This window comes from Pseudaminobacter soli (ex Li et al. 2025), assembly GCF_003012705.1.
Classification (GTDB): domain Bacteria; phylum Pseudomonadota; class Alphaproteobacteria; order Rhizobiales; family Rhizobiaceae; genus Pseudaminobacter; species Pseudaminobacter soli.
Map to the genome: position 1 here is coordinate 171,018 of NZ_PXYL01000001.1, position 221,741 is coordinate 392,758.

General features: G+C 64.1%; 216 protein-coding genes, 2 tRNA genes, 1 other RNA gene, 1 pseudogene and 2 riboswitches (2 of these 222 cut by a window edge). Of the genes and pseudogenes, 111 read left to right on the plus strand and 109 right to left on the minus strand.

Annotation, left to right across the window (positions count from 1 at the left end; translation table 11 throughout):
* Together C7I85_RS00740 and C7I85_RS00745 are read right to left on the minus strand one after the other, a co-directional pair.
* On the minus strand, nt 1-429 hold the 5' portion of the coding sequence (locus C7I85_RS00740) for a hypothetical protein (protein ID WP_106722047.1). Its footprint begins 6 nt before the window's first position; 429 of the gene's 435 nt are visible here — the first part of the coding sequence; the start codon lies at nt 427-429; its stop codon lies off the left edge, out of view.
* 10 nt (nt 430-439) lie between these two features.
* Nucleotides 440-958, minus strand: coding sequence for a hypothetical protein (locus C7I85_RS00745; protein ID WP_106722048.1), 519 nt, complete (start codon nt 956-958; stop codon nt 440-442).
* A gap of 221 nt (nt 959-1,179) precedes the next feature.
* Between C7I85_RS00745 and C7I85_RS00750 the strand changes: the two genes are divergently transcribed.
* Entirely contained in the window at nt 1,180-2,058 is an 879-nt protein-coding gene (locus C7I85_RS00750; RefSeq protein WP_106722049.1) for a dienelactone hydrolase family protein, read from the plus strand.
* A 154-nt stretch (nt 2,059-2,212) separates the two neighbouring features.
* On the opposite strand, the gene C7I85_RS00755 is transcribed toward C7I85_RS00750, so the two are convergent.
* Nucleotides 2,213-2,422 (minus strand): hypothetical protein, encoded by a 210-nt coding sequence (locus tag C7I85_RS00755; protein ID WP_106722050.1) that lies wholly within the window; start codon nt 2,420-2,422, stop codon nt 2,213-2,215.
* A 281-nt stretch (nt 2,423-2,703) separates the two neighbouring features.
* Nucleotides 2,704-3,189 (minus strand): thioesterase family protein, encoded by a 486-nt coding sequence (locus C7I85_RS00760; protein ID WP_106722051.1) that lies wholly within the window; start codon nt 3,187-3,189, stop codon nt 2,704-2,706.
* A gap of 88 nt (nt 3,190-3,277) precedes the next feature.
* Here C7I85_RS00760 and C7I85_RS00765 point away from each other — a divergent pair, with 88 nt between their 5' ends.
* The 5 genes from C7I85_RS00765 (at nt 3,278) to C7I85_RS00785 (ending at nt 10,644) form a co-directional block, all read left to right on the plus strand.
* Nucleotides 3,278-4,687 (plus strand): FAD-binding oxidoreductase, encoded by a 1,410-nt coding sequence (locus C7I85_RS00765; protein ID WP_106722052.1) that lies wholly within the window; start codon nt 3,278-3,280, stop codon nt 4,685-4,687.
* 134 nt (nt 4,688-4,821) lie between these two features.
* Entirely contained in the window at nt 4,822-5,358 is a 537-nt protein-coding gene (locus C7I85_RS00770; protein WP_106722053.1) for a hypothetical protein, read from the plus strand.
* 212 nt (nt 5,359-5,570) lie between these two features.
* Complete coding sequence (locus C7I85_RS00775; protein ID WP_428832796.1) at nt 5,571-6,023, plus strand: GNAT family N-acetyltransferase; 453 nt, start codon at nt 5,571-5,573, stop codon at nt 6,021-6,023.
* Between the two features lie 107 nt (nt 6,024-6,130).
* Nucleotides 6,131-10,063 (plus strand): AsmA-like C-terminal region-containing protein, encoded by a 3,933-nt coding sequence (locus tag C7I85_RS00780; RefSeq protein ID WP_106722054.1) that lies wholly within the window; start codon nt 6,131-6,133, stop codon nt 10,061-10,063.
* A gap of 101 nt (nt 10,064-10,164) precedes the next feature.
* Nucleotides 10,165-10,644: an SRPBCC family protein gene (locus C7I85_RS00785; RefSeq protein WP_106722055.1), complete on the plus strand. Its 480-nt coding sequence runs from the start codon at nt 10,165-10,167 to the stop codon at nt 10,642-10,644.
* 23 nt (nt 10,645-10,667) lie between these two features.
* On the opposite strand, the gene C7I85_RS00790 is transcribed toward C7I85_RS00785, so the two are convergent.
* From C7I85_RS00790 to C7I85_RS00815, 6 genes are all read right to left on the minus strand, one after another.
* Nucleotides 10,668-11,387, minus strand: a complete 720-nt coding sequence (locus tag C7I85_RS00790) for a hypothetical protein (RefSeq protein ID WP_106722056.1) — start codon at nt 11,385-11,387, stop codon at nt 10,668-10,670.
* Between the two features lie 14 nt (nt 11,388-11,401).
* Nucleotides 11,402-11,689, minus strand: a complete 288-nt coding sequence (locus C7I85_RS00795; protein ID WP_106722057.1) for a putative quinol monooxygenase — start codon at nt 11,687-11,689, stop codon at nt 11,402-11,404.
* Between the two features lie 25 nt (nt 11,690-11,714).
* Nucleotides 11,715-11,948, minus strand: a complete 234-nt coding sequence (locus C7I85_RS00800) for a ribbon-helix-helix domain-containing protein (RefSeq protein WP_106722058.1) — start codon at nt 11,946-11,948, stop codon at nt 11,715-11,717.
* Nucleotides 11,945-12,157 (minus strand): DUF4169 family protein, encoded by a 213-nt coding sequence (locus tag C7I85_RS00805; protein ID WP_106722059.1) that lies wholly within the window; start codon nt 12,155-12,157, stop codon nt 11,945-11,947. The genes C7I85_RS00800 and C7I85_RS00805 overlap by 4 nt, the downstream gene beginning before the upstream one ends.
* Before the next feature lie 12 nt (nt 12,158-12,169).
* Entirely contained in the window at nt 12,170-12,709 is a 540-nt protein-coding gene (locus C7I85_RS00810) for an SspB family protein (protein WP_106722060.1), read from the minus strand.
* 141 nt (nt 12,710-12,850) lie between these two features.
* Complete coding sequence (locus tag C7I85_RS00815; RefSeq protein WP_106722061.1) at nt 12,851-13,528, minus strand: TetR/AcrR family transcriptional regulator; 678 nt, start codon at nt 13,526-13,528, stop codon at nt 12,851-12,853.
* A 171-nt stretch (nt 13,529-13,699) separates the two neighbouring features.
* Between C7I85_RS00815 and C7I85_RS00820 the strand changes: the two genes are divergently transcribed.
* Nucleotides 13,700-14,908, plus strand: a complete 1,209-nt coding sequence (locus C7I85_RS00820; protein WP_106722062.1) for a multidrug effflux MFS transporter — start codon at nt 13,700-13,702, stop codon at nt 14,906-14,908.
* Nucleotides 14,909-14,971: 63 nt separating this feature from the next.
* Here C7I85_RS00820 and C7I85_RS00825 read toward each other — a convergent pair whose 3' ends face one another.
* Entirely contained in the window at nt 14,972-15,547 is a 576-nt protein-coding gene (locus C7I85_RS00825; protein ID WP_106722063.1) for an AAA family ATPase, read from the minus strand.
* Between the two features lie 119 nt (nt 15,548-15,666).
* Nucleotides 15,667-16,022, minus strand: a transfer-messenger RNA (tmRNA) gene (gene ssrA, locus C7I85_RS00830).
* A gap of 155 nt (nt 16,023-16,177) precedes the next feature.
* Here ssrA and C7I85_RS00835 point away from each other — a divergent pair.
* Nucleotides 16,178-16,489 (plus strand): DUF2853 family protein, encoded by a 312-nt coding sequence (locus C7I85_RS00835; protein WP_106722064.1) that lies wholly within the window; start codon nt 16,178-16,180, stop codon nt 16,487-16,489.
* A gap of 149 nt (nt 16,490-16,638) precedes the next feature.
* Nucleotides 16,639-17,433: a thymidylate synthase gene (locus tag C7I85_RS00840; RefSeq protein ID WP_106722065.1), complete on the plus strand. Its 795-nt coding sequence runs from the start codon at nt 16,639-16,641 to the stop codon at nt 17,431-17,433.
* Between the two features lie 37 nt (nt 17,434-17,470).
* On the opposite strand, the gene C7I85_RS00845 is transcribed toward C7I85_RS00840, so the two are convergent.
* The 4 genes from C7I85_RS00845 to C7I85_RS00860 all read right to left on the minus strand — a co-directional run bounded on the left by C7I85_RS00845 (nt 17,471) and on the right by C7I85_RS00860 (nt 20,842).
* Complete coding sequence (locus tag C7I85_RS00845) at nt 17,471-18,325, minus strand: DUF4118 domain-containing protein (protein WP_106722066.1); 855 nt, start codon at nt 18,323-18,325, stop codon at nt 17,471-17,473.
* Nucleotides 18,326-18,492: 167 nt separating this feature from the next.
* Nucleotides 18,493-19,497 carry an inorganic phosphate transporter gene (locus tag C7I85_RS00850; protein ID WP_106722067.1) on the minus strand — a complete coding sequence of 335 codons (1,005 nt, stop codon included), beginning with the start codon at nt 19,495-19,497 and terminating at the stop codon, nt 18,493-18,495.
* Between the two features lie 6 nt (nt 19,498-19,503).
* The gene (locus C7I85_RS00855) at nt 19,504-20,148 is read right to left on the minus strand and encodes a DUF47 domain-containing protein (RefSeq protein ID WP_106722068.1); all 645 of its coding nucleotides are present in this window, start codon (nt 20,146-20,148) and stop codon (nt 19,504-19,506) included.
* A 235-nt stretch (nt 20,149-20,383) separates the two neighbouring features.
* On the minus strand, nt 20,384-20,842 hold the full coding sequence (locus C7I85_RS00860) for a GNAT family N-acetyltransferase (RefSeq protein WP_106722069.1): 459 nt from the start codon (nt 20,840-20,842) through the stop codon (nt 20,384-20,386).
* 167 nt (nt 20,843-21,009) lie between these two features.
* Here C7I85_RS00860 and C7I85_RS00865 point away from each other — a divergent pair, with 167 nt between their 5' ends.
* The 6 genes from C7I85_RS00865 to C7I85_RS00890 all read left to right on the plus strand — a co-directional run bounded on the left by C7I85_RS00865 (nt 21,010) and on the right by C7I85_RS00890 (nt 26,746).
* Entirely contained in the window at nt 21,010-22,032 is a 1,023-nt protein-coding gene (locus C7I85_RS00865; RefSeq protein ID WP_106722070.1) for a DUF4424 domain-containing protein, read from the plus strand.
* On the plus strand, nt 22,032-22,553 hold the full coding sequence (locus C7I85_RS00870; protein ID WP_106722071.1) for a dihydrofolate reductase: 522 nt from the start codon (nt 22,032-22,034) through the stop codon (nt 22,551-22,553). The genes C7I85_RS00865 and C7I85_RS00870 overlap by 1 nt, the downstream gene beginning before the upstream one ends.
* A gap of 145 nt (nt 22,554-22,698) precedes the next feature.
* On the plus strand, nt 22,699-23,808 hold the full coding sequence (hflK, locus tag C7I85_RS00875; RefSeq protein WP_106722072.1) for an FtsH protease activity modulator HflK: 1,110 nt from the start codon (nt 22,699-22,701) through the stop codon (nt 23,806-23,808).
* Complete coding sequence (gene hflC / locus C7I85_RS00880) at nt 23,808-24,788, plus strand: protease modulator HflC (protein WP_106722073.1); 981 nt, start codon at nt 23,808-23,810, stop codon at nt 24,786-24,788. The genes hflK and hflC overlap by 1 nt, the downstream gene beginning before the upstream one ends.
* 9 nt (nt 24,789-24,797) lie before the next feature.
* The gene (locus C7I85_RS00885; RefSeq protein ID WP_181257042.1) at nt 24,798-24,983 is read left to right on the plus strand and encodes a DUF2065 domain-containing protein; all 186 of its coding nucleotides are present in this window, start codon (nt 24,798-24,800) and stop codon (nt 24,981-24,983) included.
* A gap of 194 nt (nt 24,984-25,177) precedes the next feature.
* On the plus strand, nt 25,178-26,746 hold the full coding sequence (locus tag C7I85_RS00890) for a DegQ family serine endoprotease (RefSeq protein WP_106722074.1): 1,569 nt from the start codon (nt 25,178-25,180) through the stop codon (nt 26,744-26,746).
* Between the two features lie 44 nt (nt 26,747-26,790).
* Here C7I85_RS00890 and C7I85_RS00895 read toward each other — a convergent pair whose 3' ends face one another.
* Entirely contained in the window at nt 26,791-27,363 is a 573-nt protein-coding gene (locus C7I85_RS00895; RefSeq protein ID WP_106722075.1) for a GNAT family N-acetyltransferase, read from the minus strand.
* Entirely contained in the window at nt 27,360-28,247 is an 888-nt protein-coding gene (serB, locus tag C7I85_RS00900) for a phosphoserine phosphatase SerB (RefSeq protein ID WP_106722076.1), read from the minus strand. The genes C7I85_RS00895 and serB overlap by 4 nt, the downstream gene beginning before the upstream one ends.
* On the opposite strand from serB, the gene miaA reads away from it, so the two are divergent.
* Complete coding sequence (gene miaA, locus C7I85_RS00905) at nt 28,246-29,172, plus strand: tRNA (adenosine(37)-N6)-dimethylallyltransferase MiaA (protein ID WP_106722077.1); 927 nt, start codon at nt 28,246-28,248, stop codon at nt 29,170-29,172. The two genes, serB and miaA, sit on opposite strands and share 2 nt — an antisense overlap.
* A gap of 154 nt (nt 29,173-29,326) precedes the next feature.
* Entirely contained in the window at nt 29,327-30,118 is a 792-nt protein-coding gene (locus C7I85_RS00910; protein ID WP_106722078.1) for a GGDEF domain-containing protein, read from the plus strand.
* 175 nt (nt 30,119-30,293) lie between these two features.
* Here the strand turns inward: C7I85_RS00910 and C7I85_RS00915 are convergent, their stop codons facing one another.
* Both C7I85_RS00915 and C7I85_RS00920 read right to left on the minus strand, forming a co-directional pair.
* Nucleotides 30,294-32,120 (minus strand): ATP-binding protein, encoded by a 1,827-nt coding sequence (locus C7I85_RS00915; protein ID WP_106722079.1) that lies wholly within the window; start codon nt 32,118-32,120, stop codon nt 30,294-30,296.
* A 79-nt stretch (nt 32,121-32,199) separates the two neighbouring features.
* Nucleotides 32,200-33,099: a LysR family transcriptional regulator gene (locus tag C7I85_RS00920; protein WP_245444743.1), complete on the minus strand. Its 900-nt coding sequence runs from the start codon at nt 33,097-33,099 to the stop codon at nt 32,200-32,202.
* A 90-nt stretch (nt 33,100-33,189) separates the two neighbouring features.
* On the opposite strand from C7I85_RS00920, the gene tmpA reads away from it, so the two are divergent.
* The 4 genes from tmpA to ilvN all read left to right on the plus strand — a co-directional run bounded on the left by tmpA (nt 33,190) and on the right by ilvN (nt 37,679).
* Nucleotides 33,190-34,341: a 2-trimethylaminoethylphosphonate dioxygenase gene (gene tmpA, locus C7I85_RS00925; protein WP_106722081.1), complete on the plus strand. Its 1,152-nt coding sequence runs from the start codon at nt 33,190-33,192 to the stop codon at nt 34,339-34,341.
* Nucleotides 34,338-34,931 carry a (R)-1-hydroxy-2-trimethylaminoethylphosphonate oxygenase gene (gene tmpB, locus C7I85_RS00930; RefSeq protein WP_106722082.1) on the plus strand — a complete coding sequence of 198 codons (594 nt, stop codon included), beginning with the start codon at nt 34,338-34,340 and terminating at the stop codon, nt 34,929-34,931. Before tmpA ends, tmpB begins: the two co-directional genes overlap by 4 nt.
* A gap of 317 nt (nt 34,932-35,248) precedes the next feature.
* On the plus strand, nt 35,249-37,036 hold the full coding sequence (locus C7I85_RS00935; protein ID WP_106722083.1) for an acetolactate synthase 3 large subunit: 1,788 nt from the start codon (nt 35,249-35,251) through the stop codon (nt 37,034-37,036).
* Nucleotides 37,037-37,106: 70 nt separating this feature from the next.
* Nucleotides 37,107-37,679, plus strand: coding sequence for an acetolactate synthase small subunit (ilvN, locus tag C7I85_RS00940; RefSeq protein ID WP_106722084.1), 573 nt, complete (start codon nt 37,107-37,109; stop codon nt 37,677-37,679).
* Between the two features lie 81 nt (nt 37,680-37,760).
* Here ilvN and C7I85_RS00945 read toward each other — a convergent pair whose 3' ends face one another.
* Entirely contained in the window at nt 37,761-38,516 is a 756-nt protein-coding gene (locus C7I85_RS00945) for a hypothetical protein (protein WP_106722085.1), read from the minus strand.
* A 221-nt stretch (nt 38,517-38,737) separates the two neighbouring features.
* On the opposite strand from C7I85_RS00945, the gene C7I85_RS00950 reads away from it, so the two are divergent.
* Nucleotides 38,738-39,334: a LysE family translocator gene (locus C7I85_RS00950; protein ID WP_106722086.1), complete on the plus strand. Its 597-nt coding sequence runs from the start codon at nt 38,738-38,740 to the stop codon at nt 39,332-39,334.
* Here C7I85_RS00950 and C7I85_RS00955 read toward each other — a convergent pair.
* Complete coding sequence (locus C7I85_RS00955; protein ID WP_106722087.1) at nt 39,331-39,804, minus strand: DUF2269 family protein; 474 nt, start codon at nt 39,802-39,804, stop codon at nt 39,331-39,333. The genes C7I85_RS00950 and C7I85_RS00955 overlap by 4 nt on opposite strands.
* Before the next feature lie 3 nt (nt 39,805-39,807).
* A complete protein-coding gene (locus tag C7I85_RS00960) occupies nt 39,808-41,097 on the minus strand; it encodes an SDR family oxidoreductase (protein WP_106722088.1) in 1,290 nt (429 codons plus the stop codon).
* 98 nt (nt 41,098-41,195) lie between these two features.
* Here C7I85_RS00960 and nthA point away from each other — a divergent pair, with 98 nt between their 5' ends.
* From nthA to C7I85_RS00975, 3 genes are read left to right on the plus strand one after another with little or no spacing between them, the layout of a single operon-like run.
* Complete coding sequence (gene nthA / locus C7I85_RS00965; RefSeq protein WP_106722089.1) at nt 41,196-41,813, plus strand: nitrile hydratase subunit alpha; 618 nt, start codon at nt 41,196-41,198, stop codon at nt 41,811-41,813.
* The gene (nthB, locus tag C7I85_RS00970; RefSeq protein WP_106722090.1) at nt 41,810-42,469 is read left to right on the plus strand and encodes a nitrile hydratase subunit beta; all 660 of its coding nucleotides are present in this window, start codon (nt 41,810-41,812) and stop codon (nt 42,467-42,469) included. The genes nthA and nthB overlap by 4 nt, the downstream gene beginning before the upstream one ends.
* Complete coding sequence (locus C7I85_RS00975; RefSeq protein ID WP_181257043.1) at nt 42,438-42,812, plus strand: nitrile hydratase accessory protein; 375 nt, start codon at nt 42,438-42,440, stop codon at nt 42,810-42,812. The genes nthB and C7I85_RS00975 overlap by 32 nt, the downstream gene beginning before the upstream one ends.
* 79 nt (nt 42,813-42,891) lie before the next feature.
* Here C7I85_RS00975 and C7I85_RS00980 read toward each other — a convergent pair whose 3' ends face one another.
* Together C7I85_RS00980 and C7I85_RS00985 are read right to left on the minus strand one after the other, a co-directional pair.
* Nucleotides 42,892-44,271, minus strand: a complete 1,380-nt coding sequence (locus tag C7I85_RS00980; protein ID WP_106722092.1) for an FAD-containing oxidoreductase — start codon at nt 44,269-44,271, stop codon at nt 42,892-42,894.
* The gene (locus C7I85_RS00985; RefSeq protein ID WP_106722093.1) at nt 44,268-44,735 is read right to left on the minus strand and encodes a DUF4126 domain-containing protein; all 468 of its coding nucleotides are present in this window, start codon (nt 44,733-44,735) and stop codon (nt 44,268-44,270) included. Before C7I85_RS00985 ends, C7I85_RS00980 begins: the two co-directional genes overlap by 4 nt.
* Before the next feature lie 234 nt (nt 44,736-44,969).
* Here C7I85_RS00985 and C7I85_RS00990 point away from each other — a divergent pair, with 234 nt between their 5' ends.
* Nucleotides 44,970-46,097 (plus strand): ATP-dependent DNA helicase, encoded by a 1,128-nt coding sequence (locus C7I85_RS00990; RefSeq protein WP_106722094.1) that lies wholly within the window; start codon nt 44,970-44,972, stop codon nt 46,095-46,097.
* Between the two features lie 57 nt (nt 46,098-46,154).
* Here the strand turns inward: C7I85_RS00990 and C7I85_RS00995 are convergent, their stop codons facing one another.
* Both C7I85_RS00995 and C7I85_RS01000 read right to left on the minus strand, forming a co-directional pair.
* Nucleotides 46,155-47,027: a protein phosphatase 2C domain-containing protein gene (locus C7I85_RS00995; protein WP_106722563.1), complete on the minus strand. Its 873-nt coding sequence runs from the start codon at nt 47,025-47,027 to the stop codon at nt 46,155-46,157.
* A 65-nt stretch (nt 47,028-47,092) separates the two neighbouring features.
* A complete protein-coding gene (locus C7I85_RS01000; RefSeq protein ID WP_342587284.1) occupies nt 47,093-47,491 on the minus strand; it encodes an STAS/SEC14 domain-containing protein in 399 nt (132 codons plus the stop codon).
* A gap of 149 nt (nt 47,492-47,640) precedes the next feature.
* Here C7I85_RS01000 and C7I85_RS01005 point away from each other — a divergent pair, with 149 nt between their 5' ends.
* From C7I85_RS01005 to ilvC, 4 genes are all read left to right on the plus strand, one after another.
* Nucleotides 47,641-48,381 carry a pyridoxine 5'-phosphate synthase gene (locus C7I85_RS01005; protein ID WP_106722095.1) on the plus strand — a complete coding sequence of 247 codons (741 nt, stop codon included), beginning with the start codon at nt 47,641-47,643 and terminating at the stop codon, nt 48,379-48,381.
* A gap of 103 nt (nt 48,382-48,484) precedes the next feature.
* Nucleotides 48,485-50,407, plus strand: coding sequence for a potassium transporter Kup (locus C7I85_RS01010; protein WP_106722096.1), 1,923 nt, complete (start codon nt 48,485-48,487; stop codon nt 50,405-50,407).
* A gap of 212 nt (nt 50,408-50,619) precedes the next feature.
* On the plus strand, nt 50,620-51,276 hold the full coding sequence (locus C7I85_RS01015; protein ID WP_106722565.1) for a TetR/AcrR family transcriptional regulator C-terminal domain-containing protein: 657 nt from the start codon (nt 50,620-50,622) through the stop codon (nt 51,274-51,276).
* Nucleotides 51,277-51,301: 25 nt separating this feature from the next.
* Nucleotides 51,302-52,321, plus strand: coding sequence for a ketol-acid reductoisomerase (gene ilvC / locus C7I85_RS01020; RefSeq protein ID WP_106722097.1), 1,020 nt, complete (start codon nt 51,302-51,304; stop codon nt 52,319-52,321).
* Between the two features lie 158 nt (nt 52,322-52,479).
* Here the strand turns inward: ilvC and C7I85_RS01025 are convergent, their stop codons facing one another.
* A complete protein-coding gene (locus C7I85_RS01025) occupies nt 52,480-52,773 on the minus strand; it encodes a PilZ domain-containing protein (RefSeq protein WP_106722098.1) in 294 nt (97 codons plus the stop codon).
* Between the two features lie 140 nt (nt 52,774-52,913).
* Entirely contained in the window at nt 52,914-53,711 is a 798-nt protein-coding gene (locus C7I85_RS31505; protein WP_245444784.1) for a BA14K family protein, read from the minus strand.
* A gap of 198 nt (nt 53,712-53,909) precedes the next feature.
* Between C7I85_RS31505 and C7I85_RS01040 the strand changes: the two genes are divergently transcribed.
* Together C7I85_RS01040 and C7I85_RS01045 are read left to right on the plus strand one after the other, a co-directional pair.
* On the plus strand, nt 53,910-55,022 hold the full coding sequence (locus tag C7I85_RS01040) for an endonuclease/exonuclease/phosphatase family protein (RefSeq protein ID WP_106722099.1): 1,113 nt from the start codon (nt 53,910-53,912) through the stop codon (nt 55,020-55,022).
* 3 nt (nt 55,023-55,025) lie between these two features.
* The gene (locus tag C7I85_RS01045) at nt 55,026-55,742 is read left to right on the plus strand and encodes a hypothetical protein (RefSeq protein WP_106722100.1); all 717 of its coding nucleotides are present in this window, start codon (nt 55,026-55,028) and stop codon (nt 55,740-55,742) included.
* An 11-nt stretch (nt 55,743-55,753) separates the two neighbouring features.
* Here the strand turns inward: C7I85_RS01045 and C7I85_RS01050 are convergent, their stop codons facing one another.
* From C7I85_RS01050 to C7I85_RS01060, 3 genes are read right to left on the minus strand one after another with little or no spacing between them, the layout of a single operon-like run.
* Nucleotides 55,754-56,962: an ABC transporter permease gene (locus tag C7I85_RS01050; RefSeq protein WP_106722101.1), complete on the minus strand. Its 1,209-nt coding sequence runs from the start codon at nt 56,960-56,962 to the stop codon at nt 55,754-55,756.
* Nucleotides 56,962-57,666: an ABC transporter ATP-binding protein gene (locus tag C7I85_RS01055; RefSeq protein ID WP_106722102.1), complete on the minus strand. Its 705-nt coding sequence runs from the start codon at nt 57,664-57,666 to the stop codon at nt 56,962-56,964. The genes C7I85_RS01050 and C7I85_RS01055 overlap by 1 nt, the downstream gene beginning before the upstream one ends.
* A 4-nt stretch (nt 57,667-57,670) precedes the next feature.
* Nucleotides 57,671-58,954 carry an efflux RND transporter periplasmic adaptor subunit gene (locus C7I85_RS01060; RefSeq protein ID WP_106722103.1) on the minus strand — a complete coding sequence of 428 codons (1,284 nt, stop codon included), beginning with the start codon at nt 58,952-58,954 and terminating at the stop codon, nt 57,671-57,673.
* 115 nt (nt 58,955-59,069) lie between these two features.
* On the opposite strand from C7I85_RS01060, the gene C7I85_RS01065 reads away from it, so the two are divergent.
* Nucleotides 59,070-59,981: a PhzF family phenazine biosynthesis protein gene (locus C7I85_RS01065; RefSeq protein WP_106722104.1), complete on the plus strand. Its 912-nt coding sequence runs from the start codon at nt 59,070-59,072 to the stop codon at nt 59,979-59,981.
* A gap of 110 nt (nt 59,982-60,091) precedes the next feature.
* A tRNA-Lys gene (locus C7I85_RS01070) sits at nt 60,092-60,167 on the plus strand.
* A gap of 192 nt (nt 60,168-60,359) precedes the next feature.
* On the opposite strand, the gene C7I85_RS31335 is transcribed toward C7I85_RS01070, so the two are convergent.
* The 5 genes from C7I85_RS31335 to C7I85_RS01095 form a co-directional block, all read right to left on the minus strand.
* A complete protein-coding gene (locus tag C7I85_RS31335) occupies nt 60,360-60,620 on the minus strand; it encodes a hypothetical protein (RefSeq protein WP_210203013.1) in 261 nt (86 codons plus the stop codon).
* A 144-nt stretch (nt 60,621-60,764) separates the two neighbouring features.
* Nucleotides 60,765-61,595, minus strand: coding sequence for an aldo/keto reductase (locus C7I85_RS01080; RefSeq protein ID WP_106722105.1), 831 nt, complete (start codon nt 61,593-61,595; stop codon nt 60,765-60,767).
* Between the two features lie 37 nt (nt 61,596-61,632).
* Entirely contained in the window at nt 61,633-62,802 is a 1,170-nt protein-coding gene (locus tag C7I85_RS01085) for a trans-sulfuration enzyme family protein (RefSeq protein ID WP_106722106.1), read from the minus strand.
* Nucleotides 62,799-64,187, minus strand: a complete 1,389-nt coding sequence (locus tag C7I85_RS01090) for a pyridoxal-phosphate dependent enzyme (RefSeq protein WP_106722107.1) — start codon at nt 64,185-64,187, stop codon at nt 62,799-62,801. The genes C7I85_RS01085 and C7I85_RS01090 overlap by 4 nt, the downstream gene beginning before the upstream one ends.
* A gap of 280 nt (nt 64,188-64,467) precedes the next feature.
* Nucleotides 64,468-65,343, minus strand: a complete 876-nt coding sequence (locus C7I85_RS01095; RefSeq protein WP_106722568.1) for a DMT family transporter — start codon at nt 65,341-65,343, stop codon at nt 64,468-64,470.
* Nucleotides 65,344-65,482: 139 nt separating this feature from the next.
* Here C7I85_RS01095 and C7I85_RS01100 point away from each other — a divergent pair, with 139 nt between their 5' ends.
* Entirely contained in the window at nt 65,483-66,664 is a 1,182-nt protein-coding gene (locus tag C7I85_RS01100; protein ID WP_106722108.1) for an NAD(P)/FAD-dependent oxidoreductase, read from the plus strand.
* A gap of 68 nt (nt 66,665-66,732) precedes the next feature.
* Nucleotides 66,733-67,536, plus strand: a complete 804-nt coding sequence (locus tag C7I85_RS01105; RefSeq protein WP_106722109.1) for an SH3 domain-containing protein — start codon at nt 66,733-66,735, stop codon at nt 67,534-67,536.
* Nucleotides 67,537-67,610: 74 nt separating this feature from the next.
* On the opposite strand, the gene C7I85_RS01110 is transcribed toward C7I85_RS01105, so the two are convergent.
* The 5 genes from C7I85_RS01110 to cobA form a co-directional block, all read right to left on the minus strand.
* A complete protein-coding gene (locus tag C7I85_RS01110) occupies nt 67,611-67,922 on the minus strand; it encodes a hypothetical protein (protein ID WP_106722110.1) in 312 nt (103 codons plus the stop codon).
* Between the two features lie 81 nt (nt 67,923-68,003).
* Nucleotides 68,004-69,014, minus strand: a complete 1,011-nt coding sequence (gene cobT, locus C7I85_RS01115; protein WP_106722111.1) for a nicotinate-nucleotide--dimethylbenzimidazole phosphoribosyltransferase — start codon at nt 69,012-69,014, stop codon at nt 68,004-68,006.
* Nucleotides 69,015-69,033: 19 nt separating this feature from the next.
* Nucleotides 69,034-69,798, minus strand: coding sequence for an adenosylcobinamide-GDP ribazoletransferase (cobS, locus tag C7I85_RS01120; protein WP_106722112.1), 765 nt, complete (start codon nt 69,796-69,798; stop codon nt 69,034-69,036).
* 3 nt (nt 69,799-69,801) lie between these two features.
* Nucleotides 69,802-71,115 carry a cobyrinate a,c-diamide synthase gene (locus C7I85_RS01125; protein WP_106722113.1) on the minus strand — a complete coding sequence of 438 codons (1,314 nt, stop codon included), beginning with the start codon at nt 71,113-71,115 and terminating at the stop codon, nt 69,802-69,804.
* Nucleotides 71,112-71,897, minus strand: coding sequence for a uroporphyrinogen-III C-methyltransferase (gene cobA / locus C7I85_RS01130; protein WP_106722114.1), 786 nt, complete (start codon nt 71,895-71,897; stop codon nt 71,112-71,114). The genes C7I85_RS01125 and cobA overlap by 4 nt, the downstream gene beginning before the upstream one ends.
* A gap of 53 nt (nt 71,898-71,950) precedes the next feature.
* Here cobA and C7I85_RS01135 point away from each other — a divergent pair, with 53 nt between their 5' ends.
* Nucleotides 71,951-73,081 (plus strand): cobalt-precorrin-5B (C(1))-methyltransferase, encoded by a 1,131-nt coding sequence (locus C7I85_RS01135; RefSeq protein WP_106722569.1) that lies wholly within the window; start codon nt 71,951-71,953, stop codon nt 73,079-73,081.
* Here the strand turns inward: C7I85_RS01135 and cobM are convergent.
* Genes cobM through cbiE form a run of 3 tightly spaced genes read right to left on the minus strand, consistent with a single transcriptional unit; the run spans nt 73,048 to nt 75,427 of the window.
* Nucleotides 73,048-73,812: a precorrin-4 C(11)-methyltransferase gene (gene cobM, locus C7I85_RS01140; protein ID WP_106722115.1), complete on the minus strand. Its 765-nt coding sequence runs from the start codon at nt 73,810-73,812 to the stop codon at nt 73,048-73,050. The genes C7I85_RS01135 and cobM overlap by 34 nt on opposite strands.
* Complete coding sequence (locus C7I85_RS01145) at nt 73,809-74,213, minus strand: cobalamin biosynthesis protein (RefSeq protein WP_181257044.1); 405 nt, start codon at nt 74,211-74,213, stop codon at nt 73,809-73,811. The genes cobM and C7I85_RS01145 overlap by 4 nt, the downstream gene beginning before the upstream one ends.
* The gene (gene cbiE / locus C7I85_RS01150) at nt 74,192-75,427 is read right to left on the minus strand and encodes a precorrin-6y C5,15-methyltransferase (decarboxylating) subunit CbiE (protein ID WP_106722116.1); all 1,236 of its coding nucleotides are present in this window, start codon (nt 75,425-75,427) and stop codon (nt 74,192-74,194) included. Before cbiE ends, C7I85_RS01145 begins: the two co-directional genes overlap by 22 nt.
* 1 nt (nt 75,428) lies before the next feature.
* On the opposite strand from cbiE, the gene C7I85_RS01155 reads away from it, so the two are divergent.
* Entirely contained in the window at nt 75,429-76,196 is a 768-nt protein-coding gene (locus tag C7I85_RS01155; RefSeq protein ID WP_181257045.1) for a cobalt-precorrin-6A reductase, read from the plus strand.
* Here C7I85_RS01155 and C7I85_RS01160 read toward each other — a convergent pair.
* The 8 genes from C7I85_RS01160 to C7I85_RS01195 all read right to left on the minus strand — a co-directional run bounded on the left by C7I85_RS01160 (nt 76,160) and on the right by C7I85_RS01195 (nt 86,032).
* Nucleotides 76,160-76,924 (minus strand): precorrin-3B C(17)-methyltransferase, encoded by a 765-nt coding sequence (locus tag C7I85_RS01160; RefSeq protein ID WP_106722118.1) that lies wholly within the window; start codon nt 76,922-76,924, stop codon nt 76,160-76,162. The genes C7I85_RS01155 and C7I85_RS01160 overlap by 37 nt on opposite strands.
* Nucleotides 76,921-77,658: a precorrin-2 C(20)-methyltransferase gene (locus tag C7I85_RS01165; protein WP_106722119.1), complete on the minus strand. Its 738-nt coding sequence runs from the start codon at nt 77,656-77,658 to the stop codon at nt 76,921-76,923. Before C7I85_RS01165 ends, C7I85_RS01160 begins: the two co-directional genes overlap by 4 nt.
* Nucleotides 77,655-78,287: a precorrin-8X methylmutase gene (locus C7I85_RS01170; RefSeq protein WP_106722120.1), complete on the minus strand. Its 633-nt coding sequence runs from the start codon at nt 78,285-78,287 to the stop codon at nt 77,655-77,657. The genes C7I85_RS01165 and C7I85_RS01170 overlap by 4 nt, the downstream gene beginning before the upstream one ends.
* 2 nt (nt 78,288-78,289) lie before the next feature.
* Nucleotides 78,290-79,621, minus strand: coding sequence for a precorrin-3B synthase (cobG, locus tag C7I85_RS01175; RefSeq protein ID WP_106722121.1), 1,332 nt, complete (start codon nt 79,619-79,621; stop codon nt 78,290-78,292).
* Complete coding sequence (gene cobN, locus C7I85_RS01180) at nt 79,618-83,088, minus strand: cobaltochelatase subunit CobN (protein WP_106722122.1); 3,471 nt, start codon at nt 83,086-83,088, stop codon at nt 79,618-79,620. Before cobN ends, cobG begins: the two co-directional genes overlap by 4 nt.
* Nucleotides 83,089-83,103: 15 nt before the next feature.
* A complete protein-coding gene (gene cobW / locus C7I85_RS01185) occupies nt 83,104-84,141 on the minus strand; it encodes a cobalamin biosynthesis protein CobW (RefSeq protein WP_106722123.1) in 1,038 nt (345 codons plus the stop codon).
* On the minus strand, nt 84,138-84,536 hold the full coding sequence (locus tag C7I85_RS01190) for a DUF1636 family protein (protein WP_245444778.1): 399 nt from the start codon (nt 84,534-84,536) through the stop codon (nt 84,138-84,140). The genes cobW and C7I85_RS01190 overlap by 4 nt, the downstream gene beginning before the upstream one ends.
* Before the next feature lie 67 nt (nt 84,537-84,603).
* Nucleotides 84,604-84,805, minus strand: a riboswitch (cobalamin riboswitch).
* Complete coding sequence (locus C7I85_RS01195; protein ID WP_106722125.1) at nt 84,800-86,032, minus strand: winged helix-turn-helix domain-containing protein; 1,233 nt, start codon at nt 86,030-86,032, stop codon at nt 84,800-84,802. (Overlaps the previous riboswitch by 6 nt.)
* 344 nt (nt 86,033-86,376) lie before the next feature.
* On the opposite strand from C7I85_RS01195, the gene C7I85_RS01200 reads away from it, so the two are divergent.
* The 24 genes and pseudogenes from C7I85_RS01200 to C7I85_RS01315 all read left to right on the plus strand — a co-directional run bounded on the left by C7I85_RS01200 (nt 86,377) and on the right by C7I85_RS01315 (nt 109,541).
* Nucleotides 86,377-86,742 carry an NADH-quinone oxidoreductase subunit A gene (locus C7I85_RS01200; RefSeq protein WP_106722126.1) on the plus strand — a complete coding sequence of 122 codons (366 nt, stop codon included), beginning with the start codon at nt 86,377-86,379 and terminating at the stop codon, nt 86,740-86,742.
* Nucleotides 86,733-87,314, plus strand: a complete 582-nt coding sequence (locus tag C7I85_RS01205) for a NuoB/complex I 20 kDa subunit family protein (RefSeq protein WP_106722127.1) — start codon at nt 86,733-86,735, stop codon at nt 87,312-87,314. The genes C7I85_RS01200 and C7I85_RS01205 overlap by 10 nt, the downstream gene beginning before the upstream one ends.
* Nucleotides 87,315-87,320: 6 nt before the next feature.
* Complete coding sequence (locus tag C7I85_RS01210; protein WP_106722128.1) at nt 87,321-87,926, plus strand: NADH-quinone oxidoreductase subunit C; 606 nt, start codon at nt 87,321-87,323, stop codon at nt 87,924-87,926.
* Nucleotides 87,927-87,937: 11 nt separating this feature from the next.
* A complete protein-coding gene (locus C7I85_RS01215) occupies nt 87,938-88,378 on the plus strand; it encodes a GFA family protein (protein WP_106722129.1) in 441 nt (146 codons plus the stop codon).
* On the plus strand, nt 88,371-89,561 hold the full coding sequence (locus C7I85_RS01220) for an NADH-quinone oxidoreductase subunit D (RefSeq protein WP_106722130.1): 1,191 nt from the start codon (nt 88,371-88,373) through the stop codon (nt 89,559-89,561). The genes C7I85_RS01215 and C7I85_RS01220 overlap by 8 nt, the downstream gene beginning before the upstream one ends.
* Nucleotides 89,561-90,229 (plus strand): annotated as a pseudogene (gene nuoE / locus C7I85_RS01225) (NADH-quinone oxidoreductase subunit NuoE); the annotation flags it as partial. The gene C7I85_RS01220 and the pseudogene nuoE, both read left to right, overlap by 1 nt.
* A 19-nt stretch (nt 90,230-90,248) precedes the next feature.
* Nucleotides 90,249-91,556, plus strand: a complete 1,308-nt coding sequence (gene nuoF, locus C7I85_RS01230; RefSeq protein ID WP_106722132.1) for an NADH-quinone oxidoreductase subunit NuoF — start codon at nt 90,249-90,251, stop codon at nt 91,554-91,556.
* Between the two features lie 12 nt (nt 91,557-91,568).
* Entirely contained in the window at nt 91,569-92,180 is a 612-nt protein-coding gene (locus C7I85_RS01235; protein WP_106722133.1) for an NADH-ubiquinone dehydrogenase, read from the plus strand.
* A 74-nt stretch (nt 92,181-92,254) separates the two neighbouring features.
* Entirely contained in the window at nt 92,255-94,336 is a 2,082-nt protein-coding gene (nuoG, locus tag C7I85_RS01240; RefSeq protein WP_106722134.1) for an NADH-quinone oxidoreductase subunit NuoG, read from the plus strand.
* A 7-nt stretch (nt 94,337-94,343) separates the two neighbouring features.
* Nucleotides 94,344-95,387 carry an NADH-quinone oxidoreductase subunit NuoH gene (gene nuoH, locus C7I85_RS01245; RefSeq protein WP_106722135.1) on the plus strand — a complete coding sequence of 348 codons (1,044 nt, stop codon included), beginning with the start codon at nt 94,344-94,346 and terminating at the stop codon, nt 95,385-95,387.
* 11 nt (nt 95,388-95,398) lie between these two features.
* Nucleotides 95,399-95,578: a hypothetical protein gene (locus C7I85_RS01250; RefSeq protein ID WP_245444747.1), complete on the plus strand. Its 180-nt coding sequence runs from the start codon at nt 95,399-95,401 to the stop codon at nt 95,576-95,578.
* A gap of 2 nt (nt 95,579-95,580) precedes the next feature.
* On the plus strand, nt 95,581-96,072 hold the full coding sequence (gene nuoI / locus C7I85_RS01255) for an NADH-quinone oxidoreductase subunit NuoI (RefSeq protein WP_106722137.1): 492 nt from the start codon (nt 95,581-95,583) through the stop codon (nt 96,070-96,072).
* A gap of 135 nt (nt 96,073-96,207) precedes the next feature.
* Complete coding sequence (locus C7I85_RS01260) at nt 96,208-96,825, plus strand: NADH-quinone oxidoreductase subunit J (RefSeq protein WP_106722138.1); 618 nt, start codon at nt 96,208-96,210, stop codon at nt 96,823-96,825.
* Nucleotides 96,826-96,827: 2 nt separating this feature from the next.
* Nucleotides 96,828-97,136: an NADH-quinone oxidoreductase subunit NuoK gene (gene nuoK, locus C7I85_RS01265; protein ID WP_106722139.1), complete on the plus strand. Its 309-nt coding sequence runs from the start codon at nt 96,828-96,830 to the stop codon at nt 97,134-97,136.
* Nucleotides 97,137-97,147: 11 nt separating this feature from the next.
* Nucleotides 97,148-99,142 carry an NADH-quinone oxidoreductase subunit L gene (gene nuoL, locus C7I85_RS01270; protein ID WP_106722140.1) on the plus strand — a complete coding sequence of 665 codons (1,995 nt, stop codon included), beginning with the start codon at nt 97,148-97,150 and terminating at the stop codon, nt 99,140-99,142.
* Between the two features lie 3 nt (nt 99,143-99,145).
* Nucleotides 99,146-100,651, plus strand: a complete 1,506-nt coding sequence (locus tag C7I85_RS01275; RefSeq protein ID WP_106722141.1) for an NADH-quinone oxidoreductase subunit M — start codon at nt 99,146-99,148, stop codon at nt 100,649-100,651.
* Nucleotides 100,652-100,661: 10 nt separating this feature from the next.
* Nucleotides 100,662-102,098, plus strand: a complete 1,437-nt coding sequence (nuoN, locus tag C7I85_RS01280; protein ID WP_106722142.1) for an NADH-quinone oxidoreductase subunit NuoN — start codon at nt 100,662-100,664, stop codon at nt 102,096-102,098.
* Nucleotides 102,099-102,102: 4 nt separating this feature from the next.
* Nucleotides 102,103-102,927 carry a biotin--[acetyl-CoA-carboxylase] ligase gene (locus C7I85_RS01285; protein ID WP_106722143.1) on the plus strand — a complete coding sequence of 275 codons (825 nt, stop codon included), beginning with the start codon at nt 102,103-102,105 and terminating at the stop codon, nt 102,925-102,927.
* Nucleotides 102,928-103,132: 205 nt separating this feature from the next.
* Nucleotides 103,133-104,803 carry a ribonuclease J gene (locus C7I85_RS01290; RefSeq protein WP_106722144.1) on the plus strand — a complete coding sequence of 557 codons (1,671 nt, stop codon included), beginning with the start codon at nt 103,133-103,135 and terminating at the stop codon, nt 104,801-104,803.
* Between the two features lie 14 nt (nt 104,804-104,817).
* Nucleotides 104,818-105,222, plus strand: a complete 405-nt coding sequence (mce, locus tag C7I85_RS01295; protein ID WP_106722145.1) for a methylmalonyl-CoA epimerase — start codon at nt 104,818-104,820, stop codon at nt 105,220-105,222.
* A 4-nt stretch (nt 105,223-105,226) separates the two neighbouring features.
* Nucleotides 105,227-105,499 (plus strand): DUF1467 family protein, encoded by a 273-nt coding sequence (locus C7I85_RS01300; RefSeq protein WP_106722146.1) that lies wholly within the window; start codon nt 105,227-105,229, stop codon nt 105,497-105,499.
* 747 nt (nt 105,500-106,246) lie between these two features.
* The gene (gene proS, locus C7I85_RS01305) at nt 106,247-107,572 is read left to right on the plus strand and encodes a proline--tRNA ligase (protein WP_106722147.1); all 1,326 of its coding nucleotides are present in this window, start codon (nt 106,247-106,249) and stop codon (nt 107,570-107,572) included.
* Complete coding sequence (locus C7I85_RS01310) at nt 107,572-108,858, plus strand: lipoprotein-releasing ABC transporter permease subunit (protein WP_106722148.1); 1,287 nt, start codon at nt 107,572-107,574, stop codon at nt 108,856-108,858. Before proS ends, C7I85_RS01310 begins: the two co-directional genes overlap by 1 nt.
* Complete coding sequence (locus C7I85_RS01315) at nt 108,858-109,541, plus strand: ABC transporter ATP-binding protein (protein WP_106722149.1); 684 nt, start codon at nt 108,858-108,860, stop codon at nt 109,539-109,541. Before C7I85_RS01310 ends, C7I85_RS01315 begins: the two co-directional genes overlap by 1 nt.
* 971 nt (nt 109,542-110,512) lie before the next feature.
* On the opposite strand, the gene lipB is transcribed toward C7I85_RS01315, so the two are convergent.
* On the minus strand, nt 110,513-111,253 hold the full coding sequence (gene lipB / locus C7I85_RS01325) for a lipoyl(octanoyl) transferase LipB (RefSeq protein ID WP_106722151.1): 741 nt from the start codon (nt 111,251-111,253) through the stop codon (nt 110,513-110,515).
* Nucleotides 111,254-111,464: 211 nt separating this feature from the next.
* On the opposite strand from lipB, the gene C7I85_RS01330 reads away from it, so the two are divergent.
* Nucleotides 111,465-111,549: transfer RNA gene (locus C7I85_RS01330), tRNA-Leu, on the plus strand.
* Nucleotides 111,550-111,718: 169 nt separating this feature from the next.
* Here C7I85_RS01330 and C7I85_RS01335 read toward each other — a convergent pair.
* The gene (locus C7I85_RS01335) at nt 111,719-113,359 is read right to left on the minus strand and encodes a GMC oxidoreductase (protein ID WP_106722152.1); all 1,641 of its coding nucleotides are present in this window, start codon (nt 113,357-113,359) and stop codon (nt 111,719-111,721) included.
* Nucleotides 113,360-113,717: 358 nt separating this feature from the next.
* On the opposite strand from C7I85_RS01335, the gene C7I85_RS01340 reads away from it, so the two are divergent.
* The gene (locus tag C7I85_RS01340; RefSeq protein WP_106722153.1) at nt 113,718-114,104 is read left to right on the plus strand and encodes a MerR family transcriptional regulator; all 387 of its coding nucleotides are present in this window, start codon (nt 113,718-113,720) and stop codon (nt 114,102-114,104) included.
* A 44-nt stretch (nt 114,105-114,148) separates the two neighbouring features.
* Here C7I85_RS01340 and C7I85_RS01345 read toward each other — a convergent pair whose 3' ends face one another.
* Together C7I85_RS01345 and C7I85_RS01350 are read right to left on the minus strand one after the other, a co-directional pair.
* Complete coding sequence (locus C7I85_RS01345; RefSeq protein ID WP_106722154.1) at nt 114,149-114,625, minus strand: methyltransferase family protein; 477 nt, start codon at nt 114,623-114,625, stop codon at nt 114,149-114,151.
* Nucleotides 114,622-115,620 carry a heparan-alpha-glucosaminide N-acetyltransferase gene (locus C7I85_RS01350; protein WP_106722571.1) on the minus strand — a complete coding sequence of 333 codons (999 nt, stop codon included), beginning with the start codon at nt 115,618-115,620 and terminating at the stop codon, nt 114,622-114,624. The genes C7I85_RS01345 and C7I85_RS01350 overlap by 4 nt, the downstream gene beginning before the upstream one ends.
* A gap of 79 nt (nt 115,621-115,699) precedes the next feature.
* Here C7I85_RS01350 and C7I85_RS01355 point away from each other — a divergent pair, with 79 nt between their 5' ends.
* On the plus strand, nt 115,700-116,530 hold the full coding sequence (locus C7I85_RS01355; protein WP_106722155.1) for an aldo/keto reductase: 831 nt from the start codon (nt 115,700-115,702) through the stop codon (nt 116,528-116,530).
* A 116-nt stretch (nt 116,531-116,646) separates the two neighbouring features.
* Entirely contained in the window at nt 116,647-117,846 is a 1,200-nt protein-coding gene (locus C7I85_RS01360; protein ID WP_106722156.1) for an MFS transporter, read from the plus strand.
* Here C7I85_RS01360 and C7I85_RS01365 read toward each other — a convergent pair.
* Complete coding sequence (locus C7I85_RS01365) at nt 117,815-119,017, minus strand: aromatic ring-hydroxylating oxygenase subunit alpha (protein WP_106722157.1); 1,203 nt, start codon at nt 119,015-119,017, stop codon at nt 117,815-117,817. The genes C7I85_RS01360 and C7I85_RS01365 overlap by 32 nt on opposite strands.
* A gap of 164 nt (nt 119,018-119,181) precedes the next feature.
* Nucleotides 119,182-119,373: riboswitch (cobalamin riboswitch) on the plus strand.
* A gap of 37 nt (nt 119,374-119,410) precedes the next feature.
* On the opposite strand from C7I85_RS01365, the gene C7I85_RS01370 reads away from it, so the two are divergent.
* Genes C7I85_RS01370 through cobO form a run of 4 tightly spaced genes read left to right on the plus strand, consistent with a single transcriptional unit; the run spans nt 119,411 to nt 121,491 of the window.
* On the plus strand, nt 119,411-119,590 hold the full coding sequence (locus tag C7I85_RS01370) for a CbtB domain-containing protein (RefSeq protein WP_106722158.1): 180 nt from the start codon (nt 119,411-119,413) through the stop codon (nt 119,588-119,590).
* A gap of 15 nt (nt 119,591-119,605) precedes the next feature.
* Nucleotides 119,606-120,364 (plus strand): CbtA family protein, encoded by a 759-nt coding sequence (locus tag C7I85_RS01375; RefSeq protein ID WP_106722159.1) that lies wholly within the window; start codon nt 119,606-119,608, stop codon nt 120,362-120,364.
* Nucleotides 120,357-120,872, plus strand: coding sequence for a bifunctional adenosylcobinamide kinase/adenosylcobinamide-phosphate guanylyltransferase (gene cobU / locus C7I85_RS01380; protein WP_106722160.1), 516 nt, complete (start codon nt 120,357-120,359; stop codon nt 120,870-120,872). Before C7I85_RS01375 ends, cobU begins: the two co-directional genes overlap by 8 nt.
* 1 nt (nt 120,873) lies before the next feature.
* Complete coding sequence (gene cobO, locus C7I85_RS01385; RefSeq protein ID WP_106722161.1) at nt 120,874-121,491, plus strand: cob(I)yrinic acid a,c-diamide adenosyltransferase; 618 nt, start codon at nt 120,874-120,876, stop codon at nt 121,489-121,491.
* Nucleotides 121,492-121,506: 15 nt separating this feature from the next.
* On the opposite strand, the gene cbiB is transcribed toward cobO, so the two are convergent.
* Complete coding sequence (cbiB, locus tag C7I85_RS01390; protein ID WP_106722162.1) at nt 121,507-122,466, minus strand: adenosylcobinamide-phosphate synthase CbiB; 960 nt, start codon at nt 122,464-122,466, stop codon at nt 121,507-121,509.
* Between cbiB and cobD the strand changes: the two genes are divergently transcribed.
* Both cobD and C7I85_RS01400 read left to right on the plus strand, forming a co-directional pair.
* Nucleotides 122,465-123,520, plus strand: coding sequence for a threonine-phosphate decarboxylase CobD (cobD, locus tag C7I85_RS01395; RefSeq protein ID WP_106722163.1), 1,056 nt, complete (start codon nt 122,465-122,467; stop codon nt 123,518-123,520). The two genes, cbiB and cobD, sit on opposite strands and share 2 nt — an antisense overlap.
* A gap of 2 nt (nt 123,521-123,522) precedes the next feature.
* Nucleotides 123,523-124,032, plus strand: a complete 510-nt coding sequence (locus C7I85_RS01400) for a tyrosine phosphatase family protein (RefSeq protein ID WP_106722164.1) — start codon at nt 123,523-123,525, stop codon at nt 124,030-124,032.
* Between the two features lie 3 nt (nt 124,033-124,035).
* Here the strand turns inward: C7I85_RS01400 and C7I85_RS01405 are convergent, their stop codons facing one another.
* Entirely contained in the window at nt 124,036-124,839 is an 804-nt protein-coding gene (locus tag C7I85_RS01405) for a creatininase family protein (protein ID WP_106722165.1), read from the minus strand.
* 56 nt (nt 124,840-124,895) lie between these two features.
* A complete protein-coding gene (locus C7I85_RS01410) occupies nt 124,896-125,279 on the minus strand; it encodes a RidA family protein (RefSeq protein ID WP_106722166.1) in 384 nt (127 codons plus the stop codon).
* A 261-nt stretch (nt 125,280-125,540) separates the two neighbouring features.
* Here C7I85_RS01410 and C7I85_RS01415 point away from each other — a divergent pair, with 261 nt between their 5' ends.
* From C7I85_RS01415 to C7I85_RS01440, 6 genes are read left to right on the plus strand one after another with little or no spacing between them, the layout of a single operon-like run.
* Nucleotides 125,541-126,545, plus strand: coding sequence for an ABC transporter substrate-binding protein (locus C7I85_RS01415; RefSeq protein WP_106722167.1), 1,005 nt, complete (start codon nt 125,541-125,543; stop codon nt 126,543-126,545).
* Between the two features lie 16 nt (nt 126,546-126,561).
* Complete coding sequence (locus C7I85_RS01420; protein ID WP_106722168.1) at nt 126,562-127,374, plus strand: ABC transporter ATP-binding protein; 813 nt, start codon at nt 126,562-126,564, stop codon at nt 127,372-127,374.
* The gene (locus C7I85_RS01425) at nt 127,371-128,222 is read left to right on the plus strand and encodes an ABC transporter permease (RefSeq protein WP_106722169.1); all 852 of its coding nucleotides are present in this window, start codon (nt 127,371-127,373) and stop codon (nt 128,220-128,222) included. The genes C7I85_RS01420 and C7I85_RS01425 overlap by 4 nt, the downstream gene beginning before the upstream one ends.
* A complete protein-coding gene (locus C7I85_RS01430) occupies nt 128,222-129,538 on the plus strand; it encodes a cytosine deaminase (protein ID WP_106722170.1) in 1,317 nt (438 codons plus the stop codon). The genes C7I85_RS01425 and C7I85_RS01430 overlap by 1 nt, the downstream gene beginning before the upstream one ends.
* The gene (locus tag C7I85_RS01435) at nt 129,538-130,941 is read left to right on the plus strand and encodes an FAD-binding oxidoreductase (RefSeq protein ID WP_106722171.1); all 1,404 of its coding nucleotides are present in this window, start codon (nt 129,538-129,540) and stop codon (nt 130,939-130,941) included. The genes C7I85_RS01430 and C7I85_RS01435 overlap by 1 nt, the downstream gene beginning before the upstream one ends.
* Before the next feature lie 7 nt (nt 130,942-130,948).
* On the plus strand, nt 130,949-131,536 hold the full coding sequence (locus C7I85_RS01440; protein ID WP_106722172.1) for an NAD(P)H-dependent oxidoreductase: 588 nt from the start codon (nt 130,949-130,951) through the stop codon (nt 131,534-131,536).
* Nucleotides 131,537-131,570: 34 nt separating this feature from the next.
* On the opposite strand, the gene C7I85_RS01445 is transcribed toward C7I85_RS01440, so the two are convergent.
* From C7I85_RS01445 to C7I85_RS01465, 5 genes are all read right to left on the minus strand, one after another.
* Nucleotides 131,571-134,015, minus strand: coding sequence for a GcvT family protein (locus C7I85_RS01445; protein ID WP_106722173.1), 2,445 nt, complete (start codon nt 134,013-134,015; stop codon nt 131,571-131,573).
* The gene (locus tag C7I85_RS01450) at nt 134,012-135,205 is read right to left on the minus strand and encodes a pyridoxal phosphate-dependent aminotransferase (RefSeq protein ID WP_106722174.1); all 1,194 of its coding nucleotides are present in this window, start codon (nt 135,203-135,205) and stop codon (nt 134,012-134,014) included. Before C7I85_RS01450 ends, C7I85_RS01445 begins: the two co-directional genes overlap by 4 nt.
* Nucleotides 135,198-136,103 carry a homocysteine S-methyltransferase family protein gene (locus C7I85_RS01455; protein WP_106722175.1) on the minus strand — a complete coding sequence of 302 codons (906 nt, stop codon included), beginning with the start codon at nt 136,101-136,103 and terminating at the stop codon, nt 135,198-135,200. Before C7I85_RS01455 ends, C7I85_RS01450 begins: the two co-directional genes overlap by 8 nt.
* A complete protein-coding gene (locus C7I85_RS01460) occupies nt 136,100-138,550 on the minus strand; it encodes a GcvT family protein (protein ID WP_106722176.1) in 2,451 nt (816 codons plus the stop codon). The genes C7I85_RS01455 and C7I85_RS01460 overlap by 4 nt, the downstream gene beginning before the upstream one ends.
* 68 nt (nt 138,551-138,618) lie before the next feature.
* Complete coding sequence (locus tag C7I85_RS01465) at nt 138,619-139,224, minus strand: helix-turn-helix domain-containing protein (RefSeq protein ID WP_245444749.1); 606 nt, start codon at nt 139,222-139,224, stop codon at nt 138,619-138,621.
* 171 nt (nt 139,225-139,395) lie between these two features.
* Between C7I85_RS01465 and C7I85_RS01470 the strand changes: the two genes are divergently transcribed.
* On the plus strand, nt 139,396-140,106 hold the full coding sequence (locus C7I85_RS01470) for a nitroreductase (protein ID WP_106722573.1): 711 nt from the start codon (nt 139,396-139,398) through the stop codon (nt 140,104-140,106).
* Nucleotides 140,107-140,112: 6 nt separating this feature from the next.
* Here C7I85_RS01470 and C7I85_RS01475 read toward each other — a convergent pair whose 3' ends face one another.
* The 5 genes from C7I85_RS01475 to C7I85_RS01495 are packed head-to-tail and all read right to left on the minus strand — an operon-like array spanning nt 140,113 to nt 145,683.
* Nucleotides 140,113-140,505: a RidA family protein gene (locus C7I85_RS01475; protein WP_106722177.1), complete on the minus strand. Its 393-nt coding sequence runs from the start codon at nt 140,503-140,505 to the stop codon at nt 140,113-140,115.
* A 33-nt stretch (nt 140,506-140,538) separates the two neighbouring features.
* A complete protein-coding gene (gene soxG / locus C7I85_RS01480) occupies nt 140,539-141,126 on the minus strand; it encodes a sarcosine oxidase subunit gamma family protein (protein WP_106722178.1) in 588 nt (195 codons plus the stop codon).
* A complete protein-coding gene (locus tag C7I85_RS01485; RefSeq protein ID WP_106722179.1) occupies nt 141,119-144,112 on the minus strand; it encodes a sarcosine oxidase subunit alpha family protein in 2,994 nt (997 codons plus the stop codon). The genes soxG and C7I85_RS01485 overlap by 8 nt, the downstream gene beginning before the upstream one ends.
* Entirely contained in the window at nt 144,109-144,411 is a 303-nt protein-coding gene (locus C7I85_RS01490) for a sarcosine oxidase subunit delta family protein (RefSeq protein WP_106722180.1), read from the minus strand. Before C7I85_RS01490 ends, C7I85_RS01485 begins: the two co-directional genes overlap by 4 nt.
* 12 nt (nt 144,412-144,423) lie before the next feature.
* Entirely contained in the window at nt 144,424-145,683 is a 1,260-nt protein-coding gene (locus C7I85_RS01495; RefSeq protein ID WP_106722181.1) for a sarcosine oxidase subunit beta family protein, read from the minus strand.
* Nucleotides 145,684-146,067: 384 nt separating this feature from the next.
* Here C7I85_RS01495 and C7I85_RS01500 point away from each other — a divergent pair, with 384 nt between their 5' ends.
* From C7I85_RS01500 to C7I85_RS01515, 4 genes are all read left to right on the plus strand, one after another.
* Complete coding sequence (locus C7I85_RS01500) at nt 146,068-148,443, plus strand: mechanosensitive ion channel family protein (protein ID WP_106722574.1); 2,376 nt, start codon at nt 146,068-146,070, stop codon at nt 148,441-148,443.
* Between the two features lie 122 nt (nt 148,444-148,565).
* On the plus strand, nt 148,566-148,829 hold the full coding sequence (locus C7I85_RS01505; protein ID WP_106722182.1) for a hypothetical protein: 264 nt from the start codon (nt 148,566-148,568) through the stop codon (nt 148,827-148,829).
* A 291-nt stretch (nt 148,830-149,120) separates the two neighbouring features.
* On the plus strand, nt 149,121-151,682 hold the full coding sequence (locus C7I85_RS01510; RefSeq protein ID WP_106722183.1) for a GcvT family protein: 2,562 nt from the start codon (nt 149,121-149,123) through the stop codon (nt 151,680-151,682).
* A gap of 85 nt (nt 151,683-151,767) precedes the next feature.
* Nucleotides 151,768-152,664: a DUF1194 domain-containing protein gene (locus C7I85_RS01515; RefSeq protein WP_106722184.1), complete on the plus strand. Its 897-nt coding sequence runs from the start codon at nt 151,768-151,770 to the stop codon at nt 152,662-152,664.
* Between the two features lie 61 nt (nt 152,665-152,725).
* Here C7I85_RS01515 and C7I85_RS01520 read toward each other — a convergent pair whose 3' ends face one another.
* The 3 genes from C7I85_RS01520 to C7I85_RS30855 form a co-directional block, all read right to left on the minus strand.
* On the minus strand, nt 152,726-153,664 hold the full coding sequence (locus C7I85_RS01520) for a GlxA family transcriptional regulator (RefSeq protein WP_428832808.1): 939 nt from the start codon (nt 153,662-153,664) through the stop codon (nt 152,726-152,728).
* Nucleotides 153,665-153,987: 323 nt separating this feature from the next.
* Complete coding sequence (locus C7I85_RS01525; protein WP_106722185.1) at nt 153,988-154,131, minus strand: hypothetical protein; 144 nt, start codon at nt 154,129-154,131, stop codon at nt 153,988-153,990.
* Between the two features lie 349 nt (nt 154,132-154,480).
* Entirely contained in the window at nt 154,481-154,642 is a 162-nt protein-coding gene (locus C7I85_RS30855) for a hypothetical protein (RefSeq protein ID WP_181257046.1), read from the minus strand.
* Nucleotides 154,643-154,816: 174 nt separating this feature from the next.
* Here C7I85_RS30855 and C7I85_RS01530 point away from each other — a divergent pair, with 174 nt between their 5' ends.
* Entirely contained in the window at nt 154,817-155,719 is a 903-nt protein-coding gene (locus C7I85_RS01530; protein WP_106722186.1) for a LysR substrate-binding domain-containing protein, read from the plus strand.
* Nucleotides 155,720-155,729: 10 nt separating this feature from the next.
* Here the strand turns inward: C7I85_RS01530 and C7I85_RS01535 are convergent, their stop codons facing one another.
* The 8 genes from C7I85_RS01535 to C7I85_RS01570 all read right to left on the minus strand — a co-directional run bounded on the left by C7I85_RS01535 (nt 155,730) and on the right by C7I85_RS01570 (nt 163,664).
* Nucleotides 155,730-156,617 carry an alpha/beta hydrolase gene (locus C7I85_RS01535; RefSeq protein ID WP_106722187.1) on the minus strand — a complete coding sequence of 296 codons (888 nt, stop codon included), beginning with the start codon at nt 156,615-156,617 and terminating at the stop codon, nt 155,730-155,732.
* 100 nt (nt 156,618-156,717) lie between these two features.
* Nucleotides 156,718-158,781, minus strand: coding sequence for an ASKHA domain-containing protein (locus C7I85_RS01540; RefSeq protein ID WP_106722188.1), 2,064 nt, complete (start codon nt 158,779-158,781; stop codon nt 156,718-156,720).
* Nucleotides 158,782-159,063: 282 nt separating this feature from the next.
* Entirely contained in the window at nt 159,064-160,035 is a 972-nt protein-coding gene (locus C7I85_RS01545; RefSeq protein ID WP_106722189.1) for a methyltetrahydrofolate cobalamin methyltransferase, read from the minus strand.
* A 177-nt stretch (nt 160,036-160,212) separates the two neighbouring features.
* Nucleotides 160,213-161,322 carry a methylenetetrahydrofolate reductase gene (locus C7I85_RS01550; protein ID WP_181257047.1) on the minus strand — a complete coding sequence of 370 codons (1,110 nt, stop codon included), beginning with the start codon at nt 161,320-161,322 and terminating at the stop codon, nt 160,213-160,215.
* Nucleotides 161,319-161,903, minus strand: coding sequence for a methylenetetrahydrofolate reductase C-terminal domain-containing protein (locus tag C7I85_RS01555; RefSeq protein WP_106722190.1), 585 nt, complete (start codon nt 161,901-161,903; stop codon nt 161,319-161,321). The genes C7I85_RS01550 and C7I85_RS01555 overlap by 4 nt, the downstream gene beginning before the upstream one ends.
* Nucleotides 161,896-162,198: a virulence factor gene (locus tag C7I85_RS01560; protein WP_106722191.1), complete on the minus strand. Its 303-nt coding sequence runs from the start codon at nt 162,196-162,198 to the stop codon at nt 161,896-161,898. The genes C7I85_RS01555 and C7I85_RS01560 overlap by 8 nt, the downstream gene beginning before the upstream one ends.
* 196 nt (nt 162,199-162,394) lie before the next feature.
* Nucleotides 162,395-162,973 (minus strand): DUF4893 domain-containing protein, encoded by a 579-nt coding sequence (locus C7I85_RS01565; protein WP_106722577.1) that lies wholly within the window; start codon nt 162,971-162,973, stop codon nt 162,395-162,397.
* Nucleotides 162,974-163,028: 55 nt separating this feature from the next.
* Nucleotides 163,029-163,664, minus strand: a complete 636-nt coding sequence (locus C7I85_RS01570) for a DUF1638 domain-containing protein (RefSeq protein ID WP_106722192.1) — start codon at nt 163,662-163,664, stop codon at nt 163,029-163,031.
* A gap of 88 nt (nt 163,665-163,752) precedes the next feature.
* Here C7I85_RS01570 and C7I85_RS01575 point away from each other — a divergent pair, with 88 nt between their 5' ends.
* The gene (locus C7I85_RS01575) at nt 163,753-163,893 is read left to right on the plus strand and encodes an entericidin A/B family lipoprotein (RefSeq protein ID WP_106722193.1); all 141 of its coding nucleotides are present in this window, start codon (nt 163,753-163,755) and stop codon (nt 163,891-163,893) included.
* Nucleotides 163,894-163,972: 79 nt separating this feature from the next.
* Here C7I85_RS01575 and C7I85_RS01580 read toward each other — a convergent pair whose 3' ends face one another.
* Nucleotides 163,973-164,671, minus strand: coding sequence for a corrinoid protein (locus tag C7I85_RS01580; protein ID WP_106722194.1), 699 nt, complete (start codon nt 164,669-164,671; stop codon nt 163,973-163,975).
* Between the two features lie 262 nt (nt 164,672-164,933).
* Here C7I85_RS01580 and C7I85_RS01585 point away from each other — a divergent pair, with 262 nt between their 5' ends.
* From C7I85_RS01585 to C7I85_RS01620, 8 genes are all read left to right on the plus strand, one after another.
* Nucleotides 164,934-166,508 carry a trimethylamine methyltransferase family protein gene (locus C7I85_RS01585; RefSeq protein ID WP_106722578.1) on the plus strand — a complete coding sequence of 525 codons (1,575 nt, stop codon included), beginning with the start codon at nt 164,934-164,936 and terminating at the stop codon, nt 166,506-166,508.
* Nucleotides 166,509-166,604: 96 nt separating this feature from the next.
* Nucleotides 166,605-167,294 carry a hypothetical protein gene (locus tag C7I85_RS01590; RefSeq protein ID WP_106722195.1) on the plus strand — a complete coding sequence of 230 codons (690 nt, stop codon included), beginning with the start codon at nt 166,605-166,607 and terminating at the stop codon, nt 167,292-167,294.
* 137 nt (nt 167,295-167,431) lie between these two features.
* Nucleotides 167,432-168,109, plus strand: a complete 678-nt coding sequence (locus C7I85_RS01595; protein WP_106722196.1) for a FadR/GntR family transcriptional regulator — start codon at nt 167,432-167,434, stop codon at nt 168,107-168,109.
* Nucleotides 168,106-169,416, plus strand: coding sequence for a CynX/NimT family MFS transporter (locus C7I85_RS01600; protein WP_106722197.1), 1,311 nt, complete (start codon nt 168,106-168,108; stop codon nt 169,414-169,416). Before C7I85_RS01595 ends, C7I85_RS01600 begins: the two co-directional genes overlap by 4 nt.
* A 122-nt stretch (nt 169,417-169,538) precedes the next feature.
* A complete protein-coding gene (locus C7I85_RS01605; RefSeq protein WP_106722198.1) occupies nt 169,539-170,264 on the plus strand; it encodes a dienelactone hydrolase family protein in 726 nt (241 codons plus the stop codon).
* 10 nt (nt 170,265-170,274) lie between these two features.
* Entirely contained in the window at nt 170,275-170,700 is a 426-nt protein-coding gene (locus C7I85_RS01610; protein ID WP_106722579.1) for a DUF1810 domain-containing protein, read from the plus strand.
* A gap of 96 nt (nt 170,701-170,796) precedes the next feature.
* Nucleotides 170,797-171,084: a hypothetical protein gene (locus C7I85_RS01615; protein WP_245444751.1), complete on the plus strand. Its 288-nt coding sequence runs from the start codon at nt 170,797-170,799 to the stop codon at nt 171,082-171,084.
* Between the two features lie 417 nt (nt 171,085-171,501).
* A complete protein-coding gene (locus C7I85_RS01620; RefSeq protein ID WP_245444753.1) occupies nt 171,502-172,074 on the plus strand; it encodes a PadR family transcriptional regulator in 573 nt (190 codons plus the stop codon).
* A gap of 106 nt (nt 172,075-172,180) precedes the next feature.
* Here the strand turns inward: C7I85_RS01620 and bmt are convergent, their stop codons facing one another.
* Both bmt and C7I85_RS01630 read right to left on the minus strand, forming a co-directional pair.
* On the minus strand, nt 172,181-173,203 hold the full coding sequence (gene bmt, locus C7I85_RS01625; RefSeq protein WP_106722200.1) for a betaine--homocysteine S-methyltransferase: 1,023 nt from the start codon (nt 173,201-173,203) through the stop codon (nt 172,181-172,183).
* Nucleotides 173,204-173,282: 79 nt separating this feature from the next.
* Nucleotides 173,283-174,134 (minus strand): helix-turn-helix domain-containing protein, encoded by an 852-nt coding sequence (locus C7I85_RS01630; RefSeq protein WP_106722201.1) that lies wholly within the window; start codon nt 174,132-174,134, stop codon nt 173,283-173,285.
* A 223-nt stretch (nt 174,135-174,357) separates the two neighbouring features.
* Here C7I85_RS01630 and C7I85_RS01635 point away from each other — a divergent pair, with 223 nt between their 5' ends.
* The gene (locus tag C7I85_RS01635) at nt 174,358-175,371 is read left to right on the plus strand and encodes a fatty acid desaturase (protein ID WP_106722202.1); all 1,014 of its coding nucleotides are present in this window, start codon (nt 174,358-174,360) and stop codon (nt 175,369-175,371) included.
* A gap of 40 nt (nt 175,372-175,411) precedes the next feature.
* Nucleotides 175,412-176,242, plus strand: coding sequence for a phosphate/phosphite/phosphonate ABC transporter substrate-binding protein (locus tag C7I85_RS01640; RefSeq protein ID WP_106722203.1), 831 nt, complete (start codon nt 175,412-175,414; stop codon nt 176,240-176,242).
* Here the strand turns inward: C7I85_RS01640 and C7I85_RS01645 are convergent.
* From C7I85_RS01645 to C7I85_RS01655, 3 genes are all read right to left on the minus strand, one after another.
* The gene (locus tag C7I85_RS01645; protein ID WP_106722581.1) at nt 176,209-177,588 is read right to left on the minus strand and encodes a M24 family metallopeptidase; all 1,380 of its coding nucleotides are present in this window, start codon (nt 177,586-177,588) and stop codon (nt 176,209-176,211) included. The genes C7I85_RS01640 and C7I85_RS01645 overlap by 34 nt on opposite strands.
* A gap of 9 nt (nt 177,589-177,597) precedes the next feature.
* A complete protein-coding gene (locus C7I85_RS01650) occupies nt 177,598-180,168 on the minus strand; it encodes a GcvT family protein (RefSeq protein WP_106722204.1) in 2,571 nt (856 codons plus the stop codon).
* Nucleotides 180,169-180,248: 80 nt separating this feature from the next.
* On the minus strand, nt 180,249-181,826 hold the full coding sequence (locus tag C7I85_RS01655) for a trimethylamine methyltransferase family protein (RefSeq protein WP_106722582.1): 1,578 nt from the start codon (nt 181,824-181,826) through the stop codon (nt 180,249-180,251).
* 214 nt (nt 181,827-182,040) lie between these two features.
* On the opposite strand from C7I85_RS01655, the gene C7I85_RS01660 reads away from it, so the two are divergent.
* From C7I85_RS01660 to C7I85_RS01670, 3 genes are all read left to right on the plus strand, one after another.
* Nucleotides 182,041-183,219 (plus strand): MFS transporter, encoded by a 1,179-nt coding sequence (locus C7I85_RS01660; protein ID WP_106722205.1) that lies wholly within the window; start codon nt 182,041-182,043, stop codon nt 183,217-183,219.
* 211 nt (nt 183,220-183,430) lie between these two features.
* A complete protein-coding gene (locus tag C7I85_RS01665; protein WP_106722206.1) occupies nt 183,431-184,813 on the plus strand; it encodes an aspartate aminotransferase family protein in 1,383 nt (460 codons plus the stop codon).
* Between the two features lie 156 nt (nt 184,814-184,969).
* Nucleotides 184,970-185,332: a hypothetical protein gene (locus tag C7I85_RS01670; protein ID WP_106722207.1), complete on the plus strand. Its 363-nt coding sequence runs from the start codon at nt 184,970-184,972 to the stop codon at nt 185,330-185,332.
* Between the two features lie 286 nt (nt 185,333-185,618).
* Here the strand turns inward: C7I85_RS01670 and mmsB are convergent, their stop codons facing one another.
* Both mmsB and C7I85_RS01680 read right to left on the minus strand, forming a co-directional pair.
* Complete coding sequence (gene mmsB, locus C7I85_RS01675) at nt 185,619-186,503, minus strand: 3-hydroxyisobutyrate dehydrogenase (protein ID WP_106722208.1); 885 nt, start codon at nt 186,501-186,503, stop codon at nt 185,619-185,621.
* A gap of 81 nt (nt 186,504-186,584) precedes the next feature.
* The gene (locus tag C7I85_RS01680; protein WP_106722209.1) at nt 186,585-187,754 is read right to left on the minus strand and encodes an isobutyryl-CoA dehydrogenase; all 1,170 of its coding nucleotides are present in this window, start codon (nt 187,752-187,754) and stop codon (nt 186,585-186,587) included.
* 210 nt (nt 187,755-187,964) lie between these two features.
* Here C7I85_RS01680 and C7I85_RS01685 point away from each other — a divergent pair, with 210 nt between their 5' ends.
* On the plus strand, nt 187,965-188,567 hold the full coding sequence (locus C7I85_RS01685) for a dimethylsulfonioproprionate lyase family protein (protein WP_106722583.1): 603 nt from the start codon (nt 187,965-187,967) through the stop codon (nt 188,565-188,567).
* A 5-nt stretch (nt 188,568-188,572) separates the two neighbouring features.
* Nucleotides 188,573-190,042: a cobyric acid synthase gene (locus tag C7I85_RS01690; protein ID WP_106722210.1), complete on the plus strand. Its 1,470-nt coding sequence runs from the start codon at nt 188,573-188,575 to the stop codon at nt 190,040-190,042.
* Here C7I85_RS01690 and C7I85_RS01695 read toward each other — a convergent pair whose 3' ends face one another.
* Both C7I85_RS01695 and C7I85_RS01700 read right to left on the minus strand, forming a co-directional pair.
* Nucleotides 190,043-190,474 (minus strand): VOC family protein, encoded by a 432-nt coding sequence (locus tag C7I85_RS01695; protein ID WP_106722211.1) that lies wholly within the window; start codon nt 190,472-190,474, stop codon nt 190,043-190,045.
* Nucleotides 190,475-190,568: 94 nt separating this feature from the next.
* A complete protein-coding gene (locus C7I85_RS01700) occupies nt 190,569-191,354 on the minus strand; it encodes a TSUP family transporter (protein WP_106722212.1) in 786 nt (261 codons plus the stop codon).
* 109 nt (nt 191,355-191,463) lie between these two features.
* Between C7I85_RS01700 and C7I85_RS01705 the strand changes: the two genes are divergently transcribed.
* Entirely contained in the window at nt 191,464-191,895 is a 432-nt protein-coding gene (locus C7I85_RS01705; protein WP_106722213.1) for a TerB family tellurite resistance protein, read from the plus strand.
* An 89-nt stretch (nt 191,896-191,984) separates the two neighbouring features.
* On the opposite strand, the gene C7I85_RS01710 is transcribed toward C7I85_RS01705, so the two are convergent.
* From C7I85_RS01710 to C7I85_RS01745, 8 genes are all read right to left on the minus strand, one after another.
* Complete coding sequence (locus C7I85_RS01710) at nt 191,985-193,610, minus strand: ABC transporter ATP-binding protein (RefSeq protein WP_106722214.1); 1,626 nt, start codon at nt 193,608-193,610, stop codon at nt 191,985-191,987.
* Complete coding sequence (locus tag C7I85_RS01715; protein ID WP_106722215.1) at nt 193,607-194,479, minus strand: ABC transporter permease; 873 nt, start codon at nt 194,477-194,479, stop codon at nt 193,607-193,609. The genes C7I85_RS01710 and C7I85_RS01715 overlap by 4 nt, the downstream gene beginning before the upstream one ends.
* Nucleotides 194,476-195,423, minus strand: coding sequence for an ABC transporter permease (locus C7I85_RS01720; RefSeq protein ID WP_106722216.1), 948 nt, complete (start codon nt 195,421-195,423; stop codon nt 194,476-194,478). Before C7I85_RS01720 ends, C7I85_RS01715 begins: the two co-directional genes overlap by 4 nt.
* 78 nt (nt 195,424-195,501) lie before the next feature.
* Entirely contained in the window at nt 195,502-196,983 is a 1,482-nt protein-coding gene (locus C7I85_RS01725; RefSeq protein ID WP_106722217.1) for an ABC transporter substrate-binding protein, read from the minus strand.
* A gap of 143 nt (nt 196,984-197,126) precedes the next feature.
* On the minus strand, nt 197,127-198,407 hold the full coding sequence (locus tag C7I85_RS01730) for an acetylornithine deacetylase/succinyl-diaminopimelate desuccinylase family protein (RefSeq protein WP_106722218.1): 1,281 nt from the start codon (nt 198,405-198,407) through the stop codon (nt 197,127-197,129).
* Nucleotides 198,408-198,547: 140 nt separating this feature from the next.
* The gene (locus C7I85_RS01735) at nt 198,548-199,048 is read right to left on the minus strand and encodes a RidA family protein (protein WP_106722219.1); all 501 of its coding nucleotides are present in this window, start codon (nt 199,046-199,048) and stop codon (nt 198,548-198,550) included.
* A gap of 61 nt (nt 199,049-199,109) precedes the next feature.
* Nucleotides 199,110-199,523 (minus strand): c-type cytochrome, encoded by a 414-nt coding sequence (locus C7I85_RS01740; protein WP_106722220.1) that lies wholly within the window; start codon nt 199,521-199,523, stop codon nt 199,110-199,112.
* A 43-nt stretch (nt 199,524-199,566) separates the two neighbouring features.
* Nucleotides 199,567-201,168, minus strand: coding sequence for a flavin monoamine oxidase family protein (locus C7I85_RS01745; protein ID WP_106722221.1), 1,602 nt, complete (start codon nt 201,166-201,168; stop codon nt 199,567-199,569).
* 312 nt (nt 201,169-201,480) lie between these two features.
* Here C7I85_RS01745 and C7I85_RS01750 point away from each other — a divergent pair, with 312 nt between their 5' ends.
* The 4 genes from C7I85_RS01750 to C7I85_RS01765 all read left to right on the plus strand — a co-directional run bounded on the left by C7I85_RS01750 (nt 201,481) and on the right by C7I85_RS01765 (nt 206,594).
* Nucleotides 201,481-201,906, plus strand: a complete 426-nt coding sequence (locus C7I85_RS01750; protein ID WP_106722222.1) for a L,D-transpeptidase — start codon at nt 201,481-201,483, stop codon at nt 201,904-201,906.
* 149 nt (nt 201,907-202,055) lie between these two features.
* Nucleotides 202,056-204,902 carry a molybdopterin oxidoreductase family protein gene (locus tag C7I85_RS01755; protein ID WP_106722223.1) on the plus strand — a complete coding sequence of 949 codons (2,847 nt, stop codon included), beginning with the start codon at nt 202,056-202,058 and terminating at the stop codon, nt 204,900-204,902.
* On the plus strand, nt 204,899-205,666 hold the full coding sequence (locus C7I85_RS01760) for a 4Fe-4S dicluster domain-containing protein (protein WP_106722224.1): 768 nt from the start codon (nt 204,899-204,901) through the stop codon (nt 205,664-205,666). Before C7I85_RS01755 ends, C7I85_RS01760 begins: the two co-directional genes overlap by 4 nt.
* 4 nt (nt 205,667-205,670) lie before the next feature.
* Nucleotides 205,671-206,594, plus strand: coding sequence for a dimethyl sulfoxide reductase anchor subunit family protein (locus tag C7I85_RS01765; protein ID WP_106722225.1), 924 nt, complete (start codon nt 205,671-205,673; stop codon nt 206,592-206,594).
* 2 nt (nt 206,595-206,596) lie between these two features.
* On the opposite strand, the gene C7I85_RS30860 is transcribed toward C7I85_RS01765, so the two are convergent.
* From C7I85_RS30860 to C7I85_RS01795, 7 genes are all read right to left on the minus strand, one after another.
* A complete protein-coding gene (locus C7I85_RS30860) occupies nt 206,597-206,764 on the minus strand; it encodes a hypothetical protein (RefSeq protein WP_181257050.1) in 168 nt (55 codons plus the stop codon).
* Nucleotides 206,765-206,849: 85 nt separating this feature from the next.
* Complete coding sequence (locus tag C7I85_RS01770; RefSeq protein ID WP_106722226.1) at nt 206,850-207,836, minus strand: lipid A biosynthesis lauroyl acyltransferase; 987 nt, start codon at nt 207,834-207,836, stop codon at nt 206,850-206,852.
* A gap of 10 nt (nt 207,837-207,846) precedes the next feature.
* Entirely contained in the window at nt 207,847-208,875 is a 1,029-nt protein-coding gene (locus C7I85_RS01775; protein WP_106722227.1) for a zinc-binding dehydrogenase, read from the minus strand.
* A gap of 136 nt (nt 208,876-209,011) precedes the next feature.
* On the minus strand, nt 209,012-210,283 hold the full coding sequence (locus tag C7I85_RS01780; protein ID WP_106722228.1) for a beta-ketoacyl-ACP synthase: 1,272 nt from the start codon (nt 210,281-210,283) through the stop codon (nt 209,012-209,014).
* Nucleotides 210,284-210,295: 12 nt separating this feature from the next.
* Nucleotides 210,296-211,489: a beta-ketoacyl-ACP synthase gene (locus C7I85_RS01785; protein WP_106722229.1), complete on the minus strand. Its 1,194-nt coding sequence runs from the start codon at nt 211,487-211,489 to the stop codon at nt 210,296-210,298.
* Nucleotides 211,490-211,529: 40 nt separating this feature from the next.
* Nucleotides 211,530-211,814, minus strand: coding sequence for an acyl carrier protein (locus tag C7I85_RS01790; protein ID WP_026060674.1), 285 nt, complete (start codon nt 211,812-211,814; stop codon nt 211,530-211,532).
* Nucleotides 211,815-211,976: 162 nt separating this feature from the next.
* Complete coding sequence (locus C7I85_RS01795) at nt 211,977-212,534, minus strand: histidine phosphatase family protein (RefSeq protein ID WP_106722230.1); 558 nt, start codon at nt 212,532-212,534, stop codon at nt 211,977-211,979.
* 149 nt (nt 212,535-212,683) lie between these two features.
* Between C7I85_RS01795 and C7I85_RS01800 the strand changes: the two genes are divergently transcribed.
* The 3 genes from C7I85_RS01800 (at nt 212,684) to C7I85_RS01810 (ending at nt 216,419) form a co-directional block, all read left to right on the plus strand.
* A complete protein-coding gene (locus C7I85_RS01800) occupies nt 212,684-213,634 on the plus strand; it encodes an AEC family transporter (protein WP_106722231.1) in 951 nt (316 codons plus the stop codon).
* Nucleotides 213,635-213,852: 218 nt separating this feature from the next.
* Entirely contained in the window at nt 213,853-215,310 is a 1,458-nt protein-coding gene (locus C7I85_RS01805) for an NAD-dependent succinate-semialdehyde dehydrogenase (RefSeq protein WP_106722232.1), read from the plus strand.
* 89 nt (nt 215,311-215,399) lie between these two features.
* Nucleotides 215,400-216,419 carry an aldose epimerase family protein gene (locus C7I85_RS01810; RefSeq protein ID WP_106722233.1) on the plus strand — a complete coding sequence of 340 codons (1,020 nt, stop codon included), beginning with the start codon at nt 215,400-215,402 and terminating at the stop codon, nt 216,417-216,419.
* A 12-nt stretch (nt 216,420-216,431) separates the two neighbouring features.
* Here C7I85_RS01810 and C7I85_RS01815 read toward each other — a convergent pair whose 3' ends face one another.
* Entirely contained in the window at nt 216,432-217,352 is a 921-nt protein-coding gene (locus C7I85_RS01815; RefSeq protein WP_106722234.1) for a sugar kinase, read from the minus strand.
* 147 nt (nt 217,353-217,499) lie between these two features.
* Between C7I85_RS01815 and C7I85_RS01820 the strand changes: the two genes are divergently transcribed.
* Together C7I85_RS01820 and C7I85_RS01825 are read left to right on the plus strand one after the other, a co-directional pair.
* Complete coding sequence (locus C7I85_RS01820; RefSeq protein ID WP_106722235.1) at nt 217,500-217,943, plus strand: FixH family protein; 444 nt, start codon at nt 217,500-217,502, stop codon at nt 217,941-217,943.
* Nucleotides 217,940-219,148, plus strand: a complete 1,209-nt coding sequence (locus C7I85_RS01825; protein WP_106722236.1) for a cytochrome-c peroxidase — start codon at nt 217,940-217,942, stop codon at nt 219,146-219,148. Before C7I85_RS01820 ends, C7I85_RS01825 begins: the two co-directional genes overlap by 4 nt.
* Here the strand turns inward: C7I85_RS01825 and C7I85_RS01830 are convergent, their stop codons facing one another.
* The gene (locus C7I85_RS01830; RefSeq protein WP_106722237.1) at nt 219,149-219,598 is read right to left on the minus strand and encodes an Lrp/AsnC family transcriptional regulator; all 450 of its coding nucleotides are present in this window, start codon (nt 219,596-219,598) and stop codon (nt 219,149-219,151) included.
* A gap of 139 nt (nt 219,599-219,737) precedes the next feature.
* Here C7I85_RS01830 and putA point away from each other — a divergent pair, with 139 nt between their 5' ends.
* A protein-coding gene (putA, locus tag C7I85_RS01835; protein ID WP_181257051.1) for a bifunctional proline dehydrogenase/L-glutamate gamma-semialdehyde dehydrogenase PutA crosses the window boundary here: on the plus strand, nt 219,738-221,741 show its 5' portion. 1,623 nt of this gene lie beyond the right edge of the window; the window shows 2,004 of its 3,627 coding nt (coding positions 1-2,004); it begins with the start codon at nt 219,738-219,740; its stop codon lies off the right edge, out of view.

A 221,741-nucleotide genomic window follows, 5' to 3' on the forward strand; every position in this document is an offset into this window, starting at 1 on the left:
GCTCAATCCAAGCTGGCTCTTCAACCCGGGCACTGCGTCGACAATGTCCTTGATGGCATCCGGGCCGGCGGCGACTTTCGCCTGCTCAAGCAGGGTCTCTGCGGCCTGCTTGATCTGCTCGGGCTCGAGGCCGCTGGCGCGAAGCTGGGCGATGCCGTTGACCAGCGCGCTGGCCTTCTCCCCCAGCAGCCCGCCGAGTGCGGAACTGATCGAGCCGAGAAGGCCGCCGCCATTGGCGCCCTGGGCCATCACGTCGTGGCTGTGGGCGAGATCTTCTGCCCCAGGCACGCTGTTGAACAGCCCTGCGATCCGGCTGTCACCCGCCTCATATTCGAGCACGGATAGAATGGTGCCAACGGCCATCTCCGTCTTGGCCGGATCGAGGCCCGTTTTGGCCGAAACCGTCGCGATGATGTCCTGTGCGTTCATGGGCATGCGCTCATTGCGTCTTCTGGGTCTTCAGGCGCACGTCGCAGGCCTTCCAATAATCCCGCCAGCCTTGACCGGGCTGGATCTTGCCGGCGGCCTTGTCGGCCTTCCACTCGGCCTTGCATTCGTGCACACGCTGCCGGAAGCCCATTTCACGCGGCTTCATCGCTGCGCCGCCGGGGGTGGCCGTGTTGGTTTCGGCTGCATACTGGAACCGCGCCATGGCCTGCTTCTCGGTCGGCTGCTGCGTTGCAGGTGCCGGGACAGATGAAGGCGACTTGTTCGCCGGCGGTGCCTTGGCCGGCGGTGTGTTGGTGCCTTTCATGGCCGTGCTGCAGCTGTGAAGGAATTGCGGCCAGGTCTGGCCATGCAAGCTGTTGGCCTTCTTGGCGGCCTCATATTTCGCGCTGCACGCCTTGGTGACTGACTGCGCGGCGCTCGTGTTGGCGGCAAGGCCGTGGGAGGGGAAGGCCAGGAATGCTGCACCGAGCGACAGCGCGCTCGCTGATATCAAGGTCTTGAAGGTCATGGGATCCTCCTTCGTTGGCAAGGCGAAGCCTGCGTCTAAAGGTTGTTCCTGACTTGTGGCGCCGTGGGTCGGCGAACAGGCCTTGACGAAAATTTGATGCCCCGAGCAGGTGCATCTCCTGCGTGCAGACGTGCCGCGGTCCGCTTCCACCGAAGGTGTACTAGACCCTTCCGGCCACGCCCTTATCTTGTCCTTGGGGGGAGAGAGGAAGGAGGACGACGATGAACAGGCCGCCCATCACCCAGGCGATGATCGACGCCTATGACGAATACACGCATCTGACGCTCGACCGCCGCGCTTTCATGGAGAAGTTGTCCAAGCTGGCCGGTTCGGGCGCAGCGGCAGCTGCCGTCGCGCCGCTTCTGGCGGCCAACTCCGCACAGGCCGCGATCGTGGCCGAGGATGACCCACGGGTGAAGGGCGAGAACATCACTTTTCCAGGCTCGAAGGGCGAGATGAAGGGGTATCTGGTGCGCCCGGCCGAAGCGGGCGGCAAACTCGGAACGGTCATCGTCGTTCACGAGAACCGCGGCCTCAACGCGCATATCCGCGACGTGGCGCGACGCATCGCGCTTGAGGGGTTCATCGTCCTGGCACCCGACTTTCTGTCGCCACTCGGCGGCACCCCCGACGACGAGGACAAGGCGCGCGAAATGTTCACCCAGTTATCGTCCGAACAGACCATTGCCGACGGGCTGGCGACGGTGGCCTATCTGAAGAAGATCGACGGCGGCAACGGCAAGGTCGGCGTGGTCGGCTTCTGCTGGGGTGGCGGGGTGGTCAACGATCTGGCGGTGAACGCGCCCGACCTCGATGCCGCGGTCGCTTACTACGGGCGGCAGCCGAAGAGCGAGGATGTGGCTAAGATCAAAGCGCCGCTCCTGCTGCATTACGCCGGCAAGGACGAGCGCATCGACGCGGGTATCGACGCCTACAAGGCCGCGCTGAAGGCGGGCGGCAAGAGCTTTACCATCTACGTCTATGAAGGCGCGCAGCACGCCTTCAACAACGACACCTCCGCCGCGCGCTATGACAAGGTGGCCGCCGACCTGGCCTGGGGCCGCACCATCGCCTTTCTCAAGCAAAACCTCGGGGGCTGAGGTGCGCCGAGCCTGTTAACGGATGAGGGCATTGCTTGGTTAATGCGAGCCAGCTGGAGAGAGTGTGATTCCCACTGCCGGATCATGCTTCGGCGGATCATTTCGGGCCTGCCGAGGCAGCGCACGAGGCGGCTCGGCCCCGTGCGCATGAAAGTCATGCTGAGTATAAATCCGGGTGCCGCAAGCTTCTTGCCGACTTGATGATGGCGCGTGCGTAGATCATCTTCATCGGAATGGGAATGCTATGGCGTTCCAGGCGGTATAGTTCGTTGTTTATTGTCTTCAGGGCGCGCCAGAAGTCGTAATCACTTATCGTGCGGTCGGATGCCAGGCGGCTGGACATCTGAACAACGTCAATCTTCATGCCAATCCTCCGAACGGGACCCCCGCCACCGTTCCGGTATTTGAGTCGAATCTAATGCGATTGTGCCCACCCAGCCGGTGGGATCAATCCGCCCCCATCGCTCAAACTGTGCAAAAACCCTTAAGGTTAACGTTTAGCTGACCGTTAAAGTTTTAACGATTGGCGCCGATTTCCGGCGTGATCCCCTGCGCAAACGGGATCTCGCGGCTGGCGTCCCAACGACACCAGCCGGTGCATGCGCCGCCTAAAAGGCGACGCGGTATCGCGGTGGCTTTTGCCTGTCAGACGTTCTTGCGCTTGATGCCGATGGAGCGGCCGGCGCGCTCAGGCTGCGGCAGGGCAGCATGGGCGGCGGCCATGGCGCGCACCTTGGCCTGGATGTCCTCGGGGAAGGAGGCGACCTTCGGGCCCGACATGTCGATGTGCAGCGACAGCGTCTCGGAAGTGGCGGCCAGCCAGCCGTCGACATGGCGGATTTCCTGATAGACGTGCAGTCGCTTCTCGTCATGGTCGATGAGTTGAAAGCTGACCTCGAGCTGGTCGCCCAGATGCAGTTCGCGCACGTAGCAGATGTGCACTTCCGCCGTGTAGATCGTCAGATTGCGATCGCGTGCATAGTCCGCCCCGACGCCCAGCAGATCGAGGGCACCATCGGAGCCACGATCGAAGATAATGTTGTAATAGGCCATGTTGAGATGGCCGTTATAGTCGATCCAGTCTTTCTCCACCTCCACGACGCGGGAGACGAAGGGGGCGGGGATGGTCATTGACAGTTTCCTCGTTTGGGCGTTTGCAAAGGGCTCCCATCCTTAGACACTTCTCGTGGACCCTCATGGTCCAATAGCGGAGGAAATAATGGCTCTTAGCGACGTCCCGGCGGTTGAACGCAACGAGGAAGGCATTGCCGCGGTTCTTGGCATCCTCAAGCAGCGTTTTGGCGAGCGCTTTCAGACCGGAGCGTCCATGCGTGAGCAGCATGCGCACACCACGACCTATATTCCGACTCAGGCGCCGGACGGGGTGGTGTTTCCCGAAACCACCGAGGAGGTGCAGGAGATCGTGCGGGCCTGCGCGGCACACCGCGTGCCGGTTATCGCCTTCGGCACCGGCACCTCGCTCGAGGGCCATGTGAATGCGCCCGGCGGCGGCATTTCGCTCGATACCTCTCGCATGAATCGCATCCTCGCCGTCCACGCTGAGGATCTCGACTGCGTGGTCGAGCCGGGCGTGACGCGCGAGGCGCTCAACACGCATCTGCGCGACACCGGCCTGTTCTTTCCGATCGATCCGGGCGCGAATGCCAGCCTTGGCGGCATGGCCTCGACGCGCGCTTCCGGCACCAATGCGGTGCGCTATGGCACCATGCGCGAGAATGTGATGGCGCTGACGGCTGTCATGGCCGACGGCAGCGCGATCACCACGGCCAGCCGCGCCAAAAAAAGCTCGGCCGGCTATGACCTGACGCGGCTTCTGGTTGGCTCGGAGGGCACGCTTGGCATCATCACCTCTCTGACTCTGAAACTCTACGGCATTCCGCAGGCGATCTCGGGCGGCGTATGTCCGTTCCCGTCGGTCGATGCTGCCTGTAATGCGGTCATCTCGACCATCCAGATGGGCATCCCGGTCGCGCGCATCGAACTGGTCAACGCGCTGCAGATGCGGGCGCTGAAGCTGCATTCGCATCTCGACTACCCCGAAAGCCCGTGCCTGTTCGTGGAGTTCCACGGCACCGAGGCGGGCGTTGCCGAGCAGGCCGAAAGCTTTGGCGAGATCGCGGCCGAGTATGGCGGCGGGCCGTTCCTGTGGACCGGCGTGGCCGAGGAACGCACAAAACTCTGGAAGGCGCGGCACGAGGCCTATTGGGCGTCGCTGACGCTGCGGCCCGGCGCCAAGGGGCTGTCGACCGACGTCTGCGTGCCGATCTCGCGGCTTGCCGAGTGCATCGCCGAGACCGAGGAGGATATTGCCCGGATGGGACTGATCGCGCCCATCGTCGGTCATGTCGGCGATGGCAATTTCCATACGCTGGTGCTGATGGACATGAACGACCCCAAGGAGATCGCGCTGGCCGAGGAGTTCGTCGGGCGGCTCAACATGCGCGCCATCGCCATGGGCGGCACCTGCACCGGCGAGCATGGCGTCGGCCAGGGCAAGATGGGCTTCCTGCGCCACGAACTGGGTGGAGCGGTGGATGTGATGCGCTCGATCAAGGCAGCACTCGATCCGCAGAACATCCTCAATCCTGGGAAGATCTTGCCGCTCTAATCGTTCAAGGGGTCCCGGCGCCGCAAGCTTCGTGCCCCTTACCCCTTGACCCATCCGGCATCGCGCCAAACATTTTCTTGCTCAGCCCCGAATTCTGCAACGCGCCGCGGGCGCAATGGAGAGGAGCAGGCAAGATGGCGATTTCACGCAAGGAAGAGGCGAGGGCGCTCAATGCGGACGAGCGCGAGTTGGTGGAAAAATCCCACCACCCGGCCGTGCAGGAGCTTTCCGACGCAGAGCTGCACGAACTGGTGAAGCTGGTGCGCGACAGGCGCGACAAGGCGCAGACCGATGTGTTTCGTCGCCGTCGCGAAATCCGCGGCAAGGGCGTGCCGAAGGGCACCAAGCCCGTGACAGGCGACGCGGGCTCCCGCACCAAGCTTGCCGTTCTGGCAATGGCGATGCGCCGTCTCAATGCCGAGGTCGAGCGTCGGCAGCAGCTTGCCGCGAGCATGGAGCAGATCGAAAGCGCCCGCCGGGCGCTGGCGATGAAGCAGAAGGCGCAGGCACGTGGGGCGGACTTCAACACCCGCCATGCGCATAGCGGCATGCGCGCGGTCGAAAGCCGGAAGCCCAAGAACCTGATCCGCCCGATGGAACTGGGGCGTCAGCGCAAGGCCGGCCAGGTGGCGCAGGCCAAGCGCGACTCACGCGGACATCACGCTCTCTGAGCGACAGGCGACTGCATTGCCTGCAGGTTAGGACCGCTCCCGTGCGATTGACTTTCGTCCGGGAGCGCGACACAAGACGCGCGGTCCACAAGGATGGTTATGCGCAGAGAACTCATTTTGGGTGAATTCGCCTGAGGGCGGATTAGCGGCGGAAACGCCGCGTGCTGGCGCATGTGCGCCAATCTCTGTTCATGACATCAAGGACCAATTCCATGACATTCATGTCCAATCTGGGCATTCGAGCCTATGCGGGTGCGAGCGACCGGGACCGACTGCTCGAAATCTGGCTAACCGCGTCGCAAGTCGGCCATCCTTTCCTCGGCGAGGCCGATCTTTCGGCCCAGATGCAGCTCGTCCGGGACACCTACCTGCCGCAAGCCGAGAACTGGGTGGCTGTCGTAGAGGGGCAGCCAGCCGGCTTTATCGGATTGCTCGATAGCTTCATCGGTGGGCTTTTCATCGATCCGGCTTTCCATGGCTGCGGCATCGGCAAAAGCCTGGTGCTTCACGCGGCGCAACTGAAGGGTGCGCTCGACGTTGAGGTCTATGCGGACAATCGCGATGCATGCGTGTTCTACCGCCGCATCGGGTTCGCAGAGACCGCCCGGCACGCGCGGGATGACGAGGGCCGTCCGCTGGCCATCGTCCGCATGCACAGGCCGTGACGAACTCTGGCCGGGGGACATTTGCGCCCCCGGCCAAGATGCCTCTTTATCGACACGCTCATCAGGGTAGAGTGCAGGCTTGATTGAGCGCGATTTGCCGGAGTGCCATGCTGGCCCGAATTTTTGTTTTTGTGGGCGGATTGATCGTGCTGGCGCTCACCGCTGCGCTGGTGGCTCCCTATTTCATCGACTGGACGCCCTACCGCGCCGATTTTGAGCGCGAGGCCAGCGTCATTCTCGGCCGCAAGGTCACCGTTCAGGGTGCGGCTACAGCGCGCCTTCTGCCTTTCCCGTCCGTCACGTTTTCCGACGTTTCCGTCGGTGCCTCGGCCGGTGGCGCGCCGGCCATGACAGTCGAAAAATTCTCGATGGATGCAGAGCTTGCGCCCTTCATGAGGGGCGAACTGCTGATCTTCGACATGCGGCTGGTGCGGCCCAAGGCCGTGATCGACATTGCCGGCGACGGCACGGTGGATTGGGCGATGCGGCCGTCCTCGCCCGTCGATCCCAAGCGCATCGCGCTTGAAAAGCTGACCGTCAGCGACGGACAGGTCACCATCCGCCACGCCGCCAGCGGGCGCGAGCACCGCCTCTCGGATATCAACACGGAAATCTCGGCAAAATCGCTGGCCGGACCTTGGCGCGCCAATGGCTCGATGCTGGTCGACGGCATGCGCACGGCAATTTCCGCCACGACCGGCTCGCTGGACGAGAATGGCCAGCTGCGCATCAAGGTGAAGGCCGATCCCGAGCTCTATCCGGTCGGTATCGAGGCCGACGGCAATGCCCGCATCGAAAAAGGCGCAGCGCTCTATTCTGGTCAGTTCCGGATCGCCGGCCGGGAGCGCACGCCCGACAAGCTGCGCGGCAGCAATGGCGAGCTGGTGAAGGCGCCCGGCCTGACGCCCGAGCCGGGCTTCAGGCTGAACGGCAACTTCGCGCTCGACCACAAGAAGCTCAGTATCGACAGTTTCCGTTTCGAGACCGGACCTCTCGACAACCCCTATACCGCCGACGGCACAGCCCTGGTCGATCTCGGCGCCCAGCCGCGCTTTTCTATCGAGGCCAAGGGTGCGCAGGTGCGCTTCGACGAGGCCGTCGCCGGCAGCGAGGCGGGGGCAGGGCTGACGCTGGCCGAGCGCATTTCGGCGCTCGAAAAGACACTTGCGGATTTGCCCAAGCCGACGATCCCCGGCAGCGTGGAGGTGAACCTGCCGGCCATCGTGGCCGGCGACACCACGGTGCGCGACGTGCGGCTTTCCGCCGAACCCGCCGATGGCGGCTGGACAGTGAAGTCGCTGGCCGCGATGCTGCCTGGCCGCGCGACGCTGGAGGCCGACGGTTTCCTGCGCACGGGACGGGATTTCGGCTTCAAGGGTTCCCTGCTGCTCGCGGTCAGTCAGCCGTCCGGCTTTGCCGCCTGGGTTGCGTCCGACGTCGACGAGGCCATTCGCCGCCTGCCGGCCGCCGGCTTCAAGGCGAAGGTCGACATGACCGAGCAGCGCCAGAGCTTCGATGATCTCGAACTGGTGCTCGGCAAGGCAAAGTTTCGCGGCAATATCGACAGCCGGCAGCCGTCCGACATGCGGCCTTCGGTAGCGCTCAAGCTCGAAGGCGATGCGCTGGATGTGGATGGGCTTTCGGCTTTTGCCTCGCTCTTCGTCAGCGACAAGGGCGCCAATCGCTTCGCTGACCGCGACCTCGATTTCGACATCAAGGCAGGACCGGTGTCTGCCGGCGGGCTGACCGCGGACAAGGTCGACACGGAGCTTCGCTTGCGCAACGGTCTTCTGGAGATCGACCGGCTGTCGGTCGAGGGACTGGCCGGTGCCTCGCTAAGTACAACCGGTCGGATCAAGGATTTTCCCAAAAGCCCGACCGGCAAGCTGGATGCCTCGATTGTTGCCGTCGATCTTGCGCCGCTGATCCGGCTCGCGGCCGAACACTATCCCGACAATTCGCTGCTTGGCGAACTCGACGTCCGAGCCGGTGCGCATCAAGGGCTGTTCGAGGACGCGCGCATCGATTTCGCCGCCAACGCCGCCGCCAATGACGATGGCAGCACGGGCATGACGATAAGCCTGCAGGGCACTGCCGGCGGCTCGGCGATCTCGGCGTCTCTGGACGGAAAGGGTCATCTGGATACGCTCACCGAAGCGCCGCTGTCCCTTTCGTTCTCGGCGAAAAACAGCGATGCCACCGCGCTTCTGGCGCTGACAGGTCTGCCGACGCTGCCGCTGGGATTGACCGGCGCAGGCGAACTTTCGCTCAATGCGAAAGGCACGCTGGCGGATGGGCTTGAAACCGCATTCAGCCTGAGCGGCGAAGGGTTTTCGGCCAAGTTCGATGGCACGACGAGTTTTGGCGACGAGCGCATGCGGGCCAAGGGAAAAGCCACCCTTGAAGCCGAGGATATCGAGCCCTGGCTGATCACCACGGGTTTCGGCCTGCCCGGAATGGGCATGGGGATGCAAGCCGCGCTTACCGCCGATGCGGATTACGCAGACGGCCTGCTGGTGCTGGATAATCTCGACGGCGCCGTCAACGAAGGCTCGGTGTCGGGCGCGATCAATGTCCAGGTGAAGAATGGCGTGCCGCAGCTGACGGGCGCGTTGGCGCTCGACGAGCTCAACCTCGAGCCCTCGATCGCCATGGTGCTCGGCGCGCAGGCTGTTGCGCCGACCGGCAAGAAATGGTCGTCGGTGCCGTTCCAGTCGAAGCCGCTGCTGCCCTTTGCCGCCAATCTGGACCTAAGTGTGGGCTCGGTGTCGGCCATCGGCGAGGCAACTGCCCGCGATGCCAAGATGGCGCTGAAGCTCGACGAAGAAGGCTTGCGCCTTTCCGACGTCCACGCCGGGCTCTTCGGCGGCAAGCTGGACGGGCTGCTCGAGCTCAGGAACGACGGCGGCACCGGCCTGTTTTCCGGCCAAATGAAACTCGACGGCGCCGATCTTGCGGCGGCGCTGCCCGGGACCGGGCTTGCCGGTCACGCCGACATCGCCTCCTCGCTGACGGCGAACGGCAAATCGGTCGACGGACTGGTGGCATCGCTGTCGGGTTCGGGCACGGCCACGCTGAAGGACCTCGTCGTCCCGGCGGTCAATCCGAATGCACTGCCGGCGCTGATTGCCAAGGCCGACGAGATGGGCCGCGACATCACTGCTGCGCGGACCGCGGGTTTTGCGCCGGAAATCGTGTCGGCGGGCGGCTTCAAGACGAACGAGACCGACATCGCCTTTTCAGTGGCAGGTGGGGTGCTGCGCGCGCCGCCGTTCAGCTTCGAGACGCCGGCGGTGAAGCTCTCCACCGATCTCCGCGCCGACCTCAATGCCGGCACGATCGCGGCGGACGGCCAGATCGCCTATGCGCCCGGCGACGAGGCGCTGGTGGGCTCCGAGCCGAGCCTGCGCTTCAGCCTGTCAGGCACGCCGTCTGCGCCTGAGCGCAAGCTGGACAGCGATCCGCTAACGCAATTCCTCACCCAGCGCGCGCTGGAGCGCGAGCAGGCGCGCGTTGAGGCGATGCAGGCCGCCGTGCTCGAAAAGCAGCGCCTGCGCCGCGAGGCGCGCTATTACACCGTGCTCCAGCAGGAGCGCGAACGCGCTGCCGAGGAGCTGCGCCGCCAGCAGGAGGAGGCGAGGCTGAAGGCCGAAGCCGAGGCAAAGGCACGCGCCGAAGAGGAAGCCAGGGCTAAGGCCGAGGCGCAAGCAGAGGCGAAAGCCAAGGCTGAGGCGGAAGCCAAAGCTGCCGCAGAAGCGCGCCGCGCCGCCGAACAGGCCGCGGCCGTACAGCGGGCCGAAGAAGCCCGGCAGAAGGCCGAAGCGGAAGCCAAGGCACGCGCCGAAGCCGAGGCGGCTGCCAGGGCCAAGACCGAAAGGGAAAAGGCGGAAGAAGCCGAGAAGAATGCGGAGCCGGCCCCGATCATCGAGCGTGTGCCTTTGCCGCCGCCAGCCCGGCCAAACGCGCCTGCGGCAGGGTCAAAGACCTTCGATCCGGACTCGATCGAGAACCTTCTGCGCACGCTGGACAATGGCGGCTAGGCCACGCGCGCCGTCCCCAAAAATCCATCGGCGCCAATGTCGGAATGAGCAGTTCGTCCGCGTCCTTAGGCCATCAATCGACCAGCTATTGGAGAACACGAATGACTGCCGAAGCCACCTCGACCGCCGACCGCGAACTGGTTCTGACCCGCACCATCGATGCGCCGCGTGAAAAGCTCTTCCGCGCATGGACCGATCCGGAACTGCTCGTCCAGTGGTTCGCACCGCTGCCATGGACCACTGCCTCTGCAAAACTCGACGTGAGGCCAGGCGGCGGCAACGTGATCGTGATGCGCGACCCGGAAGGCAATGAATATCCGAACAGCGGCGTCTATCTCGAAGTGGTCGAGAACGAAAAGCTAGTCTTCACGGATGCCTACACGGCAGCTTGGGAGCCGTCGCAAAAGCCGTTCTTCACCGGCATCCTGACCTTTGAGGATCTGGGCGGCGGCAAGACCCGCTACACCGCGCGCGCCCGCCACTGGACGGTGGAGGATCGCGATGCGCACGAAAAGATGGGTTTTCATCAGGGCTGGGGCCAGTGCACCGACCAGCTCGCCGCGCTGGTGGCGAAGCTGTAGTTCATAGAGAGGCCCTGAACCCGTTACGGGCGGAGCCAGACGCGCAACCGCCCGATCGGTTCGAAGCCCGCTCGCAAAGCCATCGTCAGATCATCGCCGCGCTCATAACCCACCAGCGGAAGGCCGGGAAACTGTCTGGCGGCTTGGGCGATCAGCCCGCGCCAAAGGGATTCTGCAGGCATTCCGCACGAAAAGACATTGGAAAGGCCCACAACGCCTGCGGCGCGGTTCAGGATGCCACCTCCGATTGGATTGCCTTCATCGAGAGCCAGCAGAAAGCGAATGTCCGGATTGGCGAGCAGGTTGGGGAGAAACGTGCGGGAAGATTCATCGATTTGGTCATTGCCTGACCAGGCGGCTTCCCAACGCTGCAGGTCTTCGCTGCTGTTTACCTGGTGCCACAGAGTGTCGTTGCCACTCGATGACCGGGCAGGGATGGGCACTGCGATCCAACTGGTCTCAAAGAGTACTTGGAAGCCGAACCTGCCAAGCTCAAGCCCGCAAAAACTGTCCTTCACTGCAAGGCCGCTTGGCCGGAGCTGGCTGAGATCGACGATGCATTGTTCCTGCTGATGGATTCCACCGGCAGTCAAAGTCACCGCGTCGGGATAGTAGGGCGGAGAGCCATGGCGCTGGACCCATATGTGGTCCAGAAACGCGCCGGGCTTGTGCCGCGCCGCGCAAACGGCATCGCACCACGCCGCGTTGTTGAATGCTGCTCTCGCCCACAAATCGGCCGACATGATATCCCGTCGGTTCAACTCGTGATCACCACAGGTGTGGTGACGGTGCGGTTCTCGAAGCCGGCGATCAAGGGCCGCGCCTTGGCGATGGTGGCCTGAACCTGCGGCAGTGTCAGCGAGCCCTTGTGGCTGGCCTCGTCGTCCCAGACTTCGGTGATCCAGATAGAATCGTCGTCGGCCGGATCCAGCGCGATCACATAGCTGATGCAGCCTGGCATCTTGGCGGTGCCGCCCTGCATGATGGCGATGAGCTCGTCGCGCTTGCCGGGCTGCGCGATCATCCTGCCGATCAATCCGTACATGATTGCCTCCTGCCTGTCGTCGGTGTCAGCTGCTGACCTGCAGCGCACCGCGTTTTGCCCAATCCAGCACGTGAAGCCGCAATGCGGAAGACAGGTTGGCCTCGCGCGGGCGCGTCGAGTCGATTTCGGCCACGAGCGCCGAAATCGGCATGCCGCGCTCGGCGGCAATGGTGACGAGGTCGTCGTAGAAGGGTTTTTCGAGCGAATAGCTGGTGCGGTGGCCGCGTATGGTCACCGAGCGCTTTTGCACCAGGCTCACTTGTCGCCTTCTCCGGGCGGTGTCTTGTCCTTGGGACTTTCGCGACGGTGGCCGTCGATGAAGCGAACCGCCTGCTCGGTCGCTAGGCGGTCGCGTTCTTTTTCCGCCTTGCTGCGGCCATGCAGGGCGCGGTTCTGTTCGGCCGCGCGCTCCTTCTCGGTGCGCGCTTTTTGCTTGCGGTGCTGGCGAAGGTTGACGATGTCCGCCAAAGCCCCCTGCCTTTACTTCTTGCGGAAGGCGTCGAGCGAAACGACGTCTGCACCCTTGGCGGACGAGGCATCCTCTTCGGCCGGTTCGACCTGCTTGGCCTTCTTGCGGCCTTCGGCCTTGGTCGGCTGGATCTTGGCCGGGGCTTCGGCTTCTTCCGGCTCTTCCTCCTCGACGTCGTCCTGGATCACGTCGTCGGCCTTCACGTCGAACTCAAGCTCGAAATTGACCGACGGGTCATAGAAGCCGCGCACGGCGGAGAAGGGGATTTCCAGCTTCTCGGGAATGTCCGAGAAGGACAGCCCGACCTCGAAGCCGGTTTCGGTAACCTTGAGGTCCCAATACTGGAACTGGATGACGATCGTCATCTGATCCGGGTAGCGTTCGCGCAGGCGGCTGGAAATGCGCACGCCCGGCGCGCCGGTCAGGAAAGTGATGAAAAAATGATGGTTGCCCGGCAGGCCGGTGCGCGCGACTTCGGCCAGCACCTTGCGCATGACGCCGCGCAGGGCTTCCTGAGCCAGGATATCGTAGCGGATGTGGTCTTCGGCCATGTGCGGATGCGTTTCCGGTGAGTCGACTTTCTGCGTAGCTGTAATGAAGCTCGCCTCTATCGTAAACCGCATATAGTGCGTGAGTGCAACATGGATAGAGCGTGTTGCAGCAACGCAAAGTTAGCGCAAGGTTAGCTTTGGTCAGGCCGTAGCTGAGGCTGGTTTCGCGGCCTCGACGCGGGGACGATATGCGCGCAGGAAGGTGCGCACTGCATTGCGCGCCGAGGTTTCCATTTCCGCTTCCGTCGGGGTTTCGCCAAGCAAAAGAGCAACTTGCAGGTCGGCGTTGATGAGCGCCAGGAATTGCCGGGCGGCAAGGTCGGGGTCTTCGACTTCCAGAAGGCCGGTATGCGCCAGCCGGGCGAAGCGGGCGGCCAGCGCCGACCAGGTTTTTAGCGGTCCCTCGTCGCGCCAGGTGGCGAACAATTCGGGATAGCGCTCGCCCTCGGTCTGGATCAGCTTGCGCAGGAATTTTCCGTCGCGGTTGCAGATGCAGTTCTGGTTGAGGCGGATGGCGAAGGCGACGAGTTCGGCCTCGAGGTCTTTCGGATGGTCGGGGAAGGTTGCCAGCGTCGCGAAGAGGCCCGCATTCATGCGGTCCGTTATGTCCTTCACCACGGCGAGGAACAGATTGTCCTTGTCGCCATGGTGATTGTACACGGTCTGGCGCGAGACGCCCGCCTCCGCGGCGATCAGGTCGATATTGGCGCCTCCGAACCCCTCCTGACAGAACACGCGCGCGGCCGCCTCGAGGATCGAGGTGCGCTTGGCGGAATGGCTGCGCGGGGCAGCGAAATGGGGGAACGGGTTTTCCTTCATTTGAAAAAATAAGATAGGTGTGGTTGACGAATTAGACAAGCGTGTCTAATTTTCTGGACGTTCGTCGTCAATCCAGCCTGGGGAGGGAGCGGGACTGACGGCGTTTTGCATGCAGACATTGCCTGATCCTGCCGGATTGCGTTGCCGGCCTCACATTCCGAAAGCTGCAACATGACACCGAAATTCCTCCGCCTTGCGCTTTTGCTCGGCCTTCTTTCGGCCATCGGCCCCTTTGCCATCGACATGTATCTGCCGGCGCTGCCTGCGATCGGCGCGGACCTCAAGGCGAGCACCAGCGCGGTGCAGATGAGCCTGCTGGTCTTCTTCATCGCCACCGGTCTTGGCCAGGTAGTCGTCGGGCCGATATCGGACATGGTCGGCCGCAAGTCGCCATTGTTCGTCGGTCTGGTGATCTTCGCCATCGGCGGTGTCGGCGCAGCGCTGGCGCCCAACATTGAATGGCTGGTGTTCTTCCGCTTCGTGCAGGGGATCGGCGCCTGCGCCGGCATGGTTGTGCCGCGCGCCATCGTGCGCGACCTGCATACGGGCACGGAGGCTGCAAAGCTGATGTCGTTGCTGATGCTGGTATTCAGCGTCTCGCCCATCCTGGCGCCTCTCACCGGCAGCTTCATCATCGAATCGGCAGGCTGGCGGGCCGTGTTCTGGGTGGTGACGGCGGCCGCGCTGATTGCGCTCGTCATGGTGATGGTGCTGCAGGAAACGCGGCCCGCCGAACAGCGCGTCGGCAGCAGCCTCGGCAGTGCGTTGAGAGGCTACCGGCACCTTCTGGGCGACCGCAATTTCCTCGGCCTCACCTTCATCGGCGCGTTCGGGATTTCGAGCTTCTTCGTCTATCTGTCGAGCTCGTCCTTCATCCTGATCGATCATTATGGGCTGTCGCCATCGCTCTACAGCGTGTTCTTCTCGATCAACGCGGTGGCCTTCATCGGCATGTCGCAGCTCACCGGCATGCTGGCGCAGCGCTTCGGCCTGCGCCGCGTGGTGCGCACGGCGGTCTGCGGCTATGCGGGCTTCATGGTGCTGCTTCTGGTGGTGACGAGTTTTGGCATCGACCGGCTCGATGTGCTAGCGACGCTTCTTTTCATTGGCTACGGCTTCCTCGGCCTCGTCATTCCGTCGACCGCGGTGCTGGCGCTGGAGGACCATGGCGAAATCGCCGGCACGGCTTCGGCACTCATGGGCACGCTTCAGCTGGCAACCGGCGCGGTGGCCATGGCGGTTGTGGGCGTGTTCTTCAACGGCACCTCGCTGCCGATGGTGGCAGGCATTGCCGGCTGTGCGGTGCTCGCCTTCGCCTTGGCACAACTGACGCTCGGACGCCGCCATCAGGCAACGGCGGCGGAAGCGCCGGCGGAATGACCGCCGTTTCGACTGAATGAGGAAATTAGGGCCGGGATTTCCCGGCCCTTTTTCGTTTCAGGATCATTGGGCGGCAGAACTCTCGTGGCCCTGCCGAACCATTTCGAGGACGAAACGCAGCCGCTCTTCGACCGGCGCGCGAGGCACTTCGACCAGTCGGTAGCCGCAGGCCGTGTAGGTCTCGACCATTGCCTCATAGGTGCGTTGCGCCTCGGCCAGGTCCTGCCGGCGCTCGCCGTCCTGGCTGAAGATTTCGGGCCATGGCGGCAGAATGAAAACCATGCGGTTATAGTGGAAGTTTTTGGCCGCTTCTTCCGCATGAGCCGGCGCGGGCAGACCGGTCAGCCTGAGATAGCCGATCACGTCCGGCACGCCGCGGTCGAAGAAGACGGGACCGGTTTTGTCACGCGCCGCCTCATGCGAGCGCATCTCCCAAGCCAGCATCAGTTCGGCGAACAGCGCTGGGTCCCTCCAGGGCAGGGCCGGGCCGGAAATCGCCACCTGATGGCGGATGATGCCACGCCCGGCCTCCGGCGCCACGGCATGGCCGGCGGCGCCAAGGGCTTCGATGAGCGTCGTCTTGCCGGAGCCGGGACCTCCGGTCAGCACGAAATAGCGGTCTGTCAGGACCTGTGTCATGGGACCTCGCGTGAAAGGACAAAATGTCGATAGGGGGAAATCGCCAGGCAGGTGCGGAGCGCGCGCAAAAAAACGCGCCGCACGAAGGCTGGCGGAAGAAAAACTGCAAAGGGGAGAGAAGTGGAGGTTTCTGTTGCCAGGTACCCCCGAACCCCGCTTAGACCTGCGACGGCCTAAGGCTTGATTTGAAGCTATCGCACCGCATTAAGCAGCGAGACGTGCTTCCGCATAGTTGTCGTTGGCAACTATAAGTTTAGCCCGATAACGGTGGTACAATGCCGGGCAAAAGTACGATCTTTACACCTTCGTCGATCCTATTTCGCCCCCAGCAAAAGCCGCTCCTCAGAGCGGTTTTTGGTGGAGGCGCCGGGTACCGCCCCCGGGTCCGAACGGCTTATTCCATCGCCCATTTATCGCCATAGTCAGGCAAGCTGACACAGCCAATATAGGCAGCCGGCGCGCAAAATGAAAGCCCGCAATCGCAGCTATCCACTTCCTGCAACGCGCTTGACAGGGGCGTGGCCAGCAAGGAAGCTCGCGGGTGGTGAGGCACATGCGGGGAAACGCAAAAGTTGTGGCTCCTCGGCGACCTCATCGAGCAACGTCCTGTTTTCCGACGAGGGAATTTACATGACTGACCATCTTGCAGACGTGAAGAAGTACGATGCCGGCGCCAGCGCCGAGGCGGTCGAGAAGATCGTGAAGCATCTTGGCATTGCCCTGCACAGCCGCGATGCGTCGCTGGTTTCGTGCACCGATCCCAAGGAGCTTGCGCGCGTGAAGGAGAGCTGGATCGCCAAGAAGCTCGGCGTGACGGACGATGCCAAGGCTGAGGCCGTGGTGGAAAAGGTCTGCAAGACGATGGCCGGCGACCACAACAAGCACCGGGTGACGTTCTACTACCTGGCGGCGAAGGAACTGGGTAAGCTCGACGCGCTCTGAGACGCCGTTTCCAAAACTCTGCCCTGCCGGTTGTCCGACGTGGCTTTCCGCCGTCGCGGCGGCCGGTATTGGGGATGAGCCCCGGTTATGCGTGGCGCGGGCCGGGGCTTGCGTTATGATTGGCGCAACGACCGAATCAAGCGAAGCCAATGCGCCAGTATCTCGACCTCCTCAGACATGTGCTCGAAACCGGCGTCGACCGCGGCGACCGCACAGGCACCGGCACGCGCTCGGTGTTCGGCTACCAGATGCGCTTCGACCTCGCCGACGGCTTTCCGGTCACGACCACCAAGAAGCTGCACCTGAAGTCGATCATCCACGAGTTGCTCTGGTTCCTGAAGGGCGATACCAACATCAAGTACCTGCGCGACCACGGCGTCACCATCTGGGACGAGTGGGCCGACGAGAATGGCGATCTCGGCCCCGTCTATGGCGCGCAGTGGCGTTCCTGGCCGGCGCCGGGTGGCGGGCACATCGACCAGATCGAAAATCTGCTGAAGCAGATTCGCACCAATCCCAATTCGCGCCGTCTGATCGTGTCCGCCTGGAACCCGGCGGAAGTGGACGAGATGGCGCTGCCGCCCTGCCACTGCCTGTTCCAGTTCTACGTCTCGGAAGGCAGGCTTTCGTGCCAGCTCTACCAGCGCTCGGCCGACATCTTTCTGGGCGTGCCCTTCAACATCGCATCCTACGCGCTGCTGACGATGATGGTGGCGCAGGTGACCGGGCTGAAGCCGGGCGATTTCATTCACACGCTGGGTGACGCGCATCTCTATTCGAACCATTTCGAGCAGGCGCGCGAGCAGCTTTCGCGCACGCCGAAAACCTTGCCGACCATGTGGATCAATCCCGAGGTGAAGGACCTCTTTGCCTTCCGCTTCGAGGATTTCCGGCTGGAGAATTACGAGGCCGATTCCAGCATCCGCGCGCCGATTGCGGTGTAATCGGTAGGCGCTGCCTCGGGCGGGGCTTCTTTCGCGTTCAGTGCGTGGACCGGGCGTGCTGACGCTCAAGCGCGAGCGCCATGACACTCCTGACGATATCGACCAGCGTGTCAGGCGACGAAGGACGTTCGTCTGGGTCGAATGCGAGCCCAATGACGGCACGCTGGCCCACCGCCGTTGCTACCGGCCAAAAATCGAAGCGCGAGGCCAAAGCCGGGTAGACTCCGGCGCGCACGACAGTCTGCGTCGCCAACGACGACAGCGCCATCTCGAATTCGGCCTCCTGGGGTTCTACGCAGCCTTCTGTTTTTTTGACGGAGATTACTTTTCCCTCCGCAACAAGCATCACGACGACCGGAGCCAGGAAGAGTGCTGCAAGAGCTTCGGTGGTGAGTGAGACGATCGTCTCCGTGTTGCCGGTCGCCAGAATGTCGCGGCTGTAGCCTTGCAACACCATCGCCTGCCTTTTCATGATCGCCGCATCGGTCGCCCGCCGCCCGGAGGTGTAGGAAACGCCGCTCACGATAAGTCCGACGATAAAGAGTAGTGCGACCGCCCAGATATTTGCCGGGTCCTTGACGACGAGTGAGTAGCGAGGCGCGGTCAGGAAGAAATTGTAGGCGAGAGCGCCAAGTATGGCCGAGAAAAGCGAAGGGCCCGTGCCGAACGCGAGGCCCGCTATGACCACCGGAACGACGAATATGAGGGAGAGGTTCGGGACCTTGGCCTCAATGTCGACACTGACAGCCAAAAGGGTTGCGAAGGCCGTCATTGCAAACGCAACAAGGTAGCCCACTGCAGCCGGAGTGCTTGATGGTCCCGAGCTCAACGGTGGACCGGCAGGCGGCGTCGGTGTGATGTCCCCCCGAAGCTTCGATTTGGCATCGGTCATCGGTTCACTCCTGCCCAACGATACGCCGTGGCAGTGTAAGGCCGACCAAGTATACACCACTTTCAATCGTGCGTGAGCCGCGGCTGGCCCATTCAGGGGTCGACGATGGTGGATCAAGCCTTTTGCGCCTCGCCCGGCAGGGAGCGATGCGCTTGATGGCGCTGCGCTTAGACGAAAAGCGTGACCGCCATATAGCACAGCGCCGAAATCACGGCCGCGATCGGCAGGGTGATGATCCAGGCGACCACGATGTTGCCGGCGATGCCCCAGCGCACGGCCGAGACGCGCCGCGCGGCACCCACGCCGATGATGGCGCCGGTGATTGTGTGGGTGGTGGACACGGGGATGCCGAGATACGTCGCCAGAAACAGGGTCAGCGCGCCGCCGGTTTCGGCGCAAAAGCCCTGCATCGGGTTCAGCCGCGTGATCTTGGAGCCCATGGTGTGCACGATGCGCCAGCCGCCGAACAACGTGCCCAGCGCCATGGCGCTCTGGCAGGCGATGACCACCCAGAACGGCACGTAGAACTCGCTGCCCAGCTTGCCCTGCGAGAACAGCAGCACGGCGATGATGCCCATGGTCTTCTGCGCGTCGTTGCCGCCATGGCCGAGCGAATACATCGACGCCGAGACGAACTGCATGATGCGGAAGGTGCGGTCGACCGCAAAGGGCGTCTGGCGCACGAACAGCCACGACACGAACAGCACCAGCAGGAGCGCAAGCAGGAAGCCGATGAGCGGCGACAGGATGATGGCCGATGAGGTCTTCAGAAGGCCGCTCCAGACCACGGCGCCGCCGCCGGCCTTGGCCATGCCGGCACCGACCATGCCGCCGATCAGGGCGTGCGAGCTGCTCGACGGAATGCCGAACACCCAGGTGATGATGTTCCAGCTAATCGCGCCCATCAGTGCGGCGAAGATCACCTGCGGGTCGACGATGCTGGCATCGATGATGCCGGTGCCTAGCGTCTGGGCGACATGCAGCCCGAAGAACAGGAAGGCGATGAAATTGAAGAACGCCGCCCAGGCCACCGCATATTGCGGCCTGAGCACGCGGGTCGACACGATGGTGGCGATGGAATTGGCGGCGTCGTGCAGGCCGTTGAGGAAGTCGAAGAACAGCGCGACTGCGATCAGACCGATCAGCAGCGGAAAGGCGAGCGAAGCGTCCATCAGCGGCTACACGTTCTCGATCACGATGCCGCTGATCTCGTCGGCGACGTCCTCGAAGCGGTCGACCACCTTCTCGAGCTCGGCATAGATTTCGCGGCCGATGAGATAGGCCATTGGATCGTTCTTGCCGTGGCGGCGGAACAGGTCCTTCAGGCCCTCGTCGTGCAGCTCGTCCGAGCGGTTTTCGATCCGGGTGACCTCCATGGCGATCGCGCCCAGCCGCGTGGCGTTGGTGCCGATCTTGTTGAGAAGAGGGATGGCCTCGTCGATCAGGCGGGCGGCTGCCACAATGGTCGTGCCCATTTCCCGCATCAGCGGGTCAAAGCTCTTCTGCTCGTAGAGGATGACGGTCTTCACCGTCTTGCGCATCATGTCGATGGCATCGTCCATCGACTGGATCAGATCCTTGATGTCGCCGCGGTCGAACGGGGTGATGAAGCTCTTGCGCACCGCCAGCATCACCTCGTGGGTAATGGCGTCGGCCTGGTTCTCCAGCTCCATGATCTGCCGGCCGTATTTCTCGACATCCTCGCCGCCGGCCAGCAGCTTCTCGAGAGTTTCAGCGGCGGTCACCACGATGCGCGAATGCCTGGCGAACAGATCGAAGAAGCGGTCCTCCCGCGGCATCAAAGCCCGAAACCAGCCCAGCATCCCAAAATCCTTCTGTGCAGTCCTGTCGAAACCGGGCGCCGAAAGCGCCTTGGCAGCGGCCGAAGATTAGACGGCCAACTGAATTCCGGTTTCGTCTATTTCACGATGGACCGTCTCGCTAGTGCAGAAATGCCGAGATCAACGACGAAATCGTGCGAAAAACCGCGTCGTGTGACCGCAGGCGGCCGATTTGGCGGGTTTCGGGCGGCTCGGATAGTCCGTGACGTTGGGGAAGTTATAGCGCCAGCTTGTAGCCGATGTGGCTCGCGGTGAAGCCGAGCTGCTCGTAGAAGCGGTGCGCATCCGGACGGTCGCGGTCGGTGGTGAGCTGGACCAGGTTGCAGCCGCGCTCGCGGCATTGCTCGATCGCCCATTCGAACATTTGCCGGCCAAGCCCACCGCCGCGACGGTGGCCTGCAATTCGCACCGCCTCGATCTGGCCGCGCCAGGCGCCCTTGCGGGAAAGGCCGGGGATGAAGGTGAGCTGGAGCGTTCCGACGACGGCCTCGTCTTCCGTCACGACGGCGAGGAACTGGTTGGGATCTGCGTCAATGGATTTGAACGCGTTTCTGTAGCACTCGGCCAGCGGATGGCTCGTATCCTCCCGCTGCCGGCCGAGTTCATCGTCGGCAAGCATGGCGACGATTGCGGGAAGGTCTGTCTCGCGGGCCCGGCGGAAGCTGATTTGAGTCATGGCGCAAGATTAGACGGGCAGCCAGGCGAGAGGCAAGGCATGGAGGGATCGCCGGATTTGCTTTGCCCGCAGTCAGCCAAGCAGGTTACATGCTGCGCATGCCTCGCTGACTCGAACCTGACGCCACCGACTGCCGACATCCGCGACCTAACCGCTGGGGATTTCACATGCTTGAACGCCTGCTGACTGCCTTGATGTTGACCGCTGCCGCTGCGCCGGCGCTGGCCAACGATTCGATCGCCGAGCTTGGCACCGGCGGGCTGGTTCTTTCGCGCAGCGACGTGGTGGCGATGGAAAAGGAAGACCTGTTCATCTCGCGCGACAAGGTCACGGTGGACTACGTCTTCCGCAACAGCTCCGATGAGGATGTTTCGACCATCGTCGCTTTTCCCATGCCGGATATCGAAGGCAATCCCTACGAGATGCCGTCGATCCCGCGGACGGGCGAGGATAATTTCCTCGGCTTCGAGGTGTCGGTCGATGGCCAGCCGGTCAAACCCGAGCTGGAGCACCGAGCCATTGCCGTCGGCATCGACATTTCCGACGAGCTGAAGGCCAACAATGTGCCGTTCTATCCCTTCGGCGAGGCGACGACGAAGGCGCTGGAGGCCCTGCCGCAGCCGGTAGCAGATGACTGGCTGAACCGCGGCATCATTATCATCGACGAGTATGACGACGGCTCCGGCATGAAGAAGGTGCGCACGCCCTTCTGGCAGCTCCGCTCGACCTATTGGTGGCGCATGGTCTTTCCGGCTGGCAAGTCGGTGAAGGTCGCACACAGCTATCAGCCGAGCGTCGGCGGCACGGTGGGGCTGACCTTCCTGGACAACGGTAAGTTCCAGGGCCAGACCTACGATGATTACAAGCGGCGCTATTGCCTGGACGCGAGCTTCGAGAGGGCGGTGCTGAAGGAGGCGGGGAAGACCGCCGATGGCTCGCCGACATTCTATGAAAACCGGATAGCCTACATCCTGAGGACGGGCGGCAACTGGGCGTCCGGCAACATCGGCGACTTCACGCTGACCATCGACAAGGGCGACCCGGACAGCCTTCTCACCTTCTGCGGCAAGAATGTCGAGAAGATCGGTCCGACCACGTTCCGCATGAAGGCGACCGATTTTTATCCGGACAGCGACCTCGACATTCTGATCCTGACCCGACCGGGTAATGCAAGCGAAGGCGGCAATTGATGAAGCTTGGCATCTATGTGGCGATTGCCGAAAACGGCGTGATCGGACGCGAGGGCGGTCTGCCGTGGCGGCTTTCCACTGATCTCAAGCGCTTCAAGGCCGACACCATGGGCAAGCCCATCGTGGTCGGGCGAAAGACCTGGGAGAGCTTTCCGCGCCGTCCGTTGCCCGGGCGCCTGAACATCGTGGTGACCCGCGACAAAACGTTTCGTGCGGAAGGTGCCGAAGTGGTCGGCTCGCTCGCCGATGCAATCGCGCTCGCCACGGCACGCGCCCGCTGCATGTCCGGAGTGGACGAGATTTGCTTGGTCGGTGGCGGCGAGATCTATCGCGACGCACTGCCGCTGGCCGACAGGCTGCATGTGACCCATGTTTTGGCTGAGGTTGACGGCGATACGCGCTTTCCTGAGATCGATCCCGAAATCTGGCAGGTCGTCAGTTCGTTGGACGTGCCCGCCGGTGAAAAGGACAGCCATGCGACACGCTACACCGTTTACGAAAGGCGCGCGGACGTGCATTGAAATGGCAATTGGGATCGTTTCGTAACCAAAACGGCCGCTTCGAGCCGTGGTTGCGTTGAAAGCACGTATTGGCGTCCCTATAGAAGGAAGGCACTGATATCGCGCCCGGTGGGCTGTGCGAAGAATTTGAACCGAAAGGACATTCATGCCCTGGAACAATCAGAGCGGTGGCGGCGGCGGCCCATGGGGTGGCGGCGGCAATAGTGGGGGACCATGGGGGCAGGGCCCTCGGGGACCGAGCGGTCCGCAAGGAACGCCGCCCGATCTGGAAGATATCATCCGGCGCGGCCAGGACAGGCTGAAGAATGTGCTTCCGGGCGGCGGCGGCGGCGGCAGTCCGCTGCTGTTCGGTCTCATTGCGCTCGCTCTGCTCGTGTTCTGGGCCTTCCAGGCCGTCTACACCGTCCAGCCGGACGAGATGGCGGTCGAGCTGCGCTTCGGCAAGCCGAAGAACGAGCTGTCCGGCCCGGGCTTGCACTTCCACTGGTGGCCGATCGAGACGGTCGAAAAGGCCAACACAGCCGAAAAGCTCATCAATGTCGGCGGCGGTTCGGACCGCTCGAATTCCGGTCTGATGCTCTCGGGCGACCAGAACATCGTCAATGTGCAATTCTCGGTTGCCTATCAGGTCGCCGACCCGAAGGCCTATCTGTTCAACGTGTCCGATCCCGATGGCATGCTGCGCCAGGTTTCCGAAAGCGCCATGCGCGAAGTGGTGGGTCGCCGTCCCGCACAGGATATCTTCCGCGATGACCGACAGGGCATCGCCGACGGCGTTCGCAACATCGTGCAGACCACGCTCGACGGTTATGGCGCGGGTCTCACGGTCAACGCGGTCTCGATCGAGGATGCAGCGCCGCCGCGTGAAGTGGCCGATGCGTTCGACGAGGTGCAGCGCGCCGAACAGGACGAGGACCGCTTCGTTGAGGAAGCCAACCAGTACTCCAACCAGAAGCTCGGCCAGGCACGCGGCCAGGCGGCACAGATCCGCGAAGATGCGGCTGCCTACAAGAACCGCGTGACGCAGGAAGCCGAAGGTGAGGCCCAGCGCTTCATTTCGGTCTACGACGAGTATGTGAAGGCACCGGAAGTGACGCGCCAGCGTCTCTATCTCGAAACCATGGAAACGCTGTTGAAGGGCACCAACAAGGTTATCGTCGACGAGGGCAAGAGCCAGGGCGTGGTTCCCTATCTGCCCCTGCCTGAACTGCAGAAACGCACGCCGCCCGCGGCTCCTGCCGAAGGAGGCAAGTGATGTCCAATCGTCTCCCAATCATCGGCGTCATCGTCGCGATCATCCTCGTTCTGCTTTATTCCTCGATCTACGTGGTGAATGCGCGCCAGCAGGCGATCGTCATGCGCTTCGGCCAGATCGTGGACGTCAAGAGCGAGCCCGGAATCTACTTCAAAATGCCGTTCTCGATGTTCGATGCGGACACTGTGCAGTTCGTGGATGACCGTATCCTGCGCTTCGACCTCGACGACATCCGTGTCCAGGTCTCGGGCGGCAAGTTCTACGAAGTCGATGCCTTCGTGGCCTACCGCATCAAGGATCCGCGCGTTTTCCGCCAGGCCGTGTCGGGCAGCATCCCGCTTGCCGAACAGCGCCTGAAGACGCGTCTCGACGCAGCCCTGCGCCGGGTCTACGGCGTGCGCGGCTTCGAGGCGGCGCTCTCGGAAGAGCGTGCCTCCATGATGCGCGACGTCCGCGACCAGCTGCGCGCCGACGCCAACTCGCTCGGCCTCGAGATCGAGGACGTGCGTATCCGCCGTACCGACCTGACGGCCGAGGTCTCGCAGCAGACTTACGACCGCATGAAGGCCGAGCGCCTGGCCGAGGCCGAAAGGCTCCGCGCCCGCGGCCGCGAGGCGGCGCAGCGCATCCGCGCCCGTGCCGACCGCGAGGTGGTCGAAACGGTTGCCGAAGCGCAGAAGGAAGCGGAGATCCTGCGCGGTGAGGGCGATGCCACCCGCAGCGCCACCTTCGCCAACGCCTATCAGCGGGATCCGGAGTTCTTCGAGTTCTATCGGTCGCTGAATGCCTACGGCACGGCGATCAACAACGCCGACACGACGATGGTGTTGTCGCCGGACTCGGAGTTCTTCCGCTTTTTCCGCACTCCGACCGGCAAACCTTCGGAAGCTGCTCCCGCGGCTCCGGCGGCTCCGGCGAAGCCCGCTGCGCCGACTTCAAACTCGGCGACGCAGCAGCCTACCGCCGGCGCCAGCCAGTAAACCGCGCCGGTGTCCGATCTGATCGTCGCCATGGGTCTGGTCCTCGTCATCGAGGGCCTGATCTATGGCGGCTTTCCTAGTCTCGCCAAGCGGCTGGCAGCCGAAGTGCTGTCGATGCCTGAGAACGCGCTGAGGGCCGTCGGGCTGGCCTCAATCGCAGTCGGTGTCGGCCTGGTCTGGCTGGCGCGCGGATAGTGTCCGTCCCCAGGGCGGCAAGCTGATTGTGCAAAGACCCGGGGCGCCCTTCGAACAATCTCGATATATTGACTGGCTAACCTCAGATGCCAGTATGCAAAGTCGCAAACACGCCTTATTTTTTGCGAACATGGTGATGCAGCCTATGGAGCTGCACCGCTTTTTCTGTGTCTGACTTCGGAGACATCTTCCACATGACAGCCAAATTCATCCTGCCTCGACTGCGCAACGGCTTCGCCGCCGCGACGGCAGCGCTTCTGGTGGGCGCGATCGCCATGCCGCACGCCGTCGTTGCACCGGCGATGGCCCAGGAGACACAGCAAAAGCCTGCTATCCATCCGCAGGGGCCGGCCTCGGTTGCCGATCTCGCGGAAGGCCTGCTCGGCGCCGTCGTCAACATCTCGACCTCGCAGACCGTGAAGGGCGGCGAGGGACCTAACGCGGTGCCGATGCCCCAGCTTCCGGAAGGCTCGCCCTTCCAGGATTTCTTCGATGACTTCTTCAAAAACCGCCGTGGCGACAAGGGCGGCGGCGGCGACGAGGGTGAGGGCGGCGGCGGAGACGCGAGGCCGCAGAAGGTGCAGTCGCTCGGCTCGGGCTTCATCGTGGATGCCGACAAGGGCATCATCGTCACCAACAACCACGTGATCGCCGATGCCGACGAGATCATCGTCAACTTCTCCGACGGCACCAAGCTGAAGGCCACGCTGGTCGGCACCGACACCAAGACCGACATCGCAGTGCTGAAGGTCGACCCCAAGGGCAAGAAGCTGACGGCGGTCAAGTTCGGCGATTCCAACAAGATGCGCATCGGCGACTGGGTGATGGCGGTCGGCAACCCGTTCGGTCTTGGCGGCACCGTCACCATCGGCATCGTTTCGGCGCGCAACCGCGATATCAATTCCGGCCCGTATGACGACTTCATCCAGACGGATGCGGCGATCAACCGGGGCAATTCAGGTGGCCCGCTGTTCAACATGGAAGGTGAGGTCGTCGGCATCAACACCGCCATCATCTCGCCCTCCGGCGGCTCGATCGGCATCGGCTTCTCGATCCCGTCCGAACTCGCGGCCGGCGTGGTGCAGCAGTTGGCAGAATATGGCGAGACGCGCCGCGGCTGGCTCGGCGTTCGCATCCAGCCCGTCACCGACGAGATCGCTGAAAGCCTCGGCATGAAGGCGACGCAAGGTGCGCTGGTCGCCGGCGTCATCAAGGGTGGTCCGGTCGACAACGGCACCATTCAGCCGGGCGACGTGATTACCAAGTTCGACGGCAAGGACGTGCATGAGATGCGCGACCTGCCGCGTGTTGTCGCCGAAAGCCCGGTCGGCAAGGATGTCGACGTGGTGCTCGTCCGCAAGGGCGTGGAGCAGACCGTCAAGGTCAAGCTCGGCCGCCTCGAAGACGGCGAAAAGCTCGCCAAGGGCGAAGAGGCGAAGAAGACGCCGGACAAGGCCGTGACGACGACTTCCGTTCTCGGCATGACCATCGGCGATCTTGACGACGGCGCGCGCAGCAAGTTCGGCATCGGCGCGGAAGTTGCGGGCGTTGTCATCACCGAAGTGTCGCCCAACTCGCCGGCCGCCGACCGTGGCATTGCGCCGGGCGAGGTCATCACCGAGATCGCGCAGGAACAGGTTTCCTCGCCGAAGGACGTGACCGACAAGATCAAGGCGCTGAAGGAACAGGGCCGCAAGAATGCGCTGTTGATGCTGGCCTCGAAGACCGGCGAGCTGCGCTTCGTGACCGTGCGGATAGATTGAGTCCGCAAACGCGGATAAGTCTCTGATCCAAAAGAAAAGGGCGGCTACTGAGCCGCCCTTTTTCTTGCCTCCCAATCCTCCCGCGTCACGCGGTAGAAGACATGGCGTTTCAGCTGCGGCTGCGTGTCCGGTATTTCCGGGTGGTCGAAGTCGAGGGACGCTTCGCGGCGCATTCCGAGCCGCTCCATCACCGCCCTCGAGCGCTTGTTGTTGGTAACGGCAAAAGAGACAACCTGTGGCTTGCCGAGCTTGTCGAAGGCGTAGTCCAGCCAGGCCGTTGCCGCCTCGGTCACGTAGCCATGGCCCCAGAATTCCGGCGCAAGCCGCCAGCCGATCTCGATAGAACCGGCCGGCGCGACCGGCTCGATTTCCACGTCATGCAGTCCGACGAAGCCGATGCACTGGCCGGTCACTGCGATCTCGACCGCCGTCCAGCCGTAGCCCTGCGCGGCGATCTCGGCGCTTATTTCATCCATCCTGGCATCCGCCTGCGCCCTGTTGCGCCGGAAGGGGAAGAACTCCATCACCGCCGGCTCGGAGTTGATGCGATGGAACAGCTCGCGGTCGCGCTCCTCCCAGTTGCGCAGGATGAGGCGTTCGGTGCGGATGACTGTCATGCGGCAAACTCCGTCTGGCTGTAACCCTGGAGATAGAGAAGGGCGGTGAGGTCGGCATGGTCGATGCGGACCTTGGCCTCGGCGGCCACTGCCGGCTTGGCATGCAGCGCAACGCCTGTGCCAGCAAGCCGGATCATGTCGAGATCGTTAGCACCGTCACCGACGGCGATGGCATCCTCGGGCGACAGGCCGAGGCGGGCAGAGATGTCGAGCAGGGCTTCGGCCTTGGCGGCGCGGCCCAGAATGGGCTCGGTGACTTCGCCGGTGAGCTTGCCGTTGAGCTCGATCAGTCGGTTGGCGCGGTTCTCGTCGAAGCCGAGCATGGCGGCGATGCGCGAGGTGAAGACGTCGAAGCCTCCCGACACCAGCGCAGCATAGGCGCCGTTGGCGCGCATGGTGGCAACCAGGGCGCGGCCACCCGACGCCAGCGTTAGGCGGCCGGTGATGATGCGGTCGATGACGGCAGCGTCGAGCCCCTTGAGCAGGGCGACGCGCTCGCGCAGCGCCGGCTCGAAGGCGATTTCGCCGTTCATCGAGCGTGCGGTGATGGCGGCGACATGCTCCTTGATGCCGACCTCGTCGGCCAGCTCGTCGATGCATTCCTGGTCGATCATGGTCGAGTCCATGTCGGCCAACAGGATTTTTTTCCGGCGCATCTCGGTTTTCTGGACCACGACGTCTATGGGCTCGGACATCAATGCCGCACGCAGGGTCGCCTGCATCTCCTCGGCCGAAGTTCCACTCGGCAAGGAGAGGTCTGCGGCGATATCCTCGGCCAACCAGCGAACGGAGCTTGCGCCGACCGCCTGCGAGGCCATATTCGCGAGCGACTGCGAAAGACGGCGCTGGGCCGGATGGGAAATGAGGGTGGCGACGAGCGGCATGGGAAATTCCGGCAGAGATGAAGGCGGCGAGCGCGTGAAGAACGCAATCCTGATAGCCGGACCGACCGCCAGCGGCAAGTCGGCGCTGGCTTTGGAGCTCGCCACCAGCAAAGGCGGGGTCATCGTCAACGCCGATTCGATGCAGGTCTATTCGGTGCTCGATGTCCTGACAGCGCGTCCCGGCGCGGACGATCTCAAGCGTGCGCCGCACTATCTTTACGGCCATGTTTCGCCGGCGACGGCTTATTCGACCGGGGCGTGGCTGCGCGACGTGACGCAGTTGATCGAGCGGGGGACGCTCGCCGGCCGCATCCCGATCTTCGTCGGCGGCACTGGCCTTTATTTCAAGGCGCTGGTGGAAGGAATTTCGAAGATGCCCGACATTCCTGCTTCGATCCGCGAGCATTGGCGGGGCCGGTCGCTCGAAGAGGGCTCGGAGCAGTTGCATCGCATCCTGGCCGAACGTGACCCGGAAATGGCAACGCGACTAAAGCCCGGCGACACCCAGCGCATCGTCCGCGCGCTCGAGGTGCTGGAGGCGTCAGGGCGCTCGATCCTTGACTGGCAGGGTGCAAGCGGGAACGCGCTGGTCGACCGCGAAAGTGCGAGCTTCTTCGTGCTGGAGCCGGAACGCCCGACGCTGGTGCGCCGGATAGACGAGCGCTTCGACCGGATGCTCGAGGCCGGCGCGCTGGAAGAGGTTCGTGCACTGGCGTCAATGCAGCTCGATCCGGCCCTGCCGGCGATGAAAGCCATCGGCGTTCGCGAACTCCAGGCGGCAGATGCCGGAGAGATTGAATTTTCCGAGGCGATCACGCGCGCAAAGATTGCAACGCGTCAATATGCCAAGCGCCAGACGACATGGTTCCGCAACCAGTTCGGACCGGAGTGGAAACGTCTTAAGAGCGTAGAATCAATAAGCTAGTCGATGCGTCTGGACACTTATGTTCGATACTTTGATTAAAATTCACTCGCGTTTTGGTTGTTCAGATTAACGGACCGTAAGGCCTCGCTATGGCATAAGGAGATAGCGGCCGTGATACCGCCTCACGGTTCGGGGGCTCGCCAGCGGAAGGTTCATGCGTTTCCATCAATCGGAATCGGCTCTCTTTGTCCTGATCACAGTCATCCTGCTTGCCGGCATGGTGACCGTGCACGGCTATAGCGTTCTGTATTCAGCCGGCGAGACGCTCTATCAACCCGAAAGAATCGAAAAGGTGGCTTACCTGGCCAAGCTGCTTTTCGGGATCGGCGTGCTTCTGGCCACGGCGCTGTTCTTCACCATCTTCTTCATCTACCCGCAGATCCGCAGCCAGGTGAAGGAGCACGGCCAGTTGCAGGAGATGACGGCCACGCTCAGCGCGCGCTCCGAGACGCTGGAGCAGGCCGCGTTGACCGACAGTCTCACCGGCGTGCAGAATCGGCGCTATTTCGATGAGGCACTGAAGGAGTATCTCTCCGAGTTCGCCCGCATCGAGAGGCCGGTCGGGCTGATGATCCTCGACCTCGACCATTTCAAGCAGGTCAACGACACACACGGCCACGATATCGGCGATCAAGTGTTGCGCACCGTCGCTCGCTGCCTGCGTGACATGTCGCGCTATCACGACGTCGTCGCGCGTCTGGGCGGCGAGGAGTTCGCGGTCGTGGCGCCGAATATGGATGCAGACACGCTGTTCCGATTCGCCGAGCGAATTCGTAAGGCCATCTCCAGCACCGCGATCTCGTCAGGCAATGTCAGGCTGAAGGTCACCACCAGCGTCGGCCTTGCCGTATGGGACCGCAAGGAAGCGGCCGTGGACTTTTTCCGGCGCGCTGACCAGCAGCTCTATCATGCCAAGCGACAGGGCCGTAACCGCGTCTGCGCTTGAGAGCCGGCGCGGCTTTCCAAGATCGGAGGAGCTTTAGTACTCGCATGCTTCAGCAGTCCATTACGGAGAGCCGAAGCTCGACGGCTTCTCAACACCGGCCCTAACAAAAAGCCGAGGCTTTCGACCTCGGCTTGGATTGCTTTTGAAACTCAGTCAGCGGCTCGATGCCGCCCTGTCAGTCCGAGCGTGACCGGCCGAAGGTCGTCGGCTTCAGGCCGAAGCTGATGTCGAGATCTTCGGGTATGGGCGCTGCGGGCTCCACCGGACGGCGGTAGCCGGGATCGCCGGCTTGCCGCTGCATGTCGGTCACTTCGGCGAAGCCGAGCGCCTGCTGCGGACGCGGCACGTTGCGCAGCCGCTCCACGATGCCGGCCAGATCGACATCGCTGCCGTCGCCGCCGGATGCTTGTGCGGCCTGTCGCTTGTTTGAGCCGGGGATCAGGCTAGGCGGGATCTTTTCGAACTTGAGGCGCATGGTGGTGGCCACGCCTTCGCCGAAGGCGATCGCCTCGCGCTGGCCCATGGACGAGAGGAAGGAAAGCGTCGAGGCCGAGGAATCGGCAATCGCCGACCGGATGATCTTCTGGTCCTGATCGTTGGCAAGCCGCATGGCAAAGACGGTCGAGCACTGCGACAGGATGGTCGGGTCGAGTTCGCCCGGGCGCTGCGTGACCACGCCAAGATAGCAGCCATATTTGCGGCCCTCCTTGGCGATGCGCGAAAGCGCGTGGCGCGTCGGTGCGAAACCGAGGCGCGGGTCGGCCGGCATATAGCGGTGCGCTTCCTCGCAGAGCACCAGCAACCGCAGCTTGCCCTCGCTCCAGAGGGCAAGGTCGAAGGCGAGGCGCGCCAGCACCGAACAGACGGAGTTCACCACCTCGGAAGGCAAGCCCGCCATTTCGAAGCAAGTGATCGGCCGCCCGCCATGCGGGATGCGGAAGATGTTGCCGATGGTCTGGTGGATCGTGTCCTCGATCAGCCGCGAATTGAACATGAAGCGGTAGCGCGGATCGGCGATGGCCGATTCGATGCGCGTCTTGAGCGAACGATAGACGGGCCTGTCGTTCTTGCTTTCGAGCAGGCCCATGCGCTCGTCCAGCAGCCGGATCAGGTCGGCCATGCGGTAGGGCACCGGCGTGTCGGCCGTCAGCGAATCCGCGCCGCGCCGCAGGAAGGTGCCGGAATGCGGATTGCGATACAGGTTCTTGGCCTGCGGAATGATATCGCGCAGCACGTCGATCTCGTCGGGCTCGACCTCGCGCCCGCGGAACAGCACTTCGGCGAACTCCTCCAGCCGGAACAGCCAGAAGGGCAGGTCGAGCGTGACGGTGTCGACCTTGACGCTGTGATCGGGCAGGGCGGCGGAGAATTCGTTGTGCGGGTCGAGGATCAGCACGCGCAGGTCTGGCTGCGCCTCGATGGTCTTGCGCAGAAGAAGCGACACTGCGGTCGACTTGCCGACGCCGGTGGTGCCGACAACGGCAAAGTGGCGCGCCAGCGTGTCTTCGATGGCGATGCAGGCATTGATCGTCTCGTCCTGCGAAAGGCTGCCGATGGTCACCGACTTGCGGCCCGCTAGGTCGTAGACCGCCTGCAGGTCCCGCGAGCGGATGCGATGCGCAACCGCGCCGATATGCGGATAGACGGTGATTCCGCGGTCGAAGACGGGAGTTGTCCCGGCTCCGCCGTCGCGCACCTCGCCGACCAGCTCGACGCTGACTTCGATCGGGTTGCGGCCGTTTTCGTCCCAGACGCGGTCGGGGCGGCCGATGGCATAGACCAGGCCGACCGTGCGTGTGACGCCGAGATTGATGGAGATCATTCGCCCTACGGCCCAGAGCCCGGCCAGCGTGCCTTCGCCGGAATCGGCAAAGGCCGCAATGGTGGCGCGGGCGCCGTCGCAATGCACGACATGGCCCAGCACGCGCGCATCGGGCTGCGCGTCGTCGCGCCGCTCCTGCGATGTGGTCTCTCCGCCGAATTTTCCCCGATCGACAAACATGCTGTGGCCCTGTCCCCGAAAAAAGCCACCCTAGTCGATCCGGGTTAAGCGGCGATGAGACGGTATGGTGCAGAAGGCCTTAACGAAGAGGCTCGATATCGAGGTATCGGCGGAAAGCGGCGAGCAGCCAGAGCCGAACCGTCTCATCGGCCTGATCGAGGCTGGTGCCTGAAGGGGCGGTCAGATAGTGGCCGGTTCCGCTGCGCAAGGCGAAGTCGGACAACGGCAGCAGACCCCGGTTGCGCACGGCTGCATCCACGAGCGGGCGCGAGCCCAGGAGAACGCCCGCTCCATGCACCGCACCTTCCAGTGCCGTCACGAAGGTATCGAACTTGTGGGAGGCTTCGGCAGGCGGGGTGATGCCTGCAGCGGAGAACCATTCGCCCCACATGCCCCGGGCGCCGAATACCGACAGCAGAGGCAGGCGCGGCCAGTCCGGATCGCCGGCCAGCCAGGGCGCGGCCATGGGCTGGAGCGCCTCCGACGTCAGTTGATCGGCGCGGCGGCCCGCGAAGGCGCCGTTGCCGAAGCGGATGTCGAGCCCGTTCCAGGCGTCGCCGTAATCCGCCGGCTTATGGATGGTCTCGATCTGAAGCCGGATGAAAGGATGGCTTTTGGACAGTTGCGGCAGCAGCGGGGCCAGCATGAGCGTCGCAAAGGATATCGGCGAGCGAATGGTAACCGTTTGGGTGGCGCGGGGCTCGAAGAGTTCCGTCGTGCTGTTGCCAATCGTGGCAAAGGCCGACTGGATGTGGGGGAGGTAGGCCGCGCCTTCGGGCGTGAGGTCTATGCCGCGGGCCCGGCGAATGAACAGGCGGGTCTTGAGATGTTCTTCAAGCAAGCGGATGTGCTGGCTGACGGCTGCCTGTGTGAGCCCGAGTTCGGTCGCCGCGCCTGTAAAATTCGACAGTCGAGCCGCGGCTTCGAAGCTGCGCAGCCAGACGAGCGGTGGCATCGTCCGCGGGTAGTTGCCAGGCATAAGCAAAATCGGGTCATTGAGCGAAAAATGATAATTTGAGTTATATCGGCCGCCCGATCAGTGTGCAACCGCCATGAATGGAGGTTCACCTTGCTCAAGAATGTCTCGGTCACAGATGACGGACGAACAGTGGAATTGGTCTGGAACGACGACCACCGCGCCAGATTCCACGCGGTTTGGCTTCGCGACAACGCGCTGGACGACAAGACGCGCAGTCCCGGCAACGGCCAGCGGTTGATAACCATCCTGGACATTCCGGCAGACACGAACATAGCGCAGGCGGCGGTCGTGAATGGCGATCTCTCGGTTCGTTTCGCGCCGGAGAACAAAACCGTCAGCTTCCCGTCGGCCTGGCTGCGCGCCAACGCTTACGATCGCGCCCGCACTGCTGAACTTGGCTGGATCGGCGAGGGAGTAGCGCCCTGGGACAAGCAAACGATGCAGAACTCCGTGCCGCGGAGTTCCTATACCGCGGCCACGCACGATCCGGCTGTGCTTAAAGGATGGCTATCGGCCGTCAGGACCTATGGCTTTGCCGTGATGGATGGCTTGCCGACGGAATCCGGCAGCCTGTGCCGCATTGTGGATCTCTTCGGCTATGTGCGGGAAACGAATTACGGGCGCTGGTTCGAGGTGAGGGCGGAGGTCAATCCGAACAATCTCGCTTTCACCAATCTCGGGCTGCAGGCCCATACCGACAATCCCTATCGCGATCCGGTGCCGACGCTGCAGATACTTGCTTGCCTGGAGAACACCGTGGAGGGGGGAGAGTCGTCGGTGGTGGACGGATTTGCGGTCGCCAAGGCGCTCCAGCGGGAGAACCCGGAAGCGTTTCGCCTGCTCAGTTCCTGGCCGGCGCGCTTCGAATATGCCGGCACCTCCGATGTGCGGTTGCGCTCCAAGCGCCCGATGATCGAATTGGGGCCGGATGGGCAGATGCTCGCGATCCGCTTCAACAACAGGTCGCTCGCGCCTGCCGTCGACGTCCCGTTCGAAGACATGCCCGCCTATTATGCGGCCTATCGGCGCTTTGCCGAACTGATCGAGGACCCGCGCTTCGAAGTCACCTTCAAGCTGGAGCCCGGCCAAGCCTTCATCGTCGACAATACCCGCGTGATGCATGCGCGCAAGGAATTCTCGGGCACAGGAAAGCGCTGGCTGCAGGGCTGCTACACCGACAAGGACGGCCTGCTGTCGACGCTCGCCGCAATCGAGGAAACCCGCAAGGAGGCGGCGGAATGAGCGAAAAACAGTTGAGCTCGGACAGTATCGTCGAATTCATTGCCGACATATTCGAACGTCGCGGCGCCGAATCCTATCTCGGCGAGCAGGTGACGATGTCCGAACACATGCTGCAAGGGGCGTGGCTGGCAGAGCAGGAAGCTGCTCCGGAGGCGCTGATCGCAGCCGCGCTGCTTCACGATATCGGGCACTACACCAGCGAATTTGGCGCCTACTCGCCCGATGACGTCGAAGACAACCATCATGACGAGGCAGGCGGGCGGGTGCTGGAGCCCTTCTTTCCGCCGGTGATCGTGGAATGCGTTAGGCTGCACGTGGCCGCCAAGCGCTATCTCTGCGCCACCGATCCGACCTACTTCGGAAAACTGTCTCAAGCTTCGGTTCACACGCTGTCGCTGCAGGGTGGTCCAATGGATGCCGGCGAAGTGGCCGAATTCCGCCAAAACCCGTTCCACGAAGAAGCCGTCCGGGTGCGGCTTTGGGACGAGGGCGGCAAGGTTCCCGGCATGAAAACCAAGGTTTTTCGCGACTATGTGCCTCTTCTGGAGCGGGTCGTGAAGCGGTTTGCCGAGGAAAAGACGGCGGCTTAGCCGTATCGACGGCTGACGTTGGGGCGGCATCGGTTGCCGCCTCAGTGGCCGGATCCGGCGGTAATGCCGGAAGACCCATCTATTTCCGTGTTTTGTGATGCGCGATTCCCCATTGACGGGTTTTTGCGTGACCACTATGGTTCGCGACCATGAAGATGGCACTCATTCTCGTAGGAAGGCGCGTGGGCAAGGCGGTGTAACCGCCGGGCAAGTCCTCCCATGCGCAAACACACAGGCTCCCTCGGGGGCCTTTTTTATTGGCAAAAATATCGATACGACCAGCAAACGCGAACGCGGAAGAAACGGAAGCAGGACCGATGAGCAACGGACAGAACGATACCGGACGGCGCGAGATGACAGGTGCCGAAATGGTGGTGCAGGCGCTGAAGGACAACGGCGTCAAGCATATTTTCGGATATCCGGGCGGTGCGGTACTTCCGATCTATGACGAGATCTTCCAGCAGGACGACGTCGAGCACATCCTGGTCCGCCACGAGCAGGGCGCGGGCCATGCGGCCGAAGGCTATGCCCGCTCCACCGGCAAGGCCGGCGTCATGCTGGTGACCTCAGGTCCGGGCGCGACCAATGCGGTGACGCCGCTGCAGGACGCCCTGATGGACTCCATTCCGCTTGTCTGCATCACCGGGCAGGTACCGACGACGCTCATCGGTTCGGACGCCTTCCAGGAATGCGACACGGTCGGCATCACGCGGCCCTGCACCAAGCACAACTGGCTGGTGAAGGACGTCAACGATCTCGCCAAGACGCTGCATGAAGCCTTCCATGTCGCCACGACCGGCCGCCCCGGCCCGGTGGTTGTCGACATCCCCAAGGACGTGCAGTTCGCCCGCGGCGTCTACACGCCGCCGCAGACCGCGCCGCGCACCAGCTATCACCCGCAGGTGCAGGGCGATCTCGATCGTGTCAAGGAAGCGGTGGCGCTCTTGGCCAACGCCAAGCGGCCGATCATCTATTCGGGCGGCGGCGTCATCAATTCCGGACAGGAAGCCAGCGAGCTGCTGCGCGAACTGGTCGAGCTCAGCGGCTTCCCGATCACCTCGACGCTGATGGGCCTGGGCGCCTATCCGGCTTCGGGCAAGAACTGGCTCGGCATGCTGGGCATGCACGGCACCTATGAAGCCAACATGGCCATGCATGACTGCGACGTGATGCTGTGCATCGGCGCACGCTTCGACGACCGCATCACCGGCCGCCTCGATGCCTTCTCGCCCGGCTCGAAAAAGATCCACATCGACATCGACCCGTCCTCGATCAACAAGAACGTCCGCGTCGACATTCCGATCATCGGCGACGTCGGCCACGTTCTGGAGGATCTGGTGCGGCTGTGGCGGGCAACCGTCAAGGCCGACAAGAAGGCGCTCTATCCGTGGTGGGAGCAGATCGCCAAGTGGCGTGCCCGCGATTCGCTCGCGTTCAAGACGAACGACGAAGTGATTATGCCGCAATATGCGATCCAGCGGCTCTACGAGCTGACCAAGCATCGCGACCCCTTCATCACCACCGAAGTGGGTCAGCACCAGATGTGGGCGGCGCAGCATTTCCACTTCGAGAAGCCCCACCACTGGATGACCTCGGGCGGCCTCGGCACCATGGGCTACGGCCTGCCGGCAGCGCTCGGCGTGCAGATCGCGCATCGCGACGCGCTGGTCATCGATATTGCCGGCGACGCCTCCATCCAGATGTGCATCCAGGAGATGTCGGCGGCCGTTCAGTTCGACGCGCCGATCAAGATCTTCATCCTGAACAACCAGTACATGGGCATGGTAAGGCAGTGGCAGCAGCTGCTGCACGGCAACCGCCTGTCGCACTCCTACACCGAGGCGATGCCGGACTTCGTCAAGCTCGCCGAGGCCTATGGCGCCCACGGCATCCGCTGTGACAAGCCGGCCAATCTGGACGATGCGATCAACGAGATGATCTCGGTGAAGAAGCCGGTGATCTTCGACTGCCGCGTGGCCACGCTGGCCAACTGCTTCCCGATGATCCCGTCCGGCAAGGCGCATAACGAGATGCTGCTGCCCGACGAGGCCACCGACGAGGCGGTCGCCAACGCCATCGACGCCAAGGGCCGTGAACTGGTTTGAGCCTGAGCGCGCGGCTCCTGGGTCGCGCAAAAACAACGAGTTAAGCGAAAAGCTTGAAAACGGGATCCCTATGAACGCACAGCTACAGGCGACCGGCTCCGCCTACTTCATCTCCAAGGAGACGCAACGGCCGGAAATCCACACCCTATCGGTTCTGGTCGACAACGAACCGGGCGTACTTGCCCGCGTCATCGGCCTGTTCTCCGGCCGCGGCTACAACATCGAAAGCCTGACGGTTTCGGAAACCGAGCACGAGAAGCACCTTTCGCGCATCACCATCGTGACGCGCGGCACTCAGCATGTGCTGGACCAGATCAAGCACCAGCTCGAGCGCATCGTGCCGGTGCACCGCGTCATCGACCTGACGGTGCGCGCCGGCGAACTCGGCCAGGACCGGCCGCTGGAGCGCGAACTGGCGCTGGTGAAGGTGGCCGGCACCGGCGACGCGCGCGTCGAGGCGTTGCGGCTGGCCGATGCGTTCCGTGCCAGCGTGATCGACGCCAATACCGAGCACTTCATCTTTGAGATCACTGGCAAGGTGTCGAAGATCGAGCAGTTCATTGCCATCATGAAGCCGCTGGGCCTGGTGGAAGTCTGCCGCACCGGCGTGGCGGCCATGAACCGCGGCCCACAGGGCATGTGATCCAATGAAAACGCCCACGCGTGCCAGGCACGGCGTGGGCGTGGAAAACGCTTACGTCCGGGCGGAAAACCGCCCGGCGGATCAGAAGCCGACGTTCTCGTTGATGTAGAAGGTGTTGAGCAGCGTCACGCGTGGCTGTTCGATGGCCGTGTGGATCTTCGGGCGACCGTGCCAGCTCATCTTCAGCAGCGAGTGGTAGGCCTTCAGCACCACGAAGGCATAACCGACATTGGGCAGGAAGGGCAGGGTCTTGACCGGCTCCAGCCCATAGGAGTCGAGATGCGTAAGGCCCTTCAGGGAAGCCTTGTAGAGCGTGGTGCCCAGTTCCCGCTGGCTTTCGTCGGCGGGGCAGTAAATCTGCATGGTCACGACCTTCTTGCGCGCGTCGGGGTGCGGCTTGATCTGGTATCCGTCCTTGTCGCTGTAGAGGACGGGCTTGGCCACCAGCCGCAGATCGTCGGGACCCGCGACCTTGTCGCCGCGCGCGCGGATTTCCAGCCCTTCGTGAAGCTGGCGGCGAATGGCGTCTTCGACCTCGCGGGAAGTGAACATCGCCGAGACGGCGGCCCACATCTCACGCATGTCGGCGTCGACCTTGTTGACGTTGTCGCCATAGAGCCTGAGCGCCATGCGGGTGCCGTCGCCCTTGATCGGGTCGTAGCCCTCGGTGGGGATCGACTTGATCATTTCGGCATAAAAGTCTTTCGGGAAGAAATCGCGAAAGAAGATGTGCGGGAAGGGCAAGGAAAAGCAGTCAGCCGCTTCGATGCTCGCCACGGCGTGGTCTATGAGCTCACGGGTCAGGCTGCTGGTCTCGACTTTGGCAATTGCGGGCATTTTTCACCTGAATTTGTCGGGACTGTCGAAATCAAGTTTCATACGGCACGTCTTCAAGGCAAGTCGTGCGCACAGTCGAATGAAAAGATGCGCCGAATATATCGGTTTCCACTCTCCGTTCAATCCTGCGCGCGCCGGGCGCGGACAGTATTAGAAAGCCGACCAAGGGCTTTTCGTCTGCGGCCCGGCCGCATTTCGCCGTATTTCCGACAGGTTCATTCATGACAGCCGATACCTTCTTTGCCCTTATGGTCTATGCCTTCGTGACCTCGATCACGCCGGGCCCCAACAATTTCATGCTGCTGGCTTCGGGCGTGAATTTCGGTTTCCTGCGCACCATCCCGCACATGCTCGGCATTGCCGTGGGTTTTCTGTCGCTGCTGCTCGCCGTCGGCTTCGGGCTTGGCGCAGTGCTGACGGCATTTCCGGCGCTTCACATCGTGCTGAAGGTCGCGGGCGGCGCCTATCTCATCTATCTCGCCTGGCGTATCGCCATGTCGCGCTCGATGGGCAAGGATGCCGACGCCAACGCGCGGCCGATGACCTTCTTCGGCGCCGCCGCCTTCCAGTGGGTCAACCCGAAGGCCTGGGTGATGGCGCTGACGGCGATGGCCGTCTACACCAACCCGGATTCGCCGTTCCTTTCGGTGCTACTGATCTCGTTTGCCTTTGCACTGGTCAACCTGCCCAGCGTCTCGTCCTGGGCGGGTTTCGGCATGGCGCTGCGCGGCTTCCTCTCCGACCCGGTGCGGCTGAAATGGTTCAACATCTGCATGGGCCTGCTGCTCGCCGCGACGCTCTGGCCGATGATGCGCTAGAACAAGTCGATAGAAGGCCTTGTCAGCATCAGCCACAGGATGAGGATGACGCAGAAAAAGGCCGGGAAACCTAACGCGAACCAGATCCGATAAAGCCGGAAATACTCGGCTGGCAGGGGCAGGCCGTCAGTGGCGGCCGCCCTTGCAAGGTTGCGCAGCCGGATCTGGATCGCAACCACCGGCAGCCAGAACAGGCCGGTGAGCATATAGAGCGCCAATGAAAGGACGATCCAGCCCTCCCTCAGCGGCCAACCCATCTCGTGCGCCAGCCAGGCTCCGGTAAGGGGCTGCAGGATCACCGCGGTTGCCGTGAAAAGCGTGTCGGCGACGACAACGGTTCCCGCGACGTGCGATATGAGGCGCGCATCGCGCGTGCGGTGACCCATGACCATGAAGAAGGCGATGCCCATGCCTGTCCCGAACAGGACCGTCGCGCCGACGACATGGGCTAGCCGGAGGAAATCTGCCATTGCTCAACGCTCGTCCAATATGGCCAGCGCCACGAGCGCCAGCACGATTGAAGGCAGAACCTTGACCAGCGGCCCGAGCGGGTCGGCCCAGAGAGTCGGCGACAGCAAGGTAGCCGCGGCGAGATAAGCGAGCGACAGGGCGACCATTCCCTTGAGCGCGGGGCCGGCGTAGCGGCGCACGATGACGCCGACACCGAGAGCGATGTCGGCGAGGCTCGTAAGCACAGTCAATATGGTGGCTGCGGCTGTGGATAGCCCGGCATCGACCAGATGCGCGGCCGAAGCCTCGAAGCGCAGCAACGCGATGATGCCCGAGAGCAACCAGAACAGGCTTGACGTGCCGAATATGACCGGCTTCAGCAGATAGAGCCTGGCGAACCAGAGGTCCTGCACGCCTCCTGGCGCATCGCGCAAGGTTTCGTCGAGCGACTTGAAACGCAATTCCGGCAATTCATTCGGCTCAGGCGCGGTGACGCCGCCAGCGGCGGCCGCCATGGCGGTCGAGCGCAGGGGCGACCTCCAGCCGAGATGACCAAGCAGGTCGGCCGCACGCGCAACCGGTCTGGCGATGATTTCCGATACGGCGATCGCGGTGCGTGGCGGAACCCCGAGCCATTGGCGGTGCCGATCGACAGTCTGCGCCAGCGTCAGCACCTCAGGTGCCGCGATGTCGAGGTCGGTGCCCGCAGCCAGGCGGCCATCGAGAGCGCGGCAAACGCATTCCGAAACGTCGTCCAGGGCCGCGAACTGCATCGGCGTGCCTCCATGAACGAGCGGGGTCGCCAAAGGAACGGCGGCAAGTGCGCGCAGCAATGCTGAACCACCATGCGCGTCGCGCCCGATGACGATGGCCGGCCGAAGGATGACGAAGGGCATGCCGGATGCCTTCAATGCGGCATCGGCATTGCGCTTGCTGGCAAGAAAAGCTGTGTCAGCTGCGCCGCCATCCGTGCGCGCCGAAATCTGGACGATGAGCCTGACCTGAGAGCCAGCAGCCGCGCGATAAAGCGCTTGCATCGCGACTTCCTGCACGGCCACCACGTCATCGCGCGCGCCATCCTGAAGGGCGCCTGCGCAATTCACCACTGCATCGACTTGGGCAAGCAAAGGCTGCCAGTGACTGGGTGTGCGGAGCCTTGCAATGTCGGCCTCTTGCCAGGCAAGTTCCGGCATGCGCCGGGCGCCGACACCGCGATTTCGCGCAAGTGCAGTAACCGCATGCCCCCGACAGGCGAGGGCGCGCGCGACGCTTGATCCGATGAAACCGTTTCCGCCCAGAATCAAAACCCGCATGGAACAACCATAGCGGGGCCGTTCAGGCGCGCAAATCGCTTCACTGGTCCAAGACACGGCGCTTGCGCGCGGGCGTGCCGGGGCATAGCCTTCCGGACATGTCGCACGATCATGACCACGACCACCATCACGACAATGAACTCGATCCGATGGCTGCGCGGGTGCGGGCGCTTGAGACGATCCTGACGCAGAAGGGGCTGATAGATCCCGCTGCCATCGACGTGATCGTCGACACCTATGAGACCAAGGTGGGGCCGCGCAACGGCGCCCGCGTGGTGGCGAAGGCCTGGAGCGACCCGGAATTCGCCGAGTGGCTGAAGCGCGACGCCACCGCGGCGATCGCTTCGCTCGGCTACACCGGGCGCCAGGGCGAACACATGCAGGCGGTGTTCAACACGCCCGACCAGCACAACATGGTCGTCTGCACCCTGTGCTCCTGCTACCCGTGGTCGGTGCTCGGCCTGCCGCCGGTCTGGTACAAGTCGCCGCCCTACCGCTCGCGCGCCGTGATCGATCCGCGCGGCGTGCTTGCCGAATTCGGCGTGACGCTGCCGGACGAGACGAAGATTCGCGTGTGGGATTCCACCGCCGAACTGCGCTATCTCGTCGTGCCGATGCGCCCGGCCGGCACCGAGGGCTGGAGCGAAGAAGACCTCGCCGATCTGGTGACACGGGATTCCATGATCGGCACCGGCCTTGCCAGGGAGGCCGCATGAACGGCCCGCAGGATCTTGGCGGCCAGATGGGATTCGGGCCTGTCGCGCCTGAGAAGGATGAACCCTATTTCCACGCCGAGTGGGAAAAGCGCGCGCTGGGCGTGACGCTTTCCGCCGGCGCCATGGGGCACTGGAACATCGATGAAAGCCGCCATGCGCGCGAAAGCCTGCATCCGGCCGACTATTATGCCTCCAGCTACTACGAGATCTGGATCAAGGCGCTGGAGACGCTTTTGAAGCGCCACGGTTTTGTCACGCAGGACGAACTGCTGGTAGGCAAGTCGCTGGGCGGCAACGCCCGGGCCAAGCGGGTGCTGCAGGCGGAGGATGTGCCGGCAGTGCTGGCGCGCGGCGGACCTTGCAACCGTCCGGTCGGCGCCGACGCGCGCTTCAAGGCCGGCGACCGCGTGCGCACCAAGAATTTCAATCCTGAAGGCCACACCCGCCTGCCGCGCTATGCGCGCGATAAGGTCGGCGTGATCGATGTCGTGCGCGAGGGTTTTGTCTTTCCCGACACCAACGCCCACGGCCGCGGCGAGAATCCGCAATGGGTCTACACGGTCGTCTTCGAAAGTCGCGAGATCTGGGGCGAGGGGGCCGACCCGACGCTTGCCGTCAGCATCGATGCCTGGGAGAGCTATCTTGAGCCGGCATGAAAAGGGGCGTCCGCTGCCGTCCGGCATCGACGAGCCGGTCTTTTCCGAGCCGTGGCAGGCCGAGGCCTTTGCGCTGACCGTGGCTCTGCACGAGAAGGGTTTTTTCTCCTGGGGCGAGTGGGCGGAGGTGCTGTCCGCCGAGGTGAAGGCGCCGGGCGCGGCTCAGGACGGCAGCGACTATTACGATTGCTGGCTGCGTGCGCTGGAAAAGCTGCTGGCCGCCAAGGGTGTCGCGCCTCAGCACGATGTCGACCAACTCGCCGCCGCCTGGCAGCGGGCAGCCCACGCCACGCCGCACGGCAAGCCGATCCTGCTCGAGAACGATCCGGAGTGTGGTCAGTAAAACATGATCCCGAAAAGTTGCAGACTTTTCGGACAAGATCATGTTTCAAAACAAAACCTTAGAGCGCGTCGTCTGGCCCTTACGCCAGCGGCTTCAACTCGCCCAGCATGGTGGGGATGAGCTCCGACACTGTCGGATGGATGTGCACCGCGCGCTGGATCGTCGTGTAGGGCGCCTTGGCGTACATGACGTCCAGAATGCAATGGATAGCTTCGTCCCCACCGGTGCCGAGGATCGAGGCGCCCAGGATTTCCTTGCTGTCGGCGTCGACCAGCGCCTTCATGAAACCCTGCGTCTCGCCTTTCTCGACGGCGCGGTTCACGCGCGTCATCGGCCTTTCGCCGACCAGCACGCGCCGGCCTGACTTGCGCGCCTCAGCTTCGCTCATGCCGACCCGGCCGAGAGGCGGATCGATATAGAGCGCATAGGCGGTGATGCGGTCGCTCACTTTGCGCGGATCATTGTCCAGCAGATTGGCGGCGACGATCTCGAAATCGTTGTAGGAGGTGTGGGTGAAGGCGCCGCGGCCATTGCAGTCGCCCAGCGCCCAGATGCCTGGCACATTGGTGCGCAACTGGTCATCGACGGTGATATAGCCACGCTTGTCAGTCGTCACGCCCGCCGCCTCGAGGCCGAGATCGTCGGTATTGGGGCGCCTGCCGACGGCCAGCAGCACATGCGAGCCGACGATTTCGGGCTCGCCCTCGGTGCAGTCGACGCCGACGGTGATGTCCTTGCCGCTCGGCGCGAAGGTGATGCATTCGGCCTTGCAGCGTATGGTGATGCCTTCATTTTCGAGAATGCTGCGGATGGCGACGGAAACATCTTCATCCTCGCGTTGGACGAGCCGATCATTCTTCTCGACCACCGTGACCTCGCTGCCGAAGCGGCGATACATCTGCGCGAATTCCAGCCCGACATAGCTGCCGCCGATGATGACGAGATGGCGCGGCAGGATGTCGAGATCGAGGATCGAGGTGTTGGTGAGATAGTTCACCTGGTTCACGCCGGGCATGTCCGGCACGTTCGCCCGGCCGCCGACATTGATGAAGATGCGATCCGAAACCAGCGTTTCGTCGCCCACCCGGACCTCGCGCGGCGAAATGAACGTGGCATGATCTTCATAGACCGTGCAGCGCTCCATGTTCTTCAGCCAGTTTTCGACGCTCCGGCGTGAATTCCCCGAAACGGTGTCCTTGCGCGCCTTCACCGCTTTCATGTCGACCCCGACCGGGGCGCCCAACGTCACGCCGTAGTCGGAAGCGCGGCGGGCCAAATGGGCGGCGTAGGCGCTCGCGACGAGCGTTTTGGTCGGGGTGCAGCCGGTGTTCACGCAGGTGCCGCCGATCAGTTTTCGCTCGATGATGGCGACGCTCATGCCGGCTGCGGTGAGGCGGCCGGCGAGCGGCGGCCCAGCCTGGCCGGCACCGATGATGATGGCGTCGAAGCGGCTACTCATAGCGCAAACCGTACGATCAGATAGGCGCCGACGATCGCGACGGCGTCTTCGAGGAGCGCAATCGGCGTGTCATTGCCGCCGATAGCCGCGACAAGCCGTTTCCTCGCCTGATAACCGCCGAGTGTGCCGATTACAGCGCCGATGGCGCCCGCAACCAGCCCGCCGACAAGCTTGCCGCCGGCAGTGCCGATGATCGCCCCGCAAAAGGCCCCGCTGACGATACGCGCGCTGAACTGCTGCGGCACCGTGCGGCTCGGCGTGTTGGGCAGCTGGTCGGTGATGAGTTCGATGACCGCCAGGATGCTGAAGATGTAGGGCGTGAAGCGATAGCCCATGAAGGCTGCCCAGGTGCCTTGCACAGGCAGCCAGCCAAGAAAGGCGGCCCAGCTGACGGCAGCCGGCGCCATCATGGTCCGTAATCCGGCAACGACGCCGATGAGAAGCGCAAAAAGATAAATCGACATGCTGGTTCCCGCTTGAAGGCCTCGGTTGGTCGACGGTTCTGAACGGCGGCAGTCGGATTTTAGTAAGATACGTAAGCTTCTGCGATGAAGGCTAGTTCGGCGTCTACTCGGCTCCTTGTCAAGTGTAGCGCAAGGGAGCAAAAAGGCCACGATTTCGCGCAGACCGACCTGGGCTGAGCGCGCCCAACGCGCAAATGCCTTGCCCTTCGCACGCGAATCCTGTCTGTCGAAGCCATGGAATTCTCTCCTCAACAGGATGCCGCCCTACAGGCGGTGGCAAAATGGCTGAAGGGCGGCCGGCCCCAGGTCTTCCGCCTGTTCGGCTATGCGGGCACGGGCAAGACGACGTTGGCGCGCTACTTTGCCGAGCATGTCGACGGTCAGGTGCAGTTCGCCGCCTTTACCGGCAAGGCCGCGCAAGTTCTGCGCTCCAAGGGCGCGACCAACGCCCGCACCATCCACTCGCTGATCTACCGGCCGAAGGGCGAGGAAGCGATCGAGGACGAGACGACCGGCAAGACCTCGATGTCGCCGACCTTCTCGCTCAACCGCCAGAGCCCGATCGCAAAGGCCGCGCTGGTCGTCATCGACGAATGCTCGATGGTGGACGAGGAACTGGGCCGCGATCTGCTGTCCTTCGGCACGCCGATCCTGGTGCTGGGCGATCCCGGCCAGCTGCCGCCGATTTCCGGCGGCGGCTTCTTCACCGAGCACGAGCCGGATTTCCTGCTGACCGAAATCCACCGCCAGGCGCGGGACAACCCGATCATCAAGCTGGCGCTCGACGTTCGCGAAGGGCGCGAATTCATGCGCGGCGACAATGGCACCGCCCAGGTCATCGGCAAGGAGCAGGTCACGCAGGATCTGGTGCTGTCGGCGGATCAGGTGCTGGTCGGCACCAACCGCACGCGCAAGCGCTACAATGGGCGTCTGCGCGAGCTCAAGGGCTTTACCGCCAGCTATCCGCAGGCCGGCGACAAGCTGGTGTGCCTGCGCAACGACCCGGCCAAGGGGCTGCTCAACGGCTCGCTGTGGAAGGTCATGACCTCGTCACGAGAGACGGTGAAGCCCGGCATCAACCTGCTGGTTTCGCCCGAGGAGGACGATCCGGACCGCGGCGTCGCCAAGATCAAGCTGCTCAAGGCCGCGTTCGAGAGCCCGGACGAAGAAATCCCCTGGCAGCAGAAGAAGCGCTTCGACGATTTCGACTATGGCTATGCGCTGACCGTGCACAAGGCGCAGGGTTCGCAGTGGAACAATGTCGTCCTGTTCGACGAGAGCTTTGCCTTCAAGGACACGCGCCAGCGCTGGCTCTACACGGCTATCACCCGCGCGGCCGAGCGGCTGACGATCGTCCGCTAGCTGCGCTGGCGGCGCAGCCGGGAAATGCCACCGTAAGGCTCGGCGCGCCTCGTTGCCTTACTCGATGATCTCGAAAAGCAGTGCCGTCGCGTCGTCGCTCATCTTGAAACGCGGATATTTCGTGCCGTCCGGATCCTCGACCCGCTCGATCCGCCGCAATTCGTCGAGCAGCGTCGAAAGGCCGTTTTCGCGCGCGGCGGCGACCAATTCTTGCGGGCTATAGCGCAGATACTGGTCGGCCAGGGCGGCAAAGCCGTCGCTGCACAGAAGACCGGTTGCGGGCAGGGTGGGGGTGAGTAGTTCGCTCGCCAGGTGGTTGCCGGCGTCGGGTTCGACACCCAATGTCCACACACCGGAGGCGGGGCTGTTGTAGGCGGCGCGGCGACGGCGCAACTCGTCGCGCACCGTCGGTTCCTCGGCCAACGCCTGATAGGCGGAAAAGCCGCCGGCGTGGGCAAGCGCCAGCCGCGCGCCCTCGCGTTCGGCCTGCGCCGCGCCCTTGAGCGCGCTGGTTTCGATGACCTTGCCGTCGTCGCCGACGAGGAACAGCCGGCAGTCGCCGAGCCCATAGGTGACGAGCTCGTCGTCCTCGATCCGCACCATCTGGAAACTCGCAACAGGCAGGTTCCACGGCTCGATGGGCAGCGAATGTGCCGCTTCATGCACGACATTGGCGGCGCGGGCGTTGAACTCCTCCACGACCTCGGCCATTTCCCGGCCAGGACGCACCATCTGCTCGAAGGAGCTTTGGGCGAATTGGGCCAGCCAGGCGGCGTCCGAGCCGTGCAGGCCGACGATGCTGTTGCCGCCGAGGCCGGTGGCCCCGTCTATCACGAAAGCGCAAGTGGCATTGCCGCCGGCAGCGTCCTCATTGGGGCGCGAGGCCGACCCGGCGTCTGAGATCGAATCGATGATGCGTATGTTTGGCATGGTGGAAGCGGTGTCGCGTGAGGCAGTGACGGCAATGTGACCGCAAGCCCTCGCGCCTGGCAATGCTATTTCTCATCCACAGGAAGCGCATCGAGCCACGACCAGGCCTTTTCCTCTTCCTCGGAGGCGAAGTGGCGGATTTCCACCGTGGTGGCGATCACAAGCAGGGCCCTGGCATAGATCGTCCAGTTGGGTTCGCCGACGGCGGCGCAGCGGCGTACATGTTCCAGCGCATGCTGGCGGCCTTCGCTGCGTGTTTTCCTCGAAACATCCAGCCATTCTGCCCCGTCATAGTCGACGATGCGGATCAGCAGGTCGATCCTGTCGTGAAGCTCATATGCGCCCTCCAGCAGGCCATACAGGTTTTCTATGTCGGCTGCCGTTATGCGTCCCGTAAGTTCAAAGGCATAAGCGTCTGGGCGGTTCGTCTCGATGCGGCGAACGGCTGGGACATAGTCGGCCATGCCCATCGAAAGCTCCTCCTTTTGCATCCGGATGGTCGTAAACTGGAACACACAAAGCCGCTGTCTGTTCCCGCAGGACGCGCTATAGAAGTCGAGGGCCGGGACCATATTAATAGGTACTGGCCCCAGCTGAAAAACAGGTCGCAGACATGCCCGCAAAACTTTCCGTCAATCTGAACGCCGTCGCCCTGCTTCGTAACCGCCGCGACCTGCCGTGGCCCAGCGTGACGGGCCTGGGACGCGCCGCCCTGGCTGCCGGCGCGCACGGCTTGACCGTGCATCCGCGCCCCGACGAGCGCCACACGCGCTTTTCCGACCTGCCCGAATTGCGGGCGCTGATCGACGATGAGTTCCCCAGGGCCGAGTTCAACGTCGAGGGTTATCCGACCGAAGACTTCCTGCAGCTTGTGGAAAAGCACCAGCCCGACCAGGTCACGCTTGTGCCTGACGATCCATCGCAGCCCACCTCCGACCACGGCTGGAACTTCGTCGAACAGCAGGCGTTTTTGACATCGATTGTCAAAAGACTGAAGAAGGGCGGGTTTCGCGTGTCACTGTTTTCCGATGCTGATCCATCCCAGGTTTCTGCCGCCCGTGACACCGGCACCGATCGCATCGAGCTCTACACGGGGCCGTATGGCGGTTGCCATTCCGATCCCGAAAGGGCAGCCAAGGAATTGGAAAAGCTCGGGAAAACCGCCGATGCCGCTTTGGCTGCGGGGCTTGCCGTCAATGCCGGGCACGACCTTGTCGTCGCCAACCTGCCGGCATTGGTCAGGCGCATACCTGACCTGGCGGAAGTCTCGATCGGCCATGGACTCACGGCCGATGCATTGGAATACGGCATGGCTGAGACGACCCGGCGTTTTTTGAAGGCGTGTGGCTGGTAAACGTGTAAGGATGACATGGCCTGCGGCGAGCTGTCGCGACGAGGCAGTTGATATTCTCGCTCAGCAGGAGTAGAGGACCCGCCGCCTCATCGGAGTGTCATAAATGGCCCATACCAACCTTGGTACTGAGGCGGAACAAATTCAGCACACGACGCCTGCGAGCCTTGAATCGCAAAATACCAAGCTGCTTATGCTTGGCGCTCTGGGCGTCGTTTATGGCGATATCGGCACGAGCCCGATTTATGCTTTTCGCGAGGCGCTGGTTGCTTCGTCGGGCGGCGGATCGGTTGCGACCGAGGAGTCCGTTTACGGCGTCCTTTCGCTCATCATCTGGGCGCTGACGCTCATCGTCACGATCAAATACGTGATCTTCGTGCTGCGGGCGGGAAACAAGGGCGAAGGTGGTACGCTCTCGCTGATGGCGCTTGCCAGGACGGCCCTCCGCAAACGCTCGAAACTGATCCTGGGAGCGGGCATTGTCGGCGCGTCGCTGTTCTTCGGCGACTCCCTGATCACGCCTGCGATCTCGGTTCTGTCGGCGGTCGAAGGCATGGAAGTCGTGACGCCGACTTTCAATCCCTATGTGGTGCCGCTCACTTTGGTGATCCTGGCGGTGCTGTTCGCCGTCCAGCGCCTGGGCACGGGCCGCGTGGCGTCGGTGTTCGGGCCGATCATGCTGATCTGGTTCGCGTTCATCGGTCTGTCGGGGCTAAGGCACATCGTCGACGCGCCATCCGTCCTTTTGGCACTCAACCCCACTTATATCGTCTACTTGTTGTCGGACTCTCCGGGCGTTGCCTTCGTCACCGTGGGCGCGATCTTCCTGGCGGTGACCGGCGCCGAAGCGCTTTATGCCGATCTCGGCCATTTTGGCCGCCGGCCCATCGTGCTGGCGTGGCTGGCGATCGTTTTTCCCTGCCTGTTGCTCAACTATTTCGGCCAGGGCGCCTATGTGCTGTCCATTGGCGGCAAGGTCGGTCGTCCCTTCTTTGAGATGAATGAGGGCTGGGCTCTGCTGCCGATGGTGCTGCTTGCGACGGTCGCCACCGTGATCGCCAGCCAGGCGGTCATCTCCGGCGCCTATTCGCTGACCCGCCAGGCGGTGCAGCTCAACCTGCTGCCACGGCTCACAATCCTGCACACGTCGGAAACGCAGCTCGGGCAGATCTACATGCCTCGCGTCAATTTCCTGTTGGCGGTGGGCGTCATGCTTCTGGTCGTCGGCTTCCAGCAGTCGAGCAACCTGGCCTCGGCCTACGGTATTTCGGTCACCGGCAACATGGTGGTGACCACTGCCCTGATGTTCGTGGTGATGCGGCACCTGTGGAAGTGGCCGCGGTCTGCGGTCATCGGCCTGACGCTGCTGTTCGGCGTGGTCGATCTCGGCTTCTTCGCCGCCAATATCGTCAAGGTCCGGGAAGGCGGCTGGGTCTCGCTGGTGGTGGCCGCAATCGTCATCATCGTGATGTGGACCTGGGTGCGCGGCACTCGGCTGTTGTTCGACAAGACCCGCAAGAACGAAGTGCCGCTGGACTTCCTGGCCGAAAACCTCGGCAAGAAGCCGCCGCAGATCGTGCCCGGCACGGCCGTCTTCCTGACCAGCGACCCGACCAGTACGCCCACGGCCCTGATGCACAGCCTCAAGCACTACAAGGTGCTGCACGAGAACAATGTGATCCTGTCGGTCGTCACAGCTTCGGAACCCTATGTTCCGCCCAGCGAGCGGGTGCGGATGGAGAGGCTGAACGACCTCTTCATGCGCGTGTCGCTGACCTTCGGCTATATGGAACACCCGAATATTCCGAAGGCGCTGGCCATATGCCGCAAGCTGGGCTGGAAGTTCGACATCATGGACACGTCGTTCTTCCTGTCGCGGCGCTCGCTGAAGCCTTCGCCCAATTCCGGCATGCCTGGCTGGCAGGACCGGCTGTTCATCGGGCTGGCCCGCACAGCATCCGACGCCACGGAATATTTCCAGATTCCGACCGGGCGCGTGGTGGAGATCGGTACCCAGGTGACCGTGTAGGGAACTTTTCGCTGCGACGGTGTTTTTCAGGCGGCCTGACGCTACTGCGTCAGGCCGTTTGCCGTTCTATGCTTGCGGTGTGTAGATCGCTCGATCCGAAGAAAGGCGCTTGCCAAAGGACAGGTACTTCGCCATAACAATCGAGAACCGTAACGTACGGTACGGTAGTGGCCGTATCGACGGCGACGGCTTTTTGGCAGGCGAACGAGGCGATGCAATCAGCGCTCGAAATCAGCGGCGATGAAGAGCTGACGGAACGTCAGAAGGACGTTCTGAACGCCGTCCTGCGCCTGCTGGTGGAGGAGGGCGACCGCCTGACCATGACCGCCGTGGCGCGGCGCGCAAGCTGCTCCAAGGAAACGCTCTACAAGTGGTTCGGTGACCGCGACGGGTTGTTGACCGCCATGGTGCAGTGGCAGGCCTCCAAGGTGCGCGTCGCCCAGGTCGACCGCTCGCGGCTCGACAAATCCTCGCTGAGCGCGAGCCTCGAGCGTTACGCGTCGGACTGGCTGCATGTCATTTCCAGCGATACCTCGATTGCGCTGAACCGCGTGGCGATCGCACATGCGGGTGAGGAGAAACGCAATCTCGGTGCTATCGTTCTGGAGAACGGCCGCCTTGCCATGGGGCGGCGGCTGAAGCCGGTTCTGCTGGCCGGGCGTGATGCCGGGCTGCTGGAATTCGACGACGCCGAACAGGCGTTCAGGACCTTTTTCGGGCTCGTGGCCCGGGATGTGCAGATCCGGTTGCTGCTCGGCGACCGGCTCAAACCGACTGACGCGGAGATCGGCCAGGATGCGGCCGATGCGACACGGCAGTTTCTCGCTCTTTACGGAGCACGAAATGGGGCGGCGAAGTCCGGCCTCTGAAACACCGCAAGGGAAGGAAGACCAAATGCGCGTTTATTACGATCGTGACGCCGATCTCAATCTGATCAAGGGCAAGAAGGTTGCCATCATCGGCTATGGCAGCCAGGGCCGTGCGCACGCGCTGAACCTCAAGGATTCGGGCGCCAAGGAAATCGCCATCGGCCTCAAGGCCGGCTCGGCGACCGCCAAGAAGGTCGAGGCCGATGGCCTCAAGGTCATGACGGTTGCCGAGGCCGCCAAGTGGGCCGACCTGATGATGATGGCGACCCCGGACGAACTGCAGGCCGACATCTACAAGAACGAGATCGCCCCGAACATCCGCGACGGCGCCGCGATCGCCTTCGCCCACGGCCTCAACGTGCACTTCGGCCTGATCGAGCCGAAGGCCACCGTCGACGTCATCATGATCGCGCCGAAGGGGCCCGGCCACACCGTTCGCGGCGAATATCAGAAGGGCGGCGGCGTGCCGTGCTTGGTCGCCGTGCATCAGGACGCTTCGGGCAACGCGCTCGACCTCGCGCTCTCCTATGCTTGCGGCGTCGGCGGCGGCCGTTCGGGCATCATCGAGACCAACTTCCGCGAAGAGTGCGAAACCGACCTGTTCGGTGAGCAGGTTGTTCTGTGCGGCGGCCTGGTCGAGCTCATCCGCGCTGGCTTCGAGACGCTGGTGGAAGCCGGCTACGCTCCGGAAATGGCCTATTTCGAGTGCCTGCACGAAGTGAAGCTGATCGTCGACCTGATCTATGAAGGCGGCATCGCCAACATGAACTACTCGATCTCGAACACCGCCGAGTGGGGCGAGTACGTCTCCGGCCCGCGCATCATCACCGCCGAGACCAAGGCCGAGATGAAGCGCGTGCTCAACGACATCCAGACCGGCAAGTTCACCTCCGAGTGGATGCAGGAGTACCGTTCGGGTGCGGCCCGCTTCAAGGCCACCCGCCGCCTCAACGACGAGCATCCGATCGAGCAGGTCGGCGAGAAGCTGCGCGGCATGATGCCGTGGATCTCGAAGAACAAGCTGGTCGACAAGGCCAAGAACTAAGCAGCCTCCCGAGGCTTCCCCCTCGCGCGTTCCGGCCAGACCGGGATGCGCGGGGACGGGAGACGCAGGAAGGCTGGTGCGAGGATTTGCAGTGCTCGGACATGATAAAAGCCGGCGCCATTGGTCGCCGGCTTTTTTGTTACATGCGGTTTGAACGTTCAGCCGTAGTGCCAGCTCGGCTTGGGCTTGGTGCCGGTGAACTGCACGCCGATGCGGTCCTCCTTGCGCCAGCGCACCACCGATTCATAGGCGATGCCGTCGACCGGCACGTAGAGCAGGAATTCGGGCGGGATGCGCGAATCGATGGAGACCTTCAGCTCCGCGCCATCCTTGTGCATGTTGCGGATGATGCACTTGATCTCGGAGTTGTTGACGCCGGTAAGGATCGAGGCGCCCTTGAACACGCGCTGGCGATGCAGGCGCCGGCCTTCGGGGGCTTCGGATTCCGTCACGCAAAATGCTCCGTCACATGCGTTCGACACGCGTGAGTGTCGTGAGCGCTTTTTATGCATCATCGCTCAAGAAAGGCTTAAGACAAGACGGCGCCGCAAGGGCGCCGTCCTGCAATCTGGCTAAATCGTTAGGGCTGAACTCAATAAGGCGAGACGCACTGCCGACGTGGCCCATAGGCGGGCTGGAAGGTGTTGTCTGCTGCGCGATACGTTCGATAGCGCGCATAGCACCAGGCGACATGGGTATCCGCCGCGACCGGTACCGCATAGTTGTAGTTGTAGTACGGGTAATTGGTGTAGTAGTCGCCATAGCCGTAGTCGGTGAAGATCGGCAGACCGAAGCCGAAGAAGGCGCCGTTATCCCAGTCCCAGCCATCGCCGCCGCCCCAGTAGTTGCCACCGATGCCGTGCCAGCTGCCGCGCCAGTAATTGCCGCGCCAGCCATTGCCGCCGATACCGTGCCATCCACCACGCCAGGTGTTGCCACGCCATCCGCCTACGCCGATGCCGCCGCCGCCGGGGTGCCAACCGGAGAAGTTGCCGCCGCCCATGCCGTGGAAGCCACCGCCGCCGCCAAAGGCGTGGATGGAACCGCCGCCGCCAAAGCCGTGGAAGCCGCCGCCACCGTGCGGCACGAAGCCGCCACCGCGGCCACCGCGGACGAGTTGCACGCTGCCGCCAGGATCGCCGGGTTTACGTAGCAAGACGGCCGGCTGCAGGCCGTCTTTGTCGCAATTTGCAGCGGTGCAGGAAAGATTCCAGACGCTGCCGTCCGGCGTCGAATACGACGGAAGCGTGCGGAACGCCTGGCCGGCCGCGTCGATTGTCGGAGCGATATCAGGGATCGAGATGGAGTCGGCCATTGCCAAGGCTGAAAACCCCGACAACGTCCCAATGGTGAGCACCCCCGAACATGCGAGTTTCAGATAGCGTCTCATTGTCATCTCCAAAGGAAAAACGGTCCGTAAGGGAGCGCTCCGAGAAAACGACCTGCGGAGTTCATATGCGCCGTTAGGACCCGCGGTAAAAACGTGTTACGAACTGCTGGAGTTCCGTGATCGAGGTGTGATCGGTTGTAACGTTCGTGTTACGTACTACCTTGCCTTTCATGACGCTTAGGGGCAAAGCTCAAGGCCATGTCGCTGCGCCTGGCCACCTTCAATGTTGAGAACCTGATGAACAGGTTCGATTTTTCCGGCTATCGCAATCAGCTCAACCAGGACCGGACCCTTTCCCTGTTCGAGATCAAGGACGAGGCCGAGTACAAGCTTCTGGAGCAGGCGCGCGCCGTTGCGCATGCCGACGACATGCGCCAGCTGACGGCGCTCGCCGTTGCCGAGATGCGCGCAGACATCATCTGCATGCAGGAGGTTGACAACATCGAGGCACTGAGGGCCTTCGAATACGGCTATCTGTTCAAGATGGTGGGGCAGGGCTACCGGCAGAAATACACCACCGCGGGCAACGACAGGCGCGGCATCGATGTGGCCGTGATGATGCGCACCGAGACCGCCGATGGCGAGCCGATCGAATTCGTGCGCATGACCAGCCACGCCCACGTCACCTTCGAGGAGTTCGGCCTGCACACGCCCGCGCTGGCGGCGCTCGGCATCCAGCCGTTCGAACGCATATTCCGGCGCGACTGCCTGGAGATCGATGTCAGGATCGGCGGCCGGCCCTTCACCATCTACTGCGTGCACTTCAAGTCGATGACCGGCTCGCGCAACGGGCTGACCGGGCGCGAGGCGTCCATGCCGATCCGCGTCGCCGAGGCGAGCGCGGTGCGCCGCATCATCGAGAACCGTTTTGGCAAGGATCACGCCGACAGCAATCGCTGGGCGATCTGCGGCGATTTCAACGACTATCGCCAGCGCGTGCTGATCGGCGGCGAAGCCCATCTGGGCTATGAGTTCCAGGTGGCGAACGAGGTCGGCTCCAGCCTCGACGTCTTTCTGGAAGATGGGTTTGCGGTGAATGTCGTCGAGCGGCGGCCTGAACTCGACCGCTGGACGCTCTATCACACGCGCGGGCCCGAAGAACGCCATCTTTGCCAGCTCGACTATATACTCCTGTCGCCGGTGCTGGCGCGCGAGAACGAAGGGGCTGTGCCCGACATCGTTCGCCGCGGCCAGCCATGGCGAACCATTTTTCCGCCGGGGCAGGAGGTGGAACGCTATCCGCGTGCCGGCTGGGACCGGCCGAAAGCCTCCGACCACTGCCCGGTCGCGGTGTCGCTCAGTATTAGGTAGATCATGGCTTTCGACATTCCGCGCAACGTCATCCTGCCGGTCGATGCGGTGGATGTGCGCCTCGATCCGAGACCGCATCCGTTCGAAAGCGGCAATGCGGAGGCGATCGAGCGCAACTGGCTGGCGGAAAAAGCCGCCAACCCGGCTCTGTTCGACGGCACCGTGATGTTGCTTTCGCGCCTCGTCTATACCGGCGACCGGCTGGAAGGGCGCTGCCATGCCATCCGCTTCGCCACCTTCATGCTGTGGCGCAAGAGCCAGCCCGTGCCGTCGGCCGAGCACGCCTTCGCGCATGCCATGCTGGTCTCGCGCGACAATGCGCTGATCGCCATCCGCATGGCTGGGCATACGGTCAATGCCGGCAGCGTCTATTTCGCCGCCGGCTCCTTCGAGCCATGCGACTTCGTGGACGGCATGGCCGATGTCGACTTCAACATGATCCGCGAGGTGGGCGAGGAGACAGGCCTCGACCTCAATTCCGTCCGGCGCGGAGCGCGCTACTACGCGCTTTCGGCCGAGCGCGGCACGGTGATCTTCCGCCGCTATTTCCTCGATGCCGACGCCGACGAGATTGCCGCCGGCATCCGTGCCTTCGTGGCGACCGATCCGGAGCCGGAGATCGAGGGGCCGGTGGTCATCCGCAACCGCAACGACCGCCCCGAAGGCCTAAAGCCGCACATGTTGCCGCTGATCGACTGGCATTTTTCGGGCTCGGAGTAGAACCAGCCTATCTATTCGTGCCTCAGCGCATCGATCGGGTCGAGGCGGGCGCCGCGTAGCGCCGGGAAGAAGCCGAACACCATGCCGATCAGCGCCGAGAAGCCGACCGCCAGCAGGATGATCGGGATGCTCGGCGCAAAGGGGATGGACAGCGTCAGCGAGGCAAGACCGGCCAGCGACAGGCCAAGCGCGATGCCGATCAGCCCGCCCAGCAGCGAAAGCACCGTCGCCTCGACCAGGAACTGGATCAGGATGTGCTTTTCATGCGCACCGATGGCGAGGCGGATGCCGATCTCGCGCGTGCGCTCGGTGACCGACACCAGCATGATGTTCATGATACCGATGCCGCCCACCAAAAGGCTGACGGCGGCGACCGCGCCCAGCATGCCGGTCATGGTGGTGGTGGCGCTCGCCATGGCGTCGGCGATCTGGGTCATGTCGCGCACCTCGAAATTGTTGTCGGCATCGGGCGCGATGCGGCGAGTGTCGCGCAGGATCGCTTCGATACTGTCCTGCACGTCCGAGGTGGCAATGCCGTCCTGCGCGGCGACATAGATCGTGTCGATGTTGCGGTTGCCTGAGACGCGGCGCTGGAAGGACCCAAGCGGCATCATCACCACATTGTCCTGATCCTGGCCGAAGCCGGACGTGCCCTTGCTCTCCAGCACGCCGATGATCTTGCAGCTGGTTCGGTTGACGCGGATGGCGATGCCTTCGGGATCGCCGGCGCCGAAGAATTGTTGGCGCACCGTCTGGCCGACGAGGCAGACATTGGCGCCGCCGCGCACTTCGGATTCGGTGAAGATGCGGCCGGACGAGACGTTCCAGTCACGCGCGGTGAAGAACTCGATGTCGGTGCCGGTCACGCTGGCTGCGATGTTCTCCGGACCATAGACGACACGCACCGTGCTCTGCGAGGCTGCGGATACGGCCTTGGCGTTGGTGAGCCCCTTGCGCAGGCCGAGCAGGTCCTTCTCCTCCAGCTGGCGCGGCGTGAAGGAGGCGGGGCCGCCGCGCTCGGGTCGTGCCGCGCGCACCACGAGGAGATTGCTGCCAAGCTTCGAGATATCGCCCTTCACCTTTTCGGTGGTGCCCGAGCCGATAGTGATCATGGCGATGACGGCCGCGACGCCGATGACGATGCCCAGCAGCGTCAGGAAGGAGCGCAGCACATTGCGGCGGATGGAGCGCAAAGCGAGGCGAACGGTTTCCCAGATCATCAGGCCGCCTCGCGGTTCAGTGTGTCGGAGGCGATGTGGCCATCGAGGAAACCGATGGTGCGCTTGGCGTAGCCGGCGACGTCGGGCTCGTGTGTGACCATGACGATGGTCAGGCCGATCTCGTTGTTCAGCCTCGTCATCAGCTCCATGATCTCGTGGGTGCGCGCGGTATCGAGATTGCCGGTCGGCTCGTCGGCCACCAGCAGCGTCGGCGTGGTGACGATGGCGCGTGCAATCGCCACGCGCTGCTGCTGGCCGCCCGAAAGCTCGGCCGGCGTGTGGTTCTGCCGGCCCGAGAGACCGACCTGGTCGAGCGCCTCGAGTGCTCGCTTGCGCCGCTCGCCATGCGGCACGCCGCGATAGATCAGCGGCAGCTCGACATTCTCCACCGCCGTCGTGCGCGGCAGCAGATTGTAGCCCTGGAAGACGAAGCCGATATAGAGGTTGCGCAGCACCGCACGCCGGTTGCGGTCCAGCCGCCCGGCATCGACGCCCATGAAGCCGTAGCGGCCAGAGGTCGGCGTATCGAGACAGCCGATGATGTTCATGGCCGTCGACTTGCCCGAGCCGGAGGGGCCCATGATCGCCACGAACTCGCCGCGCCGAATCGAAAGGTCGACGCCGGCCAGCGCATGCACCTGCGCTTCGCCCATGCCATAGCTCTTGCGCACCTTGTCGAAGGTGATCAGCGGCTTTTCGGCCATCGGCTCAGTTCCGCGCCTGCGAGCCGGTGACGACGAGGTCGCCCGCCGAAATGCCGGACAGGATTTCGGTGTCCTCGCCATCGGTCGAGCCGGTCTTTACCTGCACCGCCTGCGGTGCGCCATCCTTCAATACATAAAGCGTGCGCGTGCCGTCTGACGCCACCTTGCGCTGGCGGTCGCCGCCCGGGCGGCCCATGCGCGGCGGCATGAACAGGTTCTGCAGGCTCCAGCCACCGCGAGTCTGGATTGCCGGCGGGCGATAGCGGAAAGCGGCGCTGGGCACCGTGATCACATTCTTGGCCTCGCGGGTCACCACGGCGACGGTGGCGGTCATGCCGGGACGCAGCAGCAGTTCGGCATTGTCGACGTCGAAGCGGGCATTGTAGGTGACCACGCCTTCGGTGGTAACGGAGGCATAGGCGATGTCGCGGATCTCGGCGTCGAAGCGGCGCTCGGGAAAGGCATCGACCGTGAAGCGGGCTTTTTGGCCGGGCGCGACCTTGCCGATGTCGGCCTCGTCGATTGCCGCCTTCAGCTCCATCTGCCTGAGGTCGGCGGCGATGACGAACAGCACCGGCGCCTGCAGCGAGGAGGCGACGGTCTGGCCCGGATCGACCGAGCGGGTCAGCACGATGCCGTCGATCGGCGCATAAATCGTGCTCTTCTCGAGATCCGCCTTCTGCAGCTTCAGATCGGCGACGGCTACGGCCAGATTGGCTTCGGCGCTGACTACCGCACTGTCGGCACGGTCGCGCGCGGCCTGCGCGCTTTCCAGAGCCTGCTCGGCCAGCATGCCGCGCTGGGCGAGTTGCTTGGACCGGGTCAGCGTCTGCCCGCTTTCCTTCAGAGTCGTCTCGGCGTCGGTGACCTTGGCCTCGGCGGCCTTCACCGAGGCTTCGGCGCGCTCGATCTGCGCGACGAGGCGCGTGGTGTCGAGCTCGGCCAGCACGTCGCCCTTGTGCACCTGCTGGTTTTCTTCGACAGCGACGGAACGGACGACGCCGGAAAGCTCGCTCGAAATGTCGACCTGCGTCAGCGGTTGCAGCGTGCCGGTCGCCGAGACCTCGACGGTGAGATTGCCGACTGCGGCCGGAACGGTCGTGTAGCTGACCTTGGACGAAGCCGGCGCGGACGAGAAATATGCCGTTGCTGCGCCAATGACGAGAAGCCCGCCAAGCGCATATATCCAGCGGCGGCGCCTGCGGCTGCCGGCCTTGCCGCCGATTCCCAGCGCGGCTTCGATATTGTCTGGAGTTTCCGTCATTGGCCGATTGACAATCTGGTCCATGGCGGCCCCCCTATCTATGCATGAAAATGTCCCTACGCCGTGACAACTCACGGCTGCGGGTCCAGATTACAAGTTAAATTTCGCTCATGTTCGCGATGGGCGGAGGAAGAAGGCGATGAAGGGCAGAAAGTATTTCGTCTACGACGTGTTCACTCAGGAGCGGCTGGCCGGCAATCCTCTGGCCGTCGTGCTTGATGCCGAAGGGCTCGACATGGCGGCGATGCAGCGCATCGCCCGCGAGTTCAACTATTCGGAAACCACCTTCGTGACGCCGCCGCAGGACCCGAAACACAAGGCCAGGGTGCGGATTTTCACGCCCGTCTTCGAGATGCCCTTTGCCGGCCACCCGACGGTGGGCACGGCGATCGCGCTGGCGGAGCAGGGCGGCCAGGATGGGATCGACCAGATTCTCGTGCTGGAGGAGAATATCGGACTGCTGCGTTGCGCGATCTCGCGCAGCGGGGAGGGCACCTTTGCCGAATTCGACCTGCCCGAATTGCCGCGTCAGCTGGAGCTGCCGGTCGAGCCGGAAATGGTGGGTGCCGCACTGGGCCTCGGGCCGCATGAGATCGGCTTCGAGAATCACCGTGTCGGCCTTTGGACCGCCGGCGTGCCCTACATCACGGTCCCGGTCGCCGATCTCGACGTGATCGGCCGCGTCAAGCTCGACAATCCGGCCTGGATGGAGCTTTCGCCGCAGCGCGGCGACGGCAAGCGGGCCAGCGCCTATGTCTACACGCGCGACACCGTGCACCACGACAGTGCGTTCCACGCGCGCATGTTCGTGCCGGGCACGCCCTCCTATGAGGATCCGGCGACGGGTTCGGCGGCCGCCGCCTTCTCGGGAGTCATCTCGCGATTCGACGAATTGGACGAGGGACCGACTCGATTCTGGATCGAACAGGGCATCGAAATGGGCCGGCCGTCGCGAATCCGGCTCGAAATCGAGGTCGACGGTGGAAAAATGTTTGCGGCCCGTATCGGCGGAAATGCCGTGAAAGTGGCGGAAGGCCTGCTTTTCGCGTGAGTGCCGGTGAATGATCTGAAACTTTTGCGACAAATCTCGAATTTGAGGGGTGGACAGCCCGGAAAGGCTTGGCTATATCGCCCCCATCACCGGCGGCGCCGGGGATGAGTGGGTGTGTAGCTCAGTTGGTAGAGCAGCTGACTCTTAATCAGCGGGTCCACAGTTCGATCCTGTGCACACCCACCACTAACTTCCTGTTTTCATTTTCTTTCCCGCTGTCTCGCTAGCCGAGGCTAAGCCAGACGGCACAGGCCGTTGGGTTGGCCGACGACGCGTTTGCGTCCTTCCTTGCAGATCAGAAACGCGGTTTTGGCCGGGCCGCCGCAACGAACTCCGACGCCGGAAAGAAGCTCGCCAGCGTAAGGCGGCATAAGCCGATCACATCGGCGAGATGTGTCGCCAGATGACGCAACCACTGGGCAATCGCCACCTTATCTTTCCAAACGACAACTCATTTACATGGGTGTAGCGATGAAGAATGTGGCTATCGTCGGTGCCCTGCTGGCTGTCTTTGCCTTGCCGGCATCTCCGGCCGGCGCCGTAGGGTGCTTCACGGGCGGCATTGCCGGAGGTGTGGCCGGACACTATGCGGGTCATCACGGATTCCTGGGCGCCGTGGGCGGCTGTCTTGCCGGTCATGCACTTCATAAGAAGCAGATGGCGGAGCGTAGGCTAAGGCACCAGCAGGAAATGCATCCCGCTCGACCAGCCCCGGCTGGGCCTGCGCAGCAACCGTAAAGAAGCGGCAACCCGCGCGCCCCACGTTGCTGCCGCCCAAAAATCCTAGAACATGAACTCGGCCGTGAGAGGGTTCGGTCCGATGCGGCCGTCCGCAGAATCCATTCCACGAATCAATTGCATGTCGTCCGTGTCGAGTTCGAAGTCGAAGACATCGAAATTGGCGACGATGCGGTCCTTGTGGACGGATTTGGGAATCACGACCAGCTTTTCCTGCAGGTGCCAGCGGATGATCGCCTGGGCGACCGATTTGCCGTGCTTGCGGGCGATTTTCTCCAGCGTCGGATCCTGAAGCAACTGGCCGCTGCCGAGCGGGCTCCAGCTTTCGATCTGGATGTTGTGCTTGGCATGGTATTCGCGCTTGTCGCGCTGCTGGAAGCGCGGATGCAACTCGATCTGGTTGACGGCCGGTGTCACGCCCGTTTCCCCGATGATCCTTTCCAGATGGTCCTGGTTGAAGTTGGAAACGCCGATTGTCCCGATGCGGCCCTGGTCGCGCAGTTCGATCAGCGTCTTCCACGCCTCGACATATTTGTTCTGCTTGGGCATCGGCCAGTGAATGAGAAACATGTCGAGCTGTTCCAGCCCGAGATTCTTCATGGTTTGGTCGAAGGCCTTCAGCGCCTTGTCGCGTTCATGGGCGGCGTTGCGCAGCTTCGAGGTGATGAACAGCTCGTTTCTCGCAACGCTGGTCTCGCGAAGAGCCTGCCCGACGCCCTGTTCGTTCTGATAGCCTTCCGCGGTGTCGATCGAGCGGTAACCGGCCGCGATGCCGTCCAGCACCACCTGGGCGGTTATGCCGGGATCGACTTGCCAGACGCCGAGTCCGAGCTGGGGAATGCTCGCGCCGCTGTTCAGCTTGATTTGAGGTACCATGTCAGGTCCTTTCGGTTCCTTTTGCCCACGGGACTGTTCAACTCGCCAGCGCCTGCGAAAGATCCGCGATCAGGTCGTCGCCGTCCTCGATGCCGGCTGAAATGCGCACCAGCGAATCCGAGATGCCGAGCGCCCCGCGCTTTTCGACCGGGATGCTGCCATGCGTCATCAGGGCAGGGTGCTCGATCAGGCTTTCCACGCCGCCCAGGCTTTCGGCGAGTGCGAACAGGTGGGTGCGTTCGAGGAAGCGCTTGGTCGAGGCAAGGTCGCGGTCGAATTCGACGGTGACCATGCCGCCGAAGGCGTGCATCTGCCGCTTGGCGATCTCATGCTGCGGATGGCTTTCGAGGCCCGGATAGATCACGCGCCGCACGTCGGGCCTGTCTTCCAGCCATTGCGCGATCTTGAGCCCGTTCTGCGAGTGCCGTTCGACACGCAGCGCCAGCGTCTTCAGCCCGCGCAACGCCAGAAAGCTGTCGAAGGGGCCGGAAATCGCGCCGACCGCGTTCTGCAGGAATTTCAGCCGGTCGGAAATGTCCACGTTGTCGCCCACGACAGCGCAGCCGCCGACCATGTCGGAGTGGCCGTTCAGATATTTGGTCGTGGAGTGGACCACGATGTCGATGCCGAGCTCCAGCGGCCGCTGGATGTAGGGGCTGGCGAATGTGTTGTCGGCAACCGTGATCAGCCCCTTGCGGCGACCAAGTGCTGCAACGGCTTCGAGATCGACGATGCGCAACAGTGGGTTGGTAGGCGTTTCGACCCACAGCATCTTCGTCTCCGGCCGGATTGCAGCCTCGACGGAGGCGAGGTCGGTGAAATCGGCGAAGCTGATGTCGAGATTGGCGCTGCGCCGCCGCACCCGCTCCAGCAGGCGGAAGGTGCCGCCATAGATGTCGTCGGTGGCGACGATGTGCGAGCCCGCATCGAGCAGTTCGAGAACCGTGGCGATCGCCGCCAGGCCCGAGGCGAAGGCAAAGCCCGCACTGCCGCTTTCGAGGTCGGTGATGGCGCGCTCGAAGGCAAAGCGGGTCGGGTTCTGGCTGCGCGCATACTCGAAGCCCTTGTGCACGCCCGGGCTCTGCTGGGCATAGGTGGAGGTGGCGTAGATCGGCACCATCACCGCGCCGGTGGTCGGGTCGTGGCTCTGGCCGCCATGGATGGTGCGGGTGGCAAAGGCCAGGCGGTTCTTCTGCGGAATTGTCATCTTGCGCGCCTCAGATGGTTGATCAGGTCGATGCGGGTGATGAGACCGACGAACTCGTCGCCGTCGAAGATGATCGCGACCTCGTTGCGGTCGAAGACCGGCAGCAGCGCGTCCAGCGTCTGGTTGGCCTGCAGCGTGTGAAGCTGGGAGGTCATGGCCGAGCTGACGGGCGCGTTGAAGCGGTCCCAGCGGCCTTCATACGGGCCGTCGACCTTGGCCAATATGTCGCTTTCGTCGATGATGCCGACCAGCTTGCCGTTGTCGATCACCGGCAGCTGCGAAACGTCGGCCCGCCGCATACGGCCATAGGCGGTCAGCAGCGAATCGTCCGGGCCGGCGAATACGGTGCCGCCCTCGCGATGCGAGCGGGCGACGAGGTCGCTCAGGTCGCCGTGCTGCTTGCGCTCGGACAGTCCCTGTTCGGCCAGCCAGAAATCGTCGAACACCTTGGAAAGGTATTTGTTGCCGCTGTCGCAGACGAAGGTCACCACGCGCTTGGGGCTCTTCTGCTCGCGGCAGTAGCGAAGCGCGGCGGACAGCAGGGTGCCCGAGGAGGAGCCGGCGAGGATGCCTTCGCGCGAAAGCAGGTCGCGCACCGCGAGCATGCTTGCCTTGTCGGACACCGAATAGGCTTTCGAAACCAGCGACAGGTCGGCGTTTGGCGGCACGAAATCCTCGCCGATGCCTTCTACCGTCCAGCTTCCAGCCTCTTCCATGTGGCCGGTATTGATGAGCGGCGCCAGCACCGAGCCGATGGGGTCGGCCAGCACCATCTCGGTCTTGGGCGAGACGCGCTTGAAGAAGCGGCCGAGCCCGGTCAGCGTGCCGCCGGAGCCGACACCGACGACCACCGCGTCGACATCCTCCTGCAGTTGCTGCCAGATTTCCGGCCCGGTCGTTGTTTCATGCGCCAGCGGGTTGGCCGGATTGGCGAACTGGTTGGCATAGAAGGCGCCGGGCGTCTCGGCCGCGAGCTTCTCGGCCATGTCCTGATAGTATTCGGGGTGACCCTTGCCGACATCCGAGCGCGTCAGCCGCACTTCGGCGCCCAGCGCCCGCAGATGCTGAACCTTCTCGCGCGACATCTTGTCGGGCACGACCAGCACGATGCGGTAGCCCTTTGGAATGCCGACCTGCGCAAGGCCGAGCCCGGTATTGCCGGCGGTCGCCTCGACGATGGTGCCGCCCGGCGCCAGCCGGCCGTAGCGCTCGGCATCCGCGATCATCGATAGCGCGATGCGGTCCTTGATCGAGCCGCCGGGATTCTGGCTCTCCAGCTTGATGAACAGCCGGCAGGGCCCCGTGTCGAACTTGGTCAGCTCGACCATGGGCGTTTCGCCGATGAGGTCCAGGACCGACGGATAGGGCGGGCGCAGGCGTGACATTCTTTTCCTCCGCGTTGCGTTCGCGCGGGGGGGGGCGCCCGCGCGGCCGTTCCGCCTCATTGGAGAGGTGGATACGGATACAGATAGAAATCAGACGGCAGCGGTGAATGGGGTCGGCTGTATCTGAAAGCGTATTCTATCTGGTGCCGGAACGACCGGAATGAAAGCCAAGAAATATCAAGAAATATACGCCATCTGGAATGAGAATCTACGGGTTCGGAGTTTCTCCGGCCCGGCGCATTTCAGTCGGACTATTGGTGGTGCGTGGGCGAGAACCGCCTCACGCCGGCGCGGTCGACCGCACGCGGCGGCTGCCGAGGTTCAGCAGGTTGCCGGACAGGATGAGCATGGCGCCCAGCGCGGTGAAGGCATCGATGCGCTCGGAATAGGCGAGGTAGCCCAGCAGCGCGGTCAGCGGCACGCGCAGGAAATCCATCGGCATCACTGCCGTCGCATCCGCATGGGACATGGCGCGCGCCGTGCAGTAGTGCGAGAAGGAGCCGGCGAAAGCCAGCGCCACGATCCACGGCCAGATATGGACCGAGGGCCACTGCCAGCTGTAGAGAGCCGGAATGAGGCCGATGACCGACTGGATGACGAGCATCCAGAAAATGATTTTTACCGCGCTGTCGCCCCGCGTCATGGATTTGACAAGCACGTAGGAGACGGCAAATGTCATCGCCGCGCCCAGCACGACGAACTGGCCCAGTTCGATCCCGTTGCCGCTTGGCCTCACGATAATTGTGACGCCGACCAGCCCGAGCAGGATTGCGCCCGTCTTCCAGGCGTTCATGCGCTCGCCCAGAAACGCCATGGCCAAGAGCGCGGTCCAGATCGGTGCGGTGAATTCGATGGCGATGACCTGAGCCAGCGGAATGAGCGTGAGCCCATAGAGCCAGGCGAACTGCCCGGCATAGTGGGCGATGTTGCGCGTCAGGTGCTGCACCGGATGCGAGGTCTTCATCGCCCGCAGCCCGCCCGCGCGCCAGACGAGTGGCGAGAGCAGCAAGAGGCCGATGACCGAGCGCATCTCCATGATCTGGAAAAGGCCGAGTTCGCGCGTCGTCTCGCGCCCGGCCGCCGTCATCATCAGCGTGCAGGCGAGCGAGCAGCCCATCCAGAAAGCGGCCTTGGGGAGAGATTGGCTGGCGGTCATGGCGCTGATATGCGGCCAGCGCCGGCTCGCGGCAATCGTGCTCATGGCCCATTCGCATGGGCCAGTTCGCGGCAACGCGTCACTCCACTTTGAGGCCAGTCTGGTATAGGAGGCTCGTTCGGCGAAGGAGCTGGGTGATTTGGAAACAGTCGATGTCGTAGTGATCGGGGCGGGTGCGGCCGGCATGATGTGCGCTATCGAGGCGGGCAAGCGCGGCCGCTCGGTGCTGGTCGTCGACCATGCAGCCGCGCCCGGCGAGAAGATCCGCATTTCCGGCGGCGGGCGCTGCAACTTCACCAATATCAACGCCAGCCCGAAGAATTTCCTCTCGCAGAACCCGCATTTCTCCATTTCGGCGCTCAGCCGCTACACGCAGCGCCATTTCATCGGCCTGGTCGAGCGCCACGGCATCGCCTATCACGAAAAGACGCTCGGCCAGCTCTTCTGCGATGGCTCTTCCACGCAGATCATCGCCATGCTGGTGGCAGAGATGAAGCGCCATGGCGCCGAGCTTCGGCTTGCCAACAGCGCGGAGAACATCGAGCGGACGGACGGCGGCTTTTCGCTCAAGCTGACCACGGGCAAGGTGCGGTGCAAATCGCTAGTGGTGGCCTGCGGCGGCAAGTCGATCCCCAAGATGGGCGCCACCGGCTTCGGCTACGACATCGCCGCGCAATTCGGCCTGCGCCTCATCGAGACGCGGCCGGCGCTGGTGCCGCTGACCTTCGACCCGAACACGCTGGCGCGGCTGAAGCCGCTGGCGGGCGTTGCGGTGGATGGTGCGGTGATTTCCTGCGGCAAGACCCGTTTCGAGGAGGCGATGCTGTTCACCCATCGCGGCATCAGCGGGCCGTCGATCCTGCAGATCTCGTCCTATTGGCGCGAGGGCGACGAGATCGGCATTGCCATGCTGCCGCAGGTCGATCTGTTCGAGGCGCTGCGCCAGGCCCGCACTTCCAATGGGCGGCAGGCGTTGCAGACGGCGCTTGGCGCGCATCTGCCCAAGGCGCTCGCGCAGTCGATCGCCGAGGAGGCGCGCATGCCCGGCAACATCGCCGACCTTTCGGACAGGCAGCTTCGGCGAGTGGTCGAGATGGTCAATGACTGGCGAATCAAGCCGGCGGGTTCGGAAGGCTATCGCACGGCCGAGGTGACGCTTGGCGGCGTCGACACGCGCGATCTCGATTCGAAGACCATGGCGGCAAAGGCCGTGCCGGGGCTCTATTTCATCGGCGAGGTGGTGGACGTGACCGGCTGGCTCGGCGGCTACAATTTCCAGTGGGCCTGGTCGTCCGGCTGGTGCGCGGGGCAGGCGGTTTGAGCCCGCGCGCAGCCCCAAAGGGACGTCGCGTCAACCGCGTCTTAAAACCTTCGCGCCATGGTGGGGGCATGGCTGGATTCGCGCTTCCCAAACTGAGATGGCTGGTGATCGGCGCCATTGGCGCGGGCATCTGGGCGATGACCCAGGAGCCGCCGTCGCCGCGCAAGACGCAGGCGCCGTCGCGCCCGGCCGTGACCGCGCAGCGCAAGGCCGAGCCGCCGGCAACCCCCAAGCCGCAGGCCGCTGTCACGCCTAGCGCGCCAAGCGCGCCCAAGCAGGTTGCGGCCACGCCGCCGAGCGCGCCCATTGCGCCGAAGGAGGTGGTGACGCCTGCCGCACGTCCATCGCAGATCATTACCAGTTCGGTGGCAAAGCCGGACCATCCCACGCCGGAGCCAGCACCCAGCAACGCCCTCTACACCACGACGCGGGTGAACCTGCGCGGCACCGCCAATGCGAGCGCGCCCGTGGTTGCCACGCTGAACATGGGGGAGGCGGTCAAGCCGATCCTGCTCGACGGCAAGTGGCAGCTGGTGTCGGTGCGCGGTCGCAAGGGCTGGATCCTTGCCGACTACCTGCATCCGGCAAATCCGAATGCGCCGCGCCCGGCAGGCTTGGTACAGGGCAGTGCAGGGGCGAATGTCACGCAAAAGCCCGAGCCGCCGGCGTCGATCAAGCCGCAGGCCTATACGCCGCCGAAATCGGGACTGTTCTCAGCGGCGAGGGCGCTGTTCGGCGACAGGAAGCCGCTGCGGGCTCCGCAGGCCGGCGACTGCCAGTGCCCCTACGATCTGATGATCAACGGGTCGCAATGCGGCGAGCGCAGCGCCTACAGCCGCCGCAGTCGCCGGAACGTGCAGTGTTATCTGTGATCGAGAAGCAGTAAGCGGCGCTTTTGGAAAGCATGATCTTATCCGAAAAGTCTGCAACTTTTCGGGATCATGCTCTAGCGGCGCATGACGAGACCGAGCAGCAGCCCGACCACCGCAAGGCCGACCAGCGCGGTCAGGACCGGGTTGTCGTGTGCGACCTTGCCCACATCCCGCGTGCGCCTGGCGATCCGCGGCATGGCATCCTGCACGCGCGAAACCATCTCGCCATAGAGATCGGAGGCGTGGTCGCGCGTGTCATCGAAGGCAGCCGCTCCGCGCTTCGACATGGTTTTCTTCAGCGACGAGACTTCACTGCGAAGCGCCGCAATCTGGCTTTCGAGGTCGTCGGCCAGATCGTCGCGAAGCCTGGAAAATGGAGAAGCCATCCGGGGAATCCTCGTTTCGGTGATGGGAGCAAAACGGCAGTTTTGTCCTTTGGTTCCACCTGAAACGGGAGGCCCGAAGGCTTACTTTTCCGAAACGCCGGCCTCGGCAAAGCTCGCCATGCCGGTGTGGCACTCAAGCGCCGAGCGCACGATGTTGACGGCCAGGCATGCGCCAGAACCTTCGCCGAGCCGCATGCCGAGATCGAACAGCGGCTTGAGTTCCAGCGCTTCCAGGAGAGCCCGGTGCCCGGCCTCGGCCGAGACATGGGCGGCAAGAACGTGGGCGAGGCCTGCATTGTGCAGCCTTGCCAGCGGTGCCACGGCTGCGGTGCAGACGAAACCGTCGAGCAGCACCGGAACGCCGTGCCGGCGCGCGGCGAGCGTGGCGCCGAAGATGGCGGCGAGTTCGCGTCCGCCAAGCGCAGCGGCGACCTTCAGCGGGTCGGAGAGGGAGACAGCATGCAGCGCGAGGCCCTTGTCGATGGCCGTCATCTTGCGTTTCAGGCCGGCGTCATCCACGCCGGTGCCGCGACCGGTCCATTTTTCCGCGCCGCCGCCGAAGAGGGCGGCCGCAATCGCCGCTGCCGGCGTGGTGTTGCCGATACCCATTTCCCCGAAGCAGATCAGGTCGGTGTCCTTGCCGACCGCCTCATAGCCAGCCGAGACGGCGGCGAGGAATTCGGCCTCGTCCATCGCCGGTTCCTGAGTGAAATCGCCGGTCTGGCGCTCGATCTCGAGCGGTATGACGGCAAGCTCGGCTCCGGCGATACGGGCGAGCTGATTGATCGCAGCACCGCCGCCGGCGAAATTCGCGACCATCTGCACCGTCACTTCCGACGGGTAGGCCGAGACGCCCTGCGCGGTCACGCCATGCGAGCCGGCAAAGACGATGACCTTGACCTTATCGAGCTTCGGCATGTCGCGGCCCTGCCAGCGCGCCAGCCAGGCGGCGATGGTTTCAAGCCGGCCGAGGCTGCCCTGCGGCTTGGTCAGCGTGTCCTGGCGGCGGGCAACCGCGTCGGCCGCCGAATCGCTCCCCATGGGCAGGTTTTCGCAGGCGGCGCGCAGGTCTTCGAGGGAGGTGAAGGTCATTGTGGGGGCTCCGATAAGGTCAAATCAGGATTGCGCTTGCGGCAAGCAAAACGAGTATTTCCGCGCCCTGCTGCAGCGCGCCGATGGTGTCGCCGGTGTGGCCGCCGATCTGGCTAAGGCAGAGCCAGCGCAGGGCCAGAAACCAGAGGGCGAGCAGGGCGGCGACGGCTATCGCGCCGGGCAGGCCGAGCAGGAGGAGGGCGACCGCGCCCAGAACGGCGGCGATCACAGCCACTTCGGCGGAAGGCGCGCCGGCATCTGCCGCGAGGCCTTGGGCGCGGGCGGAAGGCAGCAGATGCATGAAGCCGGGGATCAGCCCGCGAGAGGCGGCATGAGCGGCGATGAGCGCGTTGAACACATGCGGGACGCTGGCAAGCTCCGAAAGCGCGGTCCAGCGCAGCAGGATGGAAAGCGCCAGCGCCGCCACGCCATAGGTGCCGACGCGGCTGTCGCGCATGATCTCAAGCTTGCGCTCGCGCGTGCGGCCGCCGCCAAAACCGTCGGCGGTGTCGCCGAGGCCGTCCTCGTGCAGGCAGAAGGTGACGAGCATGGTGGCGGTCAGCGCCAGCGCTGCTGCCGGACCTGCCGCGAGGCCGAGCCATTTTGCGATGGCAAAGACGACGCCGCCGATGAGGGCGACGACAACCCCGACCAACGGCGCCGCCCACAGCGCCGAAGACAGGCTGCGGCCTGAAAAGTCGAGATGCGGCAGAGGCAGGCGGGTCAGGAAGACGAGCGCGAGGGCAAAGTCCTTGCCGAGCTTGTCGAGAAACCCGCCACCCATCGCTCAGCCCCTCGCGATCGCGTGGAAGAAGGTGCCGCTGACATGGCCGCGCCGGCCGCCGGCCGCGCCCAGCGGGTTGCCCTGGCCGTCGGCCAGCTCGGCCAGCCTTTCGTCGGCGCCGGGCGAGATCACCTGCGCGTAATGGAACTCATGCCCGCGCACGAGCGTGCCTTTCTGTCCGAGCGGACAGTCGGCCAGCAGCGTCGCTTGGCGGTAGCCGAGATTCATCTTGCGCTTGGCGAAGCTGGTGGAATGGCCGAGCAGGCCGAGCATTTCATGCGTCGTGCCGTCGGCGTCTTCCAGCGTCTCGCCCAGCGTCATGAAGCCACCGCACTCGCCATGGACCGGCCGCGTCTCGGCAAAGCGGCGCATGCCTTCGTGAAAATCCTGCGCGGCGGCGAGCTTGCCGGCATGTAGTTCCGGGTAGCCGCCGGGCAGCCAGCAGACGTCGCAATCCTCGCGCGGCGCCTCGTCGGCCAGCGGCGAAAACGGCACGATCTCCGCGCCGGCCTCGCGCCAATGCGCGGCGACATGCGGATAGACGAAGGTGAAGGCGGCGTCCTGCGCCAGCGCAATACGCTGGCCGGGAGGCGGGAGCGCGTCGGAAAAATCCGCGCCTTCAGGCTCAAGCGGCGTCATCAGCGCCATGATCGCCTCGAGGTCGAGCGAGCGTTCGGCCATGTCGGCGAGGCGGTCGAGATGCGCCATCAGGTCGGCATGTTCGCCCGCCTGCACGAGGCCGAGATGGCGTTCGGGCAGGGCGAGCGCGGTGTCGCGCATGACCGCGCCGACGACAGGCAGGCCGAGCGCTTCGATGGCTTCGCCGGCAAGCCGCCTGTGGCGCTCGCTGCCCAGCCGGTTCAGCACCACGCCTGCGATGCGCACCTGCGGATCGTAGGTGGCAAAACCCTTTGCGATTGCCGCAGCCGTCTGCGACTGGCCCGAAACGTCGAGCACTAGAAGCACCGGCAGGCCGTAGAGCCGCGCGAGGTCTGCCGCAGAGCCGGAGCGGCCGGGCGCGCTCGGAATGCCGTCGAACAGGCCCATCGCACTTTCCAGCACGATCATATCGGCCTGCAAAGCGGCTTGCGAGGCCAGCGCGTTGAGCAGCGCCGGCGACATCGCCCAGCTGTCGAGATTGACGCCCGGCCGGCCGGTGGCCGCATGGTGGAAGCCGGGGTCGATGTAGTCGGGGCCGGACTTGGCACCGCCGACGCTCAATCCCCGCCGCGCCAGCGCGCGCAATATGCCGATGGTGACGCTGGTCTTGCCCGAGCCCGAGCGGGGCGCGCCGACGATCAGCCCGCGTGCGCTCATCTTTCCCCCAAAAGCTCGGCGCGCATCGCGACGATGCCGCCGACGACGATGAGCGCCGGCGACACGACGTTTTGGCGCGCGGCGGTTTCGACCAGCGTACCAAGCGTCGCGGTTACGGTGCGTTCCTGCGGCAGCGACGCGTTCTCCACCAGTGCTGCCGGTGTGTCGGCCCGCAGCCCGCCCGCCAGAAGCTCGGCAACCGTCTCCTCCATATGCGTCAGGCCCATATAGATGACGATGGGCTGGCCGGTGCGGGCAAGGGCCGCCCAGTCCGGCCGGTCGTCCGAGACGGCGGCAAAGCCGGTGGCAAGGATGACCGCGCCGTTGACGCCGCGAACGGTCGCCGGAATGCCCGCCGAAGTCAGGCCGCCGAAGGCCGAGGTGACGCCCGAAAGCGCGCGCCAGGGAATGTTCTCGCGGGTCAGCACCAGCGCTTCCTCCGCGCCGCGACCGAACACGAAGGGGTGCCCGCCCTTCAGCCGCACGACCTTGCGGCCCTCGCGCGCCAGCTTCACCAGCAGCGCGTTGATATCGTCCTGCGGGATCGACAGCCTGCCGCCGCGCTTGCCGACGAAGAATTTTTCGGCCTGCTCGGCAATGCCGACGATTTCGGGCGAGACCAACGCGTCGTGCACCAGCGCGTCGGCCTGGGCGAGCGCGGACAGCACGTCGAGCGTCAGCAGGCCTGGATCGCCGGGGCCAGCGCCGGCCAGCCAGACATGGCCGGGTTCGAGCACCTGCGGCTCATGCTTTAAACGGGCGATAGCTTTTTCGAGACTCATGAATGCCGCTTTCGACGATGACGCGGAGCGTCGCCAAGCCTATAGATTGCGCCATGACTGCCGAACAGACCGCCTCCGAAGAAGCTCCCCTGCGTCGTGGCTGGACCACGGGTGCCTGCGCCACCGCCGCCACCAAGGCGGCCTGTGCGGCGCTTTTGTCCGGCGATTTCCCCGATCCGGTGGAGATCACGCTGCCCGGCGGCAATGTGGTCGGCTTCGCGCTCGCGGTTTCGGAATTGGGCGAGGGGCAGGCGATGGCCGGCATCGTCAAGGACGCCGGCGACGACCCGGACGTGACCCATGGCGCGCTGGTCAAAAGCACGGTGCGCCGTGGAACGCCGGGGAGCGGCATTGTCTTCCGCGCGGGGCCGGGCGTCGGCACGGTGACGCGGCCGGGCCTGCCGATCCCGCCGGGCGAGCCGGCGATCAACCCCGTGCCGCGCAAGATGATCATCGAGGCGGTGCATCAGGTTGCCGGCGAAAATGCCGATTTCGAGGTCGAGATTTCCGTGGTCGGCGGCGAGGAGATGGCGCAGCGAACGCTCAATCCGCGCCTCGGCATTCTTGGCGGCATCTCGATCCTGGGCACCACGGGCGTGGTCATTCCCTATTCCTGCTCGGCCTGGATCCACTCCATCCATCGCGGCGTCGATGTCGCGCGCGCCATGGGTTTCGACCATGTTGCCGGCTCGACCGGTAACGCCTCCGAAATGGCGGTGCAGAAATTCCACGACATGCACGAAGTCCAGCTCATCGATATGGGCGACTTCGTCGGCGGCATGCTGAAATACATCCGCGCTCATCCGGTCCCGCGCGTCACCATTGCCGGCGGCGTCGCCAAGATGACCAAGCTGGCGCAGGGCATGCTCGACGTGCATTCCAGCCGGGGCAGGGCCGATCTCGAAGGGCTGGCCGTGGTCGCCGCCGAGGCCGGTGCGAGCGAAGACCTTGCCGCGCGCATCCGGGGCGCCAACACCGTGGCCGAGGCCTTTGCGCTGGCCGTGGCCGAGGGCGTGCCGATCGGCGACACGATTGCCGCCGGCGCCTGGCGCACCGCCGCGCCCGCGCTCAAGGGCACGGACATCGAGCTCGAAATCCTGGTCTTCAACCGCGAAGGCGAGTTGAGAGGGCATGCGCCCTTCGCACCGGCTCATAGCGTGTCGCGCCCCCTGAACCGGCGCTGATAGTCCGGATCGTAGAGCGAGCTTTCGCGAAAATCCTGCGCGGCCAGCGACGGCCCGACGAAGATCAGCGCCGTGCGCTCGATCGGGTCTTCGGCCAGCTTCGCCGCAATGTTGCCGAGCGTGCCGTGCAGCACGCGCTCGTCGGGCCATGAGGCGTGGAAGACGATGGCAACCGGGCAATCCGCGCCGTAGAGCGGCGTCAGTTCCTCCACCACGCGGTCGATGGCGTGGATGGCGAGATGGATGGCAAGCGTGGCGCCGGTCGCGCCGAAGGCGGCCAGATTTTCCTTCTCCGGCATGGGCGAGGCCCGGCCGGAAACACGTGTCAGCACCAGCGATTGCGCCACCGCCGGAATGGTCAGCTCGCGGCCCAGCGCCGAGGCGGCAGCCGCGAAGGAGGGCACGCCGGGCGTCATCGTATAGGGAATGCCGTGGCGCTCGAGGCGGCGGATCTGCTCGGCCACAGCACTCCAGACCGAAAGGTCGCCCGAATGCAGGCGCGCGACGTCCTTGCCCTTGTCATGTGCTGCCAGATATTCGGCCTCGATCTCGTCGAGCGACATGGGCGCGGTGTCGACCAGTTTTGTCCCTGGCGCGCAGTAGTCTAGCAACTCGGGCGCGACGATCGAGCCCGCATAGAGGCAGACCGGGCAGCTTGCGAGCAGGTCGCGGCCGCGAACGGTGATGAGGTCTGCGGCACCCGGGCCGGCGCCGATGAAATGAACCGTCACGCTTTGTCTCCGCTGATGGCTATGGCGCAGGTGACCGATTGGAGCGCGACACGTGGGCCGAGCAGCCGCGAATCCGGGCCCGCCGCCGCAAGTGCGGCCGCTTCCGAAAGCGAGGGGGCGCCTGTCTTTTCCAGCGACAGCGCCGAGTGGCTTTTTGTCCGCCTGCCGGCCTCGGCCAGTTCGGCATCGCCGATGATGATGACCGCGCGGCGCAGCTGCCGCCCGGCCTGAAAAATCGCCTCTTCGTGCTGCTTCAGCTTGCCGGTCGACAGCGCATCGAGCCGTGCTAGGTCGAGGTCGTGTGCCCCAAGCGCCGCGTTGATCGCGCCCAGTACCTGCTCCTTGCTGACGCCTTTGCGGCTGCCGATGCCCGCCACGATCACGGCTTCACCCACGACCATTGCGTCACCGGCATGGCCGGGCGCCAGCCCTGCATGGTGCCGACCGGAACCGCGCGCGAGACGGAAAGACGGATCAATTCGCCGCCAAGCCGCGCCTGGAGCGATAGCAACAGCGTTTCCATTTCGAGCGTCACGGCGTTGGCCACCAGTCGTCCGCCGGAGGGCAGGGCGGCAATCGCTGCGTCCATTACGCCGGGCTCCGAGCCCCCACCGCCGACGAAGATGGCATCCGGCGTCGGCAGGCCGGAGAGCGCTTCGGGCGCGCGGCCTTCGACCACCGTCAGGCCGGGCACGCCGCAAGCGCTGGCGTTGCGGCCAATGCGGGCGGCGCGTTCGGAATTGGCCTCGATGGCGATGGCGCGCATGGAAGGATCGCGCAGCATCCATTCGATGGAGATCGAGCCTGAGCCGCCGCCGATATCCCACAACAGCTCGCCGCGGCGCGGCGCAAGGGACGACAGCGTGACAGCGCGGATCTCGCGCTTGGTCAGCTGTCCGTCATTCTCGAACAACTCGTCGGGAATGCCCGTGGCCAGTGGCAGGATGCGCGCTTCGGAATTCGATTCAACCTCGACCGCCAGAACGTTGAGCGGATTGAGGTTTTCGAGAGCGAAGGCGTCGGCGGTCGTCGTCGTCAGGCGCTCCGAGGTGCCGCCCAGCGCTTCCAGTACCGTCAGCCGCGAGGGGCCGAAGCCGAGTTCGCGCAGCAGCTTCGCCACCGCGGCCGGGCCGTCGGCGTCCGAGGTCAGCGCCAATACACGCGCCTTCGGGTGCAGCAGCGGGCGGATGAGGTCGATGGGCTTGCCATGCAGCGACACCGTCTCGGTGTCCGGCAGCGCCCAACCCAGGCGCGAGGCGGCGAGGCTGAAGGCGGAAGGGGCGGGCAGCACGCGCATTTCAGCCACCGGCACGTGCCGGGCCAGCGTGGTGCCGACGCCATGACAAAACGGATCGCCCGAGGCGAGCACGCAGACGGAGCGCCCGGACAGCGCCAGCACCGCGCGCATGCCGGCGTCGAACGGCGTCGGCCATGGCTCGGCCGTACCCGTCACCAGCCCGTCCACCAGCGCCAGATGCCGCTTGCCGCCGAATACGACCTCGGCGGTCGCAATGCAGCGCTTGGCCTCGTCGCCAAGACCCTCTACACCATCCTCGCCGATGCCGACGATGGTGAGCCAGCGGGCAACGGCGGAGTTTTCTCGTTCAGCAGGCATGATGACACACCGCGTTCTGATACTTGGCGGCACCACGGAAGCCCGGCAGCTTGCCGGCCGGCTGGCCGCTCGAGCCGATCTTTCGCTCACCCTTTCGCTCGCCGGTCGCACGGTCGATCCCGTGGCGCAGCCCGTGCCGGTGCGCAGCGGCGGTTTCGGCGGCGCCGAGGGACTGGCGCGATATCTGCGCGACGAGCGCGTCGAACTGCTGATCGACGCCACGCATCCTTACGCGGCCAATATTTCGCGCAACGCCGCCGAGGCTGCCACGGTTGCCGGCGTGCCGATCCTGGCGCTGCGCCGGCCGGGCTGGGAGGCTGTCGAGGGCGACCGCTGGACGCTGGTCGAGAACGCCGAGGAAGCGGTCGCCGCGCTGGGCGAAAAACCGCGCCGCGTGTTCCTGGCGCTCGGCCGGCAGGAGATCGCCGCCTTCGAGGGCGCGCCGCAGCACGCCTATGTCATCCGCAGCGTCGATCCCGTCGAGCCGCCGCTCGCCGTGCCGAATGCCACCTACATCCTCGCGCGCGGCCCTTTTGCGGAAGCCGACGAGCGCGACCTTCTGGCCAGCCATCGCATCGACGCCATCGTTGCCAAGAACAGCGGCGGGACGGCCACCTATGGCAAGATCGCGGCCGCACGCGAACTCGGCATCGAGGTCATCCTGTTCGGCAGGCCGGACCTGCCGCAGGTGCCTCATGCGCAAAGCGTCGCTGAGCTGGCCGGCATGGTCGATCATTGGCTAGCACCTGCCGAAAAGCGCGGCGTGTAGACCAGCGGGCGTTTTGCGCCACGCTCGATGATGCGGGTTTCTGGCGAGCCGATCATCACGCAGGTCGCCATGTCGGCCTGCTCGGCGCGGGCTTCCGCCAGCGGCGTGATCTCGATGCGCTCGTCGGGCCGGCCGGCGGCTCGGCCGAAGATCACCGGCGTCGTGCCCGGCAGAATGGAACGCAGCTTGTCCAGCGCTTCACCGAGTTGCCAGGGCCGCGCCTTGCTGATCGGGTTGTAGAGCGCGATGACAAAACCCGCGCCCGCCGCCGCTTCCAGCCGCCGCAGGATGAGGTCCCACGGCTTCAGATTGTCCGAAAGCGAGATGGCGCAAAAATCGTGGCCCAGCGGCGCGCCGATGCGGGCCGCGACTGCCAGCATGGCGGTGACGCCGGGAACGATGGTCAGCTCGATGTCACGCCATTCGGCCGGGCCGGCCTCGATCGCTTCGCAAACGGCCGCCGCCATGGCGAAGACGCCGGGGTCGCCGCCGGAAACCACCGCGACGCTGGCACCGCTGGCAGCCTGCTCAAGCGCTGCATTGGCGCGCGAAATCTCCTCGCGGTTGTCGGAGGCGATGCGGGTCTGGTCGGGCCGCAGGTTCAGCCGGTCGACATAGGGGGCGTAGCCGTAGAAGAACTGCGCCTCGGCTGCGGCAGCACTGGCCTCCGGCGTGATCTGGCCGGGATTGCCTGGGCCGAGCCCGATGACGAAAAGACGCCCGCTCATGGCCGTCCCTCCCAGCCGGGCACCAGAACGATGGCGAAATAGGGCGCGGTGTCGTCGGCCTTTTCGGCCAGCGGCACGGAGGCGGTGTTGGCCATGGTGCCGCGCTCGACATACATCGCCCGCTCCAGCTTGCCGGTGGCGGCGAGCGCGCGGCGGATTTTCGGCAGGTTGCGCCCCACCTTCATGATGACGGCCGCGTCCGTGTCGGCCAGCCGCCGCGAAAGTTCGAACTCGCTCATCGTGCCGGGCAGTACGCTCAGCACGTCGTCGCCCTGCACGATGGGCAGGCCGGTCTGCGACCAGCAGCCGGACATGGCGGTGACGCCGGGGATCACCTCGGTCGGGTAATGCTGCGACAGCCGCACATGCAGGTGCATGTAGGAGCCATAGAACAGCGGGTCGCCCTCGCTCAGTACCGCGACCGTGCGGCCGGCATCGAGATGCTCGGCCAAGGCGCGTGCGGACTCCTCGTAGAAGCCGGTGATGGCGGCCTTGTAGTCGGCGTGATCCTTGTCGATTTCGGTTGTCACCGGATAGAGCAGCGGCAGCTCGACGATGCCGGGCTTGAGATGCGCCGAGACGATGGCGCGGGCATTGCCGTTGCTGCCGCGCTTGGCGAAATGCGCCAGCACGTCGGCTTCACCGAGTGCACGAACGGCTTTCAGGGTCAGAAGCTCAGGGTCGCCGGGGCCGGTGCCGACGCCGATGAGGCGGCCTTTGGGTTCAGCGCTCACAGTCCGGGCCTCGCCAGCGCGTTGAGTGCGGCGGCCGTCATGGCGCTGCCGCCGAGGCGTCCGCGCACGATGGCATAGGGCACGCCATAGGAATTTTCCGCCAGCGCATCTTTGGATTCGGCGGCACCCACAAAACCCACCGGCATGCCGATGATGGCCGCCGGCTTCGGCGCGCCGTCGCGCAGCAGTTCGAGCAGGTAGAAGAGGGCGGTCGGCGCATTGCCGATGGCCACCACCGAGCCCGCCATGCGGTCCAGCCACAGCTTGATCGCGGCGGCGGAGCGGGTGTTGCCGATCTCCTGCGCCAATGCCGGCGTGCGCTCGTCGCGCAGCGTGCAGATCACTTCGTTGTCAGCGGGCAGGCGGGCGCGGGTGACGCCGCGCGACACCATCTCGGCGTCGCAGAAGATCGGCGCGCCGGCCTTCAGCGCGGCACTTGCGGCCTCCACGAAGCCCGGCCCGAACTCGAATTTTTCGGCCGCCTCGACCAGGCCGCAGGCATGGATCATGCGCACGGCCACATCGGCTTCAGCCTCGGAAAAGCGCGACAGGTTGGCCTCGGCGCGAATGATGGCGAAGGAGCGCTCGTAGATCGCCGTGCCGTCGTGAATATAGTCGTATCCGGACATCTCTATCCTTGCTGAAAAGCCATAGCCAACCGGCTTTCGCCGAGCCGTGCGATGCACTGTGCCGTGGTCTCGCCGGGACGGCGCTCGTTTGTCAAAAGCGCCGCGACCCGGCCGAAACCGCGAGCGAGTTCATAGCCCGGCGTGTACGCGGCCGGAAGTCCCTTCGCCGTCCCGTCAACGACAAGTCCGGCTCCTTTTTCGTCGCCCACCAAAGTGAGCGCCGAGCGGGCCGGATGCGCGCAGCCCTTGGCGCAGCCGGAAATGTGCAGCGTGACCGACGGATCGAGTGCTGCGCCGCTGTCGCGGGCGATTTCTTCGGCCACCTCGCGTGCGGCGATGCGGCCCGAAGCGCAGGCCGGCGCGCCGGGGCAGGCGGCGATCATGCGGCGCGGGTCGAGGGGATCGGTGATGAAGCCGAGCAAGGCTGCTTTGCGCTGCAGCTCGGCGCATGCGGATTGCGACAGGCCGAGAACCAGGATCGCGCGCTGCTGCGCGAAGCGGATTTCCCCGGCGCCCGATGTTTCTGCTGCGCGGCAGAGGGTGATTATGCGCTCAGCCTGTATGTGCCCGAAGGGCAGGCCGAGACCTAGGATCGATGTTTCGCTGCCCAGCGGCAGGATTCCGATGGGCGAGGGCGGGTTTAGCGCCGGAAGTTCGTACTCTGAATCACCCGGCTGCAGGCGGCCGGCGACCAGTTTGCGCATCTCCTGAACCGTAAGATCCCGTGCCCGTGCCTCGCGGCCGCGCTCGGCAATCGAGTCCAAAATCGCCAGTGTCGCATCGCAAGCGTCGGTCTCGGAAACCGCGCCGATGGACGTTGCTGTGCGCGCATCGCCAGCAACCGCCAACAGCCACTGGCCGGGTGCGAGCGCCGTCAGCCGCACGTCGGCCTGCACGGTGCTCATATTGAGCCGGCCGCCGCCATCGACCACGACGGACACTTTTGGCCCGAGCCGTGCGCCGACACCTGCCGCGTCGATGGCCTCGCGGATGCGGGCAGCGAGCGGTGAGGGATCGGCGATTTCTTCTGGGTCAAGACCCGCGAGCGGCCCCGTCTCCACCGGCACGCCGGTACGCACGGCAATGCCCAGCGCATCGACCTCGGTTGCCAGCAATGTCGCGCTCTCCGCCGTCAGCCCGCGAATCTGCAGGCTGCCGCGCGCCGTGACCTCGATCACCCCGTTGCCGTGCCGCAGCGCGGATTCGCAGAGTCCGATCAATGCCTTGGCCGAAACTCCTCCAGCTACGGGGTTGAGCCGCACGAGAAGGCCGTCGCCCGTCTGCATGGGGGCTGAGAGGGCCGGGCAGGCGCCCCTGCGCGAAAAGCCGCTCATGCCGCCGCCCCCAGCGCTTCGGCCTCGGCGATCAGGCTTGCCAGATCGTCGTCGATCGAGTTGCGCAGCGGGTGCCACAGCCCGCGCCGCCGCGCCGAGGCGAAACGCTCTGCAATCACCTTGGCCGCCGCCGGGTTCTCGCGCAGCAGGAAGGCGCGCACCGCTTCGTCGCCGAGATAGGCGTCGTGCACGGCCTCGATCAGCGCGCCGGGGATAGCACGGGTGGTTTCGGCAAAGCCCACCAGCCGGTCCACCGTCTCGGCGAATTCGGAGGCGCCGCGCGGCCCGTGGCGCATCTGGCCTTCGATGAAGCGCGGATTGACCGCGCGAGCACGTACCACGCGCGTAACCGCCTCAGTGACGGAGCGCGGGCGCGGGCGCGCCGGGTCGGTGGTGTCGAGCACGATCACGTCGGCATTGTTGCCGAGCGCCGCGAGTGCTGCCGAAAAGCCGCCGATGAAGGCGACATCGGCCGAGCCTTCGAGAATGTCGCGGCCGGGATCGTCGCCGCTGTGGACCAGCAGGTCCGCTTCGGCGATGCGTGTGGCAAACGCTCCGGGTGCAGAAAAACCCTCGCCGGAGGCGCCGCCATAGGCGTGGGAGGTGGCGTCGAGATAGGCGCGACCGAGCTCGGCGCGGTCCTGCCATTCGCCGCGCGCCACCATGTCCTCCAGCCCCGCTCCATAGGTGCCGGGCGATGAGCCGAAGATGCGCGGCGGTGTGCGGCCGCTCGCGCGCGCCTCGGCGGCCAGCGGGTTTTCGGAAACGTCCTCGTCGCGCGCCGCGACGGCTGCGGCCGCGGCGTCGATGAGCGCGATCTGGGTCGGGAACATGTCGCGGAACAGGCCGGAGATGCGCCAGGTCACGTCCACGCGCGGCCGTCCCACCGTTGCCGGCGGCAGCACCTCGATCCCGGTCACGCGGCCAGTGGCTGCATCCCATTGCGGACGGCAGCCCATCAGGAACAGGCCTTGCGCGATCTCCTCGCCGCCAGTGCGCAGCGAGGCGCTGCCCCATAGGTCGATGACCAGCGAGCGCGGCCAGTCGCCATGGTCCTGCAGATAGCGCGTCAGCACTTCCTGTGCCGCCGCGCGCCCAAGGTCGAAGGCGGTCGGCGTCGGCATGGTGCGCGGATCGGCGGTGAACAGGTTGCGGCCGGTGGGCAGCACGTCGGTTCGGCCGCGCGCCGGCGCACCGGAGGGGCCGGCGGTGATGTGGCGGCCGTCGAGTGCTGCGACCAGCGCCGCGCGCTCGCTTTCCGCGCTTTGGCGGCGCTCCGCGTCGGCCTCACCTTCGGCGGCGCGGCCATAGACATGCAGGCCGTCCTTGACTGCGAAATCCTTGAGGTCGCAGAGCCAGGCGTCGATGCGGCGCAGCGCCTCGTCGGGCGCGTCGGTCCTGGCAACGCCGGCCTCGGCGGCAAGGCCGGTTTGCGAGGCGGTGTCGACGATCAGTTTTGCGAGCCGGTCGCGGCGGCGGCGGTCGAGACCATCGGCCTGCGCATATTCGTCCACCAGCCGTTCCAGCGTCTGCTGGTTCTCGTCCAGCCCGGCATGGGAAAGCGGCGGCGGCAGGTGGCCGAGCGTGACGGCGGCAATGCGCCGCTTGGCTTGCGCTGCCTCGCCCGGATTGCTGACGATGAAGGGATAGACCACCGGCAGGCCGCCGGTGACGATTTCCGGAAAGCAATTTTGGCCGAGCGCCACGGTCTTGCCGGGCAGCCATTCCAGCGTGCCGTGCGCGCCGACGTGCACCAGCGCGTGGCAGCCGAGGCTTTTGCGAAGCCACAGCCCGAAGGCGACCAGCGCATGGCGCGGCGGCAGCGTCGGGTCGTGATAATCGGCGCGGCGGTCGGCCGAGCGCCCGCGATCGGGCGCAAGCGCGACGGTGATGTTGCCGAAGGTGGCTGCGCGGAAGGGGAAATCGCCGCCTTCCTCGGATTCGCTTGCGGCATCACCCCACGCCGCCTCGACGGTCGCCTGCGCTTCCGTCGGCAATTCGGCGGAGAAGCGTGCATAATCCTCGAGGCTGATGCTGTGGTCGCGGCGTGCCAGAAGGTCGAGCAACTCGCGCGGCGATTCGGGAATCTCTTCAACGCGATAGCCCTCGGCCTTCAGGTCGTGCAGCATCGCGAGCACGCTGGAGGGCACGTCGAGGCCGACGGCATAGCCGGTGCGGCCGGGCGCGCTCGGATAATCCGGGATCAGGATCGCCACCTTGCGGGTCGCGCGCGGCTCGCGCTGCAGACGCAGGAAGGCTGCGATGCGGCCAGCCACCTGCTCGACACGGTCGGGCTCGGGACGGTTGGCGAGGCCCTTGAAGGCAAGGGCGCTATCCGCCTCCATCTCGGCCTTGAACGAAATCGCGCCGGCAAGGATGCGCCCGTCGAGCTCGGGCATGACGACATGCATGGCCAGATCGGCCGGCGCCAGTCCGCGCTGGTTTTCGGCCCAGGCGTCGCGGCGCGTCGTGGCGACGATGACCTGGAACACCGGCGCGCCCGCGCGGTCGAACAGCGTTTCCACGCCCGGCTCGGCGCTGCTGGCAAAGGCGGTGGCGGTGATGATGGCCGCGGGTTTCAGGTCCGCCAGCGCGTTCTCCACGAAGGCGAGGGAGATTTTGTCCTTGAGGCTGGAGACGAAGATGGGAACAGGCGCGATGGCCTGCCCGCATAGCGCTTCGACCAGCGCATCGATGGGGGCCACGTCGGCCGCCAGCAGCATCGAGCGGTAGAAGAGGATCGGGACGATGGGGGCATCCTCCTCCCCCCTTGAGGGGGAGGTGCCGCCGAAGGCGGCGGAGGGGGGTACTGCGGCAGTGCTCGACGCATCTTGGCGCGCAGCCGAGGCGACCCCACCCCCGGCCAGCGGCCGGACCCTCCCCTCGAGGGGGAGGGAGACGTCGCGCACCACGCCCTTGCCCGGCTCATAAAACCCGGCCTTCGGCACCGCGACCGGCTCCGCCGCCGCACCTTGTCCGTCGGCAAGTGCTGCCAGCTGGCGCATCAGAGCGCGCATATTGTCCGGCCCGCCCTCGCGGAAATAGGCGAGCAGCAGGTCGAGCTTTTCGCGCGGCAAGGTCGAGCATTCGATCAGCCGCTGGTCCTCGTCGTGGCTTTCGCCCGGCAGCAGCGCGAGATGGATTTTCTTCTCGCGGCAGATGGCGGCCAGCCGGTCGCAGCCATAGCGCCACCAGTCGTAGCCGCCGAGGATGCGCACGAGAATGATCTTGGCATGCGCGGCCACGCTGTCGACCCAAAGATCCACCGACATCGGGTGGCGCAGGTCGCGCAGGGCCGCCAGCCGCATGGAGGGCAGGGTGTCCGCCTCCTGCCGCCACGCCGCCGCCAGCCCCGCCAGATCGCTGTCGGTGAAGGACAGCGCCACGACATCCGCCGGCGTCTGCCGGAGGTCGACCGGCTCGATCAGATCGTCGAGCGAGGCGGATGTCGTGGTCAGTATGTGCATGGCCGCGCGCCTGGGTCAGTTTGCCAGAATGCGCTCGATGGCCTCGCGGTTCAGGCCCTTCAGCCCGATGACGACGAGACGCGAGCGGCGGTCCTCGGCCGGCGTCCAGGCGCGGTCAAAATAGTGGTTCACGCGTGGGCCGACGGCCTGCACAAGAAGCCGCATCGGCTTGCCGGCGACATCGACGAAACCTTTAACGCGCAGCACGTTCTCCTGCTCGGCGGCGGCGGCAACGCGGTCTGCCAGGTCCTCGGGGCTGGCGATGGCCGGCAGTTCAACGATGAAGCTGTCAAAATCGTCGTGCTCGTGGTCGAGCATGCCGTCGTGCAGCGTCTTGCGGTTTTCGATGTCGTCCTCGACCGCGAGGCCGAGGCCCAGCAGAACGGAAGGATCGACCTTGCCGTGCGAGGTCGGCACCACCTTCACAGCGCGCGCAAGATGCTCGCCGATCGTCGCATGGGCACGGGCGCTGCCGTCCGCGTCGATCAGGTCGCTCTTGGAGAGGATGATGAGGTCGGCGCAGGCAACCTGGTCCTGGAACACTTCTTCGACCGGATCGTCATGGTCGAGCGTTTCGTCTTCCTCGCGCTGCGCCTGCAGGGCGTCCATGTCGGAGGCCACCTGGCCAGCGGCAAGGGCTGCACCGTCCACCACGGCCACGACGCCGTCCACCGTCACGCGGCTTTTCACCGAAGGCCACTGGAAGGCTTGCACCAGCGGCTTGGGAAGCGCCAGGCCCGAGGTTTCGATCAGGATGTGGTCCACCTTCGGCTCACGCGACAGGATTTCGTCCAGCGCCGGCACAAAATCGTCGGCCACGGTGCAGCACAGGCAGCCATTAGCCAGCTCGACGATGTTTTCTTCCGGACAGGCGTCGATGCCGCAGCTCTTCAGGATTTCGCCGTCCACGCCGACATCGCCGAATTCGTTGACGATCAGCGCCAGGCGCTTGCCGTTGGCGTTCTCGAGGATGTTGCGGATCAGCGTGGTCTTGCCGGCGCCGAGAAAGCCGGTGACGACGGTGCAGGGAACGCGGGTCGCGGAGGCGGTCATGAAATGTCCTTTACTATGGCAAGAGGGGGAATGCGCGCGACGAGGCCGCGCTTGAGGCTGTCGGGGCGGCCGCGCCAGGGCAGGATGCCGTCGGCGGCGGTCGCGAAAAGCTTTGCGCCGGCAATCAGGTCCGGCCCGCTTTCGGTCGTCAGGTCGCCGAAGACGTAGCTCCAGCAGCCGTCGCGCAGCAAAGCGGCGCTGAGGCGGCGCTTGCAATTGCCGAGGCATTCGACCTGGCGCACGCGGATGTTTTCGTTGGCGGCGGCGCGCGCGGCATCCTGCGCCAGAAGTTCGCCCGCGCGGGGGCGGGCGTCGGAACCGGTTTCATCCCGGCAGGAAGAACAGACGACAATGGTGACGTCGGAGCCATCCGGATCGCGGATGTCCTCGGCCAGCGCTGTCGGGTCAGCTTCGGTTTTCACTAGAATCATGCTCCTTGCCCGGGAACACCCGCCGGGCGGTCGGATTAAAAATTCGACGGCAGGTCTCCTGGCTCGCGCTTCGTCGCCTCGCGCCGCCTTCCCGGAAAATTCCAGTGGCTGTCGGCCTTCGGCTCTTCGCTTACAGTTGCGGGTACAGCTGCGGAATTGGGATTTGTCCCCGCACCGCATTCCCTCTTGGCCCCTCCCTTTGCGGAGAGGGGACCGTCGCCGCGAATTTAGGCGGGCGCGTGTTGTGCTGTCAACGCGCGGTTACGACCGAGAATGTCGCTGAGCGCCGGCGCAAGATCGCCGGCAGGCACCACTTCGATGCGTTCCAGTTCCAGCCATTGCGCCATCAGGCGAAGCTCGTCGGCCAGCGCCTCGGCGGTGTGGGCAGGGGCGCCGGGTTCGGCATAGGCGGCCTGAACGCGCAGCACGCCGGCGGGGCGGTCGGCCTTGAGGTCGACGCGCGCAGCAATCGTGTCGCCGAGCAGGAAGGGCAGGACGTAGTAGCCATACTGCCGCTTGGCGGCCGGCGTGTAAATCTCGATGCGATAGCGGAAGCCGAACAGGCGCTCGGCGCGGGAGCGTTCCCACACGACCGGATCGAAGGGGGCGAGCAGCGCGCGGGCCTCCACCTTGCGTGGAATGCGCGCGCCCGTGTGCAAATAGGCCTGCTGGCTCCAGCCCTCCACGCGCACCGGCAGAAGCTCGCCCGATTCGACCAGTTCTTCCACGCGTCCCTTCACGTCGGCCGGTGACAGACGAAAATAGTCGCGCAGGTCGCCTACCGTCGCGACGCCGAGCGCGCGTGCCGAGATGCGCAGCAGATCGCGATGCGCGTCGGTAGCCTGCGGCACGGCTGCATTATATATGGCCGGCGGCAACACACGTTCCGGCAGGTCATAGAGGCGCTCGAAGCCGCGGCGCGAGGCGGTGGTGATGCGGCCCGCCCAGAACAGCCATTCGAAGGCGTGCTTCTCGTCGCTCCAGCCCCACCAGCCGCCCGATCCTTTGGCGCCGTCGATGTCGGAGGCCGCTATCGGGCCGCGTGCGACGACCTCGCTGTAGATGTCGTCGATGAGTTGCGTGTTCTTCCGCGCCCATTTGGCGAGGCCGGTGTACATTTCCTCATGGCGAGAGGCGCGTTCCATGCGCCAGCGCATCAGAGGATAGGTCTCGACCGGCAGGAGCGAGGCCTCGTGCGCCCAATATTCGAACAGCGAGCGCTTTTTCGAGTTGGCCGCCTTGTCGAGCAGGTCGCGCGGGTAGGGGCCGAGCCGCGAGAACAGCGGCATGTAGTGGGCGCGCACCACCACGCTGACGGAATCAATCTGCAGCAGGCCGATGCGCGACAGCATCTTGTTCATCTGCCGCCAGCCTACAGGCCCGGCAGGGCGCGGATCGCCAAAGCCTTGAGCCGCCAGCGCAATGCGCCGCGCCTGCTTGAGCGAGATCTTTTCCTTCATGTCCTGTCGGTCCGGTGCGGCATGCGGCGACTCTTCCGCGATTTTCGGGGAATCGAATGTGCATATGAGCCTATCAGTGTCGCAACGGGAATTGTGTCAGTAGCAAAACTGGAGTAAAAAAGTCTGGAAATTAATTGTGCCTCGAGCGGCGTCAAACGCGCAAAAGCGTTTGGCGCAGTCATCGTTTCGCCAAGGTTTGACTTGCTTCCCCGGACTGCCTGCGCTAACCCTCGCCGCGTTGCAGCATGGATTTTCGGCAGCGCCCGCGACGTATGTGTCGCGGTCTCGTCGTTCGATTCGGTGCTATAATCCAGGTCGATCGGCCGCCAACGGAAAGTCGGAGCATGAGCGGGCTCTTAAGTTCATACCTTCCCATCGTCATATTCATCGGCGTCGCCCTGGTGATCGGCATCGCACTGATCGCCGCGCCATTCCTGATCGCGTATCGCAATCCCGATCCGGAAAAGCTGTCGGCCTACGAGTGTGGCTTCAATTCCTTTGATGACGCGCGCATGAAGTTCGACATCCGGTTCTATCTGGTGTCGATCCTGTTCATCATCTTCGACCTCGAAGTGGCATTCCTCTTCCCGTGGGCGGTCTCTTTCAGTCAGATTGGCCTGTTCGGTTTCTGGTCGATGATGGTGTTCCTCGCCGTGCTCACCATCGGCTTCATCTATGAATGGAAGAAGGGAGCGCTGGAATGGGATTGAACGAAGCACCCTCCACGCTGATCGCCCCGAAGGCCAAGGGCATCATCGATCCGAATACCGGCAAGCCGGTCGGCGCCGACGACGCGTTCTTTGGCGAGATCAACAACGAGCTGTCCGACAAGGGCTTTCTGGTCACTTCGTCCGAGGCGCTGATCACCTGGGCACGCACCGGCTCGCTGATGTGGATGACCTTCGGCCTCGCCTGCTGCGCCGTGGAGATGATGCACATCTCCATGCCGCGCTACGACGCCGAGCGCTTCGGCATCGCGCCGCGCGCCTCTCCGCGTCAGTCCGACGTGATGATCGTCGCTGGTACGCTGACCAACAAGATGGCGCCTGCGCTCCGCAAGGTCTACGACCAGATGCCGGAGCCGCGCTACGTCATCTCCATGGGCTCCTGCGCCAATGGCGGCGGCTACTACCACTATTCCTATTCGGTGGTGCGCGGTTGCGATCGCGTGGTGCCGGTGGACATCTACGTGCCGGGCTGCCCGCCCACGGCTGAAGCCCTGCTTTACGGCATTCTTCTCCTGCAGAAGAAGATCCGTCGCACCGGCACGATCGAGCGGTGATCCCCAATGAGTGAATCCCTTAAGGACCTCTCAGCCTATCTGGCCGAGAAGCTCGCCGGCAAGATTGTCGAGACGGTTCTCGCCTATGGCGAGCTGACGATCAGCGTCGAGCCCGCCGATATCGTCGACGTTACCAGTTTCCTGCGCAACGACGTGCAGTGCCAGTTCATCTCGATCATTGACGTCTGCGGTGCCGATTATCCGACGCGCGCCAAGCGCTTCGATGTCGTCTACCACTTCCTGTCGCCGCGCCAGAACCTGCGCGTCCGCGTCAAGGTGCAGGCCGACGAGGATATGCCCGTTCCGTCGATCACCGGCGTCTACCCCGGTGCCGATTGGTTCGAGCGCGAAGCCTACGACATGTATGGCGTCCTGTTTTCCGGTCATCCCGATCTGCGCCGCCTGCTGACCGACTACGGTTTCGAAGGCCATCCGCTGCGCAAGGATTTTCCGCTGACCGGCTTCGTCGAGGTTCGCTACGACGACGAGCTCAAGCGCGTCGTCTACGAGCCCGTCTCGCTTCGCCAGGAATTCCGCAATTTCGACTTCCTGTCGCCTTGGGAAGGCACGGACTATGTCCTGCCGGGCGACGAGAAGGCGAAGGCCAACTGAGGTCGCGCGGAATGGGCGAAAGCGGAAGATTGACCGGTCGCTGCCTTTGTGGAGCTGTCAGCTTCACGGCTGTGCCGTCCAAAATGGAGATGGACGTCTGCCACTGCGGCATGTGTCGGCGGTGGTCGGGCGGCGCCTTCATGGCGGTCGGCTGCGGCAATTCGCTTGAGATCGCCGACGAGGCCGATCTCGGCGTCTACCGGTCGTCGGAATGGGGTGAGCGCGCCTTCTGCAAGAAGTGCGGCTCGTCGCTGTTCTGGCGTGGCGTGCATGACGGCAGCGTCGCCGTCTCCATGCAGGCTTTCGCAGAGCCCGAACGTTTCAATTTCGTCGAGGAAATCTTCGTCGACGACAAGCCCGCCAACTATGCTTTCGCCAACGAAACGCGCCGGTTGACCGGTGCGGAGGTTGTGGCGGCCTATGCAGCCAAACAGGAAGCCAACAATGGCTGAAACTTCCGTTCGCAATTTCAACATCAACTTCGGCCCGCAGCATCCGGCCGCGCACGGCGTGTTGCGCCTGGTGCTGGAGCTGGACGGCGAGGTGGTCGAGCGCGTCGATCCGCATATCGGCCTGCTTCACCGCGGCACCGAGAAGCTGATGGAGCACAAGACCTATCTGCAGGCCGTGCCCTATCTCGACCGTCTCGACTATGTCGCGCCGATGAACCAGGAGCACGCTTTCGCGATCGCGGTCGAGCGTCTGCTCGGCATCGACGTGCCGAAGCGCGGCCAGTTGATCCGCGTGCTCTATTCGGAAATCGGCCGTATCCTCAATCACCTGCTCAACATCACCACGCAGGCGATGGACGTTGGCGCGCTTACCCCGCCGCTGTGGGGCTTCGAAGAGCGCGAAAAGCTGATGGTGTTTTATGAACGCGCTTCCGGCGCGCGCATGCACTCGGCCTATTTCCGTCCGGGCGGCGTGCATCAGGACCTGCCGGAAAAGCTGGTCGAGGACATCGGCAAGTGGTGCGACCCGTTCCTCAAGACGGTGGAAGCGCTGGACGACCTGCTGACCGACAACCGCATCTTCAAGCAGCGTAACGCCGACATCGGCGTCGTGTCGCTGGAAGACGCCTGGGCCTGGGGCTTCTCGGGCGTCATGGTGCGCGGTTCGGGCGCCGCATGGGACCTGCGCAAGAGCCAGCCTTACGAGTGCTACTCCGAGATGGAATTCGACATTCCGGTCGGCAAGCATGGCGACTGCTATGACCGCTATCTCATCCGCATGGAAGAGATGCGCCAGTCGGTCCGCATCATGCGCCAGTGCATCGAGCGCCTGCTCGGCACCGAAAGGGTGGGGCCGGTCTCCAACATGGACGGCAAGGTCGTGCCGCCCAAGCGCAGCGAGATGAAGCGCTCGATGGAAGCGCTCATCCATCACTTCAAGCTCTACACCGAGGGCTATCACGTCCCGGCGGGCGAGGTTTACGCCGCCGTCGAGGCGCCCAAGGGCGAATTCGGCGTCTATCTCGTCTCCGACGGCAGCAACAAGCCCTATCGCTGCAAGTTGCGGGCCCCTGGCTTCGCACACCTGCAGGCGATGGACTTCCTCTGCCGCGGCCACATGCTGGCCGACGTCACCGCTGTCCTCGGCTCCATAGATATCGTGTTTGGTGAGGTAGATAGATAATGTCAGTTCGCCGCCTCGCAGACGAATCCGTCCAGCCCGCGTCCTTCGCGTTCAACCGCGAAATGGCCGCGCAGGCCCAGACCTGGATCAAGAAGTACCCGAAGGGCCGTGAACAGTCGGCGGTGATCCCGCTGCTGATGCTCGCGCAGGAGCAGGAAGGCTGGGTGACGCGCGCCGCCATCGAGCATGTCTCCGAAATGCTCGACATGCCGCGCATCCGCGTGCTCGAAGTCGCGACCTTCTACACCCAGTTCCAGCTCAAGCCGGTGGGCACGCGCGCTCACGTCCAGGTCTGCGGCACCACGCCCTGCATGCTGCGCGGCTCGGAAGCGCTGATGGATGTCTGCCGCTCCAAGATCCACCACGACCAGTTCCACACCAATGCCGACGGCACGCTGTCGTGGGAAGAGGTGGAGTGCCTGGGCGCCTGCGTGAACGCGCCGATGATCATGATCTTCAAGGACACCTATGAAGATCTGACGCCGGAGCGCCTGGCCGAGATCATCGATGCTTTCGAAGCCGGCAAGGGCGACACCATCAAGCCCGGCCCGCAGGTTGACCGCGTCTATTCGGCGCCGGAAACCGGCCTGACCTCGCTGACGGATGAGAAGGTGTTCCTGAAGTCTGCGCGCCCGAAGGCTGCGAAGGCCAACGGCGAAGAGAAGAAGACGGTCTGAGGGAAGAAAAATGCTTCAGGATAAGGATCGCATCTTCACCAATATCTACGGTCGCTTCGACCAGTCGCTGAAGGGCGCCATGGCGCGCGGCAGCTGGGATGGCACCAAGGGTATCATCGAGAAGGGCCGCGACTGGATCATCAATGAGATGAAGGCGTCGGGCCTGCGCGGGCGCGGCGGCGCCGGCTTCCCGACGGGCCTCAAGTGGTCCTTCATGCCGAAGGAAAGCACAGACGGCCGTCCACACTATCTCGTCGTTAACGCCGACGAGTCCGAGCCGGGCACCTGCAAGGACCGCGACATCCTGCGCCACGATCCGCACACGCTGGTCGAGGGCTGCCTGCTGGCCGGCTTCGCCATGGGCGCGCATGCGGCTTATATCTATGTGCGCGGCGAATTCATCCGTGAGCGCGAGGCGCTGCAGCGCGCCATCGACGAGGCCTATGATGCCGGATTGATCGGCAAGAACAACAAGAACGGCTGGGATTTTGACGTTTTTGTTCATCATGGCGCCGGCGCATATATCTGCGGCGAGGAAACCGCGCTGCTCGAAAGCCTTGAAGGCAAGAAGGGCCAGCCGCGCCTAAAGCCGCCGTTCCCGGCCAATATGGGCCTCTACGGCTGCCCGACGACGGTCAACAACGTCGAGTCGATCGCCGTTGCCCCGACCATCCTGCGCCGCGGCGCTGCCTGGTTCTCGTCCATCGGGCGTCCGAACAACGTCGGCACCAAGCTGTTCATGCTGGTCGGCCACGTCAACACGCCCTGCACGGTCGAAGAAGAGATGGGCATCACCTTCCGCGAGCTGGTGGAGAAGCACGGCGGCGGCATCCGCGGCGGCTGGGACAACCTGCTCGCCGTGATCCCCGGCGGCGCGTCCTGCCCGGTCGTCAAGGCCGAGGACATCATCGACTGCCCGATGGATTTCGACGGTCTGCGCGAGCGCAAGTCGTCCTTCGGTACGGCGGCCGTGATCGTCATGGACAAGTCGACCGACATCATCAAGGCGATCGCGCGTCTCTCGTACTTCTTCAAGCATGAGAGCTGCGGCCAGTGCACGCCGTGCCGTGAAGGCACCGGCTGGATGTGGCGCGTCATGGAGCGTCTGGTTCGCGGCGAGGCGCAGAAGCGCGAGATCGACATGCTGCTCGACGTGACCAAGCAGGTCGAGGGCCACACGATCTGCGCGCTGGGCGATGCTGCGGCTTGGCCGATCCAGGGCCTGATCCGCAACTTCCGCCCGGAGATCGAGCGCCGCATCGACGAGTTCACCCGCAACGCCCATCGCGTCGAGCCGGCGCTGGTTGCTGCGGAATAACGAGGACGGCTGATGCCCGAAGCCGAGCGCTGGGAAACGATGAACGAGCAGTTCGCCACGATGCTCCCCAAGGAGTTCGCCGGCGCCGTCAATCTGATGGCGCATCCGGCGGCTGGCGCTGTCGCGTTCTCCGCGCGTGGTCTGGGCATGGCCAGCCATGCCGTCGGCGTCTGGATGGGCGCCGTGGCGGGCGTGGCGCAAGCCTCGCAGCGCATGATGGTGACGCTGGCCGACGAGGAAGCGGAAGAGGCTGATGCCTTCGCCGTTCGCTCGATCTCGCCGACCGCCATGGCGCGCGCGGCGGCAAAGACGCTGGTTGCCGACGTTCGCGCTGTGAGGCGCGACGTGGATCAGGTCGCCGACAGCCTGGCTGAAGGCATGACGCGGCCAAGGACGATTGCCCGGCCGGCCGAGCCCGACGACCTCAAGCGGGTCGCTGGCATCGGCCTCAAGCTGGAGCAGGCGCTGAACCGCGAAGGCATCTGGCGCCTGGCGCAGGTTGCGGAGTGGGGCGAGGCGGAAATCGTCTGGCTCGACGAGCATCTGGGCCTCAACGGGCGCATCGGGCGCGACGACTGGGTCGGACAGGCGATCCGGTTGGCGGCCGAAGAGACGAAGCATTGAATTGGGTCGGTCGGGCGTTCGGCAAGAACAACCGGCCAAGGAATTGCGGAAACACCGCAGGGGTTTGAAGCGATATGGCTAAACTCAAGGTCGACGGTATCGAGATCGAGGTTCCCGATCACTACACGCTCTTGCAGGCAGCGGAAGAAGCTGGCGCGGAAGTGCCGCGCTTCTGCTTCCACGAGCGTCTGTCGATCGCCGGCAACTGCCGCATGTGCCTCGTCGAGGTGAAGGGTGGGCCGCCCAAGCCGGCCGCCTCCTGCGCCATGGGCGTGCGCGACTTGCGCCCCGGGCCGAACGGCGAAGCGCCCGAGATCTTCACCAACACGCCGATGGTCAAGAAGGCCCGCGAAGGCGTGATGGAGTTCCTGCTCATCAACCATCCGCTCGACTGCCCGATCTGCGACCAGGGCGGTGAGTGCGACCTGCAGGACCAGGCGATGGCCTTCGGCGTCGACTCCTCGCGCTACAAGGAAAACAAGCGCGCGGTCGAGGACAAGTATATCGGCCCGCTGGTCAAGACGATCATGACGCGCTGCATCCACTGCACGCGCTGCGTCCGCTTCACCACCGAAGTCGCCGGCATTTCCGAGCTCGGCCTGATCGGCCGCGGCGAGGATGCCGAGATCACAACCTATCTCGAGGAGGCGATGACCTCCGAGCTGCAGGGCAACGTGATCGACCTCTGCCCGGTCGGCGCGCTGACCTCGCGTCCCTATGCCTTCCAGGCACGTCCGTGGGAGCTGACCAAGACCGAATCCATCGACGTGATGGACGCGGTCGGCTCGGCCATCCGCGTCGACAGCCGCGGCCGCGAAGTGATGCGCATCATGCCGCGCATCAACGAGCAGGTGAACGAGGAGTGGATCTCCGACAAGACCCGCTTCATTTGGGACGGCCTGCGCACGCAGCGCCTCGACCGTCCTTATGTGCGCCGCAACGGCCGCCTGAGCCAGGCGAGCTGGGCCGAGGCCTTCGCCGCCATCAAGGAAGCCGTTTCCAAGACGTCCGCCGATCGAATCGGCGCGATTGCCGGCGATCTCGCCGCCGTCGAAGAAATGTATGCGCTCAAGCAGCTCATCACTTCGCTCGGCTCGGCCAATATCGACTGCCGTCAGGATGGCGCCGCACTCGATCCGTCGCTCGGCCGTGCCAGCTACATCTTCAACCCGACCATCGAGGGCATCGAGCAGGCTGACGCCGTGCTGATCGTCGGCTCGAACCCGCGCTTCGAGGCTTCGGTTCTCAACGCCCGCATCCGCAAGCGCTGGCGCCAGGGCGACCTGCCGGTCGGCGTGATCGGCGACATGGGCGACCTGCGCTATGACTACGAGATGCTCGGCGCCGGTCCCGAGACGCTGAAGGAACTGGCCGACGGGAAGGGCAAGTTCTTCGCTACGCTCAAGAATGCCAAGCGCCCGTTCATCATCGTGGGGCAGGGGGCTGTCGCCCGCGAAGACGGCTTTGCCGTTCTGGGCCTCGCCGCCAAGCTCGCAACCGCAATCGGCGCCGTCAGCGACGAGTGGAACGGCTTTGCCGTGCTGCACACGGCTGCCGCGCGCGTCGGCGGCCTCGACATCGGCTTCGTGCCGGGTGCAAATGGCAAGTCGATCGGCGAAATGCTCGGCTCGACCGACGTTCTGTTCCTGCTCGGTGCCGACGAGTTCGACATGGCAGCCGCCGGTTCGGCCTTCGTGGTCTATATCGGCACGCATGGCGACACCGGTGCGCACCGCGCCGACGTGATCCTGCCGGCCTCGGCCTATACCGAGAAGTCCGGCACCTATGTGAACACCGAAGGCCGCGTCCAGCAGACCAACCGCGCCGGCTTCGCGCCGGGCGATGCCAAGGAAGACTGGGCGATCCTGCGCGCGCTGTCCGACGTGCTCGGCCACAAGCTGCCGTTTGACTCGCTGGCGCAGCTTCGCGCCAAGCTCTATGCCGAATATCCGCACCTGGCCGAGATCGACGAGATCGCCGCCGGCAACCCGGCCGATGTCGCCAATGTCGCCAAGCTTGGCGGCGCGATCGGCAAGGAAGCCTTCGTGTCTGCGGTCGCGGACTTCTATCTGACCAACCCGATCGCGCGGGCCTCGGCCGTCATGGCCGAATGCTCTGCCCTCGCGAAGGACGGCTTCAAGCAGGCAGCCGAGTAGGACGACCATGGAAACCTTCTTCTCATTCTACGTCCTGCCGGGACTGATCATCCTCCTGAAGTCGGTGGCGCTGCTCGTCATCCTGCTGATCTTCGTCGCGTACATTCTGTACGCCGACCGCAAGATCTGGGCGGCGGTGCAGATCCGTCGCGGCCCGAACGTCGTCGGTCCGTGGGGTCTCCTGCAGTCCTTCGCCGACCTTCTGAAGTTCGTCGTCAAGGAGCCGGTCATTCCGTCCGGCGCCAACAAGGGCGTGTTCCTGCTTGCGCCGCTGGTTTCCGCGGTGCTCGCGATGGCGGCGTGGGCCGTCATTCCGGTCGATCAAGGCTGGGCGGTTGCCAACATCAATGTCGGCATCCTCTATGTCTTCGCCATCTCCTCGCTCGAGGTCTACGGCGTGATCATGGGCGGCTGGGCCTCGAACTCGAAGTATCCGTTCCTTGGCGCGCTGCGTTCGGCCGCTCAGATGGTGTCCTACGAGGTCTCGATCGGCTTCGTCATCGTCACCGTGCTGCTCACCGTCGGTTCGCTCAACCTCAGCGACATCGTTCTGTCGCAGCGCAGCGGCGTCGGCACCATGCTCGGCCTGCCGAACTCGTTCCTCGACTGGAACTGGCTGGCGCTGTTCCCGATGTTCGTCATCTTCTTCATCTCGGCGCTGGCCGAGACGAACCGCCCGCCCTTCGACCTGGTGGAAGCCGAGTCGGAGCTGGTCGCCGGTCACATGATCGAATATTCGTCGACGCCGTTCCTGCTCTTCTTCCTGGGTGAGTACGTCGCGATCGTCCTGATGTGCGCGCTCACCACCATCCTGTTCCTGGGTGGCTGGCTGCCGCCGTTCGACTTCGCGCCGTTCACCTGGGTGCCGGGCGTGATCTGGTTCGTGCTCAAGGTCTGCTTCGTCTTCTTCATGTTCGCCATGGTGAAGTCGTTCGTGCCGCGCTACCGCTATGACCAGCTGATGCGTCTGGGCTGGAAGGTGTTCCTGCCGATCTCGCTGGCGATGGTGGTGATCGTGGCCGCTTTCCTGAAGCTGACGGGTCTGGCGTAATGGGTGCGGGCATGATCGGCGCACTGGTGGGACTGGCGATCGCGGCGGCGGACTTTGCGCTGCTGCGGATGCTGGCCGCCCGCGTCGAGCTGCCCGAGACCAAGCGGGTTCTCAACATTACCGGTTTGAGCCAGTTCGTGCTGCTGCCGGTCATCGGCTACTTCGTAGCCCCATACGTAATCGGAGATTGACGATGTCAGCTCTAACCCAAGCCGCCAAATCGCTCCTGCTCAAGGAGTTCGTGTCGGCTTTCTTCCTTTCGATGCGGATGTTCTTCTCGCCCAAGCCGACGTTGAACTACCCGCACGAGAAGGGCCCGGTCAGCCCGCGCTTCCGCGGCGAGCATGCGCTGCGTCGTTATCCGAACGGCGAAGAGCGCTGCATCGCCTGCAAGCTGTGCGAGGCGATCTGCCCGGCGCAGGCCATCACCATCGAAGCCGGTCCGCGCCGCAACGACGGCACCCGCCGCACGGTGCGCTACGACATCGACATGGTGAAGTGCATCTATTGCGGCTTCTGCCAGGAAGCATGCCCGGTCGACGCCATCGTCGAGGGGCCGAACTTCGAATTCGCGACTGAGACGCGCGAGGAGCTGTACTACGACAAGGACAAGCTGCTCGCCAACGGCGACCGGTGGGAGCGCGAAATCGCGCGCAACATCGCTCTGGATGCGCCGTATCGCTGAGACAGAATCATGGACGAGCCGGAAATGCTCGTCTAAGGAACACGCGGCCTTGACTGCCCGAAAGGGCGGAATATCGCCAGGAATCGGGTCGGACGGGCAATGCCGCGACCCAAGTAGGAAAACTGGGGGAACCCCATGCTCAACGGACTAGAGGCGGCCTTTTTCTACCTCTTTGCCTTTATTGCGGTCGCGTCGGCCTTCATGGTCATCTCGGCGCGCAATCCTGTGCATTCGGTTCTCTTTCTGATCCTTACCTTCTTCAACGCGGCGGGCCTTTTCCTGCTGACCGGGGCCGAGTTCCTGGCGCTGATCCTGCTCGTCGTTTACGTCGGCGCCGTGGCGGTGCTGTTCCTGTTCGTCGTCATGATGCTCGACGTCGACTTCGCTGAGATGAAGTCGGGCGCGCTGCAATATGCGCCGATCGGCGCACTGGTCGGCCTGATCCTGCTGGCTGAGCTGATCGTGGTGACGGGCGGCTACGTGTTCTCGCCGAAACTGGCCGAGACGGTCGCAGCGCCCATGCCGGATCTCGCGACACGCCAGAACACGGCGGCGCTCGGCGACATTCTTTACACAGACTACGTCCTCTACTTCCAGGTAGCCGGCCTGGTGCTGCTGGTCGCCATGATCGGCGCCATCGTGCTGACGCTGCGCCACAAGCAGGGGATCAAGAGGCAGAACATCTCGGCACAGGTCGCCCGTACGGCGTCCTCGATCGAAGTCAAAAAAGTCGAGACTGGCAAGGGAATCTGACGATGGTTGTTGGCATCGCACATTATCTGACCGTTTCGGCGATCCTGTTCACGCTCGGCGTGTTCGGCATCTTCCTGAACCGCAAGAACGTCATCGTCATCCTGATGTCGATCGAACTCATCCTGCTCGCGGTGAACCTGAACTTCGTCGCCTTCTCGGCGACGCTCCACGACATGGTGGGGCAGGTCTTCGCACTTTTCGTGCTGACCGTCGCCGCCGCTGAAGCTGCAATCGGTCTTGCCATTCTCGTCGTCTTCTTCCGCAACCGCGGTTCGATCGCGGTCGAAGACGTGAACATGATGAAGGGCTGACGGGAACAATCATGTATCAGGCAATCGTCTTCCTTCCGCTTCTCGGCTTCCTGATCGCCGGCCTGTTCGGCAACGCCATCGGTGCCAAGGCGTCCGAGTACATCACCTCGGGCTTCCTGGTGATCTGCGCGGTGCTGTCGTGGGTTGCATTCTTCTCGGTCGGCCTCGGCACGACCGAGGCCTTCACGGTTCCGCTGCTGCGCTTCATCGACGTGGGCACGCTGCAGTCCGATTGGGCGCTGCGCGTCGACACGCTGACGGTGGTCATGCTCGTCGTCGTCAACACCGTGTCGGCGCTCGTGCACATCTACTCGATCGGCTATATGCACCACGATCCGGACCGGCCGCGCTTCTTCGCCTATCTGTCGCTGTTCACCTTCGCCATGCTCATGCTGGTGACGTCGGACAATCTCGTGCAGATGTTCTTCGGCTGGGAAGGCGTGGGCCTGGCGTCGTACCTGCTCATCGGTTTCTGGTACAAGAAGCCGTCGGCCAATGCCGCTGCCATCAAGGCCTTCGTGGTCAACCGCGTCGGCGACTTCGGTTTCATCCTCGGCATCGCCGGCGTGTTCGTGCTGTTCGGCAGCGTCAACTTCGACTCGATCTTCGCGACCGCCGCCTCCTACGTGCCGCATGAAGGCGTTGCCGAGAGCACCGCTGCCGTCTTCAACTTCCTCGGCCATGAACTCGACCGGGCAGGGGCCCTTACCGTCATCTGCCTGCTGCTCTTCATGGGCGCCATGGGCAAGTCGGCGCAGGTTCCGCTGCACACCTGGCTTCCGGACGCCATGGAAGGCCCGACGCCCGTGTCGGCGCTGATCCACGCGGCGACCATGGTTACCGCCGGCGTGTTCATGCTGGCCCGCCTGTCGCCGATCTTCGAGCTGTCGCACACTGCGCTCGTCTTCGTCACCTTCATCGGCGCCTTCACCGCCTTCTTCGCGGCGACGGTCGGCCTGGTGCAGAACGACATCAAGCGCGTCATCGCCTATTCGACCTGTTCGCAGCTAGGCTACATGTTCGTCGCGCTCGGCATGGGCTTCTATTCCGCCGCGATCTTCCACCTGTTCACGCACGCCTTCTTCAAGGCGCTGCTGTTCCTGGGGTCGGGCTCGGTCATCCATGCCGTCTCCGACGAGCAGGACATGCGCAAGATGGGCGGCCTCAAGAAGCTGATCCCGGTCACCTACTGGATGATGGTCATCGGCACCCTGGCGCTCACCGGCGTCGGCATTCCGGGCACCATCATCGGCACGGCCGGCTTCTTCTCGAAGGATGCGATCGTCGAAGGCGCGTTCGCCGGCATCGGCCACAACGCGATGGCGGGCTTCGCCTTCACGCTCCTGGTCATCGCCGCCGTGTTCACGAGCTTCTACTCTTGGCGCCTGATCTTCATGACCTTCCACGGCAAGCCGCGCGCTACCGCCGACGTGATGCACCACGTGCATGAATCGCCGCCGGTGATGCTGGTGCCGCTGTTCATTCTCGCCGTTGGCGCGCTCATGGCCGGCGTGGTGTTCCACGACCAGTTCATCGGCGAAGGCTACAGCGAGTTCTGGAAGGCCGCGCTCTACATCCTGCCGGAAAACCATATCCTGCACGAAGTCCACAACGTGCCGCTGTGGGTGAAGCTGTCGCCGTTCATCGCCATGATCATCGGCTTCGTTACCGCCTACCAGTTCTACATCCGCTCGCCGGAAACGCCGAAGTACCTCGCGGCTCAGCACCGTGGCCTCTATGCCTTCCTGCTGAACAAGTGGTACTTCGACGAGCTGTACGACTTCCTCTTCGTTCGTACGGCAAAGAAGCTCGGCAGGTTCCTTTGGAAGAAGGGCGACGGCGCCGTCATCGACGGCTTCGGCCCGGACGGTGTGTCGGCCTGGGTGGTCGACGTCACTAACCGCGTGGTCAAGCTGCAAACCGGATATCTCTACCACTATGCATTCGTCATGCTGATCGGCGTCGCCGCCCTCGTCACCTGGATGATGCTCGGGAGCTCGTTTTAGACCATGACCGATTGGCCCATTCTTTCTACGGTCACGTTCCTGCCGCTGGTCGGTGCGTTCCTGATCCTTCTGATCCGGGACGATAGCGAGGCCGCGCGCCGCAACATCCGCGCCGTCGCGCTGCTGACGACCGTCTTCACCTTCATCGTGTCGATCTTCATCTGGATCGGGTTCGACTACAACAACCCCGGCTTCCAGATGGTCGAGCAGGCCAACTGGATCGGTGGCGGCATCTCCTATCACATGGGCGTCGACGGCATCTCTATGCTGTTCGTCATCCTGACGACGCTGCTGATGCCGATCAGCATCCTGGCGAGCTGGGACTCGATCCAGACCAAGGTGAAGGCGTACATGATCGCCTTCCTCGTCCTGGAAACGCTGATGATCGGCGTGTTCTGCGCGCTCGACCTCGTGCTGTTCTACGTTTTCTTCGAAGGCGGCCTGATCCCGATGTTCATCATCATCGGCGTCTGGGGCGGCAAGCGGCGCGTCTATGCCAGCTTCAAGTTCTTCCTCTACACGCTGCTCGGCTCGGTGCTGATGCTGCTCGCCATCATGGCGATGTATTGGGACGCCGGCACCACCGACATCCCGACGCTTCTGGCGCACAAGTTCCCGGCCAGCATGCAGACCTGGCTATGGCTTGCCTTCTTCGCCTCTTTTGCGGTGAAGATGCCGATGTGGCCGGTGCACACCTGGCTGCCCGACGCGCACGTTGAAGCGCCGACGGCCGGCTCGGTCATCCTGGCGGCGATCCTCCTGAAGATGGGCGGCTACGGCTTCCTGCGCTTCTCGCTGCCGATGTTCCCGGATGCCTCGCTCTACTTCCAGCCGCTGGTCTTTGCGCTGTCGGTCATCGCCATCATCTACACCTCGCTGGTGGCGCTGATGCAGGAGGACATGAAGAAGCTGATCGCCTATTCGTCGGTCGCGCACATGGGCTACGTCACGATGGGCATCTTCGCCATGAACGCCCAGGGCATCCAGGGCTCGCTGTTCCAGATGCTGTCGCACGGCCTGGTTTCGGGCGCGCTCTTCCTCTGCGTCGGCGTGGTCTATGACCGCATGCACACCCGCGAGATCGCGGCCTATGGCGGCCTGGTCAACAACATGCCGAAATACGCGGTCGCGTTCCTGATCTTCACCATGGCCAATGTCGGTCTGCCGGGCACCAGCGGCTTCGTCGGCGAATTCCTGACGCTGATCGGCGCCTTCCGGGCCAACACCTGGGTCGCGCTGTTTGCGGCATCGGGCGTCATCCTGTCGGCGGCCTATGCCCTGTGGCTCTACCGCAAGGTCGTCTTCGGCGCGCTGACCAAGGACAGCCTGAAGGGTCTGCTCGACCTCTCGCCGCGCGAGAAGGCGATCATCTACCCGCTGGTCGTGCTGACGATCTTCTTCGGCGTCTACCCGGCATCGGTCTTCGACGTGACCGCTGCTTCGGTGAACTCGCTGATTTCCAACATCACCGCATCGATCGACGCCGCGCACGCCGTGGCTGCGAACTGAGGTCTTGAACATGACGCCGGAACTTTACTCGAGCCTCTCGCTGATCCTGCCGGAACTGATCATCACCGTCGGCGCGCTGGCGCTGTTGATGATCGGCGTCTATTCGGGCGAGCGTGCCAACAACACCGTCACCGGCCTTGCGGTCGCGGTGCTGCTCGCCGGCGGCGCCTGGCTGGTGCTGTTCGGCGGTAGCGGGCAGGCCTTCAATGGCGCCTTCGTTGCCGACCCGTTCGCCAAGCTGATGAAGATCCTGATGTTGATCGGCTCGATCGTCACGCTGATCGTCTCGGTGGGCTTCGCCAAGGCCGAGAAGTTCGACAAGTTCGAGTATCCGGTGCTCATCCTTCTGGCCACCGTCGGCATGATGCTGATGATCTCGGCCAACAACATGATGACACTCTATCTCGGCCTCGAGCTGCAGTCGCTGGCGCTCTACGTCGTGGCCGCGTTCAACCGTGAAAGCGCGCGTTCGACCGAAGCGGGCCTCAAGTACTTCGTGCTCGGCGCTCTGTCCTCGGGCATGCTGCTCTACGGCATCAGCCTCGTCTACGGCTACACCGGCCATGTCGGCTTCCAGCAGATCGCGGCAGCCCTTTCGGGCAGCGAGCGTCAGCTCGGCCTCGTCTTCGGCCTGGTGTTCGTGCTAGCCGGCGTTGCCTTCAAGATCTCGGCCGTGCCGTTCCATATGTGGACGCCGGACGTCTATGAAGGCGCGCCGACCCCGGTGACGACCTTCTTCGCCTCGGCGCCGAAGATGGCGGCGATGGCGCTGATGGTGCGCGTCACCATGACCGCCTTCGAGCCGATCTCGTCCGACTGGCGGCAGATCGTCGTCTTCATCTCGGTCGCCTCGATGCTGCTCGGCTCGTTCGCCGCGATCGGCCAGCGCAACATCAAGCGCCTGATGGCCTATTCGTCGATCGGCCATGTCGGCTTCGCGCTGGTCGGCCTTGCCGCCAACTCCGAGGCGGGCGTTCAAGGCGTCATCATCTACATGCTGATCTATCTGGCGATGACGCTCGGCACCTTCGCCTTCATCCTCGCCATGCGCCGCAAGGACGGCAATGTCGAGCAGATCAGCGATCTGGCCGGCCTTGCCACCACCAACCCGGTGATGGCGACGATCCTCACCATCCTGATGTTCTCGCTGGCCGGCATTCCGCCGCTCGCGGGCTTCTGGGCCAAGTGGTACGTCTTCCTCGCCGCCATCAACGCCAACCTCTACGGCCTCGCGGTGATCGGCGTTCTGGCGTCCGTGGTGGGTGCCTACTATTACCTGCGCGTCATCAAGATCATGTGGTTCGATGAGCCTGTCGGCGGGTTCGTGCCGATGGCCGGCGAACTGCGTCTGGTGCTGGGCGTCTCCGGTGCGTTCATCCTGTTCTACGTGCTGATCGCTGGACCGATCGGCCGCGTGGCAGAAGCCGCAGCGAAGACGTTCTTCTGACGAGATGGGATTTCAGCTCGCTCCGACAGCGGCGGCCGAGGGCTTCCGGCTCGAGGCACATGACAGTGTCGGATCGACCAACGCCATAGCGCTCGAAAGGGCGCGGGCAGGCGACCTGGGCAAGCTCTGGGTCGTCTCCAAGAAGCAGGAAAGCGGGCGCGGCCGCCGTGGCCGTGCGTGGGCGACGCCCGAAGGCAATCTTGCCGCGACGCTCCTGCTGATCGTTGATCGTGACCTCAAGACCGCTGCCACGCTCGGCTTCGTTGCCGGGCTTGCGCTTTCCGATGCGCTGGAAGCGGTCGTGCCCGGGCGCGTCGCCATCGCCGCCGATGGGGCAGGCGATCGCCGCGGCAATCGCTTCGAACTGAAATGGCCGAACGACGTGCTCGCCAAGGGCGCCAAGATGGCAGGCATCCTGCTCGAATCCACGATGCTGGATGCGGATCGCTTCGCGCTCGCCATCGGCATCGGCGTCAATGTCGTCGCTCATCCCGAGGACGTTCCCTATCCGGCGACCTCGCTCAAGGCGCTGGGGGCGGATTGCGCCGCCGAGACGCTGTTCCTCGCGCTGTCCGACGCCTGGAGCGAAAACATGCGCCTCTGGAACGAGGGGCGGGGGCTCGAACTCATTCGCCAGCGCTGGCTGGCGCATGCGGCCGGCCTCGGCGGTCAGGTCGCTGTTCGCGTCGAAGGTAATGTCGTGCGCGGCGTGTTCGAAACCATCGACGAGGACTGCCGTTTCGTCATTCGTGATGATACCGGCGCAGTGCATAAGATCGCGGCCGGTGACGTGCATTTCGGGGCCGTTGCCTCGGCTAGTGCTACCTAGAGCATGATCCCGAACCGAAGGTCCGCGCAGCGAATGGTTGCAGACTTTTCGGACAAGATCATGCTTCAAGAAACAAGCTTAGAGTGAGAGTGCTTCAAAGAGAGGTCATCTCGCCCTAGACCAGCGCCGAACGGACCACATGTCCGTACAGGTGTCCGATGCGGCAATTCGGGACACCCGGCGAGAGGATTGAAAAGGATAAAACATGGCGAAATCCAGGGAAGCTGAACTCGTATTCGTGCCGCTTGGCGGCGTGGGCGAGATCGGCATGAATTTCGCGCTTTATGGCTATGGGCCTGTCGACAACCGCGAATGGATCATCATCGATGTCGGCGTCACGTTCCCCGACCCGACCCTGCCGGGCGTCGATCTCGTGCTGCCCGACACGCGCTTCATCGAGAGCGAACTGCACAATCTGCGCGGCATCGTCATCACCCATGCTCACGAGGACCACTACGGCGCGCTGCTCGACCTGTGGCCGCGCTTGAAGGCGCCGGTTTGGATGACGCCGTTCTCCGCCGGTCTTCTGGAGGCCAAGCGCCAGGCCGAGAGTGCTGCGGCAAAGGTGCCGGTGACGATCTATCGCGCGGGCGAGACTTTTACCGTCGGCCCCTTCACCATCGAAGCCTTGGCCGTCACGCACTCCATTCCCGAGCCGGTGTCGCTGGCCATCACCTCGCCGCTCGGCACGGTGATCCATACCGGCGACTGGAAGATCGATCCCGCACCCGCCATCGGCCCCAAGACCAACGAAGCGCGGTTCCGCGAACTGGGCGAGCAGGGCGTGCTGGCACTGGTCTGCGATTCCACCAATGCTCTTCGCGAAGGCGAATCCCCGTCCGAAAAGGAAGTCGGGGAGGGGCTGCGCGGCGTCATCGAAAAGGCGCCTGGCCGTGTTGCCGTCACCACCTTCTCCTCCAATGTGGGTCGCATCCGCTCCATCGCGGAAGCCGCGCGCGATGCCGGCCGCCAGGTTCTGGTGCTCGGCCGTTCGCTGAAACGGGTCATCGATGTCTCCACTGAGCTCGGCTACTTGGACGGCCTGCCGGAGTTCATCTCCGAGGACGATTACGGCTATATCCCGCGTGAAAATCTCGTCATCATCTGCACCGGCAGCCAGGGCGAGCCGCGCGCCGCACTTGCCAAGCTGGCACGTGACGAAATGAAGACTGTGGCGCTGTCGCCGGGCGATACCGTCGTCTTCTCCTCGCGCACCATTCCCGGCAACGAAAAGGCAATTCTGGAGATCAAGAACCTTCTGGTCGACCAGGGCATGAAGATCATCGAGGACGGCGACGCGCTTGTGCACGTTTCCGGTCACCCGCGCCGCAGCGAGCTGCGCCGCATGTATGAATGGGTGAAGCCGCGCATCGCCGTGCCGGTGCATGGCGAAGCGGCGCATCTGGTCGCGCATGGCTCGCTGGCCGCGGGCTGCGGCGTGCCGGAAGTCGCGCAGATCCGCGACGGCGATATGCTGAAGCTCGCGCCGGGTGCGGCCGAGATCATCGATCAGGTGCCGTTCGGCCGCATCTACAAGGACGGCAAGCTGACCGGCGACGACGAGGTGATGGGCATTCGCGATCGCCGCAAGCTCTCCTTCGTCGGCCATGTCGCGGTCAATGTGGTGCTGGACGATCGCTTTGAGCTCTCCGGCGACCCGGATATCGTAGCCATCGGCGTCGCGCGAGTGGACCAGAGCGGCGAAGAACTGGAAGACCTGATGCTGGATGCGGCAATCGGCGCGGTCGACAGCATACCCCGTGCGCGCCGAAAAGATCTTGATCTTGTCCAGGAAGCCGTGCGGCGTGCCGTTCGTGCCGCCGCCAACGAGGCCTGGGGCAAGAAGCCGATCGTGACGGTGTTCGTCACGCGCTGACCGTGGAGCGTTGAATGCTTGGCCGTCTCAACCATGTCGCCATCGCCGTGCCGGATCTCGCCGCTGCGAGCGCCGTCTATCGCGACACGCTGGGCGCCAAGCTGACCGAGCCGCAGGCGCTGCCCGAACATGGGGTGACTGTGGTGTTCATCGACACCGGCAACACCAAGATCGAGCTGCTCGAGCCGCTAGGAGAGGGCTCTCCGATTGCCGCCTTTCTGGAAAAGAACCCGGCTGGCGGCATGCATCACCTCTGCTACGAGGTGGAAGACATCATCGCTGCGCGCGATCGGCTGAAGGCGGCAGGCGCGCGCGTGCTGGGCGATGGAACCCCCAAGATCGGCGCGCATGGCAAGCCGGTGCTGTTCCTGCACCCAAAAGACTTCCTCGGCACGCTGGTCGAACTGGAACAGGTGTAGGCTCATGACTGGCTGGATCCCGACTGTCGCCGTCTATTTCGTCATCTGGTGGACCGTTCTGTTCATCGCGCTGCCTTTCGGCCTGAAGACGCAGGACGACGACAAGAACGTCACGCTCGGCACCGAAGCGAGCGCGCCGCGCGGGCCTCACATGCTGCGGGCGATCATCATCACCACGATCCTGGCCTGCATCATCTACGGGGCGTTCTACTATCTCACCCGCGTGCTCGGGCTGGGTTTTGACGATTTCCCGAAATTCGTGCCGGACTACCAGTAAGCCGGTTCTCGGGGTCCCTCAGGGCCTGCTTGGAAATGCAAGTCGCCGGCGGAGACACGCCTCCGCGGCCGGCGACGCCCATTTCGCGCATTTGGCCGAATGTTCAATCAGCCGAAGCAAGCTTCGCTACCCCCTCGCGTGCGCATAGCCGTGGAGGAGCCGTTTCTTTCCAAAAAGCTATATTGCAAATGCCGGCTGAATAGGTAATTTAGTCTAGTGATTTGGTGAAGTATCAAGTCACGACAGCGCGGCGCATCGATAGGATCGACGGGGTCCTGTCATAAAACTGCAAAGTGTTTGGTGCGCAAAAAAAATGCAAGGCACGAGGCCTTGCAATTAAACGCGTCCGATCTGCTTTCCGTTTCCGGCGGCTGCGGATAATCGCGCCTAGATCGCATCCTCCCAAGACTTTGACCGCGTAGGAGAACAGATTTTTTCTCTGTCCTCTCGATTATGTGAGCACACTAGACCAAGCTGCGCTGAATTGTCACGAACATTTTTGCGTCAGCGGCCCATTAGATGTGCTGCACTGCACAATGCGTTTGCAGCCCTTGCACATGGCGTAGGCAGGGTGGGGAAGGCCCAAGACGCGCAATCTGTCGCGGTTGGGCGCCAAGTATCTGTTCTAAGGCGGCTTCGGGTTTCCAAGCTGCCTTGAAATGGCTATGAAGCGCGGGCAGGCAACACAACACTGCGTCGGTGCCGATTCCGGTTCCGATTCCTCTTTCTTCTTTGACGGAATTCCTCATGCGTCTGTCGCGCTACTTCCTGCCCATCCTGAAAGAGAATCCGCGCGAGGCCGAAATCGTCTCGCACCGTCTGATGCTGCGCGCTGGCATGATCCGCCAGCAGGCCGCAGGCAGCTTCTCCTGGCTGCCACTGGGCAAGCGCGTTCTGGACAAGGTTTGCCGGATCATTCGCGAGGAGCAGGACCGCGCCGGCGCGCTGGAGATACTGATGCCGACCATCCAGTCGGCCGACCTGTGGCGCGAGAGCGGCCGCTATGACGACTATGGCGACGAGATGCTGCGCATCAAGGATCGCAACAAGCGCGACATGCTGTTCGGCCCGACCAACGAGGAAATGGTCACGGAGATCTTCCGGTCCTACGTCAAGACCTACAAGGACCTGCCGCTGAACCTCTACCACATCCAGTGGAAGTTCCGCGACGAGCGCCGCCCGCGCTTCGGCGTCATGCGCAGCCGCGAGTTCCTGATGAAGGACGCCTATTCCTTCGACATCGACTATGAAGGCGCCCGGGCGGCCTACAACCGCATGTTCGTCTCCTACCTGCGCACGTTTACGCGCATGGGCCTGCAGGCCATCCCGATGCGCGCCGACACCGGCCCGATCGGCGGCGACCTCAGCCACGAATTCATCATCCTGGCCGAGACCGGCGAAAGCCAGGTCTATTGCGCACGCGAATTCCTCAGCCTGCCGGTGCCGGGCGAGAACACCGATTTCTCCAACGACGAACAGATCGCCGGCATCGTCAAGGAATGGACGACGCCCTACGCGGCCACCGACGAGATGCACGACGAGGCCGCCTGGAACGCAGTTCCCGCCGGCGACCAACTCTCGGCGCGCGGCATCGAGGTCGGCCACATCTTCCACTTCGGCGAAAAGTATTCGAAGCCGATGGAAGCCAAGGTTGCCGGCCCCGACGGCAAGGACCACTACGTGTCGATGGGCTCCTACGGCATCGGCCCGTCGCGCCTGATCGCGGCCATCATCGAGGCCAGCCACGACGAGAACGGCATCATCTGGCCGGAGGCCGTGGCGCCGTTCCAGGTCGGCATCATCAACATGAAGACCGGCGACGCCGATTGCGACCGCGTGTCGGAAGAGCTGTATGACGCCTTCACTGCCGCCGGTAAGGACGTGCTCTACGACGACACCGACCAGCGCTCGGGCAGCAAGTTCGCTACCGCCGACCTGATCGGTCTGCCGTGGCAGGTCATCGTCGGCCCGCGCGGCGTGGCCGCTGGCGAGGTCGAGATCAAGAACCGCCGCACCGGCGAGAGGGAGACCCTGTCGATCGCTGCCGCCATTGCTCGCTTCGGTAGGGACTGATGGCTAAGGCGGCGGCCAAGCCGGCTGGCGCCGGACCCTTTTCCGCCTTCGAGCGCATGGTGGCATGGCGCTACCTGCGTTCGCGGCGCAAGGAAACGGTCATTTCGGTGATCGCCTCCATGTCCTTCATCGGCATCATGCTGGGCGTGGCCACCCTCATCATCGTCATGGCGGTGATGAACGGCTTCCGCGCCGAGCTGCTCAGCCGCATCCTCGGCATCAACGGGCACCTGATCGTCCAGCCCGTCGACACGCCGCTGGAGGACTATGACGCTGTCGCCGGCCGCATTAACGGCGTGGCCGGCGTTAAATACGCCATCCCCCTCATCGACGGCCAGGTGCTGGCGCAGGGCGAGGTGGGCGCCGGCAACGGCGCGCTGGTGCGCGGCATTCGCGGCCAGGACCTCGCCAAGGTCTCGCTGGTCGCCAACAACATCAAGCAGGGCTCGCTCGTCGGCTTCGACGACAGTCACGACGCCGTGGCGATCGGCACGCGCATGGCCGACAATCTCGGCCTGTCGCTCGGCGATACCATTACCCTCATCTCGCCGGAGGGCGACGTCACGCCGATGGGCACGACGCCCCGCATGAAGGGCTACAAGATCGCGGCGATCTTCGAAGTGGGCATGTCCGAATACGATGCCTCAATCATCTACATGCCGCTTTCCGAGGCGCAACTGTTCTTCAACATGGAAGGCCGCGCGCAGACGATCGAGGTCTTCGTCGATAATCCAGATGCGGTCGATTCGCTGAAGCCAACGGTGGAAGCGGCGGCGCAGCGGCCTGTCTTCATTTCCGACTGGCGCCAGCGCAACCAGACCTTCTTCTCGGCTCTGCAGGTCGAGCGCAACGTCATGTTCATGATACTGACGCTGATCGTGCTGGTGGCCGCGCTCAACATCATTTCGGGCCTGGTCATGCTGGTGAAGGACAAGGGCAGGGACATCGCCATCCTGCGCACCATGGGCGCCACGCGCGGCGCGGTCATGCGCATATTCGTGATGACGGGGGCTGCCATCGGCGTCACCGGCACCATAGCCGGCGTCGTCCTCGGCATCGTCGTGTGCCTGAACGTGGAGTCGATCCGCCAGTTCTTCTCCTGGATTTCGGGCACGGTGCTGTTCAATCCCGAGCTCTATTTCCTGAGCAAACTGCCGGCCAGGATGGATTTCAACGAGACTCTCAGCGTCGTCATCATGGCGCTCACCCTCTCGTTCCTGGCCACGCTGTTTCCTGCCTGGCGGGCCGCCAAGCTCGATCCGGTCGAAGCATTGCGGTACGAATAATGGCTAACGAAAAGATCATCGAACTGAAGGGCGTCGAGCGGCACTACGTCCAGGGCCCGCGCAAGCTCACCATCCTCAACGGCGCCGAGTTTTCGCTGCGGCGCGGCGAGATGGTGGCGCTCGTCGCCCCCTCGGGCGCCGGCAAGTCGACGCTGCTGCACACCGCCGGCCTGCTCGAAAAGCCGGATGCCGGCGATGTCATCCTGGCGGGCCGCGCCTGCGGACGCCTGTCCGACGACGCGCGCACGTCCATCCGCCGCAACGACATCGGCTTCGTCTACCAGTTCCATCACTTGCTGCCGGAGTTCTCGGCCATCGAGAACGTCATGCTGCCGCAACTGGTGAAGGGGTTGGCGCCGGCCGAGGCGCGGGCGCGGGCAGGACAGTTGCTGGAATACATGCAGATAGGCAAGCGCGGTCAGCATCGCCCCTCTGAGCTTTCGGGCGGCGAGCAGCAGCGCGTGGCGATTGCGCGCGCGGTGGCCAATGCGCCGCTGGTGCTTCTGGCCGACGAGCCGACCGGCAATCTCGATCCCGTCACCGCCTCCTACGTCTTCGACGCGCTCTTTGCGCTGGTGCGTCAGTCCGGGCTTGCGGCGCTGATCGCCACCCATAACCACGAGCTTGCCGGCCGCATGGACCGGCGCGTCACGCTCGCGGACGGCAAGGTGGTGCCTCTCTGAGAGTGAGGCGTGGTGGCCGAAGGCCGCGAAAAGCCAACGATTTGGCTTTTCGAACGACGAACGCCCGGAGCCATAGCGAAGGGCCGGCGGCCAAGGGCACGGTCCACGCCGCGCGCTGCCGCAATGACCCCACCCGCATCCTTCGCTTTGCTTGGATGCGACCTCACCTCAAGGGGGAGGTAGAACTCCGCGCACTGCCGCCCCCGATCCGATGCGCGGATAGGTAACGTGCAAACAGGCGGATGAATTTCGGAGAAATTCGGAGCTCTTCGAAGCCAACCGCTTGCAATTACGGCCCCCGGAATAAAATCGCGGCCCCGTTCATCCCCCACTTTCCCGCCTCCCGCATAATCCTCGGCATCGCCCTCGCGGGAACACGGGTCATGAACCGGATGAGCGTGGAGGGCGACGGCGTCCGGGCTGGTGGCGTGACGGTAGCGCTGCTGGATGATGAATCCCCAAGTCCGGGCCCAGGGTGTGGCTGGCCGCGCGAATGCGGAGGCGAACAAACCCAGGCAAGAGCGCCGGGTGGACGCATGGCTAGCGTCAACCAATACCCTTAGAGGCGCGATGCCATGCGTCCACGTTCCCATGATCCGGCTTCGTTTTCGAGGCGCGGTAACGCCCCTTCGCGTCCGCATTCTTTTGGCTCCCCTCAGCCTGACGAGCTTTCGACGATTCGAGGTCGAGTTATCCACCAGGGAGAAGCTCGCAATGCGCAAGGCGGCCGAAGCCTTAACCTTCAGTTAACCCCATTGCCGACTCACGGCGCCACGGCTTGAGCGCCAGTGATCAGGCGCTTGACGATGGAACAAAAATAGAACAAAATGAAAACAATTCAGATACAGGAGGGAAGCATGACCGATCTGATCCAGGATGTCGTCTCGCTGATTTGCATGAGCGCATTTCTCGTCACGATGGCGATGTGGATCGGCGCGATGTGAGCCTGTTTCCCATTGCCTGGGCGGGCCTCAGCCTGCCTTGCGATGTGCTTCGGCCGCGATTGCGGCCGGGCCGAACACCGCCTCGAAGGCCGCCTTCAGCGCCACATCGAGATCGGTCATGGTGACCGGCAAGCCGAGATCGACCAGGCTGGTCACGCCATGCTCAGCTATGCCGCACGGTACGATGCCGCTGAAATGTTCGAGGTTGGGCTCGACGTTGATGGCGATGCCGTGAAAGCTCACCCAGCGGCGCAGGCGGATGCCGATGGCCGCGATCTTGTCCTCGGCGGGAGAGCCGTCGGGCATAGGCGGCCGATCCGGCCGCACCACCCAGACGCCGACGCGATCCTCGCGCCGCTCGCCGCGAATGTTGAAGCGGTCGAGCGTCATGATGATCCAGGCTTCGAGCGCGGCCACGAAGGCGCGCACGTCCTCGCGCCGCCGCTTCAGGTCGAGCATGACATAGGCCACCCGCTGGCCCGGGCCGTGATAGGTGTATTCGCCGCCGCGACCGGCAGCGAAGACCGGGAAGCGGTCGGGGTCGACAAGGTCGCCCGGCTGCGCGCTGGTGCCAGCGGTGTAGAGCGGCGGGTGCTCGACCAGCCACACCAGCTCGCCCGCGCTGCCTTCGCGAATCGCTGCAGCGCGCGATTCCATGAAGGCGAGGGCGTCCTCATATGGCGTCAAACCAGGCTCGATTCGCCATTCGACGGGCGGCGAGTCGGCCGCCGGCAAAAAATATGTGTCGATCTGGCTGCGCTGATTCATGGCCTGGCCCCGAAAAACTCTCCTTCATATGGCTGCGGCCACGCAAAAGGTCCAGTTTCTCCTCCGCGGCAGCTCGTTTTTCCGGGCTCCAAGCCGAGGATTCCCCTGCGTCGTCACAAAGAATTCGAATATTCGTCACGGCGTACTTGTGTCCCCCAAAACGATTTGCTACATGCCCCCCTGCCGGTCGAGACCGGCCCTTCTGTGACGTGCGGTCGTGGCGGAATTGGTAGACGCGCAGCGTTGAGGTCGCTGTGGGGCAACCCGTGGAAGTTCGAGTCTTCTCGACCGCACCAGTCACAACTAAGAGCCCAGAACTACTGGGCTTTATTCTTTTCTCCGAACATACCGACAAAGGCGCCGAGAGCCTTTTCTGGCCGCGAGAGTAACGGATCTCGCCGACAACCAGCGCGAGCTGGCCGGCCGCAAGATGCGGCAGCTCAAGTCCCGCAGGACAGAGCCTCATCAGGCAGGAACAGTATTCGCTTTCCACGTCTCAGCTGTGGCCGAGCCAAAATGCGTGTGCTTGAGCCAGTCCGCCAGGCGCAGGGCCATCGCGACGATCATCAATGTCGGATTGGCGTGCGAGGCCGTCGGGAAAACCGAGCTTCCCGCCACATAGAGATTTCCCACCTCGTGAAGACGGCAATTGCGGTCCACCACGCCGTGCGCCGGGTCGTCGGACATCCTGGTAGTCCCCATAGGGTGGGCAACGTCAGTAAACGAATCAGGCAAGCCGCCTTCCGCGAGCCAGGGAGGAGGAACCGGGGCGCCGAGGCCTATTCGGTCGAACTCCTGTGCAAGGATCTTCGCCAGTTCGGCGACCGAGCGCTTTTCCAACTCGGAAATTTTCCAGTTCACGCGCGCAATAGGCTGCCCCAGCTCATCCCTGCGCTCGGAGAGGGTCACGCGGCTTTCGGGATCGGGTTGCTGTTCCACCAGGCAATCGAAGACCAGCCTGTCGACCTTGTGCCGGACGCTGCGTCCCTTCGCGATGCGTTGATAGAGCCCCTCCACAAGGTTCGCCGGATCGGCGACAGCACGGCGCATGTCGCTCAGATAATGGGGCGAACGGCGCATGTAGAGACGCTTGAGCGCGTCCCAGGGATCGTCCTCGGACCTGTGCTCGGACAGATAGGCTGCGCAATTCAGCAACTGCTTCTGCCGTTGCAGGGCGGGGCTCAGTGCCAGGCCGTGCGAATAGACGTGGGTCCTGTTGCGCTGCCGCAGTTGGAAGAGGCCCAGCCGGACCTGCACAGCCCGCGCCGACTTGGCGTCATAGTGGCCGAGGCTGATGCGTGGGTGGTCCATCAGGAAGCGCCCCACCAAGTCGTTGTGGTTTCCTACGCCGCTTGTGTGGGTACGTCTGGAGGCAAGCAGAAGCCTGGCATTTTCCAACCCGCCGGCGGCAAGTACCGCGATCTTTGGGACGATGCGGACAGTGCGGCCAGGGGTCGGCGTGACCTCCAGGGAGGTCAGTCGGCGGCCGCTTTCGTCGGTTCGCAGATGTGTGACCGGCGCATGGATGTAGGCTTGGACGTTTTCGGTTGTCTGACTCAGGAAGCGGGGCCCGAAGCGCAGGAACTCCATTGGCTGTTCGGGGTCGCGCGCGAACTGCCAGAAGCAGGGAACCAGCAGATCGCGGGATACCTCGCGATTCGGTCGGGCCCTTCCGAGAATGTCCCGCATCGCGTCGTCATAGACATTGGGGCCAAGCACCATCAGCTCGGCCGCCCGGTCGGCATAAGACAACACGTCCGCCCGACCTATCGGCCACCCGGAGTAACGCACCCAGGCTCGATGCTCGAAGTCTATCTCGTCGAAGGTTCGGCATTTTCCGCTCCAGCTATGCGAGCTGCCGCCGAACACGCGGTTGCGGACCAGCCTCGGCTCGCTCACCCGCGGCGCGCCGATACTTTCAAACCTTTCACTAGGAGCTACCTCTCCGTTCTCGGCCAGGCCGCCGCACTCCAGGAGGATGACGCGGACGCGGCTGCCGAAGAATTCTCTTGCGATCGACAAGCCGGCAGGACCGGTACCTACAATGGCCAGGTCCGCCTCGAGAGTCGTCCCGGGCGCGACCATACGCATGTCGCGAACTTGCATGTGTCCCCTCCGTGTCTACGTCCCTCAGCCTTCCCCAAGGCTGACCTCTCCGCTCTTCCGTTATCAGGAGACTTCAATGCGGTTGAGAAAGGCATTTGTGCGAATGCGGTCGTCCTTTGGTGCGATGCATCGCCACTGCCTACGGGCGGGACTAATCAATCCGGCTTAGGTTGGTTCTGGGGCTTCCAGGAGCGAGGTCCTGACAGGCTTTCTGCAGCCTTTGCTTTGATTAGCCGGTGCTGGATGCCTAGCCACTGCTTCGGCTGGATTTTTTCTTCTCGATTGACTTTTACGTAAATGCCGTGCGACAGTTTTTGTTTAAGTCGCGTCAGCGAAAAAATAATGGGGTGGAAGTGCTATGCGGGAATATTATTCGATCACCGAGCTGACCCGCGAGTTCGATATCTCGACGCGCACTCTACGGTTCTACGAGGACGAGGGGCTCATCCAGCCCGTCCGGCGCGGCCGCACCCGGCTGTTTCGTCCGTCCGACAGGCATCTCATCCGGCAGATCATCCGGGGCAGGCGGCTTGGCTTTTCCATCAACGAGATCCGCGAGATCATACAGATGTACAGGGAGCCGCCGGGCGAGGTCGGGCAGCTCAGTCTCATGATCAAGCGAATTGAGGAAAAGCGCGAGGATTTGCGCCAGAGGCGGCGCGACCTCGAGGAAACGCTCGCCGAACTCGACCAGGCCGAGGAATCCTGCGTGGAGCGGCTGGCCGAGCTGGGCGTGACCACCTAGGACATTAGTGCCTGCTTCCGTCGGCGCTGGTCATCTACCGGCGATCAGATCCAGCGGCGCACCCGCTTGGCGTAGTCGCGGTAGCGCTTGCCGAACCGCGCCTCGAGGTGTTTTTCCTCGCGCTCGACTGCCAGCTTTTGCGTGACGAAGGCGGCGAGCACCGCAAATAGCAGGAACCAGACGATGCCGCTGACCAGGCCGATGCCGATCATCAGCAGCGCCATGGCAAGATAGATCGGGTTGCGGGTAATGGCGAAGGCACCGTCCATCACCAGATGGTCCGCGGCTTGCGTCGGCATGATCGTCGTCTGCGCCCGCCGCATGACGTGGATTGCCGAGACATACATCGCAATCGCGCCCAGAATGACGAGCCAGCCGGCGGCAAAGAGGATGTCTCCCAGCAGCCCATGGATCCACGGCACGGGCAGGAAGACCTCGAGGACGACGCTGAGGATGACCGCCACAAGATAGACCAGCGGCGGCCAGGGAACCGTGTTGGGCCTCGTGCCGGTGTCGTTCATTGCATTCCTCCCTGAAGCAGCTCGCCGTCGGTCTTATCCGTACACAAGCCGGCGTTCTCGTCTATTCTAGCGCGCAATTCCGGTGACGGAGTGCCGGAAAAAAGCTGAGCGAGGTCATCCTTTTCCAGTGCGTCCAGCATGCAGGCACAGTAGCGGCTGCAGAATTCGGCATCGCGCGTCTGCTCGCATGTCCGCTCGCAGGAGTTGCGGAAGCGCACTTCCTGCGGCGGCAGCTGTGGCGGCATGACCTGCGAAAACAGCCAGACACATGAGATCAGCACCGGCTGGTGGATGAGGTAGAAGGCGAGGCTGTGCCTGCCTGCGAAGTCGAACGGCATCGACCACTTGCCGAGCCGGATTTCCGCCAGCCTGTCGAACAATCCGCTGGACGACGCGAACTTGCCCGCGGCAATGCCCGCAAGCACCGCGCCGAACCAGGGGAAAAGCGGCACGTAGTCGTTCGAATGCGGGTTGGTTGACGACAGCCCCACCCACCAGAGAGCGGGATAGTCGAAGAACTCGCTGCGCAGGAAGTTCGGTGCGGCGATCACGAGAGCCGCAATCAGCAGTGTAACCAGCGGCGGCAACCGCAGGAAAGCGAGGCCGAGCAGGCTGGCCAATGCGATCTGATGCAATATGCCGAAGAAAATGAACCCTTCCGGCATCGCGATCCAGGTCACGACCGTAATCGCGAGCGCCGCGGCTGCGATCATGCCGAACCGGCGCCAGAACGATCTCCAGCGTATGCCCTTGCCGTGCGCCAAGACGAGGCTGATGCCGACCAGAAACAGGAAGCTCGAGGCAATGCAGCGCGCAAACAGTTTCCAGCCGCCCACCGCCGTCATGCCCGGCTCGACATAGCCGAAGAACTCCAGGTCCCAGGTGAAGTGGTAGATGGCCATGGCGACAAGCGCCAAGCCGCGCGCCAGATCGAGAACCTCGATGCGCTTGCCCTTTGCCGGCGAGACTTGATTCGTCAGTGTTTCGGCGTACATGGCTGTCTTTGCTGGCGATGTGGTCATGGTGACATCGTTAGCATGGATGGCAAGGCCGAAGAATGACGCGGAGATCTTGATGCACAATGTGAATGCCAATGGCGCCTCGATACCGGCGCTTGGTCTGGGCACGTGGACCTTGAAGGGCGAGGAGTGCTCGCAGCTGGTGTCGGACGCGCTTGCGATCGGCTATCGCCATCTCGATACGGCGCGCATGTATCACAATGAAGCTGCTGTCGGTGCTGGCCTGCGTGCATCCGGCATTGCTCGCGACGACGTTTTCGTGACGACGAAGGTCTGGTGGACCGACATTGCGCAGGGCGATCTCCAGCGCTCGGCCGAGGCCAGCCTGAAGGATCTCGGCCTCGATCATGTCGATCTCCTGCTGATCCATTGGCCCAACCCGAACATTCCGCTGGAAGCATCGATCAAAGCGCTGAACGAAGTGAAGCGCAGCGGTCTTGCGCGGCACATCGGCGTGGCCAACTTCCCCACGGGCCTGCTTTCCAGGGCAGTCGAAGTCTCCGAAGCGCCGCTGGTCGCCAATCAGGTCGAGTATCATCCCTATCTCGACCAGTCGAAGGTGCTGCGCCTGTGCCGCGCCAATGGTGTTGCGCTCGTCTCCTATTGCCCGCTGTTCCGTGACGGAGGCCTGTTCGCGGAGCGGGCCGTCCAGGACGCAGCGGCCCGCCACGGCAAGACGCCGGGGCAGGTCGTGCTGCGCTGGCATGTCCAGCAAGAGGGTGTGGTGGCCATCCCGCGCACCACAAAGTCTTCCAGACTGGCCGAGAACATCGACATTTTCGACTTTGCGCTGTCGGACGAGGAAATGGCGGCCATTTCGGCCCTGACCGGGCAGAACAGGCGCATCTGCGACGGCGACTTCGCACCCGAATGGGATGCGGCTTAGGCCACGGACAGGGGGCTATAGTCCCACAGCATTTTACGACGGCTAAAGGTCGGTTTCCTGCTATCGGCCGGAAACCGACACCTGCAAACCTTACCGGAGAATGATCCGGGGCAGGAATGGTCACGCAGGTAAGGCATCCCATCTGGCTACCCGCCGTGAAACCGGCGGGTGCGCGCACCTTCGCCACCCTCTACGCGCTTGAGTCCTTCGCGCGAGCGACCATCACCTCGGTGGTCCCGATCCAGGCCTATGAGCTTCTCCAGAACAAGCAGACCGTCTCGCTGCTTTACACGCTGGTGGCGCTGATCGGCCTTTCGGCGACGCTGTTCATGCCGATGCTGATCGGGCGGTTTTCGCGCCGCTGGATCTACACCGCCGGGGCCTCGCTCCTGGCCATCGGCTCCCTGCTGTTCATGACGCATTCGCTGCCCGGGCAGTTGCTCGGCATGCTGTCGCGCGTGATGGGCGCAAGCGCGCTCGCCATCACGCTCAACCTCTACATCATGGACAACATCCGCAAGACCGAGATCATGCAGGCTGAATCGCTGCGCATGGCCTGGTCGATGATCGCCTGGACCGGTGGCCCGACGCTGGGCGTCTACCTCTACACGCGCTATGGCATTGTGGCCGCCCAGGGGTTGGTGGTCGTGTTCGCGGCGGCCCAGCTTGCCGCATTCTGGCATTACCGCCTTGGCGACAACGAACTGATCCGGCCCGGCAAGACGCGGCCCGCAAACCCGCTCAAGAACATCGGCCGTTTCGTCTCGCAGCCGCGCCTGCGGCTGGCCTGGGCGATCGCTTTCGGCCGTTCCTGTTTCTGGACGACGTTCTTCGTCTACGGCCCGATCCTGATGGTGGTCACGGGGCAGGGCGAAATGGCGGGCGGCCTGCTCGTCTCGGCCGGCAATGCGCTGCTTTTCGCGGCGATCTTCTGGGGCAAGGCGGGGCGCCGCTTCGGCGCGCGCAACATCATCACGCTCGCCTTTTTCTGCATGACAGCGGCGCTGCTCGCCGCCGGCTTCACTGGCGAGAAATGGCCGCTGGCGACGGGCGGCTGCCTGCTGCTTGGCGCCTTGTTCACGGTCGCGCTCGATGCGCTGGGGTCGACCGCCTTCATGCGGGCGGTGCGCACCTACGAGCGCCCGCAGATGACGGCGGTGTATCGAACCTATCTCGACCTGTCGGAACTCCTGCCGCCGCTCGTCTACTCGGTCGTGCTCAGCTTCTTCGGGCTAGGCGCCGTATTCTGCACGCTCGGCGTTCTCACCGTCACCTGCGGTCTGCTCACCTGGCGTTTTCTGCCGAAGTCGATGTGACGCCGTGGGCGGCGTGCTGGCCGCGCACCCATTCGTGAAAGCGGTACAGATCGTATTCTTCCGGCATCAGCACGCCTGTCGAATGGCGCCGTGAATGCAGACCCTTCTGGTTCAGTTCGCAGACGGCGGCATCTTCCTCCAGCACGCGTGTGCCGAAGGAGATGATGTTTTCGAGATCGGCGCTCTCCGAGGTCAGCGCCTTGGCGGGAAACAGCCATTCGGCGGTGAGTTCGGTCTGCTCCGGTCCCAGAGGCAGGAGCCGGACGGTGCGGACATAATCGACATGGCCGACGATGAACATCGAGGGCAGGTGTGTTGCGTAGGTCTGGCCCGCGGCGCGTTCGGCCTCGCTCAGCGTTTCGAACATTGGGCCATGAACGCGGCCGTCCTCCGACCAGGTCTCGGCTCCGGTACGCAAGCCCCCGGCATATTCGGGCGCGTCGTTGTCGGCATGGAGCGCCCATTCGGGATCGTCATGTCGCGCCATCAGCCCGCGTCCATAGATTGGTACAAGATTGGAAAGGTTCTTGTGCACGCCGGGGCAGTGCAGGCACTCGTTGAAATTCTCCCAAAAAATCTTCCAGTTGCAGTTCATCACCTTGCGCAGCACATGGCCGGTGGCGAGTTCCTCAAGCGGCCAGTTGGCGAGGTCGCCCGAGCCGGGATCGAAACTGTCGGCTGCTGAACCGCTGGCTGCTTCATCCAGATTGACGAAGACGAAGCCGCGCCACAGCGACAGCGCCACCGGATAGAGCGGGTAGTCGGCCTTGTCGAAACCGGCCGGCAATGTCTTGGAAGGGACGCGCACCAACTCGCCGCTCAACGAATAGGACCAGGCGTGGTAGGGGCAGGTCAGCAGCCGCGCCTTCAGCCGCCCTTCGCTCTCGCGGCACAACTGCGACCCGCGATGGCGGCAGGTGTTGTGGAAGGCGCGCAGCGTGCCTGATTCGTCGCGAAGCACGAGGATTTGCTGCGTGCCCACGGTGAAGACGCGAAAGGCGTGCGGCTGGGCGATGTCGGCTTCGCGGCACACCATCAGCCAGTTGCGGTACCAGATGGATTCGAGATCGCGGCGATAGTCCGCTTCGTCCCAGTAGGCGCGCGACGGCAGCGTCGTCTGAGTGGTTCGCAGGCCGTTATATGGATCGATTGCTTCGGTTTCAGCTTGCATGGCGTTCTCCGGATCGACGGGCAGAAACGGACACTGCCAGGCGCCGATTGTCAATCGCCGTCGACCCTGAGCCTGCAGGCGGCAACCCGCGGCTTGCGCGTTTGCGACCTGAGTTGCCCCAAAAAGGGCGGGAATTTGGTTTGCCGGGCACACCGATTCTCCGTATAGTTGCCGCTGTCGTCGGTTCCAGACGGGACTAAGAGGGAATGCGGTAGGGATTTTTTGTCCTGAGCCGCGGCTGCCCCCGCAACTGTATGCGGAGAGTTCTCCCCAGATGCCACTGAGGGTCACCTCGGGAAGGCGGGGTAGGGCGCAGACCCGCAAGCCAGGAGACCTGCCGGCGACAAAGGCAACTCTAGAGGCCCTCGGGTGGAGGGCGAAAGGACTTTGGGAATGAACACGGTTTCTTCGACGCTCGGCGCTTCCGCTAGCTCGGCCTCGCGCGCTACGCAGCTCGCCCTCTCGGCGCTGCTCGGCCTGTTCGTGGTCGGCTTCGTCGGCTTCTCGCACATGGACGTGGTGCACAACGCCGCCCATGACGTTCGTCACTCGCTGGCATTCCCCTGCCACTAACACGGGATTTCTCCCATGTCTGTTTTTCGCAACGTCGTGTTCATCGCGGCGATCGCCGGGCTTTTGTCCGGGCTGATCCTAGCTGCGATGCAAAGCTTTGCGACCGTCCCGCTCATTCTGCAGGCTGAAGTCTACGAAGAGGCAGGCGGCGGTCACGATCACGGCTCGGCGCACAACATGCCGGGTATGGAGATGAGTGCGCCGGCGACGGCAGAGGCCGCGGCACCTGCCGAGGAAGAAGCCTGGGAGCCGGCAAACGGTGCCGAGCGCACCGGCTTCACCGTGCTTGCCAATATCGTCACCGGTATCGGCTTCGCGCTGGTTCTGGTTGCCGTGTCCGAGTTCGCCGGTGGCGTCGCCAACTGGCGCCAGGGCGTTTTCTGGGGCCTTGCCGGCTTTGCCGTGTTCACGTTGGCGCCGGGCCTTGGCCTGCCGCCGGAACTGCCGGCCATGCCCGCGGCCGACCTTGCAGGCCGCCAGGTGTGGTGGATCGGCACGGCCGTTGCCACGGCTGCCGGCCTCGGCCTGATCGCCTTCCGCAGCTCGCTGGCCTTCTCGCTGCTCGGCCTGGCGCTGATCGTCGTTCCGCACGTCATCGGCGCACCGCAGCCTGAAAGCCACGAAACGCCGATCCCGGAAAACCTGCACCACCAGTTCGTGGTCGCGGTCACCGTCACCAACCTGATCTTCTGGGTGGTGCTCGGTGCGCTGGTCGGCATCGTGCGCGGCCGCTTCACCGGAACGGCGAAAAGCCTGCGCGACAGCTTTGCGTGAGGCCAATACACTGACGCTGCTGCTCGGCGGCGCGCGCTCCGGCAAGAGCGCGCATGCCGAGCAGCTGGCGACCGGCTTTCCGGCGCCATGGACCTATATCGCCACCGCCCAGGCCTATGACGACGAAATGGTGGAGCGCATCGCGCTGCATCGCGCCCGCCGCGCCGAGGGCTGGGAAACGCTCGACGCGCCGCTCGATCTCGTTGGCGCCATAGAGAGCGTGCCCGATGGCCGCCCGCTGCTCGTCGATTGCCTGACGCTGTGGCTCTCCAATCATCTTCTGGCCGAACACGACCTCGAGCGCGAAAGCGAGCGCCTCGCCGAGACGCTGGGCAAGCCGCGCGGGCCGTGGTTCGTCGTGGCCAATGAGGTGGGCTTGGGCATCGTGCCCGACAATGCGCTAGGCAGAAGATTTCGCGATGCCGCCGGCCGGCTCAACCAGAAGATCGCGGCTCGCGCCGACCGTGTGCTGTTCATGGTCGCGGGCCTGCCCATGCAGGTGAAATGACATGAAGGAAATCGACGACAGCGAAGCCGAACGCCATAAGGCCAAGATGGCCAAGCGCAAGGCGGTGCAGGATGCCGAGGTGGCCGGCAAGACCATCGAGCAGAAGGGGCTGCTGATCGTCAACACCGGCCCGGGCAAGGGCAAGACCACCGCCGCCTTCGGCCTTGCGCTGCGCATGATCGGCTATGGTCGGCGCGTGGGCGTCGTGCAGTTCGTCAAGGGCGCGTGGCACACCGGCGAGAAGGACGCTTTCTCCGCCTTCGGCGACCGGGTGGTCTGGCACACGATGGGCGAGGGGTTTACCTGGGAAACGCAGGACATCAAGCGCGACATCGCCGCCGCCGAAGCCGCATGGGCCAAGGCGGTGGAGCTCATCAACGATCCGACCATCGATCTCGTCGTGCTCGATGAACTCAACATCGCACTGCGCTACGAATATCTAGACCTCAACGCGGTCGTTTCGACGCTGACGAACCGGCGCGAGGGGCTGCACGTGGTCGTCACCGGCCGCAACGCCAAGCCGGCGCTGATCGAGGCGGCCGACCTCGTCACCGAGATGGGCTCGGTAAAACACCATTTTTCGGCAGGGGTGAAGGCGCAGCAGGGAATCGAATTCTGAGACCTGCCGGTCAGGCTATCGCAACATGGCCGCGAGGAGCCCGAATCCTGCAATCATGATCAGGTCAGCGGTCCAATAAAGCCTTAGCGCGCGCCTGATGTCGGCGCTGGTCGCCTCGCGCCGGCCGTTCCCCATCAGGTGGTCCTGCACCAGGAGCCCGCCATAGACGCGTGGGCCGGCGAGAGCGAGGCCCAATGCTCCGGCCATGGCCGATTCCGGCCAGCCCGCATTGGGCGAACGATGTTTGCCAGCATCCCGCAAAACCGAGCGCCATGCATTCGCGGGATCGGCGCCTGGCACGAGCGCGGCGGCCGCGACCAGCAGCAGGCCCGTGAGGCGCGAGGCGGGCAGGTTGATGAGATCGTCGAAGCGCGCGGCGGCCCAGCCGAAGGCTTCGTGGCGGGGCGTGCGGTGGCCGATCATCGAATCGGCGGTGTTGGCCGCCTTGTAGGCGACGCCGCCGACCAGACCGCCGGCGCCAAGCCAGAAGGCCGGTGCCACAATGCCGTCCGAAAAATTCTCCGACAGGCTTTCGATCGCTGCGCGGCAGACGGCGGCTTCATCGAGTTGGTCGGGGTCGCGACCGACGATCATCGACACAGCCCGACGCCCGGCGCTGAGGCCTCCTTCATCAAGCGCGTCGGCCACTGCCTTGACGTGGCTCGCAAGGCTGCGCTGCGAGAGCAAGCTGCTACCGAGGATCGCCACGAGGATGATGCCGAAGGGCAGGGCCGAAAGAGCCGTTGAAATGGCGAATGCGATCGCTGCCGGCACGCCCACCAGAACGATGAGTGCTGCCACGCCCGAAATGCGGCGCTGCATGTCGGAAAGCGTCGCGCGGTTGAGGTGCCGGTCGAGGAAAGAGATCAAGTGGCCGATCCAGATGACGGGATGGCCGATTGCGCGCACCAGCCGATCCGGGTAACCGAAGCCCAGTTCGACGAGTAGCGACAGGAAGGCGAGCAGGACGAACATGGCGCTTGTGAACGGGAACTCGGTGGATGCGGTGGCCGATCATGGCGGCAGTCTGGGCCGGGCCAGCGCGCTGTTTCCACATGCACCGCTGCCCTGGATCGACTTGTCGACCGGGATCAACCCGCACTCCTATCCGCTTTTCGATCTGCCTGCCACCGCCTTCTCGCGGCTGCCGGAACCGGCGCGCGCGCGCGAACTCGCGGCCGTCGCCGCCGCAACCTATGGCGCGCCGTCGGCCGCCAATGTCGCGCCTGCGCCGGGCACCCAGATCCTGCTGCCGCGTGTCGCTTCCCTTGTGAAGCCGGGCCGGGCGCTGGTGCTGGGGCCGACCTATGCCGAGCATTCGCGCGCCTGCGTCATAGCCGGCCATGCGGTGGCGGAAGTGCGGGACTTCGATGCGCTGTTCGGCGCCGATATTGCCGTCGTGGTCAATCCGAACAATCCGAATGGCTGCGTGGTGAGCCGCCGCGACCTGCTGGACCTCGCCGACAAGATGCGCTCCAAGGGCGGGCTTTTGGTGGTCGATGAGGCCTTCATGGAAGTCGGCCCGCAGGACGAGCGCGTGGACGGTGATGTCGAGCGCGGCGGGCTTGTCGTGCTGCGCTCCTTCGGAAAATTCTTTGGGCTGGCCGGCGTGCGGCTTGGCTTTGCCATTGCAGCCGAACCTCTGGCTGCCCGTCTCGATGCTGAATTGGGGCCGTGGGCCGTGGCCGGTCCGACGCTGGAATACGGCATCAAGGCGCTGGGCGACGAGGCGTGGCAGCAGTCCATGTGCAACACGCTGTATGAGGATGCGGTCCGGCTGGATGCATTGTTTGCCGGCGCGGGTATTCAAATAAGTGGTGGCACCAGCCTGTTCCGCTTCGTCCGCATTCCGGATGCGGCTGGGCTATTTGCGGCGCTGGGCGAGCGCGGTATCCTGATCCGGAATTTTGGCTGGGACGACACTGCCCTGCGCATCGGCATTCCCGGCAGAGAAGCAGAATGGCAGCGGCTGGAACAGGCGCTGGCGGCTTGGGCCGCCAAGCGTGACGCCCGCGCGACGGAGGCTTAGCCATGATCTTTGTCTGCCCGCTGTCGAAGGTCGATGAAACCGTTTCGCGCTCCGGGGCGGAACGACTCGTTTCGCTGCTCACGGGCGGCACCGAAGTGGTTCGACCGGCCGTGATCATGCCGGAGAATCACCTGCTGCTGGCGATGAACGACATTGCCGAGGCGCAGGCGGGCATGACACTGCCGGGCGAAGCGCATGTGCGCCAGCTGCTCGATTTCGCAACCGCTTGGAATCGTGCCCGGCCGCTGGTGATCCATTGCTTTGCCGGCATCAGCCGGTCGACGGCTTCGGCCTATATCGTGGCGTCGGCGCTGGCGCCGCGGCGTGACGAGGTTGAGCTTGCGAAGGAACTGCGCTGGCTGTCGCCCTCGGCCACGCCCAATCCGCGGCTCATCGCAGTGGCCGATGCGCTGCTCGGCCGTGAAGGCCGCATGATCGCGGCGATCAAGGGCATCGGCCGTGGTGCCGATGCCTTCGAGGGCACGCCCTTTGCGCTGGAGATCGGCGGTTAGGACTTACGCCAGCCACTCCGACACCTTGGCCTTGCGCACATCCTGCAGCAGCCGGATAAAACCATCGGCTTGATGCTCGGCGGTCAGCCGGCCCTTTTCAGCGGTGGCGATGGCCGCATTGCCGACCACACCATGCTTGTTGAGATCGGCGGCAAGCCAGGCATAGGCATGCGTGCCGGTCTGGCGCAGCAGGTCGAAGTGCTCGTCCGCCTTGGTGACGTTGGAGACGAAATCCTCAGCCTGGCTCATGTCGACCAGGTCGGGCCGGAAATGCAGCATCAGCGAGGTTTCGACATCGCCGCCATGGATGCCGAAGCGGTCTTCCTGCGCCGTATACATGCCTTCCGGGCGGCCGAAACGCTGCCAGCTCGTCTTCACCGCCAGCATGTCGAAGCGCACGCGCAGCTCGCGCGTGACGATGCCCATGATCTCCTCGTTGCCGCCATGCGAATTGACGATGATGAGCTTGCGTACGCCGGCACGCGCGATGGAAACGCCGAGCTCGGTCCAGGCTTCGATCAGCGTCGGGGCTGGCAGTGTCAGCGTGCCGGGCGAGCGCACATGCTCGTTCGACTTGCCGACCGCCTGGATGGGCAGGATGCGCACGTCGAGATTTTCCGGCAGGCGAGGGATGACCTTGTCCAGCATGCCCTGCATGATGGTCGTGTCGGTGGAGACCGGCAGATGCGGCCCATGCTGCTCAATGGCGGCCACCGGCAGCACGGCAATCGTCGTCTCCGGGTCGATGTTGGCATATTCGGTGGTGCGGTAGTCGCCCCACCAGACGCGTCTTCTTGCTTCGGCCACGATGAACCTCGTTTGCTGTTTGGCGACCGACTAGACCCTGATCATCGTCTTGTCGATCACCCCGCGGCGATGACCTCGATCTCGATCTTGAATTCGGGCCTTGAGAAGCCGGCGACGATGAGCAGCGTCGAGGCCGGCGCCGGCTCCGAAAACAGGCGGTCGCGCACTTCCATATAGGCTTTCAGATAGGCGCGGTCGCCGACGAAAGTGTTGATGCGTACGACATTGGCGAGCGTCATGCCGGCTTCGGCCAACACGGCGGCGATGTTGTCGAAGCAAAGCTCAGTCTGCGCGCCGACATCATCGGGCACCGAGTCGTCGGGCCCGATGCCGATCTGGCCGGAGCAGATGACCAGCCGCTTGCCGGCGGGCACCTCGACGCCGTGGCTGTAGCGACCGAAAGGCGGTCTTATCGATTTCGGCGTCAGGAATTTGAACATCGCATCCTCACCCTCTTTCCAGCCAGCCTATGGCGGAATCGCTGTCGCATTCAAGCGTTTGACGCTGCGTCATGCTTGTGGACAGGCGTTCAAAAAATAGGCACGATGCCGGCGCGAATGGCATGACGGCGCCGGCTTCGAACCGGAACGGGTGAAGCGGACAGTCTTCGGCGCCGCAACATCCATGGCACGCCTCTTGCTTCTTCGAAATCGTGTTTCACGCCCCGGCAGAAGACCGAGGGCACGAAGAGGGGTGCGTGCATGAACAGGAATATCGTCATCTCCTTTGGAGCGGCCGCGCTTTTTGGCGCAACCGCTTCGGCGGCGCTCGCCAACGAGAAGGTCACCTTCATGACCAACTGGCTGGCCCAGGCCGAGCATGGCGGCTACTATCAGGCCGTGGCCGACGGCACCTATGCCGCCTGCGGCCTCGACGTCACAATCCAGCAGGGCGGCCCGCAAGTGAGCGGCCGACCGCTGCTGCTTGCTGGCAAGATCGATTTCTACATGGGCGGCAATCTGCTGCAGGCCTTCGATGCCGTGCAGCAGAGCATTCCGCTGCGCATCGTGGCCGCCACCTTCCAGAAGGAGCCGCAGGTGGTGATGTCGCATCCCGGGCAGGGCCTCGACAAATGGGAAGACCTGCCGAAGGCCGACCAGTATATCCTCGGCGACGAGGGCATGCAGAGCTTCTTCCAGTGGATGGTGACCGACTACGGCTTCGACCCGGCCAAGCGCGTGCCCTACACCTTCAATGCCGCACCCTTCATCGCCAATGCAAAATCGATCCAGCAGGGCTATGTGACCTCCGAGCCCTTCGCGGTCGAGAAGGAGGGCGGGTTCAAGCCCAATGTCTTCCTGCTCGCCGACTATGGCTTCAGCACCTATGCCACCACCATCGAGGCCATGCAGAAGACCATCGATGAGCGGCCGCAGGTGGTGCAGTGCTTCGTCGATGGCTCAGCCAAGGGCTGGTACAGCTATCTCTACGGCGACAACAAAGCCGCCAACGAGATGATCAAGAAGGACAATCCCGACATCACCGACGAGCAGATCGCCTTCTCGATCAAGCAGATGAAGGACCACGGCATCGTCGATTCCGGTGAGGCGGAAAAGCTTGGCATCGGCGCCATGACCGACGAGCACATCGCCGATTTCTACGCCAAGATGGTCAAGGCCAAGGTCGTGCCGGAAGGGCTCGACATCAAGAAGGCCTACACGCTGCAATTCGTGAACAAGGGTGTCGGCCTCGATCTCAAGAAGTAAGCCCGGCATCGGGATCATGGAGTACATCAAGGCAGCAACACCCGCGATTGCCGGGAGCGGTGGACCGCTCCTGGCGCTTCGTGCGGTCGGCAAGAGTTTTTCCAACGGCGTCACGGCACTCAGCGACGTCAATCTGACAATCAGGGAGGGTGATTTCGTCAGCTTCCTCGGCCCGTCTGGCTGCGGCAAGTCCACGGCGTTGCGCATCATCGCCGGCCTGACCACGCCCACCACCGGCACGATCGACTGGCCGCGCCGGACCGGCGAGCAGGCCTCCGTCGGCTTCGTGTTCCAGGAGCCGACTTTGCTGCCCTGGGCCAGCGTGTTCGACAATGTCTGGCTGCCGCTGCGGCTGAAGGGCGTTTCGCGCAGCGAAGCGGCCCCGGCCGTGGCCAAGATGCTGGAGCGCGTGCACCTCACCGGCTTCGAAAAAGCGGTGCCGCGCGAGCTTTCGGGCGGCATGCGCATGCGCGTCTCCATCGCCCGCGCGCTGGTCACGCGGCCGCGCTTGCTTCTGATGGATGAGCCCTTCGCCGCGCTCGACGAGATCACCCGCTTCAAGCTCAACAACGACCTGCTCGAACTCTGGCAGGAAGAGCGCTTCACGGTCGTCTTCGTCACCCACAGCGTGTTCGAAAGCGTGTTTTTGTCCAACCGCATCGTGGTGATGGCGGCGCGGCCGGGGCGTGTGTTCGAAGAGGTTGCGGTGGATGCAGCCTATCCGCGCGATGAGGCGTTTCGCACCTCGCCGGACTATGCCGCGCTGTGCCGGCGGGCGTCCGACGTGCTCGGCGAGGCCATGCGGATCAACTCGAGTGGTGCCGCATGACGGCAATTCAAACCCAAGCACCTGCGGTCGATCAGGAAGAGATGCGGCGGGCGCGCAGCCAGCGGCTGGAGCGCATTGGCAGATGGGTGGTGCCGCTTGCCATCATGGTGCTGGCGATCTGGCTGTGGGACCGCATCTGCGTCTGGAACGAAATTCCGCAATATATCCTGCCGCGCCCCGGCGTGGTGCTGCAGACGCTCTACAACGATGCCGGCCTGCTGTTCGGCTCGCTTCTGGTGACGCTGAAGATCACCTTTCTCAGCCTGCTTCTGGCGGTGATCGGCGGCGTTGGGCTGTCGGTGTTGTTCGCGCAGTCGAAATGGGTGGAGATGTCGTTCTTCCCCTTCGCAGTCGTGCTGCAGGTCACGCCAATCGTGGCGATCTTCCCGCTCATCAACATCTATGTCGACAACCAGACCGCCAAGTTGTTGCTTTGCGCCTGGATCGTGGCGTTCTTCCCAATCCTCTCCAACACGACGCTGGGCCTGAACTCGGTCGACCGCAACCTGCGCGACCTGTTCCGGCTGAACGGCGCGACGCGCTGGCAGGAGCTCTGGCACCTGCGCCTGCCGGCAGCGATGCCCTATTTCCTCGGCGGGTTGAAGATCGCGGGCGGCCTTTCGCTGATCGGCGCGGTGGTGGCCGAATTTGTCGCCGGCGCGTCCGGTCAGTCGTCGGGGCTTGCATCGCGCATCATCGAGGCGGGTTATCGGCTCAACGCGCCGCGGCTGTTTGCGGCACTGATCCTGATCTCGCTCACCGGCATCGTCATCTTCCTCGTGCTGTCGCTCGTTTCGCATCTCATCTTGCGGCGCTGGCACGAAAGCGCGCTGAAGCAGGAGGGGTGATGGCGGCTGTCGATCTTCCGACTTCCTGCACCTTCACGCTTGCCAATGCCCGCGTGCATGCCTCGCTGACGCCGGGTCTCGAGGCGCAGCTCGATGGTGACGGCTTTGCGCTGGCGGATATCGATGTGGCGGATGGCCGGATAAAGAGCATCGGAGCCGCCACATCGGGCAAGGCCGATGCGACTGCCGTCGATCTCAAGGGCCGCATCGTGCTGCCCTGTTTCGTCGATTGCCACACCCATATCGACAAGGGGCACATCTGGCCGCGCAAACCCAATCCCGACGGCTCCTTTCCCGGCGCGCTTAGCGCAACAGATGCCGACCGAACGGCCCGCTGGAGTGCGGAGGACGTGGCCCGGCGCATGGATTTTTCCCTGCGCTCGGCCTACGCCCACGGCACCAAGGCCCTGCGCACGCATCTTGATAACGCCGCGCCGCAGGACGCGATCTCATGGCCGGTCTTCGAGGAACTGCGTGAGCGATGGAAGGGCCGGATAGAGTTGCAAGCCGTCAGCCTGATCGGCATCGACGGCGTGCGGGATGCCGACTGGTTCGAGCAACTTGCCAGGCGCGTGGCCGCCGCGCGCGGCGTGCTTGGCGCCGTGACCTATATGGTTTCGGATCTCGACGAACTGCTGGACCGCATGTTCCGCGCGGCGATCGCGCATGGCCTCGATCTCGATTTCCACGCCGACGAGACCGACAATGTTGAGGCGGTTTCGCTGAGGAAGATCGCCGAGGCGGCGCTGCGCCATCGCTTCGAGGGAAAAATCCTCGTCGGCCATTGCTGCTCGCTGGCGCGCCAGCCGGACCACCATGTGCTCGACACGCTGGACAAAATGGCGCGCGCGGGGCTCGCAGTCGTCTCGCTGCCGATGTGCAATCTCTACCTTCAGGACCGCCGCCACGACGGCTCCACGCCACGTTGGCGCGGAGTGACGCTGCTGCACGAGATGAAGGCACGCGGCATCCCGGTATCGGTGGCGTCGGACAATACGCGCGATCCGTTTTACGCCTATGGCGACCTCGACATGCTGGAAGTCTACCGCATGGCAACGCGCATCTTGCATTTCGATCATCCCGTGGGCGATTGGCCGAAGACGGTTGCCGCGACGCCGGCAGAGGTGATGCGGCTGGATGGGGCAGGGCTGCTGCGGGCCGGTGGACCGGCCGATTTCATCATCTTCAAAGGGCGAAGCTGGACCGAGCTTTTGTCGCGGCCCGAATCCGACCGGATCGTCGTGCGCGACGGAAAACCGATCGATGCCGAACTGCCGGACTACGCCGAACTCGACGATCTGATGGTGGGGGGATGATGGATATCGCTGCGCTGAAACGCGATCTCGACGGGCTGAAGATCGAGGACAACGAAAAGATCGTCCAGCAGAAGAGCCGCGATTTTTACTGGTACAGCCCAGTGCTGAAACGCCAGCTGGATACCGTCAGCGGCGATCTCATCGTCTCGCCGAAGAACGAGGCCGAGGTGGTCCGCGTGCTGGCTGCCTGCCACCGGCATGGCGTGCCGGTCACGCCGCGCGGCACCGGCACGGGCAATTACGGCCAGGCCATGCCGTTGTCAGGTGGCGTGGTTCTGTCGCTTGCCGACATGAACGAGGTCACGTCGATCTCGCCGGGGCGCGTGGTGTGCGGGCCGGGCGCGATCATCGCCGACATCGACAAGGCCACGCGCGCGCATTCGGGGCAGGAACTTCGCCTGCACCCCTCCACCTACAACACCGCCTCCATCGGCGGCTTCATCGCCGGCGGATCGGGCGGCGTCGGCTCGATCAATTTCGGCGGCTTACGCGATTTCGGCAATGTGCTGCGCCTGCGCGTCGTCACCATGGAGGCCGAGCCCAGGGTGCTCGATCTCACCGGCGAAGACCTGCACAAGGTAACTCACGCCTATGGCACCAACGGCATCATCACCGAGGTGGAGATGCCGCTGACCGCCTCCTACGACTGGGTGGACGTGATCGTCGGTTTCGACAGTTTCATGGGCGCTGCGCGCTACGGCAATGCGCTTGGCTGCCAGGACGGGCTGTTGACGAAACTCATCACGCCGATCGCCGCGCCCGTGCCGCAGAACTATTTCAAGCGACACCAGCGCTTCTTCCGACCTGGCCAGAGCATCTGCCTGGTGATGGTGGCGCCGCATTCGCTGGATGCCTTCCTGGCGTTTACTCGCCGCGAGGGCGGCGAGGTGGTCTTCAACACTGCGGCCATGACGGATGAGGAGAAGAAGGGCCTGCCGCCGGCCTTCGAGCTGGCCTGGAACCACACGACGCTTAGGGCGCTGCGTGTCGATCCATCGATCACCTATCTGCAGTCGCTCTACCCGTTCCCCAACCAACTCGCGCTGGTGGAGGAGATGGACGCCATGTTTCCGGGCGAGGTGTTTTCGCATCTGGAGTTCGTGCGCTTCGACGGCAACATCACCTGCTTCGGCCTGCCGCTAGTAAAATTCACCACGGAGGAACGGCTGGAAGAGATCATCCGCCTCTTCCAGGACAATGGCTGCCCGATCTTCAACCCGCACCGCTACACGCTGGAAGAGGGCGGCATGAAGCAGACCGACCAGGTCCAGCTCGCCTTCAAGCGCGAGGCCGACCCGCACGGGCTGCTTAATCCGGGCAAGATGATCGCCTGGGAAAACCCGGAATATGATTATCGGTCCGGCCGGACTTACTTGTTCAAGGGATTGGAGAAGGTGGGGTGAGGGCGGCATGAAGGTTCTGGTCGTCTATTGCCATCCCGTGCCGGAAAGCTTTTGCGCGGCGGTGCGCGACACGGCGCTCGACGCCATAGCTGCAAAGGGCTGCGAGGCGCGGCTGGTTGATCTCTATGCCGAGAATTTCGATCCCGTGATGCGCGACTGCGAGCGGCGCGAATACAATGATCGCGCTCCAACCGATCCGGCGCTGGCCGCGCATATCGAGCACCTGAAATGGGCCGAGGCCATCGTCTTCGTCTATCCGACCTGGTGGTACGGCCTGCCGGCGATGCTGAAGGGCTGGCTGGATCGTGTCTGGGCAACAGACGTCGCCTTCCAACTGCCGAAAGGGCCGGGGCCGATCAGACCGCTGATGACCCATGTCTCCAAGATCGCGGTCATCACCACCTGTGGTGCGCCGCGCTGGTGGTCGCATGCGGTCGGTCATCCCGGCCGCAAGACGATCCTGCGCGGCATACGTTCGCTCTGCGGCTGGCGCTGCCGTACGCTGTTCCTGGCGCACTACCTGATGGACAAATCGACGCCGGAGACTCGCGCCGCGTTTTTGCGAAAGGTGCGGCGCAAGCTGGAGGCGTTTTGAGCGCTGCCCTCCCACGGAGGAAGGGCATGGATGACTACGCCCTGACCCGCTCCGCCTTCGGATCATACATCGGCTTCAGCGAAGCTTCGGCCTCAAAGCGTTCGCCCGCGATCTCGATCTCATATTTCGCGCCGAGAATGTCGGCCTCGCTCTGGCCCTTGGCGGGCACGTAGCCCATGCCGATGGCACCGCCGAGATGGTGGCCGTAATTGCCGGACGTCACCGTGCCCACGATCTTGCCGTCGCGTACGATGGCCTCGTTGTGGAACAGCAGCGGCTCCGGATCGGTGAGGCGGAACTGCACCATGCGGCGATCGAGGCCGGCTTCCTTCTTGGAGAGCACCGCGTCGCGGCCGATGAAGTCACCCTTGCCGGTCTTCACGGCAAAGCCGAGGCCTGCCTCCAGCACGTGATCCTCATCGGTGATGTCGTGGCCGAAATGGCGGAACGCCTTTTCGATGCGGCAGGAATCGAGCGTGTGCAGGCCGCACAGTTTCAGGTCGAACTCGCGGCCGGCCTCTTCCAACGCCTCGAAGACGTGCGCCGTCTGGTCGGTCGAGACATAGAGCTCCCAGCCGAGTTCGCCGACATAGGTCACGCGATGGGCGCGGGCCAGGCCCATGCCGATCTCGATTTCCTGGAAGGTGCCGAAGGGGTTGTTCTCGTTGGAAAAATCGTTGGGGCTTACCTTCTGGATCAGCTCGCGCGAACGCGGTCCCATCAGGCAGAGCACGGATTCGGAAGCCGTGACGTCGGTGATGATGACGAACTCGTCGCGAACATGCTTGCGCAGCCAGGCGAGATCGCGCTGCAGCGTGGCACCCGGCACCACGGCGAAGAAGGCGGTGTCCGACAGGCGCGAGATCGTGAGGTCGCTTTCGATACCGCCGCGATTGTTCAGCATCTGCGTGTAGACGATCTTGCCCGGCGCGACGTCGAGATCGTTGGCGCACATGCGCTGCAGGAAGGCGAGCGCATCACGGCCCTCGATGCGGATCTTGCCGAAGGAGGTCATGTCGAACAGGCCGACATTGTTGCGCACGGCCAGATGTTCCTCGCGGCCGTTCTCGAACCAGTTCTGGCGCTTCCAGCTGTAGCGGTATTCGCGTTCCTGACCTTCCTTGGCGAACCAGTTGGCGCGCTCCCAGCCGGCGACTTCGCCGAAGACGGCGCCGCGCGCCTTGAGGTGCTCGTGGATGGGCGACCGGCGCACGCCGCGCGAGGTCACCACCTGGCGGTAGGGGAAGTGGTCGGCGTAGAGCAGGCCAAGCGTTTCGGAGACGCGTTCCTTGAGATAGGCGCGGTTCTTCTGGAACGGCTGGGCGCGGCGGATATCCACCTCCCAGAGGTCGAAGGGTGCTTCGCCATCGTTGATCCACTGGGCCAGCGCCATGCCCGCGCCGCCGGAGGAGACGATACCGATGGAGTTGTAGCCGGCAGCCACCCAGTAGCCGCCCAGCTCCGGCGCTTCGCCGAGATAGTAGCGGTCGTCCGGGGTAAAACTTTCGGGACCGTTGAAGAAGGTGTGGATGCCGGCGGTGCCGAGCATGGGCATACGGTTTACGCCCATTTCGAGGATCGGCTCGAAATGCTCGAAGTCCTCCGGCAGCTGGTCGAAACAGAAGTCCTCGCGGATGCCTTCCATGCCCCACGGTTTTGCCTTGGGCTCAAAGGCGCCGAGCATCATCTTTCCGGCGTCTTCCTTGTAGTAGGCGCACTCGTCCGGCACGCGCAGCACCGGAAGGCGGCCAAGGCCCTCGATGGCCTCGGTGACGAGATAGAAATGCTCGCAGGCATGCAGCGGCACGGTCACGCCCGACATGGCGCCGAGTTCCCGCGCCCACATGCCGGCACAGTTGATAACGACGTCGGTTTCGATCGTGCCCTGTTCGGCGCCTTGCGCCCAGGAAACGCCGGTGACGCGGCCGTTCTTCTGGTGGACGGCGGTGACCTTCACGCCTTCGACGATCTTTGCGCCGCGCTGGCGCGCGCCCTTGGCAAGCGCCATGGCGATGTTGGCCGGGTCGCACTGGCCGTCGAGCGGCAAGTGCACGGCGCCGACCACGTCGGAGACGTTGAGATGCGGGTACATCTCCTTGACTTCCTGGGGCGAGATCTCGCGCACGTCGACATCGAAGGCACGGGCCAGCGAGGCCTGGCGGTAGATCTCGTGCTTGCGCTCTTCCGTGAGCGCGACCGTGATCGAGCCGACCTGGCGCATGCCGGTGGCGACGCCGGTCTCTTCCTCAAGCTTGACGTAAAGGTCGGCGGAGTATTTCGCCAGCCGGGTCATGTTCTGCGAGGCGCGCAGCTGGCCGATCAGGCCAGCGGCGTGCCAGGTGGTGCCGCAAGTAAGCTGCTTGCGTTCCAAAAGCACGATGTCCGTCCAGCCGAGCTTGGCAAGATGATAGGCAACGGAACAACCGGATACGCCGCCGCCAATGATGACGGCGCGGGCCTTTTGCGGCAAAGGAGTCATGCGATTTTGCTTTCCTTGGGTGGGCTGTAGGAGGCCACGAAGCGCCGGAGGCGCTGAGCTGCTTCCTTCAATGTTTCTTCAGGCTGGCAAAGGCTGATGCGGATATGGCCGGCGGCAGACTCGCCGAAGCTGAGGCCGGGCATCACGGCAACGTTTTCGGCATCGAGGAACCCGAAGGCGAATTTCTCGCAGTCGGGCTCGATGCCGCTGATGTCGAGCATGACATACATGCCGCCTTCCGACCCGCGCACGGTGACGTTGTTGAGGCCGTGCACGGCGTCGAGGAACATGGTGCGCCGAGCAGCATAGCGTTCGGCGATCTCCCTCACGCCATAGCCGTTTTCCAGTGCCTCGGCCGCCGCGCGCGAGACGAAGTCGGGCAGGCCGTAGGTGGTGACGAGGCTGAGACTGGCCAAAACCGCGATGAGTTCCTCCGGTCCGGTCAGCCAGCCGATGCGCCAGCCGGTCATGCCGTGGCTCTTCGACATGGAGTTGATGACCAGAGTGCGCTCGGCCATGCCGGGCAGGGCGCGAGGCGACAGGTGCTCGCCACCGCCAAGCGTCCAGTAGACCTCGTCGGAGAGAAGCCAGAGGTCGTGCTTGCGGCAGACCTCGGCGAGCCCTTCGAGGCTTTTGCGCGTGTAGACGGCGCCGGTCGGATTGTTCGGCGTGTTGATGAGAATGGCGCGTGTGTTGGGCCTAACCGCCTTCTCGATGTCTTCCGCGCGCGGCTGAAAACCGTCCTCCGAGCGCGCTTCGACCACTGTGAAATCGGCACCCACCGCACGGAAGGTCGGCGGGTAGGTAGCGTAATAGGGCGCCACCACGATGGCGTGGTCACCGGGATCGAGCACGGCCTGGGCGGCAGCGTAGAGCGCTAGCTGGCCGCCCGGTGCGGCAAGAATTTCGTCGGCGGTGGTCGGCACGCCGGTCGATTGCGTCGAAATCCGCGCCATGGCTTCGCGCAGGCGCGGAATGCCCGGAAGCTGCGTGTAGTGGTGATAGCCGCCGCGAACGGCGGTCACGCAGGCTTCGATGGTTTCGGTCGGCGTGTCGAAGTCGTGGTCGCCGACGGAGAGCATGATGATGTCCTCACCGGCTTCCTTGCGGGTGACGGCTTCGACGTGGACTTCCCAACCGTCCTTGCCGGAAGGGGTGATACCGGAAACGCGTGCGGATGGCTTAGGCATCGAAGGCTCCCGCGATCTCGAAACCTTCGGCGACCAGGCGGTCGCGCAGGGCGGCGATGTGTTCGGGCCCAACCTCGCAGCAACCGCCGATGATGGAGGCGCCGCGCTTCACCCAGCCGATGGCGAAATCGGCGTAAGCGGCGGGGTCGAGGTCGTGGCGGGCATGAAGCACGTCGACGGTGCCGCCATGCTTCAGCGCCTCGACGGCGGTGAAGCCGTTGGCATAGGCGCCGACCTTGCCGCCAAGCGCAAGAAGGTCCGCGAAGGCGGCATCGACCGCCTCGGGCCGGCAGCAATTGATCAGTCGCGCGGCGAGTGGCATGTCGCCAAGGGCCGCGTTGGCGGCGGCGAGGCTTTCGCCGCTGCGCAGGCGCGGCTCGCCATGGTCGGACAGCGTCCAGGAAACCCAGACCGGCTTGCCGCTTTCGGTCGCGGCGGTGACGGCGGCGCGTGCCTCGTCGGCCGAAGCCATGGTTTCGCAGAGGAACAGGTCGACGTGGTCTGCCTGCTCGGTAACCACGCGGCGATAAATGTCCAGCGTCTCGTCATAGGAGATGGTCAGCGCCGGCGCATAGCTGCCGAAGAGCGGCGGCAGGCAGCCGGCGATGGCCGCGTCTCCGGCCTCGTCGCGCGCTGCCTTGGCAAGTTCGATGCCACGCTTCTGCAAGGGCTTGAACATCTCCGGAGCACCCTCACGCTCCAGCCGCTCGGGCGTGGCGGAATAGGTGTTGAGCGTGATCACCTTGGCGCCGGCACGGATGAACTCCGCATGCAGGCCGCGCACCAGATCGGGCTCCTCCATCAACACCTTTGCCGACCAGAGCGGCGATGGCTCGCTCTTGCTTCGGCGCACGAGTTCCTGACCCATGCCGCCGTCCGTGAGGACAACCTTCGTCATGCACGCAACCTTTCATTCTTCGGGTCCCACAGCGGCTGGTCTTCCTGCACCACCGCCGCGAAATTCTCGCCGAAGATTTCTACGTGCACCTTGGTGCCCGGCTCGGCGAGATCGGCGCGGATCATGCCGAGCGCAATGGATTTGTCCACCCTGTAGCCGAAGCCTCCTGACGTCGTTTCGCCGACTACCTTTCCGTCATGCCAAATGGTCGACATGTAGGGCGCGTCGTGTTCGCCCGCGTCGATCACCAGCGTGACGAAACGCTTCCTTACGCCCTGCTGCTTCTCGTTCTGGAGCGCGGCCTTGCCCTTGAACTCGGGCTTGTCCCACTTCACGAAGCGCTCCAGGCCGCCCTGCAGCACGGTGTAGTCGGTGGAAAGGTCGCCCTTCCAGGCGCGGTAACTCTTTTCCAGCCGCAGGCTGTCGAGCGCGAACATGCCGAACGGTTTTAGGCCGTGCTTCTGGCCGGTTTCCCAGACGGCGTCGAAGATTGTGGCCGTGTCCTCGATCTTCGAGTGAATTTCCCAGCCAAGTTCGCCGGCAAAGGAAACGCGCACCAGCTGGCACCAGCGTCCGGCAACCTGCGCGCTCTGATGCGTTAGCCAGGGTTTTGACAGGTCAGCGTCGGTCAGCTCGCTAAGAATCGCGCGCGAATTTGGGCCCGACAGGATCTGACAGGAGAAGTTGTCGGTCACGTCCTGCAAAGTGATCTGGGAACCCTCGGGCAGATGCTTCTTCAGCCATTCGAAGTCGTGCCACTGGGCGACCGCGGCGGTGATGAGGAAGAAGAAGTCCTCGTCGATCGCCATGATCGACATTTCGGTGACGATGCGGCCGGCCTCGTCGGCGAAGTAGCCGAGGCCGATGCGGCCGGGCTTCGGTACCACGCCGGTCATCAGCGTCGACAGCCAGGCGCGCGCGCCGGGGCCCTGCAGGCGGAAGCGCGAGAATCCGGGCAGGTCGAGGATGCCGGCTGCGTCGCGCACGGCCAGGCACTCCTCGCGGATGCGCTTCTCCCACGGGCCGGAGCGCTTGAAGGTCTGGGTCGATTCGTCGGAGATGTCGTCGCCGGGCTGTGCGAACCAGGTCGCGCGTTCCCAGCCATTATAGGCATTGAACTGCGCGCCCAGCTTCTTGATGCGGTCGTGGATCGGCGAGAGCTTGCGGTCGCGCCCGGCCGGCCAGGCGTGGCGCGGGAAGTGGATTGCGTATTCGTGGCCGTAAATCTCCATGCCCTTGGCGACCGCATAGTCGGGCGCGGCGGCGAAGGAAGTGAAGCGGCGCGGGTCGCACGACCACATGTCCCATTCGGTCTGGCCCTGCGTGACCCACTCGGCCAGCACCTTGCCGGCGCCGCCGGCCTGGGCAATGCCGAAGGTGAAGACGCAGGCCTCGAAGGCATTGGGGACGCCCGGCATCGGGCCGATCAGCGGATTGCCGTCCGGCGCGTAGGGGATCGGGCCGTTGATGACCTTGGAGAGGCCGGCCGTGCCAAGGATCGGCACGCGGCGAACCGCGTCGTCCAGATACCATTCCAGCCGCTCCAGATCGTCCGGATAGAGCTGGAACGAAAAATCGTCCGGCATCGGATCGTCCGCGGTGGCCCAATGCGCGCGGCAGTTGCGCTCATAGGGGCCGAGGTTCATGCCGTGCTTTTCCTGGCGCAGATAGTAGGAGGTGTCGACGTCGCGCAGCAGCGGCAGTTTTTGGCCGGCCTCCTTCGACCAGGCGGCAAGCTCGGGGATTTCCTCGAACAGGATGTATTGATGGCTCATCACCATCATCGGCACTTCGCGGCCGAACATGCGGCCGACTTCCTGTGCGCGATAGCCGGCGGCGTTGACGACATATTCGCAGCGGATGTCGCCCTGTGCGGTCGAAACGACCCATTCGCCGTTCTCGCGGCGCACGCCGCTAACGGGGCAGAAGCGGATGATCTTGGCGCCCATGTCGCGCGCGCCCTTGGCCAGCGCCTGGGTAAGCTGGGCGGGGTCGATATCGCCGTCATTGGGGTCGTAGAGCGCGCCTTCCAGCTCGTGCGTTTCGATGAAGGGGTAGCGGCCCTTAATCTCGCTGAGACCGATAACGTCGATATCCATGCCCTGATAGCGGCCCATGCCCTTGGCGCGCTGGAACTCCTGCATGCGCTCCTTGGAGTGGGCAAGGCGCAGCGAGCCGGTGACATGGTAGTTCATCGGATAGTCGACCTCGGCCGCCAGCCCGCGATAGAGCTCGGTCGAATAGCGCTGCATGTTCATCAGCGACCAGGAGGACGAGAAGGTCGGCACGTTGCCGGCGGCATGCCAGGTCGAGCCGGAGGTCAGCTCGTTCTTTTCGAGCAGCACGCAGTCGGTCCAGCCGGCCTTGGCCAAATGGTAGAGCGACGAGACGCCGACCGCGCCGCCGCCAATGATGACCACACGAGCCGTCGTCGGAAACTCGGCCATTTTTTCCTCCCTCAATTCGCATCAGGCATCGGCCTTCTTAGCCGTTGCCCGTCAAAGTCAGTGTTGTCCTAGTAGACCGGCGGCGAGATCACCCAGATCACCACCGCCGGTTCCTCTCCTGGGTTCTTCCATCGGAACGGCTTGCCCCCGAACCGGAAACTGTCACCTTCGGCAAGGTGGTGCCACGCGCCGTCGATCTCGATGTCGAAGTTGCCGGACACGACATAGCCCGCTTCCTCTGTCGGGCGGTTGGCGGGCGTCTTCAACTCAGCGCCGGGCGCAAATTCCGAGCGCAGCATCTCGAAGCTGCCGCCAAGGTCGGGCGAGAGAAGTTCTTCGACGAGGCCGGAATCGCTTGTGCCCAGCGAGCGGCGATGGCCGGCACGTACTACCACGCCGCGCTCGGCCTCTTCCTGCACGTCATGGCCGAAGAAAAGGCTGAGCGAGACGCCAAAAAGCTCTGCAAAGGCGCGCAGATCGGTAATCGAGGGGGTCGAAAGCCCGCGCTCGACCTGGCTCAGCCAGCCTACGGAGCGCCCGAGCGACAGCGCGACCTCCGAAAGGGTCAGCCCGCGCGCCTTGCGCAGCGCGCGCAGATCCCGCGCCAGAAGCGCATTTGCGCTGCCTTCTGGTCGGGTATCGGGCGCTGCGTGGCGGGCTTTTTGAGCCGGCATGAAAATTCCTCCGTAATTTTCACCAGATGACAGTTTCGTGAAAATTTCAAGGGGAATTTCACGAAATGAAGCTATTGCTTGCGATAGTCGGGAGGCTGGTGCAAATGCTGGGGAAACCGGGGGTGATCGGGGGGTATTCCGGTTGCGAACCGTATGGAGAAGGGACAGGTCATGCTGGCACGCGGAACCGAGCTCAACACCGACGACGTCACGCGCGTCGTCGACGAGGCGATTGAGTCGCGCCGCTCAGTGCGTGCCTTCCTGCCTACGCCGGTGGACGACGAAACCATCCGCGACATCCTCGAAGTTGCCGCGCGCGCGCCTTCGGGCACTAACATGCAGCCATGGAAGGTCTACGTCACCAAGGGCGAGACCAAGCAGAGCATCAGCGACGCGATCCTGAATTCGGGCATCCGCGCCGAGAAGGCGGTATGGGACGAGTACAAATACTACCCCGACCAGTTCTTCGAACCCTATCTGGCCCGGCGCCGCGCCAATGGCTTCGGCCTCTACAGCGCGCTCGGCATCGGCCGGCGCGAGGTGGAGCGCATGCGCGCCCAGCACGACCGCAACTTCATCTTCTTCGATGCGCCTGTGGGCATGATCTTCACCATCGACCGCCGGCTCAACCAGGGCTCGTGGATCGACTACGGCATGTTCTTGCAGAACATCATGATCGCCGCGCGGGCGAGGGGCCTGGACACCTGCCCGCAGGCGGCCTTCGCGCCCTACCACCAGCAGATCAGGCCGATCCTGAATATCCCCGATGAGGAAATCGTGGTGTGCGGCATGGCGCTCGGCTACGAGGACACGACCAAGCCCGAAAGCACCTTTCGGACGGACCGCGCTCCGCAGGAGGAGTGGGTTACGTTCTGGAAGTAGGGCTGCTCAGCGCGGCTTGCCGATATAGGCGCAGCATTCGAGCTCAACCTGCGCGCCCAGCGCCAGGCCGTTTGCGCCGAATGCGGAACGCGCCGGCAGGCGGTCCGGGTCGAAATAGCTGACATAGACCTTGTTGAACTCGGTCCATTTCGACATGTCGGCCAGCATGACCGTGCATTTGAACACGTCGGCGAAGCTGAGCCCGTTTTCCTTCAGCACCGCGCCGATGTTCTCCATCGTCTGGCGCGCTTCCGCTTCCATCCCGCCTGGAACGAGTTCCAGCGTTCCGGGGCGGTTGCCGAGCGCACCCGACAGATAAAGAACATCGCCGACGCGCACCGCCTGGCTGAAGGGCAGCCCGATTGCCTTGGCCTCAGGCGAGTTGATGAATTCCATCATTGTCTCCTCCGTCGTGATGGCCGCTGGCGTTAGCTACCGCACCTCGTAGCCCACCTCTGCCGATGCGTGGCAAAGCGCCGTCCAGAAACTGCGCGCGAAGGAGCGGAAGACATAGAGATCGAACTGCGTCGGGGCCGTGCGCTGGATCTGCGCGAAGACGTCGTGATGCACCGTCGAGCGGCCAGCGCCGACGGGGAAGGAGACTTGCGAAAAATCAATGGCGAAGAATTTCGCCAGCACCCATTCCGCTTTCGGCCCTGCGACGCGGATCGCAGTGCGGCCATGCGACAGGTCGGTAACGGTGCCGACGGAAATATCGACCGCCTTGGCAAAGGCCTCCGCCAGTCCTTCCTTCTCGTCCACCACGAGGAATTTTCCCGGCGCGAAGCCGAATGCCGCTTTGACGTCACCCGGCGCGCCGCCGCCGGCGCCGTCCGGCAATGTCACGCCGGCAACCTTCTTGATGGCTGCGATGACGGCCTTTTCCTCGCCCGGCCAAGCCGCCAGCTGGACGATCGAGCCGGGCATCGTCTCGGACAGATAAACGCCAACGCCGTTGGCAAAATTGCCGTGCGAGCCGGGCTTCCACACCGGCTTCAGCGGGGATTCCTGCTCAACCATGCATGCGGTTCCCTTCCGGGTCATAGAAATGGTGGCTGACGATTTCGACCGGCCCGAACCGTTTGCGCAGCGGGTCGGAGACGAAGGCGCGGGTGCCGCGGCGGCTCTTGCCGTCCTTCACCAGCGCCAACGCGATGTATTTGCCGAGCGTCGGCGAATAGCACATGGCCGTGACATGGCCGATGGAGTCGCGCGGGCCGTCCTCGTACAACTCCTCGACGATATGCGCGCCGCCATTCACCGGACGGTTGTTGAGCGGGACGATGCCCACCAGTTGCAGCCGGCCTTCGCCGACCAGCCCCTCGCGGTCCATCATCGCCGAGCCGACGAAAGGTTTTTTCTTCGACAGCATCCAGTCCAGATGCAGGTCGCGCGCGGTGGTGCGGCCGTCGATCTCCGCGCCGGTCACATGGCCCTTCTCGATGCGCATGGTGCCGAGTGCTTCGAGGCCATAGGGCACGATGCCGAACGGCTTTCCGGCCTTCATCAGCGCTTCCCACACATGGGTGCCGTGGCCGGCACCGCAATAGACCTCGTAGGCCAGCTCGCCGGAGAAGGAGAGCCGGCAGATCATTACCGGCGCCCCGTCGATCTCGCCACGCACGATGCCCATGAAAGGCAGCGTCTCGTTGTCGGCCTTCGTGCCGGTCAGGCAGGCGGCCAGCACATCGCGAGACTTCGGGCCGGCTATCGCGGCGCCCGCCCACTGGTCGGTCACGGAGGTGAGTTGCACCTTCAGCTCCGGCCACACCACGTCGAGCAGATATTCCAGATGCTGCATCACCTTGCCGGCGTTGGCGGTGGTGGTGGTCATCAGGAAATCGTGCTGGCCGAGCCGCCAGGTCGTGCCGTCGTCGAGGACCAGACCGTCCTCGCGCAACATCAGGCCGTACCTGGCCTTTCCGACCGCAAGCGTGGAGAACATGTTGGTGTAGACGCGGTCGAGGAATTCGCCGGCATCCGGCCCCTGCACGGCGATCTTGCCGAGCGTGGAGACATCGACCAGGCCGACGCCCTCACGCACGGTCTTCGTCTCTCGCACATAGGCCTGCTCGACCGTTTCGCCCGGCAGGGCGTAGATCATCGGCCGGTGCCAGAGGCCGGCGCCATACATGGTCGCGCCGTTCTCGAGGTGCCAGTCGTGCATCGGCGTCAGACGGTCAGGCCTGATGTCGCCGTAGCGTTCGGCGGCCAGCGAGCCCACGGAAACGGGCGCGAAGGGCGGGCGGAAGCGCGTGGTGCCGACTTCCGGAATCTGCTTGCCGAGCGCGTCGGCCATGATGGCAAGGCCGGGCACGTTGGAGCTCTTGCCCTGGTCGGTCGCCATGCCGAGCGTGGTGTAGCGCTTCAGGTGTTCGACCGAGACGAAACCTTCCTGATGGGCAAGGCGTACGTCATCGGCCGTCACGTCGTGCTGGTGGTCGACGAAGGCTTTGCCCTTGGCCTTGATTTCCAGGACAGGGGCCGGCTTCGGGTCGAGCCCGTCATCGTCGACTGCCGGCAGTTCGATTGCGGCGGCCGGAGCGCCTGCCGCCTTGAGTCCGGCGGCGTGACCCTCTGCGAGGGCTCCGGCGGTAGTGAAGCCGCCATTGAAACCGCCCGCGCCGACCCAGTTCTGCGTCGCCTGCGGCGGCAGGAAGGCCTGCAACTCGTCGCTCCACACCGGGTTGAGGCCGGCCTGACTGGCGAGATGGATGGTCGGCGACCAGCCGCCTGAGATCAGCAGGCAATCGGCCGGGATGTTGCGGGGATCGTCCGAAAGTACGCCGGTGCGGTCATCGAAGCGCTGCACTTTTATCCCAGTAAGCTGCTTGCCGCCTTCGGTGTCGATCACCGCGTGGCCGGTATGATGCGCGCCGCCGACCTTGCCGGCGATTTCGCGGGCCGCAGGAGATATCTTTTCGCGCAGATCGACAATCGCTGCGATCTCGCCGCCGGCCTTTTTCAGCGCCAGGGCAGCACGATAGGCACTGTCATTGTTGGTGAAGATCGCGAATTTGCGGCCCGGCAGCACGCCATACTGATTGACGTAGCGCTCGACGGCGCTGGCCAGCATCACGCCCGGACGGTCGTTGCCGGGGAACACAAGCGGCCGCTCCAGCGCGCCTGTGGCCAGTACGACCGCGCCGGTGCGGATCGTCCATTGGCGGTGGCGCGGCTCACCCTTGGCAGGCGCCAGCTTGTGGTCGGCCACGCGCTCAAGTGCTGCCAGCGTGTTGTTGTCGTAATAGCCCCAGACCGTGGTGCGCGGCAGCATGCGGACATTTTCGCGCGCCTTGAGTTCGCGAACCGTTTCCGCAGCCCAGTCGGCGGCAGCCATGCCGTCGATGGTCTCGTCCGACCAGTTGGCCGAGCCGCCCGGATTGGCGTCGAGATCTGCGAGGATGACGCGCACGCCCTTGTCCGCGGCCGCCTTGGCTGCCATCAGTCCGGCGGGGCCCGCGCCCACCACCAGCACGTCACAGAAGGCGTTCATGCGCTCGTAGCGCGACGGTTCCCGCTCCGTCCCGGCGCGGCCCAGGCCCGCGGCGCGGCGAATAAAATGCTCGCAGAACATCCAGAAGCGGGTGCCCTTCAGCGGCCCGATCACTGGTCCCATGAAGGTTTTGTAGTAGAAGCCGGCGCCCAGCAGCTTGCCGCCGAGCTGATTGATCGCGCCGACATCGTATTCCAGCGATGGGAACCGGTTCTGGCTTTCTGCGATCAGCCCGTCATAGACTTCCAGCATGGTCGCGGGAATGTTGGGCTCGCGCACGGCGCCGCTCAGCACGGTCACCAGCGCGTTCGGCTCCTCCACGCCGGCCGTCAGAACGCCGCGAGGCCGATGGTATTTGAACGAGCGGCCGAACAGCGTCACGCCATTGGCGAGCAGCGCCGAGGCCAGCGTGTCGCCGGCGTGCCCGGTGTAGGAGTGACCGTCGAAGGTGAAGCGGATGGTGCGCAGACGGTCGATCCGTCCGCCGGATACGGCGCGGCGCGGGCTCATGCCTCGGCTCCCGTCTTGCGATGGCCGTCCGACTTGCGGTGCCCTGCATCGCGCGCAAAGCCGACGCTGGAGATCACATGCGTCAGCGTGTTGCGCGTGACTTTGAGGTGAGCGCGGCAGCCGCCCGAGTGCTGCCAGATTTCATGATGCTCGCCGCGCGGGTTCAGCCGGTCGTAGACATAGGCGTTCCATGCCTCCTGGTCGGTCGAGGCAGGATCGGGGCGCGTGCGATTGCCGTCGCCCTGATAGCTGTATTCGGAGACGTCGCGCGGGCCGCAATAGGGGCAGGTGATCAGCATCGGTGTATCCGCTCAGTGCAGGCGAGGGGTCGAGCCCTGGCCCTTGTCGTCGATGATGGCGCCGCGGTGGAAGCGGTCGAGCGTGAAGGGCGCGTTGATCGGGTGCGGCTCGTCCTTGGCTATGGTGTAGGCAAAGCACCAGCCGGAGGCCGGCGTTGCCTTGAAGCCGCCGTAGCACCAGCCGCAGTTCAGATACATGCCGGGCAGGGGGCCGGTGGTGATGATCGGCGAGCCGTCCATGGACATGTCGCAGACGCCGCCCCAGGAGCGCAGCACGCGCACGCGGGCTAGGCTGGGGAAGAGCGCCAGCATCTCGCTGTTCACTTCCTCGACGATCGGCAGATTGCCGCGCTGGGCGTAGCTGTTGTAGCCGTCGAGGTCGCCGCCATAGATCAGGCCGCCCTTATCGGACTGGCCGACATAGAAGTGGCCCATACCGAAAGTCACCACTGTATCCAGGAACGGCTTTAGCGACTCCGACACGAAGGCCTGCAGCACGTGGCTTTCGATCGGCAATTTGTCGATGCCGGCCATGTTCATGACATGCCCGGTGGAGCCGGCAACGGCCACCGCGACCTTGTTGGCGCGGATTTCGCCGCGCGTGGTGGTGACGCCGACCACGCGGTCGCCATCCTTGATGAAGCCGGTGACTTCGCAATTCTCCAGAATGTCGACGCCGCGCCTGTCGGCGCCGCGCGCGTAGCCCCAAGCCACAGCATCGTGGCGGGCGGTGCCGGCGCGCCACTGCATCAGACCGCCTATGATCGGGAAGCGGGCCGAGCCGGACGCGTCGATGCCGGGCATCAGCCACTCGATCTCAGCCGGCGTCATCAAGACGGAGTCGGCGCCCGAATGGATGATGGCGTTGCCGCGGCGGGCATAGTCGTCAAGCTGGGCAGGCGTGTGCGCCAGATTCAGCACGCCGCGCTGCGAGAACATGACGTTGTAATTGAGATCGTGGGAAAGGTTCTCCCACATCTTCATCGAATGTTCGTAGAGGTGGATGTTTTCCGGTAGCAGGTAGTTGGAGCGCACGGCGGTGGTGTTGCGCCCGACATTGCCCGACCCGAGATAGCCCTTCTCAAGTACGGCGACATTGGTGATGCCGTGTTCCTTGGCGAGATAGTAGGCCGTCGAGAGCCCATGCCCGCCGCCGCCGATCACGATCACGTCGTAGGAAGGTTTTGGGTCCGGCTTGCGCCAGGCAGGCTTCCAGTCGCGGTTTCCAGAGAACGCGTTCCTCAGAAGCGAGAAGACCGAATATTCCGCCATTATTCCATGCCATCCGGTTTGGTGGATGACGCAACCTATCGCGCGGGCGCCTCGGCCAGCGCGAGGAAAGCGCCATTACCTTTCGTATGGCCGACTTCGCGGGCGATCAAGCAGCTTGCCCCGTTGTCCCGCCGTCTTTATCACTGTCCTTCGTTCGGAAACCGGTAGTTGAAGCCTTTGAATCGTCACTCCAGCCTTGCCCTCCACACCCTGCGGCACATCTTCGCCATGCTCCTCCTGCTGGTTCTCGCCGGCGGGGGCGTGTCTGTCGTTGCTCACGCGCAGGAGGCTACCGCGCCGACAGAGTCGACCGCGCCGGCGCCAGCGGACCAGCCGAGCGCACCTGATCAGGCTGTCCCCAAGGCCGCGCCCGTTGCCAGCGTTATGGCCGAGCAGCGCGAGAAGATCGAAGGTCTCACCAAGCAGGTCGACGACATCTCGAAGAAAATCGACGTCGCCGGCAAGGACGATGCCGGGCTCGTGGCCCTTCGCGCGCAGCTGGAAGCCGTCGACAAGTCGCTGCTCGACAGCGGCGTGGCATTCCGTCCGCGCCTCGCCGAGATCAATTCGCGCGTTACCCAGCTTGGCAATCCGCCCTCCGATGGCCAGCCGCCGGAACCCGAAATGGTGGCCAATGAGCGGCATGCGCTGAACACCGAAAAGGCCGAGATCAACGTCTTGCTGGGCAAGGCCGAAGACCTTTCGGTGCGCGTCAACGGCATGGTCAACAAGATCACCGTGCTGCGCCGCAGCCTGTTCACCAACATGCTGACCAAGCGCTACGAACTCGCCAATGCGTTCACCGGCGAGGTTGGGCATGCGGTCAATTACGAGATCACTCGCCTCTACAATTCGGTCTCGGCCTGGCTGCGCTTCGTCGTCCAGTTCAAGTTCCGCGCCGTGCTCGCGGCGACCTTCTTCGCGCTGCTCGTCGCTGCCGTCATGCAGTTCGGCGGGCGGCGGATTTTCGGGCGACTGATAAATCGCGACCCGTCGCTGGACGATCCTTCCTATCTCAGCCGTCTGTCGGTGGCCTTCTGGTCGACGCTGTTGCCGACGCTGGCGATGGGCGTTCTACTCTCCGGCACCGTCACGCTCTACACCTATTTCAACGTGCTGCGCGGCGATATCGGCGTTCTGCTGAGCGGCTTCTTCGCCGTTCTGTTCGTCAGCTTCTTCGTCAATTGCCTGAGCCGTGCCGTGCTGTCGCCGGACATGCCGAACTGGCGCCTGATCTCGATCGAGTCGCGTGCCGCGTGGCTGCTGGTGTGGCTGATGACGACCACCGCCTTCGTGGTCGGCCTCGACTCCTTCATGGGCGTGGTCAGCGACACGTTGAGCTCGCCGCTTTCGGTCACCATCGTGAAGAGCCTTGTAGCCGCGCTCGTCGTGGGTGTTCTGTTGGTGCTGATCGGCTCCGTCAGGCCGTTCCTGGACGAGAAAGGGGCGCCGCGCCGCTGGCCCACGACGTTGCGCTACACCCTCTATCTGATCGGCTTTGCCACCATCGTTTCGGCGCTGCTCGGCTATGTCAGCTTTGCGCAGTTCGTCTCGCAGCAGATCGTCATTACCGGCGCGCTGCTGGCGACGGCCTATATCGGCTTCCTGGCAGCGAGCGCGATTTCGGAAGAGGGCGCGTTTGCCGACACCTCGGTCGGCCGCTGGCTGAAGAACCGCCACAACCTCGAAGACACCACGCTCGACCAGCTCGGCCTCGTCGCCAATGTGCTGATCCACATCCTGATCGTCATCGTCTTCTTGCCCTTCATCTTGTTCCAGTGGGGCTTCCAGCCGGGCGACATCCTGGTCTGGCTCAACAAGCTGGCGACCGGCTTCAAGATCGGCTCGTTCTCCTTCTCGCCGCTGGCGATCGTCACCGGCGTCGTCGTCTTCGTGCTGGGCTATTTCATCACCCGCTGGTTCCAGGGCTGGCTCGACGGGTCGGTGATGGCGCGCGGCAAGGTCGATGCGGGCGTGCGCAATTCGATCCGCACCGTCATTGGCTATGCGGGCGTCGCGCTGGCGGGGCTGATCGGCATCTCGTCTGCGGGCATCGACCTCTCCAATCTTGCACTGGTTGCCGGCGGTCTCTCGCTCGGTATCGGTTTCGGCCTGCAGAACGTGGTGTCGAATTTCGTTTCCGGCCTGATCCTCTTGGCCGAGCGCCCGTTCAAGGCGGGCGACTGGATCGTGGCGGGACAGGTTTCCGGCACGGTGAAGAAGATCAGCGTGCGCGCTACCGAGATCGAAACTTTCCAGCGCCAGACCGTGATCCTGCCGAACTCCGAGCTGATCAACGGCGCGGTCGGCAACTGGACGCACCGCAACAAGCTCGGCCGCATCGAGATACCGGTCGGCGTTGCCCATGGTTCCGACGTCAAGCGCGTGCATGAGGTCCTGCTCGACATTGCCCGCAGCCATCCGATGGTCCTGAAGAACCCGGAACCCTTCGTGCTCTTTGCCGCCTTCGGCGAATCCGCACTGAATTTCGAAGTCAGGGTGTTCCTGGCCGACATCGGCAACGGCTCGATCGTGCAGAACGACATCCGCTTTGCCATCGTCGAGGCCTTCGAGAAGGAGCACATCCAGATCCCGTCGCCCCGGCGCGATGTCGTCGTGAAGACGTCGACTTCGTCGAATGGCTGGTCGATCGACGACGAAAAGGCGGAAGCGGAATATCTGGAGATATTGACTGCCAGGGCCAAGGCGGCCGAGCAGCCGGCGCCGCGTCGCCGACGCAAGAAGCCCGACCCGGCGTGACCGAATTGTGGCCCGAACGTGTCATTCAGTTGCCGTTCAGGTTGGAATACCTATAAAGTCACTGCAAGGGTGAAAACAACTTGCGAAACGCAACAGGGGCGGTGGTGACACCGGTAATTGCAATGAAGACACTCATTCTAGCAGCCACGGCTTGTCTCGGCGCAGCCGGCGCGGCCTTCGCTGCGAGTGCCGTCAACAAGGATCCGCAGCCCCGCACGCTCATCGTGACCGAAGGCGGCAGCAAGTCGGAGCTGGCGATCGGCCCCGGCGAAACGGTGGAATTCTGCTCGAGCGGCTGTTTCGTCACCCTGCCCAATGGTGACCGCGAGGCGCTGACCGGCAACGAGGCCATCGAGATTTCCGGCGGCGCTGCCCGCTTCCGGTAACCGAAAGGCACCAAGACAGTTTCGAGGCCGGGCAAGTTGTCCGGCCTTTTGTGGTTTCCTACGGCCGGCATGGCACCGCTGCCGGCGCGATGCGGAAACCTGACCTCGACACAGCTTCACGGGCCTGAACCAGGCCTGCTTCGGTGTCATTCCCCATGGCGTATGCGCGATTTCCGACGAGCCTTCTTGTGGCTGGTCGCTCGGCTTTTTTGTAATGTCGCAAACAGGCTGCAATCCGGGGGCCGCATAGCCCTATAGTCCGCCCGCAGTACCACTTTGGAGTCGCGGTCAATGGCAGGGTTTCCGGAAAAAGCGAAGGTCGTCATCATCGGTCTGGGCGGCATTGTCGGCGCGTCCGTCGCGCACCACCTGGTCGAGCGCGGCTGGGACGACATCGTCGGCATCGACAAGTCCGGCATCCCGACCGACATCGGCTCGACGGCGCATGCCTCGGACTTCTGCTACATGACCAGCCACGACTTCCTGTCGTGCTGGACGTCGCTCTACTCCATCGATTTCTACGAGAAGATGGGCCACTACGCTCGCATCGGCGGGCTCGAAGTGGCGCGCACCGGCCATGACACTTGGATGGAGGAGATCAAGCGCAAGGTCTCGTCGGGCAGGGCGTTCGGCACCCGCGCTCATCTCGTCACGCCCGAGGAGATCAAGGAAAAGTTCCCGCTGATCGAGCAGGACAAGGTCATGGGCGGCATGTTCGACCCCGACGCCGGCCTTGTCATTCCGCGCTCGCAGACGGTCGCCGGCAAGCTGGTCGATGCGGCTGAAAAGTCCAGCAAGCTGCAGGCCTTCGCCAACACGCCCGCCCAATCGCTGATCGTCGAGAACGGCCGCATCAAGGGCGTCGTCACCCATCGCGGTACGATCGTGGCCGATCATGTCGTCGTCTGCACCGGCCTGTGGGGCCGTCTGATCGCCGAAATGGTCGGCGAAGACCTGCCGGTGATGCCGGTCGATCACCCGCTGACCTTCTTCGGCCCGTATAACGAGTTCGAGGGCACCGGCAAGGAAATCGGCTTCCCTCTGCTGCGCGACCAGGGCAACTCGGCCTATATGCGCGACACCGGCGACCCGAAGACCACCGAGGGCGGCCAGATCGAGTGGGGCTATTACGAGACCGACAATCCGCGCCTTTGCCATCCGCGCGACCTGCTCGAGAAGGATCAGGCGCGTCTGTCGCCCTCGCAGCGCGACCTCGACATGGAGCAGATCATCGAGCCCCTGGAGCGCGCGATCGAACTGACGCCGATCCTGGGTGAACTCGGATACAATGAAAGCCACTCCTTCAACGGCCTGCTGCAAGTCTCCGCCGGCGGCGGCGCATCCTGCGGCGAGAGCCAGAAGGTGCGGGGGCTGTGGTACTGCGTCGGCATCTGGGTCAAGGACGGCCCCGGTTACGGCAAGCTGATCGCCGACTGGATGACCGACGGTCGTACCGAAATCGATCACAATAGCATCGACTATGCGCGCTTCTATCAGCACCAACTGAAGGAAGACTTCATCGAAGGCCGCACCCGCGAGGCCGCGCAGAAGATCTACTACCCGGCCGTGCATCCGCGCGAGCCCTATGCGACCGGCCGCAACATCAAGCGCTCGCCCTTCTATGAGCGCGAGGTCGAGCTTGGCGGCTATTTCATGGAGCTCGGCGGTTGGGAGCGCGCGCACGGCTACGCCGCCAACGAGCATCTGCTCGAAAAGTACGGCAACCGGGTGCCCGTGCGCGAGAACGAATGGGACAGCCGCCATTTCTGGCGCGTCTCCAATGCCGAGCATCTCGCCATGAGCGAGGACTGCGGCATCGTGAACCTGTCGCACTTCTATATGTTCGATGTCGAAGGACCGGACCATGTCGAGCTGATGGAATGGCTCTGCGCGGCCAAGATCGGCGGTGACGCCAATATCGGTAAGGGCATCTACACCCACTTCCTCGACGACGAAGGCAATGTCCGCGCCGACCTCACCGTCATTCGCATGGCGGACCGCTGCCGCGTGATCGACGGTGCCGACGCCGGCCCGCGCGACTTCCACTACGTGAAGCGCGTTGCGGAGGACAAAGGTTTCGACGTCACCATCACCGACGTTTCGGAAAAGTATGTCACCATCGGCATCTGGGGACCCAACGCGCGCGCGACGCTCAAGAAGGTCGTTGCCGATCCGGGTGGGCTCGATCCGGAGAACTTCTCCTTCGCCGCGATCAAACCGATCGAAATCGCCGGCAAGACGGTCACCGCGTTCCGCATTTCCTATGTCGGCGAGCAGGGCTGGGAACTGCACATGCGCTACGAAGACGGCCTCGCCGTCTGGGACGCGCTGCGCTCCACCGGCGTCATGGCTTTCGGCGTCGAGACCTACGCCAATTCGCGCCGCATGGAAAAGAGCCTGCGTCTCCAGAACGCCGACCTCCTCACGCAGTACAACCTGATCGAAGCCGATCTTGCGCGCCCGAAGGTCAAGGAGGCGGATTTCCGCGGCAAGGCCAAGCACCTGGAGTACAAGGCGCGCGCCAACCAGCCGGCCATGCTCTGCACGCTCGTGCTGACCGACACCAAGGACGCCAAGGGTGTCGCCCGTTATCCGGTGGGCTCCATGCCGGTGGTCGATCCCGCAACCGGCGAGGTGCTGGTGGACGAACTTGGTCGCCGTTCCTACACGACCTCCGTCGCCTTCGGGCCGACCCTCGGCAAGAACATCGCGCTCGCCTATCTCCCATGGGCCTATGCTCAGGAAGGTCGCAAGCTGAATGTCGAGTACTTCACGGAGACCTTCCCTGCAGAGGTCGTCGGCGTCGGCTACAAGCCGCTTTACGACCCGGAGAACCTGAAGCCGCGCAACTGATCGTGCTCATGATGCAATGTTTCAAAGTAAAGGCCCGGATTTTCCGGGCCTTTCTTTTTGTCGATAGCTTGGCTAGCCTCGATCTATGTCTCGACTCGCTCGTGCCAGGCATGTCCTTTCAGGCGTCGTTGCTGCGGCGCTGAGCCTTTTCTTTGTCTTTCAAAGTCATGCCGCCGAAGCGGTCGATGTCGAGCTGGTGCTGGCGGTCGACGTGTCGCTTTCGATGTCTCCGGCCGAACTCCAGAAACAGCGGCTGGGCTACGCTGCGGCGTTCACCGGGGATCGCGTCATCGAGGCGATCGCCGCCGGCAAGCATCGCCGGATCGCGGTCACCTATTTCGAGTGGTCTGGGGCGACGATGCAGCGTGTCGTCGTGCCCTGGATGGTGGTTTCCTCGCGCGCCGACGCCCAACACTTTGCCAGCCAACTAGCGGCAATCCCGCCCGCGGGCGGGGAGCGGACGTCGATCTCCGGAGCGCTGGAATACGCCTCCGGCCTGTTCCGCAAGAGCCCCTATCGTGCGCCACGGAAGATCATCGATATTTCCGGCGACGGGCCAAACGATCATGGCGCGCCCGTGAACCGCGCGCGTGATGCGGCCGTGCGCCGGGGCATCGTCATCAATGGCCTGCCCATGATGATACGCGGCCGCTCCATCAATCATCGCTACGAGATGGCGGATCTCGACCAGTACTATGCCGGCTGCGTCATCGGCGGGACGGGATCTTTTATGATGCCAGTCAACAGCTGGTCGCAGTTTCCTGCGGTTCTGCAACGCAAGCTCGTGCTCGAACTCAGAGAGCGGACATCGGGAGTGTGGCGTGCGGAGGCGAACGGCGAGGGGCTGCCGGTGGTGCCTGTCGCGGCTGCGGTGCGGGCTCCCGTTGACTGCATGATCGGCGAAAGGCTTTGGCTCGAACGACCGTGGAAACCCTGGGATCACTTGCACGTCTGGAACCCCTGGGTGTGGGGGCCTCACTGAAACCGCGTTTGCTGCCTCGGGCGATGTGCCGAGGCAGAATGTTGCGGCGAGATCTGCCCTTTCAGGCGGCGATCAGCTGCTTTCGGTCGACGCGTTCCTGCTGCGGTGAGCGGGCATAGAGCTCACGGTAGCATTTGGAGAAGTGCGAGGCCGAGACGAAGCCGCAGGCCACCGCCACTTCCACCACCGGCATGGACGACTGGATCAGCAGATGCCGGGCGCGGTCGAGCCGGATTTCGAGATAATAGCGCGCCGGCGAGCGGCCCATCTCGGTACGGAAGAGGCGCTCGATCTGGCGGCGCGACAGGCCGACATGGTCGGCGATCTCGATCAGCGACAGCGGCTCGGAAAGGTTCGCTTCCATCAATTCGATGATGGTGAGCACCTTCGAATTCTGCACGCCGAGACGCGCGCGAAGCGGCAGCCGCTGGCGGTCGGTGGGGCTGCGTACGCGGTCTGTCAGCACCTGCTCGCAGATGCGGTTGACGAGATTGTCGTCAAAGTCCTCGCCGATTAGCTTGAGCATCATGTCGAGTGCTGCGGTGCCGCCGGCGCAGGTATAGATGTTCTGGTCGACCTCGAAGAGGTCGGCAAACACATTGGCCTTGGGGAAAGCTTCCTGGAAGCCAGGCAGGTTCTCCCAATGGATGGCGCAGCGCTTGTTAGACAAGAGCCCGGCGGAAGCCAGCACATAGGCGCCGGTGCACAGGCCGCCGATGGCGACGCCGCGATTGTATTCCTCGCGCAGCCAGGCGAAGACCGACTTGTTGTGGTATTTTTCGACATTCATGCCGGTGCAGACAACGGCCATCGAGGGGCGGTCGGGGCCGGCCATCTTCCTGCGCTCGTCCTCGAGCGACGTATTGACCGCGCATTCGACGCCGTTTGAAGCAGGCACCGGCTTGCCATCCAGGCTAGCCAGCCGCCAGCGATAGGCTTCATAGCCCAACATGCGGTTAGCGATGCGCAACGGATCAAGCGCCGTTGCGAAGGCGACCATGGTGAAATCGGGAACCAGGAAGAAGACAATCGATCTCTTGATCGGATGTTTTACGACGTTCAAGGAGGCCTCACGCAAACCCAAAATAACGCGAACAAGCATGTCGCGATCAGAAAAGCGTCATCAGGAAAAACTTTTCCTGTCAATGGGGTGGAATGATGGCCAAAAGCTAAATCTGCGACATGCCTCGAAGGTGGCGAGTGCGTACTTGTACGTTTGTGAAAGCGGCGGAATGCGCAACGCAAAACCGCGCGGCCCGGTGGAGCTCGCGCGGCGTCAACGTTCAGCCCGAGTGAGATCGGGCAGGGTACAATCTGCGGTTTTTAGCGGACGAGAAAGCCGAGGCGGGCGCCGGCGATCGCGCCGGACTGGCCGGGCATCGTCTGGTTCAGGCGCTGGCGCTCAAGTGCAGTCGTCAGGTTGATCTCGCGGCGCTTGCCGGCGAAAAGCCGGGAAAAGAACTTCATGACACATCTCCATGCAGTCAGATTACACGGGGTGCCTTCGCTCGATGGGTTGGGGCAACTCGTTAGATGGTGCTGGTATAGATGCTTTGTGGCGTAAGTTAAGCAGGGAAAGCGAAGTACTTGGATCGGAATGCGACATGGTCGACGACGTATTTGCGACGAAATCAGCAGAAAGCCTATTTATTTCAATGTTTTGATCTTCGATCTGTCTGCCATGTGCCTGGCTCATATGTGTCCTGCGCGCGACGCATGGCTGAACCGCTTTACTTGCGGCCCGTTGCAAACCCAAGAAAAAGTCCGCCGGACATCTGCGCGGAAGTCCGGCGGACATGGTCTTGGGAGTGCATTTTTACTTCATCTCCGCCTGCGGACGTGAATCCTGGATGGCGGGCCAGCCGATATCCTTCTGGATCTCGACGGGCAGGGCGCGCACGGAGCGCTCGGTCAGGTAGCGATTGCGAGCCCTGGAATACTGGGCGGCCATGCGGCCGATCCTCTCAAGGATAAACATGGCGTTCTCCTTTCGGTTGTAGCGGCAAAACCGCCTCGTCCCGGCATTGGATGAGCCGGTGTCAGTAGTTCTCCGTCACTTTCTCTTGACGATGTTGACTATCTGCCTGTTCTCATGTTCAATCAATCGAAATGAAATGATTTGTTAGATCAGAAAAATTGAAAGGCTGTAGCCATGTCGGCCCCCCTCAATCATCCTCTGCCGGTGCTTGATCTCGATGTGCTGCGCACTTTCGTTGCGATCGCCGAAACGGGCAGTTTCACCACTGCCGCAAACGCGGTGTTCCGCACGCCGTCGGCGGTGTCGATGCAGATCAAGAAGCTGGAAGACGTCCTCGGCCGCTCCGTATTTTCGCGCGACGCGCGGTCGGTGGCGCTGACCACCGATGGCGAGATGCTGCTGGGCTATGCACGCCGCATGCTGGCCATCAACCGCGAGGCGGTGTCGAAGTTCATTGTGCCCGACATCACGGGCGTGGTGCGGCTCGGCTCGCCGGATGATTATGGCGAGCGCATCCTGCCGCATGTGCTCAAGCGCTTTGCCCAGTCGCACCCGTCGATAGCTGTCGATGTCACCATCGACCAGAGCAAGAACCTGTGGCGGCGCATGGACGACCGCACGCTCGACATCACGCTCGTCACCAATTCCTACAAGTTCAGCCTGGATGGCGCGGAGACGCTGATGACCGAGCCCATCGTCTGGGCTGGCGCCAAGGGGGGCTGCGCGCATATGCGCGAGCCTTTGCCGGTGTCGCTCTGGGAAGAGGGCTGCGCGTGGCGAGCCGGGGCGCTCGAAGCGCTCGCCCGGGAAGGACGCAACTACCGGATCGCCTATATGAGCGCGCATACGGCGGGCCAGCGTGCGGCCATCCTGGCCGATCTCGCCGTGGCGCCGCTGCCGCGCTCCTTCATCGGCGCGGAACTGATCGAACTCGGCGCCAAGGACGGCATGCCCGATATCGGCGTCTATAGCCTTGCGATGGTAGTGACGCCGGAAGCTAACGCGCCGGTGAGGGCGGTGGCCGACCATATCCGCGCAACGTTCGACGTTTTTCGCGAAACGGGCAGGTTCTTCTGACGTTCGTTCGTCAGCCCTGCAGATAAGCCACGATCCGGTCACGGGCGCGGCGGCCTTCCGGCATGTCGACCAGCGGCCAGACATGGAACATGTCGGGCTCCAGAACCAGGTCGACGTCGACCCCGACTTCGCGCGCCTTTTCCGCAAAGATGATGTTGTCTGGGGTCAGCATGTCGCGCGTGCCGGTCAGAAGCAGCGTCTTCGGCAGCACGCTGAGGTCGCCATAGAGCGGGCTGATGCGCCAGTCGCCGCGATCGAGGCCCGGCGCATAGAGGCGGATGGCCTCGAGCCCGCCGGGAATGTCCAGCCACGGATCCGCTGCCGCCATCTGCCTGACCACCTCGTTGCGCAGTGTCATGTCTAATCCGGGCGAGATGAGGACATGCCTGGCCGGTGCCGGAATGCCTTCCAGCGCGCCCATCATGGTCATCACAACCGCCATGTTGCCGCCGGCGGAATCGCCCATGAAAACGATGTTGTCGGCCGCCGATTCCCGCAGCATGGCGCGGTAGACGTCCAGCACCATGTCGAACATCGTGTGGATGTCGTGTTCGGGCGCGATGGGGTAGATCGGCACGGTCACGCGCATGCCCAAACGCTCGGCCATTTCCGCCGCCAGAAACCAATGATAACTCGTGATTTCGAAACAGAAGGCGCCGCCGTGCAGGTAGAGGATTCGGCGGGCGCCGGTGCTGTGCGGCACAACCTCATAGACGGGAAATCCCTGCACCATTCCCTGCCTGATCGTCAGGCGACGGGCCAGGCGCAGCGGAGGTTCATGGCTCTGGCTGCGCCGCGAGGAGGCGATCCAGCGCTTCAGGTTTTCCGGGCTGGTGAAAGCGCGCTTGCGGCTATGCTTGATGATGAGGGCAACGAGACGACTTTGGAGACTGGACATGCGAAGAACTCCCGGACCTCCGGCTGCCGCCTCCCTGCCTTGAATTTGTGCCCGTTCCGGCCTTCGTCAAGGCCGGAACATCAGTCTCGCTGGGTTAGCATCACCCTCGGCGTCTTGCGGCGCGCTCCTCGCGCGAGCGCCGGCGCGGCGCACCGTCGCCCGTGGTCTCTTCCGCGAGCACCTTGCGCGGTGGCAGCTTCACCTGTTCGGCGAGCTTCGGGAACGGATCGACCTTGTTGGGCAGCGCCATGGCATCGATGAAAAGCTGCTGGAAATTGGGCTCCAGCGCGGTCTCGATCTTTTCGATGCGGCCGACTTCCTTCTCGATCTCGCGGCGATGGCCGCGGTTGAGCAGCGCCATCAGCGCGCCGGTGCCTGCGGCATTGCCCACCGCCTTCACTTCCGAAAGGTCGCAGTCGGGGATCAGGCCGAGCACCATGGCGTATTTCGGATCGATGAAGGAGCCGAAGGCGCCGGCGAAGCGGATCGTGTCGACCGTCTCAACGCCCTGCTTTTCCATCAGGAGCTTCACGCCTGCATAGAGCGCGGCCTTGGCAAGCTGGATGGCGCGCACGTCGTTCTGCGTCACCGTGATGCGCGGTTCTCCATCGCGCAGCAGGTAGGAGAAGGTGCGGCCGTTCTGGATGATGCGCGTCGAGCGCTCGGCGAGCGAGCCGTCGACCACGCCGTCCTCCGAGATGACGCCGGACAGATACATCTCCGCCACCACCTCGATGATGGCCGAGCCGCAGATGCCGGTGACGCCGGTGGCCTTGGCGTCTTCCTCAAAACCTTCCTCGTCGGACCACTTGTCCACGCCGATGACGCGGTATTTCGGCTCCAGCGTTTCGGGGTCGATGCGCACGCGTTCGATGGCGCCGGGAGCGGCGCGCTGGCCGGACGAGATCTCGGCCCCCTCGAAGGCCGGGCCCGTCGGCGAAGAAGCGGCCACCACGCGTTTGTTGTTACCAAGTACGATTTCGGCATTCGTACCGACATCGACCAGGAGCATCATCTTGTCCTGTCGATACGGACCTTCGGACAGCGTCGCGCCGGCGGCGTCGGCGCCGACATGGCCGGCGATGCAGGGCAGCAGATAGACGCGACCGCCCAGATTGATCTCGATGTCGATGTCATGCGCCCAGTATTGCAGCGCGCCCGAAACGGCCAGCGCGAAGGGCGCCTGGCCAAGCTCGGTCGGGTCAATGCCCAGGAACAGGTGGTGCATGATCGGGTTGGCGACGAAGACCGAATCGAGGATGTCGTGGCGATCGACGCCGCCTTCCTCGCAAACCTTGCCGATCAGCGTGTTGACGGCCTCGCGCACGGCCTTGGTCATGGCCTCGCGCCCGTCCGGATTCATCATCACGTAGGAGACGCGGCTCATCAGGTCTTCGCCGAAGCGGATCTGCGGGTTGGACGTGCCCGACGAGGCGACGATGCGGCCCGAAAGCAGCGACACCAGATGCATGGCGATGGTGGTCGAGCCGATGTCGCAGGCGATGCCGTAGGCCTCGTTCTTCAGGTCGGGCCAGAGGCCGATGATGAAGGGGCGTGAAGAGTCCGTGTCGCGGTGGATGGCGGCGGTGACGCCCCAGTTGCCCTTGCGCAATATGCCCTGCACCTGCGGAATAAGATGCGGCGCGATCAGGAGGTCCTTCCAGCCCCAGTCCTTCTCCAGCATCGCCTTGAGGCGGTCGAGGTCGCCTAGCGGCTTGTGCATGTCGGGCTCGTCGACCTCGACATAGCAGAGCTGGATTGCCGGATTGCGCTCGATGTGGCGGTCGACGGCGGCCTTGCGCACCACCTGTGCGTTGATGACCGTGTCCTGCGGCACGTCGATGACGAGGTCGCCCTGGATGGTGGCCGAGCAGGAGAGGCGGCGCCCTTCGGGCAGGCCGCGCACGCGCTCATAGCGCTCTTCCTTCGGCCCCTTGGCCGAGATGTGCTCGTTGGACGAGACGATCTTGTGCTTGGCGAAATTGCCTTCCTGCACCTCGATCTGGCAGCGGCCGCAGGTGGCGCGCCCGCCGCAGACGCTTTCGACATAGACGCCAAGCTGGCGTGCGGCATCGAGCACCGGCGTGCCCACAGGGAAGCGTCCGCGCTTGCCCGACGGCATGAACAGGACCAACGGATCGGTGATGTTGGCGGGAGAGTTCATCTCAGGCACTCCTTGCGGCCGCGCTCGTTCCTGCCAGCTTCCGGCAGGTTGCCGCACTGGCGGCCATGGTCATCAGTAGCGCAGCAATTGTCTTGCGAAACGGGTCAAGGCCCGCCCATCGGGCAGGCCAGGGTCTATGCGATAGAATGTAAGATCTTACGCTGGGATTCCGGAAAATTCGGTCGCCAATGCCCGCGGCTGAAAGCCGTTGTCCTGCCGTCCGGCCAAATGCGCCGGACGGAACTGACTGGGCAATATGCGACACGTCGCTCTCCGGTCGAATTATCCTCGTGCCATGCGCGCCTCGCGGCCGCCGCGCCGGCGTCCGCCATTGTTGGCGGCAGCTTCGCCAGGGGCGTTGACGGCAACAGGGGCGGGGGCGGCATGCTCGCCCGGCTTGTAGTCCTTGTAGGTCTTGATCCAGGTGGTGCAGTTCTCGTCGGTGCCGTTCAGCACGTTGGCGCCGCGCACCGCTTCCATCTCCTGCGGGCGGCAGGGGTTCATGATGGCCGAGGTCATGCCAGCGCCGATCACCATCGGGATGAAGGCGCCGTTGATGCCGTGGCGGTGCGGCAGGCCGAAGGAGATGTTCGAGAGACCGCAGGTGGTGTTGACCTTCAACTCCTCGCGCAGGCGGCGCAGCAGCGCAAACACCTGGCGGCCGGCGTCGCCCAGCGCGCCGATCGGCATCACCAGCGGGTCGACGACCACGTCATGCGCGGGGATGCCATAGTCGGCGGCGCGCTCGACAATCTTCTTGGCGACCGCGAAGCGCACGTCGGGGTCCATCGAGATGCCGGTCTCGTCGTTGGAGATCGCCACCACCGGCACGTTATACTTCTTGACCAGCGGCAGGATGGCTTCGAGCTTCTCTTCCTCGCCGGTGACGGAGTTGACCAGCGGGCGGCCCTTGGCGACCTTCAGCGCCGCCTCGATCGCTCCCGTCACCGAGCTGTCGATCGACAGCGGCAGGTCGACCAGGCCCTGCACGATCTCCAGCGTCTGCACCAGAAGTGCGGGTTCGGTGGCGTTGGGGTCGACGGCGGTAACGCCGGCATTGACGTCCAGCATCGTGGCGCCAGCGGCAGCCTGTTCGAGTGCGTCCTTGATGACCGTCTCGAAATTGCCGGCGACCATCTCGGCGGCCAGTTTCTTGCGGCCGGTCGGGTTGATGCGCTCGCCGATGACGCAAAAGGGCTGGTCGAAGCCGATGATGATTTCCTTGGTCGCCGAGGCGACGATGGTGCGGGTCATGAAGTTCTCCGTTGGGATATAAAGATTTCTTTATATCGTTGACTGTTCTGTTTCAAATGGGGCGGGCAGGGCGCTCAGAGCATCGGACCGAAAAGTGGGTACCGGTTTTCGGAATAATCCGATGCTCATTCTAAGTGCTAGATCGTCCTTTGTGCGTCCGAACGGACGCACGGCGATCTAGTGGGCGGCCTTTTCCACCAACTGTACCGGCTGCTGCGTCGCGTCGTCGTGCAGGATGTGGTCGAGCCGGTCGGCAACCATCTGGTCGTCCGCGCGGACCTCGCGCTTCCAGGGCTTTCGGCCCTTGAGCACGCCCGATTCATGCACCATTTCGGCGACGTATTCTTCCTGGCGATAGGCCATCACATGGATGCCGGAGACGCCGGGGATCTCCTTCACCTCGTTGATGATGTCTATGCAGAGCTGCTTGCCTTCCTTCTTCTGGTCCTGCGCGCCTTCCAGCCGCTTGATGACCGAATCGGGAATGTGGACGCCCGGCACGTTGGAGCGGATCCACTTGGCCGTCTTGGCAGAGGCGAGAGGACCCACGCCGCACAGGACGAAGACCTTCTCGGTAAAGCCGAGGTCGCGCGCACGCTCCATGAAGTCGCGGAACATCGGCACGTCGAAGCAGTACTGCGTCTGCACGAACTGTGCGCCGGCGGCGATCTTCTTGCCGAGATGGATCGGGCGGAAATCGTAGGGCGGCGCAAAAGGGTTCACAGCAGCGCCAAGGAAGACCTGCGGCGGCGTGGTCAGCTTGCGGCCCGACAGGAATTTTCCGTTGTCGCGCATGATGCGGACGGTTTCGAGCAGCGACATGGAGTCGAGGTCGAACACCGGCTTGGCGCCGGGCTGGTCGCCGGCCTGCACGCCGTCACCGGTGAGGCAGAGGATGTTGGCCACGCCCATGGCGGCCGCGCCCAGCACGTCGCCCTGGATGGCGATGCGGTTCTTGTCGCGGCAGGCGATCTGCATGATCGGCGCATAGCCCATGCGCGTCAGCAGCGCGCAGATGCCGACCGAGGACATGTGGCAGTTGGCGCCCGAGGCGTCGACCGCATTGATGCCGTCGACCCAGCCGTCGAAGATCGCGGCGCGTTCGTAGACGTCCTGCGGGTTGGCGCTGTCGGGCGGGTTGAGCTCGGTGGTCACGGCAAACTCGCCGCGCCGCAGCACGCGCTCGAGGCGTCCGCGTGAGGAGTGGCCGGGCAGCGGGTCCAGCGGCAGGTCGATGCCTGCCGGGTTTTCATCTGGATGGGGAGGACGCGGCGTGGCCATGTTCATGCGGGTTCCTTATTGGCGGCCTCGCGCGCGGCGGCGGCCTGCGCGGTCACGCGCAGCCAGGCCGAAGTTTCGCGCAGCGACTGGTCGACCGGCTTCTGGACGTTGAGGATGGCGTCGCCCTTGGTCATGTTTCGCGAGCCTTCCCAAGCCTTGACCCAGACGCAGGGCATATCGGGCTCAACTTCGCAATTGCCGTTGGCGCGCACGCCGCCGCAAGGACCGTTGCGCAGCTGCTTGGGGCAGTTCATCGGGCAGGACATGCCGGTGGAGGAGAGTACGCACTGGCCGCACATGCGGCAGTCGAACATCAGGCCCTTCACGCGCTTCTCGACGAACTTCACCGGTGCCTCGACGCGGGCATAGCCGATGCCCCTCCACAGTGGATGCAGCATCAGGAACGCATCCGCGAAACGGGCATAGAACCATTCGAGCAAGCGCGAATGGCGGATCGACCACAGGCGGATGCTGTATTTGCGCTGCACGCGTCGCTGTGGCGACACGTCGGCCGGCTTGTAGTCGCTTTTCGGCGCAGCCTGTTTGACCAGGGTGGCCTGGGTGACGATCGGCTTTGTCTCAGACATTTTCTTTTCCGCCCGCCTTGACCAAAGCGACCAGCCGCTCGCGGGTGAATTCGGTGTCGAGCGCGGCCGCGGCCTTGTCGGCCTCGGCTTCGAGGTCATCGCTCACCGGCACCGGGTCGGCCTTGCGCCACTCGGCCAGATAGGCGTCGGTGTCGCCGGCGCCAGTGCGCATGGCGCACATGTCGATCGCCTCGGTGAAGCGCAGCGGCAGTTCGCGCTTGGCGTTCTGCCGGCCCTTCTTGACGATGACCTGGGCGGGGATGTCGCGCCAGTAAACGATGATCAGATCGGCCATTTATGTTTCACTCCCAGTTGACCGAGCATTGCCGCAACCGTTGTGGCGCCGCTTGTTATGGGGCGACGCGCGCGCCTTCAAAAGCGACGTAGGGCCATGTCGCAAACAGGAATGACGATGAAGGTTTCAGGCGAATGCAAATGCCGGACCCAAAGGACCTGCCAAACGCCGCGGCGACGGCACGATGTCTTGTCGTTCAGCGGCGCAGTTCGAGGATGTCGAGCTTGGATTCGTAGCGCGGTGCGGGGAATTCGATGCGCCACTCGTTCGGTCCGGTTCTGAAGGCATAACCCGCTTGGTCGCTGTCCGGGCCGGAGGGATAGCGCTTCGGCTTTTCGCCGCCGACATGAAGCGCACCGAGATAGGTGAGGCGTGTGTCGCTGTCGGTGAAGAAGCGACCGCTGGTGCGTTGCGAGCCGGACAATTTTTCCAGATGCCAGCCGGAGCCGTCGTCGGCGACCCGGCATTTGAACCAGCCGTAGACGACCAGCGGTACAGGCCCGCCCACCTTGATCGTGCGGCATTGCCAATTGCCGGTCATGTCGAAATCGCCGAACGCGATCGGTTTCTTGGCAAGCAGTGCATCCAGGGTTGCGACATCTCCGGTGCCGCCGCCTTTGCGCGCCTCGTCGAGCGCTGCTTTGCGGGTGGCATCATACTGTCCGAGGCGGGCGCGATCGGCTGGGGTGATCAGGCTTTCGATTTCGCCGGTTGCCAGCGCCTGGGAGGCGGGCAGGACGAGCATCAGCGCAAGGAGTGCTTTGCGGATCGTCACGGTCAATTCCCCCTCGTTTCGAACGGAGCCGGCTATTGCGGCAGCGCGTTCATGGTCAGCCGGCCTTTTTCGCAGTCGCCTTGGCCAGTGAGGCGGTCAGGTCGCCATAGCCGGTGAAGCGTCGCTCATAGGCAAGCCCCAGCAGCTTTGCGGCATCCTCGGCCACCTTGTCGAGCGCCGGATCGTTCGTTTGCGCCAGGTAGACGACCTTCTGGTAGTGGCCGAAATAGTCGCGGATCAGTTCCGGATGCCGGTCGAGCCCGAGCGGCTTGATGAAGAAGGCGTCGAACTGCCGGCACAGGAAGTCGGTCATGTAGAAGGACAGCATGTCGCCGTCGGCGATCGCCTCGAAGGCCTGCATGCCCTGGTAGAAGGCGAAGCAGTGCGGGCCGGCCATGCGCTCGACGCCGTGCTTTTCGCACACGCCATCGAGCATGCCGCCGGTGCCGCAATCGGCATAGCCGACGAAGATCCGGTCATAGCCTTCGGCCTTGGCTTTCACGATGGCCTTGTCCAGCGCTGGCGGAATCCGGTCGGGATAATAGTGGAACTCAGCCGGCAGGCAGGTGAGGTCGAGATGGTCCAGCCCAAGCTGCTCCTTAACCGCCAGAACCTCGCGTGCAATCATGCCACAGCCGATGACCAAAAGCCGGTCCGGTTTGCCTTGGAGCGTGTTCGTTGCGGTTTCCATGAAACTGTGGGTCTTTCGCCCTTGCACGTATATCCCGTTTATCTAATAGAGGCCCGGGCGATTTGCAGCTAAGAGGGAGATACCGTCCATGAAACTTTCGCGCTTCGCGTCGCTTGCCGCCATTCTGGTCTGCGCACTGGCGATCTCGGCCTGTGCCAATACGATCCGCGGTGTCGGCAAAGACGTCAAGTCTACCGCGCGGGCCGTCGAGCAGGCGGTTACGAACTAGGGACGGTTGAGGGGCGGGGGCCCATCCGGTCTGCTGCCGGAAAGAACAAGGCCGCGCAGAGCGCGGCCTTTTTTATTGCTTAGGCAGAAGCGCGGACGTTGTGCCGGCGCTTCATGAAGTCCTTGGCGGTTTCGACCGCCACCGCCGCGTCGCGGCAGTAGGCGTCGGCGCCAACGGCCTTGCCAAATTCCTCGTTGAGCGGCGCGCCGCCGACCAGCACGACGTAGTCTTCGCGGATGCCCTTTTCCTTCATGGTGTCGATGACGACCTTCATGTAGGGCATGGTGGTGGTGAGCAGCGCGGACATGCCGATGATGTCGGGCTGGTGCTCTTCGATGGCAGCCAGGTAGTTCTCGACCGGGTTGTTGATACCGAGGTCGACGACGTCGAAGCCGGCGCCTTCCATCATCATGCCGACGAGGTTCTTGCCGATGTCGTGGATGTCGCCCTTGACGGTGCCGATCACCAGCTTGCCCTGCTTCGGCGCGCCGGTGGCGGCCAGCAGCGGGCGCAGGATGGACATGCCGGCCTTCATGGCGTTGGCCGAGAGCAGCACTTCCGGCACGAACAGGATGCCATCGCGGAAATCTTCGCCGACGATGCGCATGCCTTCGACCAGCGCCTCGGTCAGCACCGCATAGGGGACCCAGCCGCGTTCGAGCAGGATGTTGGTGCCTTCCTCGATCTCCTCCTTGAGGCCATCGTAAAGGTCGTCGTGCATCTGCTGTACGAGTTCTTCGTCGGAAAGCTCGGACAGGATGATCTCGTCGTCGGACATTTTAATCGGCTCCTCGTGGCCGCCGGCGGCACTTTACGCACGGCGCGCAATTTCACTCCAATACCTATTACGCAAAGGGCATTTCGCCATAGCTGATTTGCGACTTCCGGCAAAAGGAAAGCGACTGGAAATTTATAGCTTTGGTTGTCGATTTTGAGACAGGTCTTGGCGCTTGCGGGCCGTTTCGATAAGGGTGCATGACTACGATCCGGACAGGGGTGCGAACATGGCGCCCGATGTCTGATTTCTAAGGATGACTTCGATGGAAGATAATCTCTTGTCCGAGCAGGAAGGCTCCGGCACGCGACGCGGCCGTGGCGCCGGTGGCGGTGCTGCAGCGCGGCGCGCGGCGCGTTCTGGCGGCGGCCCCGGCGTGCAGCAGACCTATATCAACCGCAAGATCAAGGTCTACGACGTTCTCGACGAGGAAGGCCTGGCGCTGATCGAGAAGAACGCCGAGATCGTGCTGGAAGAAGTCGGCATCGAGTTCCGCGACGACGCCGAAGCGCTGGCGCTGTGGAAGCAAGCCGGCGCCGACGTGAAGGGCGAGCGCGTGCATTTCCCCAAGGGGCTCTGCCGCTCGCTGCTCAAGACAGCGCCGTCAATCTACACGCAGCACGCCCGCAACGCCGCCCGCTCGGTTCAGATCGGCGGCAATGCCACCGTGTTCGCGCCGGTCTACGGCCCGCCCTTCGTGCGCGACCTCGACGGCAACCGCCGCTACGCGACGATCGAGGATTTCAACAATTTCGTGAAGCTCGCCTATATGGCGCCGTCGATCCATCATTCGGGCGGCACGGTTTGCGAGCCGGTGGATGTTCCGGTCAACAAGCGCCATCTCGACATGATCTATGCGCATATGCGCTATTCCGACAAGCCGTTCATGGGCTCGGTGACCGCGCCCGAGCGCGCGGAAGACACGATCGCGATGTGCAAGATTCTCTTCGGCGAAAAGTTCGTCGATGAGAACACGGTGCTCACCAGCCTCATCAACGCCAACTCGCCGATGGTTTTTGACGAGACCATGCTTGGCGCGCTGAAGGTTTATGCCCGCAATAACCAGGCCTGCATCGTCACGCCGTTCATTCTCGCCGGCGCGATGAGCCCGGTGACTGTGGCCGGCACGCTGACCCAGGTTCTGGCCGAAGTGCTGGCCGGCGCTTCCTTCACCCAGCTGATCCGTCCCGGCGCGCCGGTGATCTTCGGCACCTTCGCCTCGTCGATCTCTATGCAATCGGGCGCGCCGACCTTCGGCACGCCTGAGCCGTCGCTGGTGTCCTATGGCGCAGCCCAGCTTGCCCGCCGTCTCGGCCTGCCGTTCCGTACCGGCGGCTCGCTCTGCGCCTCCAAGGTTCCGGATGCGCAGGCTGCCTATGAAAGCGCCAACACGCTGAACTCCACGGTGCTGGCCGGCACGAACTTCGTGCTTCACGCCGCCGGCTGGCTCGAAGGCGGTCTCGCCTCCTGCTACGAGAAGTTCATGATGGACATCGACCAGCTCGGCATGCAGCAGAAGTTCTGCGAAGGCGTCGACCTGTCGGAGAACGGCCAGGCCATGGACGCCATCCGCCAGGTTGGTCCGGGCAGCCATTATCTCGGCTGCGATCACACGCAGGCCAATTTCCAGAGCGCCTTCTACCGCTCGTCGATTGCCGACAATAATTCCTACGAGCAGTGGCTGGCCGAAGGGCAGAAGTCGGCACCGCAGCGCGCCAACGAACTCGCCCGCCGCTGGCTGGAGAGCTACGAGGCGCCGCATCTGGACGAAGGCATTGACGAGGCGCTGAAGGACTTCATCGCCAAGAGGAAGGAGTCGATGCCCGACGCCTTCACTTGAAGAGAGCCCGATTCTGGCCGGGCTAAAGTGGCCAACATTATTCACAAGGAAGTCTGGCGGACGGCGTTTTCCGATCCGGCCCGGAAGGGGTGAGGCTTGTCACCCCGCTTCCTTGAAGACATTTCCGCCGCGCTGGCTGAGCATGGTCTCATCCCGCGCGGCGGTTTCGTTTTTGGTGCCGGCGAGGAAGCTCCGCCCGGACGGTCAGGCTGGCCGGCCAGCTCAGTGCTGCTTGTGGGGCAGGCGGGCGCCGCGCCCTGGCCGCACTTTTCGCGTTGGCGGGAACGCCAGCCTGCAGACCTGAAAGATCCGCTCGATACCTGGTCACGCGTGGTGATCGGGCAGGCGGGGCAAAAGTTCGGGGCGCGGGCGGTGTCGCCATCGGACCGGCCGTGGCTGCCTTTCCAGCAATGGGCGATGCGAGCGGAGGGTCTAAAGCCGTCGCCGCTCGGCATTCTCATGCATCCGGAGTACGGCCTCTGGCACGCCTATCGTGGGGCGCTGCTTTTCGAGATCGAGATTCCGATTCAAGAACCTCGCAAAGTGAGTCACCTTTGCGATGCATGTGTCGGAAAACCCTGCATGAAATCCTGTCCGGTCGATGCCTATTCGCCGGGCGGATTTGCCTATGAGGCGTGCCTTGCGCATGTTCGTGGCGCGAATGGCGAGCCTTGCCGGACTGGCGGCTGCCTCGACCGAAATGCTTGCCCGGCAGGTGCAGAATATCGCTATCCGGCGGACGTGCAGGCCTTTCACATGGCGAGTTTTGCCAGCCCCGTGCGCTGATCGCGTAGGCGGCGGTCTGACGCCCGCCGAACTCTGTCTCATCGCGTTCGCACAAACTTGATCGCTGATCGATTGGGTTGACGCAAAGCTATCGGGAGAGTTATCTGCGAGTCATCAGATGATTTGATCTTTTTGCCATGCAGCCAGCAACCCGAACCAACCTTGCCGACAGCGCCGCCGCAAGCGTTCGCGCCGAGATCGTCAGCGGACGCTGGGCGGTCGGCGAGCGGATTCCCAACGAGGCGACCCTCAGCGAGATGCTGTCGGTCAGCCGCGGCACAGTGCGCGAGGCAGTGCGCGCGCTGGTCTCGCAAGGCTTGCTGGAAACCCGGCAGGGCTCGGGCACCTATGTGCGCTCGGCCGTCGACCCCAGCGCAGCCCTCGACCGCGTCAAGCGCGCCGGCCTGCGCGACCAGTGGGAGGCACGTACCGCGCTCGATGCCGAGGCTGCGCGCCTCGCGGCCATCCGCCACGCGCCGGCCGATCTCGAAAAGCTGCGCAGGCTGCTTGCCGCGCGCGGCACGGCCGCCGATGCCGACCGCGAAGCCTTCGTCCGCCGCGACATCGCGTTCCATAGGGCGATCGTCGAGGTTTCCGGCAACCGCGCGATGATGGAGCTCTACGACTTCTTCACCGGAGCAATCGCCGAGACGATTGATTCCACCCTTGCAGGCCAATTGCCCGAGCCGGATGCCGCCGCCCACGCGGCCGTCGTCGAAGGCATCGCATCCGGTGATCCGGAGCGGGCTGCCGCTACCGTCCGCGCCTTCATGGCGCCCGTCCTCCACGAACTCGATCGGCTTCTTTCGCAATGAACCAGAATATTTCCAGCCGGGACGACCGGCAGGCCCGGCACGCCGCCATCAACGCGCTCGACGAGCAACTGATCGACGCGGAGGAAGACAGTCTTCCCAAGCCGCAACCGCCGGTTATGCGCAGCCCGGGTGCGCGCTTCGTGCTCGGCGCCAGCCTCGTTCTGATTGCCTTCAATCTGCGCCCGTTGTTTTCCAGCCTTTCGGTGCTGCTGCCGGAAGTGATGCAGGAGGCCGAGCTTTCCACCACGTGGGCCAGCTTGCTGACGACGCTGCCTGTGCTTTGCCTCGGCGTTTTCGCGCCGCTCGCACCCAAGCTTGCGCAGCGTTTTGGGGCCGAGCGCACACTGCTCGGCGCGCTGCTTCTGCTGGCGCTGGGCACAGCGCTGCGCGGCCTGGAGTCGGTGCCGCTGCTGTTCTTCGCCACCTTCCTTGCCGGCGGGGCGATCGCCATCGGCAATGTGTTGCTGCCCGGCCTGGTGAAGCGCGATTTCCCCGATCGGGCGGCGATGATGACCGGGCTCTACACCATGGCGCTCTGCGCGGGCTCGGCGGGAGCCGCAGGCCTCACCTTGCCGATCGAGCATCTGCTGACCGGCTCCTGGTCGGGCGCGCTCGCTGCCTGGGCCGTGCCGGCCGTCATCGTGGCGCTGATCTGGACGCCGCAGGCGCTGGGCAGCCGGCGGACGGTCAGCCACAGCGGCTTCCGCGTCACCGGCCTGTGGCGCGATCGCCTTGCCTGGCAGGTCACGCTGTTCATGGGCCTGCAGTCGGCGCTGGCCTACTGCGTCTTCGGCTGGCTGGCCCCCATCCTGCGCGAGCGCGGCTTCGATGCGACCACCGCCGGCGCGCTGGTTTCACTTTCGGTCATGGCGCAGGTGGTCACCTGCCTTGCGGTGCCGTCCTTCGCGGTGCGGCAGAGAAACCAGCGCGCGGTGAATGTCGGGCTGGTGGTCATGGCCGTCATCGCCTTGTTCGGCATTCTCTTTGCGCCCACCTCGACCATCGTGTTCTGGGCGATCCTGCAGGGCGTCGGGCAGGGCGGGCTGATTGCGGCGGCGATGACGCTGATCGTGCTGCGCTCGCCGGATTCGCATATCGCCGCGCATCTGTCGGGCATGGCGCAAGGCGTCGGCTATGTGCTGGCGGCCATCGGACCGCTGCTGGTCGGGCTTATTCGCGGCTGGACCGGCAGTTTCCAGGCGACCGCGGTACTGTTCGTCGTGCTTGGCGTCGGCGCCGCCATTGCCGGTCTGGGAGCCGGCCGTGCGCTGCATGTGAGCGCAAGGACCGTGCGGATCGACGACTGACGGGCCTTGGCGATTGCCGCCGGATTTCCAATATTTTGGGAATGAGCAAGTCGGCCCAACCCTTGCCGACGGCCTTCGCGCGGGTATCTATCGCGCCAGGAACAGCAGGAGAGGGATCGACGGTGGCAAAGAAGGACATTGAGATCAGGACCAAGGACGGCGCGGCTCGAGCCGGCCTGTTCGGCGCGGGCGCAAAGGCCGGCGTGATCCTCTACATGGACGCCTTCGGGCCGCGTCCCGCCCTCGACGGCATGGCCGAGCGTCTGGCGGGCGAAGGCTATGCCGTGCTGGTGCCCGATCTTTTCTACCGTCATGCGCCTTATGGTCCGTTCGATGCCGCGACCGCCTTCGAAAATGAAGACAGCAAGAAGGCGTTGATGGCGATCCTAGGGAGCACGACGCAAGAAATGACCATCCGCGACAGCGGTGCGTTCATCGAAGCGCTCGTTTCCGAGGGCGTCACCGGTTCGGTCGGCGTCGTCGGCTACTGCATGGGCGGCGCGCGGGCGCTCAATGCGGCTGCCAGCTACCCCGACAAAATCAAGGCCGCGGCCTCCCTGCATGGGGGCAATCTCGCCAGCGACGCGCCCGACAGCCCATACAGGCGCGCGGTCGAGATCAAGGCACGGGTCTATGTCGGCACCGCCGGCGTCGACCGCAGCTTTCCGCCGGAACAGTCGGCGCGGCTTGCCGAAGCGCTGCGTGCGGCCGAAGTCGATCACATCATCGAAAACTATGTCGGCATGGCGCACGGCTGGTGCGTGCCCGACCATGGCGCCTACAACAAGGCCGGCGCCGAGCGTCATTGGAAGCGTCTCATCGAGTTCTTCTCGGAGGCGCTGCGCTGAGATGACGGACCTGGCGGACCCTTTCGATCTTGTCCGCTTCGTCAGCGCCCAGGACCCTGTCATCGCCGAGGTCTGCGCCGAACTGAAGAACGGCCGCAAGACGAGCCACTGGATGTGGTTCGTCTTTCCCCAGATCGCGGGCCTTGGCATGAGCGCCATGTCGCAACGCTATGCGATCGGGTCGCTGGGCGAGGCACGGGCCTATCTGGAGCATCCGGTGTTGGGCACACGTCTGCGGCTATGCGTAAGCCTTCTTCTCGAGGTCGAGGGGCGTTCGGCGCATGAGATCTTCGGCAGTCCCGATGACCGCAAGCTGCGGTCCTCGCTGACGCTTTTCGAGCAGGCAGCCCCAGAGGATCCGATTTTCCGCCAGGCGCTCGACCGATATTTCGGCGGCGCAGCCGATCAGGCCACGCTCGACCTGTTGCGCTCCTGAGCCCTCTTAAAACTCTAATCAAAGGCAAGTGCCGAAATACACGTTTGGGCAAGGCGTGCCTGATATCGGACACGCCACAGCAGATCGGGGGTAGGCATGAACGTTGGGGGAGTCGCGAGCTTGGGTCTGGGCCGTCCCGCTGGAACTGAAGCATCGCAGGGCGCTTCGTTGCACGGAGCCGCCGAGACGGCGCGGATTCGACAGGATGTCGCCGCCGCGCGCGATGTTGCCCGCTCGGCCCTCACCAATGAACGCTTCCGGCTCATGCTCGAGCAGATCGTCACCCCGGCATTGTCGGACGTCCTCATTCAGATGAAGAATGACGGCAGCCAGACGGATCTCCGCACTGCCCAGCAGAGCTACAGCGACGTCAGTTCTACCTGAGGCAACCAATCCCGACCGCGTTTCAGCGACCAGCGAAACGCTTCCTTGCAGACGGCGCCGATGAACTCATCGCGCGCCGTTTTTGCTTTTTCATCCTGACGACAGTTTTTCCCGGCCCGGGGGCGTGCGGGTCGACGGGGGCTGTCCCCCGTTTGCCTACACTTTCATCAGTGCCCCAAGGCGCCGCGATGTTGCTCTCGCCGGGGGCAGGTGAAGCCATGCGAGATCTTCAGAGAGCGATGAACGTAATGCCGATGCCGTCAATCTTGCAAAAATTTTCGTCGTGAAATCAGAGCCTTGCTCTCCGTTCGATATGTCTCTCGTGCGATATATCTTGCAAAAGATATATCGTTGAATAGATATATCGCATCAGAAACGAAACCCATGAGAGGTACTCGTATGTTCATGCATGCAAAAATGAAAAACTGCGGCGGCGACTGGTTCATGTCGGGCGCGGAAGGCGGCAGGGGCGGCGGACGCTTCGGCCGCGGAGGAGGCGGGCGCTTTGGCCGTCACCATGGCGGCCCGTTTGGCGGGCGTGGCCCCCGAATGTTCGATCCCGGCGCGCTGCGGCTCGTCGTGCTCGGCCTGATCGCTGAGGAGCCGCGCCACGGCTACGACATCATCAAGGCGCTGGAAGCCAAGTTCCAGGGCGCCTACAGCCCGAGCCCCGGCGCGATCTACCCGATGCTGCAGATGCTGGAGGAAGCCGATCTCGTCTCCTCGCAGACGGAGGGCAACAAGCGGCTGTATTCGATCACCGAAGAGGGCAAGGCCTATCTCGCCGATCACGCCGAGGAGCTGGCGCGCATCAATGCCCAGCTTGACGAGGCTTCGGCCGAGATGGGCGGGGCGGCGCTGGGCGACGAGTTCCGCGCGCTGCGCCGGGCGGTCGTCATGCGGCTGCGCGAGGGCTCGCTGTCGCCCGAGCAGGCCGAAAAGGCCGTGCAGATCCTGAAGAAGGCGCGCAACGACTTCGACAAGCTCTAAGCGTTGCTGCTCCGGCAGGATACCTGTCTTGGAATGAAAAAGGCACCGCCGCAGTCAATGCGACGGTGCCTTTTCTTTAAGGTCGGATTACGCCCGCTGTGCGTAATCAGCCGCGGCTGCGGCGGCGCTCGCGGCGTGAGCCGCCTTCGCCTTCGGCAGCGCCGCTCTCGTCAGCCGTTTTGTTGCGCAACGGGCCGATGCGATCCACGATCGTTTCGATCGTCGGGCGCGTGGCTTTGTGGTGGGTGTCCAGCGCCTCGCGCATCGCGGCAAGGTGGGCAAACGAAGTGCCGCAGCAGCCGCCGATGATTTTTGCGCCGCTGTCGACCGCCAGCCGCACATAGTCGGCCATCAACTCGGGCGTGCCGGAATAGTGGATTTCCGTGCCGCGGAATTCGGGGATGCCGCAATTGCCCTTCACGATCACGGTTGCCTCCGGCTTCGCGCCGGTCATGTCGAGCAGCGAGGCGAGGATATCGGACGCGCCGACGCCGCAATTGGCGCCGACTGCGACCGGCGTTTCGCTAAGCCCCTCGGAAACGCCATGAATGTCCTTCGGCGCCAGGCCCATCATCGAGCGGCCGGCGGTGTCGAAGGAGACGGTGTACGTGTAGGGCAGGCCGGCTTCGATTGCTGCCTGCGCCGCCGCGCGCGCCTCGTCGGGCGCCGACATGGTCTCGATCCAGGCGACCTCGGCGCCGCCATCCTTCAGGCCCCTGATCTGCTCGGCAAAGGCCTCGACGGCTTCCTCATAGGTGAGGGCGCCCAACGGCACCAAAAGCTCGCCGGTCGGCCCTACCGAACCGGCAACGATGACCTTGCGGCCGGCCTTGTCGGCAACCGAACGGGCAATCTCGGCGGCGCGCTTGTTGAGCTCGTAGACCCGGTCCTGCGCGTGATGCAGCTTCAGGCGGTGGCGGGTGCCGCCGAAGGAATTGGTGAGGATGATGTCGGCGCCGGCATCGACGAATTTCTGATGCAGCGTCGCGATCTTCTCCGGCGCGGTCTCGTTCCACAGTTCCGGTGCCTCGCCGGCTTCCAATCCCATGCCGAACAGGTTGGTGCCGGTGGCGCCGTCGGCGAGCAGCACGCCCTTTTCCGCCAGGAGTGCGTCGATCGGGTTGGTCATGGAAAGTTGCCTTCAGGTGAGGAGTTGGAGATAAGGATATAAAGAAATCCTTATATCCAGTCAACGCCACTTTGGGCGGCTACGCCAGCGCAAGCTCCGTCTCGGCCAACCGGCGGGCAAAGCCGGCCGACTCATGGGCGTTGATCTCGGCGCTGCGAATAAGGTTGTCGAAATGCCGGGTCAGCGTGCGGATCGGCTGGGTGGCGTTCAGCACCATATACATGTCGCCCACATAGATGGCGGCGCGATAGGGCCCGAAGATGGTGTAGGGCACCGAGTAGCGCAGACGCCCGTCATAGAGGAACAGCCGGAAGGTCGGGTAGAGATCCTCCATGAGATCGGCCATGTGGTGCAGCTGTTCGCGCCGCTCGCGCTCTGGAAATCGGTCCCAGATGCCCATGCCGCGCGCGAAAATCTCAAGCGTGTGCCGAGGCATGCACACTTCCATGTCGGTTTCCGGCCGCCGGCTGTAGTCGATGCGGTATTGCGTCTCGCCGGCCTGGGTCTGTCGGCTTCTGTTGGAGATGTCTGCCTCGTACTCCACGAGCGCGTCCGTGCGCAAAAGGTCGGGAATGCCGGCCGGCACGTAGCGGATCTTGGTGCCCGCCGCCTCGGAATGCCATTTGGCCAGCAAGGTGCGGTCGAAACCGCCGGGGCCTTCCTCGATCTCCAGGCTTTCGCGGATCTCGCCGGTCAGGCCCTCGTCCTGGCTGAGGCCGAGCAGCCAGTCGAGCGAGACCTTGTGCTCGGCGGCGATCGTCATCAGCGTTTCGGCGCGGGGCAGGCGGGTGGCCTCGTCCGAGAGCAACTGGGACAATGCCGAGCGGTCGATGCCGACCGAGGCGGCGAAGGCGGATTGATTCTGGCCCGAGCGCTGCAGAAGCGTCTTCAGCCGCTCGCGAAACACCCCTGAAAGGTCACGTTTGTCCACGCTGCGGCTCCCTGCACGCCAAGTTCCGCGTGCTTCACCTTCATGAACGCACACAACACCGTATTTGTTCCAGAGGATTGTTTACAATTCACAACAACTGCGCATTAAGAAGCCCAAAATCAACACTCTGTTCCCATTGTCGCGTTGAATCTTGACCTGACTACTGACAGCATCCTGTCAGGAGATGCCGATTTGCCGGCAAATCCGGGGAAGTGAGTGGGGCATGGCATACGTGAAGGACATACGGCGAAATTGCGCGCCGACAATCGAGTGGCCGACAGTCGCGCTGATCGCTGCAACATACGGCTCCTGGGCGGGGGCGTCCTACTTCCTCTGGCCGCATTATCCGATACTGACCTTGCTGATCCTCGGCGTCCTGCTTGCGATGCAGTCCTCGCTGATCCACGAGGCTCTGCACGGACACCCGACGCGCAAGGCGTGGGTCAATGAGCTGTTGGTCGGCTTGCCGATCGGGCTGGTCTATCCCTACCGCCGCTTCAAGACGCTGCATCTGCGCCACCACGCGGACGAGAACCTGACCGATCCTTTAGACGATCCGGAAAGCTACTATGAGGCCGTCTGGAAGCATCACACGCTTCCGCGCTTCATGAAGATGCTGCTGACGGCCAACAACACGATGGTCGGGCGCTTCGTGCTCAACCCGCCGCTCGGCACGATCGGCTTCCTGCTGTCCGATGCGCGGCTGATCCTCCAGGGCGACCGTGCCGTGCGCAAGGCATGGCTGCTGCATGCCATCGGCCTTGCCATCGTCATACCGCTGGTGGTGTTCGTCTTTGAGATACCGTTCTGGCTCTACGTGCTGGTGCCGGTCTGGCTTGGCCAGTCGCTGATTTCGGTGCGCACCTTCGCCGAACACCAATGGTCGGAGCGGCCGGACGGTCGCACGGTCATTATCGAGCGGTCGCCGCTGTCCATCCTGTTCCTCAACAACAACCTGCATTTCGTGCACCACCACAGCCCAACGGTTGCCTGGTACAAGCTGCCGACACTGTTCCGCGAGCGCCGCGAGGAATGGATCGCCATGAACCGCGGTTATTTTTTCCCGAACTATTCCGCGCTGCTTCGCCAGTTTGCATTCCGCGCCAAGGAGCCGGTGGTGCATCCGGCGCTGCGCCGTGCGCCCGAGGCGGGCCGCGCCTTTGCGCCGCGCGTGCGTGCCCGCTCGGTCCATGGACTGGGAACCGCGCCGGTGCCGGCCGAGCCGCCGAAGGAATAGTTTTGCTTGTCTCTGCAGATATGGGCAGCAAAATAGGGCCATGACTGAAATGATTGCAGCGCTTGCGATGTATGACTGGCCCGAGATGCGGGCCGAGACCGACGCCGAATGGGCGCGTCTGCGGGAAGCCTTTCGTGCAGCAGGTCTCAATGCGCCGGAGCATCTCGTCCGCCGCAACGCCGACATGCCGTCGGTGCCCGGTGGCATTATGGACGCCGAAGGCAATGTCGTGGCGCCCGATCCGGCGACGCTGCCGTCTGACGAGCTACACTTGCCCACGCTCTGGCATCATCCCGCGCTGCTCTTCACCCAGACCTGCTGGGGTCCAATGGAATTGTGGCTGGCGCCGCATGTGCGCGTGGTCGGCCAGCCCGACTATTCGGCCTTTGTCGGTGGGAGGGGCGAGTTCTATTCGAGCGCCATCCTGATGCGCGCGGGCGGCGAGGCGGACGCGGCTCCCTCCGAAGACGGCACACCCTCCATTCCCTTCGATCTCATCCGCGGTAAGCGCCTTGGCTACAACAGCGACGACTCCATGTCCGGTATCATCGCGCTCACGCGCGATCTGGAGGCCGCGGGTGAGGGCCTCGACCTGTTTTCCGAACTGGTCGAAACCGGCGGCCACCGGCTGTCGATCGTCGCGGTTGCCGAAGGGCGGGCTGACGTCTGTGCCGTAGATTGCCGGAGCCTTGCGCTGGCAAGGCGTTTCGAGCCGGCCGTGGCCGGGCTGCGGGTCGTCGGCTGGACCGGGCTGCGCAAGGGCCTGCCCTTCATCGTGCCGGCCGGCATGCCGGACGAGACATTTGCGAAGCTGCAATCCGCGCTGAAAGCTTCAGCTCAGCCGGCCATGAGCCTTGCGTCCAACGGATAGCTCGACAGCTTCTCGTTGCCGGAGCCGGTGATCAGCACCTGCTCCTCGATCTTCACGCCCTCATGGCCGCCGAGGCGGCCGATATAGCTTTCCACGCACAGCACCATGCCGGGCTCGAGCTCGCCGTCCGGCGTGTCTGCCGTCCAGTCGGACGCATGCGGCAAGGTCGGATATTCGTCGGCAAGCCCGACGCCGTGATAGAGCACGCCGTAGCGGGCGGGAAAGCAGTCCGGCGGCGGCACTTGCGAGCGCTCGACGAGATCGCGGAACGAAACGCCCGGTTTCATCAATTCGGTGTTGTGGGCGATCTGGTCGGCGGCGATGCGGTAGAGGTCGCTCTGCTCGTTGCTCGGCTGGCCGTCGCCGCAGAGCCATGTGCGCGACAGGTCGGCGCAGAAGCCATAGGGCCCTATGAGATCGGTATCGAAAGCGACAAGATCGCCGGCTTCGATTACGCGCGACGAGCATTCCTGGAACCAGGGATTGGTGCGCGGGCCGGAAGCCAGCAGCCGCGTCTCGATCCATTCGCCGCCGCGCGCGATATTGCCACGGTGCAGCTCTGCCCATAGCTCGTTTTCGGAAATGCCGGGCTTCAGTGCGGCTTCCATTTCGCCCATGGCCGCCTCGCAGGCCACGATGGAGCGGCGCATACAGAGCAGTTCGTCGGGCGATTTGATGAGGCGGGCATTTTCCATCACCGCCTCGCCACTGCCGACCGTAACCCCGAGCCGGGCCAAGGCCTCGACACCTTCGTGATCGAGATGGTCGACGGCGATGCGGCTGTTGCCGCCGCCATGCTCGCGCACCAGATCGGCGATCCCCGCCGCCCAGCGCCGCACTTTCATGTCGGTCAGCTCGCCGCTGTAGAGATACATCCACGACACCGCCGGCCGGACTTCATCCACGACGCCCGAATGGTCGGAAAGATGCTCGCAGGAAAAATAGTCGAACAGCACCACCGGCCCTTCGGTCGCAACGAAGCAGTGGCGCGTCGGGTTGTGCGCGACCCAGAGCTGCATGTTGGTGGAGTCGGTCGCGTAGCGGATATTGACGGGATCGTAGAGCAGGGCGCCCGCATAGTCGCGCCGTTTTAATTCGGCGCGAATGCGCTCCAACCGGAAGCGCCGCATGGCCGGCAGGTCAGGTGCCGGGATACCGGCCTCGCGCCATTCGCGCTCGGCCACTTCGCCGTAACCCAGCGCATGCTGGTTGAGCGCGGCCGCCTTGTCGCGCGCAGCGGCACGCAGATCCTCAACGGAATCGGGCGGTGAAGCACCTCCGCCGCCCGGTTCGAATGGCATGATCTTGCGGTGCCGGCCGAAAGTTCCAGAGGTCCGGCCGGTCATCGTCATGGTTTAACCCCGCATCTTTTCGCCGGCCGGGTCGAACAGCGGCAGCACATTGATGCGGGCAGGGCGACGCTTGCCCAAGATCTCGATCTCGAACTGGCCTTCGCTCTCGTTCTCGGCAAGGGCTGCGGGCACGTAGCCCTGTGCCAGCGACTTTTCGACATAGTGCGCATAGCCGCCCGAGGTGACCCAGCCCACCACGCGCCATTCGCCATCGACGATGCCGCGGATGCTGGAATCGCCTTCATCGGCAGCCGAACCGCGCGCTTCCTTGCCCATCTCGTCAAAGCGCGGCGCGCCGTAGCCGTGGGGCTTCTCCACGGTGCCGAAATCGACCGAGACCTTGGCCCAGATCGGCTCGTCGCCCATCACGTCGGCGTCGAGTGCGTCGACGATGAAAGACACGCGGCGCAGTTTTGGACCCTTCGCCTGCTCCTTCGCGGCTGCCTCGCGGCCGATGAAGTCGTTCTTCTCCATGCGGATGAAGCGGTCCATCGAGCCTTCGAACGGCCCGTAAATCGGCCGCAGCTCGCGGAACCAGGTCGGGAAATTCTTTTCCAGACGCATGGACAGCAGCGCGCGCATGCCGAAATCAACGATGCCGAATTCCTCGCCCGCCTCCTTGATCGCCTTGTAGACGAGGCGCTGATAGGCCGGCTGCATCCAGATCTCGTAGCCAAGATCGCCGGTGTAGCTGATGCGGTTGACCATGCAGGGCGCGCCGCCGACGGCCATCTCGCGATAGTCCATGAAGCGGAAGCTTTTTGTAGAAACGTCTGCATCGACCAGCTTGGCGAGCAGCGCCTGCGCGCGCGGGCCGGCAATCGACAGGCCCACCAGCGTCTGGTCGAACCGGTGGATGCGCACCGAACCGTCCTTGGGCAGCTGACTCTCGATCCAGCGCATGTGGTACTTCTGCGCCGCCGACGAGCCCCAGATCATGAAGCGGTCTTCGGCCGCCTTGGCGATGGTGAAGTCGCCGATCAGCTTGCCGAATTCGTTCAGCATCGGGGTCAGCACCAAGCGGCCGGTCTTCGGCATGCGGTTGGTCATCAGCCGGTTGAGGAAATTCTCGGCGCCCGGTCCCGCCACTTCGTACTTGGCGAAGTTGGCGATCTCGGTCACGCCGACGCGCTCGCGGGTGGCGCGCACCTCGTTGCCGATATGCTCGAAATCGTTGGAGCGGCGGAAGGAGACGATGTCCTTCGGCTCGGTGCCCTTCGGCGCGAACCAGAGCGGCGTTTCCAGACCCCAGCTGTCGCCCATGACGGCGTTGTTGGCGACCATAGTGTCGTAGAGCGGGGTGGTCTGCGCGGGCCGGGCAGCCGGCAGTTCCTCGTTGGGGAAGCGGATCGAGAAGCGGCGCGAATAGTTTTCGCGCACCTTGGCGTTGGTGTAGCGCAGCGTTGCCCACTCGCCGTAGCGCGAAACGTCCATGCCCCAGACATCGAATCCCGGATCGCCATGCACCATCCAGTTGGACAAGGCGAGGCCGACGCCGCCGCCTTGGCTGAAGCCGGCCATGACCGCGCAGGCGGTCCAGTAGTTGGTCAGGCCCTGCACCGGACCGACCAGCGGGTTGCCGTCGGGCGCGAAGGTGAATGGGCCGTTGATGATCTGTTTTATCCCCGCATTTGCAATGCCAGGAAAATGCTTGAAGCCGATTTCGAGCGACGGCGCGATGCGGTCGATGTCGGGCTGCAGCAGCTCGTGGCCGAAATCCCACGGCGTGTTGACCGGCGACCAGGGCTTGCAGGCCTTCTCATAGGTGCCGAGCAGGATGCCGTTGCGCTCCTGGCGCGTGTAGATTTCGCCCTTGAAATCGAGCACGCCGACCAGCTCGCGGCCGGTCGACTTGTTGAATTCCTCCACTTCCGGCATCGGCTCGGTGAGGAGATACATGTGCTCCATGGCCAGAACCGGCAGTTCGAGGCCCACCATGCGACCGACTTCGCGCGCCCACAGGCCGCCGCAGTTCACCACATGCTCGGCCTTCACCGTGCCCTGTTCGGTGATGACGTTCCAGGTTCCGTCCACCTCCTGCGTCAGTTCCTTGACCGGATTGCGCAGCACGATCTCGGCGCCGAGCTTCTGGGCTGCCTTCGCATAGGCGTGGGTGGTGCCGGAGGGATCGAGATGACCTTCGACCGGGTCCCACATGGCGCCGACGAAATTCTTCTCGTCCATCAGCGGGAACATCGCCTTGGCTTCGGACGGCGTGATCAGTTCGGTGTCCATGCCCAGATAGCGGCCCTTGGCGTGAGCCAGGCGCAGGAAGTCCATGCGCTCGGGGCTGTCGGCCATCATGATGCCGCCGGTCAGATGCAGCGAGCAGGACTGGCCGGAGACCTCCTCCAGCTCCTTGTAGAGCTGCACCGTATAGGCCTGGAGCTTCGCGACATTGGGATCGCCGTTCAGCGTGTGGAAGCCGCCGGCCGCATGCCAGGACGAGCCGGAAGTCAGCTCCGATCGCTCGATCAGCATGACGTCCTTCCAGCCGGCGCGGGCGAGGTGATAGAGCACGGAGCAGCCGACGACACCGCCGCCGATGACTACAGCTTTTACGTGGGATTTCATGGTGTTGAGGCTCTCAATCTAATGGAGTGAGTCAGTATGTGGCAGACCCCGTGATTTGGGATCAGAGGGTCGAGTTGGTGTCAAAAATCCGTCGGTGCGCCGCCTTCGGCCTTGCGCTTTTCCACGAAGGCGTCGAGTTCCTCGCGGATGGCCGGGTCGATCGCCGGTTCCTCGTAGTTCGCCAGGCGCTCTTTCCAGACCCGATTGGCCTTCTCCACCGCCGTTGGCGCGCCGGCCTCGGTCCAGGTCTCGAAGTTGCGCCAGTCCGAAATCACCGGCGCATAGAAAGCGCTCTTGTAGCGCGCCTGCGTATGGGCGGTGCCGAAGAAATGACCGCCGGGGCCGACATCGCGGATGGCGTCGATGGCAAGCGCATCCTCCGACACGTCGAGCGGGGTCAGGAATTCAGCCACCATCTGCAACAGGTCGATGTCGAGGATGGTCTTCTCGTAGGAACAGGTCAGGCCGCCTTCGAGCCAGCCCGCGGCGTGCTTGATGAAGTTGCCGCCGCCCTGGATGCACCCCCACAGCGAAAACACGCTCTCATAGGCGGCCTGCGCATCGACCGCATTGGCGGCGCAGACATTGGAGGTGCGGTAGGGGATCTTGTAACGCCGGGCGAGCTGGCCACCAACGAGCTGGGCCTTCATATATTCCGGCGTGCCGAAGGCGGGCGCGCCCGACTTCATGTCGACATTGGAGGTGAAGCCGCCATAGCCGACCGGCGCGCCTTTCCTCACCATCTGGGTGAAGGCAATGCCGGCGAGCGCTTCTGCATTCTGCTGCACCAGCGCCCCGGCCACGGTGACGGGCGCCATCGCGCCGGCCAGCGTAAACGGCGTGACGATGACGACCTGCCCGTGCGAGGACATCTGGATGATGCCCTCCATCATCGGAATGTCGAGCTTCAGCGGCGAGTTGGTGTTGATGATGGTGAGCAGGGATGGCTCTTCCACGAACTGCTCCATCGGCACCCCACGGCCGATGCGGCAAATCTCGATGCCGTCGAGGTTGCGCTCCTTGCCCAGCGAATAGGCATGGAAAGCCTTGTCGGTCAGAAGCACGAAGTCGCGCAGGCATTCCAGGTGGCGGATCGAGGGATGCAGGTCCACTGGCTCGACCGGATAGCCGCCGGTGACGTGGAGGATGTTGTGCATCTGGCCGAGCTTCACCAGATTGCGGAAATCCGGCTGGCTGCCCGCCCTGCGGCCTCGGTCGAGATCGGAGCAATTGGGCGCCGACGCCATCTGCGAGAAGACGAGGTTGTTGCCGCCCAGGCGCACATTGTGCGCGGGATTGCGCGCATGCAGCGTGAATTCCGGCGGCGCGTGCGAAATCAGTTCCATGATCATGTCGGCGTCGAAGCGCACGCGCTCGGAGCCTTCGCGCACATCGGCGCCATGGCGCTTCATGATCGCCCGGGCCTCATCATGCAGCACGTCGACGCCGATTTCCTTCAGCACGCGCAGCGAGGCGAGGTGGATTGCTTCGAGCTCGTCGTCGGAGACGATTCGCGTGGGCTCGAACGGAATGCGCAGTTGCCGGAACGGCAGTTGGTCGAAGCCCGTCGAGCCGCCCGCACGTTTGCCCGCACGGCCGCCACGGCGGCTGCGGTCGGTCGCGAGAACCGGTTCTGCGGGGTTGAGGGCAGCGGTCATGGTGAGCCTCATGGCATAGCGAAGATGGTCGGCATAATGGACCGGGCGGACATCCTTGATTGCGGATGCGACGACCATTAGCGCAAGCAAAGCGACATGCCGGGGGTGTCTGGACCGCGATCCCTCCTGTCAGCTAGATGTGACGCGCCGGAAACCGGAGGGCGACGCACAGAGCGTCACCGGCGAGGCAATTCGCATGCGTGGGGAGGGGTTCATGAACATCGTTCGCAATGAGGCCGAGCTGTCTGCGGACGTGCCGTGGGTGCCCATCCTCGGCGTCATTGCCACGGTGTCGGTCTTCGCCATTGCACAGGGCCTCAGCTATCCGCTGTTCACTTTCCTGATGCAAAAGCAGGGCATGCCGCCGGCACTGATCGGCCTGTCGGCAGCCATGACGCCGCTCGGCCTGATCGCTTCGGCGCCCTTCGTGCCGTGGCTGGTTCAGAAGGTCGGCGCGACCCGCATCGTCGTCAGCTGCGCTCTGGCGGCGGGCGCTCTGTTCCTGCTGATCGGCTATTTGCAGAATGGCTTTGCCTGGTTCCTGCTGCGGTTCCTGGTCGGTGTCGCCATCGATCCGCTCTATGTGCTGAGCGAGGTTTGGATGCTCTCGCTTGCGCCGCCGTCGCGGCGCGGCCGGCTGATGGGCATCTATACCGCCATCATCGGCGCTGGCTTCGCGGCGGGGCCATTCAGCCTCATGATGGTGGGCACCTCCGGCTGGCCTCCCTTCGCCATCGGCATCACCGCCTTCCTCACCTGCGCCCTGTGCCTGACATTCGTTGCGCCGCGCCTGCCGTCCATGTTCGACGGCAATGGCCACACGCCGCTGTCGGGCTTTGTCCGGCACGCGCCTGCGCTGCTTCTGGCCGTCGTCGTTTCCTCCGCTTTCGAACAGAGCGCCTTTGCACTGCTGCCGGTCTATGGCGCCAGCTACGAGATTCCGGAGCGCGTCCTGGCGGCGCTGCTCGCCACCATGGTCGCGGGCAACGTCGCGCTGCAGATACCGCTGGGCCTGCTCGCCGAACGCTTCACCGCCCGCGCCGTCATGATTGCCTGCGCGGTGGCGAGCCTCGCGGGCGCTGCCCTGCTGCCGGTGCTGATCGAGACGCCGGCGATCTGGCCGATGCTGTTCGTGCTCGGCGCCGTTTCCTATGGCATCTACACCATGGCGCTGATCGAGCTCGGCAACCGTTTCAGCGGCTCGATGCTGGTGGCGGGCAACGCCGCCTTCGGGCTGATGTGGGGGCTGGGCGGCATTGCCGGTCCGCCCGGCGCGGGCAGCGTGATGCAGTTCGTCGGCATCCAGGGGCTGCCCGTCCTGCTGGGTGTTCTTTGCGTGGTGCTGATCGGATTTGCCGGCCTACGCGCCTGGCAGCGCCGAAACGAGACTTGAACATCGGGCCTCGCCTCGTCTAGATTTGAGCCATGGTTCAACGACGCATGTCCTGCGCGCTTCTGGTTGTTGCCGTGACGCCTTCGCCGCGTACACGGCACACCGAGCTTTTGCGCCTGTGTGCCCGCATCGGCTATTCGCCGCCGTCCTCCTTCAGCTGAAACATTACGCCCGGCCTTGCCGGAATGATTCAACTGGAATGGATAAACCCATGACTTACCAGAACTTTTCGCTTTCCCAGCTGCAGGCGATCGACGCCGCGCACTATCTTCACCCGTTCACCGACCATAAGGACCTGCGTGCGTCCGGCGCGCGCATGATCGTGCGCGCCGACGGCCCGTTCATCTATGATTCCGAAGGCCACGCGCTGCTCGACGGCATGGCCGGCCTGTGGTGCGTCAATGTCGGCTACGGCCGTCACGAGCTGGCCGAGGCCGCCTATGAGCAGATGAAGGAGCTGCCCTACTACAACTCCTTCTTCCGCTGTGCGACGCCGACGCCGGTACTGCTGGCCAAGAAGCTGGCCGAACTCGCGCCCAAGCACATCAACCAGGTGTTTTACGGCTCGTCGGGTTCGGAATCGAACGACACGGCCCTGCGTCTGGTGCGCCACTACTGGGCGCTCGAAGGCAAGCCCGAGAAGAACATCATCATCTCGCGCAACATGGCCTATCACGGCTCGACCGTGGCAGCGACGTCGCTCGGCGGCATGAGCGGCATGCATGAGCAGCTCGGCGGTGCCGTGCCCAACATCAAGCATGTGATGATGCCTTATGCGTTCGAGCTGGCGCTGCCCGGCGAGAGCGACCACGACTTCGGCCTGCGCGCGGCCAAGGCCGTCGAGGATGCCATCCTCGAAGCCGGCGCCGAAAACGTCGCTGCCTTCATCGGCGAGCCGATCATGGGCGCCGGTGGCGTGAAGATTCCGCCGGCAAGCTACTGGCCGGAAATCCAGCGCATCTGCCGCAAGTACGACATTCTGCTGATGCTGGATGAGGTCATCACCGGCTACGGTCGCACCGGCGAGTGGTTTGCCGCCCAGTCGATGGGCATCGAGCCCGACACCATCACCACCGCCAAGGCGCTCACCTCCGGCTACCAGCCGCTGTCGGCGCTGCTGGTCGGCGACCGCATCTCCAAGACGCTGGTCGAGAAGGGTGGCGAGTTCTACCACGGCTACACCTATTCGGGTCACCCGGTGGCCTGCGCCGTGGCGCTGAAGAACCTCGAGATCATCGAGAACGAAGGCCTGGTCGAGCGCGTCAAGAACGACACCGGCCCGTATTTCGCAAAAATGCTGCAGGAGCGCATCTCCGGCCACCCGCTGGTGGGCGAAGTGCGCAGCTTAGGCCTGATGGGCGCGATCGAGATCGTCAAGGACAAGGCGACCCGCGAGCGCTTCCAGCCGGAAGGCAGCGCGGCCGTCGTCGTGCGCGACCATGCGATTGCCCAGGGCATGATGATGCGCGCCACCGGCGACTCGATGATCCTGTCGCCGCCGCTGATCTGGACCCGCGAGACCATCGACATGGCGGGCGACCGCATCGTCAAGGCTCTCGACCTCGCCTTGGCCGACCTCAGCAAGGCCAAGTAAGGTCTTTTTCAACGCGGGCGCGGATATCCTCCGCGCCCGTTTCGCATTCGGGAGGCGGTGGAGGCCGAGTTCTAGCAGCGCGGCTGAGTGCTCCTGCGGAACGGACCCTTGTCCGGCGCGTTGGCGGTGAGGCTGTCCGTCATCGCGAGGCGCTAGATGAAGCCCTTTATCTCTCCCGACGACATGCGCCGCAGTGCGGCCATCGCATTCGATCTGATGCTCGCGCCAATGGTAATCGCCATGCGCTTGCCGCTGATGGCCAAGGAGACGCGTGACGGCAAGCTTGTCGGCGCCGAGGCGTGGCGGGCGATTGTGGAAAAGAACGCTGCCCTGGCCGAAGGCATTTGGGCCGCGCAGTTTTCCTTGATGCGTTCGGCTACGATTTTCTGGTTCGACGTCTTTGCAGGCCGGAAACCCTCGCGACCGGCCGGAGCCATAAGTCGCTCGGCGCAAGCCGCGCTGAAGCCGGCAAGCAGGCGCGTGAAGGCAAATTTCCGAAGACTCTCAAGCAAGCGGTAAAGTAGCTGACTGGCTGCCCTGCTGCGATCCCAAAGGCAAAAACCGCGTCTTCCGTTAGGCGGAAGAGCACGGCTTTGCCATTGATACGCATGGCCCTTCGCGACCCCGATACGCTGCGAAGGTAACGGCTCCGGTACGCAATACCTGATCCGGAGCGTGCGGCGGTTTGCGATCCCGCCTGCACACCGTTCTACCCGGACATTGTTACCGCGTGGTTAGCGAGAGCTTAATTAAACCTAAATTTGTAACTTTTTCCGGCTGTTCGGCTAAGAACTTCCTAAAAGACTTACTTAGCCGCGCCGCGCAGGAAGTTGATGATGCCGGAGAAGTCGACGCCGCCCTGGCCTTGTGCATTGAACAGGGCGTAGAGCTGCGCGGCCTCCGCGCCGAGTGGCGTGACCGCGCCCGACGCCTGTGCCGCTTCCTGCGAGAGCTTCAAATCCTTCAGCATCAAGGCTGCGGCAAAGCCGGGCTTGTAGTCGCGGTTGGCCGGTGAGGAGGGCACGGGGCCGGGCACCGGGCAATAGCTGGTCAGTGACCAGCACTGGCCGGACGAGGTGGACGCCACGTCGAACAGCGCCTGGTGGGAGAGGCCGAGCTTTTCGGCCAGCACGAAGGCTTCGGCCACGCCGATCATCGAAATGCCGAGGATCATGTTGTTGCAGATCTTGGCCGCCTGGCCGGCGCCGTCGCCGCCGCAATGCACGATGCGCCCCGCCATGGGTTGCAGGATCGGCTCGGCCTTGGCGAAGGCTTCGTCGGAGCCGCCCGTCATAAAGGTGAGGGTGCCTGCCGCCGCACCGCCGGTGCCGCCCGATACCGGCGCATCGACGGAAGGCAGACCATGCTTGGCCGCAATCGCATGCGCCTTGCGCGCCGATTCCACATCGACGGTGGAGCAGTCGATGAAGAGGGCGCCTTTGGCGGCTTTCGGAGCGATGTCCTCATAGACCGATACCACGTGCTTGCCGGCCGGCAGCATGGTGATCACGACCTCCGCATCCTTCACCGCCGCGTCGGCATTTGCCGTCACTGTCACGCCATGCTCGCGCGCGGTGGCCAGGTTTTCGGCGATCAGGTCGAAACCCTGCACCTTGTGCCCCGCCTTGACGAGGTTGGCGGCCATGGGGTTGCCCATATTGCCGAGGCCGATGAAGGCGATGGTGGTCATGTCGGTTTTCCTCCGGATAGTCGCAAGGGAATAGGGGAGTAAGGGAGTAGGGGAAAGGCTCGATCCTACTCTCCTGTTTCCTTACTCCCTTCCAATCAGTGCCCTCGCGATGATAACGCGCATGATCTCGTTGCTGCCTTCAAGGATCTGGTGCACGCGCAGGTCGCGCACCAGCTTCTCCACGCCGTAGTCGTGCAGATAGCCATAGCCGCCGTGCAGTTGCAGTGCCTCATTGGCGACGTTGAAGCCGGTGTCGGTGACGAAGCGTTTTGCCATGGCCGACCATTTGCCGGCGTCGTGCGCCTTTCGGTCGAGTTTTGAAGCGGCGGTGTAGAGGAAGATACGCGCCGCCTGCAGCTCCGTCTCCATGTCGGCGAGCCGGAATTGCAGCGCCTGGAATTGGTTGATCGCCTGGCCGAAGGCCTTGCGGTCGGCGGTGTAGGCAAGCGCCTTTTCAAGCGCCGACTGCGCGCCGCCCAGCGAGCAGGCGGCGATGTTGAGTCGGCCGCCGTCGAGCCCTGACATGGCGATACGGAACCCGGCACCTTCGTCGGAGAGCAGGTTCTCAGTCGGCACCTTGCAGTCCTCGAAGATCACCTGCCTTGTGGACTGCATGTGCCAGCCCATCTTGTGCTCCTGCGCGCCGAAGGAGAGGCCGGGCGCGTCCTTGGGTACGATCAGCGTCGAGATGCCTTTTGGGCCTTCCTGGCCGGTGCGCACCATGGTGACGTAGATGTCGCTGTCGCCCGCGCCGGAAATGAACTGCTTGGCGCCGTTCAGCACATAGTCGCCGCCGCTTTTCACCGCACGCGTCTTGAGCGCCGCCGCGTCGGACCCCGAGCCCGGTTCGGTCAGGCAGTAGCTTGCCAGCCATTCCATGGAGGTGAGCTTGGGCAGGAAGCGCTGGCGCTGCTCCTCATTGCCGAAAGTGTCGATCATCCACGCGCCCATATTGTGGATGGAGATGAAGGACGAAAATGCCGGGCAAGCTTTCGACAGCGCCTCGAATACCAGCACGGCATCCAACCGCTTCAGCGCCGAGCCGCCGACATCGTCGCGCACATAGATGCCGCCGAAGCCGAGCTGGCCCGTCTCGCGGATCACGTCGGCGGGGAAATGGTGGTCGCGGTCCCATTCCAGCGCATGCGGCGCCACGCGGTCCTGCGCGAAAGCGTCGGCCATTTCCTGGATGGCGCGCTGCTCCTCATTGAGTTCGAACTGGCCGGCTGACGGATCGGTGGAGGCGTCCATATGTCTGCTCCCTGGTATTCCTCCGACGCCGGAACGCCGGCTGGCCTGTAGGCGTCGAAAATGTTCGCTTTGCCGCAGGACCCGCACCTAAAAGTCTGCGACTTTCGCGGCTCGGGTCTAGGCATGCTGATCAATCTAGACCAATGATGCCCCCGCGCAACCCGACCTTGTGCGAAGCGGCTGTGCATTTGTGGAAGTCGAGGTGTGCAGGTGACGACAATTTTTGACGAGCTGCTGGGCAGGTTCCGCGATGCCCTGGCGACGGTCGAGGACGAGCGCCTGCACGACTTCGCCGCGACGCTCGACTGGTCGATGCCGCGGCGCCCGCTGGAGCCGAACGAGCTTGCCTGCACGCGTCTTCTCGACCGCACCACCAGTTTGGCGCCCGAATCATTCCGTCCGCTCGCGACCTTTGTCGCAAAGCATCGCCACGAACTACGCTGGGGCCAGACCTACACGCCGGCCGATTTCGGCCAGAACTTCATCGACAATTACGGCTGGCTGGAAGTGTTCGGTACGCGCGGCCATTTCGCCAACGATCATATGGCGGGCGGGCTTCTGGTGCTCGGGCCCGACATCGTCTATCCCGACCACCATCATCTGGCCGAGGAAATCTACATCCCGCTCACCGGCGGCACGGAGTGGCGCAAGGGTGAGGGCGGTTTTGTGCCGCGCGCGGCGGGCGAGCTCATCCACCATCCTTCCAACGTCAATCATGCCATGAAGACCGGGGGCGAGCCGCTACTTGCGCTCTATCTGTGGCGCGGCGGGCCGCTGGCCGCGCGCTCCACCATCACCGGCAAGACGGAGTAGACGGCATGGCCAAGGCGATTATGCTCCAGGGCACGGGCTCCGATGTCGGCAAGACGGTGCTGGTCGCCGGCCTTTGCCGGGCGGCGAAGAAGCGCGGCCTAAAAGTGCGGCCGTTCAAGCCGCAGAACATGTCCAACAACGCAGCCGTGGCCGACATTCCCGGCGAGATAGGTGGCGGTGAGATCGGCCGCGCGCAGTGGCTGCAGGCCATCGCCTGCGGTGTCGCGCCCTCCATCCACATGAACCCGGTGCTGCTCAAGCCACAGAGCGATGTCGGCTCGCAGGTCGTCGTGCAGGGCAAGGTGTTCGGCCAGGCCAAGGCGCGCGACTATCAGGCCATGAAGGCGCAGCTGATGGGCGCGGTGCTCGATTCCTGGCAAAAGCTGGGTGAGGATGCCGACCTTATCATCGTCGAAGGCGCCGGCTCGCCCGCCGAGATCAACCTGCGCCCACGCGACATCGCCAATATGGGCTTTGCCACGCGCGCCGACGTGCCGGTCATCCTCGTGGGCGACATCGACCGCGGCGGCGTCATCGCCTCGGTCGCCGGCACGCATCTGATCCTGCCAGACGCAGACCGGCGCATGATCGTCGGCTACCTCATCAACAAGTTCCGAGGCGACGTGACCCTGTTCGACGACGGCATCGCCGCGATCAACCGCTTCACCGGCTGGCCCTGCTTCGGCGTGGTGCCATGGCTGAAGGCGGCGGCGCTGTTGCCCTCGGAAGATTCGGTCGTTCTCGAACGGCTGACGGCCGGCGAGGAGAGGGCGCTGAAGGTCGCCGTGCCGATGCTCGGCCGCATCGCCAATTTCGACGATCTCGATCCGCTGCGCGCCGAGCCGCAGGTGGAAGTAGTTTTTGTCCCGCCAGGTCAAAGGCTCCCGGCCGATGCGGGCCTCGTAGTCATTCCCGGTTCCAAGTCGACCATCGCCGACCTGCTGGCCTTCCGCGAAAACGGCTGGGACCGCGATCTGGAGGCGCATCGCCGCCGGGGCGGCAATGTCGTCGGCATCTGCGGCGGCTACCAGATGCTCGGCCGCGTGGTGCGCGACCCGCACGGCATTGAAGGCTCGGTAAAGGAGGCCGAAGGGCTCGGCCTGCTCGACATCGAAACGGTGATGGAGCCGGAAAAGACGGTGCGCAATGTGACCGCGCGCTCGGTTCATTTCGACACGCCGCTCGAGGGCTACGAGATCCATCTCGGCGCGACCGCCGGGCCGGACTGCCTGCGCCCCGCCGCCGTCATCAACAATACCGACGACGGTGCCACCTCGGCCGACGGAAAAGTGTTCGGCACCTATATGCACGGGCTGTTCGGTGCCGATGCTTTCCGCGCCAAGTTTCTTGAAAGCCTCGGCATCAAGGGCGCGGGGATAGACTATCGGGGCGAGGTCGAACGCGCGCTGGACGAGATCGCAGCGCATTTGGAGGCACATCTCGACGTCGACGCGATCCTTGCCGCCGCCCGCTGACTAGTCTGCCGGCTCGTTCGCTTTCGGCCAATAGGTGCCGAACGACCAGATATTGCCTTCCGGGTCGGCGCAGATGAATTCCTTGCTGCCATAGGTGCGCTCGACCACGCCCTCGAGGATCTTTGCCTGCGCGGCCTCGGCGCGAGCATGCATCGCCTCGACATCGTCCACGGCGACATAGATCGCCTTGCCGCCGTTCGGTCCCGGCGCGCCGACGAGATTGCCAAAGCCGTCGTCGCGGGCCGTACCGATCATGATCATGGAGGAGCCAAGTGCCAGCTCGGCATGCTGCACCACGCCCTTGTCGTCGTGGTAGCGGGCGCGGACGATGAACCCGAAAGCGTCCACCAGCCAGTCGATCATGGCGGCGGCGTCACGATAGCGGAAGGTGGGAAAGATGCGCGGCGGCTCGATGGGGCTGATGGCGGTCATGGCTCTCTCCGGTCGTATGCCCACGGATAAGTCATGGTGCCGGAAGCTTGTTCCCCGGTCATCCGAAATTTTCAGGCCAGCTTGCGCGCGCCTTTCAGGCGCCGATCATCACCCGCAGCGGATGGGTAGGGTCCATCAACAGCTTCACCGCCAGCGCAATGCAGGTGACGACCAGCAGCGGCTTGATCAGCTTTGCGCCATTGCGGATTGCCATATGCGCGCCCAGGCGCGCGCCCAGAAACTGCGCCACGCCCATGACGATGCCGACCTTCCACGAAATCACGCCGACAAAGGCGAAGGCGATGAAGGCGCCGATATTGGAGGCGAAATTGAGCAGCTTGGTATGCGCGGTCGCCTTCAGCACGCCGTAGCCGAGCAGGGTGACGAAAGCGAGCATGAAGAAGGACCCGGCCCCCGGACCGAAAACGCCGTCATAGAAGCCGATGGCCGGCACGATGACGAGGCCAAAGAGAAACGGCGACATGCGTTCGTGACGGTCGACATCGTTCATGTTCGGCTTCAGCGCGAAATAGAGCGCGATGGCGACCAGAATAAAGGGCAGAACCAGGCTGAGCAGCTTACCCGGCAGAACCGTGGCCAGCAGCGCGCCCGCGATGCTGCCCAGGCATGACATGAACGCGGAAGGCAGCTGCCGGCGCAGGTCGACATGGCCCTTGGCGGCATAGGTGATGGTGGCCGAGCCGGAGCCGAACAGGCCCTGCAGCTTGTTGGTGCCCAGCGCCTCGACCGGTGAGAAACCCGCGATGAGCAGCGCGGGCACGGTGATCAGCCCGCCGCCTCCCGCAATCGAGTCAACGAAGCCGGCTATGAAGGCGGCAATCGCAAGAAAAGCGATGGTTTGGGTGGCAAGGTCGATCATCGGAGAGCCATGCAAGGCAGGGGAGGTTCGCCGGTTCGACCACACCAGGCCGGTTTGCGCAAGCCGCATTTCGCGCTACCAATCCCTATAAGGCAGGAGCGAGGATTCGATGGCACACGGTTTGTTGGCGCAGATACGAACTCTGTTCGAAGGCGATCCCGGTGTCCGCAAGGTCGCGGACGACCCGGTGCTGACGGCCGAACTGTTGCTGCTCTTCCGCATGATCCTCGCCGACGGCACGGTGAGCGAGAGCGAAATGGCGGTGTTCCGCCGCATCTGCGAGGAGTCTTTTGGCATTGCCGGCGACAGCCTCGACGCAGTGGTCGAATATCTCCAGGACTATGGCTACGAGACCACCGGCTCCCAGGCGGTGGCCATGTTCCAGGATCTCGACATCGAGCGGCGCAAGGAGCTTGCCCGCCACATGGCCGAAATTGCCAAGGCCGATGCACAGCTTTCGGAGAACGAAGTGCGCCTCTTGCGCCGCACCATCGACATGCTCGGCGTCAGCCCGGCCGATGTAGTGAAACCGGCCGGCTGAAGTTCCTTGAACCGGCTGCCCGGCCGGGTCCCCGATGCTTCGCATCGTCCCGGCGTTCGCTGGTCTTTCGCGTTCCTTGAACCGGCTGCTCACCCTTGTTCCTGCAGCCGTTTTGCAATCGCCCGGCGCAAGTCGGGCGAGGCGGAAACGAGCGCCTTGGCCGCTTCCGATTGCGGGTTGCCCAGAACGTCTGAAGTCTTGCCGCGCTCGACGATCTTGCCGTCATGCATCACCATCACGTCGTCGGTAATGGCGCGCGCCACCGACAAATCGTGGGTGATGAACAGATAGGCCACGCCCAGTTGCTGGTTGAGGTCGGCGAACAGGTCAAGAATCTGCGCGCGGATCGACACGTCCAGCGCCGAGACCGGCTCGTCGGCCACCACCAGTTTTGGGCGGGTGATGATGGCGCGGGCTATCGAAAGGCGCTGGCGCTGGCCGCCGGAAAACTCGTGCGGATATTTGTCCATGTCAGCCGGCTTCAGCCCGACTTCGTGCAGGGCGCGCGCAACCAGGTCGCGGCGCTCGGAGCCTTGCGGCTGCTTCTCCAGCGTGTGCAGCGGCTCGGCCACCAGCCGCTCGACCTTGTGGCGCGGGTTGAACGAACCGTAGGGGTCCTGGAAAACCACCTGCATGTTGCGCCGCGCCGGCTTCAGCGCGGCCTCGTCGCGCCCGGTCAACTGCTCGCCCATGAAGCGGATGGCACCGCCGGTTGGCTGGTCGAGCGCCAGGATCATGCGCGCCAGCGTCGACTTTCCGCAGCCGGAGCGGCCGACCAGCGCCGTCGACTGGCCTTCCTTCATCGAGAAGGACACGCCATCCACCGCCCGCATCGGCTCGGGCTTGCGAAACAGGGAGGTGCGGTGGCCGGGATAGTCGCGTGACACGGCCTCGACCTGCAAAAGGTCGTGCGTCGGCTGTTCGGTCCCACGAATCTTTGCCCGCGCCGGCACATGCATGGAGGCCTGCGCGAGCTGGCGGGTATAGGGATGGTCCTGCGCGGAAAGCGTCGGCGCGGTCTCGCCCGTCTCCATCACCTCGCCATGGCGCATGACGGTGATGCGGTCGGACATCTCGGTGACGACGGCGAGGTCGTGCGAGATCAGAAGCAGCCCCATCCGGTTCTCGTCCACCAGATCGCGCAGCAGGTCGAGGATCTGCGCCTGCAGCACCACGTCGAGCGCGGTGGTGGGCTCGTCGGCTATCAGCAGCTTGGGTTTCAGCGCGCAGGCAATGGCTATCACGACGCGCTGGCGCTGGCCGCCCGACAGCTCGTGCGGATAGCGCGACAGCGGAAATTTCTTCGCCGGCAGTCCGACTCGATCGAGGATTTTTCGGGCGCGGTCCTCGGCCTCGGCGCGTGAGGCGCGCGTGTGCCAGCGAATGCCCTCGGCCACCTGTTCGCCGATGGTCTTGACCGGATTGAGCGCCGTCATCGGCTCCTGGAACACCATGCCGATCTTATTGCCGCGCAGCTTGCACATGGCCGGTTCCGGCGCGGCGAGGATATCGATGCCGTCGAAATGCACGCGGCCCTTGGCCTTTGCCACGCTCGGCAGAAGCTGCATGACGGTCAGCGCCGTCATCGACTTGCCCGAACCGGATTCGCCCACAAGCCCCATCACCTCGCCGGCGTCGAGCGTCAGGTCGACGTCCTTCAAAATCGGCACGCGGCCGATGTTCAGCGACAGCTTTTCGATTTCCAGAAGGCTCATCGCTGCCGCCTCAGCTTGGGATCGATGACGTCGCTGATGCCATCGCCGAGCAGGTTTAGGCCGAGCACGGTGATGACGATGGCAAGGCCGGGGAACAGCGCCAGGGTGGGCGCTACCATCATGCGCGTCTGCGCGTCGAACAGCATGCGGCCCCAGCTTGGCATTGGCGGCTGCACGCCGAGCCCGACATAGGAGAGCCCGGCTTCCGCCAGCACGCCGAGCGCGAACTGGATCGTGCCCTGCACCAAAAGCAGGTTGGCGATATTGGGCAGGATGTGCTCGGCCGTGATCCGCGCCTTGCCCTTGCCGGCGGCGCGGGCGGCGAGGATGAATTCGCGCGGCCAGATGGCAAGCGCGCCAGCGCGCGCCACGCGCGCGAAGACCGGGATGTTGAAGATACCGATGGCGATGATGGCGTTGATCGCGCTCGGTCCGAAGATGGCGGTGATCAGGATCGCCATGACCAGGGCAGGGAAGGCGAACACCACGTCGTTGAAGCGCATCAGCACCTCGTCGACGATGCCACCGCGCGCGGCAGCCCAGCAGCCCAGCGGCACGCCGACGCCCATGCCGATCACCACGGCCACCAGCGCGACCGCGATGGAAGCGCGCGCGCCGACCATGATCATCGACAGCACGTCGCGACCGAACTGGTCGGTGCCGAACCAGTGTGCGGAGGAGGGCGGCAGCATACGGTCGGCCACCACCAGCTTGGTCACATCGTAAGGCGTCCAGAAGAAAGACAGCAGCGCCATGCCGGCAATGAACAGCGTGAGCAGCGCGCCGACGACGAAGGATCGGTTGCGCAGAGCCAGCGCCAGGAAGCCGGGCTGCGGCTCGGGAACGGGCTCGTCGGCAATGATCGTCATCGTCTTGTCCTTAGGCGCGGGTCGACGATCGCGTAGGAGATGTCGACCAGCAGGTTGACGAGCACCACCACCGCCACCAGCAGCATCACCACGCTTTCCACCACGATCAAGTCGCGCTGGGTGATGGCCTGAAAAATCAGCCGGCCGAGGCCGGGAAGATAAAAGACGTTCTCGATGATGATGGCGCCGGCCAAAAGGAAAGCGAATTGCAGGCCCAGGATCGTCAAGACAGGGATCAGCGCGTTGCGCAGCGCATGGTGCCACAGCACGACGTTGCGGGGCATGCCCTTGGCGCGCGCAGTGCGGATGTAGTCCTCGCCCAGCACTTCCAGCATGGCTGAGCGCGTGACGCGCGAGAGGATCGCGGCTTGCGGCAGGGCGAGCGCGATGGCCGGCAGGATCAGCGATTTCAGCGCCGGCCAGACGCCCGCGCTCCAGCCGGGAAAGCCGCCGGCCGGAACCATGTGCAGCCACACGGCGAAGACGTAGATGAGAAGCAGCGCGAACCAGAAGTTCGGCACGGCAACGCCGATCTGCGCGGCGCCCATGGAGATCGTATCGGCCAAGCGCCCGCGCCGCTCGGCGGAAAAGATGCCGACCGGAATGGCGATCAGCGTCGAGAGCGCCAGCGCAATCATGGCAAGCGGCAGGGAGACGACCGACCGCTCCAAGACTAGGTCGCGAACCGGCACATTGTAGGTGTAGGACTTGCCGAGATCGAAGGTCAGCAGGCGGCTGACCCAGTCGACATAGCGGACGAGCAGCGGCTGATCGAGGCCCATCTGGTCGCGCAGCGCCTGCACCGCGTCGGCCGTGGCGTTCATGCCCAGCATCAGCCGCGCGGGGTCGCCCGGCACGATCTCGATCATCGAGAACACCACCACCGACGCGACGGCAAGCGTCACAAGGGCTATCAGCAACCGTTTGGTCAGGTAGGCGGTCATGGTGTCAGCCTGCCCAAAAAGAAACTGCCCCGGAAGTCGTTTCCGGCTCCGGGGCAGTGTTTCTCAACAGATGCTTGATCAATCGGCCCACTTAACCTTGGTCAGGTCGTTAGCCAGGATCGGTGCGTTGTCCCACAGGCCTTCGAGCTTGGCGTCCCACACGCCGATCTTCGGCAGCTCAAAGAGGAACCCCACCGGAACGTCCTTGGCGAGGATCTTCTGCGCCTCGCCGTAGAGCTCCTTGCGCTTGCCTTCATCGGAGGTGAGGTTCAGCTTGTCGATCACCTTGTTGAAGTCGGGGTTCTGGTAATTGAAGTAGTAGTCCTTGCGCGAATAGATATCGATGTCGTTCGGCTCGGTGTGCGAGACGATCGTCATGTCGTAATCCTTGTCGGTGAAGACCTGCTTCAGCCAATCGGCCCATTCGAGCGGGATGATCTCTGCGTCGATGCCGATCTCGCGCAGCTCGGAGGCGATGATCTGGCCGCCGTCGCGGGCATAGGGCGGGGGCGGCAGCTTCAGCGTGGTCTTGAAGCCGTTTTCGAGGCCGGCCTCCTTCAGCAACTCCTTGGCCTTTTCGACGTCATGCGGATAGGTGCCGGTCAGGTCGATATAGGCCGGGTTATGCGGCGCGAAATGCGAGCCGATCGGCGTGCCGAGGCCGTTGGATGCGCCGTCGATGATCGCCTGGCGGTCGAGCGCGTGCGAAATCGCCTGCCGCACCTTGAGATTGTCGAAGGGCGGCTTCTTGTTGTTCATGGCAAGGATGGTCTCGCCCTCGGTCGAGCCGATCACCACCTTGAGGCGCGGGTCCGACTGGAGCTGGGACAGGCTGTCGCCCACCGGCATGTTCGGGAAGGCCTGCACGTCGCCGGAGAGGATCGCCGGCACGGCAGCCGAAGCGTCGGGGATGATGCGGAACTCGACCTTGTCGAGATAGACCGGCTCGCCCCAATAGTTGTCGGCCTTGACCAGCTTGATCGAGGAGCCGCGCGCCCAGCTGTCGAATTTGAACGGCCCGGTGCCGATCGGCTTTTCCTTGTTGGTGTCGGCCGACTTGGGCGACACGATCACCGCATCGCCCCAGCCCATATTGTAGAGGAACGCGCCCTGCGGATTCTTCAGCGTCACCTTGACGGTGGTGGGATCGATGACCTCGACGGTGTCGATCGCCTCGAACAGGCCCTTCTGGGCGTTGGTGGAATCCGGCGCACGGGCGCGGTCGAGCGAGAATTTCACGTCCTCGGCGCTGAAGTCGGAGCCGTCGTGGAATTTGACGCCGCTGTGCAGCTTGAAGGTGTAGACCTTGCCGTCATCGGAAACGGTCCAGCTTTCGGCCAGGTCAGGCAGCACCTCGCCCTTGGGGCCGATACGGGTCAGACCCTCGAAAACATTGGCATAGACCACTTCGCGGATGGCCGCGGCGGCACCCGCCGTCGGGTCGAGATGCGGCGGCTCCAGCACCACGCCGAGCACGAGGTCGGTTCTGGCGGCCATGGCCGCTGTGCTTGTCGCCAGCGCGATCGCCGCTGCCGCAAGGATCGTCTTCCAGGATTTCATCGTTGCCCTTCTCCCATTGCCTTCAACGAGCTTGGATAGAAACGTGAATCTTCCCCTGAGTAAATCACGTTTGTATCAATGCAACTCCGCAAAACGGACTCTTTCCCGGCAAAATTGTGCCAGCGGGGAAACCCATTGCCGGCTTAACCTGTCACCTTTCCGCGCAGCAAAAGGCCGAGCCCAATGGCCATTACCTTGGCCGATTGCACCATGTCCTCGATGCCCACCCATTCGTCCGGCCGGTGGGCGAGATCGAGAATGCCGGGGCCGTAGGCGATGCAGTCGTAGATGTGGCCGATGCGGGCGACGTGCTTCTGGTCGTAGGTGCCCGGCGAGATGACATATTCCGGCTCGCGGTCGAATATCTCTTGAATGCCGCGGGCCACCGCCTTCACCACCGGTGCGTCGCGCTCGGTCATGGTCGGCTGAACTTCCATGATGTCGCGGATTTCATAGTCGAATTTCGGCCGCTCGCGCTTCAGCCGGTCTAGGATAGAGGTGACCTCGCCCTTCACGTCCTGCAGCTTTTCTTCCAGCAGGAAGCGCCGGTCGATGGTCACGCGGCACCAGTCCGGCACGTTGGGCGAGGGCAGGCCGGGCCGAAAATCCTCGGTCTGCCCGCCATGGATGGAGTTGATGTTCAGGGTCGAGCGCCGCGCGCCTTCCGGCACCACGGGCATGCTCGTCCGCTTCTTGTCGAGGGCCGGGAACAGCTCTTCCTCGAAGGCGGCCAGCACGGCGCCCATGTGGCGCACCGCGCAATCGCCGAGGAACGGCATGGAGCCGTGCGCGATCTCGCCCTTGGTCTCGATCTCGGCCCACCACACGCCGCGATGCCCCAGGCAGATGCGGTCCTTGTTGAGCGGCTCGGGAATAATGACGTGATCGACGCGCGGCTTGGAAAAGTAGCCCTTGCCGGCCAGATAGGCGACGCCACCGAAGCCTCCGGACTCCTCGTCCACCGTGCCCGATATCTCGATTGCGCCCGGAAAATCCGGATAGACGTCCATGAAGGCTTCGACCGCGATGATGGAGGCGGCAAGCCCGCCCTTCATGTCGCAGGCGCCGCGGCCATAGACGCGGCCGTCCTTCACCACGCCGCCGAAGGGATCGACGGTCCAGCCGTCGCCGGCCTCGACCACGTCGATATGCGAGTTGAAATGCACCGTCGGGCCGGGGCTTCGGCCGTCGAAGCGGGCCACCACATTGGTGCGCGGATAGCGGTCGCTGTCGCCGGGCGTGCCTTCACCGCGGATGTATTCGACGCCGAATCCGCGTTTCCTCAGGCGCTCGCCGATATATTCCGCGCAGGGGCGATAGGCCTCGCCAGGCGGGTTGACGGTCGGGAAACGGATCAGCTCGGAAGTGAGTTCGACAAGGTCATCGACCCGGTCTTCGATTGTCTTGAGGAGCTTTTCGTTCATGCGAGCGACGTGCTGCCTTGATCTGTAACAACCGGATCAATCTACACGTCGTCTGGCCGAAGTCGAGCGAAGCGCTTTGGGCCAGGATATCGGAAAATCGCCGCCCCGGGAGGAGGGGGCGGCGAAAGCCGGAAATAGAATCAGGGACGGACGGCTGTCACTTCGATTTCCACCAGGAAGCCGGGGTTGGCGAGGCCTGCCACCTGGAACACCGAGCGGGTCGGCAGGTTGGGCTGAGCTTCGGTGCCGAAGAACTGCTTGTAGCCTTCCATGAAGCCGCCGAAATCCATCTTGCCGCCCTTTTCCGGGTCGCCGACCAGGAATACCTGCATCTTGACCACGTCGCCCATCTTCAGGTCGAGGCTGTCGAGCGTCTTTTCGATGGACTTGAGAACAGACTCGGTCTGGGCCTTGGTGTCGCCATAGGCGGCCACAGTGGACTTGTCGGCCTTCTCGTCGACAACGCTCGGCACCGCGCCGCTGACATAGACCGTGGTCTTGTCGGCGGGAATCTCGACGGCCTGGGCGATCGGGAAATCCGAATTCGGGATCTTGTGGCGCACGATGTCCTCGGCCATCGCGCTTCCGGCCATCAAGAGGGTCGCCGCAAGGGTGGCCGTTCCGATCCGCATCTTCTTCATCGCTTATCTCCTTGTATGCAAAGGGGGGAGAGCGGCCGGCTGAACCGGCCGCTCTGTCTTATCAGCGGGCGCCGGCGACGTCCTCGACCGTCACCTCGTCCTTGTAGTCGTTGCCGAAGTGGGTGCGCACATAGTTGACCACGGCGGCCACCTGCTCGTCACTCATCATCTCGCCCACCGGCGGCATGCCCTTCTGGCCATGCAGCACGATGTAGACGGGATAGCCGGAGGACTCGAGGTTCTCGTTCTTGGCGAGCGCCGGATAGTGTCCTGCACCAACCGCGCCCTGGCCCTCGTTCATATGGCAGGCCTGGCAGAGGTTGGAATAGAGCGCCTCGCCGGTCTTCTGGGAGAACTTCTCTCCGTCGCTGAAGGTCGCTCCGGCCGAGTCGGCAAGAGCGCCTGCTGCTGTGAAGGCGGTGAAGAGCGCCGTGGCGGCGATGAGGCCGAGCGGCCGTTTTGTCTGGATGGTCATGACGACTTTCCTTGCGAAATGGATGATGAAGGTTGGATCGCCATCATGCCTGCAGCACGCGCTTGTGCAGGCGCTCGATCGCGTTCAGCGACGACAGGATCGCACCTTCCTGCCAGCCAGGGATGTACGATGCATGTTCGCCGGCGAGCACGATGCGGCCATCGATCTGGCACAGATTGTCGTAGTGCTGCTCGCGCGCCTCGTCCGTCCAGTCACCGGCGCAGCCGAGGGTGAACGGCGAGCGGTGCCACGCCCAGGATATGCCGGTCTCGAACTCGTCCTTGTACTGCGGGTGGATCTGCGAACCGTATTCCACCGCGCGCTTGACGCGCTCTTCCGGCGACATGGCGGTGAACTCGTAGGAGTTCGGGCCATTCCAGGTGTAGCAGCCCAGCAGCACGCCCTTGCCGGTCGTGTTGAAGCTGGTGCTCGGGTAGGAGATCTGCGTGATCGGCAGGTTGGTGTAGCTGATGCCGCCGAAGATCAGGTCGTCCTCTTCCCAGAAGCGACGCTTGAACTGCAGGCCGACCTTGACCGACGACGCATAGGGCACCGCGCTGATCGCCGTCTTCATCGCCGCGCCGACCTGAATGTCGATCTGGCTCAGGATCGTCAGCGGGATGGTGCAGACGCACCAGTCGGCGCTCGCCGTCTGGACGGTGCCGGGGTTGGACGTGTCCTCATAGGTGACGGTGACGCCCTTCTCGCCCTGCTCGATCTTGGTGATCTTGGCGTTGTAGGTGATGAGGTCGCCGACCTGCTTGGCGAAGGCCTCGCCGATCTTGCCCATGCCGCCGACCGGCTGGAACATGGTGGTGTGGAACTCGTAGAGGCCGAAATTGGCCAGGCTGCCCCACAGGCCCGACTTCAGGATGTCGGAAAGGCCGATCGGCTCACCGGGGATCGGAGCCGCGCCGAGGCCGCCGCCGGGATCCTTCTCGTAGCCGCGGAACTCGGCCGAGACCGCGCCCTTGGCATAGGCATAGTCCTTGTCCAGCGCGCCCCACGACTTCAGCGCTTCCAGCAGGATCTCCTGGTCTTCCTTGCTGACGTCGCCCTCGAGCTTGCCCTTCTGGGTCACCTTGCCGAGCAGTTCGGCGACATGGCCCTGGAAGTCGGTCTTGATGTCACGCATGCGCTGCGGCTTGCCGCCGAAGGCGTTGGAGTTGTGGAGGAAGGCGTTGTGGTTGATCTGCTGGAACGGCTCCAGCTGCACGCCCAGCCGCTTGCAGTAGTCGAGCAGGCCGTTGTGGTGGTACGGAATGCGCCACGGACCTGGGTTGATGTACATCCCCTCGTCGAATTCGCACTTCTGCGTCGCGCCGCCGAGTTCGGTGACGGTGTCGCCGCCACGAATGGTCCAATTGCGACCTCCCGCACGCTTGTTGAATTCAAGGATCTGGACCTTGTAGCCGGCCTGGCGCAGTTCGAGCGCGGCCGTCATGCCGGCAAGGCCGGCACCCAAGATAAGCACCGAGGCGCCCTTGGGATCGCCTTCGAGCTTGATACGCCCCTTGTAGCCAGACTCAGCCGCGAAGCCGAGGCTGGTCATCGCCTGGTACATGACTGCGCTGCCGGCAGTCACGCCGATCAACGACAAAAGATCTCGCCGGCTGATGCCGGTAAGTGATTTATATTGCTGCATCTTTTAACCCTTCCGGCTCATGGCCCAATAACGGGACCGCGCCATATCAAACTGGAAATCTGCGCTCACAGGCGCCCAGCTGCGGGCCGAACCTATGCCTATGGCAATCTGTGTCAACCAGACGCAGGCGGATGGAGCAACCTGTCCACGGTTCTGGCGCAATTGCCGCGACGGCATCTGCCGCCTGCGGTTTTTCAATGAAGTTGCGTATTGACAGCCGATTTTTCCGCCTAGTTTTAAACCGATAGAGAATTTTGAAGTTTTATTGCCGGGAACTGCCGGTATCACAATGAAGTGAAAACGGTTTGATCGATGCGCAAGGCTCTCTTCGTGACTGCGGCGCTGATGATTTCTGTTGCGCCGCAACAACTCCTGGCGGCTAGTCTTGTCGCCAAGATAAACATTTCAACCCAGACGATGACGGTTAGCCGCGATGGGCTAGTCATCCACAAATGGCGGGTTTCCACCGCGCGCAGGGGCTATGTGACGCCACGCGGAACATGGCGCCCGGTGCGGATGAACCGCATGTGGTACTCGCGCAAATACGACATGACGCCGATGCCATATGCAGTGTTCTTCCGCGGCGGCTATGCCATTCACGGCACGAATGCGGTGCGCCATCTGGGGCGCCCGGTGTCGCATGGCTGCGTGCGGCTCGCCACCGGCAATGCTGCGCAGTTCTTTTCGCTGGTCCAGCAATACGGGCCCGGCGACACGCGCATCATCGTCACCAACTGAGGCGCCGGCCTTTCGGCCGTCGTCCCTAGGCTGGAAGAGTTTTGCTGCCTTTGCCGAATCGGCGGGCGGAATTTTGCCGTGAACTGATTCTTTCTGGCATTTCATTTCGATGGCGCGCTCTGCTAGGAATTGATCGGAGGAGCAGACCGATGAATTCCGAGCCGCGCGTCGCGTTGTCCAGGCCTGTTGCGGACGAGGTCCGCAAGACGACCTGCTATATGTGCGCCTGCCGCTGCGGCATCAACGTGCACCTCAAGGACGGCAAGATCCGTTACATCGAGGGCAACCGCGACCACCCGGTCAATCGCGGCGTGCTGTGCGCCAAGGGCTCGGCCGGCATCATGCAGCATTATGCGCCGGCCAGGCTTCGCGCGCCGCTGAAGCGGGTTGGCCCGCGCGGCTCCGGCCAGTTCCAGGAGATTTCCTGGGAGGAGGCACTGTCCACCGCAACCGAATGGCTGGGCCATGTGCGCCACACCGACCCAAAGAAGCTCGCCTTCTTCACCGGGCGCGACCAGTCGCAGTCGCTTACCGGCTTCTGGGCGCAGCAGTTCGGCACGCCGAACTATGCCGCCCACGGCGGCTTCTGCTCCGTCAACATGGCCGCCGCCGGCATCATGACGCTGGGCGGCGCCTTCTGGGAATTCGGCGCGCCCGACTGGGAGCGGACAAAACTGTTTGTCATGTTCGGGGTCGCGGAAGACCATGACTCCAACCCGATCAAGATGGGCATCGGCAAGCTGAAGAAGCGCGGCGCGCGCTTCGTGTCGGTCAATCCCGTGCGCACCGGCTATTCGGCCGTGGCCGACAGCTGGATAGGCATCAGGCCGGGCACTGATGGGTTGCTGATCCTGTCCGTCGTCCACGAGTTCCTGAAAGCCCGCAAGATCGATGTCGACTATCTTGTGCGCTACTCCAACGCCTCCTGGCTGGTGATCGATGCGCCGGGTACGGGCGAGCATGGCCTGTTCGCGCGCGACGCCGAGGGCAAGGTACTGGTCTACGAGACCGTTACCGAGCGGCCGGTGCCCCTGGGTACGCCGGGGGCTAGGGCTGCTCTTTCGGGCCGCTTCGAACTGGCCGACGGGCGGTTTGCCGTGCCCTCCTTCCAGCTTCTCGCCGAAAAATACCTCGACCCGAAATATGCGCCCGAAGTGGTGGCGGAAGAGACGGGCGTTGCCGCCGATGTGATCCGCGGCCTGGCCGCCGAGATCGCGCGCGTCGCCTTCGACGAGGCCATCATCGTCGAACAGCCCTGGACCGACGTGCATGGCGAGCGTCATCCCTATTTTGTCGGCCGGCCGGTAGCCTTCCACGCCATGCGCGGGCTTTCGGCCCATTCCAACGGTTTTCAGACGGCGCGAGCGCTGCACATGCTGCAGGTGCTGATCGGCGCGGTCGATTGCCCCGGCGCCTTCCGCTTCGAGCCGCCTTATCCCAAGCCGATGACCGCGCACCCGACGCCGCACGGCAAGGCCGAGCATTTCGGGTCCGACAAGCCGCTTTCAGGGCCGCATCTCGGTTTTCCGCGCGGACCGGAGGATCTGCTTGTAGACGCCCAAGGCAAGGCCACGCGCATCGACAAGGCATTTTCGTGGGGCGCGCCGATTGCAGCGCACGGCATGATGCATATGGTCATCGCCAACGCCCATGCCGGCGATCCGTACCCGATCGACGTGCTGTTCATGTACATGGCCAACATGGCCTGGAACTCGTCCATGAACACCGCCGGCACCATGAAAATGCTGACGGACAAGGACCCGGAGACCGGCGAATACCGCATCCCGAAGATCATCTATTCCGACGCCTATTCGTCGGAAATGGTCGCCTATGCCGATCTCGTGCTGCCGGACACGACCTATCTGGAGCGCTACGACTGCATCTCGCTGCTCGACCGCCCGATCTCTGAGCCCGACGCGGTGCAGGACGCCATCCGTTGGCCGGTTCTGGAGCCCGATCGCGACGTGCGCGCCTTCCAGACCGTGCTGCTCGATCTCGGTGCGCGGCTGAAGCTGCCCGGCTTTGCCGACAATCACGGTCATCCGCTCTACAAGGACTATGCCGACTACATCGTGCGCCATGAGCGCCGGCCGGGCATTGGCCCGCTCGCCGGCTTCCGCGGCACCAATGGCGACCGGGCAGGGCGCGGTGCGGCCAATCCCGACCAGCTGGAGCGCTACATCGAGAACGGCTCGTTCTTCTCGGCGCATATTCCGCTCGAAGCGCAGTTCATGAAGCACGCCAACCAGGCCTATCAGGACTTTGCGGTGCGCATGGGCTTCTTCGACACGCCGCAGCCGGTGACCTTCCAGCTCTATCTGGAGCCGCTGCAGAAGTTCCGCCTGTCTGCGGAAGGCCTGCGCGAGCCGGTCGCACCAGAGACGCATCGTGAACGCATCCTGCAGGCCTTCGATCCGCTGCCAAACTGGTATCGGCCGTTCGGCGAGGCGATGGTCGATTGCGAGACCTATCCCTATCACGCGATCACCCAGCGGCCGGCGGCGATGTACCATTCCTGGGGATCGATGAACGCCTGGCTACGCCAGATCCATACGAAGAACCCGCTCTACGTGCCGGGGCCGATCTGCGACGAGCTTGGCCTCGTCGACGGCGACTGGGTCTGGGTTACGTCGAGCCATGGCCGCATCAAGGTCGAGATCGCGCGCATGGAGGCGGTCAACTCGCGCACCATCTGGACCTGGAACGCCATCGGCAAGCGCGCCGGCACCTGGGCGCTGGATGCCAAGGCGCCCGAAGCCACCAAGGGCTTCCTTATGAACCACCTGATCAACGAGTTGTTGCCGCCACGCGCGGACGGCATGCGCTGGTCGAATTCCGATCCGATAACCGGGCAGGCGGCATGGTACGACCTGCGTGTCCACATCGAAAAGGCTGAGGCCGGCGCGGTCAGCGAGCCGCATTTCCCGACGATCGCGCAGCCACAAACCGAGCCGCATCCTGCAGTTCAGCGCTACGGACAGGAGTGGGCGACATGACCTCACTGCCTTCGTTGCCAACACCCAAAAAGCTTGGCCTCGTCATCGACCTCGACACCTGCGTCGGCTGCCACGCCTGCGTGGTAAGCTGCAAGGAATGGAACACCGGCGGCTATGGCTCCGCCCTGTCGGACCAGGATCCCTACGGCGCCGATGTCTCGGGCGCTTGGCTGAACCGCGTGCACAGCTTCGAAGTGGTGCCGGAAGGCGGCGAAGTCGTGGGCGAGGCGGGGCAGGCGCGCATCGTGCATTTCCCGAAATCGTGCCTGCACTGCGAGGATGCGCCCTGCGTCACCGTTTGCCCTACCGGCGCGTCCTACAAGCGCTCCGCTGACGGCATCGTGCTGGTCGATGAGGACAAGTGCATCGGCTGCGGCCTCTGTGCCTGGGCCTGCCCCTATGGCGCGCGTGAGATGGATCTTGCCGCCGGCGTCATGAAGAAATGCACGCTCTGCATCGACCGCATCTACAACGAGACACTGGAAGAGGTAGACCGCGTTCCGTCCTGCGTGCGCACATGCCCGGCCAATGCCCGCCATTTCGGCGATCTCGGCGATCCGAACTCGGCCGTTTCCATCCTAGTCGCCGAGCGCGGCGGCATGGACCTGATGCCGGAGCAGGGCACGAAACCGGTCAACAAGTACCTGCCGCCGCGTCCGCGAAAATCCCTGGCCGAAAGTGCGCACACGCTGCCGCTGGCTGAAAACACCGAAGGCGCCAAAGGCTTCTTTGCCTGGCTCGACGGAATGCTGGACAGAATCTGACCTCATGCATCCCGCCTTTTCGATCATCATTTTCACAACCCTTTCCGGCCTCGGCTACGGGCTTGCGGGCGTGCTCGGGCTTGATCTGCTCGATCCGGCCGCTACGGCGACCAAATGCGCGCATGCGCTGGCGCTGGCCCTGATCTCAGTCGGGCTTTTGTCCTCGGCCGGGCACCTAGGAAATCCGCAGCGCGCCTGGCGGGCGTTTTCGCAGTGGCGCTCAAGCTGGCTGTCGCGCGAAGGCGTGATGTCCATCATCACCTTCGTGCCGCTGCTGGTGTCGGCTTGGGCGAGCATCGCTGAAGGGCGTTATCTGGCGCTGCCGGGGTTCCTGGGCGCCGTGCTGTGCGCCGTCACGGTCTATTGCACGTCGATGATCTACGCCTCTCTGAAGTCCGTGCAGGCTTGGCATACGCCGCTGACACCAGTCTGCTACCTGCTTTTTGCCGCCGCTGGCGGATTTGTGCTTGCCAGCGTCTTCGCCTTCGCAGGCGGTGGAAACACGCGTGTCCTGCCGCTTCTCGCTATTGTGTTCCTCGTTGCCGCCTGGGCGACGAAACTGCGCTGGCGCAAGCGGATGAAAGACCTTGTGCCGCTATCGACGCCCGAGAGCGCAACTGGCCTTGGCAATATCGGGCGCGTGCGGCTGTTCGAGCGGCCGCACGTGACGGAAAATTATCTGACGCGCGAAATGGGTTTTAAGGTCGCCCGCAAGCATGCCGAAAAACTCTGGCGCATAGCCCTCGTTGCGGGAGGCGTCGTTCCGGCGGTACTGCTGCTCGCTCTTGCGGCGCTGGGCGGCCAGGGAACCTTGCCGGTGACGATTGCTTCGCTTGCGGCGCTGGCGCATTGGGCTGGTGTCTTTGTCGAGCGCTGGCTGTTCTTCGCCGAGGCGCGCCATTCGGTGATGAATTACTATGGCGGGTAGCTTCAATCCTTCGCCAGCCGAACGGGCTTGCGCTTGTCGAGCGCGGCGAGACGTTTGAGCAGCTTCCGGATCGCAATCTTCTGGGCGGCGCGTTCGTTGTGCCCCTGCGGGCCCCAGGGCGTCCAAAGCGCAGCGCCGGTCTTCCCCGGCGATTTCGTCCGCTTGCCCATGGTGCTCCCTCCTGCAATGGACGGAGAACGGGCAGCATTCCGCTTTGTTGCGTAGGGACCCTATTAAATCGCGGTAAGGTTCGGCCTAAGCCTTCTCGATGATCTTGAAGCGCGGCTTGCGCTTGCCTTTGCTCAACTGCCAGCGCTTGTGGAACCACATCCACTGGCCGGGATCTTCGCGCACCCAGCGCTCGACCACGTCGTTGAGGATCTGGGCCGTCCCTGCAAGATCGATCGTGCCACTGGCCGAGCGAGGCAGTTCGAGCTTGTCCTCGATCTCCAGGCGGAAGCGGTTGTTCGGCAGGCGGATGCAGCGGGCCGGGTAGACGTCGCAATCGAACTGGCGCACCAGCTTGGGCAACAGCGGGCTGGTCTCGCAAGGGCGCCCGAAGAACGTGCTGCGAATGCCGCGCGTGAACTTTTGGTCCACCAGCATGCCGATCGTGCCCCTCTTCTCGAGCAGGCGGGCAAGCGTAAACGAGGCGCCGGCCTGCGAAGCCAGCAGGTCGCCCATATTGGCGCGGCGCGTCGAGAGGATGTAGTCGGCGATGTAGGGGTTGTTGGGCGGCCTGAACAGCGCCGTCACCTTCAGGCCGTAAGTCGCGCCAGCAATCGGCAGCAGCTCGAAATTGCCGAGATGGCCGGTGAAGATGATGTGCGGCTTGTCTTCCGCCGCTATGCGCTGGAACAGGGGCACGCCGGAGACCTCCACGCGGCCGGGCTCCTTCGCATCGGGATCGTAGTCGAAGAGCTGGTCGAGGAAGATGTACTCGGCCGCCAGCCGGGCCATGTTGCCCCACATGTCGAGCGCGATGGCCTCGATCTCGGCCTCGCTCTTTTCGGGGTAGGCATGGCGCAGATTTTCGAGCGCGACCTTGTGGCGGCCCACCAGGGGGCCGAGCCTGCGGGCCGTGCGATCGGCGAAGTTCAGCGCTTTGTCGCTCGGCAGGTGGCGCAGCGCCGACAAAAGCGCCCGGGCGACCTGGGCAGTCAGCCAGTAGCGTGCCTGCGTGGTCCGCACCGAGAGGCGGTAAAGAAAATCCTTTGCCGCTACCTTGATCTTGCGCTGCATCTTTTTGCCGTCACCCGACGTGAAGGATGATCTTGCCGAACACGTCGCGGCCTTCCATGCGCTTCAGCGCCGCGTCGATGGAGCCGAAATCGACCTCGGTATCGATCACCGGGTGAACGAGCCCGGCGGCCATCTTCTGCATGGCGTTGGCCATGTTTTCCATGCGGCAGCCGAAGGAGCCGAGCAGCTTGAGCTGCTGCTGGAACAGCATCATCAGGTTGACTTCGGTCGAAACGCCGGAGGTCGAGCCGCAGGTGACAAGCCGCCCGCCGCGCTTGAGGCTGAACATGGAGCCTGCCCAGGTGTCCTTGCCGACATGCTCGAACACAACGTCCACGCCCTTCTTCTTGGTCAGCTTGCGCACGACGCCTTCGAAGCGGTCCTGGCGATAATTGATCACGTGGTCGGCGCCGAGCGCCTTGGCCTTCTCGATCTTCTCGTCGGAGCCCACGGTGGTGATGACCGTGCAGCCGATCTTCTTGGCAAGCTGGATGGCCGCCGAACCGATGCCCGAGCCGCCGGCATGGACCAGGATCGTCTCGCCGGGCTCGAGCTTGGCGTTGTCGAACAGCATGTGTTCGACCGTGCCGAAGGTGACGGGTGCAAGTGCAGCGCCCACGGCATCCACGCCGGGAGGGGCCGGCACCAGCAGGCGCGCCGGAAGGTTCATCTTCTCCTGCGCAAAGCCGTCGAGGTGGAAGCCGTGCACGCCCGAGACGTGTTCGCAGAGATTGTCGCGGCCTTCGCGGCAGGGGCGGCAGAGACCGCAGGTGCGCGCGCCGTAGATCGACACGATCTGGCCCGGAACCAGGTTGGAAACGCCGGGGCCGACCGTCTCGACCACGCCCGAGGCTTCGGCGCCCACGGTGAGCGGCAGCTTGCGCTTGGCAAACGCCATGCCGCGCCAGCCCCAGACGTCGATGTGGTTGAGCGCCACGGCCTTGATGCGCAGAGTTACCTCACCGAGCGCCGGTGCGGGCGGCTCGGGGATCTCCACCGTCTCGAGCTTGCGATCCTCGATGAGTTGCAGTGCGCGCATCGGGCCTCTTCCTTCGTCAAACATCAGTGCGGAACGCCCGCGGCGTTTCGGGCAAAGTCACGCGACATAACAAAACGGAGCGCGCGGCGGCCGGTCGGGTCGCTTCATCGCACTCCGGAACCATTGGAAGGGTCGATTAGACCGGTTCCCGCGCCATGACAAGGCAGGTGTTCTGCCCGCCGAAGCCGAAGGAATTGGAAAGCACGGTAGAAACCTGCGCCTCGCGCTTCTTGTTCGGCACCACATCCAGCTCGATGGCCGGGTCGGCATTGTCATAGTTGATCGTCGGCGGGATTACGCCTTCGCGCATGGTCAGAAGCGAGAAGGCGGCCTCGATGGCGCCCGCGGCCGACAGCGTGTGGCCGATCATCGACTTGTTGGAAGAGATCGGCGTGGCGCGCATGCGCTCGCCGAACACGGTCGAGAGCGACAGGTGCTCCATCTTGTCGTTTTCGGGCGTCGAGGTGCCGTGGGCATTGACGTAGTCGATGCCGTCTTCGCCGAGGCCTGCATCGGCAAGCGCTGCCCGCACCGCACCTATGGCCGGCGAGCCGTCCGGCTTGGAGCGGGTGCGGTGGAAATCGTCGGATTTTTCGCCGCAGCCCTGCAGAATGCCGAGCACGGTCGCGCCGCGCGCCACCGCACTTTCGAGCGATTCCAGCACCAGCGCCGCCGAGCCTTCGGCGAGGACAAAGCCGTCGCGGTCCTTCGAGAATGGCTTCGAAGCCTTCTCGGGCACGTCGTTCTGCGTAGAGAGCGCCGAAAGCAGCGAGAAGCGAATCAGGGCCTCGGCGGTCGCCGAGCCGTCGGCGCCGATAGACAGCGCGCGCTCGCATTCGCCGCGGCGGATCGCCTCGACGCCGAGCTGGATGGCCGTGGCGCCCGAAGCGCAGGCGGTGGAAAGCGTGATCGGCAGGCCGCGCGTGCCGAACTCGTCGGCGAGACGGGCGGCAATGGAGCCGAACTGCGAGGTCTCGAAAATGTCGAGGCTCGGCAGGTTGCGGGCAACCGTGAACAGGCGGTCGGTGGCGCTGCCTTCCTTGCCGTCGAGGTAGAGGGCAAAGCGGTCATGCCAGTCGAGCTCGACGGGCGGGGAGGCGAGGAACAGCGGGCCACCGAAATTCTCGGTGTCGAGACCAGCTTCGGCGATCGCCTCGCGGCCGGACCGCTCGGCAAGCTCGAAGGTCAGCGCGCTGGCGCCCTTGTTGCTCGACGGCAGGAAATCGACAGTGCCGGCAATCGTCGTGTTGAGGTGCTCGACCGGAAAGCGCGTGATCTTGTGGATGCCCGAGCGCCCCGAGGTGAGGGCCGCCCAGTTGTCGGCCTTGCCGACGCCGAGCGAAGTGACGACGCCAATGCCGGTGACGGCGACGATGGGCCTGCCGAGATGGTCGTTGTACTTAGCCATGTGCGTTCCGGTTCAATCGGGTGCGCCAACCAGCGCCAAGCCCTCGAAATAGTGATAGCCGATCGCGGTCGCCAGCACCGAGCGCGGCGTACCCTCATAAGCCTTCTCGTTCGCCGCGTCGAAGGCCGGGTAGCCGGCCTTGCGGTTGACTGCCAGTGCCGCAAGCGCCACCGCGAACGGGAACTGCGCTTCTTTCATGTGGCCGGTGAGCGTTCCGAATGCGCGCGCGACGAGCTGCGGATTGCGCTCCAGCGCTGCCTTTTCGGCCTTTGTCGCGGCGTGCGCGCCGGAGGCACCGGACATTGCGAGCAGTTGGCCGTTCGCCGGCAGGTTCGTCTTGTCGAGCAGGCCGGCAATGGCCTCGCCCAGATCCTGCTTGCGACGGCGGGTGAGATCGGAAACCACGGGGCCGAGCGTCGCGTAGATGCGCGCGCCGCGTGCTTCGGCATGCTCGCGCGATTCCAGCACCAGGAAGGCCGCGCCCGAGCCGCTGACCACACCACCGCCTTCGCCGCCTTCACGCTGCCACACCGGCTTCCAGGGGCCGCGATGCAGGTAGCCGCCGAGCTCGTAGCCCAGCAGCATGTCGGGATGTTCGGTCTGGAACGCGCCGCCTACCAGCACATGCGTCGACTGGCCCGAGCGGATGCGTGCCGCCGCCGTGTCGACCGCCGAAACGCCGGCGCCTTCCTCGCCCATGAAGGTGCGCGAAGATCCGGTGACCTTGTGGACGATGGAGATGTTGCCGGCGAGCAGGTTGGAAAGCTGCGCCAGGAAAAGCGTCGGCCGAAGCTCGGTGGTCAGCTTCTCGTTCAGCAGTACGTCGCGGTCGTTGCGCGTCTCGGAAGCTTCGAGGATCGCGTTGTCCACCGTTCCGTCGCGCTCGCCGCCGCCGGCCGCCACCACCATGTCCATGGTGGCGCACAGCGCTTCGTCGGTCTTGATGCCGGCATCGTCCAGTGCAAGGCCTGCCGTGTAGGTGCCGAGCCGCTGCCAGGTCTCCATCTGCCGCTGGTCGCCGCGCTTGGCGATCTGCAGGCCCCAGTCGATTTCCGGCAGGGGGTGGACGGAGTAGGGGGAATAGCGTTCGGCATCCACTGTCGGCGCCGCGTCAGTGGCGGTCAGCTTCTGCCAATGCGCATCGGTGCCTTCGCCCAGCGACGAGACAAGGCCGATGCCGGTGATGACGACGTCGTGGGCGCTCATGGGCAACTTTTGTGGGTCAGGCCGCTTGTCCCGTCAAGGGTCAGGCGGCAGCCTTTGCTGCGACCAGACCGTCGATCTTGGCGCAGAGGTTCTTCATCAGGAAGTAGTCGTCGGTAGAGGCCTTGCCGTCGTTGACGTCCTGCGTCCACTTCTCGAGCGGCACCTTGATGCCGAATTCCTTGTCGATCGCAAAGACGATGTCGAGGAAATCGAGGCTGTCGATCCCGAGGTCATCGATGGTGTGGCTCTCGGGCGTGATGGTGTCGAGGTCGATCTCGCTCGTGTCGGCGATGATCTTGGCAACTTTCTCGAATGTCGTGGACACGGCTTATCCTTATGATGTGCGGGCGGATTCCTTTCCGCGCAGGTTTGTTCGGCTCTCTAATCCGTTTTTTTAGGCAGGAAAAGACCCAATCGCCCTTTCGCGGCCGGTGGCCGGCGCAAGCGGTCTTTCCGTCTGGTCACGTCATGCGGCGTACAATGCCCGTCAATTGAACACGATTCGGCCAAGAATATGGAGCCCCTGGCCGTCAGGTTTGACGATCACGGCTTCGCCTTCGCGGGCCGTCTGGCCGGTCAGCGCGGCAATGATTTCCTGGTGGGTCACCAGCACCAGATTGCCCGACCCGGTGAAGGCGCGGATCTCCTTCAGGATCGCCTCCTTCTGCTCCGCACTCACCTCCGCGCCGGGCGCCGGCTGGTCGAGCGCGGCGAGGGGCTCGACGATCTTGTCGCCGAAGGCGATGCGCGCGGTTTCCAGCGCGTTGCAGTAACGGCTCGACAGCACGCGTTCCGTGGTCTCGGCGCGCGCGGCAAAGAGGGCGCCCATCTTGCGCGCCTGCTGCTTGCCGCGGTCGGAGAGGTTGCGCTGGGTGGCGCAGTTCTCGATGTCGAAATTGGCTGGCTCGCCGCCACCTCCGGGCGTGATCGCATGCCGCAGCAGCACGACATGGCCGCCATTGCGCAGCAGCGCCCAGCCGGCTTCCGTGGCCGCGGCCGGCACCATTGCCGCAAGCAGAAACAACAAGGACATCACTATGCGCATGCAATCTTTCCGGACAGTTCGGCGCATATAGGGATGGGAAAGCCGGACGAAAGGCAAGCGCGAGCACGATCCACTTCGCCTGTGGGCTCATATGCATAGGGGTTGCTGGACGATTGCGCGGCCATGGAGGCTCACTTATCACCGCGCGCATGTCACCGATGGTCGAAACCGTTCTGTTCGTCTTCAGCCTTGTCGCGCTCGGCTATTTTTCCGGGCTTTCCGGCTATCTGAAGGCGGATGTCGGCGATGCGCTGTCCCGCTTCACCGTCGGCGTGGCGCTTCCCGTGCTGCTGTTCCGCACCATGGTCACCGCGGACTTCAAGGGTGCGGCGCCATGGACCCTGTGGACAACCTATTTCGTGGCGGTGATCGTCGCCTGGACCGCGGGGCATCTCGTCACCACCCGGATCTTCGGCCGGGATTCGCAGGCCGGCGTCGTCGGCGGAGTGGCGACGGCGTTCTCGAACCTGCTCCTGCTCGGCATACCCTTCATGCTCGGCGTCTTCGGCCAGGAGGGCGTCGACATATTGTCGCTGATCATCTCGGTGCATCTGCCGACGATGCTGGCGGGGTCGATCATCATGTTCGAGGTGTTTGGCGGACGGAAGAACGGCCACGTTCATCCGCTGCGCCTCGCGCATGATTTTCTGCGCCGGCTCTACACCAACTCATTGATCGTCGGCATCCTTGCGGGGCTTGCCTGGCGTTTCATCGGCCTGCCGGTGCCGGGTCTCCTCGGCCGGCTGGTCGATGCCCTGGCCGGCATAGCGGGGCCGCTGGCGCTGTTTGCCATGGGGCTCGGCCTGCGAAAGTTCGGCATTCAGGGCAACGTCAAGCCGGCGATTGCGCTGTCAGCCCTGAAGCTGATGCTGATGCCGGCTGTGGCGCTTGCCATGGCATGGCTGCTCGGCCTGCCGCCTCTGCCGGCCAAGGTGGCCATTGCGGCGGCGGCACTGCCTTCGGGCGTCAATTCCTATCTCATCGCGGTGCAATTCGGCACCGGCCAAGCGCTGGCGTCCAACCAGATGACGATCGCCACCGCCTGCGCGGTCGTCACCACCGCATTCTGGCTGACGATCGCTCATATGGTTTTCGGATAGCCCCGTAGGGGTACAGACTTTCTCCGGCTCTGGACCATAAGGTCATGGCACAAGGAGATTGATCCAGTTACTTTACGTGAGTTAAAGAGGTGGCGCGCTTGCGGGGCGGGTCATATATGTGTGGCACATCGCGCAACACCGACGGCGGGCGTTCCGCCGCTGCGACGAATTTCCAGAGGACCGGCGCGTCGTGGCGCGCCGCACGAGAGGCGAGACGAATGCTCCAGAAAACCAGCCATTTCATGCGCCAGGCAAATCTCATCAATGGCGAATGGGTCCAGGCCGATTCCGGCAAGACCGTTGATGTGATCAACCCGGCGACGGGCCTCAAGATCGGCACCGTGCCCTATGCGACGGGCGTCGAGACGCGCCGCGCCATCGAGGCTGCCAACGAGGCCTTCAAGAGCTTCCGCAAGACGTCGGCGCTCGAGCGCTCCAAGCTGCTGCGCAAGCTGCACGACGCCATCATGGACAACCAGGACGCGCTGGCCGAGCTGCTCACCATGGAGCAGGGCAAGTCGCTGACCGAAGCCAAGGGCGAGGTCGGCTCGTCGGCTGCCTATGTGCTGTGGTTCGCCGAGGAAGCCCGCCGCACCTATGGCGACGTCGTTCCGTCCCCGTGGGCTGACCGCCGTGTTCTCGTGACCAAGGAGCCGGTCGGCGTCATCGCGGCGATCACGCCGTGGAACTTCCCGTCCTCCATGCTGGCGCGCAAGATCGGCCCGGCAATCGCCGCCGGCTGTACCTCGGTCGTCAAGCCGGCCACGCAGACCCCTTATTCGGGCCTGGCCTGGGGCGCGCTGTGCGAGGAAGTCGGCATTCCGAAGGGCGTCGTCAACGTCGTCACCGGTTCGGCCGCCCAGATCGGCGACGAGCTCTGCACCAACCCGCTGGTCAAGAAGATCACCTTCACCGGCTCGACCGAGGTCGGCAAGATGCTGATCGCCAAGTCGGCTTCGACCGTCAAGAAGGTCTCGATGGAGCTGGGCGGCAACGCTCCGTTCCTGGTCTTCAACGACGCTGATATCGACCGCGCGGTCGAAGGCGCCATCGCCGCCAAGTTCCGCAATTCGGGCCAGACCTGCGTCTGCACCAACCGCTTCTTCGCCCAGGCCGGCATCTACGACAAGTTCGTGGAGAAGCTGGCCGAGGCTTCGAACAAGCTCAAGGTCGGCCACGGCCTCGATGCCGGCGTGCAGCAGGGCCCGCTGATCGACGAGAAGGCCGTCGAGAAGGTCGAGGAATTCATCGCCGACGCCACCGCCAATGGCGGCAAGATCGTTGCCGGCGGCAAGCGCCACGCGCTGGGCGGCTCCTTCTTCGAGCCGACCGTCATCGCCAACGCGACCCCCGACATGAAGTTCATGAAGGAAGAGATCTTCGGCCCTATCGCTCCGGTCTTCAAGTTCGAGACGGAAGAAGAGGCGGTTGCGCTCGCCAACGACACCGAGTTCGGTCTCGCCTGCTACTTCTACACCGGCGATCTGGGCCGCGCCTTCCGCGTGATGGAAGGGCTGAAGTACGGCATGGTCGGCGTCAATGAAGGCATCATCACCACTCCGGAAGCCCCGTTCGGCGGCGTCAAGGAGTCGGGTCTGGGCCGCGAGGGCGGTCACCAGGGCATCGAGGATTACCTCGACACCAAGTACGTCTGCATCGGCGGCCTCGGCCTCTGATCGATAGGGCCAGGCCCTATCCCTTGACATGATGACGGGCGCGGCCTCAAGGTCGCGTCCGTTTTTCATTTTTGGGTCCGGAGCGGGGCATGTCGGGCGGCAAGGTCTTCGGTACGACAGGTGACGGACATTCCGTCCAGCGCTTCGAGATTGCGGGCGGCGGCCTGACGGCCAGGATCATGAATTGGGGCGCGGTGGTGCAGGATCTGCGCCTCGCCGGCCACGACGCGCCGCTGGTGCTCGGCTTCGAGCGCTTCGCCAACTATCCGCTTTCGTCTCCCTATTTCGGCGCCATCGTCGGGCGCTTCGCCAACCGCATCCGCGGCGGCCGCTTCACGCTCGAAGGCCGGCGCTACAGCATCGATCCCGAGCGGCCCGAGACCAATGGGCTGCATGGCGGCATCAATGGCTTCGGCCATCGGGTATGGGATGTCCTGGTGCATGGGCCTGACTTCATTACCTTCGGTCTGCACGATCCGGACGGCGAAATGGGCTTTCCGGGCGCGCTCGACGTGCGCTGCACCTACCGGCTGAAGATTCCCGGCACGCTGGCGATCGAACTGACCGCGACCTGCGACGAGCCCACGCTCTGCAACCTGGCGCACCATTCCTATTTCAACCTCGACGACGGCGGCACCGGCGACGTCCTCGACCATCGCATCATGCTGAATGCGGCCGCCTATCTGCCGGTCGACGGGAGCTGCGTGCCCACTGGCGTCGTGAAGCCCGTCGACGACACGCCGTTCGACTTCCGCCATGCCCGCCCCATCCGCATGGAGAGCGAAGGCGAGCAACTCGGCTACGACAACAATTTCTGCCTGGCCGCCGCGCGCGGGCCGCTCAGGCAGGCTGCCTGGGTGCAGGGGGCGTCCTCAGGCGTCGAGATGGAGGTCTGGACCACGGAGCCCGGCGTCCAGTTCTATATCGGCCAGCACCTCAACACCGAAGCGCGCGGACTCGGCGGCCGGCGCTACAAGGCTTATGCAGGGTTCTGCCTCGAGCCGCAGGTCTGGCCCGATGCGCCGAACCATCCCTATTTCCCGCAGGCCACGCTCTGGCCCGGAGAGCTTTATCGCCAGACCACGGAGTACCGATTCAGGCTGGACTAGTCGGCTAATCGGTCACAGATCGAAGGCAAGCTGCAGGATGTCGAAGGGCGCCAGCGCGCCTCGTATCTGCACCACCGCCGCCGCGACGTGATGCGCACGGCGGGCTGCTTCCTTCGGCGGCAGTCCCAGCAGGCGGGCCGAGAGGTAACCGCCATTGAAGGCGTCGCCGGCGCCGGTCGTATCCAGCGGCTCTGCGACATGGCTGGCCGGTACGGTGAACATGTCCTCGTAGTGGGAGATCAGTGCTGCGCCCTCGCCATTCTTGACGGCGATCTCCGCCACGCCGATCTCCTCCAGCCGCCGCGCGGTCGCCTCGGGCGACGCGTCGCCGTAGAGCTCCTGCTCGTCGGTGAAAGTCGGCAGGGCGATGTCGGTGATCTTCAGCCCCTCGTCGATGACGGCGCGGGCGGTCGCCGCGTCGGGCCACAGTCGCGGCCTGTAATTGGGGTCGAAGGCGATGTGAGAGCCATGCGCCCGCGCCGCCGAAATCGCCTGTAGCAGGGTGCGCCGGCTCGGCGCATCCAGAATCGCCAAGGTGATCCCGGAAAAGTAGACAAGTGTCCGTTGTTCAAGGCTTTTTGCCAGTGCAGCCGGGTTGCTGGCGAGCTGCCGGGCGGCCGCATCGCCGCGCCAGTAGGTGAAGGAACGCTCGGCGCCTTTCAGCGTGATGGCATAAAGGCCGGGGCGGGCGCCTGGAATGATCGGGCTCTTGGCTATGCCGATGTCGTTTTCGCGGAAGAAGGCGATCTGGTCCTGCGAGAAGGGATCGTCGCCGAAGGCCGAGACATAGTCGACATTATCACTTTCGCTCAGCGCGCGAATGGTCCAGAGCGTGTTGAAAGTGTCGCCGCCAAACCCCATGCGCCAGCTGTGACCGGTCTGCCCCGACAGCTCGAGCATGCACTCGCCGATCGCCACGATGCCTTCCGTCATGCAGTCCTCCTCTCCTGATGAAATGAATTTATAGTGGCAGAGGCATGCTGACCATGGTCGGTCACAAAATGGCTTTACGCTTTTCGGAGATACCGCCAGCGGTTAGGTTGCCGCTTCCAAGATGAGAATCGATCAAGGAGCAGGAGAGTGGGGTTCAACTGGCGTTATCTCGTGGCCATCATCGGCATCGCGGCAGTCGCGGCTATGGCGTTGACCAAGCTTTACTCCGTTCCGCCACAGCCAGTGAGCGGCCCCAACTTCGCCTTCAGCAAGCCGAGCGACCAGGGCACCTATGTCGTCGCCATCGAACCGGAAACGACACCGGTGAAGCAGGGCGAACTGCATAGCTGGATCGTGACCGTCAAGACGCCGGACGGCAAGCCGGTCGAGAGCGCCAAGATTACCGTCAGCGGCGGTATGCCGGCGCATGGCCACGGCCTGCCCACCAGCCCCGAAGTGACCGACCATCTGGGTGAGGGGCGTTACCGCGTCGAAGGCGTCAAATTCAGCATGGCCGGGCTCTGGGAGCTCAAATTCGCCATTTCGGCACCGCAGGGCGACGACCAGGCCGTGTTCAACCTCATGCTATGAGCCGGCGACGCTACCTGACATTTCTGCCGGCGGCGCTTGCCCTGTCGGCTCTGCTCGGCTGCAAGCCCGTGCCGTTCACCGAGGCGGAGAAGAAGGCCGTCGCCTCGCTGTCGCTCTCCTCGCTGCCGCCGCTGCCCGCCGACCCAAGCAACCGCTATGCCGACGAGCCCGCGGCTGCGGCCCTCGGCGCCACGCTGTTTTTCGATCAGCGTCTGAGCCGCAATGGCGATGTCGCCTGCAGTACCTGTCATCTCGCCGACCGCCAGTTCCAGGATGACCGGCCGCTCGGCGTCGGCATTTCAACCACCAGCCGGCGCACCATGCCGCTTGCCGATGTCGCGCGCAGCCCGTTCCTGTTCTGGGATGGTCGCCGCGACAGTCTTTGGGCGCAGGCGCTTGGACCGCTGGAGGATGCGCGCGAGCATGGCGGCACCCGCGCGGCCTATGCCCATTTCGTGAAGGACAATTTTGCCGCGCGCTATGCGCCCATATTCGGGCCGCTGCCCGATCTGTCGGACGTGCCGGCCAGCGCGAGTCCGCTCGGCGGCGAGACCGAGAAGGTCGCCTGGGCGGCCATGAGCGAGGCGCAGCAGGAAGCCGTGAACCGCGTCTTTGCCGATATCGGCAAGGCGATTGCCGCCTTCGAACGCTCGATCGTGCACGAAAAGACCCGCTTCGACCGCTTTGCCGAGGCTGTGGCGTCTGGTGTCGAGCCGGAAGGCGACGCCGCGCTGACCGATGAGGAATTTGCTGGCTTGCGGCTGTTTGTCGGCAAGGCGAATTGCATCGAATGCCACAACGGGCCGCGCTTCACCGACGATCATTTCCACAACACCGGCATCCCGCCCGCTGATGGCTTGTCGGAAGATCTCGGCCGGCAAGCCGGGGTGGCGCAGGTTCTGGCTGATCCGTTCAATTGCCTCGGCCTCTACAGCGATGCCGCGCCGGAGGCCTGCAAGGAGTTGCGCTTCATGGTCAAGTCCGGCCCTGAACTGCGCCGCGCCTACAAGACGCCATCGCTGCGCGGCGTGGCCGATCGCCCGCCCTACATGCATGCAGGTCAGATCCCGACGCTGGAGGCGGTGGTCGATCACTATGCCCGCGCTCCGAAGAGCCGGGAGGGAAAGTCGGAAGTCGTTCCGCTCAAGCTTTCCGAAAGCGAGCGGGCCGCGCTGGTGGCGTTTCTTAAGACGCTGTCGAACTGATCAGCGATCCTTCACCGTTTCCATCGCCACGAAGGTCGAGGTCTGCGCCACGTGGGGCAGGGCGGAAATGCGCTCGCCCAGCACGCGCCGATAGGCGGCGATGTCCTTAGTGCGAACCTTCAAGAGGTAGTCGAAGCTCGCAGCCATCATGTGGCACTGTTCGATCTCGCGCACGCCCTGCACCGCGCGGTTGAAGGCGTCGAGCGCGGCCGAGCGCGTGTCGGACAGCTTTACCTGCACGAAGGCGACATGGCCTTCGCCCATACGTTCATGGTCGACCACCGCGGAATAGCCGCGAATAAAACCTTCCTGCTCCAGGCGCTTCACGCGCGCCTGCACCGGCGTTTTCGACAGGCCCACCTGCGTGGCAAGCTCGGCCATCGAAAGTCGTCCGTCGCGCGACAGGGCGGTCAGTATGTTGCGGTCTATGCGGTCCAGTTGATCTTTCATTGGCAACTTCACGCTTCGAAATGATGGAAACAAGCATTATCTATAGTCCATTCGGACTATCTGGTGCAATCCTTTGGGCCGCTCTGAAATGCGGTTTATGATACGCATCCAAGCATCCAACAACAGCTTACTTTGGCATATGTCTATGACTGCTCCGCTGCTTGATACTATCCGCAAACAGATCCGCGCCAACTATCTTCCTGATGAAGAACAAGCGCTTGCAAGGCTGATCAAGGCCGCCGATTTGAGCGAAACCGAGCGCAAGGCGATTTCCGCCCGCGCCGTTGGCCTCGTGAATGCCGTGCGCGGCTCGACCGACCCGCGCCTGATGGAGGTTTTCCTTTCCGCCTATGGCCTGTCGACCAAGGAAGGCGTGGCGCTGATGTGCCTCGCCGAGGCGCTGCTGCGCGTGCCCGACACGCAGACCATGGACGACCTGATCCAGGACAAGATCGCCCCGCACGACTGGTCGGCGCATGGCAGCAGCTCGAGCTCCATTTTCGTCAACGCCTCGACCTGGGCGCTGATGCTCACTGGCCGCGTGCTGGACGAAAGCGAGGACGGCATCGCCGGTACGCTGCATGCTATGGTTCGCCGGTTGGGCGAGCCGGTCATCCGCAAGGCGGTGGCCGCGGCCATGCGCGAGATGGGCGAGCAGTTCGTGCTCGGCCGCACCATCGAGGAAGCCGTCAAGCGCGGCCGCTCGATGCTGGCCAAGGGCTATCTCTATTCCTACGACATGCTGGGCGAGGCGGCCCGCACCGAGGAGGACGCGCTGCGCTATCTGCGCGCCTATGCCGATGCCATCGCCTCGCTTTCCGCCCACTCCAAGGGGCAGGACATCCGCTACAACCCCGGCATCTCGGTAAAGCTTTCCGCGATCCATCCGCGCTACGAAGAGGCGCAGAAGGAAACCATGCTGCCGGTCATGGCCGAGCGCCTGCTGTCGCTGGCCGTCGCCGCGAAGAAGGCCCGCATGGGCCTCAACATCGACGCCGAGGAGGCCGACCGTCTCGACCTGTCGCTCGACGTCATCGAGCGCGTGCTGGCCGATCCGCAGCTTGAAGGCTGGGACGGCTTTGGCGTCGTCGTGCAAGCCTATGGCCCGCGCTGTGCTTTCGCCATCGACTGGCTCTATGCGCTCGCCCAGAAATACGACCGCAAGATCATGGTGCGCCTGGTCAAGGGCGCCTATTGGGACACCGAGATCAAGCGCGCACAGACGCTCGGCCTCGATGGCTACCCGGTGTTCACGCGCAAGGCCAACACCGACGTTTCCTATATCTCCTGCGCCAAGAAGCTGCTGTCGATGACCGACCGCATCTATCCGCAGTTCGCCGGCCACAACGCGCACACCGTTTCGGCCATCCTTGCCATGGCGCCGGACCGCACCTGCTTCGAGTTCCAGCGTCTGCACGGCATGGGCGAGGCGCTGCATGAGACGGTGCGCAAGGCCGAAGGCACCCGCTGCCGCATCTACGCGCCGGTCGGCGCGCATTCGGACCTGCTTGCCTATCTGGTCCGCCGCTTGCTCGAAAACGGCGCCAACTCTTCCTTCGTCCATCAGCTCACGGATGTGAGCGTCAAGGCCGAGGACATCGCCCGCGATCCGTTTGAGACCGTGGCCACGCAGGGACCGGCGGCCAACCCGGCCATTCCACGCCCCTTGGCCATCTTCGGCGCCGGCCGCGTCAACGCCAAGGGCTTTGACATCACCGATCCGGTGACGCTGGCAGCGCTCGACAAGGCGCGGCAGGAATTCGCGGGGGCGGAGCACTGGCATGCCAAGCCCATCACCCGTGCGGTCGGGCATGGCGCCAAGCGGCCGGTCATCAATCCCGCCAAGCCGGCCGACATCGTCGGCACGGTGACGGAAGCTGCTGCCAAGCAGGTTGAAACCGCCGTGCGCATCGCGCTCGACGCACAGCCGGCCTGGGCAGCACGCCCAGCGGCCGAGCGCGCCGAAGCCCTGCGCCGCGCCGCCGATCTCTACGAAGCCCATGCCGCCGAGTTCTTTGCGCTCGCCACCCGCGAGGCCGGCAAGACGTTGGGCGACGCTGTGGCCGAGTTGCGTGAGGCCGTCGACTTCCTGCGCTACTACGCCTCCGAGGCCGCCAAGGCCGAAGCCGGCACCGAGGCGCGC

Bases quoted from the DNA above. Each gene is read 5' to 3' on its own strand.
- C7I85_RS00745 (WP_106722048.1), bottom strand. From the start codon at position 958: ATGACCTTCAAGACCTTGATATCAGCGAGCGCGCTGTCGCTCGGTGCA.
- C7I85_RS00750 (WP_106722049.1), top strand. From the start codon at position 1,180: ATGAACAGGCCGCCCATCACCCAGGCGATGATCGACGCCTATGACGAA.
- C7I85_RS00755 (WP_106722050.1), bottom strand. From the start codon at position 2,422: ATGAAGATTGACGTTGTTCAGATGTCCAGCCGCCTGGCATCCGACCGC.
- C7I85_RS00760 (WP_106722051.1), bottom strand. From the start codon at position 3,189: ATGACCATCCCCGCCCCCTTCGTCTCCCGCGTCGTGGAGGTGGAGAAA.
- C7I85_RS00765 (WP_106722052.1), top strand. From the start codon at position 3,278: ATGGCTCTTAGCGACGTCCCGGCGGTTGAACGCAACGAGGAAGGCATT.
- C7I85_RS00770 (WP_106722053.1), top strand. From the start codon at position 4,822: ATGGCGATTTCACGCAAGGAAGAGGCGAGGGCGCTCAATGCGGACGAG.
- C7I85_RS00775 (WP_428832796.1), top strand. From the start codon at position 5,571: ATGACATTCATGTCCAATCTGGGCATTCGAGCCTATGCGGGTGCGAGC.
- C7I85_RS00780 (WP_106722054.1), top strand. From the start codon at position 6,131: ATGCTGGCCCGAATTTTTGTTTTTGTGGGCGGATTGATCGTGCTGGCG.
- C7I85_RS00785 (WP_106722055.1), top strand. From the start codon at position 10,165: ATGACTGCCGAAGCCACCTCGACCGCCGACCGCGAACTGGTTCTGACC.
- C7I85_RS00790 (WP_106722056.1), bottom strand. From the start codon at position 11,387: ATGTCGGCCGATTTGTGGGCGAGAGCAGCATTCAACAACGCGGCGTGG.
- C7I85_RS00795 (WP_106722057.1), bottom strand. From the start codon at position 11,689: ATGTACGGATTGATCGGCAGGATGATCGCGCAGCCCGGCAAGCGCGAC.
- C7I85_RS00810 (WP_106722060.1), bottom strand. From the start codon at position 12,709: ATGGCCGAAGACCACATCCGCTACGATATCCTGGCTCAGGAAGCCCTG.
- C7I85_RS00815 (WP_106722061.1), bottom strand. From the start codon at position 13,528: ATGAAGGAAAACCCGTTCCCCCATTTCGCTGCCCCGCGCAGCCATTCC.
- C7I85_RS00820 (WP_106722062.1), top strand. From the start codon at position 13,700: ATGACACCGAAATTCCTCCGCCTTGCGCTTTTGCTCGGCCTTCTTTCG.
- C7I85_RS00825 (WP_106722063.1), bottom strand. From the start codon at position 15,547: ATGACACAGGTCCTGACAGACCGCTATTTCGTGCTGACCGGAGGTCCC.
- C7I85_RS00835 (WP_106722064.1), top strand. From the start codon at position 16,178: ATGACTGACCATCTTGCAGACGTGAAGAAGTACGATGCCGGCGCCAGC.
- C7I85_RS00840 (WP_106722065.1), top strand. From the start codon at position 16,639: ATGCGCCAGTATCTCGACCTCCTCAGACATGTGCTCGAAACCGGCGTC.
- C7I85_RS00845 (WP_106722066.1), bottom strand. From the start codon at position 18,325: ATGACCGATGCCAAATCGAAGCTTCGGGGGGACATCACACCGACGCCG.
- C7I85_RS00850 (WP_106722067.1), bottom strand. From the start codon at position 19,497: ATGGACGCTTCGCTCGCCTTTCCGCTGCTGATCGGTCTGATCGCAGTC.
- C7I85_RS00855 (WP_106722068.1), bottom strand. From the start codon at position 20,148: ATGCTGGGCTGGTTTCGGGCTTTGATGCCGCGGGAGGACCGCTTCTTC.
- C7I85_RS00860 (WP_106722069.1), bottom strand. From the start codon at position 20,842: ATGACTCAAATCAGCTTCCGCCGGGCCCGCGAGACAGACCTTCCCGCA.
- C7I85_RS00865 (WP_106722070.1), top strand. From the start codon at position 21,010: ATGCTTGAACGCCTGCTGACTGCCTTGATGTTGACCGCTGCCGCTGCG.
- C7I85_RS00870 (WP_106722071.1), top strand. From the start codon at position 22,032: ATGAAGCTTGGCATCTATGTGGCGATTGCCGAAAACGGCGTGATCGGA.
- hflK (WP_106722072.1), top strand. From the start codon at position 22,699: ATGCCCTGGAACAATCAGAGCGGTGGCGGCGGCGGCCCATGGGGTGGC.
- hflC (WP_106722073.1), top strand. From the start codon at position 23,808: ATGTCCAATCGTCTCCCAATCATCGGCGTCATCGTCGCGATCATCCTC.
- C7I85_RS00890 (WP_106722074.1), top strand. From the start codon at position 25,178: ATGACAGCCAAATTCATCCTGCCTCGACTGCGCAACGGCTTCGCCGCC.
- C7I85_RS00895 (WP_106722075.1), bottom strand. From the start codon at position 27,363: ATGACAGTCATCCGCACCGAACGCCTCATCCTGCGCAACTGGGAGGAG.
- miaA (WP_106722077.1), top strand. From the start codon at position 28,246: ATGGGAAATTCCGGCAGAGATGAAGGCGGCGAGCGCGTGAAGAACGCA.
- serB (WP_106722076.1), bottom strand. From the start codon at position 28,247: ATGCCGCTCGTCGCCACCCTCATTTCCCATCCGGCCCAGCGCCGTCTT.
- C7I85_RS00910 (WP_106722078.1), top strand. From the start codon at position 29,327: ATGCGTTTCCATCAATCGGAATCGGCTCTCTTTGTCCTGATCACAGTC.
- C7I85_RS00915 (WP_106722079.1), bottom strand. From the start codon at position 32,120: ATGTTTGTCGATCGGGGAAAATTCGGCGGAGAGACCACATCGCAGGAG.
- C7I85_RS00920 (WP_245444743.1), bottom strand. From the start codon at position 33,099: ATGCCTGGCAACTACCCGCGGACGATGCCACCGCTCGTCTGGCTGCGC.
- tmpB (WP_106722082.1), top strand. From the start codon at position 34,338: ATGAGCGAAAAACAGTTGAGCTCGGACAGTATCGTCGAATTCATTGCC.
- C7I85_RS00935 (WP_106722083.1), top strand. From the start codon at position 35,249: ATGAGCAACGGACAGAACGATACCGGACGGCGCGAGATGACAGGTGCC.
- ilvN (WP_106722084.1), top strand. From the start codon at position 37,107: ATGAACGCACAGCTACAGGCGACCGGCTCCGCCTACTTCATCTCCAAG.
- C7I85_RS00945 (WP_106722085.1), bottom strand. From the start codon at position 38,516: ATGCCCGCAATTGCCAAAGTCGAGACCAGCAGCCTGACCCGTGAGCTC.
- C7I85_RS00950 (WP_106722086.1), top strand. From the start codon at position 38,738: ATGACAGCCGATACCTTCTTTGCCCTTATGGTCTATGCCTTCGTGACC.
- C7I85_RS00955 (WP_106722087.1), bottom strand. From the start codon at position 39,804: ATGGCAGATTTCCTCCGGCTAGCCCATGTCGTCGGCGCGACGGTCCTG.
- C7I85_RS00960 (WP_106722088.1), bottom strand. From the start codon at position 41,097: ATGCGGGTTTTGATTCTGGGCGGAAACGGTTTCATCGGATCAAGCGTC.
- nthA (WP_106722089.1), top strand. From the start codon at position 41,196: ATGTCGCACGATCATGACCACGACCACCATCACGACAATGAACTCGAT.
- nthB (WP_106722090.1), top strand. From the start codon at position 41,810: ATGAACGGCCCGCAGGATCTTGGCGGCCAGATGGGATTCGGGCCTGTC.
- C7I85_RS00975 (WP_181257043.1), top strand. From the start codon at position 42,438: ATGCCTGGGAGAGCTATCTTGAGCCGGCATGAAAAGGGGCGTCCGCTG.
- C7I85_RS00980 (WP_106722092.1), bottom strand. From the start codon at position 44,271: ATGAGTAGCCGCTTCGACGCCATCATCATCGGTGCCGGCCAGGCTGGG.
- C7I85_RS00985 (WP_106722093.1), bottom strand. From the start codon at position 44,735: ATGTCGATTTATCTTTTTGCGCTTCTCATCGGCGTCGTTGCCGGATTA.
- C7I85_RS00990 (WP_106722094.1), top strand. From the start codon at position 44,970: ATGGAATTCTCTCCTCAACAGGATGCCGCCCTACAGGCGGTGGCAAAA.
- C7I85_RS00995 (WP_106722563.1), bottom strand. From the start codon at position 47,027: ATGCCAAACATACGCATCATCGATTCGATCTCAGACGCCGGGTCGGCC.
- C7I85_RS01000 (WP_342587284.1), bottom strand. From the start codon at position 47,491: ATGGCCGACTATGTCCCAGCCGTTCGCCGCATCGAGACGAACCGCCCA.
- C7I85_RS01005 (WP_106722095.1), top strand. From the start codon at position 47,641: ATGCCCGCAAAACTTTCCGTCAATCTGAACGCCGTCGCCCTGCTTCGT.
- C7I85_RS01010 (WP_106722096.1), top strand. From the start codon at position 48,485: ATGGCCCATACCAACCTTGGTACTGAGGCGGAACAAATTCAGCACACG.
- C7I85_RS01015 (WP_106722565.1), top strand. From the start codon at position 50,620: ATGCAATCAGCGCTCGAAATCAGCGGCGATGAAGAGCTGACGGAACGT.
- ilvC (WP_106722097.1), top strand. From the start codon at position 51,302: ATGCGCGTTTATTACGATCGTGACGCCGATCTCAATCTGATCAAGGGC.
- C7I85_RS31505 (WP_245444784.1), bottom strand. From the start codon at position 53,711: ATGAGACGCTATCTGAAACTCGCATGTTCGGGGGTGCTCACCATTGGG.
- C7I85_RS01040 (WP_106722099.1), top strand. From the start codon at position 53,910: ATGTCGCTGCGCCTGGCCACCTTCAATGTTGAGAACCTGATGAACAGG.
- C7I85_RS01045 (WP_106722100.1), top strand. From the start codon at position 55,026: ATGGCTTTCGACATTCCGCGCAACGTCATCCTGCCGGTCGATGCGGTG.
- C7I85_RS01050 (WP_106722101.1), bottom strand. From the start codon at position 56,962: ATGATCTGGGAAACCGTTCGCCTCGCTTTGCGCTCCATCCGCCGCAAT.
- C7I85_RS01055 (WP_106722102.1), bottom strand. From the start codon at position 57,666: ATGGCCGAAAAGCCGCTGATCACCTTCGACAAGGTGCGCAAGAGCTAT.
- C7I85_RS01060 (WP_106722103.1), bottom strand. From the start codon at position 58,954: ATGGACCAGATTGTCAATCGGCCAATGACGGAAACTCCAGACAATATC.
- C7I85_RS01065 (WP_106722104.1), top strand. From the start codon at position 59,070: ATGAAGGGCAGAAAGTATTTCGTCTACGACGTGTTCACTCAGGAGCGG.
- C7I85_RS31335 (WP_210203013.1), bottom strand. From the start codon at position 60,620: ATGACCGGCAAGACAGCCGCCCACGGCGCCCAGGAATCCGTGATGACC.
- C7I85_RS01080 (WP_106722105.1), bottom strand. From the start codon at position 61,595: ATGGTACCTCAAATCAAGCTGAACAGCGGCGCGAGCATTCCCCAGCTC.
- C7I85_RS01085 (WP_106722106.1), bottom strand. From the start codon at position 62,802: ATGACAATTCCGCAGAAGAACCGCCTGGCCTTTGCCACCCGCACCATC.
- C7I85_RS01090 (WP_106722107.1), bottom strand. From the start codon at position 64,187: ATGTCACGCCTGCGCCCGCCCTATCCGTCGGTCCTGGACCTCATCGGC.
- C7I85_RS01095 (WP_106722568.1), bottom strand. From the start codon at position 65,343: ATGACCGCCAGCCAATCTCTCCCCAAGGCCGCTTTCTGGATGGGCTGC.
- C7I85_RS01105 (WP_106722109.1), top strand. From the start codon at position 66,733: ATGGCTGGATTCGCGCTTCCCAAACTGAGATGGCTGGTGATCGGCGCC.
- C7I85_RS01110 (WP_106722110.1), bottom strand. From the start codon at position 67,922: ATGGCTTCTCCATTTTCCAGGCTTCGCGACGATCTGGCCGACGACCTC.
- cobT (WP_106722111.1), bottom strand. From the start codon at position 69,014: ATGACCTTCACCTCCCTCGAAGACCTGCGCGCCGCCTGCGAAAACCTG.
- cobS (WP_106722112.1), bottom strand. From the start codon at position 69,798: ATGGGTGGCGGGTTTCTCGACAAGCTCGGCAAGGACTTTGCCCTCGCG.
- C7I85_RS01125 (WP_106722113.1), bottom strand. From the start codon at position 71,115: ATGAGCGCACGCGGGCTGATCGTCGGCGCGCCCCGCTCGGGCTCGGGC.
- cobA (WP_106722114.1), bottom strand. From the start codon at position 71,897: ATGAGTCTCGAAAAAGCTATCGCCCGTTTAAAGCATGAGCCGCAGGTG.
- C7I85_RS01135 (WP_106722569.1), top strand. From the start codon at position 71,951: ATGACTGCCGAACAGACCGCCTCCGAAGAAGCTCCCCTGCGTCGTGGC.
- C7I85_RS01145 (WP_181257044.1), bottom strand. From the start codon at position 74,213: ATGGTCGTGGGTGAAGCCGTGATCGTGGCGGGCATCGGCAGCCGCAAA.
- cbiE (WP_106722116.1), bottom strand. From the start codon at position 75,427: ATGCCTGCTGAACGAGAAAACTCCGCCGTTGCCCGCTGGCTCACCATC.
- C7I85_RS01155 (WP_181257045.1), top strand. From the start codon at position 75,429: ATGACACACCGCGTTCTGATACTTGGCGGCACCACGGAAGCCCGGCAG.
- C7I85_RS01160 (WP_106722118.1), bottom strand. From the start codon at position 76,924: ATGAGCGGGCGTCTTTTCGTCATCGGGCTCGGCCCAGGCAATCCCGGC.
- C7I85_RS01170 (WP_106722120.1), bottom strand. From the start codon at position 78,287: ATGTCCGGATACGACTATATTCACGACGGCACGGCGATCTACGAGCGC.
- cobG (WP_106722121.1), bottom strand. From the start codon at position 79,621: ATGAGCGGCTTTTCGCGCAGGGGCGCCTGCCCGGCCCTCTCAGCCCCC.
- cobN (WP_106722122.1), bottom strand. From the start codon at position 83,088: ATGCACATACTGACCACGACATCCGCCTCGCTCGACGATCTGATCGAG.
- cobW (WP_106722123.1), bottom strand. From the start codon at position 84,141: ATGACCGCCTCCGCGACCCGCGTTCCCTGCACCGTCGTCACCGGCTTT.
- C7I85_RS01195 (WP_106722125.1), bottom strand. From the start codon at position 86,032: ATGAAGGAAAAGATCTCGCTCAAGCAGGCGCGGCGCATTGCGCTGGCG.
- C7I85_RS01200 (WP_106722126.1), top strand. From the start codon at position 86,377: ATGAGCGGGCTCTTAAGTTCATACCTTCCCATCGTCATATTCATCGGC.
- C7I85_RS01205 (WP_106722127.1), top strand. From the start codon at position 86,733: ATGGGATTGAACGAAGCACCCTCCACGCTGATCGCCCCGAAGGCCAAG.
- C7I85_RS01210 (WP_106722128.1), top strand. From the start codon at position 87,321: ATGAGTGAATCCCTTAAGGACCTCTCAGCCTATCTGGCCGAGAAGCTC.
- C7I85_RS01215 (WP_106722129.1), top strand. From the start codon at position 87,938: ATGGGCGAAAGCGGAAGATTGACCGGTCGCTGCCTTTGTGGAGCTGTC.
- C7I85_RS01220 (WP_106722130.1), top strand. From the start codon at position 88,371: ATGGCTGAAACTTCCGTTCGCAATTTCAACATCAACTTCGGCCCGCAG.
- nuoF (WP_106722132.1), top strand. From the start codon at position 90,249: ATGCTTCAGGATAAGGATCGCATCTTCACCAATATCTACGGTCGCTTC.
- C7I85_RS01235 (WP_106722133.1), top strand. From the start codon at position 91,569: ATGCCCGAAGCCGAGCGCTGGGAAACGATGAACGAGCAGTTCGCCACG.
- nuoG (WP_106722134.1), top strand. From the start codon at position 92,255: ATGGCTAAACTCAAGGTCGACGGTATCGAGATCGAGGTTCCCGATCAC.
- nuoH (WP_106722135.1), top strand. From the start codon at position 94,344: ATGGAAACCTTCTTCTCATTCTACGTCCTGCCGGGACTGATCATCCTC.
- C7I85_RS01250 (WP_245444747.1), top strand. From the start codon at position 95,399: ATGATCGGCGCACTGGTGGGACTGGCGATCGCGGCGGCGGACTTTGCG.
- nuoI (WP_106722137.1), top strand. From the start codon at position 95,581: ATGTCAGCTCTAACCCAAGCCGCCAAATCGCTCCTGCTCAAGGAGTTC.
- C7I85_RS01260 (WP_106722138.1), top strand. From the start codon at position 96,208: ATGCTCAACGGACTAGAGGCGGCCTTTTTCTACCTCTTTGCCTTTATT.
- nuoK (WP_106722139.1), top strand. From the start codon at position 96,828: ATGGTTGTTGGCATCGCACATTATCTGACCGTTTCGGCGATCCTGTTC.
- nuoL (WP_106722140.1), top strand. From the start codon at position 97,148: ATGTATCAGGCAATCGTCTTCCTTCCGCTTCTCGGCTTCCTGATCGCC.
- C7I85_RS01275 (WP_106722141.1), top strand. From the start codon at position 99,146: ATGACCGATTGGCCCATTCTTTCTACGGTCACGTTCCTGCCGCTGGTC.
- nuoN (WP_106722142.1), top strand. From the start codon at position 100,662: ATGACGCCGGAACTTTACTCGAGCCTCTCGCTGATCCTGCCGGAACTG.
- C7I85_RS01285 (WP_106722143.1), top strand. From the start codon at position 102,103: ATGGGATTTCAGCTCGCTCCGACAGCGGCGGCCGAGGGCTTCCGGCTC.
- C7I85_RS01290 (WP_106722144.1), top strand. From the start codon at position 103,133: ATGGCGAAATCCAGGGAAGCTGAACTCGTATTCGTGCCGCTTGGCGGC.
- mce (WP_106722145.1), top strand. From the start codon at position 104,818: ATGCTTGGCCGTCTCAACCATGTCGCCATCGCCGTGCCGGATCTCGCC.
- C7I85_RS01300 (WP_106722146.1), top strand. From the start codon at position 105,227: ATGACTGGCTGGATCCCGACTGTCGCCGTCTATTTCGTCATCTGGTGG.
- proS (WP_106722147.1), top strand. From the start codon at position 106,247: ATGCGTCTGTCGCGCTACTTCCTGCCCATCCTGAAAGAGAATCCGCGC.
- C7I85_RS01310 (WP_106722148.1), top strand. From the start codon at position 107,572: ATGGCTAAGGCGGCGGCCAAGCCGGCTGGCGCCGGACCCTTTTCCGCC.
- C7I85_RS01315 (WP_106722149.1), top strand. From the start codon at position 108,858: ATGGCTAACGAAAAGATCATCGAACTGAAGGGCGTCGAGCGGCACTAC.
- lipB (WP_106722151.1), bottom strand. From the start codon at position 111,253: ATGAATCAGCGCAGCCAGATCGACACATATTTTTTGCCGGCGGCCGAC.
- C7I85_RS01335 (WP_106722152.1), bottom strand. From the start codon at position 113,359: ATGCAAGTTCGCGACATGCGTATGGTCGCGCCCGGGACGACTCTCGAG.
- C7I85_RS01340 (WP_106722153.1), top strand. From the start codon at position 113,718: ATGCGGGAATATTATTCGATCACCGAGCTGACCCGCGAGTTCGATATC.
- C7I85_RS01345 (WP_106722154.1), bottom strand. From the start codon at position 114,625: ATGAACGACACCGGCACGAGGCCCAACACGGTTCCCTGGCCGCCGCTG.
- C7I85_RS01350 (WP_106722571.1), bottom strand. From the start codon at position 115,620: ATGTACGCCGAAACACTGACGAATCAAGTCTCGCCGGCAAAGGGCAAG.
- C7I85_RS01355 (WP_106722155.1), top strand. From the start codon at position 115,700: ATGCACAATGTGAATGCCAATGGCGCCTCGATACCGGCGCTTGGTCTG.
- C7I85_RS01360 (WP_106722156.1), top strand. From the start codon at position 116,647: ATGGTCACGCAGGTAAGGCATCCCATCTGGCTACCCGCCGTGAAACCG.
- C7I85_RS01365 (WP_106722157.1), bottom strand. From the start codon at position 119,017: ATGCAAGCTGAAACCGAAGCAATCGATCCATATAACGGCCTGCGAACC.
- C7I85_RS01370 (WP_106722158.1), top strand. From the start codon at position 119,411: ATGAACACGGTTTCTTCGACGCTCGGCGCTTCCGCTAGCTCGGCCTCG.
- C7I85_RS01375 (WP_106722159.1), top strand. From the start codon at position 119,606: ATGTCTGTTTTTCGCAACGTCGTGTTCATCGCGGCGATCGCCGGGCTT.
- cobO (WP_106722161.1), top strand. From the start codon at position 120,874: ATGAAGGAAATCGACGACAGCGAAGCCGAACGCCATAAGGCCAAGATG.
- cobD (WP_106722163.1), top strand. From the start codon at position 122,465: ATGGCGCTTGTGAACGGGAACTCGGTGGATGCGGTGGCCGATCATGGC.
- cbiB (WP_106722162.1), bottom strand. From the start codon at position 122,466: ATGTTCGTCCTGCTCGCCTTCCTGTCGCTACTCGTCGAACTGGGCTTC.
- C7I85_RS01400 (WP_106722164.1), top strand. From the start codon at position 123,523: ATGATCTTTGTCTGCCCGCTGTCGAAGGTCGATGAAACCGTTTCGCGC.
- C7I85_RS01410 (WP_106722166.1), bottom strand. From the start codon at position 125,279: ATGTTCAAATTCCTGACGCCGAAATCGATAAGACCGCCTTTCGGTCGC.
- C7I85_RS01415 (WP_106722167.1), top strand. From the start codon at position 125,541: ATGAACAGGAATATCGTCATCTCCTTTGGAGCGGCCGCGCTTTTTGGC.
- C7I85_RS01420 (WP_106722168.1), top strand. From the start codon at position 126,562: ATGGAGTACATCAAGGCAGCAACACCCGCGATTGCCGGGAGCGGTGGA.
- C7I85_RS01425 (WP_106722169.1), top strand. From the start codon at position 127,371: ATGACGGCAATTCAAACCCAAGCACCTGCGGTCGATCAGGAAGAGATG.
- C7I85_RS01430 (WP_106722170.1), top strand. From the start codon at position 128,222: ATGGCGGCTGTCGATCTTCCGACTTCCTGCACCTTCACGCTTGCCAAT.
- C7I85_RS01435 (WP_106722171.1), top strand. From the start codon at position 129,538: ATGGATATCGCTGCGCTGAAACGCGATCTCGACGGGCTGAAGATCGAG.
- C7I85_RS01440 (WP_106722172.1), top strand. From the start codon at position 130,949: ATGAAGGTTCTGGTCGTCTATTGCCATCCCGTGCCGGAAAGCTTTTGC.
- C7I85_RS01445 (WP_106722173.1), bottom strand. From the start codon at position 134,015: ATGACTCCTTTGCCGCAAAAGGCCCGCGCCGTCATCATTGGCGGCGGC.
- C7I85_RS01450 (WP_106722174.1), bottom strand. From the start codon at position 135,205: ATGCCTAAGCCATCCGCACGCGTTTCCGGTATCACCCCTTCCGGCAAG.
- C7I85_RS01455 (WP_106722175.1), bottom strand. From the start codon at position 136,103: ATGACGAAGGTTGTCCTCACGGACGGCGGCATGGGTCAGGAACTCGTG.
- C7I85_RS01460 (WP_106722176.1), bottom strand. From the start codon at position 138,550: ATGGCCGAGTTTCCGACGACGGCTCGTGTGGTCATCATTGGCGGCGGC.
- C7I85_RS01465 (WP_245444749.1), bottom strand. From the start codon at position 139,224: ATGCCGGCTCAAAAAGCCCGCCACGCAGCGCCCGATACCCGACCAGAA.
- C7I85_RS01470 (WP_106722573.1), top strand. From the start codon at position 139,396: ATGCTGGCACGCGGAACCGAGCTCAACACCGACGACGTCACGCGCGTC.
- C7I85_RS01475 (WP_106722177.1), bottom strand. From the start codon at position 140,505: ATGATGGAATTCATCAACTCGCCTGAGGCCAAGGCAATCGGGCTGCCC.
- soxG (WP_106722178.1), bottom strand. From the start codon at position 141,126: ATGGTTGAGCAGGAATCCCCGCTGAAGCCGGTGTGGAAGCCCGGCTCG.
- C7I85_RS01485 (WP_106722179.1), bottom strand. From the start codon at position 144,112: ATGAGCCCGCGCCGCGCCGTATCCGGCGGACGGATCGACCGTCTGCGC.
- C7I85_RS01490 (WP_106722180.1), bottom strand. From the start codon at position 144,411: ATGCTGATCACCTGCCCCTATTGCGGCCCGCGCGACGTCTCCGAATAC.
- C7I85_RS01495 (WP_106722181.1), bottom strand. From the start codon at position 145,683: ATGGCGGAATATTCGGTCTTCTCGCTTCTGAGGAACGCGTTCTCTGGA.
- C7I85_RS01500 (WP_106722574.1), top strand. From the start codon at position 146,068: ATGGCCGAGCAGCGCGAGAAGATCGAAGGTCTCACCAAGCAGGTCGAC.
- C7I85_RS01505 (WP_106722182.1), top strand. From the start codon at position 148,566: ATGAAGACACTCATTCTAGCAGCCACGGCTTGTCTCGGCGCAGCCGGC.
- C7I85_RS01510 (WP_106722183.1), top strand. From the start codon at position 149,121: ATGGCAGGGTTTCCGGAAAAAGCGAAGGTCGTCATCATCGGTCTGGGC.
- C7I85_RS01515 (WP_106722184.1), top strand. From the start codon at position 151,768: ATGTCTCGACTCGCTCGTGCCAGGCATGTCCTTTCAGGCGTCGTTGCT.
- C7I85_RS01520 (WP_428832808.1), bottom strand. From the start codon at position 153,664: ATGGTCGCCTTCGCAACGGCGCTTGATCCGTTGCGCATCGCTAACCGC.
- C7I85_RS01525 (WP_106722185.1), bottom strand. From the start codon at position 154,131: ATGAAGTTCTTTTCCCGGCTTTTCGCCGGCAAGCGCCGCGAGATCAAC.
- C7I85_RS30855 (WP_181257046.1), bottom strand. From the start codon at position 154,642: ATGTTTATCCTTGAGAGGATCGGCCGCATGGCCGCCCAGTATTCCAGG.
- C7I85_RS01530 (WP_106722186.1), top strand. From the start codon at position 154,817: ATGTCGGCCCCCCTCAATCATCCTCTGCCGGTGCTTGATCTCGATGTG.
- C7I85_RS01535 (WP_106722187.1), bottom strand. From the start codon at position 156,617: ATGTCCAGTCTCCAAAGTCGTCTCGTTGCCCTCATCATCAAGCATAGC.
- C7I85_RS01540 (WP_106722188.1), bottom strand. From the start codon at position 158,781: ATGAACTCTCCCGCCAACATCACCGATCCGTTGGTCCTGTTCATGCCG.
- C7I85_RS01545 (WP_106722189.1), bottom strand. From the start codon at position 160,035: ATGACCCGCACCATCGTCGCCTCGGCGACCAAGGAAATCATCATCGGC.
- C7I85_RS01550 (WP_181257047.1), bottom strand. From the start codon at position 161,322: ATGAACATGGCCACGCCGCGTCCTCCCCATCCAGATGAAAACCCGGCA.
- C7I85_RS01555 (WP_106722190.1), bottom strand. From the start codon at position 161,903: ATGTCTGAGACAAAGCCGATCGTCACCCAGGCCACCCTGGTCAAACAG.
- C7I85_RS01560 (WP_106722191.1), bottom strand. From the start codon at position 162,198: ATGGCCGATCTGATCATCGTTTACTGGCGCGACATCCCCGCCCAGGTC.
- C7I85_RS01570 (WP_106722192.1), bottom strand. From the start codon at position 163,664: ATGGAAACCGCAACGAACACGCTCCAAGGCAAACCGGACCGGCTTTTG.
- C7I85_RS01575 (WP_106722193.1), top strand. From the start codon at position 163,753: ATGAAACTTTCGCGCTTCGCGTCGCTTGCCGCCATTCTGGTCTGCGCA.
- C7I85_RS01580 (WP_106722194.1), bottom strand. From the start codon at position 164,671: ATGTCCGACGACGAGATCATCCTGTCCGAGCTTTCCGACGAAGAACTC.
- C7I85_RS01585 (WP_106722578.1), top strand. From the start codon at position 164,934: ATGGAAGATAATCTCTTGTCCGAGCAGGAAGGCTCCGGCACGCGACGC.
- C7I85_RS01595 (WP_106722196.1), top strand. From the start codon at position 167,432: ATGCAGCCAGCAACCCGAACCAACCTTGCCGACAGCGCCGCCGCAAGC.
- C7I85_RS01600 (WP_106722197.1), top strand. From the start codon at position 168,106: ATGAACCAGAATATTTCCAGCCGGGACGACCGGCAGGCCCGGCACGCC.
- C7I85_RS01615 (WP_245444751.1), top strand. From the start codon at position 170,797: ATGAACGTTGGGGGAGTCGCGAGCTTGGGTCTGGGCCGTCCCGCTGGA.
- C7I85_RS01620 (WP_245444753.1), top strand. From the start codon at position 171,502: ATGAAAAACTGCGGCGGCGACTGGTTCATGTCGGGCGCGGAAGGCGGC.
- bmt (WP_106722200.1), bottom strand. From the start codon at position 173,203: ATGACCAACCCGATCGACGCACTCCTGGCGGAAAAGGGCGTGCTGCTC.
- C7I85_RS01635 (WP_106722202.1), top strand. From the start codon at position 174,358: ATGGCATACGTGAAGGACATACGGCGAAATTGCGCGCCGACAATCGAG.
- C7I85_RS01640 (WP_106722203.1), top strand. From the start codon at position 175,412: ATGACTGAAATGATTGCAGCGCTTGCGATGTATGACTGGCCCGAGATG.
- C7I85_RS01645 (WP_106722581.1), bottom strand. From the start codon at position 177,588: ATGACCGGCCGGACCTCTGGAACTTTCGGCCGGCACCGCAAGATCATG.
- C7I85_RS01650 (WP_106722204.1), bottom strand. From the start codon at position 180,168: ATGAAATCCCACGTAAAAGCTGTAGTCATCGGCGGCGGTGTCGTCGGC.
- C7I85_RS01655 (WP_106722582.1), bottom strand. From the start codon at position 181,826: ATGACCGCTGCCCTCAACCCCGCAGAACCGGTTCTCGCGACCGACCGC.
- C7I85_RS01660 (WP_106722205.1), top strand. From the start codon at position 182,041: ATGAACATCGTTCGCAATGAGGCCGAGCTGTCTGCGGACGTGCCGTGG.
- C7I85_RS01665 (WP_106722206.1), top strand. From the start codon at position 183,431: ATGACTTACCAGAACTTTTCGCTTTCCCAGCTGCAGGCGATCGACGCC.
- C7I85_RS01670 (WP_106722207.1), top strand. From the start codon at position 184,970: ATGAAGCCCTTTATCTCTCCCGACGACATGCGCCGCAGTGCGGCCATC.
- mmsB (WP_106722208.1), bottom strand. From the start codon at position 186,503: ATGACCACCATCGCCTTCATCGGCCTCGGCAATATGGGCAACCCCATG.
- C7I85_RS01680 (WP_106722209.1), bottom strand. From the start codon at position 187,754: ATGGACGCCTCCACCGATCCGTCAGCCGGCCAGTTCGAACTCAATGAG.
- C7I85_RS01690 (WP_106722210.1), top strand. From the start codon at position 188,573: ATGGCCAAGGCGATTATGCTCCAGGGCACGGGCTCCGATGTCGGCAAG.
- C7I85_RS01695 (WP_106722211.1), bottom strand. From the start codon at position 190,474: ATGACCGCCATCAGCCCCATCGAGCCGCCGCGCATCTTTCCCACCTTC.
- C7I85_RS01700 (WP_106722212.1), bottom strand. From the start codon at position 191,354: ATGATCGACCTTGCCACCCAAACCATCGCTTTTCTTGCGATTGCCGCC.
- C7I85_RS01705 (WP_106722213.1), top strand. From the start codon at position 191,464: ATGGCACACGGTTTGTTGGCGCAGATACGAACTCTGTTCGAAGGCGAT.
- C7I85_RS01710 (WP_106722214.1), bottom strand. From the start codon at position 193,610: ATGAGCCTTCTGGAAATCGAAAAGCTGTCGCTGAACATCGGCCGCGTG.
- C7I85_RS01715 (WP_106722215.1), bottom strand. From the start codon at position 194,479: ATGACGATCATTGCCGACGAGCCCGTTCCCGAGCCGCAGCCCGGCTTC.
- C7I85_RS01720 (WP_106722216.1), bottom strand. From the start codon at position 195,423: ATGACCGCCTACCTGACCAAACGGTTGCTGATAGCCCTTGTGACGCTT.
- C7I85_RS01725 (WP_106722217.1), bottom strand. From the start codon at position 196,983: ATGAAATCCTGGAAGACGATCCTTGCGGCAGCGGCGATCGCGCTGGCG.
- C7I85_RS01730 (WP_106722218.1), bottom strand. From the start codon at position 198,407: ATGAACGAAAAGCTCCTCAAGACAATCGAAGACCGGGTCGATGACCTT.
- C7I85_RS01735 (WP_106722219.1), bottom strand. From the start codon at position 199,048: ATGAAGAAGATGCGGATCGGAACGGCCACCCTTGCGGCGACCCTCTTG.
- C7I85_RS01740 (WP_106722220.1), bottom strand. From the start codon at position 199,523: ATGACCATCCAGACAAAACGGCCGCTCGGCCTCATCGCCGCCACGGCG.
- C7I85_RS01745 (WP_106722221.1), bottom strand. From the start codon at position 201,168: ATGCAGCAATATAAATCACTTACCGGCATCAGCCGGCGAGATCTTTTG.
- C7I85_RS01750 (WP_106722222.1), top strand. From the start codon at position 201,481: ATGCGCAAGGCTCTCTTCGTGACTGCGGCGCTGATGATTTCTGTTGCG.
- C7I85_RS01755 (WP_106722223.1), top strand. From the start codon at position 202,056: ATGAATTCCGAGCCGCGCGTCGCGTTGTCCAGGCCTGTTGCGGACGAG.
- C7I85_RS01760 (WP_106722224.1), top strand. From the start codon at position 204,899: ATGACCTCACTGCCTTCGTTGCCAACACCCAAAAAGCTTGGCCTCGTC.
- C7I85_RS01765 (WP_106722225.1), top strand. From the start codon at position 205,671: ATGCATCCCGCCTTTTCGATCATCATTTTCACAACCCTTTCCGGCCTC.
- C7I85_RS30860 (WP_181257050.1), bottom strand. From the start codon at position 206,764: ATGGGCAAGCGGACGAAATCGCCGGGGAAGACCGGCGCTGCGCTTTGG.
- C7I85_RS01770 (WP_106722226.1), bottom strand. From the start codon at position 207,836: ATGCAGCGCAAGATCAAGGTAGCGGCAAAGGATTTTCTTTACCGCCTC.
- C7I85_RS01775 (WP_106722227.1), bottom strand. From the start codon at position 208,875: ATGCGCGCACTGCAACTCATCGAGGATCGCAAGCTCGAGACGGTGGAG.
- C7I85_RS01780 (WP_106722228.1), bottom strand. From the start codon at position 210,283: ATGGCTAAGTACAACGACCATCTCGGCAGGCCCATCGTCGCCGTCACC.
- C7I85_RS01785 (WP_106722229.1), bottom strand. From the start codon at position 211,489: ATGAGCGCCCACGACGTCGTCATCACCGGCATCGGCCTTGTCTCGTCG.
- C7I85_RS01795 (WP_106722230.1), bottom strand. From the start codon at position 212,534: ATGCGCATAGTGATGTCCTTGTTGTTTCTGCTTGCGGCAATGGTGCCG.
- C7I85_RS01800 (WP_106722231.1), top strand. From the start codon at position 212,684: ATGTCACCGATGGTCGAAACCGTTCTGTTCGTCTTCAGCCTTGTCGCG.
- C7I85_RS01805 (WP_106722232.1), top strand. From the start codon at position 213,853: ATGCTCCAGAAAACCAGCCATTTCATGCGCCAGGCAAATCTCATCAAT.
- C7I85_RS01810 (WP_106722233.1), top strand. From the start codon at position 215,400: ATGTCGGGCGGCAAGGTCTTCGGTACGACAGGTGACGGACATTCCGTC.
- C7I85_RS01815 (WP_106722234.1), bottom strand. From the start codon at position 217,352: ATGACGGAAGGCATCGTGGCGATCGGCGAGTGCATGCTCGAGCTGTCG.
- C7I85_RS01825 (WP_106722236.1), top strand. From the start codon at position 217,940: ATGAGCCGGCGACGCTACCTGACATTTCTGCCGGCGGCGCTTGCCCTG.
- C7I85_RS01830 (WP_106722237.1), bottom strand. From the start codon at position 219,598: ATGAAAGATCAACTGGACCGCATAGACCGCAACATACTGACCGCCCTG.